Below are 224,452 nucleotides of genomic sequence, written 5' to 3'. Positions count from 1 at the left end.
CGTTTGGTGGCGATGGCGGAAGGGTTCCACGCGTTCCCATACCGAACACGACCGTTAAGCCTTCCAGCGCCGATGGTACTTGGACCGAAGGGTCCTGGGAGAGTAGGACGTCGCCAAGCGGTACATATTCCCTGATAGCTCAGTTGGTAGAGCACTCGACTGTTAATCGAGTTGTCACAGGTTCGAGTCCTGTTCGGGGAGCCACTTGCTTCCATAGCTCAGTAGGTAGAGTGCATCCATGGTAAGGATGAGGTCACCGGTTCGATCCCGGTTGGAAGCTCCAGATTCGCTTTTGAATTGGACATGTATCATGAAATTGTGGCCCGTTGGTCAAGGGGTTAAGACACCTCCCTTTCACGGAGGTAACAGGGGTTCGAATCCCCTACGGGTCACCACTATATTTAAAGCATCAGGGGATGAGAATCCCGTGAGTTTATACGGAGGCTTAGCTCAGCTGGGAGAGCATCTGCCTTACAAGCAGAGGGTCGGGGGTTCGATCCCCTCAGCCTCCACCATTTCATGCATGATTCTAACGAGAATCGGCAAGATAAAAGTACTCATCGATTTTGGGGATTAGCCAAGCGGTAAGGCAACGGACTTTGACTCCGTCATGCATAGGTTCGAATCCTATATCCCCAGCCACTTCATCCTAAAAGTGAAGTTAAGCTTTGAAGGTGATTCCGAATACTTTTCGGAGGCCTGAAATGCGAGCCATTAGCTCAGTTGGTAGAGCACCTGACTTTTAATCAGGGTGTCGAAGGTTCGAGTCCTTCATGGCTCACCATTGTTTCATCTTGTGCGCGTGTGGCGGAATTGGCAGACGCACTAGACTTAGGATCTAGCGTCTTTGACGTGGGGGTTCAAGTCCCTCCACGCGCACCATTATTTGCGGACGTGGCTCAGCGGTAGAGCATCGCCTTGCCAAGGCGAGGGTCGCGGGTTCGATTCCCGTCGTCCGCTCCATTTGCGCCCTTAGCTCAGCTGGATAGAGCGTTTGACTACGAATCAAAAGGTCGGGAGTTCGAATCTCTCAGGGCGTGCCATTTTTCAAAAAAGATTAATATCGGGATGTAGCTCAGCTTGGTAGAGCACCTGGTTTGGGACCAGGGGGTCGCATGTTCAAATCGTGTCATCCCGATTTGTTTAAGAGTAGGGCTCCACAAAAGTAATCGGAATATGCTCCAAAGCATAGCGCCACTTTTGTGGGTTCATATGCGGGTGTAGTTCAATGGTAGAACTCCAGCCTTCCAAGCTGGTAGCGTGGGTTCGATTCCCATCACCCGCTCCATACATAAGCAGGACATCACCGTGTGTGATGTTTTTTTACATATTCATACGACTCTCCTGCGAAGTGTTAATGTGCTAAAGAACGTAGTTGGGTCAAGGTTTATAGGACTAATGTCCATGGTATATGGGTATATCAATATCATTAGTTTTGTCGATTTGGCTAATTTTTTCGCCTGGAAAATGCAGATTTTCATGCGCTTTTATTGTATGATGTTAGGAAGGCGTTACGTCCTATAGACAAACTGCTGAAACGGGTTGAGATGGGAGGAGTAGCATGACTGAACTTACAGTAACCGCAAAGAGCAATTCCAACAATCTGCTGCGGCGGGATGTACGGTTCCTTGGCAATATTCTTGGAGAAGTTCTGGTCCACCAAGGTGGCAATGAGCTTTTAGATATAGTTGAGAAAATTCGTGAAACGAGTAAATCGTTGCGATCCGTATTCCTGCCAGAATTGTTTGCAGATTTCAAAAGGATCATCAGCACATTGGAGCCCGACATTCGCCATCAGGTGATTCGCGCGTTTGCCATTTATTTTCAATTGGTTAATATCGCGGAACAGAATCATCGCATTCGTCGCAAACGCGATTACGAGCGTTCCGCCGGGGAGAGTGTTCAACCAGGTTCCATTGAAAGTGCGGTCCAGGATTTGAAAGAGCGCAATATTACGTTTGAAGAAGTTCAAGAAATTCTCGAAAGTCTATCCCTTGAGCTGGTAATGACAGCTCATCCAACAGAAGCGATGCGTCGGGCTATTCTGGATATTCATAAACGGATAGCGGACGATGTGATGCAACTGGACAACCCGACACTGACATTCCGCGAACGAGAGCAGCTTCGGGAGAAACTACTGAATGAAGTGATTACGCTGTGGCAAACCGACGAGCTTCGTGACCGTAAGCCGACGGTTCTTGATGAGGTTAGAAACGGTATGTATTATTTTCACGAGACCCTGTTTCACATTCTGCCAGAGGTTTATCAAGAACTGGAGCGCTGCCTAAGTAAATATTATCCGGGTCACCATTGGCACGTTCCAACCTATTTGCGTTTCGGTTCGTGGATCGGTGGCGATCGGGACGGAAATCCTTCAGTGACGGCGGACGTAACATGGAGAACGCTTGAAATGCAGCGGAAGCTAGCGATTCGTGAATACCAGCGGATTTTGCGTGAATTCATGAAATACCTCAGCTTCAGCTCATCGATCGTGAGCGTTTCGGATGAATTGCTTCAATCCATTGAAAAAGACCGCGAGCATGTAACACTGAAGAAGATGGAAATTTGGCACAATGAGAAAGAGCCTTATCGTGTAAAACTGGTATATATGTTAGCTAAAATGAGTCATATTCTTGATGAGAACATGACTGGTGGCGAGCGTTATCAGTCCCCTGAGGAATTTATCGAAGACTTGAATATCATTGATCGAAGCTTGCGTTTCCATTTTGCTGACTATGTTGCAGACACGTATATTCAAAAACTGATTCGTCAGGCGGAGTTGTTTGGTTTCCATACAGCAACGCTGGATATCAGACAGCATAGCCAAGAGCATGAAAATGCCATGGCCGAAATTCTTCGTAAAATGAACGTGACTCAGGATTATGCCCAATTAAGTGAAGATGAGAAGATCGAGCTGCTTAATAACTTGCTTAACGATCCTCGTCCGTTGACTACGCCTTATCAAGAGTACAGCGACAGCACCGAAGAATGCCTTGAAGTATACCGTACCGTATTCCGTGCGCAGCAGGAGTTCGGCGTGAAATGTATTTCAAGTTATTTGATCAGTATGTCCGAGGGCGCAAGCGACATTCTGGAAGTGATGGTATTTGCCAAAGAAGTCGGACTTTTCCGCAAGGACAATGACGGTTCTGTAATAGCTACTTTGCAGGCTGCGCCATTGTTTGAGACGATCGAGGACCTGCATGCCGCACCTGATATTATGCGTAAGCTCTTCAGCCTGCCGATCTACCGAGAAGCGGTTAGCGCCATGAATGAGCTTCAGGAAATTATGCTGGGTTACTCTGACAGCAATAAGGACGGCGGAGCCATTACAGCGAACTGGGAGCTCCAGGTAGCACTCAAAGATATTACGGCTGCAGCCAATGAGTATGGCATCAAGGTGAAATACTTCCATGGACGCGGCGGATCGCTTGGGCGCGGTGGTATGCCTCTGAACCGCAGCATTTTGGCTCAACCGGCATCAACCATTGCGGGTGGCATCAAAATCACGGAGCAAGGCGAAGTTATTTCTTCCCGTTACTCCTTGAAGGGAATCGCCTACCGCAGTTTGGACCAGGCGACTTCAGCACTTATAACGGCTTCTCTTAATGCCCGTTACCCTGAAAAAGAATTGACTGAAAAAGAATGGGAAGAGATTTCCTCGAGGATCTCGGCCGCTTCACAGAAAAAGTATCAGGATCTGATCTTCCGTGATCCGGATTTCCTGAGCTTCTTCAAGGAATCCACGCCGCTTCCTGAGGTGGGAGAGCTGAATATTGGCTCCCGACCATCCAAGCGTAAGAACAGTGACCGTTTTGAGGACCTCAGAGCCATCCCTTGGGTGTTTGCGTGGACTCAGAGCCGTTACCTGCTTCCTGCATGGTACGCGGCTGGTACGGGCTTGCAGAGCTTCTACCAGGGCAAGGAAGAGAATATGAAGGTGCTTCAGAAGATGTACACGAGCTATCCGTTCTTTACGTCGCTGATCGATACCCTTCAGATGGCTCTTGCCAAGGCTGATCTGATCATCGCCAAAGAGTATTCTCTGATGACGAAGGATGATCAAGCCCGCGAACGTATCTTCGGTCTGATTCAGGAAGAATTCAACCTGACGAAAGAGCTTGTTCTTAAGATTACGGGACAGCAGGATATTCTGGATAACCAGCCAGTCCTACAGGAATCGATTCGACTACGTAACCCTTACGTGGATCCGCTCAGTTATTTGCAAGTCCAACTGCTTAACGAGCTGCGCGAGCTGAGGGAGCAGGAGCAGGACGATCCGGATCTGCTTCGGGAAGTGTTGCTGACCATCAACGGTATTGCAGCAGGGCTTCGTAATACAGGTTGATCCTTGCAGGATAACAAAGCTGTTTGAAAGGGATAGTATAAGGCGAGGTTCCCTAAAGGAGCCTCGTTTTTTTCATCTATGAGCAGCATAACCTCTGATGATTAGAGTATCGGCTGCAACGTGATGGTCTTTGATAGGGAAAAGGGATTCTTTTTGAATTATTGTTGATTTTTAGAAACAGTTGAATTACGATTTGAATGATGCTTTTTTAGACGTTACCCATCAGACCATTCTGGGGGAATTATGGTGGACAATTTGGATGTAAGACTGGCGAAGCTGGCCCGAAAAGGGGACCAAAGAGCTTTTGCTGAAATCGTAGAACTTTATAAAGATAAGATTTTTCATTTGGCTTACCGGATGCTGAGTAACCGTCATGAGGCGGAGGATGTCGTACAAGAGACTTTTTTGCGTGTATATAAAAACCTTGATCGATACGACGAGAATCAGAAGTTCTCCACTTGGATATACCGAATTGGTACAAATCTTAGCATTGATCGGCTGCGCAAACGCAAGCCGTCTTTCTCGCTGGACGCCGACCTGAATGAAAGCGAAGGCATGGACGGCTACTCCCTGATCCCGAGCGATAACCGTACACCTGAGAGTGAAATGCTGCTATCCGAGACACAGCGCATCATTCATACGGCGATTGACGGACTTCCTGCCAAGTACAAGACAATCATGATTCTAAGGTACATCCAGGATTTATCCCTGCAGGAGATCAGCGAAATTTTGGACTTGCCTGTAACAACGATCAAAACGCGAGTACATCGTGGACGCGAATTTTTGCGTAAAAAATTAGAGTACAAATTGTGAGGGAAAACGCCTATCGCCGTTCTTTGAGGAAGAGAGACCGCGTTTAAGGGCGCTTTTTTCTTGCGATGCCAAAAAGTCAGTATCCGCATTTTTTTTCTGATTTTCTTTTAAAAAAGTTGAAACATCCCCGATTCCGGCACGTATGAACAATAAGCAAGTCTTATGCCCCTACGTGGGTATAGACCCAGCAAAGAGATTGAATGAAAGGATTGGCTCACAAATGGATTGCAAATTAGCCGTCTCTTTGATGCATGATTATCTGGATAATGACTTGTCCGACCCACAACAACTGGAATTGCAGAAGCATTTGCTGGATTGTGCTGACTGTCGGAATTACTTCGAGAAGCTGGAGCATACCGATATGCTTCTTTATTCCTTAACTCATCATGCGACCAAGCCATCCGATGATTTAACGGAACGTATAATGGGTATGCTGCCGCAGCCCAAGAGACAAAAGGCTTGGGTCAAATGGGTTAGGAATCATCCTGCGCTCACGGCTGCAGCTTTGTTTTTGGTTGTCATGCTCTTTAGCACAATCAGTTTCTGGAGTCAGGATACTCAGCTGGTTGTAAAGAGTGATGAATTCGAAAAGCTGGTGATTGAAGGAGATACCGTCATTATTCCTCCGGATCAAATCATCACGGGAGATATTACAGTCGAGAATGGAAAGACTAAGGTCTACGGTCAAGTGAATGGCAATGTGACCGTCATTGACGGAGAATTATTTCAGGCTTCCACCTCACATATAGCAGGTCAAGTGAAGGACATAGATCGGGCGATGGATTGGATATGGTACAAGATCTCCACTCTGTTTACAGATGCCGCTTACCGCTAGGTGAAACCTGAAGCCTACTGATAAAAGCGCCTCTTTTCAGTGAAAAGATGGCGCTTCTTTTGTTGATTTATGATCTTTTTCATGGAAAGCAGAGAGCGTCCGCTTGCATCGGAAAGATTAACGTTATAACCTAGAGAGTGTAGAGCACATACTACATATATGAGTCGCATGCGTTATTAAAAAGGAAGTTCAAAAAGTTCCCGTGTGATCAGAAGGAAAATGAAGAGCTGGTTCGGTAGTCGAATCGTTAAGCGTTCATTTTCGAGGAAACGGATTTTTTGGGCCCGCACTTAAAGGAAATGACGGGGGTTGCTGTATGGAGTATTTCACAGATATGACCTGGGGTGAAACCATTAAAGATATCATCGATATCCTTATCGTTACCTATATAATATACCAGATGATACTGCTCGTCCGCGGTACGCGGGCGGTCCAGCTCCTCAAAGGGATTTTGGTGCTGGTGGTTATCTGGGCGCTTAGCACCTGGTTTGATCTGTACACGCTAAAGTGGCTGATGAATCAGATTTTTACATTCGGGGTGTTGGCGGTCTTTATCATCTTCCAGCCGGAGCTCAGACGTGGTCTGGAGCAGCTCGGACGAGGTAAGCTGTTTGGGCGGACATCGGATATTGACGAGGAGACCAATAAGTTAATCAGCGAAACCATTAAGGCGGTTAATTATTTATCGCGGCGCAAAATAGGGGCTCTGATTGTCTTTGAGCGGACGACGGGACTGAATGAGTATGTAGAATCAGGAATTCCGATGAGATCAGTGATCAGCTCGGAATTGTTTATTAATATTTTTATACCGAACACACCGCTCCATGACGGAGCTGTCATTATTCAGAACGCTCAAATTGCAGCTGCCGGCTGTTATTTGCCGCTATCAGAGAACCCTTTTATCAGTAAGGAACTGGGAACAAGACACCGTGCCGCTATCGGAATCAGTGAGGTGGGGGATGCGATTTCAGTTGTCGTATCCGAGGAGACTGGGCAAGTATCGCTGGCCCTGAATGGACAAGTGGTTCGAGATATTAAGGAAGAGTCTCTCATTTCCAAATTGTATGAGGAGCTCAGGCCTGCCGCGTCCATCAAGGAGAAACGCACGTTCTTCTGGAAACGGAAGGGGGACGGCAGCAATGGATAAATGGATCAAGAACAACACGGCAAGCAAGCTCATTGCACTCGCTGTCAGTATTTTATTGTGGGCGATGGTTCATATGGACAGCGGAGCGCCTGCCCCGCCAACCACTTTTTATGATACCAAAGTCATTGCAGGCGTTAAGATTCAGACTTATGGATTTGATGACAGCGAATATGCGTTAACGGGTATTGATAAGGACCGCGTAAATCTCGAAGTTCGGGGAAAGAAATCCAATATCTCGCTTTTGACCGACGACTATAAGGTGAAGCTTGATTTGAGCAAAGTCAGAGAGCCGGGTACACACACACTTCCGCTAACCTACTCCATCCCGAGTGGCATAGAGATGGTATCGATGGAGCCATCTGCGGTTACGGTGACGGTTGAACCGAGAGTGTGGAAATCCGTGACGGTAAGTATTGGAACCAAAGGCGAGCCTGCTAAAGATTACCGTGCCGGAACACCCGTGCTGATTGACCCAAGGCAAGTCACGGTTACCCTGCCTGAATCGTCAATGGCGAATCTGGGGCAGGTCAAAGGTAATGTAGAGCTTGATGGTGCCAAAGAGAAGATTACGGAGAAACGAGTCAAACTTACAGCATATGATAAAGAAGGCAACGCCATGGAAGACGCTGTCATTGAGCCTGCTACAGTAGCAGCTGAAGTGCCGATTGAGCCTGCATTTGTCACCCTACCGCTGGAGCTTCAATACACGGGACGGCTGCCAGAAGGGTTTGTCCTATCCAAGGTGGAGCAGAAGGTAAAAGAAGTGAAGCTGTTTGGCAGTAAAGAGGCGCTGGCAGGAGCTGAGACCTATATCGAAGCTACGATCAATCTGGGAGAAGTTAGAAATTCGGGAACAACAGTGCTTACGGCCGACTTGACGCCGCCTGAAGGTTTTGAGAAAATCGAGCCGAGCTCTGTAACGGTGGATGTTACGGCTGTATCGCATGGTGAACGGTTGATTACAGGTATTCCGATAACGTTAAAAGGGGTTGCCTCCGGCCTGGATGCTGTTATTACGGATCCAAAGACGCAGACAATATCTTTAACGCTCACCGGAGCGCCTGACTTGCTTAATAGTCTGGAACCTACAGATATCGGAGCAGAAGCGAATGCAACTGGTATGAAAGCTGGCGTTCACGAAATTCCGCTGCAGATCACACTACCTAATTTTATTAGCCGTACGGATCAGGAACGTCCCGTTATTAAGGTAGAGCTCAAGGATAACTCCAAGCCGGTGACAACGGAGCCGGACAGCTCGAAGAATGAGGGAACGGACACAGACAAGCCTGTTTCACCAGGAACGGGATCCGGAACAGGAACAGGCACTGATCAGGGGGAGACTCCGGAAACGCCTCCTACTCATGAGGAAACGGATAACACCGGATCAGGAGAAAACCCATCACATCCGCCGGGAGACGGATCGAATGATGGAGCAACGGGATCAGAAACGTCCAATGATGGATAATAACGAAGAGTAGATAAAGGAGTATATAAAACATGGGGAAATATTTTGGTACAGATGGAGTAAGAGGAGTTGCGAATCAAGAACTGACAGCGGAAATGGCTTATAGCATCGGCCGCTGCGGCGGCTATGTGCTCACTGGCGATAAAGAGAAGCCAACCGTCATTATCGGTATGGATACCCGCGTATCGGGGGCTATGCTGGAGTCGGCTTTGGTTGCAGGCCTGCTGTCCATCGGTGCACACGTCATTCGTCTGGGTGTCGTAAGTACACCAGCGGTGGCGTACATCACAAGACTATTGAAGGCTGATGCGGGTGTTATGATCTCGGCTTCACATAACCCGGTACAAGATAACGGTATCAAGTTCTTCGGTGGAGACGGATTCAAGCTGTCGGATGAGACAGAGCTCAAGATTGAAGAGCTGATGGATGCGGAAACAGATAATCTGCCGCGACCAATCGGGGCTGATTTAGGTGAATTGTTGATTGATAACGAATCTAAATATAAATACCTGGAATATTTGAAAACGACGGTTGATAACCGGTTTGACGGTCTGAAAATCGTACTGGATTGCGCAAATGGCGCAGCTTATGAGCTGGCTCCGAAGCTTTTCCGTGAATTGGGTGCGGATGTGATCACCATCGGTGCTGAGCCGAATGGCCTGAATATCAATGATCACTGCGGATCGACTCATCCGGAGAAACTCGTTGAGGCTGTACTCCAGCATGGCGCTGACCTCGGTCTGGCTTTTGACGGAGATGCGGATCGCCTGATTGCGATTGACGCAAAAGGCGAGGAAGTGGACGGCGATTTCATTCTGTGCATTTGCGGTGATGCCATGAACCGTGCCGGCAAGTTGAAAGAAGGTACCATCGTTTCGACCGTTATGAGTAACATCGGTTTCTATAAAGCGTGTGACAGCTTGAAGCTGAAAACGGCCAAAACCGCAGTTGGCGACCGCTATGTCATGGAAGAAATGCGCCGTGGCGGATATAACCTGGGTGGAGAGCAATCGGGACATGTGATTTTCCTGGATCACAACACCACAGGGGATGGAATTCTCACAGGGATTCAATTGGTGGATACGTTGGTAGCTTCCGGCAAGGCACTGCATGAGCTGAAGAGCAGCATGCGCAAGTATCCGCAAGTGCTGGTTAATGTTCGTGTTGGCGATAAGAGCAAATACCAAGGCAATACCGTTATTGAGTCTGCGATTGCTGAAGTTGAAGGCATTCTGGGCGATAACGGACGTGTCCTTGTTCGCCCCTCGGGAACGGAATCCCTCATTCGCGTCATGGCGGAAGGCCCGGACAAAGAAGAGCTCGACCGTTATGTAACGCAGATTGCAGACGTGGTGAAACGGGAATTGGCGTAAGACTAAGGGTGTGTTTTTCAAGGAAAGCAGACTAATTTTTGTCAGGGCCAGTGAACTATGCGGATGCGGTTCACTGGCCTGCTGCTTTTCATGAAGCCAGCCGAATGAAAGCGCAATACCCCTTGTCCTGCCAGAAAAGAGGGTGGTTTACGGCATCGCTTGAGAAGATAGGTCATTCGATGTCATTCATGGGGTTAATTATACGCCGGGCTTGGATCTCCTAAGAAGCAGCCGAGTTGCCAAAGTGATAAGGCATGAATATAATAAAGGATGTCATTCAATAATAGAAAGCGAGGATTGTGAGGTTACTTCAAGCTTCATAAGCGCCAGAGCTTGTACCTGCGCGGGGATTGGTTATTGCTACGATAGGGATAACCAAACGGCAGAACGCAAGTTGACGAGGTAGAGGTGTTCGGATTATTCGGCGGGGACCTCTCGGTTATGCACCAACCGTAAGCGAATTACGGAAAAGGAATGGGCGACCGTTCTTACAACGTATCCGCAGGTGCTTACTAATTACAAAACATGAATGTGCGATTTAGAATGCGACAGCGCGGTGGAAGAAGAGTGCATTCATGTCTGTTCAACTGAGCAGCCTATATCATGCTGGATTTTTTGAACGTTGATAATTGAATAGATCATTCTTCTTTTCTGATACCGCACAGATGCTGCCGTGTTCTATTTCCGCCTACTATTATAGGGAAATCGAACGGAGGAATCATACTATGTGTGGTATTGTCGGATATATTGGAAATCAGAAAACGCAAGCGGTGTTGATCGAGGGATTGAGAAAGCTGGAGTATCGCGGATACGATTCAGCGGGGATTGCCGTCTTTACGAATGAAGGTCTGCGTGTGGCCAAGGCGCAAGGGCGTCTTGCCAATCTGGAGGAGAGACTGGAGTCTGCCCCACTTGTGGGAACTGCAGGCATCGGTCATACCCGCTGGGCTACGCATGGCCGGCCGTCGGACGTGAATTCGCATCCGCATACGGACGAAAGCCAGAAGTTCTCTGTTGTTCACAACGGGATCGTTGAGAACTATCTAGAGCTGAAGGAAGAGCTGATCAGCCAAGGACACCAATTTGCTTCGGAGACCGATACGGAAGTTATTTCCCATCTCATTGCCCGCGAATATGACGGAGATATCGTTAAGGCTGTGCAGAAGGCGATCTCTTACATGAGAGGCGCATTCGCCCTTGGCGTCTTGACTGAGTATGAGCCGGATCGATTGGTGGCTGTGCGTCAAGCAAGCCCGCTTATTATCGGTCTTGGCGAAGGAGAGAACTTCATCGGTTCTGATATTCCGGCTATTTTGAAATATACGCGAAACGTTTATATTCTCAACGATGGAGAGATGGCGCTGCTGACGGCAGATGCTGTCGAATTAATGACCATTGAGGGGAACTTTATTTCTCGGGAAATGATTCGTGTCGATTGGGATGCCGTTACAGCGGAAAAAGGCGGATTCGATCATTTCATGCTGAAGGAGATCCACGAGCAGCCTAAAGCATACCGCGATACGATGCTGGGCCGTGTGGATGAGAGCGGACGCAAAGTCGTTCTGCCTGAGCTGAAACTGACACATGAACAGATTAAGAACATTCGCAATGTGCAGATTGTGGCCTGCGGTACGGCTTACCATGCCGGACTTGTGGGACGCAGCGTGATCGAAGAGATGGTACGCATACCGGTTGAAAATGACGTAGCATCCGAGTACCGTTACCGTTCGCCGATCGTTACACCCGAGACTCTTGTCATCGTTGTAAGCCAGTCCGGTGAGACAGCAGATACCCTGGCTGCGCTTCGTGAAGCACAGAGCCATGGCGCTCATGTCCTGGCCATCACGAATGTGGTGGGCAGCTCGATTGCCCGTGAAGCCAACGATGTGCTCGGCACCCTGGCTGGCCCAGAGATCGCCGTAGCATCCACGAAAGCCTATACTTCTCAGTTGATTGCATTCTATCTGTTTGGTCTGTACCTGGCTCAAGTACGAGGTACGATGACAGAAGAAGCTGTTGCTGAAGTGATTGCAGCGATGGAAGCACTGCCTGAACAGGTAGAGTCCATGCTGACCAACGCAGAATCGATCAAGGGATATGCCGAGCAAATTGCGGAGCATGAGAACCTGTTCTTCATCGGCCGTGGTCAAGACTACGCTGTAGCCCAGGAAGGCTCTCTTAAGCTGAAGGAGATCTCTTACATTCATTCCGAGGCCTACGCTGCCGGCGAACTGAAGCACGGTACGCTTGCCCTGATTGAAGAGGGAATCCCGGTCATTGCCTTGGCAACCCAGGAAGCAGTTCTGGAGAAAACGGTGAGCAACATCAAGGAAGTGAAGGCCCGCGGCGCCGAAGTAATGGCCATTACGCATGAAGAGCAAGTGGCCGGCCTGCTGAAATCCGTGGATCAAGCATTCGCGATTCCGAAAACCTTGCCGATCTTGACGGCAGCTTTGTCTGTCGTACCGCTGCAACTGCTTGCTTACTACGCATCGCTTGCCCGTGGCAACGATGTGGATAAGCCACGTAACCTGGCGAAGAGCGTGACGGTGGAGTAAGGCTGGCGGGGCAACTGGGCTCAGTGTCCTTTTAAAATAAAAGTGGGAAATGAACCGTTCCCCACAAAAGACCTGTCGGATATCCGGCAGGTCTTTTTGTGTGACTAAAAATAGATGTCATTTTTCATAAAGCTTGCAGCTGGTTTTTTCGGTATCTGAAGATAAATTTTGGGTGACGAGAAACGAATGTTTGTTCTATAATTAAGCAAGGATCATATACACTCTGAAAGAAGGTTTGTGGCATTGAATAATCGGAGACTAACCGCTTTTATAAGCTACAGCTGGGATGGAGAGGAACATGAGAAATGGGTTCATGACCTGGTCAATCGCTTGCGTTCTGATGGCAGCGGAATTGAAGCCAGTTTTGATAAATTTGAGCTTTATGATAAAACTGTAAATTTAAATCAAATGATGGTTAACGCAATAAAGGATAACGACTATGTGATTGTTGTTTTGACTGAGAATTATAGAAATCGAGCAGATAATTTTCAGGGAGGAGTAGGATTCGAAGCCGAGATTCTTTTGGCTGATTTAAAAAGAAATCGGGATAAAATCATCCTCGTTATGCGGCACAGCGGGGATTTCGATAGCGTCTTCCCTTCGTACTTTCGTGACTATTATGCAATTGATTTTTCTGATGACAAACACTTTGAAAAGAAATTTGATGAACTTGTGCACCGGATTTATCGTCACAATTCATATGAAAAGGCTCCACTGGGATCGATGCCAAGTTTTTTAGCTGCAAATTTGCAGCCATCATCCTTATTTGAAGAGCCAATACATCAACCGATCAAGAAAGAAACAAACATTTTTGAATCATTTTCAACTCTCGAAATACGAAAGTCGTTTACCGATTTGGATAAAGAGGAATTTATTCGGTCGAGTTATGATGAAATAATGGACCAATTTACTGCACTATTTGATCATGCTAAAACGCAGACACCTGGCTTCACGTATCAATTAGACGTAGAAAACGCGCGAAAACATATTTATAAGCTATATATTCACGGTCAACATAAAACTAGCTTGAAAATGCTGGCTGAGAGTGGTTTCAGCAACACCTATCCCACGATTATGTTCTCCATAGGAAACCATTCCGTGTTTAGTGAAAATTCGTTTAATGAGATGCTTAGAATAGAGGAAAAAAATAATCAACTGAATCTGAGAATTTTTGTGAGCTTTCGTTCCAAGGATACTTTTGTTAAACCAACTGAAGTTGTAAAACGAATTTGGGAAGATCATTTATTGCCTTATTTAAGAAATTAGTGTTGGGTGGGATTAAGATATGTATTTTAATACTTATGATGGCTTCATATCAAGATTGTCAGGGTTTAGGGGAGGTAGATATTATACTGATTTAATCACATCGATAATTCCACAAGGTAGCGAAGGCAGCTTTGTATCGTCTGAACGACATGATACGGAACCAATTCGTTTTATTATCGTAAATACTGAGAAATTTATAACCGGGAGTATTGACTGGCTAGGCGAAAAGAAGATAGAGGTATCCTTTACTTCATACAATAAAAAAGACATCACTTCGATCAACGTTTCGTTATCGAATCCAAATTCAATGCTTCACGAAAGTACTGAATTGAAGCAAATGCAAGTTAACATCAGCTTTCACAATGGCACTGAGCTGTCTTTAAATAAACAAGATTACTTCCCGGATGGAAGAGCTTTTTCAGAGACGGTAAAATTTTTGGTCAAATAAAAAAACTAAAGCCCTCGATATTTGAGGGCTTTAGTTTTTATTATGGCTTTAGCCAGTTGAGTGCGTGAAACGCACGAAACAAAAAACCACCCGCTATGAACTGCACCCCAATTGTTAGACACCATCTAACATTGGAGGTGCAGTTCATTGGACGGGTGGTCATGATTGGATTCATTGTACTGATTTCAATAAAAATCAGATTATAATCTTCCAAGATTTGATATAATAGCATGGACTAATTTATTTCTTGGTGAGAGGAATCAATATGGAAAACGATATACCTTCCCTTAAAGAGCAGCAGGAAATGATTGATATACTTATTGGAATGAATCTTCAGAACCATGATTGGCGGGGGCTCGCTCGTAATATCAATCAAAATCCTGAGGATGTATTTCCAGATGGGTCAACTAACCCCGATAAAGCAGATGCTATTGTATCAACTGCTGTTAGGTATGGGAAGAGTGCAGACCTATTTTCTGCAATGAGCCGGCTGCGTAGTGATACTCAAGACGTTAAGCAAGTTGGTATAAGCAAATTAGATAATCAAATCGCCATACAATTGGCTGGGTTATACTCGGAACTTTTAAGACAGCTTGATACTATCAACGACATTGATGAAGCTGATTTAGATCAACTCAGTGGTAACGTAGAGGATTTCACAGAATTTCATGAAAAGCTACGGGAAAAAGCTAAGTTCTCCCCAAGTGTACAGATACTTGCAGTTGATAGTAAAAACGATAATAGTGTATTGAAGAGAAAGGCAAAAAAACTTGGTACCGATGCTAACTTCAAGTTATTGAATAGAAAAATTCAAGTGTTTTATTCTAAACGTATTCTTGTCAAGTTTCCGCCAAATGAATATTCTGCAGATTTTAGATTCAATGAACTTGTAGAACAATTATTTAGCATTTTGCCAGAAGAATTTCAACAAAGAGATGATATTACGGATCAGATTTTTGGGGTGATTTTTGATGCCACTTTCCAATGTTTAATTTTTAATGAATGAGGGAAAAAAGACATGCCTATACGCGATAGTTCTTTAGAGGGAGAACTTTTCAATATTGATGAGAGTGGAGTTTTGAATGGTTTTTATATGCTCTCCTTACTACACTATTTAAAAAGTTGCACATTGGATGAATTAGCTACAGCCATGTATCTTTTTCGGTTTGTTAATATAACGGAACAATTATTAGGGGACAATGATCAAATTGAATATTTGTCTGGCATTCCTGAATGGGAACGTTACAATTTAGATACTATGCTTTCTAATGTATTGATCGAGAAATACACCGATCGATTCAAAACTGGATTAAAAGAATTAATTTCTAGGGGAATGATTTTAAACGAGGGTCAGGATATATTGCTTTTAGACTCTGTTCGGGAAAATTCACGGGATATCCTCGAAGATAAAAGATTTAATCTAGTTGTTCATAAGGCAAAGTATGTTTCTAAACTGATTGAAACCTTCTCCATCGAAGAACTAAATGAGAAAATAAAAACTTTAATAGGTGGAACTTAATAATGGGCCAATTCTTGTTTCTTAATCGATTGGTTGTGCATCCTTCAGATAAAGTAATTGACGTGACATTTAGAAAAGGCTTGAATATAGTCTTAGCGGTTGATGTTGGAACTGATACGGCACAAACAAGGAACAGTGTTGGAAAATCCACATTTATTAATTTAATCAACTATGGATTAGGTTCAAGCAATTTTTTGCCAAATGATAAAAAAGCTGCGAAAGCAAGGATGCAAAAATTCACCTTGTATTTACAATTTGCGATTGGAGAACAAAAATACACTATACAACGAAGTTTAGTTGAAACTAGTCAGTACATTCAGTTGTATTCAGATTGGGTTATTAATGATTTGCTTTCAGGAGTAGAAGTAGAGTTTGAACATAAAAGTATCGAGGACTACCGTACTTTTCTAGAAACTGAGCTATTTGAGAGTAAAAATTTGTATAACGGTAGGCGAATACTGTCTTGGCGCCAGATTGCTCCCTTGTTAATTCGTGACCAGGTGGGAGGTTTTCAAGAACTAAGTCAACCAATGGGAGTTAATGAGAAGGCTGAGGTTCGGAGAAAAAGAATTGAGTTTTTGTTAAATTTGCTTACTACTGAAAAACAACAACTTGAAGAAAAAAAAGAAGCCGAGCACGTTTTAATGCAAGAGAAGCATAAAGCGTATTCAGTTATACGTCAATACTCGGAAAGGAAAGTTGATTTTACAGAAATAGAACTTTCCATAGAGATTCAGCGAATAGAACAATTGATAACAGATACTTTAAAAGAAATAGATAAATTTAAACAAGAATTAATAAACTTATACCAATACAATGATGATGCAAAGCAAACCCGAGATAATTTGTCGCAAGAGTTGCTTAAAATCAATAATGATATTGTCACACATAGGGATCGTATTGAAAATTACAGTGCTACAATTAACGAAATTCATGGAGAACTACAAAAGGTTGAGGTTGCAAGTTCAGCTGCTCAGTTACTTAATCGATTTGATTATAAACAATGTCCTACTTGTTTACGTCCTTTCACCTCAGAAGTTGAAGGCAAGAATTGTTCGCATTCAGTGTACCGTGCTTCTGAAGAAACGGTTAATTTAATCAAGACGGTGCTAAAGAACGAAAGCCGCGAATTAGTTGAGGCAACGACAGTACATCAGAAGGAAATTGACTTATTGACTGAGAAGAAGACCGGGATTCTAGATCGGATAAAATTAATTGACGCTGACCTGAATTTGGACGTTAGGGGAATATTAGAACTAATTAAGTATCAAGAAAATGAATTAAATCAATATAGATTAGATTATGCACACTTGGTGAATTTACAAAATGTAAGTGAGGATGTCAAAACATACTATAAAGAGTGGCAGGACGAGAAAGAAAAATTTGAAGGTACTAGTAAATTGCTTAGAGAGCTTAATCAGAAAGTTGAAGACAGAATAACCTCATTTAAATTTTTGGTAAATGAAGTTGTTGAGTTTTTGTATAATGGAAGTCGAACCGGCATTCTGAATCAAAGTGTACGTGCTGGTAATTTTTCAGTAGACATTCGCCATAAAGAGCATAACCAAGGTGTTGACGACGGTGCTGCTGCTTTTACAATAAGAGTTATCGCATTTGATTTGGCTTTGCTTAAACTGGCTATTCTAAGTGATACTAATCATCCGAAATTTTTAGTTCATGATTCACCCAATGTACGTGATATAGATCCTATAGTATACAAACGAATTTTCGGCTACATCTTAAATTTAGAAAATGATTTGGTTGCTGAGGGAGCAGAGTTAGATTTTCAATATATCATTACGACAATCGATATTCCGGATGAATTAATAGATTCCGAGTATGTACGTTTAACGCTCGACAATACAGGAGAGAGAGGGAAGTTATTTGGATTCAGCTATTAGTTTGGAATTTAAGGATGAAAATCGCCTGATTGACTATCTTAAAGTTTCGTTTAACATGAATGAATTGCGTAGTATATGCCGCTCCCTTAATTTAGATACCGACGATCACTTTAATAAATTTTTATCGAAAGCAGATAATTGTGAAAATTTTGTTGAAGGAGTTCGTCAGCATGGTCTCTATAACGAATTATTCTCTATTTTGCAGACTAAGCAGTTTTTCAGGGATCGTTTTAAAGAAGTATTTCCTGAATTCTCAACTGTGGTCGCTGACCTAACAGAACGAAACCAATTAAGGCAGGCTGTATTTAGTACCGTTAGTCAATCTGGAGGGATTGACATTGCTGATTGGTTAAAACATACGAAGGAAGATACTGTTTTAATCCTCGGAAAAGATAGCCCTGCTGAGTACATGGATAAGTTAAAGGAAGTAGCGCAGATCATTCAAAATATAGGGTATTCTACAATTCTCATCAAGGAACAGCCCGAGATTGGAACATTGTCGAACGAAGAAAAGATGCTAGCGTATGCTGCTATATCAAAATTTGTGATTATTGAAAAGTCCGAACCTGCCGGTCAAATTGATGAAGCAAAGATTTGTGCATTTAATCGTATTCCAGCTATTTGGATTCATCGAAAAGGAACTGGAGATACATGGATGCAGGGTGATTACGAGGTGGATTTTAAGTTTATTCGCTCATTTGCTTACGAAGAATCAGAAAAAGAAGTAGTATTGAATCGTGCCGTAGAGTGGGTTGAACAATTTTTAAAAGAAAAATCTGAGTATCTTGATGATATATATCCATGGCGTAATTGACACTGGATAAAAAAAGAGACACCTAAAAATGGTCATACCCCTGTCAAGTAGACACGAATAAAAAGACATCTTTAAGCTGCGACCGCTTCTCGAAACTCAACCGGGGAGCGGTCGTTTAGTTTTTTCTGAAAACGCTCATTGTTGTAGAATAAGACATATTCGTGAATGGCCCGTTCCACATCCGGGAAAGTTTGCGGGTGAACCAGATAAATTTTCTCGGTCTTTAGATGCGAAAAGAATGACTCAGTGCAGGCATTGTCAAAGCAGTTTCCCCTCCTGGAGTGGCTTCCAAGGATACCTAGGTTCGTGAGTTTGCGGTTAAACGGTTTCGAAGTGTATTGGAATCCTTGGTCAGAATGCAAGAGAACGCTGGTGAGATCTGCTTTCTCGGTTAGCTTGTCTACGGTGTGCGTGACCAGGGCAAGATCGTTGCGTTCCGATAAGTGCCAGGCCACCACTTCATTGTTATACAGGTCCTGGATGGCGGATAGATATACGAAACGCTCTCCCGCCCGAATGTAGGTAATATCCGTTACCAGTTTTTGTAGCGGCGCGTCCGACTGAAAGTTTCGTTCTAGGCGATTGGGATGAACAACGGATGCCTGTTTGCCAAAGAAACGCCGTTTCCTCCGTATGACAGAACGGATGCTTAGCTTCTTCATAAGTCGGTAAACCCGTTTGTGGTTAACATGAAGTCCTTCACGCTTCAACGCTACTGTTATACGCAAGTAACCGAAGTACGGGTGTAGGCGATGGATCGCCATAATATGCTCTTCTAACAGTCGTTCTTGCTGTTTGCGCGCACTCATCTCGGAAGCTCTCCGGCGCCACTTGTAATAACCGGCCCGCGAAACATCCGCTAGCTGCAGAAGCCACTTCAGCGGATATTCCTGTCTCAATTCCTCGATGATCGCGCAACGAATGGCTTTGCTCGTCACTCCCCGTGTAGATTTGGATACCGCTTTTTTAAGTATGCGATCTCCGCCTTTAAATAAGCCACCTCTTCTTCAAGGCTGGTAAACGTAGTCTTCGGCCGCCCTTTGTGAAAGGCCTCTTGTTCTAAAGCTCTACCTTCTTGATGCCACTTCACCCATACCTCAACTTGTGTCTTATTCCGAATCCCCAGCAGCCTACCTCTCGATAGGACATGTTCTCCTCAATAGCCAGCCGCACGGCTTCCTTCTTAACTTCCTCAGAATAACTCTTGTTTGTACGTCCTGTTTTCCCCATGAAAAAAATCCCCTCCGGCAGACAACATGTAAGTCCATCTTAACAGATGTCTCTTGTACGTTGTCTACCATGAGGGGAGAATACCAAAAAAGGGTCTCTTTTTTATGAAACAATTCATTGATAGATTATGCGATCTATCTGATTTGCTTATAAATATTCAATATCCGTATAAACGAGCTTTCAGTTAAATGCGATTGTTTCTACTACACTTGTATCAAGTCCTACCAGTTTGTCCTTGTACTCAACTAAAGCGAAAACACTTGCAACACAAGGAAAGTTGGAGCTATAAGTGAATCGAGACAAAAGTGCAGTGGACGGGTTTTGGAATCGCAAGTTCCTCTTCAAAATCAGAGCGGGTTACCAATATATTTCTTTACCCTGGTGAGTAGTGGGATGCCGCAACCGATTTACAATACCTTAGACCCAGATGGTATGATCCAAGTGTGGAGCGGTTTATTAATGAGGATACTTATGAAGGTGAACCGGGGAATCCACTCTCATTAAATCTATATACGTATGAAAGGAATAATCCTTTAATCTAAAAGGCGGAGACTTATGTGAAGCCCAGGAACCGATGTAAGAAAAGTGCTTAAAAAAATATCATCGTGTGCCAGACAGAAGTCAGGGAGCCACGAAGCGCGTAGAACCGAGGTCGAACAATTCAAATACTACTACTATAAAGAAAAATAAAAGATTCATTAATGAAACGTTATGGAGAGTGGAATTTTAATCTCACGAAAAGGCCTGCTACCGGAAATGCTACTACAATTCCATCGTTGAAGGTACAAAATTTATTTTTGCCGTTCATGGCCGGAGCTTGGTCATCGGTTTCTTTTCGACCATTCTCTGGCTTGCTGAAGAATACTGGAGATAGGGATGCTGAATCTGACTCCGGACTCCTCGGTTGCTGACTCGCAACTAAATTAAGATGAAGCAGATTTTCATTGTAGACCTTCGTAGAGAGAGTGGCCTTAAAAGTTTGTTGATCCAACTAAGCTTACAAATCATCTGGGTTTGTCAGTTACAAATTTTATTTTCTTGTCTCTAAAGAACAGTTACAAACTTTTGATTTTTCCAAAGTAAAATAAATTGGATTTCTACGGGTAATTGAGTTACATGGATTATTTAACGCATTCACTCAGTGTCCAGTGATATAAAAGTGTGGAACCAGGATGTAGGATGATTATGCATCTAGAGAGTAGCCTGAAGAAATTTCAGTTGCCCTCTTTTTATTTAGTTATTTAAACTGGTTGCTAACCGGTGCTGATTCGGAGATTGCAAGCAACGAATATCTAAGATCCGCACCGAGAGTTCCCATCCGAAAAAACTGTCCTATTCACGGCGCAAACCGGAACGGACAGTTTTCAAACGATCGATTGAATCCCGGGACGAATAGTGGGAAACCAAACGGACTACTTTATTTCGCTGTTGGTAAAATAAAGCGTCTGCGGTCCAGCCGCGCCTCCGGTCAGACTCAGATTAGCCGCTACGGTTTTCCCCTTCTTGTTGACCGAAAACTCGGCGAATTTCCACGCTCTCTGGTAATCCACGAAAGGCGACTGCAGCAGATCCTTGCCCCAGCCGATGACATAGTGGCCTGCACCGCCGGAGGGGTTGTCGTATACCGAAATTGCCCGGTTCGCGTCTTCTTCGTTGTTGATAGCCACGCTCAGATGATACATGACACCGTAGTTTCCGTTGTTAATGACCTTTCCGCCGTCAACCGCATTCCAGCCGTCCTCATACTCGCCCGGCATACTGTCGCTCCATGGGCCGGAGGCAGCCGAGGAGATGCGGATCATTGAATTGCCGTCGGACGTGTTGTACTGGAGCGTGCCGGTCCGGTCTGCATGCGGGAAGGTGCCGCGTACATGCATATCCTTCGTCAAAATGGGCACGTCAAGCGGGTTGGCCGGCTGCTCTTTGTATCCCAGCGTTGTTACCTTAACCGTAGCATCTTGATGTCCCACTTGCGTATAAGCTGTAAAATTTGCGATACCGCTTGCGGTGTACGTATTTTCCGCGATGGTGGATAGGTAATAGCTTTCATCCGGCTGGAGGATCGCTTCTTTCTTCTGGGCCGCTCGATTGCCCATAAAGTCGGCCAACGCTATCTGTCCGGCGATATCTGGATAGTAGTTCGTCGCGAGTCCGATTCCCTCCGAGAACAGCATGACCGGCTCATTGGACACATTAGTCACGGCCACCGCCACGGTAAGCGGTTCGCCGGTCATATTCTGATGATGCCAGAACACCCGGAACGACCCTGTCACCGAATCCCGGTAATATGCGCCTTCCGTCTTTGGCGATTCCGGGGAGTCGCTTAGAATCAAAGGTCCGCCGGTCCCCGTCAGCACAGGTTTAACCATTGGTACAGCAGGTTTCAACGATTCGATTGGTACAAGTTCCGCGTCGTCTGCAAGCACCGCGGCTGATCCGGATAGCAGCAATGTGCATATCAGTCCGAAGTTCAGCAGCCATTTTGATTTTTTCATGTCATTCCCTCCTGAATATTCCTAATTATCCTTCCAGGTGGCGATCATGGGATGTATGTTCGGATGCTTAAAACTTTCGTTAGCGCTTCGAGTAATCCTTTTTTTTCGTTCTGCGGCCAATGTCTCATTTTTTAGAAACCGTTTTGTGGTGAAAACGATCGTTCACGTCAGTGCAAACTTTTTGACTATCTCCACTATTACCGCCCCATTGAGGGCTGCCGGCCTTATTCTATGTATTTCGCTGCCTGCGATCCGTTCACCAAGGGTAGGTCACCTTGGAACTTTTGAATTATAAAAAAGGATCCAAAGTCTCAGGGTGGCTAACGTATCTTCAAACACGGGTCAGTTTTAAGAGCAAGCCATCTCCATTACCACATAAGGCCGATAAAGGTTTGTGCTGCAGATTAACGATTCACGTCCATCGCACTCGATATGACCTTTTACTATTACAGAAACGGAATAGTTCAATTAGGATTCATATTGCTTGAATTTATAAATGAAAAGGCTTCGCCCCTGATGATATGGGGCGAAGCCTTTTGTCATGTTTAGAAGAATTCAAGATACTTTAAAGTGATTAAAGATAGAATCAATTACTCGATCGATTCCACCTGAATGACAGGCACCTTCGTGATCTGACCGGATACGGTGTTTTCACTACTTCTGCTAAGGTCTTGTTGGACATCATCCGGATTGATTTCCTCGGAAGTGACGGGATCGCCTGGATTCTCAGTTTCATCAAAATTACCTCCGTCAACTTGCCCGCTCTCCGGTTCGGCAGGGTCTGGTGCCGCAGGAGGCTGGCTGCTGCCCGGGATCTCCAACTGCTGATATCCGCTGAACGTTCCGATTAGGGTCGCGCTCCCTGCTGGGAAATCCAGTTCTCCTTTTAAAATGACATGGTATCCATCGCGTTCGGCAACGACCTCGCCATAGCCACCCTCCAGGATATGGACTGAGAAGCGTACCTTCTCATTCGGATATCTCTCGATATTAGCAATATCGATGTCGGTATACTGGACCTGATACCCTGTGAATCCATATTGGTCTCCCTGACGCTCGAAGATGGCGATCTCGTCCGGGCTTACTCCTTCTAGATTGGTGACCAGTATAGACTTATCCGGCTGCACCTGATAGTCTTTGGCCGTAAACTGGAACAGCGGCGTCAGGTTGGCATCTCTGGCTTCATAGCCTGAATACAATATCAGACCGGTCCCCGCGTCGCCCTCCACTAGGATAACCGGATTCATCGCGGTGCTAAGCGATTCCTCGACTGAAACCTGTTGGATGGCGATGCCGGACGGGTAATCATGGTTCTGGAATAATTGCAGCGATTCATCTGCATTCAAGACCGCGAAGTAGATGATATTCCCTTTATCGACTCCAATGGCATACGCCAAGCCTCCGAAACGATTCCCGCCTCCGCTTACATTGCTGAAGCTGCCTTTCAGACCAGCCGTTTGGAACAAACGAATCGGATCGTGGATCGTCCAGGCCAGTTTGGCAGCTTGCAGTTTACCGTTCATATCCTGGTACTCCGACAACGCTTCATAAAGTGCTACCGCTTCCTCGTAGTTCTGGCTCTGTACCATTCCATCAGCTGTCGCGATCCACCGCTTTATCTGGTTCTGAATATATTCTATGATTGTAGCGTTCTTCAGACCGCTTCGGTCCAGATAGTCTCTATACCCCATGGCGTGCGAAACAAAATCGGAGGGCCGTTCTCGCTGGACATCCTTTTGCAGCATGGTATACACAAGTTCATCTGTCTTGCCATTCAACCAGGCAGCCGGCAGCGATCGGCTGGCATACTCGGAACTCATGGCATGTGACCAATTCAGCAGATCCGTATACTGTCCGGCTCCTGCCAGACGAGTCAGGACCATTTCGTCATAACGCTGGAACAGACGGAGCAGCTTCTCATTCTTCTGCTTCTCCCCGCCGTAGAATGAATCCGGAATGCGGAGCAAATTCCATTTGAAGCTGTTGTCGTCATACTGCAACTCTTCAAGCAGCTCATCGGCCCGGCGGTTAAACAAACCAATGAACTGCAGGAATATCCGGTTCACATCGTCGGGGATTCCGTAGAACGCAGCAATTTCATCGTAGTAGGAAGCATAAACTCCTTGTTGACCCGCCAGTTTCTGTTCTGTATCAAGCAATTCAGCATATACGTTCATGAAGCCGGAGAAATCGCCTGCTTCCCCGACACGGCTCAACCGATGATCAAGTGAGGAAAGGCTCTGCTTCATGGAAGTGATGGGTTCAAGCTCTTGTAGTCTTGAGGCAAGCAGCTCTTCTTTATATAGAAGGGAACGGTTATTTCGCGCCTTCTGATACCAGTCTTCTGCCTGAACAAGCTTCTTCTGAGCATACAATAATTCTGCTTGTGCCATCGATTCGATTTTCTGATAGATATGAATTCCCTTATACCCGATCAGCAGCAGAAGGACTATACATAAAAAAAGATACAAATTACGCAGGGTTAGCGTGTTTCTCATCGTCATAACGGTATAGCCCCTCTAATCCCATTTTTGAAAATCAGGGTCCGAGCGGTAGTGTTCATTATAAATGGCCGATACCCGGTCCCGTAGTCCGTTCCACGACAAGCCGGGATTGCGGCGTACGATCTGATACAAGCGGAGGAAGCGATATCTTGGCAATCCATCCGCATAGCGGCTAATAAAATCAGGGAACGTATCGATATATTTTTTCTTCCGTACCGCTGCCCCGGCGGCGTCGATCATAATCTGCCTGCCTTGCTCCATCCGTAAAATGCTGGATTCATGTTCGAGCAGGTATTGGATCGCTTTGCTGTTAATCAACTCTCGTTTAATTTTGGCAATTTCACCGATATAGGCAGCCAGGTCCGGATCAAACTCATCGAGCAATAGCGGTTCGAGTTCAAGCTCCATATCCTTGCGCAAGCTGAAGCTTTGCAGGAGAACGATCTGCTGCAGACGGATGCGGTCATTCCGAACCAAGGAGGCAATTTCCCTGATGATTTCATACCCTAGTTGGGCATCTTCCTTGATGGCGGCAGAAGCCGTTGCTTTGTTCAGATCCAGGCCCTCATAAATCTGTTTTTGATGAGATCTTATAAGCTTGTTCAGAGCGTGCAGGGTCTCGGAATGCAGCACTCGCCGCTGAATCAGCCATAACCATGCGAGCAGGATCACCATACAAGCAAAGGAGATCACGATCTGCAAGAAGGTCTGACTAAGAAGTACGGCAGAGAGCCCTATAATGTAGAAGAGAAGTCGGTCACTCTGCATAGAACGCTTGGCCATTTTCTCTGCAAGTTCCATAACGGGGACAAGGGCGCTCCGTTTACAGAAAGCGCAGCTATCTTCCCAAAGAATCGTGAAATTGTGGCAATGTTTGCAAACCCTTAACTTTTGGTAGACATATCTCGTTTTATTATAGGGACGAAGTTGTACGGGCTTTTTCTTATCCATGCTGTTCCCTCTCTGAGTTGACAACTTCAAGCAGAGTCTGATGCAGCTGCTCCGGTGTCGGGGCGTTCTTCTTACGCTTGAAGTAGGCCGTGATCTTGATGATGACAAAAAGAAACAAAATCCCGAGACATCCGTATGTAATCATATATCTATTCCTTTCGGCATCATATTTGTTCGATAATGGTGGGTGAGCCTTGTGACCTAAGTCCGGGTGATACGACTGATGATGTTGAACTTTGGCAGGTATAATTATATCATATGGACATAGTGCTGGTATATTTTAGTGATAAGCATGGTATTTTCTATATAAATACACTAGAGAATTGGATGTTCCTGTTCGTGTTTTTAAGCTTTCTTTCATGTAATTTTAAGACTTATTGCCTACAGTTAGACTAATGGTCTGACCAATGAACCGAGGCATCCACCTGATGCTAGACTAAATGGATGAAGGAGTAATTCAATGTTACGTAAAAATAAATGGCTGCTCTCTTTGATGGCAGCGGTGCTGCTGATTCTGACCTGGAGCGGAGGAACCATGCCTCAGGCAGTGGCTGCCTCGCAAGGCTCCAAGATTGATGCCGTACTGGTGATGGATGCCAGCAACTCGATGAAAAACAGTGATCCGGAGAGGATCAGCAGCGAAGCGATGAAGATGTTTATCGACATGCTGGCCACCACCGGCGACAAGGTCGGCGTCGTTTCCTATACCGACCGGATTCAGCGGGAGAAAGCCCTGCTTGAAATTCAGTCGGAGGCGGACAAGACCGCGCTGAAGCAGTTTATCGATCAGCTGGATCGCGGTCCGTACACGGATATGTCCGTAGGCCTCGATGAAGCCGTAAAAGTGCTGAAGCAGGGAATGGACCCGGCGCATGCGCCGATGATCGTTGTTCTGGCCGACGGTAACAATGACCTGGATCCTAACACCGGCAAGACGAGCCAGGAGGCTTCAGAAGATTTAGCCCAAGCCGTCAAGGAGGCCAAGGGAAGCGGCATCCCGATCTATACGATTGGGCTGAATGCCGACGGGAAGCTGAATAAAGAAACGTTAGCTGAATTGGCAAACCAAACGGGGGGTAAATCCTTTACCACCAGTTCGGCGGATGACCTTCCGCAAATATTAAGCGAGATTTTTGCCAGCCACCAGCAGCTTAAGATCGTTCCGGTACAATCGATTACCGGCAACGGAAGCTATCAGGAGGTTACGGTTCATGTGCCGAATGCGAACGTGCTGGAGGCGAATATTTCCATTATGTCCTCCAGCCCCGTCGACGTGAAGCTTGTCGATCCCTCCGGAGCTGAGCAAACGATTCCTTCGGCCAATGTACTGCGCTCCACTTCCAATTCCTATTCGCTGCTCAAGCTGCTGAAGCCGCAGCAAGGCGATTGGAAGCTGCACGTAAAAGGCGTATCTAAAGACAAAATCGACATTAACCTCGTATTCAACTACGATCTGGAGCTGACCATGGATCCTCCCCCATCTTCTAAGGTAAAGGCGGGGGATACGATTGACATTAACGCGTACCTTGTCAGCAATGGGCAAAAGCTGCAGGACCAGGAACAGTACGGCAATATGACGGCCAAGCTGTTGGTTAAGGACTTGGACACCGGGGACGAGTCGGAGGTCGACCTTGAGAACAAAGGCGGCAGCTTTGAAGGGAAATACAAGATTCCGCAGAAGCACGACTACGAGCTGAGGGTACGGGCGGAGGAGCAGAGCTTTTACCGCGAAAGTGCGCCTGTGAAGATTAGTGCGAAGGCGGCAGCCTCCGGCTCCGGAAGCGGCGGGAAGGAGATGACCGCGGGCGAGGAAACGAAACCTTTTCCATTATGGCCCGTAATCATTGGCATCGCAGCACTGCTCATTGTTGGAGCGGCTGCATATTTCATACTCGGCGCGATTAAGAAAGCGAATAAAGGGTTTGTCGGTCAGATCGTGATCGAGATCAGGGATGAGAACACCGGCGAGAAGACCTTTCCGCAATACAAGAAGCTGGCTTCGTTCAAAGGGAAGTTCAATCTGCATCAGCTTCTGCAGCTTGCTCCGGAGCTGAAGGAGACCGAGAAAATCCTGTTCATGCCAGGCAAGAACGACCGCATCATACTAAAGAATAATTCTTCAGCTGTAATCGAAAAGTCCGGACGCGCTCTGGATGCAACGAATGGGACCGAGCTGAAGAACGGAGACCGGCTGAGAGTTTCCCTTCAGCAGGCGGACAAAACGATATTATTTGAATATTTGGCTTAAAGCCAAGACCTATCAGGAGGGGAAGTTATGAAACCGGTAGTTAGAGAACATATACAACAGCTTGACGTTTCACTCGGAGGCGGGATTGTCAGCGAGAAAATACGGGTGGATACGATCGACAATCCGATCCTTATTATCGGACTTGGAGGGACGGGAATCGATGCGCTGCTGCGCTTGAAATATCAGATTAACCGCCGTTTCAAGCTGCCGGAGGATCCGTTGTCCAAGAAGAGAATGGACAAGCCGGATAATGTGGAGTTTCTGGCGTTTGAGACCAACGAGCAGGATAAGAATAAACGTTATAAAGGCATCGGGCTTGATCCGATCAATGAATTCGTGCTTCTCTCCAATGCCGAGATCGGAGGGCTTCTCCAGAACCGCAGCATCTTGGAGCCGTACATTACAGATTGGCTGTCGCCCGAGCTGAGTATTACCGATGGCATGAACGGAGCAGCGGGTGTACGCCAAGCGGGCCGCCTGCTATTGTTTACGAAAATTACGCAAGTGGTGCAGGCGATCGACAAGAAGATCAAAACGCTGTCGGTCGGCACGAACAAAAAGCTGATGGTCTTCCTGCTGACGGGGCTGTCGGGCGGTACAGGCAGCGGCTGCTTCTTGGACATTGCCTATATCGTTCGCGGCATTATTGAACGCGACCACGGCTCTGCCGGGATCGACCGCGTGAACACGCTTGGCTATCTGTTTACGCCGGATATTAATCTGGCAAACAAAAGCTTGAGCGAACATACGCGCGAATACATCAAGAAGAACGGTTACGCCGCGCTCAAAGAGCTCGACTACTGGATGAACGTGGATGCCAGAGGCGAGCGGTTCAAGCAGCAGTACGGCAACATTCTGACCGTGAACTCTCCGCTGCCTCCGTTTAATCTGTGTCATCTGATTTCCGCTACGAATACGGAAGGCAAACTGCTGGAAAATGCCTATGATTACTGCATGAACGTCACCGCTGAGAATATCACGAACTTCATGGCCAGCGAGGAAAAACAGTCCGGTGAAGAGTTTGCGATCCATGACTATATCAGCAACATTCGTACCAATATCGCGCAGATGAACAAGGCGTATCCTGCCAATTACGACTACAACATTATCGGCGCATCTTCAGCAGTTCTACCCATTGAAGAGATGACTACTTATCTGGCGTACCGCGTATTCGGCAAAATGCAAACCATGTTCGAGAAGGCGCCAAGCCAGGAGGATGTCGAGAAATTCGCAAGCAAGCTGGGTATCGATCTGGACTCCATGACGAAGAACTTCGAGTCCCGCGTACCGGAGCCGCTTCCCGGATACCAGAATAGCGAACGGCTCAGCTATGCGAACGTCGTGAAGAACCAGGTTATCAATATGGATACGGAGCTGGAGCAGAATTTCCTGGCGAGAGCCCGCGAGGAGTATATCAAAGCGAAGAAGCAGCTGCCGGGCGAGATCGTGGCTCAGTTCAGCGATCAAATCCGCCGCATGTTCCTGCATCCACAGCAAGGACCGTTCTATGTGTCCCGGTTGATCTATACGGAGAAGGGCTTCAGCCTGCTGAAAATGCTTCTGTCCTACATCGAAGCGCTGCGCGAGAATCTGACCCGCATTCCTCGTGACATCGAGTCGGCCAGAGAACAGGCGATCGATCGTCTGGGTGATGCGAAGAGCGCTTTTGTCTCGAAGGACAAGAAGAAAAACATCTATATCGAAGCCAAAATCAACGAATATTGGCTGGAAGCGGATGTGGAACGCACCGAGCAGATGATTGAGTTCTATGAGGATTTATACGATCTGCTGAACCAGGAGAACAACCGGATTTATAGCGTATATACGGAAATTCTGAATGCTCTGAATTCGATCTTCGCCAAGAACGGCGACATTCTCGTGAACGGGGAAGAACAGCAGGATCATAAAGGGAATAAGACGTATTACTGGAACCTGGTCAGCGTGCCCGATATTTCCGACGTCATCAACAAAATCATGGATCAGAAGGATGTAGACGATCTCATCCGCGATTTCGCGCAGGAGCTGCTGAGCCATGCCAATCGTTGGACGCGTGAGCAGGAGATCGATATCGTCCGATCCATTTCGGAGTTTCTTACCGATAAATTCGGCGATTTGATTACCCGCTCGATGGAAGATTTCCTCGTCATGAAATTCGGGCAGGAGGATTCCATCGAAAAATTTGTCGAGCGCAACATCGCCAGCAAGCTGGACGATGAAGCCGTGCCGGTCTTCCATCTGAGCAACAGCGCAGGCAATTTGTACTTCCCTTCGTGGGGCTTTGTGTCCGTGCCTGTACAGGCACCAAGCATTCTGAAAGGGATTCGCAATTATCAGAATAATTCGGTCGGGAAGTCTCACTTCACCGTGAAGGAGAGCGAAGTGAAGAACCGGATCTTCTGGCTGAATACAAAGAACGGCGTGCCGTTGTTCGTTTATACGCCGCTTAAGGTTTATGAGGAGAGTTACGAACGCACGATCATGGACAAGGAAGGCGTTGGACGTCACTTAGTGCAGACGGATCGTAACAATTGGACGTACCTGCCATCGCCGATTCCCGAGAAATCCTGGGGGGATACCTACGTCAATCCGCGGGTTCAGGATTATAACGCCCGGGTACGTGCTGAATTTAACCAGGCACTTGAGTTTAAGATCGTCATCCAGAAGGATGTTGACCAGAACACGAGCAGCCGCTATGCGGTCGTGTTTACGAAGCCATTTGATCTGAACGAGCTGCTTCGTGCTTATGACTTGCAGCTGGATAGTCCCAAGCCTAACCTTGGCGAAGTCAAGCGGGCATGGACCGAGCTGAAGCGTCTACTGAACGAGGGGCTGGAGCCGGCGGGCTCCAAGGATATTTTCAACAGCATCAACGAGGAGATGGCCAAGGAAAATCTGATTCGTTCGCCGGAAATGATCCGCAGCGTGCGGGAAGAGCTGAAGAAATATGCCGCCATCGCGGCCAAAGTCACGGAGTTCGAGCTCCTGATCAGCGATAATCAGAATGAGGAGAAATGGCTCGATCAATTTATTGAGGCGTTGTATACCGGAACCATCACGAAGAAGGGTGCGCTCTTCGTTTATGATCGCGATCCGGAAGAGGACTCTTGGGAGCCGTTTGCCAATCTGCTGAAAAGCGTGAATGACGTGGAGTATGAAGTCTACAAGCACTTCCGTCAGCTGGACGAGAAAAGCCGGAGCACGCTGCTGCGCAAATCCTCCCGCCGCGATCAGGAGCTGACCGCTTCCGATGACATTACGCCGCTGCTTACCAAGCTGGAAGAATTGGCTGAGCGGTTCCTGGAAACGCGCGACCGGCTTGAATACGAGAAGGTGGAGCTTGCGGACGGCGAAGAGCGTTATCAGTTCTACAGACAGGTTTCTTCGAAATTAAATGACATCCGAAGAAGGTTGAAATAGACGATGAGGGAAATTCTTCGCCAGTATGCTGCCGGCTATGCCAAATCGGAAGAGCAGCTTACCTTGATGGAGGATGATCAGAGCAGCATCCACTACCCGGAGGTATACTTGTTCATCGGTGATAAGACGGCGTCCGCAATCGAACCGATTATGGAGATACATGACCGCAAATGGGACAACAGCGCAAGTGTCATCTATTTGCATGTGGGAACGGACCAGGATGGAGGGGGGGAGCCGAAAGGCTCCGAATCCTCCGGTCGCCTTCACCGGTATCATCTTCATTTACCGGAGTCAGACGGCGCATCCAAGTCCGTACGCAAGGAGCTATACCAGGGCTTCTATCGGGACCCGCATCACCTGGCCGGGTTGAATAAAGCGATTCGGAAGCTGAGCCACCACATCGCAGACTATGGACGCAGCTATTCATCCTTTGACCGGATTCATCTGTCTGTCATTACACGGGTCGACGACCCGTTTAATGTGTTTATACCGGAAATTTCATTACTGGCCGAATCGATTTTCCAGCAGTCATTCAAGTCGGTGCAAATGGATTTGTATGCGCTCATTAATGAAAGGGAGCAGATTGAATCTTATGGCTATGCGAGCTCCGTGGGTGTTGCCTTCTTGCGGGAGCTGGAGCTGATGCAGAGCCGGGAATACAGCTTCTCCGCACCGCTGCAGGTCACGGAGGATGGGCTGACGATTCCGGTCGTTCACCCGGCCTCGCCGTTGTTTGATCTCGTCTATGTGCTGTCCGATAAGAATGAACGCGGCATATCAGGTTACGCCGGGATGCAGGATATCTATGATATCATCTGCCATCTGGGTTTGCTTAAGAACCGGAAGCAGAAGGATGCAACCTATGACGGAATCCGGGGCATTTACAACAATACGTCTTTCAAAAGCAATATCATGACGGAATCCGGCCGCCAAGGCTTTGTCTCCGCTGGCTTTGCCCGGGTGAAGAGGCCGAACGAGCCGATTGCGCTAACGGTCCTCTATCATCTGTGCCGTGGACTGCTGCTTCGCATGAAGAGTGGGACGGAACCGGAGGCTCATGAATGCCTGACCTACTTTGGTCTCGATGCGGAGGCCGTAGCGGCAAGAGCGGACCGGATGCTGCCGGACGCAGAGCATCTGGATGGGCTAAAGGGGATGATGTCACACCCCGTCAGTTATGCCGGGCTGAAGCGGATGAACATTCGTGAAGCTGAAGAGGCATTGTTCGGGGATGGCTGCAGGCAATTTTTTCATAGCAATTACGAGCTGGAGGTCCAAAAGAGACTTAGCGATATGAGCACCGCTGAAGAGCTTCATAGTGCGCTTCGTCGCACTTTGGCGGATCATCCGCAAATCGGTTGTTATCAAATCGTGGAGTGGACGAGTGACAAGGCGGGAGAGGGGATACTGCTTGAAGCGGTCCGCTCTCGAATCCGGGATCTCGGCAGACTCCTGAAGACCGAGCAGGACGGACTGAACCGCTATTATGAGGAAAGCGTGGAAAGTCAGCCGTTTAAGAAACTTCCTTTTAGGGATAAACAGAATGTGCGCCATTTCATTCGTTATTTCGTTGGCGAGCTCTATCGACGCAAGTATGAGCTTTTATTACTGGAAACGGAGCTTGCGCTGTACAGGCTCTATGAGGTGGAGCTCGAACGGATTCACCGTCATTACAAGCAGCAGGCGAACATGCTGGACCAGCTTGAAACGGAATTGTTGGAAGCAGCCCAGTTGAGCATCCGTACCGCAGACGATTATATCGGCCAGAACCTGATGGAGTATTATGGCATTGTAACGGAAGAACTGATGCTGGAATTGGAGAGTAAGCGCGGCCAGGGAGTATTCTTTGAAGAACGGTATGTCGGCAATCTCTCCATCGTTACGCATGAAGGAACGGAACCAATCCTGTCGAGCATGATCCGGGTCTGTCTGAGGGATTTATTGACAGCAGAGCCGTTCGTGCAGACCTTCGAGGAAGAATTGCTGCGGCGAGCGAACGTAACCATCGACTACAATAATAAGCAGGTGCTTGCCAAGGAAGATCTGTTTAAGGTGCTTTACCGGATGCTGGAGGAGAACTCCGTTACGTTAGTCAGGCTGCTTGACTATACGCAGGAGCATCGATATGAGGAGAAATATTTCTTCGGCGATGCCGACAGCGAATTTGTCCGCTATGCGATCCATGCCGATGAAGCTTTACGGGTGTACAAGCTTGGCATCGTGCACGAGAAGCGCGCAAGCGGAGTCGAGAAGCTGAACCTGATGGGAGGTTTCCATTTGGAGGATCTGATGTACTACCGGAATGGCAGAACCTACTACGAGACCTATACGGCAAACGGTTATGAATTTCATGGAATGGAACCGGCGCAACTTCCTGAGCTGCGCTAGCGTTCTTAAATTCTGATACAGAGAGTAGGCGTGTATTGTGCAACGAAAAATAAACCCTCTCCTGCTGCTGTTTAGTCTAGTCGGTGGGGGAATCGGATTTACCATTGGGGAATTTTTGCTCCGCCAATGGGGGACAGGGCTTCCCGTCATCGTAGTTACAGGGATCTATTTCGGAATTTTGGCCTTGTGCATCGGATTGGCCTGCTTAATCGCAGAACTGATCTCCCCTCGTTTGAACGGGAGCTCATGGAGACAGCGATACACAGGCACATCATGGAAGCTGCTGATTCCATCCACGTTGGTGGCACTGTTCTTGCTTGGCATGCTGTTTGAGTGGGTGTACCAGTTGAACCCGGGCAGCGCCAAGCCGGTGAAGGATATCGTGCTGGTCATTGACAATTCGGGCAGCATGAAAGACACGGACCCGAATCAGGACCGATATACGGCGGCCAAAAATCTGATTAACCGCATGGACGAGGATAACCGTGTATCGGTGATGCTGTTTGATCATGCGACAACGTTGCTGCAGCCTTTTACGCGTGTGAAGAACCAGGAAGCCAAGGATGAGATCATCGCTGAGATTGACAGTTTGGAAACGAATGATGGCGGCACGGACATTAGTCTCGCGCTGGAGGATACCATGACACATATCCAAGAGAGCCATGATGCCCGCCGAAGCGCCATGGTCATTATGCTGTCGGACGGCTTTAGCGAAACCGATCATGCGCGTGTGCTTGCCGACTACAAACAGCAGCAAATCGCGGTGAATACGATTGGCCTCAGCCTTGTCTACAAGGATGGCGCCCAGCTGCTTCAGACGATAGCGGCCGAAACGGGCGGGCAATATTACGACGTGCAGAATGCGGCAGATTTGTCTTTTATCTTCCAGAAAATCTATGACGACGTCGGGGATCGTTCCTTGTTGACGAAACGTACAGGCGCTATGGAAGATAGCGTTTATTATCAGATTGTAAGAGTCGTTGCGATGCTGCTCATTGGCGCTGCCATGGGCCTGGCCCTCGGCATTGTGTTTGATAACCGTCATCTCGCGCTTAGCTTCAGCATCGGCGGCGCAGTATCCGGCGTGCTCGCAGGCGTTGTTCTGGAATATGGCTTATCCGGGGGAGAAGTCAGGGATGCCTCCGTTCGTCTGCTGGCCTGCTTCATCCTCGCAGGAATCATCGCCTTGTTCACGTTGGTGATTCCGGTTAAGGAGAACAGCAAGATCATTCGTAACGAGCAGCGGCCAGGCCGAACGGGACGAGGGCAACGGCCGAATGATTCAACAAGCCGAGGATTTTAAAGCAGGGGGCGTTCGATATGCGTTTTAAAAATGCGGAGCCCGGGGAATGGGTCATTCAGGGATTAAGCTATCAATTAGACGAGGGCTACTGTACGCTCCGATGGAGCTGGCCGCCAGGTCTTCAGGCGGTATATATTCACCGCGCGATGGATGATGGATTTGGTCTGCCTGCTGGAACTATAGAGCCTGGTAGCCTGCGCCTGTATACCCGAGACGAGTACAAGGCGAACAATGGGTATCGGGACCGGGTGGACGGAATTGGCCAGATCACGTATACGGTATACGCCATGTCTTCCGAAGATGGAGAGATGGCCTTAATCAGGCAGCCGGATGAAGCGAACAGCATTCAGTTCAGCACCGGCAAAGCTATGCTGGTATATTCCATTCGTGAAAAGAGCCGCTGGTTGCAGCCTTATAAGACGATTGAAATTCAGGTGACGGCGGAAGTGCCGGTACCCAAGGACGTTTTATGCTACGTAAAGAAGCAGGGGGCTTATCCGGTAAACAAGGAAGACGGCATCTTGTACCCTTTCGTTACGGATTTTGCAGCGGGACGCAACGAATTGCCTGCGATTGAGGTAGGCAAGAACGATTATATTCGCCTGTTTTTTACGGATGGTAAGAAGTATGGACAACGGTATGAGCTCGTTTATAGATAGAGAGAACACACTGTAACCACGATGAACGCATCAGTGTGTAATTCATAGGGTTCAGAGGGAGGTACAAAGGATGGGCATTTTTGATATATTCAAGAAAAAACCGGAGCCGGAGCCAAAGCCGCTGTTCTATGATATTGTGTGCCCTTACTGTTTCAGTAAGTTTGCTCCGAAGGAGGTTGTCTTCCGGGCTGCCCACGATCGAGAGGATGACGAGGACTATGCGCTTGGGGAAGATGATGAGCTGAATCGGTACCGGGAACGCTTTGGGCTGGATTCCGTTTATGATATTGAAGCGATTATCCGGCCGAGCGACATACCGGAGGAGCATCACATTTATTCCGATCACGTGCTGGTTGGATTGAATGACCGTTACGGTGTCGTTACGCGCAGACGGTTATGCCCGAAATGCCATAATGAGCTTCCGGTGACCGCAGGAAAGGTGCCGAGCAACATTATCTCGATTATCGGTGCTTCGCAAGTGGGCAAGTCGGTCTATATGACTTCGCTCATTCATACGCTGCAGCATACGACGGCGGATCATTTCGATGCAGCTTGCATGCCGCTAAATGCCGAGATCAGCCGTAAGTTCCGTACGGGCTATGAGGAGCCGTTATTTGAGCGCGGAGATTTGCTGGCGTCCACGCAGAAGGAGAAGATGCAGGAGCCTTTCATTTTCCAATTCGTGTTCAAGGATGAGTCCAAGCCGCCGTTAACCCTCGTATTTTTTGACGTAGCGGGTGAGGGCATGGTGGACGAGGATTACTTGGGACTTCACGGACAGCATATCAAGAATTCCGCGGGTATTCTGTTTATGGTGGATCCGCTCCAAATCCGCTCCATTCGGGAGAAAATCCGCCTGAAATTCGGTGACCAGCCCGGTGAATGGGTGTCCCAGTATGATGAGCCGCGGGATGTCGTGCTGACGATGTTCGGCGATTTCATCGCTTATGAGGACAAGGGCAAGACGGATATTCCGACAGCCGTCGTCTTAACCAAGAGCGACATGCTTCATGCGCTTAAGGATGAGGATGGCGAATACGTGAAGCTGAACAGCAACATCTTTAACAATGTGGTGCACCGCAAGTTTATGAATTTGACCGAATTTGAAAATATTGACGGCGAGATCCGCCGTTTTATCGAGAAGGTCGACCGTCCGTTCAAGGGAACGATGGATGTATACTTTTCCAATACAGCGTATTTTGCCGTGTCGGCTCTAGGCAGCAACCCTGTCGATCAGAAGCTGCAAAGCGTTGTCAGCCCGATTCGGGTCGATGAGCCGTTCATCTGGCTTCTGTACAAGCTGAAGTATATTCAGGGGAGGGAAGACTAGTGCCGGATTTCCCATCCCGAACCATACAGCAGCAAATGTACACGCGGGAGCGCCGGGGCATATTCCGTTCAGCCGAAGGCTTTGATACGGTGGCTCGTTCGTCCGGATTGGAGGCTTCCTTTATCAAAAAGGTACTGCATCCCTTTTGCCAATACGAAGCTCCTGCCGAGCTGACAGCACGCAGCGAGAGGGAAGCGGCGGCTTATCCGGCCGCCCTTCATCTGTTCCATACGGAAACAGGGGACACGGTGCTAGGGCGAAGCGTGTTTCAGCCTGCGGACTTTACGGGGCTTCGCAGTGCCTTTTTTACGCATCATTATGTCATTCCCGACGGTTTTCTTGAAGATGAGCATTCCGCTTATCAAACTTGGCTCCAGGCCTCCTTTGCCGATCATTACGATATCGAAGAAGGCGTAGATCTTCCGCAGCTTCCTGCCATTCCGGTTCAGGCGGACTCTCAAGCCGCCATCTCATCCAAGGAGACGCCAGCCTTATTGCAGGAGCTTGGGATCGACGAGAAGATATTCAAGCAGTTGCTCTATGCATGCATATCCGCGGCTGCAGGGAAGAAAAAGGTATATATCGTTCTGGATGTCCCGGTGGAACAGTTGTCCGCGAAGGCGGAGCAGCTGCTCTTTGTGTTGTTTGGCCGATTGCCCTATGCGCTGCGCCGGGTGCTTGGGTTCGTAACCTATGCCAAAGAGCCGCAGAGCAAGAAGGGACTTCACCTCATGTTCGTAGAGAAGGGCAGCCTGCGGCTAGGCGACCGGAGCATTGAGAAGGACTATCTGTTTGAGCTCGCTGCCGGCAGGGTCATTAATGTCGATCTGAAATGGTCCGAGCAGCCTTATCTTGATTTTGCATGGGAGACGCTATTGGACCCCGATCGCTTAGGGCGCTTTTTTACCTTCGCCGAGCAGATGCTTGCAGATATGGAGCCGGGTCTTGGGATCTTGCTCGATAGCTACGATGATTTATGTATGCTGTTCCAGATTGAAGAAGGCCAAGAGGGCTTGTACTATGAGCATAAACATACTGTGCTGCGTGCTTTGCTGCTTTATTTGAAGCCGACAGGCGCCCTGGATTCTAAGGGACGGCTGGATCAGCTGTTCCACGCCCTGTTTGCCCAGGAATTCGAGCTTATCAAAGGCGGACAGGTTCCGGATGCAGCGATTGCCGGATTCGTTAAGGATTATCACGGCATCAATCCCCGGCAGCATCAGGATCTGATTGTGGAATATTTTATCCGCTCATTAAATAATGCCTTATCGAAGCAGCGCCAGGATGTGACCGAGGCGATTTACGACTTGCTGGAGGGCAGCCCGGCCTTAAGCCGAGCCTTCTATGCCAGGGTGTTGACCAGTCCGGGGCTGCCGGCGTTGATGTTCGATCCATATATGAAAACGCGCATGCAGCAAGCAGCGTCGCCTACGGATTTGGTAGATCTGATCGGCTTGTGGGTTCGGAATCACCCTCTCCTGCTGGAGCAGGAGAATTATATCAGGTTAGCGGAAGCCCAGCTTGTCGATAAGCTTAAGCAAGTTCCGGACCCGGTGAGAGCGGTCAACGCCGTGCTGGATCAATTGGATTCGCTGGAGCACCATCCTCAGAAGGGAATGGGTCGTTACCAAGGCGGAACTGCATTTGCAGACCGTTTGATTTATGCGGCAAACCTCTTTCTTTTGCGTGAGTTGGAGCCCGAGCAATTAAGCCAGAAACAGCTGCTGGATATCGGGTTTTTGCAAATGCCGAAGGAGTTCAAGGGTTGGGTAGAGCGTTTTGACTCCCGGATTCGATCCAAGGCCGAAGTCATGCTCGCCCTATACCAGTGGTCCAGCCATGAAGAGGTTCAAGCGGAGGTGCTGGGAGATCTGTCAGCCGAGGAGCGGGAACGAACCCAACAAATCATGCGAAAGTGGCTGCAGAACCATGTGGTGCCATCCAGATTTGATAGCATTACCTTGGCCTTCTGCACGGAGATTCGTTCCAGTGCCGTAGACTACCGGGGCTTGCTTGATTATTTGCACAGATACGGTCAGAGTCCAGAAGTGGTATACCAGTATATTAAGTGGTCTGCCGAGCAGCCGGTATTCGTTAGACCGCGGGGACTTGTTCCGGCTTATGCCGCCGCTATCGTTCATTATTTCAAATCCTATGACCGTGAAGCCTTCAAGAATAAGGATTATGCGAAAACGTATTTCAATTCGCCTGCGCCCATCCTCAAACCGGTGTATACGAAGGTCAGGGCCGAATTGGCTTCACCGTTGGTGCGATGGTTTCGACAGCATTCGCGGTTCGTAAAAATCACTTCTTCCTTGCTTGTGGTGATCGTTATTGCTGGTGCTGCCTTCATGATGATCCAAAACGGCAAAGGACCTGCGGACGGTAATGTTGATCCGAATCCGGTCATCACGCCCCCGGTTACCGCACCTCCGGCTTCTTCTGATATCGTCCCTGAAAAGCCGTTATTGACGGCGACGGTGGTGGAGGAAGGCGAGCAGGAGGGCAAGACCGAGCTGAGCTTCCATTTTAAACAGCCTGCGGCTTGTCGGGATTTCAGTGTGGACAAGCTACAGATTGTAGGCAAAGATGCAAGCACGTTGTTTGAGGCCGCTAGCCCTGAATTAACTCGGGTCTGCGCGGATGAAACTACAGGCGAAGCGGATGCCGACCCATCAGGGACCGAGACTGATTCAACCGGGAATCAAGCGGAGCTGAATACCGGGACAACAGAAGGGGAAGGCTCGTCTGATACAGTTGACGGTGAAGAAGCGGAGTCTTCAGGAAACGAAAGTCATTCTCGTGAGGACCCGTCATATACAAGTAAGGTCGTCGTGAAGTTGGATCAACCGCTTGACGTATCCCTTGTCGAGAAGGTTGTTGTAGATGGCGTCTCCTATGAGCTGTCTGACGAAAGCGCGCTTTCGGAAGAGCAAGAGCAGGCTCCGGAGAATGAGTCTGGCAGTGGAAATTAAATATTTGGGGATAAAGTCGAGACATGACCTGATGAACAGTGGGGGATGACTGGTCTTGATAAGAAAGAGGCCTATACGTGTGCGTATAGGCCTCTTTCGATTTTTAGCAAGTAAGAAGAAATTTCCCTTGAGTTGATGTGATAAGTTTTACAGAACAGAATAGTGAAGGAAAGGAGTGTTACCCGATGGGACTAGTTGTACTGGATATATTCATGTCACTCGACGGCTTTATTGCCGGGCCCCACGACGATGAGGGACAGCCGCTGGGTGACGAAGTTGGATTACTACATATTGGCTGTTCAGCGGAGAGCTGCCGAGCAAGTATAGTGAGTTCTTCAAGCTGTCCAAGGTAAACAGGGAGGCATTTGAATATCCGTTTGAATCAACAGGGGCTATGTTGGTGGGAAGACGTACCTATGATATCGTACAGGGATGGGGGGAAGTCATCCCATCGGGGGAGTGCCGATGTTTGTCGTGACTCATCATGTGCCAGAGACCTATCCTAAGGGAGCGACGCCATTCACCTTTGTTACAGAAGGAATCGAGGCAGCGGTGCATCAGGCCAAATTGGCGGCAGGGGATGAGAATGTCAGCGTTGGAACAGCAAGCATCGCGCAGCAATGCTTGCAACTGGGGCTGCTTGATGAAATTTATGTTCTCTTTTGACCCGTATTGCTTGGAAAAGGGACCCGATTATTCGGCCATATCGGAACCGACCTTATAAAATTGGAAAGTCAGCATGTGATTGACGGTTCCAATGTCGTCCATCTTTATTACCGTGTGTTGAAGTGAAGATGAGTCCGTATCAATAAAACGAGTTAACGATCCTCCGTATGCTCGTTTTATTGTGTATACGCCCGCAGCAGCCGAACTACTTCCTGCGCGGCTTCAATCGTCTCCGCCAGGGAGGAGGTCAGACATGATGATGAAGATTATCGAATTATTCCTTCGGAAGTATGGAGCTTCCCACAGCAGGAATGGGTTCAATAAAATAAGGGCTTCGGTCATCTTACGAGATGATCGAAGCCCTTTGTGCGCTTGGACAGCGCAACCGACTAAAGGAGTGAAAGTCCCCAGCATACCGCGATATTATAATTACCTTGAAATTATCGACGCTGTTGATGAAAGCTACTCAAATAATGAGTAACCTCCTACCGACTTCGTATATAAATTTGTGCCAGACTACTATGTACATCTAAATCTATATCTCTGCCAGAAAATCTCCTTCCCAGATGCTTTCACCGGACGGTTCTTCCACTAAAACAGTGGAAAAGAGGGAGGGATAACGCTTTAGCAGTTTCATAACTTCCATGCCTTTTTCGGTGATATGTGCGGTGATTTGTTTTTGCAGTCCAGCGAGCTGTTTGTTCTTAATCAGCATCAACAATTCCTTGTGTTGCTGTATTGTGGATGCGCAAATATCAGGGTCTGAAAGGGATAGAAGACGAATCCGATGATAGTGCCCCGAAAGATTCTGAATCATGTCTAAACAATAGGTGTGACCGGTTACGTGGTACATAACGGCATGAAAGTCGTTGTCCAGTTGGAGGAAAGTGCGGGTATCTCGACGTTCATATGCTTCCTTTTGGTGCAACAGAATCATTTCCATTTGCTTGTAATCAGAATCTGTATAAACATCGAGAAAAAGAGCAGCCATTTTTTCTTCCAAACAGGCACGCATAAATCGTTCATCCTGAACCCGCTCAACATCGATTTTCGAGACATAAGTTCCTTTTTGAGGTGCGGTTTCTACCAAGGATTCCTTTTCCAGCTGCATAAGAGCATCTCTAATGGGGGAACGGCTTACCTTTAAATATTCGGCCAACTCTTTGGGATTAATAACCGCGCCGGGCATAATCTGCATCTCGATAATTTTTTTGCGCAGAAAAGGATAAACGGTATCTCGGGCGCTTTTGTTTGTATTTTTGGCACTCATGCTAATCTACTCTCCAGTTTCATGTTAATAATGTGGAGTTGTAACTTATAAGAATATAATATCACAGCGAAGTTGATATTCCTATCTAATATATTAGTTCTCTTTTATGGATGGCTTTTTTAAGTTCTTTCTTCTTATCATTGGTAAAATGCTAGAAGCGGCATTTCCTTTTTCTAAAAAACCTTTACCATAATCCTTTACCATAATCGTTGAAAGTCTTTTGATTTTCTCCAATAATGCCTATCCCAATCAACATGTTGGTTGCCTGCCCCAAATTACCTTAAATTTTGTAGTAAACTTTGGTAGACGGATTTAAAAAAGCATGTTAATATTCCAGTAATCGATAAACTAAAATATTAGATGCAGTATAATTATCCCAATTGTGTTTCGAAGAGATCCTTCGATAGGAACGAAAGGTGGCACATCAAGTTGAAACAGGTAGTAGTAACCGCACCGCTGCAATATGAGATTCAGGAAGCACCTGTACCACAGCCTCAACCAGGAGAAGTTTTAGTTAAGATGATGGCAGCCGGTGTATGTGGATCGGATTTTCACAATTACTTAGGGGAGAATCCTCAATCCGTTTATCCGCGTATTCTCGGACATGAAAACGCAGGTGTTATAGAACAGGTTGGAAAGGGTGTAACCAATGTAGAACCGGGAGATCATGTTGTTGTTGATCTGGTTGTAGCTTGTGGCGAATGCCCTCAATGCAAGCAAGGGCGCCGCAATATTTGTCGCACAGTAAAGGCCCGCGGTGCCGCCACTGACGGAGGTTGGAGAGAGTATTTCTGTGTACCGGCTCATGAAGTGTATCGTATACCGAAGGAAATCCCCTTTCGGGATGCGGCTCTGATTGAACCCTTTGCAATTGGCGGTCATTCCATCCAAAGAGCGAATGTAACCAAAGATGATGTGGTTCTAGTTCTTGGAAGCGGAACCATCGGAAGTATTATTTTGCAGACATGTAAAGCGATAGGCTCCAAGGTTATTTGCGCCGATGTGATAGAAAGCTCTTTGCAGCGTTCGCGTCACTATGGAGCAGATATTATCATCAACAACGATAAGGAAGATTTAGTCAAGCGTATACAGGAAGAAACCAATGGGAACGGTGTTGATGTTATTTTTGATGCTGCATGTTTCCCTGGTTCGCTTACGATGCTGATGCAACCGGGAATTCCCACCAACGGGGCACGTATTGTACCGTTAGGATTTTGCCCCGCGACCGAACAGATTACTCAAGCGATGATTAACGGTCGGGAATTAACCATTGTTGGCAGCCGGATGTCCACCGGGCAATTTGAACCCACCATTGAGAAGTTTGCCAACCATGAAGTGATATTGGAAGGCATTGTCAGCGATTATATTCCTTTTCGCGACATCGGACGAGTATTTGAAAATATTGTAAATCCGCCTAAGGAAATGAAAAAGATGGTCATCGTTTTTGAGAATTAGCATGATTATCATTCTCTTGAAGCCATGGCACGCGGGATGAATGTGTTTATTGAGAAGCCTGTTGGCCTGACCGAACAAGATTGTAAGCGATTACTGAAGGCTAGAGAAAAATACAATGGCAAGGTATTTGTTGGACAAGTTGTAAGATTTTTTGATGAGTATGCCTTTCTGAAAGAGGTTTACGACAGCGGGCAATTGGGACGCCTAAAGTCCATTGTGTTACAGCGGCTCAGAGGAGATGTTACCTGGGGGTTTGAAGATACACTTTTGAGGCTTCCTTCCGGACGTACTTTGAGCACGGAACCGTAGTCTATAACGGAAGACACAATCCCTCTTTGGTAGTTTATCGGGAAGATGGTACGGTTTATGAGCCAGAGCTTTCCCGCGAAGAGAGTTGGCATTAGCATAAAGCTTGATATATTAGCTTCTTGGAATGATATTATTAAAACCATGCATTTTGTCGACGGAATTACGGCAGGTGCAGTGAAAGGTATAGAAGGAGGCAGATTATGAAGATAGGTGTACTGGTAGAAGTTTTTGCTGATACCTGCATTGAGTCCAAGTTTGCTGAAGTGCGCCAGATGGGGATGGAAAGCATCCAGCTTGTAACATGGGATCGGAGCAAACTGACTGATGCAGTTGCGGAAGAAGTGAATTCTGCAGCTCAGAAGCATGGAATCTCTATTTCTGCATTTTGGTGTGGCTGGGAAGGCCCGAAGGTGTGGGATTTCTATGATGGTCAGATTACCCTGGGGCTTATCCCGGAAGCTTATCGCTTCCAAAGATTGCAAATGCTGCTGGAAGGCTCTGATTTTGCAAAAAAGATTCATGTGCGGGATTTGGTAACACATGTGGGATTCCTGCCCGAAAATCCGTACGATCCCAAGTATCCGGAAGTTATTTCTGTATTAAAGGTTCTTGCAAAAAAATGCAAGGAGAATGGGCAGAATCTCCTTTTTGAGACAGGGCAGGAAACTCCCGTTGTTCTGGTGCGGGCGATTCATGATATTGGTATGGATAATGTGGGGATTAATTTAGATCCTGCCAACCTGATCATGTATGGGAAAGCCAATCCTATTGATGCGTTGGATGTTTTTGGCAGATATGTCTGGGGGGTTCACGGTAAGGATGGATGCTATCCAACAGACGGATATCATCTTGGGGAAGAGGTGCCATTGGGGGAAGGTAAAGTAAACTATCCGGCCTTTATCGCCAAGCTGAAAGAAATTGGATATCCGGGGGATATCACCATTGAAAGGGAAATTTCCGGCGATGAACAGAAGGAGGATATCATACAGGCAAAACAGCTGTTGGAAACTCTGATTTGATTATTCTCCGTGGTAAGCTTTCGGAAAGTCTTTTTGATGAGTATGCCTAACTAAAAGAGCCTGTATGCTTCGGATGGATTGAACGATGTGACAAGGACAAGATCGATGGCAAATTAGAAATGTTGAAGGCGGCCGCCAGTACCCTAGGGTACTGGAAATTAGCCCAACAACAACCTTCAAATAATAATATATGAGGAGGGAACACCATGAAAAAGTTATTAGCAACCGTACTTACACTGGTCCTTAGTGCTACAGTCTTTACAGGATGTGGAGATAGTTCCAGCACCAATAGCGGGGCTGCAACACCAGCCAGCGACAGTTCAAAGATTACTTTGAGCGTTTTTGATGCCCACGCATATGGTCTGGATGAGTATGCGGAGATGGTGGCCAAATTTGAAGAAGAGCACCCCGGCGTCAAAATCGAAGTACAGCATGCAGCAAATGACAGCGCTTCCCTGTTGCAGTCTCGGGTGAATGCGAATGATATCCCCGATGTGTTTGCTGTGGAATCTGGTACTGCTGCCTCCAGGTACCATGAGTATGCCTATAACTGGAGCAATGACCAGGATGTTATCGATCTCTTCCATCCGGAAGCCATTGCTACAAGTATGGATGATGAAGGAAATGTAATGAGCCTGCCTTGGACCTATGAAAATGCGGGACTTCTGTACAACAAGGACCTGTTTGAGCAGGCAGGAATTACGGAGCTGCCCAAAACACTAGATGAACTGGAAGAAGCCTGCAAAAAGCTCAAAGCCGCTGGTATCACCGCGTTCTCTATTGCAGCCAAAGATGCCTGGGTGCTTGGACAACTATCTACTCATTTTATGATGGACAAAACCATGGATGCAGATGGGGTAGTGAAGGCGCTAAATGACGGTTCACTTACCTTTGAAGACATGCCTAATTTCCAGAATATATTCCGCTTTCTGGATCTGGCCAAGGAGTATGGCCCCGGCAAGCCGCTGGAGATTGACTGGGAGACTAGCGAGAACAAGCTGGCCAACAATCAGGCTGCGATAATCAGCATGGGCGACTGGGCTCAGTCTGTACTGGATTCCTTTAATCCGGATGCAAATGTTGCATTCTTGCCGGCTCCGGTAAGTAATAATCCGGGAGATGCTACCATCCTTTCTTCCAGTAACTGGACCTATATTGTGAACAAGAATTCTCCTCATCTGGAGCTTGCTAAAGAGTATGCCAAGTATATCCTGACTTCTGATATGGGTCAGTATTGGATGGCTGATGGCGTTGGCGTGGTTCCCGCTGTCAAAACTAAAAGAGAAGTAAAGGGGAAACTGGCTAACGATGCGAAATCCTATGTTTCCGACGGCCTGACCAATGGCTGGATTCACACTATTGCTCCATCCGGATTTTCTGCGACCGTTGGATCTTACCTGCAGGCATATATGACAGGGGACATGTCGGCCGAAGAGGTTACAAGAGAGTTCCAGAACTTCTGGAAGTCTTAATGTTACGGTAGTGGTGTTCTTTTCACTTTTACAATTTGCCCCGGCTTATGACAGGCTGGGGCAAATTTTCATCGAGATGAGGAGATATAGTTATGAATAAAAAGAAACTCAAGAACGGTTTGCTATTTGCCCTTTTTGTATTTCCGGCCTTAGCCTTTGTCCTATTTGCTTCTGATATTCCTTTTATCATGAATCTTTATTATTCCGTCTTTGACTGGAATGGTGTCAGCAAGGATATGACCTTTGTAGGATTGGATAATTTCGTTAAGATATTTACCAACGATACGTTCTTTTGGAAAAGTTTACGCTTTACGCTGAAATATGCAGTGTTTTTTGTTATCATTGTGAATGTTTCTGCGCTGTCGGTTGCCTTGGTGCTTGCAAAACAGAGTAAAGTAAACAATATGGTAAGAGCATTTTATTATATTCCTTATATTACCGGCCTGACCGCCATCAGTTTGTTGTGGAAATTTATCATTGGACCCGGGTTCGAATCGCTTTATAACATCACCGGCTGGGAGTTCTTCAACTGGAGCTGGTTGGGAACTGGGAAATTAGCATTTGTGGTGGTTGTAGTAATGACCGTGTGGCAAACTATAGGATTCTATATCGTGAACTACATTGCTGGTGTCATTGCTGTGCCTAACGATCTTTTGGAAGCCGCTAAGATTGACGGCGCGAGTAAATTCCAAACCATATACAAGATTATGATCCCTATGATTATGCCTTCAATCTCAATTTGTCTCCTCACATCGTTAACCTTCTCCTTTAAGCTGTTCGATGTGATTATGGTCTTTACCAAGGGCGGCCCTGCAAACTCTACCGTATCGGTTGCCTACAATATCTATAAGGAAGCGTTTATTAATAACAACTATGGTCTGGCAACTGCCAAATCGGTAATTTTTGTTCTCCTTGTTTTATGTGTCGCAGCGATTCAGATGAAGATAACGAAAGGGAAAGAGGTGGAAGCATAATGGAATCAAAGAGTAGAGGAATCTCTATATTTTCTATTATTATTCTGTTGGCATCTATCCTATGGCTGATGCCTCTTGTGTTGATATTTTTTAACTCTTTCAAACCCTATAACGACATGATGCAGAACTTCCTGGCTCTTCCTGCCCGTTGGAGTCAGGACAAATATATCGAAACATGGGTGACGTTTGACTTCTCCCTACTTGTTAGCAATACCTTGCTATACACTGTTCTGTCAGTGGCCGGGATTATTCTGTTTGCGCCTATGGCGGCATATAAGCTGGCGAGAACCAAATCTATAGTGAGTAAAATTTGTTTTATGTTAATCATCATGCCTATGATGGTTCCGTTTCAGTCGTACATGATTTCTCTGACCAAGCTGGTTTCCAACGTAAATCTAACCGGAACAAAACCCGGCTATATCATTGTTTCTATTGGCTTGTTAATGCCGCTGGCTGTCTTTATGATCCATGGCTTTGTAAAGAATGTACCTATCGAACTGGAAGAATCCGCAGATATTGACGGTGCCGGCCGGATACGGATGTATTTTACGATAGTACTTCCGTTGCTTACGCCAATTTTGACAACAGTTGTTGTACTGGATACATTAGCTGCTTGGAATGATATTATTACAAACCAACTGATTGTAGGCGGAAAAGCATCAGCAATCAACCTGCAAAACGCCTTGTACATGCGGTTTTCTGCGCAAACCTCGGATTGGGAACATGCTTTACCGGGAATTGTGATGTCGATGATTCCAAGCTTGATTTTCTTTGTTGCGATGCAGAAGCATATTGTCGGCGGAATTACAGCAGGCGCGGTGAAAGGTTAAAGTTGAGACGGATTATGGGGAAATAAGTGTATTGGCAGAGTTTTTTGCTGCCTGCATTGAGTCCAAATTTGCAGAAGTACGCCAGATGGGGAGGGAAGCATCCAACTGGTAACTTGGGATTGGAGCAAGCTGACCAATGAGGTTGTTGATCTTCTTTAAAGTTATGGCTGAGAGGGATAACAACACCGAAACCGTGGTATGGACCTAGTTTTTGTGTGGTAGAGATAAGGTGAAAACTGAAATAAAATCAAGAAGTAGAGCCACACAATGGAATAGTAAAATTTTTATGGAAGTGGGCTTCACAAAAAGGTATTGCTGGATGTAAACGAGCTGGAATTTGTAATGGCAAGGGAAAAGGATAGTTGGACATGCCTTAGTTTAGAGATGGGAGGTATGGCGCGATGTCATATCAGGAGGCACTTGAGGCATACATTGCGGCTACGAACACGCATGATTTTGATCAAGTGGCCCGGCTGCTCGATGAAGAAGCGGTCTATTGGTTTTCGGACCGGAGCTGTACTACCCTAGATGAGATCAGGACATATTTCGAACACGCTTGGGATGTCATTCGGGATGAGGTGTACCGGGCGGAGGATGTGGAGTGGATTGTGAGTGATGCCTATTCGGCGGTGTGTATTTATACCTACCACTTCAAGGGTTATAATCAGGGGGCATTCACGGCTGGGAGCGGGAGAGCAACGAATGTGTTCGTTCGCGAAGCCGATGGCTTATGGAAATTAAAGCATGAGCATTTAAGTTCGATTCGATGAATCGGTTTGATATCATTGCATAAATAAAAGAAAAAGAGCTCTTGAAGGGCTCTTTTTCCATCATAGTAAAAACAGGGCACGGTTGGTCTATGAATGACCGCCGCGCCCCGTTTTTTATATTATTACACTGTTTTCTTTTTCTGACTAATTGTGCGTATATATTTAATAGTAAGCTTCCATAAGACTCTCCCGAGCCAAAACATTAACACACCAATCACAATAGAAATTGGCAAGAACTGCATTGGGCTTGGTATAAATGCTCCCATTTCGATTGTTATTCCGGCAATATCATATCCCATAAGATACCCGACAAATTTAACAATTCCGCCTATCGGCGTAATAATTCCACCAATCACTAAAGCAATGGAAAGAGTACTGATGAATGGCAAAAGTAACATACCGCTGACGCCTGCAAAGCTGCTACAAAATGCAAATATTGCGCCGAATTTACGCCAACTAAATTTACTGTTCTTCGAAATGGCTTCACCTAAGTATGCTTTCGCTAATTCCTTTGGGTTTCCTAACCGCTCGATGATTTGCTCAGAAGATAGACCATTATTTTGCAATTCAAACATAACACTTTTGATTTCTTTTACAATGTCCATACGCTCGGAATCGGACATAGATTTCAAATACTTTTCAATTTTTTCAATATAGTCATTCGTAATTTTATCCAAAATTTCACACTCCTTTAATTTCTGCTATAGCAATTAATAAATTATCCCATTCTAAGGACATAGCGTTTAAGTATTCGTTTCCTTTTTCTGTAATGGAATAATATTTTCTCGGTGGCAAACCCTCTGTACTTTCTTGCCAAGATGAAGAAACATATTCTTCTTTCAATAATCTTCTAAGCAGGGGATAAATTGTATTTTCTTTTGCAGCAACAATAGGATGCTGCTCTAACTTACTTATGATTTCATATCCATAATATGGTCGCTGCTTTATTAGCAATAGAATACAAAATTCGAGTGTTCCTCGCTTGATTTGTGATTTCCAATCTTCGACATTCATGATATTTTACCTCCTGCGGATACATCGTACAACACAGTACATCAAATATCAATAGTACGTCAGTTTTTTATTCAACGTAATAGAGGGAATCGCTTGCTACATGTTGACTGATCAAATACATAAAGCAGCCAAATCTCATGCGCCATCCTTTCCTATGGTTCTACAGAAAGAATAATGTTTTTCCTTTTTGCCTACTTGCTAAATTCAGCAAGTAAAATATTTTTAAAAGGATTAGGACTGTTATCTCTACCCAAACTGTTCAAACTGACGACCAACGTATGCTTGCCTCCAAGTGTACCTCCAGCAAAAGTAGAAAACCCTAGAATGCCACCTGTGTGTCCCCATATCGAGACACCGTTTGGAAGCTTAGTTTCAAAGATTCCAAGACCCCATCCATCCATTCCTGCTCTTCCTGTAGGAACTGTAGTAAGCATTTGTTTTAGTTGCTGTTTCTTCAGTAATTTGCCACCGAGCAAGGAAGAGAAGAATTTATTTAAGTCGTCAGCAGTAGAAATCATATCTCCAGCCGAGCTACCTGCACTTGGGTTATAGTAAGTAACGTCTTTTATCTCACTTGCTTCGTCTGGTTGGGAATATCCCCGAGCATGCTTGGTGCCTGGAATAACGCTTGAATTGCCAGGTAGGAATGTATCCGACAATTCAAGCGGTTCAATAATCCGATTTTCAATCTCTTCCGCGTAGCTGTTTCCGGTTACTTTTTCAATAAGAATACCCAGTAATACGTATCCTGTGTTTGAATAAGACCATCCCTTTCCTGGGACAAAGTCTGGGGGCAGAGAAACCCCCATCTTCACTATTTCTTCAGCCGTATACGATTTTTTTGTATCCATAAAATCAGCGCCTTTGAATCTTGAGTATTCAGCGATACCACTTGTATGGTTCAATATCTGCCGGATGGTAATCTGTTTACCATTATATCCATTTCCTTGAATGACACCAGGCAACCATTTTTCGATGGAGTCGTCTAGATTCAAGCGGTTCTCTCCAGCTAATTGAAGTACAACCGTTGCGGTGAACGTCTTCGTCACGCTGCCAATGCGAAAGCGAAAATCTGTTTCCATTGGTTTCTTGGTGCTCAGATTCGCTACCCCAGCCGCATAACCCCACGTTTTTCCACCCTCAGAAGTTTTAGCAAGTATCCCCGGGAATCCAAGTTGCAATGTATCCCGCATTGCTTGCTTGACGGAGTTATGATCTCGTTGAGTGCTTGTTTGTAACGAACTAGATACATTTTGAGTGGGCTTTGCTTTTACAATTGAGGTTGGCGATGTGTATAGCAGGGCACTTCCAGTTATTAAAAGGGCAAGACTTGCAAATGTAATTTGATTACGTATTTTCATAAGGCATTCCTCTTCTCTATTAATATTGTATGGTTCGATTCTGTCCTAACAAGCAGTAAATTCCTCTTTTTTCACATGTATGTTAACCCCCTAAATGAATTGTTTTTCTCGAAATACCCTTGTTAACTGGTTGTTTTCCATATATACGTCATATTTGTTCCGTCTTTCACACCTGCCTTCCACATATACATCGTACAACACAGTACATCGATTAACAATAGTATATCAGAATTTATTAATTCCAACGTAATAGAGATATTTGTTTGAAGGCATTATGCGTGTTGCTTTCACCGGTAGATTCGATCCATGTTGAATTTATTAACAGAATATAAAATTACAAGAATTTACCCCATGTTTATGGAAATGTATCCCTTCTCAATCGATGGTGTAGGTTCCATGATACAAATATATGAATATTTATTGAACACCTTTGAATTCAAGAAAGGGGGCTGTAGTAGAGTGTACGAACAGTGATTCAATCATGAGTAGAGAGAGGGGGGGACTGAACGCTACATAGTTGAGTTGGAAAAATTGGTAACCGCTTTCAATACAAGTTGGATTTGAGCGATATGCGAAATTAGGCAAGTCATCAAAGAAACACTCGATGACACCGAGGGACAGACATTCATTGAAATGCTGTATCATTTGCAATCGAAATTTAATCAACAGAGGTGAAAACGGTGACACCCTTTATAACGAAAAAGCACCCGAAATGGGTGATATGCTTTTTGGCCCTTATTCTTATTTTTACACCACTGCTTAATGCGCCTGTATCCTATGCAGCAGAAAGTGCTCCTCCTACAGACATTCCTACTGACATTTCCACAGTTAACTCCGGCCTAGAGCCCGCGACAGTAACGAACTCAACGTATAAAGCCCAGACCAATGAAGACCAGGATCCGCTGGCACCGCAGAATCTTCGTATTGAAAGTGTCTCTCATAATATGGCGATATTTCAATGGGATTTCAAACCCGTCGAAGGTGAAAACAATATACAGGTGTGGGACGCGGATTCAGGCAAGTGGCTGGCATGGGGCAATTATTGGACCCGCGCCGTGACCGGATTGACACCTGAAACGACCTACAGAATCTATATTACGTGGGACGGCGACGTGAAAAAAGAACACAAAAGCAATGTATTGGAATTCACCACAACCAAAGACGAAGCTGAATATAAAGATGCACCGTTGACTCCTCCAAGCCAACTTAAAATTGACGATGTAACGGAAGATACGGTTACGCTGAGTTGGGGTTCGAGTCCTGGAGCCGAAGCTTATGACATTTATATTAATGGAGCATGGAAAGGCGGCACTTGGGAAAACTCCGTTACCACGGCTACTTATGGACCTTTGGAAGCAGGAGAGACTTATATTTTTAAAGTAGGCGCGCAGAGAAGCGTAAATGGAGCTTTGGAAGCATCCGCCAATAGTAATGCCGTTACCCTTAAGTGGGGGGAACTGGCTCAACCTCAAGGGTTACAGGTAGTGACGGCTACACGATCTACGGTTTCATTGGGCTGGGCACCGGTGCCTGGGGCCACAAGCTATGATATTTATCAGGATGGAGTAAAGGTTGGTTCGAGTAGCGGGAGTCGGTATGTAGCTGCTGGACTGGAAGAAGGAAAGACCTATTCGTATAAGGTAGTGGGCCATAACGGCCTATGGACTTCGCCTGAAAGCGAAGCAGTGTCGGTAGTTCCTGGCAGCAATTATAACAATATTACGTACTACACTTCTTGGTCAGCTAGTACCGAAGGACGTAATTTTCATCCTGGTGACTTGGATGTATCACAGATCACCCACATTAACTATGCCTTTGCCGATATATGTTGGAAAAAATACGGGAGCGGGCCGAGAGCCTGCGAAGATCCTAATATTCCTGCACAGGATCGATACGTCCATGACGGAGAAATTGTGATTGGAGATCCGACATTTGATTTTCAGAATTTCGCAGCATTCGAATCCGTCAAGGCATCGAACCCTCAATTGAAGCTTATGGTTTCAGTAGGCGGCTGGTCCTGGTCTGATAATTTTTCTAATGTAGCCATGACGGAAGAAACCCGTCGTACGTTTGCTAACTCTGCTGTAAAATTCCTCCGAGACTACAAGTTTGATGGTTTGGATATCGATTGGGAGTATCCGGTCGAAGACGGGGAAGAGTCGAATTCCAGAGCACCGGAGGATAAAGAAAACTTCACATTGTTAATGAAAACCGTTCGCGAGGCGTTGGATGCAGCCGGTTCAGAGGACGGGAAATATTATTTGCTGACGATTGCTTCAGGGCAGGGAGACAATTTTACCGTAAACGCAGACTTTACTAACTCTGTGCAGTATCTCGATTTTGTCAATATTATGACCTATGATTACAGCGGTAAATCTGATTCATTTGGTCATCATAATGCACCATTATTTTATGATAAAGCTCTTCCAACATCATCCGCTCCAAGAAATCATGTGCTTGGCGGTTTGTTAGGCCATTTGAATGGCGGAGTGCCGACACATAAGTTGATCGTGGGCGTTCCTTACTACGGCAAGGGCTGGGATGGTTGTGGTTCACTTGGTCAATATCAGGCATGCAATAAGGATGGATCTAGTTTTGGAACATGGGAGCCTGCCATTTTCGATTTCAGCGATCTCGAGAATAACTACATCAACAAGAACGGCTATAAAAGATATTGGAACGAATCCGCCAAGGTTCCTTACCTGTACAACGATCAAAATAAAGCGTTCATCACCTACAACGATAAGAACACCATGAAGTACACCGCTTCCATCGTGAAATCGCTGGATATTGCAGGCGTCATGAGCTGGGATATCAGCGGTGACCGTAATAAGACTCTGACGACTCAACTCATTCACGACTTGCCGATCGATGGCAAAGTCAATGCTTCAGCACTTCCGGCTCCGGCGAATCTCTCAAAGGTAAGTGCCAGCGCAAGCTCCATTCAGGTGAAATGGGATGCTGTGGCAGGCGCAACGGGATATGAAGTATATGTAAATAATGCTTTGTCAGGCTCGGTTACAGATAATAGTTATACCGTGAATGGCCTTAGCTCTCTTACGAACTACAAGATTCATGTGCTTGCGGTAGATCGAACGGGAGATGAGATTAACCGCGTCTCCAGCGCTTCGAATCTGCTTAGCGTAACGACTTCAAGCAGCGGTTCCGGTGGATCTGACGGTTCCGGCGGATCAGGAGGATCGGGAGGCTCTGGTTCACCAACGCCTTCGACGCCACAACCGCCTAAAGCCAAAGATCAGCTGGAGGCAAACGTCACGCTTCATGGCGATAAAGCTGTGGTGACCCTACCTACGGCTGCAGCTGTTAACAGCATTAACCTTTCGGATTCCTCCAACTTCCAGATCCATGCGGGTGCGGGTGCGAAGCAGGCTGAGGTTGAGATTCCGCAAGAAATCATCGCAGCCGTTGCGAAAAAAGGAGCCAAGGCCAGTCTTTCCATTATCGTGAACGGGACAGAATACCGGATTCCGGCTTCGCTGATTACGGTTTCCGGTCCTGTAAAAGTTTCGATTGTTTCTCCAGGGGCTGCCGATGCAGCAAGCATGGAGACACTGCTTAAGGGAAGAGAGGTACTAGCCAATCCGCTATCGTTCAAGCTTGAGCAAATAAACGCGGATAAGACAACGACCGAACTGAAGCATTTCGGCAAAACCCATGTCAGCGAATTTATGACCGTCGATGCGAAAAAGATAAATGTAAAACGTGCTACCGGAGTGGTTTATATACCAGGTACCCAGGAGCTTCGATCCGTTCCGACCTTGTTTAAAGTTAACGCGGATGGCACGGTAACTGTTGAAATCAAGAAAACCGGCAGCGGTATTTATGCTCTGGTTCAGCAAGATATCCGGTTTAGTGACGCGATCCCTTCTTGGGCACGGGAAGACGTGGCGCAGGCTGCTGCCAAGCTGATCGTTACTGGAGAAAGTTACGGATCTTTCGGCGGTAATAAACAAATTACCCGTGCCGAGATTATATCCATTGTGGTGAAGGCGCTGGGCATTCTGCCTGACGACAGTGATGCCAATTTCAAGGATGTAGATCCGAAATCCCAGTATGCTAAAGAGATTGCAGCTGCGAAAGCGGCAGGGTTAGTGAAGGGACGCTCAGGCGATATTTTTGATCCAAACAGCTTAATTACGCGTGAAGAGTTGGCGGTAATTCTGAGCAATGTGCTGGATTATGTCGGCAAGAAGAACGAAGCTAACCAAGGATTGTTAAACAAATTTAAAGACCACGCCAAGGTTTCGTCTTATGCGAAGTCGTCTGTCGCTTTCGTCGTGGAGCAGAAGATTATGCAAGGCGTATCCGCCTCCAAGCTGGATCCACAATCTCATGTAACCAAAGCTCAGACGGTTGTAACCGTCATGAGATTGCTGCGGGCAGTGGGTTTATCTAACTAACATGGATTCGTAATAAAGTGGGATGTCTCTCAGGCGAGTTTTAACACGGCCTGGAGGCATCCTTTTTTCGGGTAAGAGTTATAAGCTACAGCCGACTGAATCGCTGCTGCGTTTTGTTAAGCAACTGGATTCTGAATATGCTTCGCAAGCTGGATTCCCGTAGCTTGGATTGAACATAGCAAATGAAGAGAAATGTCGTGCTGCAGCTCATGCTAAGATGAATCTATCAAATCGAAGAGGTGATTCGGAATGGCTTTAAGATGTGATAATATTTTTGTGAACTTACCTGTTAAGGACCTGGAGAAAACAAAGGACTTCTTCTCGAAAATTGGTTTTGATTTTAACGCGCAATTTACAGACAAAAACGCGGCCTGCCTGGTCATAGGCGATAACATCTTTGCCATGCTGCTCACCGAGGATTATTTCAAGACGTTCACCAAGAAAGATCTGTCGAATGCCGCGAACACAACGGAAGTGATTCTGGCACTTTCAGCCGAAAGTCGGGAACAGGTGGACGAAATCGTTAATGCTGCGCTTTCCGCAGGAGGGTCGCCTTCCAATGATCCGGTGGATCATGGCTTTATGTATGGCTGGAGCTTCCAGGATCCGGATGGCCATCTGTGGGAAGTCATGTACATGGATCAGAGCCAGGTCGAATAGAAGCATTGAAGCAAGCAGTTGCAGGATCACAACATGAAGAAGCATACACCTAATAAAATGACGGCAGAGGTCTCCCAGGGTTATGGGGGGAATCTGCCGCTTTACTTTTATTTGGGAATCCATTATATTTGTATGTGCAAACAATAAATGGTGATTCAACAGGATAAACTCAGCGAAAGAGGTAGCCGTTATGTTAAATACGTATATCAAGGAATGTCTTTACTTCACTACCAATCGTCTTAGCCGGGTTATCACCAAGATGGCCGAAGATGAGTTTGCCGCAAGCGGATTGTCGCCCACCTATGCTTATTTGCTTATGGCTGTATATGAGAAGGAAGGGATCTCGCAGAAGGAATTAGGCGAAATTCTTCATCTTCAGCCTTCTACCGTAACCCGACTGGTTGAGAAGCTGGCCGTTAAAGGGCTGGTTTATAATCGGGTGGAAGGAAGGATGTCATTGATCTATACAACCGATAAAGGGAAGGCTTTGGAGAAAGTGATTCACGAGTGCTGGATGAATTTGCGCAGTCGTTACGGCGCTATTTTAGGTCATGCCGAAGGTGATGAATTATCGCTGCATCTATACGAGGTGAGTGATCAATTGGAGAATAAGGACTGAGGTCTTTTTGGACACAAGCCGATTGGCCGCAGCGGAAGTCGTGGAATATTGAGCTCCAAATAAATCACGCAAAAAAAGCCCTCCAAGTGAAACTTGAAGGGCCTTCTACCATTAATTGACTTGGACTTCGGTCGTTACCTGCCACAATACGCCGAACTTGTCTTCCAGCAACCCGAACAGCGCTCCCCAGAATTGAGTCTTCAGCGGATCAAGCACCTTACCGCCTTCTGCCAAGCGGTCAAAAGCTTCATGTGCTTCAGCATCGCTCTCAAACGACAGGCTCAGATGAATTCCGTTCCCTCGCTCCAGGGTTTGGAATATGGAGTCCGACATAAAGATTGGAATTCCTCCTGCTACCAGACTAAGATGCATGACCTTGTCTTTAAGCTCTTCCTTGGTTCCAGGAATCTCGCCATGGGTTTGCACGGACAAGATCTCCCCACCTAATGCTTGGGTATAAAACTCAGCCTGCGCTTTTGCATCCTCAGAGAAAATATACGGTGTCAGTTTAGCCACGTACAACATCCTTCCCAGGTTTTAAAATGATGGATTCGTTTTCCTTGGCTTTAGTATAAACGGTCTGAGTCTCCCGCATTTCTTCTGGATTGCTAAATGTTGCGGCAGCGCTAAAGGCTTGTTTTACAGAATAGGCGACAGCAAGCGTGAGATGGATTCCTTAAACTTGATCCACCTTGATCGCTCCAGATACTGCTTCATCGTAAGCTGGCTGGATACCTGCAGATCCTGATGAAAGATGTGAGTCAATTGTTTTGATAAATCCTCATCGTACAGGAACGCATTCACTTCAAAATTCAGCTTGAAGCTTCTAACATCGATATTCGCCGTGCCGACGGAAGAAATCTTCTCGTCAATGATGATGGTCTTGGCATGAATGAAGCCATTATTGTAGAGATACACGTTAGCCCCGGTTCTTAGCATTTCCCCGATATAGGATAAGGTCGCCCAATAGACAAAGGGATGGTCCGGTTTATCGGGAATCATCAGGTTAACCTCAACGCCGGACAGCGCCGCTATGCGGAGTGCATCCAGGAGGCTGGCATCGGGGATAAAATACGGCGTCTGAATATGAATCGATTTCTTGGCGGACGAAATCATTTTGATATAACCGTTCTTGATGTGTTCATATCTGGAATCCGGACCGCTGGTCACAATCTGAATCCCGACATTGCCAGGCGAATCGATCTTGGGAAACAGATTCGATTCATAAGAAATATCGTGATGGTGCGAAGCCTGATTCCAGTCGAGAATGAAGCGAACCTGCATCGCATAAACAGCTTCACCTTGAATGCGCAGATGAGTGTCCCGCCAATATCCGAACCTAGAGTTGAGACCCAGGTACTCATCCCCAACGTTAAAACCGCCCACATATCCGATGTCGCCATCAATGATAGCGAGCTTTCGGTGATTCCGGTAATTCAAGCGCAGATTAATGAAGCGCAGCTTGGACGGGAAGAAGGCCTCGGCTTCTCCGCCGGCTTCGCGAAATGCTTTGAAGAAGCCCTTGGTTAATTGACGCGAGCCCAGCTCGTCGTACAGAACCCGGACTTTCACGCCTTCTTTTGCTTTTTTGGTCAACAGGGACATCAGCTTCTTGCCCAGCTCGTCCCGACGAATGATGTAGTATTGAATATGTATATAGACTTTGGCTTCCTCAATATCCTGAAACAACCGTTCAAATTTCTTGCGTCCATCCGTGAAAATTTCAACGATGTTGTCGTCCGTAAGGATCGCCTGATTCTCATTGATATGCATATGGATTAAATCGCTGCTATCCGCCGCGGCTTGATTGCTGAACGGGTATTCCCCGTTAGTCATCCCTTCCATTTGAGACAGCAATACCTTCTCGATGCCTGTTTTCTGCAGATCACCCCAATGAAAGAGACGGATTCTTCTTAAATTTTGGGCGAACAACAGGTAGAGCGCAAAGCCCAAAATCGGGATAAAAGACAGCACTAGCAGCCATGCCCAGGTGGAGCCGGCATCCCGCCGTTCCCTAAAAACCACGAACATGGAGAACACGATATTCAGTACGATGATCAGACCAAGAGTGATGGATGTAACATGCATGTTCATAATATCCTCCTAAACTATATCCTTGCCCTTGCAATCCTTCATATTATACGTGAGGCGTTAGGAGAAGTATATATCGGCAGGATGAAGTGAACGGAATGGTTATATAAGCGATGCCGCTACAATCCGACATCCTATACCAGTGTAGACGCAAGCGATTTGTATATGCACACATTGTCATGATACGATGATGAAAAAAATAGGAGAAGGGGCATGCTTTTTGCTGAAAATGAACAAGTTTTTCAAATTATGTCTCGCCGTGATTCTGGTCCTCATTATTATTTATTTGGGATCGCTGGTGGATTTTATATTCAGACCGGTACTTTCGTTCTTCTCGATCATCCTCGTGCCGCTGATGCTGTCAGGATTCTTCTATTACCTGCTCAGGCCGCTGGTTGATCTTCTCGAAAAGCGCAAGCTAAATCGCTCGCTGGCCATCCTGCTCCTATATGTCGTGTTTGCAGGCATACTTACAGGTTTTATTATTGGGGTATGGCCATCCTTGCGGGATCAGATCATTGCTCTTGTGGAGAATGCGCCCGCATTATTTGCTGCCTTAGGTGAACAGTTGCAGGAGTGGGAAAATAACGGGCTCTTTAAGGAGATATTTCCGGAGGATTCTAATCCACTTACCCAATTAACCGATTATTTGAATCAAGGCTTCACGTTCCTGACGAATTATATTATGAACCTCTTCTCGTTCGTGTCGAACTTTGCCATCGTTTTATTTACGTTCCCGATCCTGCTGTATTACATGCTGAAGGAAGGCGGGAAGTTCGGAGAGATGATTGTCAGCTTTTTGCCTAACCGCTTCAAGGAAGTGGGAGCTTCGGTACTGGATGAAATCAACAATGCCCTCAAAGGGTTCATCGTTGGACGAGTGCTTGTCAATCTGGCGCTGGGTGTCTTGATGTACATCGGCTTCCTGATTATTGGTCTTCCTTATGCATTACTGCTGACGACCGTGGCGGTTATCGCGAATTTTATACCATTTATCGGAGCTATTCTATCCTCGATCCCGATCGTGATCATCGGCTTCATTCAATCCCCTGGAACGGCGATCTGGTCGCTTGTTGTCATTCTGGCAGCTCAGCAGATTCAGGATAACCTGATTGGACCATATATCTTTGGCAAACAGCTGGCTATCCATCCGATTACGATCATTATCCTGGTTTTGGTGGGACAGGATCTCGGCGGAATTATAGGGGTTCTGCTGGTGGTACCGATTTACATGATCATTAAGATTATCGTAACGAGAGTTTATCAGCTATTCTTTAAGGAAAAGTGGCAAAAAGCATAGATGGGTGATAGGCATGCGGTCGCAGCTGCATACTGAAGCCGCCTAAGAGCGTGGAAGCGTTCTTGGCGGCTTTTGTATACCCGAGGTTTGAAGGCGCGCTTGACAATGATATGAAAAATATATAATCTTAAATTAAAGATATTAAATTTAAAGATTGTATATTTTAATTATATGAACCAGAAATCATGTATGGAAACATCGGGTTGGACACGGAAACAATGAGGAGGCGATGAATATGGCATTACAAACAGCAGGCATTCATCATATTACCGCTTATGCGCAGGACCCGCAGAAGAATGTGGATTTTTATACGGGTGTGCTTGGACTCAGATTGGTGAAGAAGACGGTGAATTTCGATGCGCCTGACGTGTACCATTTGTATTTCGGGGATGAGGAGGGGCACCCGGGGACTATTATTACCTTCTTTCCGTCTCCTGCTTCGCGAAGAGGGAGACGTGGAGGAGGGCAGGTTGGGTATACAACCTTTGTTGTCCCTGCGGGTGCCCTGCCTTATTGGGAACAGCGTTTACGGAGCTTCGGCGTCCCTGTCATGAAAGCATTCCGTTTTAACGAACATTATCTTCAATTCTCCGATCGCGATGGACTTTCTCTGGAGCTGGTCGAGCGGGAAGACGGACCGAAGAGCAGTTGGTCTGTAGACGATGTGACGCCGGACACAGCGATTAAGGGGTTTGGTGGCGCGGTCCTGTTCAGCAGCAAGTGGAAGGAAACGAAGATAGCGCTAGAGCAGGTAATGGGACTGACCTTCATGGGAGAGGACGTTAACTATGCGCGGTTTCAATCATTAGGGCCCTTCGGCAACGTGATTGATTTACCGATGCGGGATATCCCGTGGGGCGCCGGAGGTGCCGGAACGACCCATCATATCGCATGGCGGGCTCAAGATGAAGGTGAGCATGTTACATGGCAAGAGTGGGTGAAACAGCATGGCTTTTTGCCAACGGATATTAAGAACCGCAACTATTTCAGATCGTTATATTTCAGGGAACGAGGGGGGATCTTGTTTGAGATCGCAACCGATCCGCCCGGATTTACGGTGGATGAAGATCTGGACTCACTGGGGGAACAATTGAAACTACCTGCCTGGTTTGAACCGGAGCGAGCCCGTATTGAGGAAGGTCTGGAACCTATTCAAGTCAAAATACAAGAGAGGGGCAACTGAAGTGATATCCATTGACCCGAATACCCAAAGCGAACGGGACACCTACAAGCTGCTCATCGGGAGCGTTGTTCCGCGACCGATCGCTTTTGTTACGACATTATCGGAGGACGGAGTGCTGAATGCGGCACCATTCAGTTATTTCTCCATTCTGTCCAGCAATCCGCCCCTGCTGTCCGTTTCCGTTCAGCGGAAGAACGGTACGGCTAAGGATACAGCGAGAAATGCCATGCAAAGCGGCGAGCTTGTCATCCACATCGTGGACGAAGACAACGTTGAAGCCGTGAACGAAACGGCGGCGAACCTGCCCCCGCATGAGAGTGAACTTGACCGAGCGCATTTAACCCCGGTCGTTAGCGAGGTCGTTAAAGTTCCTGGCGTTCTGGAGAGCAAGATTCGCATGGAATGCGTGCTGGAGCAGGTCGTCACTTTGAATGGAGCGGATCAGCTGCCTGGTGCCGATCTGCTGATTGCCCGCGTAGTTCGCTTCCATGTTGCGGAGGAACTTTACGAGCAAGGCCGGATTGACGCTGCCAAGTTGAAGCCTGTGAGCCGTATGGCTGGTAATATCTATGCTTCACTGGGAGAGATGTTTACAATCGAGCGGCCTGTATAACAATGGACAGGGCTGGATAAGGTTAGGATGCGGCGAATATTAAGTTGTGAGCGTCCATATGCCGTTATTCGATAGGATGTTGTTCATGAAAGAAACAGGGGCTTGTGGAATATCATGCCTGGAATATGTTAACTCTACATGAATATGGAACCGATATGATGAATTCACAATATAGGAGTGGTCGACAAATGAAATTTGAATCCAAGGTTGTCATTGTGACGGGAGGCGCCAGCGGGATCGGCGAAGCAGCAGTAAGGCTTTTTGTAGAAGAGGGAGCCAAGGTTGTTATTGCAGATTATTCGGACCGGGGACAGGCTGTTTCGGATGAATTAAGAGGCGCAGGCTTTGAAACGCTGTTCGTTAAGACGGATGTAACCCAAGAACAGGAAGTTGCAAATATGGTGAAGCAGACGGTTGAGCATTTTGGCCGTGTCGATGTATTGTTCGCCAATGCAGGCATTGCTCATGATGCCCCTGCTGATCAGTTGTCGATGGACAGCTGGCAAAAGACGATTGATATTAATCTTACAGGGGTGTTCCTGTGTGATAAATATGTAATCCAACAGATGTTATCCCAAGGAACCGGAGGGGCGATCGTAAACTGCGGCTCGATCCATAGCCATGTCGGAAAAGCGGGTGTTACCGCTTATGCTTCCGCTAAGGGAGGCGTTAAGCTGTTAACCCAGTCGATGGGCGCGGATTATGCTCCAAAAGGGATCCGGGTCAATGCCGTATGCCCGGGATACATCGATACTCCGCTTATTAAGGGAAGAACGGAAGCGATCACCGAGCACCTGGTCGGCCTTCATCCGATGGGCCGCTTGGGACAGCCGGAAGAAGTAGCCAAAGCCGTGTTATTCCTTGCCAGTGAAGATGCGTCCTTCATTACAGGCACAAGCTTACTGGTGGATGGCGGATATACAGCCGTATAATCCATGGACCAAAAATCCCGACACTTATCGGGTTTTTTGGTGTGCATTCATTGCTTCATAAAGCGGTTAATATATGATGCTGGGACCAGCGCTCCCGTAACTAGAAGTAAATGAGTCATAATGGGTTTTTAATGGATAATCAAAAATTTTTTTTGGTTCAGATAGAGTTGTAGAAGCTTTCCACTGTTTTGGTCTAATTCATGGCATAAACTATCCAGCACATGAACGAGTAAGGGAGGCATGGCAAACGCCTGCTATATAGCGAAAAATTGGTCTGGGATAAAATCCCTATGTTGTAGGTGGACAAGCTTGAATGAGGCATTTTTCTAGCTTGTCATACACCCCGGAAGAATGGCATTTCTGCGTGTGAATTTCCAGAAAAAGCGGCTTAAGGGGTTTGACTTTTCCTAAACTTCCCTTTATCATGGACACACGCTTAGTTTCCGGCATACATTTTCCGGAAAGCGGGGGAACCAGTTTCACCAGGGGCGAGTCACTTAGAATCATGAGTGTAGGGTACCATCTTACCCGAGTCCGTCAGCTAACCTCGTCAGCAGTGGATGGGTCTTGCATACATAATGGATGTTCATAACAAAGGCCCTTGATTCTCTTAGGGGCCTTTTCTCTATTTTTTGACCCCCTGCTGGCGGAGCTATGTCTAAATCCCCTGTTTGGTGGTCTTTTTGTATTCTGCTAAAGAGGAGGGGCAAGGCCTGCAAATGTTTAACCAATTGAATCAGTCGGATGGCATTGGGTTTAAGCGTGCAAGGAGATGGATGAATCATCTTCCCTGAAGCCCCGACCCGTGCAAGGTGTCTGAATGTCCTTATATCCAAGTTAACATATGCGTTAACAAGGGTAATTTCAACATGCCATTTTGTAAGGATTGCAAAGTCATAACGAAAGGTTGTGGAAGGTTTTGAAGAGAGTGCTTGTGCTGATGTTGTCAGTGACTATGGTGGTATTGCTTGCGGCTTGCGGTGACAAAGGGAGTACACTGGATCGCGCCATTGAGCAAGGGTATATCACCGTAGGTTTTGCGAATGAGAAGCCTTATGCCTATAAAGAGGCCAACGGGGAGCTGACGGGAGAAGCCGTTGAGATTGCTCGGGTTATTCTGGAGCGGCTTGGCATCAAGGAAATGAGGGGAGAGCTGACGGAATTCGGTTCACTCGTTGCCGGACTGCAGGCCGAGCGGTTCGATCTAATCACAGCAGGCATGTTCATTAATCCGGACCGCTGCTCCGCCGTATTGTTTGCCAATCCGGAGTACAGCATCGGGGAAGCCATTGCGGTGAAGCAAGGGAATCCGATGGAACTCGGAAGTTATGAGGATATTGCTAACCATGACCAGGCTAAGGTCGCCGTCATGACAGGCGCGGTTGAAATCGGCTATATGGAGAAGTCCGGTATTCCTTCAGACCGGATCATACAGGTCCCCGACCAGGCCTCGGCTATTAGCGCCCTTCAGGCAGACCGGGTACAGGCGATTACCATGACTGGACCCTCTCTGCAGGCGATGCTGGATTCGGCTAGTGATGACAACATCGAACGTGTAACTGATTTCGAGCAGCCGGTCATCGATGGAGAAAGCGTTCGGGGTTATGGAGCTACGGCGTTCCGCCAAGCGGATACCGAGTTCCAGGAGGCTTATAATGCAGAGCTACAAAAAATGAAGGAATCGGGCGAACTGCTGGACATTCTTCAGAAGTTCGGATTCACAGAAGAAGAGCTTCCGGGTGAAATGACGGCTGCTGCGCTTTGCGGGGAATAGCATGCCGAATTCGTGGATTGATTTTCTCCCTACGCTGCTAAAAGGGGCGGAGATCACGATTGTGGTTGCTTTCTTTTCAGCCATCCTTGCGGTCGTGATGTCCTTTGCAGCCGGGTTATGCCGACTGTCGAAGCTGTGGATCATTCGCACATTGACAGCCGTGTACGTGGAAGTCTTTCGGGGAACCTCCTTGCTGGTGCAGCTGTTTTGGTTGTATTTCGCTCTTCCGTTCATCGGCATCGAGCTGCCGAAAATGTTGGCGGCCATCCTTGCGATCGGGCTAAACTTCGGCGCATACGGCTCGGAGATCGTCCGAAGCGCTGTGCTGGCCGTTCCGAAAGGACAGTGGGAAGCTGCTTTAGCGCTTAATCTGAAGCCTTGGCAAAGGCTGTGGAATGTGATATTGCCTCAAGCTTCCTTGCGAATGCTTCCCCCTTTCGGGAATCAGCTTGTGGAACTCATCAAATCCACCTCATTGGTTTATTTCATCACCATGGCGGATTTGACGTATCAGGCGATGGTGCTCCGCAACAATTACATCTCCTGGACGACCGAGATTCTGGTACTGCTGCTCCTCATGTATTTTGTCATTGCTACGCTCGTATCGCTGGCAGTTCGACTGCTGGAGCGTAAATGGACAGCGGGGAGGTTATAGTCATGTGGGACTGGAACTATGTGTGGGATATCCTGCCGCAGCTCTTGAGTGCGTTAAAGATGACGGTATGGGTGACGATCTGCGCTTTCGTGGTGGCATTAATCATCGGATTGCTGCTTGCCTTTGCGACGCGGAGCCGATTTAAGCTGTTGTCGCTTATAACCAAAGGAATCATTGAATTTATTCGCAATACACCGCTGCTGGTTCAGGTCTTCTTCCTGTATTACAGTCTGCCGCTCCTAACGGGAATTTCCATTCCGGCCTTCTATGCCGGGGTCATCGGTCTCGGGCTGCATTACAGCACCTATCTGTCCGAGGTGTACCGTTCCGGAATCGAGGGAGTGCCGAAGGGGCAATGGGAGGCTGCCACAGCACTGAATTACACGAAAACTCAAACCTGGCGGAGTATTATCCTGCCGCAAGCGGTGCCGCCAATCATTCCGGTACTGGGCAATTATTTAATTGTCATGTTTAAAGAAACGCCGATTCTATGCGCCATCACGCTGGTGGAGATGATGCTGACGGCCAAAAATATCGTGTCGCAGTCGTTCCGTGCATTTGAGCCGTATACGCTGGTCGGGATTCTGTTCCTGATCATCAGTTATATCGCATCTTTGCTTGTGCAAAGGCTGGAAAAACGTTTGAATCTGCAGCGTGGAAAATAAAGGAGGGAGTCTATTGAATGCCGTTGTGATCGATGAGCAAAGGGAATCGTCGAAGGTGCCGCAGCAGGAGAACAATCCCGCTACCGCTGCGGGTACCAAGCCGATTGTGAAATATACGAGCGTGACCAAGTCGTTTGGTGATCTCCAGGTGCTTAAAGGCATCGATCTGGAGATGCAGCCTGGAGAAAAGGTGGCTGTGATCGGTCCGAGCGGATCGGGCAAAACGACGATGGGCCGGATGCTGATGACGCTGGAAGAACCCACCGAAGGAACCATCGAGGTTGATGGCGAGCTGCTCTGGCATATGGAAGAGAAAGGGAAGCTGGTTCGGGCCAGCGAAAAGCATTTGCACCGGATGCGCTGCAACGTTGGCATGGTCTTCCAGCATTTTAATCTGTTTCCGCACATGAATGTGCTTCGCAATGTGACGGAGGCCCCGCGTAAGGTGCTGGGTTTATCCAAGGAAGAGGCGGAGGAGCGGGCCGTCTCCATGCTAAGCAAGGTCGGTTTGGCCGACAAGCTGAAGATGTATCCGTCCAATCTGTCCGGGGGGCAGAAGCAGCGGGTTGCCATCGCCAGAGCGCTGGTCATGCGGCCGAAGGTAATGGTGTTTGACGAGGTCACCTCGGCTCTTGATCCGGAGCTGGTCGGCGAGGTGCTGGAGGTCATTCGGGAAATCGCGGATGAAGGCGAAATGGCTATGATGCTGATTACGCATGAGATGGATTTTGCGAAGGAAATCGCGGATCGGGTCATATTCGGAGCCGATGGAAGGATCGTTGAGCAGGGCACGCCGGAGGAGATATTCGATAATCCCCAGAGCGAGCGGCTGCAGAGCTTCCTGCAGCGATTCCGTTCCAACGGAAATTAGTTCTGGAAAGAGGTGATGTATAGAATGGCTGTGGATACCGAAACCGAAATTGTTTACCGAAGACCGGAAGCACGGGATGGCACCCGGGTGTGGGAGCTCATACGCGACACCGGATCGCTTGATCTGAACTCCCCTTATTGTTACATGCTGCTTGGAGATTACTTCCATGATACCTGCATGATCGCCGAGCATGAAGGAGATATCATCGGTTTTATTTCCGCCTTCCGTTCTCCTCGTAATCCGGAGACGCTGTTCGTATGGCAAGTGGCCGTTGCTAATTCGCATCGGAGGCAAGGCATCGCCAAGGCGATGCTGACAAGTCTCATGAATCAGAAGGCATGCCATGGTGTCCGTTATATTGAAGCTACGGTATCGCCGAGCAACATGGCGTCCCGTCGTTTGTTTCTCGGTTATGCCGAGGAGAAATCCATTCCCAGCACCGTAACCGTAGGTTATGGAGCAGAGATGTTCCCCGATGGGACATCTCATGAAGATGAGCCGTTATTCGTGATTGGCCCCTTTTTCAATGACATTTAAACAAATGGAGGGAACTATGGACAACCAAGTCATGGAGAAACCGAAGCTTACTGTGTTTAACAAGCTGGAATCGGAAGTAAGAAGTTATTGCCGGAGCTTTCAGACCGTTTTCGACAAGGCCCGGAATGCGAAGTTGTGGGATACGCAGGGCAATGAATACATTGATTTTTTTGCGGGAGCAGGTGCTTTAAATTACGGACATAACAATGAGAAGATTCGCGAGAAGTTGGTCGACTACATGCTGAAGGACGGTGTCACGCATAGTCTGGATATGGCTACGGATGCAAAGGAAACGTTTCTGACCCGATTTCAGGAAGTCATCCTGAAGCCGCGTGGTTGGGATCACAAAGTGATGTTTCCCGGTCCGACCGGAACGAATGCCGTAGAGGCAGCGCTCAAAATCGCCCGCAAAGTGACGGGGCGCAGTACCGTATTGTGCTTCACGAATGCCTTTCATGGCATGTCGCTGGGATCGCTGGCGGTTACCGGCAATTCCTTCAAACGCCAAGGCGCAGGCGTGGATCTGAGCCATTCGGTATTTATGCCTTATGACGGTTACTTTGGCGATGACGTGGATACGATGGCATATATGGAGAAGCTTCTGGATGATCCGGGAAGCGGCATTCCGCTTCCGGCTGCGGTGATCGTCGAGGCGGTGCAGGGGGAAGGCGGATTAAACGCCGCCAGCCGGGAATGGCTGCAGAAGCTGACACGCATCTGCAAGGATAAGGGGATGCTGCTTATTTTGGATGATATCCAGATGGGCTGCGGCAGAACCGGGCCGTTCTTTAGTTTTGATGATGCCGACATTGAGCCGGATATCGTATGTCTCTCGAAATCGATTGGCGGCTTTGGCTTGCCGATGGCGATTACGCTGATCAAGCCGGAGATCGATATATGGGAGCCGGGGGAGCACAACGGTACCTTCCGGGGCAATAATCTCGGATTCGTTGCCGCGGCCGAAGCGCTGAATTATTGGAAAACGAAAGATTTTCAGCTCGATATCGGCATTAGGGAGAATCGGATTCGCCAATCATTGGAAGGCGTTGTGAAGGATCACCCCCAGTTCGTCGGCGAAATTCGCGGCAGAGGTATGATTCAGGGGGTTGCTTTTGCTAAGCCGGAGCTTGCAAGCAGGCTATCCGAGATCGCCTTCGAGCAGGGATTGATTATGGAAACGTCGGGTCCGCACAGCGAAGTGGCAAAGCTGATGCCGCCGCTGACGATTGAAATGAACACATTGGCACAGGGATTGGGGATATTCGAGAACAGTATGAAACAATTAGCTGCAGAGGAGAGGTTGTCATGATTGTTAAACATTTGGAAGAGATCGTGGATACCAAGGACGATATCGATACCAAGACATGGAATTCGAGAAGGCTGCTGCTCACCAAGGACGGCATGGGTTTCTCTCTCAATGATACCCTCATCAAGGCCGGAACGGAGACGCTGATCTGGTACAAAAACCACGTCGAAGCCGTGTACTGCATCGAAGGGGAGGGGGAGATCGAGGTTATCGGGGGTGAAACCTACCCGATATCTCCTGGGATGATGTACGCGCTGGACGGTCATGAGAAGCATTATTTGAGAGCCCGTTCGCAGATGCGGATGGTCTGCGTATTCAATCCGCCGCTTACTGGTGCTGAAGTTCACGATGAGGAAGGAACCTACCCGCTGCTCGCCCCAATTTCAGATTAAGGAGATGATATGCGATGAATAATAATCATGTGTCGGCCCTTCAGGAAAAAGAACTGGACGTTTATCCTTCAAGAGTGCATGCGGAGCCCCGAATCCTAAAGAGACAGGATCCTGTCGTTCATTCCGAATGGAGTCCGGATGCAGCGTTAACGCAGGAGCAATCCGACTTCTATGAGCGCAACGGATATTTATTCCTGGAAGACTTTTTTGGTCGAGAGGAGCTGTCGAAATATCAGGCGGAAGCCCGCACTTTGCAGGTAACGGCAAGAGAATCGGACAAGGATGAAGTGATCCGGGAGCCGGGTGGAAACGAAGTGCGGTCGGTATTCGCGGTGCATGAGAGCCATGAAGTGTTCAAGAAGCTACCCCAGCATCCGAGACTCCTGGCGATTATGGAATACCTCTTGGGAGGCGAGACGTATATTCATCAATCCCGAATTAATTACAAGCCGGGCTTTACGGGCAAGGAGTTCTATTGGCACTCCGATTTCGAAACGTGGCATGTCGAGGATGGCATGCCACGCATGAGAGCGTTGAGCTGCTCCATTGCCCTGGAGGATAACTACCCTTATAACGGACCGCTTATGGTTGTGCCGGGGTCGCATAAGGAATTCGTGGCCTGCATCGGCCAAACGCCGGAGGATCACTTCAAGGATTCCCTGCGCAAGCAGGAGTACGGTGTTCCGGATCATGACAGCCTGACACGCATGGTGAAGAAAGGCGGTATCGACACGCCCGTTGGCAAAGCGGGCTCAATCGTGATTTTTGACTGCAACATTATGCACGGTTCGAACAGTAACATTACGCCGATGCCGCGCAGCAATATTTTCATGGTTTATAACAGCGTGGAGAACAAGGTCAAGCAGCCGTATTCGGGCCAGAAGCCAAGACCGGAGTATATCGCCACTCGTGATTCTCAATGATCTCGCTGACACTTATCGGTTCCATCATCGGCATCAACGTAGTCTATGTCTCGATCTTTTCGCTGCGGCTGATTCTGATGATCAAAGGCAGAAGGGGGATCGCCTCCCTTCTGGCCATGCTGGAGGTATTCGTCTACCTGCTCGGCCTCAATCTCGTCCTGCAAAATCTGGACAATCCTTTTAATATGGCGGCCTATTGCCTGGGCTTCGGCCTTGGCGTATATGCCGGCAGTCGGATCGAGGAATATTTGGCACTCGGATACATCGTGGTACAGGTTATCGTTAATTCCGTTGAGACGAACCTGGCGATGAACCTGCGGGAGAAGGGATATGGCGTGACCGCCTGGGAAGCGGACGGCAAGGATGGCAAACGGCTCGTGCTTCAAGTGCTCGTGAAACGGAAGAACGAGCGGCGGTTGATGGAGTCACTATCCAAAATGTCGCCGCAGGCGTTCATTATCTCCCATGAACCGAAAAGTTTCAAAGGCGGCTTCTGGGTACGATTGACGGAAGGACGCAAATTGAAATTGTAGAACACATGTAATAGGAAAGCCTGCCTTGGAACCCGATTCTGAAGCAGGCTTTTTGGGGTGCGGTATTTGCCGGCCTGATACCCGATATGGGATTTCCGGATCAGGGGCGAGGGGCGATTGCCGCTATGCTTCGAGTCATTCAGGTAAGAGCCAACTCCTGCTCATTCTGGTACCAAAAAAAAGCGTAGTCGGTCATCGCGGAGGAGCTTCCGAGCTGGCGCATCATGGCGGCAATATTTCCACGATGGTACGTGCCGTGGTTCACGACATGAAGCATAATCTCGGACAGGCGGGTATCCCGGATCCCGGCATAAGGATTATCCAATCGGATGATCCGTTCCAAGTCAGGATTTTGGCTGAGAAAAGCCGCGAATCGCTCTGACAGCTCGATAAACCGGAGGTTTAGGTCCTCCAGTGAAATGGACTCAAGCTCGTCTCGGAGCTGGAAGGCCTCCGTTAAAGCATGGTTCATGTCCATGCCGGACAAAATGTTCATCCATCCGAGATCCGCCGTGTAGATGTGAATCAACGCTTCGGATACAGTTGGGAAAATGCTCGTTATTTTCCGATTGTACAATTCGCCCGGCAGCTCCAGGAGGCGGTTGAATATCGCTTGGTTGGCCCATACATGGTAATCATACATTTTGACAGGATAGTTCATCGCTATCGTCCCCTTTGGCTTCTTCGTTTTTGCTTTCTTGGGAACATTGTAAATAAAAAAGTATGACAGCGGACTGTCATACTTTTGCGTAAACCTTCAGCATTTTTTCTAATTTGGATTGCATGCGCGTCCTTAAGTCAGCGGGCTCAATGATCTCGATATCCTCGCCAAAGCTCAGCAGGGTAGACCAGAACCACCAGGAATCCGGATGTTCGACCTTGAACGTGAGACGGAGCGAACCGTCATCATGAAATTCCCGCTGCACATCATAGAATTGATCCATTGCTTTGGCCAAGGCCCGGGGGGATACGTGAAGGATAACTTCTATTGCATCGGATGAAGGTTCCCAGCTGTGCTGCTCCCCTCGGTGGAACGGATTCTGCTCTTGAAGATGGGGCCCGTGCGTGTGCTCCTCTGAATGCTGGTGTTGAAAGGGCTCGGCGGATGGGGACAGCTCCGACATTCTCGAAATCCGGAATTCGCGGTAATCGGCTCTGGTTCTGCAGAAACCGTACAAATACCAGGATCCGAATTTATACATGAGTCGCAGAGGCTCGACTTTACGGCGAATGCGTTCATTCTTGGCGCTTATGTATTGAAAGGAGATCACATGCTTGTCGGTAATGGCGCGGCGAAGGAGACGGAGGCTTTCGTTGTAAGAGCGCCAGCTCCCGATATCCATGGACAATCCCTGCGATGCGGAATTGCCGGAACGGTCTATGGTTTGCAGACGCTGAATGGTATCCATGGCCCGTTCATCCTCAAACACCGTTGACATGCTGTGCAGGATGGTGATCAGGGCGCTGACATCGTAAGAGCCGAGCAAGCTTTTGTCCATCTTGTATTGCTCCATAATGCCATACCCGCCGTTCACCCCTTGATACGATACAACCGGAATGCCGGCTGCGCAGATCGCATCGATGTCGCGGTATATGGTTCTTGGGGACACGTTATATTTCTCTGCCAGGGCAGACGCGGACAGGATCTCGTTGTTCAGCAGCATATAAATCATGGATATGAGCCGCTCGAGTTTCATATCGGTTCAACTCCTCCTGTCTGTTTGGGATCTATTCTCCAATGATTCCGTATTATATCATAGGTTTTATGAATATACTGCAGGCGATAGTTCGTTCATGCGGATTGGCCGGAACCTGCGGAACCTGACCGGCTGTTGTTCCATTCCCACTCATTTTGCCGTACAATATAGGAAATCCCATAATACAAGGAGTGTGAGCCTCATGGCCCGTACCAAAACGCAAAAATCGCTCCGCAAAGCGGAACGTGCCGGAACATGGTCAGCCGTCTCGATGAGAAAGACCAACGAAGATTACAGTTCGCTGTCACAGCATGTGAGAGTGAAGCCGACGAAACAGGAACAATTGAATAAGATTAAGCACAGAAAGCGGATCGGAGACGATGGCGCTTTTTTTGTTGGTTTCGGAGGATGTGATATAGTACGCTAGAGAGGTTAGTTCGGAATGGAGGTTTATGATGGCGAAGCAAAAATATTATGTAGTCTGGGTAGGTAAAGTGCCCGGAATTTATACAAGCTGGGGCGAATGCCAACAGCAGGTCAATCAGTTTACAGGTGCGAAGTTCAAGGCGTTCGAATCCCGAAGCGAAGCGGAACAGGCTTATGCGGCAGGTTATAAAAATTACTGGGGGCAGCAGTCCGGAAGCAAGCCCGGCAGCTCAGGCTCCAAGAGCTACAAGCGCAGCAGCGCATCAGCCGCTGAAGAACCGGGCGAGATCGATTATGACAGCATCTCCGTAGATGTGGGGACCCGAGGAAACCCTGGACCTGTCGAGTATAAAGGCGTGGATACGCAGACGGGAGATATTCTGTTCTCGTGCGGACCGATTTCGAAGGGAACGAACAATCTCGGCGAGTTTCTGGCCATCGTCCACGCGCTGGCTTACCTGAAGAAAATGGGCAGCACCAAAACGGTGTACAGCGATTCCATGAATGCACTCAAATGGCTGAAGCAGAAAAAGGTGGCCACCACGCTTCCGCGCGACGCGTCAACCCAAGAGATCTGGGATCTGGTGGACCGGGCCGAGCACTGGCTTCGAACCAATACATATGAGAACAAGGTGCTGAAATGGCAAACGAAGAGCTGGGGCGAGATTAAGGCTGATTACGGGCGCAAATAAAGAGGGACTACAGAAGGGAAACGTCCGAAATTTTATATAAAGCCGTTGTTTTATAGCAACGTATTTATCGCGTCTGGGCGGCACCTTACATTAGGCGAAGACAGGGAGGAGGCTTCCTTGTCTTCGCTTTTTTGATATGCCATTGACCCTAGGATTCAAGTGCAAAAAAATCCAAATCAATGCATGTGGATAATTCAAACTAAGGACGCTTACTTCACACCGGAAGGACTGTGTATAACATTATGAATGGCTTCGTTATACACAGAGTTATAAACATTATCCCCGTTCATTCTGCACAAATCGAATTTCGATCATATATTTCATTGTAGTTATCCAGCGTTTGTGAACAAATGAGGAGAAGTGCAAGCATAACTCCCCATTAACTGGTGGGAGGAGACCGGTTATCCCCAAAACCGGAGGGTAGCCGTTACGCTTGCAGTGGATCTATCCACAATAGGGCGACTTTTATACCGTGAGCTTAGCCGCGAGTACACTTCACCTTATTCCTTCTCGCGGACCTGCTTATAGTATTGATTGGGAGACATACCGACATATTTTTTGAACACCTTGCTGAAATAGTACGGATCCTCCAGACCGGTCAGATAACCAATTTCCCCAAAGCTAAGGTGGGTGGCCTCGATTAACTCCTTGGCATGGTTGATTCGAACCTGATTCACATAGCGCATGATCGTATGGCCGGTAAGCTTGACGAACACTCGATTGATGTAATCATAGTTGCATTCGAATCGCTGCTCGATCTCCGAGCTGATGATTTTCTCGGCGTAATGTTCATGGATGTAGTCGAGCAGCGCATGCACCTTCATATAAGACTTGGTGTGCGGGCTGTTCTTCTCCAGCTCATCGAACAGGCTCTCACGGGACAGCTCGATCAGCATTTCCATGAATTTGAGCGCGGTCAAACTGCGGTTAAAGTGCTTCCGTCTGTACAGCTGCAGCATTTCGCCGAGGGCATGGTACATGTGATGAAGGCTTTTTTTCTGGGTTAGCGTGCAGGTCTTGGGGAAATATAGCTGCCTGCTGTCATCTTTGCCTGCCGTTTGGTTCTCCCCCATGATCCATTGCTTGGCTAGCAAGGACAAGGGCCGCTCGGGGGCTTGATGAATATCGGGGTGTTCAAAATGAATATAGTAGTAGTCACAGGGACGTTTCTGTGTTCCCTCGTGGTCCAGATGCGGTTCAAGGACCAGTAAGTCGCCTTTCTTGAGCACATGCGAAACGCCGTTCTCCCGCATATGAAGCTCGCCGCTCTTCACGAAATACAGAATATACTCGTGTGTGTTCCGCTTGAAATGAATCCAGGGGTTCTTGTAGGAGACAAACCCCATCAGTTTGATCCTTGGCACATAGTCAGCGTTCATCGATAGCACGAATTCCACCCTCTCTCCCAAAAAAACGCGAAGTCGTTTTTGTACAAAAAGAGTAACTTTCAAACATTCCCGTTCATTGTAACACAGCCTATACTTGGGATGAATGTATAAGAGGTCGCTTTATTTCAATATTAAAGGAGGCCATTACCCTTGGCTAATATCAATGTAACGGTATGGAATGAATACCGGCACGAGAGACATAATGAACAGATCGCTAAGATTTACCCTGAAGGCATCCACCGTACGATTGCTGATTTTCTGGGAAAGGATGCACAGTTCGTTGTACGCACCGCCGTACTGGATGATCCGGAACACGGCTTGACGGATGAGGTGCTCGCTTCAACGGATGTTCTGATCTGGTGGGGGCATGTGGCTCACGGCGAAGTGCGGGATGATATCGTGGAAAAAGTGCGCCAGCGCGTACTGGACGGCATGGGGATCATCGTGCTGCATTCCGGTCACGGCTCGAAGATCTTCCAGCGCCTTCTCGGCACGAATACAGGCGCACTGAAATGGCGCGACGACGGTGAGAAGGAGCGGTTATGGGTCATCGATCCCAGCCATCCGATCGTTAGCGGACTTGGAGAATATATCGAGGTTCCGCAGGAAGAAATGTACGGTGAGCGCTTTGAGATCCCGGCACCGGATGAACTGGTGTTTGTCTCCTGGTTCGAAGGTGGCGAGGTATTCCGCAGTGGCTGCTGTTACAAGCGCGGACGCGGCAAGCTGTTCTATTTTAGACCGGGACATGAAGCATTTCCGACCTATCATCAACCTGAAATTCAGCAGGTAATTACGAATGCCGTGGCCTGGGCGGCACCGATCCAAGGTGCGAAGACCTCCTATGGCCGGGTATCTCCGCTGGAGTACAAAGCATTGATCTAAAGTTTTGCTTCGCTAGACGACATCCGTAAGAGGGTTGAAGTACACCCCTTGGAATGGAGATTGGATTAAACCTTGGGTTTAACCGATTTAAATTCTTAGGGGTGTATTTTTATTGGCTGAAGGCATAGAGCTTATCCGATTTAACGGGCATGTCATTCGTAAACGGTAAAGCTGCAGAATCAGGGATCATCTCTGAGAGAAATCAGTATATAGGTGCCAGAGGATTGGTGCATCCGACATTTTATGCTATATTAATCTGAAATTCGAGTGAAAATGGGTGAGCCAGTCATGAACTATTGGATGGATCGTTTGCATGCCATGGAACTAAAGACTAAGCTGATGCTGCTGTTTCTTCTGATTGCGGTCATCCCTCTCGCAGTGTTAGGTATTTTCTCCATTCGTAAAGCCTCTAGTGAAATCCAGACCAAAGCCAATGAAATCATTCTGGAAAACCTATCTCAAATCAACTACAGCCTTAATTACTTCGTCGAAGATATTGAACAGCTGTCTATGTATCTGTACAGCAACAAAGACATTCAGGAGATTCTGTCCAAGCCGGCTGCTCGAAGCGTGGAAGAGAAATACCGCGACCAGCAGACGGTCGCTGCCATTTTGAACAGCTTCCTCGGTTTTAAATCATGGGATATCCAGCTGTATGTGCTCGGAGAGAACGGAGACCGTTACTTTACGGGGAAATTTATACCAAGCTCCTATCTACGTTATAACGCGGATTGGGGGCTTTTTCGTAAAGCAAGGCTGGCAGGTGGCGATGTGGTCTGGGATAGCCATTATTCCTTGAAAAAATTCGAGGATTACGGGACGGTCCTCAGCTCTGGCCGATTGCTTAAGCAGATTGATACCGGCAAACCGCTGGGGTATTTTATCGTGGACATTATGGAGCCTGCCCTCGCGGATAAATATGAAAGGGCTTACCGGTATGACGGGGGAGAAGTGTATCTTTTGGATGACAAAGGATATATCATTTCCAGCCATCTCTCCAAACTGGAGGTCGGCACGCGCCTCGAGAAACCTTACCTTTCCACCATTCTGCAAGAAAGAAAGGGATTCTTCCGAATAATGGAACAGGATATTGAACATATGGTCATTTATGATACATCCGATACCCATGGTTTTAAATTGATCAATGTGGTTCCTGTAAGCGCTTTAACCGGTGAGAGCGCCAGCATTCGCAATTTCACGATATTCATTGTCATATTCGGAGTGTTGATCTCTTACTGCACGGCCTTCTTGCTGTCCGATTACATTACCCGACCGCTCCACAAGCTGCGTCGACTAATGAGGCAGGTTGAGAAGGGAGACCTTGAGGTCACCTTTGATTCGAAGTACCGGGATGAGGTTGGTCATCTGGGCGGAAGCTTTAACCGGATGCTTCAGAGGATCAAGGAATTGATTAACCAGGTGTACGAGAAGCAGCTAAAGGTGCAGGAGGCGGAGATCAAAGCGATTCATGCCCAGTTCACCCCCCATTTTTTGTACAATGCGCTGGATTCCATTAATTGGATGGCGCGGATTCACAGGATCGAGGTGATCAGCAGCATCGCGGTTTCGCTGGGCAGCCTGCTGCGCTTCAGCATCCGGCGAGGAAATACCGTTATCCCCATTCGTGAGGATATGCAGCAAATTCGCAATTATCTGACAATCCAAGAAATTCGTTATCGGGATAAAATTACGATTTCGGTGGAGATCGATGAAGGCATTCTGGATTTATGCATCCCCAAATTGCTAATTCAGCCGCTGGTGGAGAATGCGATCAACCATGGACTCGAGATGAAAGCCGGTCAGGGTAGTCTGCTTATCTCCGGCCGATTGGCGGGAGAGCGGGTGCTGTTCGTGGTGGAGGATAACGGACTCGGGATAGCTCCGGATAAACTGCAGCGCATCCTGCGGGGAGAGTACGTTTCCGGTGAGGAGACCAGCACGACCGGAATCGGACTTCATAATCTCTTGCGGAGGCTGGAACTGCATTTTGGACATGCCTACGTTCTGCATATTGATAGCTTGCCGGGTCAAGGGACGAAGGTCAGTCTAAGTATACCGATTATACGGGAGGCGGTAAGCGATGTTTAAAATTCTGATTGCCGATGATGAATGGATGATCCGCGAAGGATTGAAGCAGACGATCAATTGGGAGGCACTGAATTGTGTTCTGGTCGGTGAAGCGGCGGACGGAGAACAGGCTGTGCAGCAAATTCAGGCGTTTCAACCGGATATTCTCATCTCTGACATTCGAATGCCCGGAATGGACGGTCTTGAGTTGGCATGGTCCGCCCAGGAGTTCTGTCCAGAGCTGAAGGTGATTTTTCTTACCGGATTTGATGACTTTGTTTATGCCCAGCAGGCGATCAAACTCAAAGCCTCCGATTTTGTGTTAAAGCCGACAGATCCCGATACGTTGGTAAATGCAATTGACAAGGTATGTAAGGAGCTTGTCCGGACGAGGCAGCATGCCAGCGTGATGGAGCAGCTGCAGAGTTGGAAAAGGGACAGGGAATCACTCGTTGTTCAGAAGCTGATTCATGACAGCATGCTCGGAATCACGGATACGGCCTCCTTGGAGATGCTGAAGGAATGGCTGGAGGAGACTGCCGGCTTACAGAAGATACGGGTTGCCGTGGTACAGATGGAGGAAGAAGGTGAGGAGCGGCGGCATGAGCGGTGGCTGCATATAAAGGAACGGTTGTATGCCCGCATTTACGGTCCCTTGATTATGATAGATGAACTGCAAAGAGCGTGCATTATTCCCGATGACGAAGGGGCAGTGGGCATGTTGAAGGAAACCGTCACCGGATTTGGCAAAGCGCTGGTCTATGTCGGGGTAAGTCTCTCATATGGGGGGCTTGAGCAGCTGGACCGAGCATATCAGGAAGCGTTAGAGGTTGTCAGGCATAGAGCAGCAAGTAAACAGAGCGGGGTGTCCGTATACGGTGACATCGAACATCTGGATAATGCTGCCGTGCATTTTGTCGAAGGGTTCCGGCAAGTAGAGGCGTATGTCCAGCATAATTTTAACGAAGATATCAGCCTGCAACAGCTGGCTGCCCGGTTTCACTTGAGCGAGGCGCATTTCAGCCGTCTGTTCCGCAAACGGCTTGGTGTAAGCTTTATAGAATATTTAACCCGGTTAAGAATGGAGCAGGCAAAGAGATTGCTGGGGGACGAGAATGTGAGGATTTATGAGGTTTCGCTTGCCGTGGGGTATCAGGATTCCCGTTATTTCAGTCAAATTTTTCGTAAATATACTGGAGAAACGCCGACGGAATATCGTAAAAGAATGCTGGAATCACATGGAATGTAATATTTGTGTAAGAAAATTGGATGAAGAAGGCCTTTGAAAGCTAAAGGCCTTCTTTTTTAAACGCTTACATTCACGCAATTAAGCAAAAAATTAAACATTTATGCAATTTTGTCTCGTTGAGAGGTGGAAGCCTGACAGGTATAGTAAATTCGTGGAAGGGAAAATAACACAAAATAAGGGGGATACAAAAAAATGGTGAAAAGATGGCTTACCGCAATCGCTAGTGTGATCATTTTGTTAGGTGTTATTACAGCTTGTGGTGCTCCTGCGACCGAAGGCAAGGGGGAGTCCGATTCCTCGAATTCCAATTCGAATTCCAGCGCGGGTACGGGAAAGCTGACCATTTATTCGCCGAATGCAGCCGAAATCAACAACCCGATTATCAAAGAGTTTCAGGATCGGACAGGTATATCCGTCGATCTGATCTCCGGTGGTACAGGGGAATTGCTGAAGCGTGTGCAGGCTGAGGCAAGCAATCCGCTCGGGGATGTTTTTTGGGCAGGAGGAGCCGATTCCTTGGCATCATTTAGCGAATATTTCGAGCCGTATCAAACAAACGAGAAGGGGGATATTTTCCCGGGCTATCTGGATCCGTCCAACTATTGGACACCGTTTAACGCTCTCCCGATGGTAATCACTTACAACAAAGAGCTGGTATCCGAGGATGAGCTGCCTGCATCTTGGGAGGATCTGCTGGATCCCAAGTGGAAGGGGCAGATTGCATTTGCCGATCCAGGCAAGTCGGGCTCTTCCTATACGCAATTGGTGACCATGCTGACGGCTTTTGGTAAGGATGACGAGCAGGGGTGGGAGTATGTCAAGAAACTTGTGGCCAATATGGACGGCAAAATTTTGTCGGGTTCCAGTCTGGTCCAACGCGCCGTACCTGACGGTGAGTTTGCTCTCGGCATCACACTGGAAGATGCTGCGCTGCGGTACATGGAAGGCGGCTCGCAGATCGGCATTATTTATCCGAGCGAAGGCACTTCGGCTGTACCTGATGGGGCTGCAATCATCAAAGGAACCAAAAATCCGGATGAAGCGAAGCAGTTTATTGATTTTATTGTCAGCAAGGATGTGCAGGAACTGGTGCAAAAGGAATTTAAGCGCCGCTCGGTTCGAGATGATGTAGAACCGGTGGAAGGCTTGCCTCAGACTGCGGACATCGAACTGGTTGATTACGACTTTAGCTGGGCTTCAGATAACAAAGAAGCCGTTATCAGTAGATTCAACGATATTATGATGGGCAAGGAATAGAGCACAAAGGTGGGGGGATGGCTGGCTGATCCGTGGGCAGTCGTCCTCTCGGATATGGAGGCATTCATGAGTCAAGTGGTATTCGATCATGTTACAAAATACTTTGGAGAGAACAAGGCGGTTAATGATGCGCATTTTTCAATAAACGAAGGGGAGTTTTTTACCCTGCTGGGACCGAGCGGCTGTGGGAAAACCACTCTTCTCCGAACGATTGCCGGCTTCTATAAACAAGAGGAAGGGGATATCTACTTTGGCAGCCGAGTCATTAATGACGTGCCTACCCATGAGCGCAATATCGGGATGGTGTTTCAGAATTACGCGATCTTCCCCCATTTGAGTGTGTTTGACAATGTGGCCTACGGGCTTCGCGCCCGGAAAATTTCGAAACGGGACATCGAGAGCCGGGTGATGGAAGCGCTGGAGATGGTGGAGCTGGCCGATCTCCGAGACAGGATACCCGGTAACATGAGCGGGGGACAGCAGCAGCGGATTGCTCTGGCAAGAGCAATTGTCATCCGTCCCGCACTGCTGCTAATGGACGAGCCGCTGTCCAATTTGGATGCCAAGCTCCGGGTGAAAATGCGGACCGATATCCGTCAATTGCAAAAGGAGCTTAATATCACCACTATTTATGTGACGCATGACCAGGAAGAGGCGCTCGCCGTTTCGGACCGGATCGCAGTACTGAGCGAGGGAGTCATCCAGCAGATCGCTTCCCCGAGGGACATCTATCAATACCCCCGGAATCAGTTCGTGGCCAATTTTATCGGTACTTCCAACTTTCTGGAAGGAACCTGCACGTCTGAATCGGGCGGTGACGACGGGATCGGAACAATACGATTGCTCGGCAAAGAGACGCAGCTGCCAATCAAACAATCTTATTCAGGCAAAGTGATTTTTTCAATTCGTCCCGAGCGGGTGCAGATCAGCGCGGAACCAAGTCCCACTTTTGCCTTTGAAGGAATCGTTCAAGCTGTCAGCTTCTTGGGCGATAAGGTGAGTTACTTAATGAAGCTTGAGGACGGGACCTTTATCGATGTACATGATTATCCGGGCAAAACCCTAAGTCTGTTTCAGGAGAAGCAACGGTTGTTTCTGGATTTTCAGCTTCAACGGTCCGTTATGTATGACAGCGTTGGCCTGGAGGTGATCTATCGTGCAGGCGAAGCTTAAGCCCGTCGGGTCTCCGACCGCCCGAGAGCGTCTGCTGCTCAGAAGATGGGATTTCTGGACATTTGTAACCGTATGTGTGTATATCTTCATGCTGGTGTTCATTATTTACCCGCTGGTGTCGCTGCTGTTAAACAGCTTTATCGGCAAGGACGGGAGCATAACCCTGCAGAACTACCTGGATTTCTTTCAGCTCAAGTATTACCATCAGGCTCTGCTGAACAGCTTTCTTGTATCCGCGTTGGCAACCGTGCTGGCGATTCTGATCGGCACCCCGCTAGCCTACATCGCAACAAGATACGACATCAAATGCAAAGGCTTGATGCAGATGATGGTGATTATGTCTCTGCTATCTCCGCCATTTATCGGAGCGTATTCATGGATTTTATTGATGGGCAATAACGGCTTTGTTACGAGGTTCATCCGGGAGTTGGGGATTGATATTCCTTCTATCTACGGCTGGCACGGGATTGTCATCGTATTTGCCCTGCAATTCTACCCTCATATTTTCCTGTATGTATCCGGTGCACTCAAGACGATCGATACTTCGTTGGAAGAAGCATCCGAGAGTCTGGGAATGACAGCATGGAATCGTTTGCGAACTGTGACGCTGCCGCTCATATTTCCTACGCTGTCGGCAGGGGCACTGATGGTATTTATGGCTTCATTTGCCGATTTCGGCACGCCAATGCTGCTTGGGCAGGGCTATAAAGTGCTGCCGATTCTGGCCTACGAGCAATTTATCAGTGAGATGGGCGGCAATCCCGCAATGGCCAGCACGCTGAGTGTGGTCATGATCTTTTTCTCAACGGCCGTTTTGTTTGGTCAGCGGTATTTTGTATCCCGCAAAAATTATTCCATGACCGGCATGCGAACGCCGACGGTGAAGAAGCTGAAGCGGATGCCGAAGGTTCTGTTGACCGTGCTGGCATTTATTCCAGCCTGTATATCCATTATGCCCCAGCTGACCGTGCTTGTGACCTCCTTCCTTGCGAAAAAGGGACCGGTGTTCCATAGCGGATTCAGTCTAGACAGCTATAAAGAAGTGTTCTTCCGTGTGCCCAAAGCGATCATGAATACGTACTCTTACTCTGTGTTGTCCATCATCGTCATGGTTATTGCGGGTATGCTCATCGCTTATATTCTCGTGCGGCGAAGGTCCAAATTCACGGCTTTTATCGACGGCATCATTATGATTCCCTATATCATGCCGGGCACCGTGCTTGGTATAAGTCTGATCATTGCCTTTAACAAGCCGCCGATAGTGCTGACCGGAACATGGATCATCCTTGTCATTGCCTACGTGATACGAAAAATCCCGTACACGATCAGGTCGAGTACGGCGGTTCTTCACCAGCTGGACCGAAGCGTGGAAGAGGCTTCGATCAGCCTTGGCGTGCCGCCGATGAAAACTTTCTTCAAAACGACGGGCCGGCTGATGGCGCCAGGCGTTATATCCGGAGCCATCCTCAGCTGGATTACAACGATTAATGAATTAAGCTCCACGCTTGTTCTGTATTATGGAGCAACGGCGACCATATCCGTCACGATCTACAGTGAGGTTTTTACCTCCAATTACGGCACCGGCGCCGCACTTGCCTCTATTCTTACGGTGACTACGCTTATATCGCTGCTGATTGCGAACAAGTTGTCGGGCAGCAAGGGGTTGTCCTTGTAACTTATGCTTGCGATGCTCGATTTGGTAGTTCTCCTTCAATATTGCTTCCTTTTATAATGTAAAAAAAGGAGGGGTGCATGCTGGAGCGGAAAAATCGGATTTGGAGCAAGAATGGGCTGATCTGGATTGTCTTTGTACTGATTATTGCCGGAAGTCTGGTCGTTTACTCGACTTATTTCCGGCGGCTCGGGCATCCGCCGGAGCAGAGGATCAAGGAAATCGAGCGAATGGAATGCTGGATTTACAGCAGTGAATGGGAACCGATACTTAAGTCCTTGCAGGCTCGTTATCATGAAGTGGAGATGAATGTGCGCACCTTCCAATCGTATGAGGCGCTGCATTCGGAATTGTCAGCTGCCATCTCTGCAGGACGTGCTCCGCAAATTGCGGAATTGAACAATGCCTACGGTCTGGCGGAATGGGTAGAAGACGGGGCGCTCGTGCCCATCAAACTGCCAGGTGAGACAACGGACCTAACGGCTTCAGCCCGCAATGCGTTCACGTTTCAAGGTAAGCTGTGGGCGATGCCTGCCGGTGCATCGATTCCGGTACTTTACTATAATCAAGACAAGCTTCGGAACGCAAGTTTTCAGAGAGAACTGGAATTTGCGGATCTTGAGCAATTAAATGAAGAGATTTCAGGCTGGGTGAGAGGTCTGAACCATCGCAATGCGTCCATCAAGTGGAAGCAGGTAATGGCGGTGGATGAGAATTTGGCCTTTGTTTTTTTGAATATGTGGGGCCATCCGGCAGAAGAGGAGAGGGGAGAGCGGCTGCTTGAACTTCTCGGGGCATGGAACAGGCTGGTGTTTGATTCCGGTGTGATATTTCCTCTGGAGCACCGACTGGCTCTGAGTGAATTCATGGACGGACAGATTCTGCTTCTGGTATCAAGCTCGCAGCATATGCAGTGGATGGATAAGTATATTGCAGGCAAGTTCAATTACGGCGTAGTTCCTCTGCCGGGAGCAGTGGACCAAGGGGTCTCGCCGGGCTTTAGCGCTTTCGCCGTGCTTGCCGGGGGAGGCAACAGAGAACTGGCGCAGGAGCTTGTTAACCACATCGCTTCCCCGTATATACAGGACACTTTGCTGGATGCGACAGGCTATATGCCGGTCCGTCAAGACAGCCTGGACTCGCTGGCGCGGCAAACAGCGGAGGGGACCCGTTATAACATGTTGTTACGGCTGGTCGGGAATGATGACGGGATTGCACCAATGTCTGACGATTACAGACGTTGGAACCGAATCGATGAAACACTGAAAGCCTTGGAGATAGAGCGTAGACCGGATCTGGAGCAGAAGGCGGCCGATCTGCTGCCCCTTCTTCCTTGATCTGTCATACAGAGATTGGAGAACGAGATCATATGCGGGGGAGCTCCGTGGGAGGGATATGAAAACATGATGAAAGTGCAAAATTTGTCGATACAGGGGAGCGGTATCTGGAACGAGGATGCGCTTATTATCAACGATCAGCTGCAGATATACGGCGTTATAGACGGTGCCACTTCGTTGGTGCCGTTTCGAGGCTCAGAGGGGGAGACTGGCGGACGGATTGCCTCGCAGTTGTTAAAGCGATACTTTGAGCAGATTTCACCGGAAGAAAAGCGTAATCTGGAGCAGTTAACCCGTGAGGCCAATCGCATATTGGGAGTGGAAATGCATGCGCACGACATACCGACCGATTCCAAGGATCAGTTATGGACGGCGGGAATTGCAGTGATCCGGATTACTGACCATTATATCGAATATGCTCAATCAGGCGACTGCATGATTATGGGTGCCTATGCTGACGGGTCTGTGCGCATGGTGACACGGGACCATGTGGCGCATATTGATTATGAATCCAAGCTAATCTGGGAACAGGCCGTCCTGGCCGGAGTCCAGTCGAAGGATCAGTTATGGGAGTTGGTGAAGCCCCGCATTCTCAAGAATAAAGAAAAAATGAATACGGCCAGAGGCTACTCCGTTCTGAATGGACGCTCGGACGCGGAGGATTTCATTGAGTACGGCAAGATTAACCGGATTCAGCTTGAGGAACTGCTGCTGCATACCGACGGACTCTATTATCCTGAAAAATTGGTGAATGGGGGCAGACGGACCTCCGAGGAAATTTTGTTCCGCAATATTAAGTCGCGGGGACTGAAAGAGTATGCCGATTGGCTGGTGGCGTTGGAACATAGCGATCCGGAATGTATTACCTATCCACGATTTAAATTGTCTGACGATAAATCTGCGGTTTTGATCAGACTGGGGTAACCTTAGTTCAAGATATATGCCAGCTCCAACTCGCTATCGAATTTTGTGTCAGATCACGTTATAATGTACCCAATTCGGTTACGACATAAATAAAAGTGGGTTGGATCATGGATCAGGATAAACAGCGCCTTAGCATTGAGGCGGCAAGATTGTACTATATGTCGGATTACAGCCAGCAGGATATCGCGACAAGACTCGGCGTTTCACGTCCTACAGTCTCCAGGCTGCTTCAGCACGCCAAGGAGCAGGGCTATGTGCAAATCAGCATTGTGGACCCTCTCGAGGACCTGGACGCTTTGGGCGAAGGAGTGAAGAAGAAGTACGAACTGGAACAGGTGCTGGTGAGTTATTCCCCCATCAATGAATACCGCGAAATTCAGAAGCATATCAGCAAAAGGGCAGCCGATTACCTTCATGAAACGGTTCAGGATGCTGATATTATCGGCGTGACCTGGGGAACGACCATGCATGCCGTGGCACTTCAGCTGCAGCAGAAGCCCGTTCGGGGCGTAGAGGTCGTGCAGTTGAAGGGCGGTGTCAGCCACTCGCATGTGAACACGTACGCCGCCGAGATTGTCAATCTGTTTGCTGAGGCGTACCACACGATGGCGAGATATTTGCCGCTGCCGGTCATCTTTGATACCACTGAGCTGAAAGAAATGGTGGAGCGAGACCGGCATATCCAGCGGATTATCCAATTAGGCAAACAAGCCAACATCGCCATGTTTACGGTCGGTACTGTTCATGAGGACGCACTTCTGTTTAGGCTCGGCTATCTTAGCAAGGAAGAACAGAAGCTGCTGCAGAAGATCGGTGCGGGCGATATTTGCTCTCGGTTTTTTGATGCGGACGGCAGGGTGTGCAGCGAGAATATTAACAATCGTACGGTGGGCATCGATTTGGATGATCTTCGGCACAAGGAAAAATCCATTCTCGTCGCAGGCGGGCAGCGAAAGGTAGATGCCATTCGAGCGGCGCTGGTCGGTAAATATGCAAACATTCTGGTGACGGACCAGTTCACGGCGCAAGCCTTGTTATCATGAAATGCTCAACTTGATGTGGATAATGAAATAGACACCTCGTTTTAGGGAGATTTGAAGCCGGTATGCTTCGCGCTCGCCTGGATGAGGTGTTTTTTAATGCGTTGAAATTAGCTCTCTATACAGGAAGAGGGGCTTCTTTTCTGTTTATGTTTACCTTGATCGGGTATAGAGCATAGTAAAAGGAATGAATTGTTAGATTATTCCTGAATGATGAATTGTCGATCAGCGAACAATGATATATATCATTGCAATAAATGGGAATGAACATATTTTCAATATGCATTTTACATATGTTCAGGTCTGTGATATGATGGTCCCGTCTAAAGGATTAAGCGTTATGATAGCGCTTTTACAAGATTGCAAAAAAAAACAGATTAAGGAGTGTTTTAACCAGATGAATATAGCAGGAATGATCGACCACACGCTCTTGAAGGCGGATGCAACCCAAGCCGAGATTACGAAAATTACAGATGAGGCCAAAAAGTACGGATTTGCTTCGGTTTGTGTGAACCCGACTTGGGTATCCTACTGTGCTGAGCAGCTAGCGGACACCAACGTTAAAGTATGCACGGTCATCGGTTTCCCACTGGGAGCTGCGACATCCGCGGTAAAAGCTTTTGAAGCGAAGGACGCTATCGCTAACGGGGCCAAAGAGGTTGATATGGTCATCAACATTGGAGCGCTTAAAGATCGTAACGATGAGTTTGTACTGAACGATATTCAGGCTGTAGTGGACGCGGCGAAAGGCAAAGCTCTGGTTAAAGTCATCATTGAGACAAGCCTTCTGACGGAGGAAGAAAAGGTGCGTGCAAGCAAGCTGTCTGTACAAGCGGGAGCCGATTTCGTGAAGACGTCAACAGGGTTTTCCACGGGCGGAGCGACGCCGGAAGACGTTGCCCTGATGCGCAAGACCGTTGGCGAGAACACCGGTGTGAAGGCTTCCGGCGGCGTACGCAGCAAGGAAGACATGGACCGCATGATTGAAGCGGGTGCAACGCGTATCGGTGCGAGCTGCGGCGTGAAAATCATGGAGGGCGGCCAATCCAGCTCATCCTACTAATGTCTTGGCCATTTTCGATTATCGATGATTCGGTAGCCGAGTAATATCAAAAAATTCACCTTTGGGGGAACAACGACGATGAAATATTTAATCGCCATACTAGGTTTGCTGGTCGTATTCGGTCTTGCGTTCCTTGTCAGCAATGATAAGCGCCACATCCGTTATCGTCCGCTGGCTGTCATGATTGGGCTGCAGCTGATCCTTGGATTTATACTGCTGAACACCAATGTCGGCGAGTATCTTGTTAAAGGGATAGCGAATACGTTTAAAGCGCTGCTTGACTACGCCGGAGCCGGAATCGGGTTTGTATTTGGCGGCTTTGCCATTGAAGGTAATGGTCCGTTCTTCTTGAATGTCCTGCTGCCAATCGTGTTTATTTCCGCGTTGATTGGTATACTTCAATATATTAAGGTGCTGCCGTTTATCGTAAGATATATCGGTCTCGTCTTGAGTAAAGTCAACGGCATGGGTAAGCTGGAGTCTTACAACGCGGTAGCTTCAGCGATTCTGGGGCAATCCGAAGTGTTTATTTCGGTAAAAAAACAGATCGCCTTAATTCCGAAGCACCGTATGTATACGCTCTGTGCTTCCGCGATGTCCACGGTATCGATGTCGATCGTCGGTGCTTACATGAGCATGATCGAGCCACGGTACGTGGTGACCGCGCTTGTACTGAACCTGTTTGGCGGATTTATCATTGCTTCCATCGTCAATCCTTACAAGGTGGATAAGGAAGAGGATATCCTGGAGGTGCAAGAAGAGGAGAAGCAATCCTTCTTCGAGATGCTGGGCGAGTACATCATGGATGGTTTCAAGGTAGCGATTACCGTTGCAGCGATGCTCCTTGGTTTCGTTGCTTTAATCGCGATGATCAACGGCATTTTTGATATTATTTTCGGAATCACCTTCCAGGAGCTGTTAGGATATATTTTTGCTCCATTTGCTTTTGTCATGGGCGTGCCTTGGAAAGAAGCAGTGGATGCAGGCAGCATCATGGCTACGAAGCTGGTATCGAATGAGTTCGTTGCGATGCTCGATCTGGCCAACTTCACGAATATGTCCGAACGCACCGTGGGTATCGTATCGGTATTCCTGGTGTCCTTTGCGAACTTCTCCTCGATCGGCATCATTGCCGGCGCGGTCAAAGGCCTGAACGAGAAGCAGGGGAACGTAGTTGCGCGTTTCGGTCTCAAGCTGTTGTACGGCGCAACGCTGGTGAGCGTGCTGTCGGCCACGATTACCGGACTGTTCCTGTAAGCCAGGTTTGAAGGACTACTACAAGCGAGCCTTATGGATAGTTTGATTAAAAACTCATATATGAGGGGGAGCAATGGATATGGAACGTTTTGACCGAATTCACTTGATCGTATTGGACTCTGTAGGTATCGGTGAAGCACCGGATGCGGCTGATTTTGACGATGTCGGATCCGACACGCTGGGTCATATCGCCCGCGAATGCGGCGGGCTCAACATGCCGAATATGGCAGCGCTCGGGCTGTCCAACATTCGGGAGATCGAGGGAGTCCCTGTCGCGGACAAACCTCGTGCTTACTATACGAAGATGCAGGAAGCTTCGAATGGCAAAGATACCATGACGGGTCACTGGGAGATCATGGGCTTGTATATCGATACGCCTTTCCGCGTGTTCCCGGACGGATTCCCGGATGAGCTGATCCAGCGCATTGAAGAGAAGACCGGACGCAAGGTCATCGGCAACAAGCCGGCCAGCGGAACGGAGATTATCGAAGAGCTTGGCGAAGAGCACGTAAAAACGGGGGCTTTGATCATCTATACCTCGGCGGACTCCGTGCTTCAAATCGCTGCGCATGAGGATATCGTTCCACTGAAAGAGCTGTACGAAATCTGCGAATTCTGCCGCGAAATCACGCTGGAAGATCCTTATATGCTCGGCCGGATCATCGCGCGTCCGTTCATTGGCGAGGTGGGGAGCTTCAAGCGTACGGCGAATCGGCATGACTATGCCTTGAAGCCTTTCGGACGTACCGCGATGAACGAAATGAAAGATGCTGGTCTAGACGTCATTGCTCTTGGTAAAATCTCCGATATTTTTGATGGCGAAGGCATCACGAAGGCAGTCAGAACCGTATCGAATATGGACGGCATGGATAAAATGGTGCAAACCCTGGGTGAATCCTTCAAGGGACTAAGCTTCCTGAACCTCGTGGATTTCGATGCGGTATACGGACACCGACGCGATCCAAAAGGATATGGCCAAGCGTTGGAGGATTACGATCAGCGCCTGCCCGAGGTATTTGAGAAAATGACGGAAAAGGATCTACTGATCATCACGGCCGACCACGGGAATGATCCGACTTACAAAGGAACGGACCATACGCGTGAATACGTACCGCTGCTTGTTTATTCTCCACGTTTTGCGGAGGGGAAGGAACTTCCGCTTCGCAAGACCTTTGCTGACCTTGGCGCCACGGTTGCCGACAACTTTGGCGTGAAGATACCAGAGCACGGAACAAGCTTTTTGAATGATTTGAAATAATCGAAAACGTGGAGGAATGGGACATGAGTACACATATTGGAGCGAAACCAGGAGATATTGCGGAGTCGATTCTGCTGCCAGGCGACCCGTTGCGCGCTAAATTTATTGCCGAGACGTATCTGGAGGATGTGACCTGCTACAACGAAGTGCGGGGCATGCTCGGATTTACGGGAACCTACAAAGGAAAACGCATCTCCGTGCAAGGTTCGGGCATGGGCGTGCCTTCCATCGGGATTTATGTCAATGAACTCATCCGGGATTATGGCGTCAAAAATTTGTTCCGTGTCGGAACATGCGGTGCGATGCAAGAGCACGTTCGTGTGCGCGACGTTATCCTGGCCCAGGCGGCTTGCTCGGATTCCGGCATGAACCGTCACCACTTTAACGGTTATGATTTCTCCCCGATCGCCAGCTTCCCGCTGTTGCTCGGCGCGTATGAGCGCGGCAAGGAGAAAGGCCTTAAGATGCATGTCGGTAACGTGTTCACGTCCGATGTGTTCTACCGTGAGGACAAATCAGTGGTTGAGAAGCTGATGCAGCACGGCGTGCTGGGCGTAGAGATGGAAACAACGGCCCTCTACACGATTGCCGCACGCTTCGGCGTAAATGCTCTGACGATCCTGACTGTAAGTGACCACTTGCTGACAGGGGAAGAGACTTCGTCCGAGGAGCGCCAAACGACGTTTAACGAGATGATGGAAGTCGCGTTGGATACGGCGATTTCGTTGTAAGGAAACTGTCCTGAGCGAAGCAGGCGGAATTGTTTTGAAAGAAGTGAAGCGGGGCAACAGCGATTGGAAGAACAATCCGCATTTGTAGTGATGCCCGTGGAAGGAACACAATCATCGCAAACAGTGAGGAGAATGTACGATGAGAATGGTTGATTTAATTGCGAAGAAACGAGACGGCAAGGAACTGACAACCGAAGAGATCAATTTCTTCATCGACGGATATACCAAGGGAGATATTCCCGACTATCAGGTGAGCGCCATGAACATGGCGATTTATTTCCAGGACATGACCGATCGGGAGCGGGCAGACCTGACGATGGCAATGGTAAACTCCGGAGAAACGATTGATCTGTCCGCAATTGAGGGAATCAAGGTTGATAAACACTCCACCGGGGGCGTAGGCGACACCACGACACTCGTTCTGGCTCCGCTTGTAGCGGCACTGGATATTCCCGTAGCGAAGATGTCCGGACGCGGCCTCGGCCATACCGGAGGAACGATTGACAAGCTGGAGTCCATTGAAGGATTTCATGTGGAGATCAGCAAAGACGAATTTGTGAACCTTGTGAATCAACATAAAATCGCCGTCATCGGCCAAACCGGGAACCTCACCCCGGCGGACAAAAAACTGTATGCGCTTCGGGATGTGACGGCTACCGTTAATTCCATTCCGTTGATTGCCAGCTCCATTATGAGCAAGAAGATTGCTGCAGGCTCGGATGCGATTGTACTGGATGTTAAAACCGGAGCAGGCGCGTTCATGAAAACCGTGGAGGATGCCAGGGAATTGGCACACGCCATGGTTAGCATTGGCAACAATGTCGGCCGCAAAACGATGGCCGTCATTTCCGATATGAGTCAGCCGCTTGGGGTTGCGATCGGCAATTCGCTGGAAGTACAGGAAGCAATCGATGCGCTTCGCGGCGAGGGTCCGAAGGATCTGGAGGAGCTGTGCCTGGCTCTAGGCCGGCAGATGGTTTTCCTTGCTCAAAAGGCAGATTCGCTTGAAGATGCCGAAGAGATGTTAAGAGAGGTTATCCGCAACGGCAAGGCATTGGAGAAATTCAAGGAATTCATCCAGAACCAGGGCGGAGATCCGTCCGTGGTGGATCACCCCGACCGACTGCCGAAGGCGCAGTATCTGATTGAGCTTCCTGCACAGCAGGACGGTGTTGTCGCGGAGCTGGTAGCGGATGAGATCGGTACCGCAGCGATGCTGCTTGGAGCCGGTCGTGCAACGAAGGAATCCGAGATTGACTTGGCTGTAGGCCTGATGCTGAACAAGAAGGTCGGCGATGCCGTGAAGAAGGGCGATTCCCTTGTAACCATTCATGCTAACCGCGAGAACGTAGATGACGTGAAGCAGAAGCTGTATGAGAGCATTCGGATTGCAGATCATGCGGATGCGCCAGTATTGATTTATGACATTGTGACGGAGTAAGGTGAAGCCTTAATCCGAAGCGATGTCATAAACGGAACACTGAGGACAACAGGGTGAGCACCCACTGCTCGTGCGAATCGCTCATCCCTATATCAGTGCCTCATTTTCAAAGCTAAGCTGGAAACCTGCCTCCCGTTTTTTATAAACGGGGGCAGGTTTTTTTGGCGGTCCCCGTCATAAAACGGGTGGAGGCCCTCATAAGATGGTAGTGGGGAAAACGTAAGGCATTTAACGGGAGAGGGAGATGTGTAGCCCGGGCAAGAGTCATCCTGCTTGAAGGAGGCTTTTGGCCATGACCATCGATCAGTTGATTGCTTTGCTGGCACTTATCGTTATGATCATCGGACTTGTGGTGAAGAAGGAGTCTTAACCTGTAAAGTCCGGGAGGGCTGCTGCTAAGTAGAAATTCTACTGATGCAGCAGTCTTTTTCTTTCTAATAGGTTGATAGAGTTCGATATAAGTCATATACTTAGATTGCAATGTTCTCCATTATTCATCATTTATTGGGAGGAAACTATGCTATATTTTGCAGCGTTTGTCATATCTATGGTGCTGGTATTGGTCCTGATTCCGCCATTTCGCAAGCTTGCGATCAAGCTTGATTTTGTGGACAAGCCAAGGCCGGACAGCGAGCGGAAAATACACCGCGAGCCAATACCGCTGACGGCGGGAATCGCCATATTTATCGGATTTTTCATCACTTATTTTGCACTTACCGGTGTCATTTCAAGGGAAGCGGTAGGTATCTTTATCGGTAGCGCCTTGATTCTCGGGATTGGCCTCGTGGACGATTGGTATAAGTCCCAGGGCAAGGAGCTGGCATCGCTGCCGAAGCTCATTGTACAGGTCAGCGCAGCCGTCGTTGTATACAGCTATGGCATCGCGTTTGAAGGATTCAACAATCCGTTTACGGGTCAGTATATTAACCTGCCGGAATGGCTGCAGCTCATCTTAACGATTCTGTGGATTTTCGGTGTAACGACAGTCATTAATTTCTCGGATGGCATCGACGGTCTTGCCGGAGGACTCTCCGCCATATCCGGAGGTACGCTGTTTGTTGTGGCGATTACACTGGGCAGAGGCGAGTCCGCGCTCCTCGCTGTCATTCTTGTAGGTGCCGCGCTAGGATATCTAAAGTACAACAAGCCGCCGGCCAGAGTGTTTATGGGGGATGCCGGAGCCACTTTCCTTGGGTTCATACTCGGGATTATTGCTCTGGATGGTGCGTTTAAAGGGGCAACCCTGGCGTCCTTATTCGTTCCAATCTTCGCACTGGGCGTGCCGATCTTCGATAATATCATCGTAGTCATCCGCAGAATGCTTCAGTCGAAGCCGATCTATCAGGCCGATGCATCCCAGGCGCATTATCGTTTACTGGCAACGGGACTCAATCAGAAGCAGACACTAGTATTTCTGTGCTTGCTGAATCTCTGTTTCGGTCTGGCTGCCATCATACTTGCGATGAATGGCGGCGCTTGAGGCGTTTAAGCCTGCCATAAGCTTTATCCAGTGCGTTATTAAAGTCTCGTCTCCAAATGGATGTTGGTGGCGGGACTTTTTTTTAGAGATAAGAAAGTATAAACTTCAGAGGCTTACCATCCTTATCTCGCAAGAAAAACTTCCGCTAAATGCGGTCTGTCTTCTGAGAAAGTACGTCGATAGACGTTTTTTTTATTACAATGGTAGAAGGTATACGAAGCAGGAGGTCTGTGGATGAATGACATGACAGGGAAAATCATCATCGTGACAGGAGCGAACTCCGGAATGGGCCTGGCGACAACCGTGGAGCTGGCCAAAGGGGGAGGGCACGTCGTCATGGCTTGTCGGAGCCAAGTCAGAGGAGAAGCGGCTCTTCGGCAAGCGTTACAAGAGAGCGGCAGCTCGAAAATTGAGCTGATGACATTGGATTTGGGCTCTTTTGATAGCATCAGAGTTTTTGCTTCCGACTTTAAGGCCAAATACGACAGGCTCGATGTATTGGTAAACAACGCGGGTGTGGTCACCCTCAAGCGGGAATTGACGCAGGACGGATATGAAGCCATGATGGGGGTCAATCATCTGGGGCATTTTTTACTGACGAACGAGCTCCTGGAGCCTCTTCAGCGTGCCCGCCAGGGGAGGATTGTGAACGTATCCTCTGGCGCACACAAAGTGGGCAGCATCCACTTGGATGACCCTAATCTCGGTAAAGGATTCAATGTGGTCAAAGGTTATGCGCAGTCCAAATTGGCGAATATTTTATTTACGAAAGAGCTGGCTCGTCGGCTGCAGCCGACAAAGGTAACGGTCAATGCGCTCCATCCCGGTGCAGTGAGTACCAGCATTGGCGTGAACCGGGATACAGGCTTTGGCAAAGCGGTCCATAAGCTGCTTGGTCCGTTCTTTCTAACCGCGCAGGAAGGTGCGCGGACAGCGATTTACTTGGCTTCAAGCCCTGAAGTAGAGCATGTGACAGGGGAATATTACGTTAAATGCAAACCGGCCAAGACCACCGAGAAGGCAAGGGATCCGCAACTTGCCGCTCGCCTGTGGGCATGGAGTGAACAACAGGTAGGTTGGAAGTCGGACAAGGGTCGATGAACTTATGCATTTCAAGAAGGCTCGGTTCTATGAGTGAGGCTAAATCTGATTGATCCGATAAGGGCATGATCGGACTACAAGGAACGATGAGACCAATCGGCCCATTAGTATGGTGACGACTAACAGTAAATGAAGGTCCATGCTGGCGAACAAATAAACGGGATATCTCCAGATCAACATGATCTTGGGATATCCCGTTTCATTTTACGATCGATGTTCATGATAGGCCATAGAAGCACGAAATATGCTACTTCGTTGTTTTCATATCGATCGCGCTGCGAACAAATCCGCTGGTACCGTCAAGGAGTTTGGACGCTTCTGCGGCATTGACATTAGCCAGAAGCATCACGATGGCGGTTTTGACATGGGCGCCGGATTCATGGTATGCCTTCTCAACAGCATCCTCAGATGCTCCCGTTGCCAGGGTGATAATGCGTTTGGCGCGATGTACAAGCTTGTTATTGGACGGGTTGAGGTCGACCATTAGGTTTTTGTACACTTTGCCGATTCGAATCATGGCGGTCGTTGTCAGCATGTTCAGAATCAGCTTTTGCGAAGTGCCGGCCTTCATCCGCGTGGAGCCCATGATCACTTCCGGTCCGACAACAGCTTCGATCACAAAATCCGCGTACTGATGCATCGGCGATTCGTAGTTATTACAGAGTCCGATGACAACGGCTCCACACTCCTTGGCGCGTCTCATTGCACCAAGAACATAGGGCGTGCGGCCGCTTGCAGCGATGCCGATGACAACATCCTTCTCGTTGATCCCGTTTTCATGGATATCCTGTTCACCTAACTCCTCGCTATCCTCGGCACCTTCGATAGCTTCCTTCACGGCTCTGAAACCACCAGCGATCAATCCCTGCACCATAGAAGGGTCTGTCCCGTAGGTAGGTGGACACTCGGATGCATCCAGAATCCCGATTCGACCGCTGGTTCCGGCACCTATATAGAACAATCTGCCGCCCTTCTGGAAAGCTTCTACTACGAGATCTGCCGCTCTGGCTATAAGAGGAATAAGCTCGCGGATCGCATCGGTGATCAGGCTATCCTCGCTATTGATGAGGATCATAATTTGTTCTGAGCTCAACTGATCAATGTTCTGCGTATTTTCATGAGGCTGTTCGGTTGTCAATTGACTTAGAATATTCGTCATGAGACAGGTCTCCTTTTTTGCCTTGGAATATGGACGGGCACTGATGTAAAGCTACAGCAAGTCAGAGACGCCGTCTGTAAATAGCTTGCAGGCTAACAGGGCCGCGCCATGGGCGGGTGTACGTTCACGATTTCCTTCAGGGAACCGGAGGCGGGGATAACGCGTTAGCAGAATGCTAGTGTACGTTTCCCGAAACGATTGCGAATGTTTGAAGATCGAGCCGATCCGCACGAGTTCACTCTCTGCGAATTCAGCTTGCCGCCTGATGAGAGCGCTTGTTGTATCGGCCAGTTCTTCTGCCTGCTGCCGGATGATACGGTTTGCCGCTTCATCACCGGCTTCGGCTGCTTCTATGCAGCAGCGGGCGAAGGAAGCGATATCCTGTTTCGTTATAGCGGGCTGGTAAATGTAAGATTTGAGATCGGTAATATGCTGGAGAGGATAGGCTGCAACAATCAGGCTGCTCATGATGGTGGGTGGCAAAATGCCCTCGTGGCTCTTAATGACAGATTTTAGAGCCTGAAGTCCGATCTGGTAGCCGCTGCCTTCGTCTCCGAGAAGATGTCCCCAGCCACCGACGCGGTGGATGTCTCCCGATTTGGTTATAGCATAGGTATTGGATCCGGTTCCCGAGATCGCAAGTATTCCATACTGACGTTCCAGTACGGCCATTAATGAAATTTCGGCTTCCGAGCGCATGTAAATACGCATCGAGAGCTGCCGCTGCTGGAAATAGGAATGAAGGAAGGACTGAACACGACGTCGTTCTTCTGCAGAGCTTATACCTGACATTCCAAGACATATTGATGTAAATATTAATGACTTATTAAAAAGAGGTGCCAGAAGCCCATCCAACACCGTTCGGAGTTCCTCCATCGCTTTATCAAAGGTTACAATGTAGGGATTGGTGGAACCTCCGGTAAACCGGGACAACACTTCTCCAGCGCTGTTGATAGCGGTTGCTTCGGTCTTGGTACCGCCACCATCCACACCGATAAAAATTTCCATATTGAACCACTTCGCTTTCTATAACCAGTATAGGAGAAAACAGAAGTGTTGTAAAATAAAATTTTAAATCATGAATTATGTATTGAAATATAATTTCATACAATTTATAATAAACTCAATCCACTGATATTGAAAGCGATACCAGTCATGCTTTCATTCAAGTTGTGTAAAGTAATATTACATATAGGTGATCATCAGAGGATTATTTGTAAAGGGGGGCAAGAAATGAACGGCGGATTGGTTCGATTGCGTGAGGTGTATGATTCATTAAATCCGTCCGAGCGCAAAGTTGCAGCCTTCATTTTGCAGGAACCGGCAGAGATGATACAGATGTCGGTCGCGGATCTTGCAGTCCGAAGCGGTTCCAGTCAGGCTGCCATAGTACGCCTGTGCAAAACGATGGGTTTCAAAGGCTATCAGGATCTGAAGCTGAAGGTAGCTGGAGACTTGCAGGAGCCATTAGCCACCGGGTATCAGGATATCCGGCCCAATGACAGCATTTCTGCAATTATACAGAACGTCTCGAACAACAACATTCAATCGATTCGGGATACGATGAAGATTATGGAGGAAGGGAAGGTAGAAGAGGCCGTTCTGGCCCTCGATCAATCGAAGCGCATTTTCATGTTCGGGGTAGGGGCTTCCAATCTGATCGGGATGGATGCTCAACAGAAATTTTTGCGGATTAATAAGGTATGCATATCTTTTCCGGATCCACATGTTCAGCTCACCTCGGCGGTACTGCTGACGCCAGATGATACGGCCGTATGCATTTCCTACTCCGGTGAAACGGATGAAGTGATCCGCGCAGCAGCCATTGCGAGGGAGAAGGGGTGCAAGACGATTGGCATTACCAAATACGGTGATTCTACCTTGAGCCGATCGGTAGACATTCCCTTGTACACCTCTTCCACGGAGAACGAGATTCGCAGTGGCGCGATGTCCTCTCGTATTACGCAGCTTAATCTTATCGATATTTTATATCTTGGCGTCGCCAGCCGGAATTACGAGAATTCAGTGAAATACCTGGATGAGAGTCGGCAAGCGATCAAGCGGTTGTAGTTGATAGCGAAAACCAAAAATATATAAATGATAAGGGGAGTAGTACATGAAGAAAAAAGGTTGGCTTACATTGTTGGCTTCTTTGATGCTCGTGTTTACCGCAGCTTGCGGCGGATCCGGTGGGGCGAAGACTCCGGAAGGCGGATCCGGGACCACATCGGAAGGAAACGGTGAGGCCGCACCGAAGCAGGATACGGTTGTCGTCTGGACTTATCCGGTTCATGGTAAATACGAAGATGAGTTGAAAGAGCATGTGGCGGATCTGAAAGAAAAATATCCGCACATTACGGTCCAAACCGAAGTGCTCTCCTGGGCTGAAGGTCCGAAGAAGTTCGACGTGGCCTTGAATGCGGGTAACCCGCCTGACCTCTATTTCCACGCGGTGGATGGAGCTTATGTGGATACGGGCCTTGCACTGGAGCTTTCCCCTTATATTACAGACGAAATCAAAAACGACTACCTGCCGGGAACGCTTGAGCTGGGCCAAATCCAGGGCAAACAATATGGACTTCCGCTGTACCAATCCCTCTGGGCTTGGGGCGGCAACAAGAAGATTCTTGAAGAAGCAGGCATCGACTGGAAGGCTATTCAAGAGAACGGCTGGACTTGGACCGAATTTAAGGCAGCTGCCGAGAAGCTGACCAAGAAGCTCCCGAACGGAAATACGCAGTATGCGCTGGTGACGGATGGTACTTCCCTGGACTTCATGGAAATGCTGACACGCAGCAACGGCATGCCAGACGTTCTGAACGATAAAGGCGAGTTCCAATGGAACGACGAGCGGATTCTGGACACGATGACATTCGTGTCCGATCTGATGAAAGCCGGACATTTGCCTGCCGAGACTGCCGCGGTTACGCCGGCGAAACGGATGGATCTGTTCTATGCAGAGGAAGCCGCGGTTGTGTCCAAAGCGATTCCTTACTACGATGTGATGCTTCAGAACCGCGCGAAGGATATTGACAGCGGTACGGTCCAAGGCGCGAAAATCGAGTTCGTCCTGCTGCCGGTTCCGCATAATGACGGGGCGGAGCGCAAGACATCCATGTTTGGTGAAGGCTATGTCGCTTTCAAACAGAAGAAGGATAAAGGCGAAGAGCATGCGAAGAACACGTTCCTGATTATGGAAGGACTGAGCGGTGCGAAAGCCGGTAATTCAGCGAATGAACTGGTGTTGCCTTTCGTTCGTAAATCCCAAGCGGAGTTTTATGAAGGCAAAGGACTCGGTACGGAATCCACAATTAAAGCAGCGGAAATTTTCGCAAACTTCAAAGAAATTCCGGTGACCCTGAACCTCGATGCAGATGCCTCAGGTAACCAGAAGAAATTCAAGGAGCAAGTGGTGAAGCCGAACATTCAGGCGCTGTTCTCGGGAGAGAAGACACCGGAGCAGATCGCACAGGACTTCAAGGATAAAGGCAAACAAATTTTAGGACAGTAATTGAAGTTATAAGGGGGTGTCCCGTTGTCCTTAGCAGGAACAAAACGGGTCACTCCCTTTTTAAACCAACCACTCCAGGCTTCAAAAAGCTTCATGAAAATACTTCACCTGTGCGCAAAGGAGGAAATCAAATGCAGACTGCCCCGGCGCAAACCAGGCCCTCGCGTCCCCCAATGAAGGGTTATCTACGCGAATATGGATGGGCGTATTTATTCATTCTGGCTCCCGTACTGTTGTTCTTGGTATTTACACTTTACCCTGTTGCCTCCGCTTTTCTGATGAGCTTTCAGGAATACAGCGTGATGGGCTCCGAATGGATTGGAACGGACAATTACACACGGATGGTACAGGATGAAGTGTTCTGGAAATCCATGAGGAATACGGTTTTATTCACGATCGGTACCGTTCCGGTTAACATTGTCATCACGTATGCGTTATCCTTTTTTATTTTTCAGATGAAGAATAAATGGCAGACGTTCTTCAAGGCTACGATGTATTTGCCAGCCGTTGCTTCCGGCGTCACCATCTCGGTCGTGTGGCTCGCGATTTACGATCCGACCCATGCCGGGCTGCTGAATCGTTTCATCGGATTGTTCGGATTAGATCCGGTCATATGGCTCGGCAAATCGAACACGGCGCTCTTCTCGCTCATCTTGATGAACTGGCTCGGTTCGCATGGTGCGGGCATTATTCTCTATCTGGCTGCCATGGGCGGAATTCCCAAATCGCTCTATGAAGCTGCGGATATTGACCATGCAAGCGGTTGGTCCAAATTCTGGCGCATTACGTGGCCGCTGATGAAACCAACCACGTTGTATCTGCTGGTGACGGGTGTCATTACGTCCTTCCAGGTATTTATCTCGGTGTATCTGATGACGCAGGGCGGTCCGAACTTCGCGACGACAACCATCGCCTACCTGATTTACAGCACCGCCTTCAACTTCTATGAATTTGGACTCGCAGCAGCGCAATCTTTTGTATTAGCCGCATTGATTATTGTCATTTCCATCATTCAGTTCAAATACTTCTCGTCCGACGTGGAGTATTAATGCATATTTCTGAAGCTAAAAGGGGGTGCACCTATGAAATCAAGATCAAAATTGATCATGCTGATTGTGGCTTCGGTCATCTTGGTGGTATGGAGCGTTCTGACGATTATTCCGATGTACTGGATGTTGATTGGCTCTGTGCAGGACACCAAATCAGCGGCTTCGTTTATCCCGAAAATGATTCCGGACGTATTTTCCGTGGCCCCGTACGAGCGTTTTTTTGGCAAAACCAACGTCATGAGATGGCTCTTTAACTCCTTATTGATCTCGTCCATCCTGACGGTGACCAACGTATTCCTGGCCTCACTCGCAGGGTATGCCTTTGCGAAGCTGAAGTTCCCAGGGAACAAAGCGGTATTTTGGGTTTTGCTCAGCACGATGATGATCCCGGCGCAAGTGACGCTGATTCCGCTCTATATTTTGATGATTGACGTATTTGATCTCGGGAATACATACACAGCTATACTTCTTCCCGGCATTGTAAGCGTGGGCAATATTTTCTTGATGAAGCAGTACATGTCATCGCTGCCTACCTCTCTGATTCATGCAGCGCGTATCGACGCTTGCGGGGAATTCGGCATCTTCTGGAAAGTCATTCTTCCGATGGCTAAACCGGGTCTTGCCGTGCTGGCGATTTTCACGTTCGTTGCATCCTGGAACGATTTCTTCTGGCCCTTCCTCGTGACAAATTCGACGGAAATGAGGACCATTCAAGTCGGTCTGGCTTCCTTCGTTTATGCGGACACGACCGATTTCGGCGCACTTATGGCTGGAGCAACCGTCGCGGCACTGCCGATGATGATCCTGTTCTTCTCGCTTCAGCGCTATTTCCTGCAAGGCATCACCATTGGAGCCGTTAAAGGCTAGAAGGAGGCAAAGTTATGGCACGCGTAGAATTCCGTAATATACGAAAAGAATTTGTAGACGACAACAAAGGGACCTTTACCGCTGTAGCGGGGTCGGACTTTGTGATCAATGATAAAGAGTTCGTGGTATTTGTCGGTCCTTCCGGCTGCGGCAAAACCACCTCGCTGCGCATGATTGCAGGCCTTGAGCGTCAGACGTCCGGCGATATCGTCATCGGCGACCGGGTGGTGAACAATCTTCATCCGAAAGACCGGGATATCGCCATGGTGTTTCAGGATTATGCGCTGTATCCGCATATGACGATTCGCGAGAATCTTTCCTTCGGCTTGAAGAACTTGAAGAAGCCCAAGGCTTATATTGAGCAAAAGGTAGCGCAGGCAGCATCCATTCTCGGCCTGGAGTCGATGATTGACAGGAAGCCGCGCGAGCTGTCCGGTGGACAGCGTCAACGTGTGGCGGTTGGGCGGGCCATCGTGCGCGACCCGCAGGTGTTCCTCTTTGACGAACCGCTGTCGAACCTGGATGCGAAGCTTCGCGTGCAGATGCGGGTAGAGCTGTCCGAGCTGCACAAGCGACTGGAAGCCACCATTGTATATGTAACGCATGATCAGGTTGAAGCGATGACGCTCGGTGAGCGGATCGTCGTGATGAACAACGGCATTATCCAGCAGATCGCATCACCAACTGAGCTGTATGCGAAACCGCAGAACATGTTCGTAGCCGGCTTTATCGGCTCCCCGCCGATGAACTTTATCGATGTGCAGAAGGAAGGAAATGTCCTCCGGATGGAAGGCGGGGTATTCACCATTCCGGACGCGATGGCGGGTGCGCTGAGTAAATACGACAATGAGCATCTTATTCTGGGGGTTCGCCCCGAGCATATTACCGGCGAGGATATGCCAGGCACAACCAATCTGGATTACAAATATTCCACCAAGGTTCAGGTCGTTGAACATCTCGGTTCTGAGAACCTGGTGTACTTCCGCATAGGAAACCGGACCGTTACCGCGAAGGTTCACCCGGAAACGACGGGTTATCCGGGCATGGACAAAACCTTCATTTTCAATTTCGATAAGGTGCATTTCTTCGATCCTGAGACGGAACAGCGTATCGATTGGTAAACAACGACGAAGAGGAGAGGAAAGCTATGCGCAAGCTGAATGATGTGTTGAAGAAGACCGGGGTTGAGATTTACCGTGAGATTACGGCGGTGGCCTTATACAGCATGATTACCTCGCTGGTGCTCGTAACGGTGGTTATGTTTGTGCCGCTGTGGGTAGCGCTGGTGCTGCTGCCGGTTCTGTATATGCCGCTGTTCTATGGTGTTTGTTATGCCTATCACCGCAAAACGGAGCGGGGCAAGTCCAGGCTGAAAGACGTGTTTCAAGGTGCGCTTAAAGGGCTTGGACCCGCCGTCGTCATGGGCTTCTTCTTCGTGGTGATGACATTGATTCTATGGTCCACCTGGTGGTATTACGGAGGCAAAGAGGGGATCGGCTATCTTGCGATTGGCGTGTTCCAAACTTATTTTGTTGTCATGGCGCTCATCTCCCAATTCTACACCTTTCAGCTTGTCATTCAGGAAAGAATGGGCATCTTCAAGGCCATGGCCCACAGTGTCAGGCTGTTCCTGAAGTTTCCGGCCTATACACTGGGCGCATGCTTTCAAGCCTTCTGCGTTGCGATTCCGCTGATGGTTACGGTCGTTGGCTTTGGATTTTTGTTTAACGGTATGTGGGCTATATACCAGCACAAGGTTACGTATAATGTACTGAATCCGGAAGAGGCCAAACCGGTGGAAGACGGTGTGGTAGCCTCGGAAGCGAGAGGTGTAAGCATATGATGAGAAGCAACGTGCGGAGCGGAATTGATATGCTGCCGAACATCAAGCATGAGAAAATCACGGGTCGTCGCCTTGGCGTCATCACGAATCCGACGGGGCTTACGTCGGATTTTCGTTCATCTATCGAGGTGATTGCAGGCTTACCTGAGTCCGAATTGACGGCTTTGTTTGCTTGCGAGCATGGGCTGCGAGGTCAGCTGCAGGCAGGCAAGCACGTTGATGATGAAGTGGACCCGGTATTCGGCGTGCCGGTGTACAGCCTGTATGGTTCGCGGCGTAAACCGGATGCCGACATGCTGAAGAACGTGGACACGGTCATCTTCGATATTCAAGACCTCGGTGTCCGTTTCTACACGTATTTGACCACGCTGCTCTATGTCATGGAGGCATGCGCTGAGCAAGGCAAGAGCTTGCTTGTCCTGGACCGGCCGAATCCGCTTGGCGGTGAGCGCTGTGAAGGCGGCTTGCTGCAGCCGGGATATGAATCCATGGTGGGAGGATGGCAGATTCCGATTAGCACCGGGATGACCATTGGCGAATTTGCGCGCATGGCCAATGACTTGCGGGGGACCGGATGTGATCTGGATGTGATTCAGCTCGAAGGATGGACGCGCGACATGGTTTATACCGACACGGGTCTTCCGTGGGTACCGCCTTCCCCGAACATTCCTACGATGGATACGGTGCGGCTGTACAGCGGAACCTGCTTCTTCGAAGGGACCAATCTTTCGGAAGGCAGGGGGACGACCCGGCCGTTTGAATGGATCGGTGCTCCATGGGTCAATGGAGAAGAGTTGGCGAAGGCATTCAACGCGTACGGACTGCCAGGTGTGTTTGCCCATTCCATGTACATGACACCCACCTTCTCGAAGCATCAGGGCGAAGGCTGCGGCGGGGTGATGTTGTTTGTAACGAATTCGGCAAAAGTGGAAGCTGTGCGTACAGGGCTTGTGCTGTTGCACCTGGTCAGCCGAATGTACCCGGATCAGTTCCAGTGGCTTGCCCCACCGGAGGGACGCAACCGGTATTTTATTGATTTACTGACGGGCAGCGAGGATGTCCGGCGGCACATCCACGAAGAAGCCGGACTCCAGCGCATTGTTGCCGAATGGGGCAAGGATGCGGAGCGGTGGAGAATGATGCGGGCTCCTTACCTGCTGTATGGGGAGGCGTAAAGTATGATGTTCTCACCATGGAAGGATGGAGGGCCGACCGTTGTGGTCGGCCTGATGTCGGGCACTTCACTTGACGGCATCGATGCGGCCATCGTCGGCATACACGGAAGCGGCCTCGAGGCATCGGTTGAATTGCTGCATTACTATAGCAAGCCATACGAACCGGAGTTCCGTCAGCGGCTGCGCAATTTGTGCAGTGAAGAGAATTCCAATAGCGCTGCTGTATGCAGTATGAATGCATACCTGGGGTATCAGTTCGGGGCGGCAGTCCTGGAAGTGGTCGCCGATGCCGGCATGCGAATCGATGAGGTGGATTTGGTAAGCTCACATGGACAGACGATCTGGCATCAGCCTGTACCTGAACAAGGTGATCCCTATGCTGTCGCTTCGACTCTACAGATCGGTGATATATCCGTTATCGCCAAGCACACCGGCAAACTTACGGTAGGAGACTTCCGTCCCGCAGATATGGCGGTTGGGGGGCAAGGGGCTCCGTTTGCTCCTTACGGAGATCTGATCCTGTTTCGGCACCCGCAGCGGGGAAGGCTGCTGCAGAACATCGGCGGGATCGGCAATTGCTCGGCGCTGCCCGCAGGGGCGGATCCTGCGGATGTGCTGGCCTTTGATACCGGGCCCGGCAATATGATCATGGATGCTGTAGTCCATATACTGTCCGGAGGGCAGCTTTCGTATGACGACAGCGGAACATGGGCTGCCCGAGGCAACCCGGATCAGGCCTTGTTAAGCGAGATGATGGAGCATCCTTATTTTCACGCCGAGCCGCCCAAATCAACGGGAAGAGAATGGTTTGGTCATAATTATGCGGTTTCATTTCTGGAACAAGCCAGGCTCAGGAAGCTTTCGGATGAGGACGTGATGGCAACGGCTACGGCGTTTACCGCCCATACTATTGCGGACAGCTATGTGAGATACGTGTTTCCTCGTTACAAGATCGATGAAGTGATCGTGACTGGCGGAGGAGCCCACAACAAGACGCTGCTCTCCATGTTAAGCGAGCTGCTGCCGGAACAGAAAGTCATGACCTCCAAGGCGCTGGGCTTTGATGACGATGCCAAAGAAGCCGTCATTTTTGCACTCTTAGGCAATGACTTCATGCTCGGTGTTCCTAACAATTTGCCTGCGGCGACGGGAGCCGATCGCCCAACCGTTATGGGGAAGCTGGCCCTGCCATAGCAGAGGAAGCATAAACCGTTCATAAACCTGTGCTTAGTCCGAACATAAACCCGAGCATAACCGTTCATTAAAGACCGCGGGACGGTAATGCCAAGCGATGGTGGATAGATAATGTTAAACAGCGATTAGATAAGTAAAGTGATTATTTTTTGTTGTAGTCAAACCCGTATAGGGGAGGGGGAAACAACGTGCTGGAATCTGTTATTCGCGAGCAGTTGGCCGCCGTGGTTGGCGGAAAGTGGTTCAAGGACGATCCGGAAAGTCTCGTCTCTTACAGTTATGATGCTACGCCGCTATATCAAGCGATGCCGGACGGAGTTATCTTTCCTGGAAGCACGCAGGAAGTATCCGACATCGTTAAAATTTGCTCAAAACACCGTATACCCGTTATTACGCGGGGGGCTGGCAGCAATCTGTGCGGAGGGACCATTCCGCTTCAGGGCGGTCTGATTGTGGTCATGACCCGAATGAATAAGCTGCTGGAGATCGATGCCGATAACCTGACCGCGACCTTCCAGACCGGTTTGAATACAAAGCAGTTTCATCTGGCGGTTGAACAGACAGGGCTGTTCTATCCTCCGGATCCAAGCAGCATGATTATCTGCACGATGGGCGGTAATATCGCTCTGGGAGCTGGCGGGCTGCGCGGCTTGAAGTATGGAACGACCAAGGATTATGTCCTTGGCCTGGAAGCCGTATTGCCGGATGGCAGCATCCTGCGCACGGGCGGCAAGCTGGTGAAGGACGCGGCAGGGTATGATTTGACCCGACTGTTGGTAGGATCAGGCGGTACGCTAGCCATTCTGACCGAGGCCACGGTTAAGTTGATTCCTAAGCCTTCATACAGGAAGGCGATGGTTGCCGTCTACGACGATCTTAACGCGGCGGCCCGAACGGTTTCGAATATTATAGCGAATCATATTTTCCCGTGTACCTTGGAATTCATGGATCAGCCGACCCTCCAGGTGGTTGAGGAATTTGCCAAAATCGGACTGCCGGTTCACGCCAAAGCGATGCTGGCGATCGAGCAGGACGGCAATGTCGATGATGTGGAGCGGGATCTAAAGAAGCTGGAGGAGATATGTCTCGCTTCTGGCGCGGTTCAGCTCAACATCGCCAAGACACCAGAGGAAGGTGCGAAGGTAATGGAGGCGAGACGGAGCGCGCTTGCCGCGCTATCCCGATTGCGGCCGACCACGATCTTGGAGGACGCGACGGTTCCGCGTTCGAAAATTGCGGACATGGTGCTTGAAGTTCAGCGTATCGCCCAGAAATACGACGTGCAGATTTGCACATTCGGCCATGCCGGGGATGGCAATCTGCATCCGACCGCGATGACGGATGCCCGTGACCCGGAAGAGATTCACCGCGTGGAGCAGGCATTCGCCGAAATCTTTGAGGTGGCGATTGCCATGGGGGGCACCATTACCGGTGAGCATGGCGTCGGTATCGTGAAGGCTCCTTACCTGGAATGGAAGGTGGGCCAAGCCGGCATCAAGATGATGAAATCCATTAAGGATGCGATTGATCCGCACCAGATCATGAATCCCGGCAAGTTGTTTGCGGAAACCCGGAAGCGAATTGTCTTCCAGGAGCGGACAGAGCAGGCAGAGCGGGACTCAGCTTCGGATCAGGATCAGAAGATCGAAACATCGTGAGAGGAGGCGAACGCGCATGAGTTCAACCCATGAGAAGCTTGCACAATCGCTAAAGCTGACGCTGGATGAGGATCAATTGACGAATTGTATGCGCTGCGGGTTTTGCCAGACCGCCTGTCCGACCTTCCTCGAGACAGGGCTCGAAGCTGCCTCCCCCCGCGGGCGGATTGCGCTTATGAAAGCGGTTGTGGATGGTTTGATGGAGCCGGATGAGAGCTTTCGGAGCCAGATGGATCTATGTCTGGGCTGCAGAGCCTGTGAGCCTGCTTGTCCTTCCGATGTGAAATATGGCCAGCTGATCGAGCAGACCCGGGCGGCGATTGCGGCCGAGAAGCCTTATTCGCTGCCGGTACGAGTCGTCCGTAAGACGTTCCTGCAAGGGATATTCCCGCATCGCGGAAGACTGAAGCTGATCGGCAAGACGCTTTCGTTCTACCAGAAATCAGGCCTTCAAAAGTTTGCGCGTAGTTCCGGAGCCATGAAGCTGTTTCCCGACCATCTCCAACAGCTGGAGAAGGCGCTGCCTCCCGTAACGGGCGACGGCTTGGAAGAGCTGTGGAGCAAGGCTGGCTTGCCCTACCGCCGCGAGACGACAGACAGCGGTTCAAGGCTAATGGTTATCCCTGCGGCTGGGGCTAAGGTTGGCCGGGTCGGGATGTTCCGTGGCTGCATTATGGATGTCATGTTTGCATCCACGAACGTGAACACCGTACGGCTGCTGCGGCAGGCCGGGTTCGAGATTGTCATTCCGGAGGAGCAGGTATGCTGCGGAGCGCTGCATGCGCATGCTGGTGAGATGGGCGATGCCAAGCAGTTGGCCGGTCAGAACATATGGGCTTTCGGGGAAGCGGACGTGGATTACATTGCAAGCAATGCAGGAGGCTGTGGTGCACTACTGAAGGAATACGATCATCTGATGCATGCAGAACCGGATGAGCGGCTTCAGCAAGCGGCGATTCGTTTTGCAGATCAGGTGAAGGACATCTCCGAGCTGCTGCACAGCCTCGGTCGGCAGCTTACGCCGATTCAGGCGGAAAACCCGCAGAACGGGGCCATAACCGTCACCTATCAGGACTCTTGCCACTTGCGCAATGTGATGAGGGTGCAAGGCGAGCCGCGCCAGCTGATGGAGCTGCTTCCGGCTGTGCAGATGTGCGAGCTTCAGGGGGCCGAGGTATGCTGCGGTTCCGCCGGCATTTATAATTTGACCCAGACGGAAATGTCGACCACGCTTCTGGATCACAAGATGGAACATGTGGAGGCTACCGGAGCCAAGGTCATCGTGACTTCGAACCCGGGATGCCTGCTGCAGATGAAGTGGGGGATCGAGCGTGCCGGTAAACAAAATGGCGTAGAGGCTGTTCATCTTGTGGATTTTCTGGCTGAGCAGGTGCTGATTGAGGATAAGCGTGACTAATTGTACAAATTGGGGCAACTTCATGGTCATTATGATCGTGGGGATGCCCTTTTTAGCCTGATTATCATAATTCAGGGTGTCTGTTGCGGCCATCATTTATTATATAATGGTTCCGAACCAGCATTAATCTTATCAGTACTGCGATATAAGGATCGATATAGTGCTATAGGGATCGGTAAAGTGATATAAGGCAACGAACCGGTTTACATCGTTTCCTATCAAAGGTATGGTAGACCGATGAGGGGAGTTCTCCCTCACTGGGTTCACATTAGTACGTATAAGCAAAAATGCAATTATGCGAGGAGGAGAGCGATACCATGAAAGAGAGCTTTGATCCGTCACTCATAGACCGATTGGAAAGTCCCGAAAGGAAGAAGGAGTTACCGGCATCTTCGCTGCTAGAGAAGCTGCAAGTGAGCGGCGGGGTGGATGTCCTTGACATCGGGGCAGGTACCGGCTATTTTTCCATACCGGCAGCCGAGTTAACGACAGGCACGGTTTACGCGCTGGATACCGAGCCAGCCATGCTGGACATGATGCGGGGGCGTGCACAGGAACAGGGACTCACGAATATTAAGGTGATGGAAGGCATGTTGGAAAAGCTTCCCCTCCAGGATGAAGCTGTGGATCGAGTCATCGCTTCCCTGATCCTTCATATCACCGATCAACTGGAGGAGTCCATCCGCCAGATGGCAAGAGTGCTGCGACCAGGAGGACGATGCTTGTGTCTGGAGTGGCAAGAGGATCCGGCAGAGAAGCGGGTTCCCCGTCCGAACCGGGTTGATCCGCATGTGATGAAGGTTTTGTTGGAGCAAGCTGGGCTGCATGTGGAAGGCATCGAGTATCCTACAGAGCGTCATTATCTGATCATCGCCAGTAAATAGCGGATGTCGATGAAGCCTCTTGCTGGATGGCATCTCCCCTTTAAATCGACCGCCGTCTAGCGCCGCCTCACCACGTTTTGTGAAGGTCGGATCTCAGATCGGTGCATATATTGATACATCTGGAACATTTTGGGGGAGGGGGCCGTCTAAGGTTTGAGGTGATTCATTGATGAGGAAATCCATGGTTATGATCCTGCTTAGCTGCTTGCTGCTGCTCGTGAGTCTGTACACGGTCAAACCAGCCAACGTATTTGCCTGTTCTTGTGCAGGGCCGCCTACGGTTGAGGAGAGCTTGGAACGGAGTGCAGCGATATTTGCAGGTAAAGTGACCAAGTTGGTTGGCCCGAAGCCCAAACTGGTGATGTCATCCGCAGATCCGGTTCATGTTATGTTAGAGGTAACGGAAGTATGGAAGGGCGAATTGGCCGGAATGACGGAGCTTACAACAGCTATGTCATCAGCCAGCTGCGGTTATGATCAATTTGCCGTAGGGAGCGAATTCCTGGTGTTCGCATCTGTAGAATCGGGTCAGCTGAGAACAGGGATGTGTGATGGTACGAAGCTCCTCTCCACCGCAGGCAAAGAGTTAACCGAGCTTGGAGATGGATACCTTCCGGAAGATGCATCTGCTCGGGGATCAGGGCCCAATACGTTTGCCCAGGGCGTGCCTTCAGGTGAAGGTCAGAATTCAGGGCAATCTCCATTCTTACTGAAGCCCGTCTTGGGGGGAGTTGCAGTAGTGCTGCTGGCAGCGGGGGTATGGCTTTATTTTTGGAGGAAGAAAAGAGAAATATAAAGGGAATGTAAAATGTATACTCCTGTACCCTATTTCCGAGTTGAAACTTTATCGCCGATTGTCGGGGTAAAGTTTTTTTGTTTCCTTTGGTCTTTTGATACGTATGTATGGTAGAGCTTGCGATATTGCGGTTGCGGTTGAGGTGATTTTGGCTGCCGTTGCCCTTGCTCTGACGCTGCCGGAACCCGGCCTCACGAATATCGGAGGCATGGACGGCGAATAATGAACATAGGAAAAAAGAGAGGAATTGTGATCTCGCGTGTAAAATTATCGTTTCTGCGCAACCTTACATTATAATTTATGATACGAGGAGAAACGGTTGTCATTGAATAAATGAAGTTCGAAGTTAGATAAAATGCTGCCTGCCCTGATTCTGTTTATGGTTATGGAGAGTCATATGACTTTCTGGGTTACAGCCGAGCTGAAGCTGCCTCCGAGGATACAGCAAGCATACGCTACCGTTCCGGTGCCCGCCCGCGTATAAACAGAAGGAAGACATTCCTAACGGAAATGATTGAGGTTCCCTTGGCTTAGGAGTAGAATAAGATGAGGTAGGGCGCTTTTCGCTTTTCTTTTTTTGGATACAAGACAAGAAGAAAAAGCAGATACACCTTGTGATTTGTGAATCAGCCTTATTGGCCGGGGAGTGAGGAGAGGCAGGTGCCTGTCTTCAAGAATCTTCGGTCAGCTAAGGCTTTTTGATTTGAATAGGAGATAACAGCCATATGAGAAGGAGTGAGCAGGATTGATAATCCTCAAAACACAAGAACAAATCGCCAAGATGAATAAAGCGGGGGACATTCTCGCCGAATGCCACCGGCAGATCGCCAAGATGATCAAACCGGGCGTAACAACACTGGAGATTGATCAATTTGTCGAGCGGTTTCTAGCAGAGCGCGGCGCGACACCGGAGCAGAAAGGGTATCACGGATATCCCTTTGCCACCTGCGCATCGGTTAATGACGTAATTTGTCATGGTTTTCCGAGCCATGAGCCATTGAAGGACGGGGATATCGTTACCATTGATATGGTGGTGAAGTATGATGGCTGGCTCGCCGATTCTGCTTGGTCCTATCCGGTCGGAAACGTGTCCGAGGAAGCGCAGCATCTGCTGGATGTAACGAAGAAATCCCTGTATCTCGGCATTGAGCAAGCGGTGATCGGCAATCGAATCGGAGACATCTCCCATGCGATTCAAACCTATGCGGAATCCCAAAATTTATCGGTCGTCCGCCACTTCGTGGGGCACGCCATCGGCGAAAATATGCATGAGGAGCCGCAAGTACCCCATTACGGCCCACCTAATCGCGGGACACGGCTTAAAGAGGGCATGGTCATCACCATTGAACCGATGCTGAATCTTGGCACATATCAATGCAAGATCGATTCAGACGGATGGACCGCGAGAACGGTAGATGGCAAATGGTCCGCGCAGTATGAGCATACGCTCGCCATCACAAAGGATGGCCCAGTGATTCTGACGGAACAATAAGATGCGACTCCGTAGGGGCTAACGCTCCCTATGGAGCCGTCGGCGGTATAAGCTATAAAGCTCTATTCATGGCTTAAAAGAAATGCTCCAACGGAGCAGGCGGAATTGTTCTGTAGAAACGAAAGTGGTCGCCTTTGCCCCCGGATTTCAACGATATAAATCGTGATTCAAGGGAAATCTGGAGGCAACAGCGATCGGAAGGACAATCCGCATGCGGAGAGATGAGGTACCATGCAGAATTGATCATCTGAGAATAATCGCAAGTGAATTTCTCTTTAAGGGATTAAAAGAAAGACTCCAACGGAGCAGGCGGAATTGTTCTGTAGAAACGAAAGTGGTCGACTTTGCCCCCGGGTTTCAACGATATAAATCGTGATTCAAGGGAAATCTGGGGGCAACAGCGATCGGAAGGACAATCCGCATGCGGAGAGATGAGGTACCATGCAGAATTGGTCATCTGAGAATAATCGCAAGTGAACTTCTCTTTAAGGATTTAAAAGAAAGACTCCAACGGAGCAGGCGGAATTGTTCTGGAGAAACGAAAGTGGTCGCCTTTGCTCCCGGATTTCAACGATATAAATCGTGATTCGAAGGAAATCTGGGGGCAACAGTGATCGGAAGGACAATCCGCATGCGGAGTGTTGCATCAACTCTCAGAATTCGTCTTTGAATAGACTACGATTCGACATCTGCGAATACGCGATCAATGAATAGACGCCGATCCCAGTTTTTCTTTAGAGATCAGGAAGAGAAGCACCGGAGTTCAACCGACTTGATCTCGCAAGAAAAACAACCGCTAAAGAAGAATACGACATCTACGAATAGACGCCGATCCTAGTTTTTCTTATAATAGAGTAATCATTTTACAAGCGAAGGGAACATGGAACATGACGATACGAAAAGCACTAACAGTAGCGGGCTCCGATACGAGTGGCGGCGCTGGCATCCAGGCTGACCTGAAGACGTTTCAGGAATTTGACGTATACGGTATGACCGCACTGACCACGATTGTCTGCATGGAACCAAAGACATGGGACCATCAGGTTTTCCCGGTGGCGCTAGATATTGTAGAAACGCAGCTGAAAACCGTCCTCGAGGGCATTGGCATCGACGCCATGAAGACCGGCATGCTCGGATCCGTAGAGATCATCGAGCTTGTGTCCCAGTATATCGACCGCTATAATCTGGAACGAATTGTCATCGATCCGGTGATGGTCTGCAAAGGCACGGATGAAGTGCTGCAGCCGGAAAATACGGAAGCGATGCTGGAGTTCCTTCTCCCGCGCGCCGATCTGGTAACGCCAAATCTGTTCGAGGCATCCCAACTGGCCAAGTCCGGCCCGATTACAACCCTGGATCAAATGCAGGAGGCTGCGGCCATTATTCATGAGCGCGGCGCGAAGAATGTGCTGATTAAAGACAGAGGCAAGATCCGCGAAGGCAAAGCGATGGACCTGCTCTATGACGGAAACAGCTTTGAATGGTTCGAGGCTGATACCATCGTAACGAAGTACACCCATGGCGCAGGCTGCACGTCATCCGCTTCCATTACAGCTAATCTTGCCAAAGGCTTGACCGTTCACGAGTCGGTACAGCAAGCGAAGGCATTCATTACCCAAGCCATCTCCAATGGCTTCCCGCTGAATGAATTCGTAGGTCCGACAAGACATTCCGCGCATCGCAGTTTATCTGCAAATTAAACAAAATACATTTTTTTGCAAGCTTATTCATGCATGGAATTCGGCTTGCAGAGAGTGACGCCAAACCTTTCTTCCAAGAAGAAAGGTTTTTTTGTTGTTAGTTGAACTCGCTGCATATAGTGTATAGGAGCAAAGGCATGCTTCGTTATACGCGTTTTTCGGGAGGGATAGGGCGGCTTAGGTCCTTTCCAGTATAATTATGTGCTATACTTTATAAAGGGTCTGATAGAAAAGGAAGAAAATGTTTAGGGGTTGAGACATGTTTCAGGACATTTTGGATTTTTTGATCAAGTTTGGTCCATGGGGATTGTTTATTCATTCGTTTGCTGATGCTGTAATTTTTCCGGTTCCCGCCTTTTTTCTGCAGGTTTCGCTAAGCATCATGCATCCGCAGAATGCGCTGTGGCTTGCAACGTATGGCTTTATCGGGTGCTTGCTGGGGACGCCGCTGGGTTATTTAATCGGAAAGCTGCTTGGGAAGTCGGTACTATACAAGATTTTGAAAAAAGAGTGGATTGACTCTGCTACGAACATGTTTCAGAAAAACGGCGAGGCAGCCATACTGATTGGTTCCTTCACGCCGGTACCCTTTAAGGTGTTCACGATTCTATCGGGGTGCTTGAACTTCCCGTTATGGAGACTTCTTGCTTATGCCGCTATAGGCAGAGCTACCAAGTTTTATGTGGTAGGTACCTTGTTTTACCTGTACGGTAACGCGGCAGAAGGTATGGTTAAGGATGTATCGTTATATATTGCGCTTATTGCCGTTCCGCTTCTGTTGATCGGTGTGTACTTTAACCGTAAACGCAAGCGTAAGAAAATGGAGCAGGAAAAGCTGGCTGAATCTACTATCGAATCTAGCCCCGCTGTGGTCGAAAAGACGGTGCTGGAGCAGACGTCGGACCAGACTCCATCCGCTTAATGCTAAACATGACGCGGGGGGTTACCCCCGCGAGGAACATACAAAAAGCAGCCGGGTGAGAGCCCGGCTGCTTTTTTTCAAGGTATCAGAGAAACATATTTATATGATAGCTACATATTTCAGTATTAACCCGTTTTTCCGAATCTGAAGAACTTGCCTCGGCCTTTCGTTGTCACAGGAGTAAACGTCGGTGATGGGGATAGCGGGGATGTCATGTCTTGAGCAAGATACCCGTGGAGAGGTCCACGGTAGACTTCATTCAACTGCGATGAATGGGAGAAATCCTCCGGCGTTACAAGATGACAAGGCTTGTTCACAGGCCGTAAGCCTGCTTGCTCCAGCACCGTAGCAACAAAGTGGGAGCAGAAGAAAGCATCGTCACGATCAATATGAATCCGAAACAATATACCCAGCAGCCCTAGCAGATTATATTTGTAGCGGTCCTGATCACGCATCATCTCTTTGACAAGGTTGTGCATGCGTTGATAGTCTTCATTACTAACGCGGAAACGATATACCGCGCATTCCGAAGTGTAGAAGAAGGGGTCGCGTAGATTCTCGCGAACTAAACCGCCGTCAAACGGGTTGTTCGCCTTCTTTCGCCCAAAGCTGTACACTTCGCGTAATTCGGAATCAAACGCGATGGATGCATGGTTGAGTGGGGCCTTCGTGAAATATTGGATCATTCTGCTGAACCAGGTGCCCGTGCCTGTAAGCACAATCCAAATATCTTGTTCCGTGTACATACTCGCAAACTCCTTTGTTAACGGTCCTAACGACTAGCAATTGTAAATGACTTGCTTTCTTTCACAATAAACGAAAAAGCCATAGCGTTCAAGTCAAAAAAAACCATTTTCTCTCAGTTTCAATAGAATAGCGCTGGAATTGCCACCAAAAATTAGAAACCTCATCACAATATATTCGCCCCATGTCCAAATTATCCTTTGGTTTGCTTTATTTATATTTTTCAACAGGCGAGAGGAAAGGAGAAGCAAACCGATATCTCGAAATATGTAAAACGATTGAACAATGAAAGACAGGAGGATCTCCAAACGATGATGAATAGTGAATGTCTCAGCTATGATTTTATGGTCCAAGCGATTGAAGTAGCGCCGATTGGAACCGTATTCATCGATTCAGAGGGGAGCATTATCACAATTAATCCCGCTGCTTGCGTCATGCTGGGGTATGAGGCGGAAGAGTGTCTGCACCACCCCTATTACGATTGGATTTATCCGGAAGATGTGAATAAGGACAAAGATAGGATGGAGAAGCTAATGTCGGGTAAGACCGCTTCTTTGCAATTGGAGAAGAGACTGATACATAAACAAGGCGATATCAGGTGGGTATCTTGTATGCTAAGCACAGCTCGTAGCAGGGAAGGAAGAACACTTGGCTATGTGGCGCATTTTACGGATATTACCGATATGAAAAAGGCCGCCCATCAAGAAGAGGAGCGGCTGATCCAGTCCGATAAGCTGTCCATGGCCGGTCAACTTGCGGCAGGGATCGCCCATGAAATCCGTAACCCCATGACTTCCATTAAAGGGTTCGTGCAGCTCATTCGCTCCGGCGCTGGCCGGAAGGATGAATATTTCGATATTATCTCCTCGGAGATCGAAAGGATCGAGCTGATCGTAAGTGAGCTTCTGTTTTTGGCGAAGCCGCAAAGTGTGAAATTCGAGCGTACCGATATCCGGCAGCTCCTGGACCAAGTGATTACTCTATTAAATACGCAGGCCATCATACATAACGTCGAGATTATAACGGATTTCGGAGAACGAGAGGCCAATGTCGAGGGTGATGTGAATCATCTGAAGCAGGTGTTCATCAATTTTATTAAAAATGCCGTGGAATCCATGCCGGGTGGCGGGGAGTTAACCATTCGACTGGAGAGAAGCGATGACCATGTGGCCATCCATTTTACGGATAATGGCTGCGGGATTCCGGAAGCAATCCTCTCTCGTCTCGGGGAACCGTTCTTCACCACGAAGGAGAAAGGCAACGGCCTGGGCTTCATGATCAGCAAAAAAATGATCGAGGATCACAAGGGGCAGGTTCATGTATCCAGCAAGCTTCACGAGGGAACGACCATCAAGGTAATTCTGCCGCTCAGCATAATCTAGCTTGACCAGGCGTATGGTTCGCTCTACATTATAGAAAGATATAGGAGAGGGGGCGGCCAACATGGGCAATATGCAATTGTTAAAAGAGCCGAAGCGGCGCAAGCTGCTGATGAGTGCGGGTGCCAGCTGGATGTTTGATGCGATGGATGTTGGAATGATTTCGTTTGTTGTCGCGGCATTGGCAGCTGAATGGTCGCTGAGCTCGCAGCAGGTAGGGATTCTGACAAGTACCACATCGATCGGAATGGTATTCGGCGCGGCCATGGCTGGATTCTTGGCTGATAAATATGGACGGAAAAATATTCTGCTATGGACGCTGCTCATATTCTCGATCGCGAGCGGTCTTTCCGCACTGGCTACCGGCTTTATCATGCTGTGTTTGATGCGCTTTATTGCCGGCTTCGGACTAGGCGGAGAGCTTCCCGTTGCATCCACGCTGGTATCGGAAAGCATGCCGGTTCATGAACGGGGAAGAGCGGTTGTGCTGTTGGAAAGCTTTTGGGCGGCAGGCTGGATACTATCCGCACTCATCGCTTACTTTGTCATCCCGGATTACGGATGGCGGGCTGCTTTTGTTATTGGGGCTCTGCCTGCTTTTTATGCGCTTTATTTGCGGCGTGCCATCGAGGATTCGCCAAGATATCTTGAGCAGAAAGCTAAGGCTGCCCCTAAGCTGACCTTTGGGCAGCGAGTGGCTTCGGTCTGGTCGGTTGAACATCGGCGTACGAGCATTATGCTGTGGGTGCTATGGTTTACGGTCGTATTCTCGTATTACGGCATGTTCCTGTGGCTTCCGACCGTCATGGTCGATAAAGGGTTCAGTCTGGTCCGAAGCTTTCAGTATGTGTTGATCATGACGCTTGCCCAACTGCCGGGTTATTTTACTGCCGCGTACTTTATAGAAAAGTTCGGGCGGAAATTCGTTCTCGTTACCTATTTGGTGCTTACGGCCTTTAGCGCCATCTGGTTTGGTTACGCCAACACGGAAGGTTCGCTGCTGGCAGCAGGCATTTCCTTGTCATTCTTCAATCTGGGAGCATGGGGAGGTTTATATGCCTACAGTCCGGAACTCTATCCGACGAAGGTTCGTTCAACGGGGGTTGGGCTAGCAACGTCGTTTGGACGGATCGGCGGCGTTATTGCACCGCTGCTCGTCGGGGTGTTGAAGCAAAATGGCACCCGGATCGAATTCATTTTCGTGATGTTTTTCGTGACCATCCTGATCGGTGCGCTCGGCGTACTCGTACTTGGCAAGGAAACGAAAGGGCTGGAGCTTGCGGACTAAGGCTGAAGACCGCGTTTAGATGATTTTATTCTTGCGATATCAGGAAGGACATGCTTAGAAGTGTATACTTTCTGATGTCTGAAGAAAGGGTGGATCCGAAGGTTCAAATGACCTTGGATCCACCCTTTTTATGTTGAGATACGGTTAAGGCTCAGAGTGACCAGAGCCTTATACTTCCATAATGGAAGGCATAATGTACGGGCTGCGGCCCAGTTCCCTTTTAAAATAACGGTTGAGTGTGTTGTTTGTCATCTGTTCCCAGGCAGCCCGGTTGTATTCGCGCTGTTCACCGGCTTTGTTCAGCTGCTTGCGCAGCATCGCTTCAGCTCTGCGTAGAAGAGGCTTGGAGTCCTGCATATATACAAACCCACGGGTAATCAGCTCCGGCCCGGAGAGCAGCTTGCGCGTCTCGCGATTGATGGTGATGGCGACGATGACAACGCCATCGTGAGCGAGCTGTACTCGTTCCTCAAGCAATTCCTTCTCATGGGTACGCAGCTCTCCATTGTTGATGTAGACGTCTCCGGAGGGGATGTTCCGGCCTTTACGCGCATAGTTGCGGAATAGGGACAGCGTATTCCCAATGTTCATCAAATAAACATTGCTGTCGGCAACCCCAACCTGCACGGCGAGGTGACGATGATTGAGCATCATCCGGTATTCCCCGTGGATCGGCACAAAATACTTGGGACGCAAGCTGCTGATCATAAGCTTCAAATCCTCGCGGCAGCCGTGACCCGAAGTGTGGATATCGAGAATGGAGCCGTATTTAACTTCTGCTCCTGCCCGCATCAAGAGATCGATGCTGCGATTGACGTTCTGGGTATTCCCAGGAATCGGCGAAGACGAGAAAATAACAGTATCCTCCGGATGAATCTGGATCGAACGATGGGCACCTGAAGCGATGCGTGTCAGTGCCGCATTTGGCTCGCCCTGACTGCCTGTACAAATAATCAGCACCTGGTCATCGCGATAACGATTAACGGCTTTCACATCAATCATCATGCCGTCCGGCACGCGAATATATCCAAGCTCCTGACCAATAACAAATACCTTCTCCATGCTGCGGCCGACGATGGCGATTTTGCGGCCTGTTCGGATGGCAGCTTCAACAACCTGTTGCAGACGATGAACGTTCGAAGCAAAGGTGGCAAACAGGATCCGTCCGGGACATTCCCGGAACAGACGCAGAATGGAATCGCCGACGGTGCGTTCAGAAGGGGTAAACCCGTCCCGCTCGCTATTGGTACTGTCAGCCATCAGGGCCAGGACGCCACGCGCGCCGATATGCAGAATTTTATGCAGATTGGCAGGCTTGTCCTCCGGCGTAAAGTCAAATTTAAAGTCTCCGGTATGTACGATCGGCCCGTACGGGGTTTCCACAACGATCCCGAAGGCATCCGGAATGCTGTGGGTGGTTCTAAAGAAATGAACGGAAAGATGACGGAATGAAATCGTTTCGTCTTCATGGAATATGCGCAGATCACTCTGATCCAGCAGCCGATGCTCCTCCAGCTTCGCACGAACCAGGCCGATGGTCAGTGCCCCGCCATAGATCGGCATTTGGATTTGACGAAGCACATAGGGAATAGCCCCAATATGATCTTCATGTCCATGGGTCAGGAACATACCCTTTACTTTATGTTTGTTATCCAGTAAATAACGAATGTCCGGAATAATATAATCGACGCCACTCATTTCGGCATCCGGGAATTTCAGCCCGGCATCGATGATAATAATCTCATTTTTGAATTCCACACCGTACATGTTCTTGCCGATTTCGCCAAGCCCCCCCAGCGCAAAGATGCGCACAGGTGGAGCAGAAGGCCTCGGTTTTTTGGCGGGTTTGGCAGTTTGAATCTGATCTGTTAACAGGGGTTTAGACATAATGTGAAAGAATCCTCTCTATGGTAATTAAGGCATAAGCCTGGTCATTTTAATTTCTTCTCTACTAAAGATATCAGAAAGTTCAAGCTTTTGGGAAACGCTTTTCAAAATTCATGTGCATTTCGCACGAGACAGTCACCTATTTTTACCCACTCTTATATGCTGTAGAAGAGGGGGGCTCGTGATGAGCGGTTTATTGAGGTTGGACGATATGGATGCTGTCCATGGATTACAGGAGGAATGGCAGCGGAAAGCGATAACCAAGCTGACCGAGAAAATGACGGACCGTTACGCCAAATTCCCTTGTATTCCCGCAGTGCAAGGACATACACTGAATCATTTTAGATACGGCTTTATTCATCAAGGTGAATCACAGGCCGCGGCGGAACAGCTTGCTGCTCTGCTGCGCGAGTACGGGCTCGGCTCCAGGGACTTCGGGCCATATACTTCACTTGTCGTCATGATCTGTACGGAGCATGGGCGCGATAGCCTGGAAGGCGCCCAATATTATGAGCGATTGTTCTGGCAGCTGTTAAGCCAGACAACCGAATACGATACGGAGCCTTGGCCGGCGGATCTGCCGGAGGAGCCTACGGATCATCTGTGGGAGTTTTGTTTTGCAGGCGAACCTTATTTTGTTTATTGCGGCACACCGGCACATGAGCTTCGCCAGAGCAGATACTTTCCCTACATGATGCTTGCTTTTACGCCTCGTTGGGTTCTGAAGCATTTCAATGCCCGAACAAGGCAAGCAGAACACACCAAGGGATTGATTCGTCAGCGGTTAGCCAAATATGATCCCGTACCACCGCACCCTGACTTGAAGTTCTACGGGGCGGAGGATAACTATGAATGGAAGCAATATTTTTTGCGGGATAACACGGAGTCACTATCGAAATGTCCGTTTGCAAGGCGGCACAAAGAGATCAGTCAACAATAAGAAATAACACGTTGCTATCATCATACCCTAAATCGGAGTCAGGGTTAACCATGCTTTCTATTGAAGAGCTGCCTCATTCGCGGTAATCCGCAGTGTGACAGCCTTTTTTGCGTAGAAGAGCTGATAGGCCAGGGTATAGGATTTTGTCCCTGAATAAGTAAATCTTATCCTTGTTGTACAAAAAATGACCAAGTTACACTTGAAGTGCGTCATATCATTTTATCTGTATGCGTTAGGAGGTGTGTATGGTACGAAGCTTTCACCAGCTTTGAAACCGCTTTAATAAACAAAAACAATTGGCGAAGGAGTTGTTTGATGAATGACAAGGTTGTCCAGAACGATGAGAGGATGGATTCTCGGATTCATCGCCGTGCTGGTATTTAGTTTGTTCCCTGTGTACAAGGTTCAAGCCGCTGGGGTTTGTACGGAGCCTGCTTGGAGCAGTTCTGCCGTATATGGCGGGGGTAATATCGTATCTTACAACGGTCATGCCTGGAAAGCGAAATGGTGGACACAGGGCGAGGTACCTGGAACGACAGGACAATGGGGGGTATGGGAGGACCTTGGAGATTGCACTCCCGGGACACCGCCCGTCGATCCTCCGGTGGATCCTCCAGTAGATCCTCCGGTGGATCCTCCAGTAGATCCTCCGGTGGATCCTCCAGTAGATCCTCCAGTAGACCCTCCGCTGCCTGGTGACCGTATGTATGTCGCTTACGCGAGCTCTTGGAACACCAGTATTTACGATCTGACGACTGCCAACATTCCCAATTACATTACCCATCTCAATCTTGCATTCGTAAGGCCGGATACCACGTATACCCAAGGGTCCTACGCGTTTGATCAAGCCGTTGCGGGATTGGAATTTGTGGAAGGGGCGACCACCCCGAACGGCCAACGTAAATTTACAGCCCAGCAGTCCCAGGATCTGCGTAACAATATCGCATCTCTTAGAGGCCGCGGAACAAAAGCATTCTTATCGGTAGGAGGCTGGTCATACAGCCAAGGTTCACAGTGGTCCGGATTCAATGCCAAGAACATAGTGGATTTGGCTCTCGATCTTGGCGCTGCCGGCGTCGACATTGACTGGGAATCCAGCGGCAGCAGCTGCAACAAAGGAACAGCCACTCAGTTCAGCTGCACTAAGGATGGAGAAATCGCGGGCATTATTACGAGTCTCTATAATGAAATCCATGCAAGAAATGCGAATCTGCTGATTTCCATCGCCGGTTGGTCCACGGGCGCTTATTACGTGAAAGGAACGCCGTTTGAAGAAGGCAAGGTCCAATGGGGATCTCCTTTTGGCGGTACCATGTACCGCGTAGTCAAGGATCATGGCAGTAAGATCAACTTCATCAATTTGATGTCCTACGATGGCGGTATTTATTACGATCCGCGTGAAGGATATGAATCGTACAAGGCGATATACAACGGACCTATCAATATGGGCATGCAGATTGCACCGGAGGGATCCGGCGGGGCCGTCCTGCAACTGAATGCCGCACCGGGCACGGTATACGATGCCGACATGATGAACGGTCAGAATAATATTGCAACGCCCTATTATAATGTAGAAACGATGGTGAATTATATTAAGAATAAGGGAAGAGCAAATGATGGATTCATGCTGTGGCAGCTCTGGAAACAGCGGGTTCATCAGCCAGCGCCGTCAGGTGCTGCAAATGAGAACAGCGCGGGCCAGTACGTATGCCGAAATCTGCCGCTTCCGGGGGATTGCAATCAGACCATACCGAGCCTGCCGAAATTATAGTTTTTTCCGATACTCCGAAGGCGTGCAGTCCATAATCTTACGGAAGACCCGAACAAAATAACTGATGTGCCCAAATCCGACATCGAGTGCGATGTCGGATATTTTATTGTCCGGCTGACGAAGGAGTTCCGCTGCCTGGCGAACGCGATAGGAATTCATATAATCCACGGGCGTTTGCCCGGTCATGGATTTGAAGAAGCGGCAGAACTGGCCTTCGCTCATCGGGATCAGATCAGCCAGCTCACTCAGCCGGATGGGACGGTGATAATGATTCTGGATGTAGAGAATGACTTTCTTCAAGCGTTCCGTTCTCACCATATCCGCTGTTTCGCTCCGGCTCCGGTTGACCAGTCGGCCAGAGGATGCGGCCTGAAATAACATGAGAAACAGATGTCCCTTAATAGCGACCTCATAACCAGCAGGTTTGTGCTTCGACAGCAGCGTCATTTCCTTTATATGCTGAAGCAGCTGCTCATCGGTCTCGGATGTCATCCATCTTGGAAAGGTGGCTCTTCGCTCCTGAAAGGGAACAATCATTTCTTCCTGTACAAGATCGTAGCTGCTGCTTGCAAGCATGCCGAAATCGAACACCATCGCACAGAAACTGCACCCTTGATCGCCCCGGGCATGACCAGTGTGAAGGTCTCCTCCATCGATAAATATCGCTTCACCCGCCCGGACAGGGATATATTCCGAGTCGATCTGAAACAGAGCCTCGCCTTCGATCACGTAGAAAATTTCCGCTTCCTTATGCCAATGGGAGTCTACCACATGGTTACCGGGGGCAAATTGATGCCAGTAGGCACCAAACGGGAAGCGTTCATTTCCGTGGACGGTGCTTTCTTTTAATGATTGGCGAAAGGATTGATCCATCATATTCCTCCTTTGAATGAATAGCCGCTTGAATGATGTCATCTTATATCAAGATTGTGCTATAAAATAACGTAATACTGTTAGAATGGCCTGAAATAGATCAGTATAATGATATTATAACGCTTACATCTTAAAGTTCAATTTTCATCATATAGAAAGGCGGATTAAAAAATGAAATTTACAGACGGCAATTGGCTTATCCGAGAAGGATATTCCGTTTCGGGAGCGGTTCAGGCTTATGATTTTGCAGTAAAACGAGACACGTTGACAGCCTATGCCTCCACGGCCCCGATTCCGGGTAGAGGAGCAACCATTAATGCGCAGCTGATCACCGTGCAATTTCAATCTCCGGCGCCCGGCGTCATTAGTGTAAAGCTGGTTCACTATGCAGGCGTAAGAGATCGCGGACCTGCATTCGAATTGTACAAACAGGAAGGTGACCATACGGTCATTGAAGAGAATGATCAGGAAGCGGTTCTTCGCAGCGGCAATTTGAGCGTTGTGATCAAGAAAGGCCCGGAATGGTCGGTTCACTTCTATAGAGGAGAAGAACGCATTACCGGCAGCAGAGCCAAATCGATGGCACATATCGTGGAAGATGGCGGACAGACCTACATGCGCGAAGAGCTGGATCTTGGCGTAGGCGAGTGGGTATACGGTCTTGGCGAGCGATTCACTTCGTTTGTGAAGAATGGCCAGGTCGTGGATATTTGGAACCAGGATGGTGGTACAAGCTCCGAGCAAGCCTATAAAAATATTCCGTTTTATCTGACGAATAAGGGCTATGGCGTGTTTGTCAACCAACCGGACCTCGTATCCTTTGAAGTGGCATCGGAGAAAGTGAAGAAGGTGCAGTTCAGCGTGCCAGGCGAGTCACTGGAGTACTTTGTTATTGACGGGCCTGATCCGAAAGGTGTGCTAGATAAATATACGAACCTGACAGGAAAACCGGCACTGCCGCCGGCTTGGACCTTCGGATTGTGGCTTTCGACCTCTTTTACAACCCAATATGACGAAGCAACCGTAAACTCCTTTGTTGACGGTATGCTGGAGCGCGATATCCCGCTGGAAGTGTTCCACTTTGACTGCTTCTGGATGAAGGGGCTCAACTGGACGGACTTTCAATGGGATGAAGAGGTGTTCCCGGATCCTGAAGGCATGCTGAAGCGTTTGAAAGAAAAAGGCTTGAAAATCTGCGTGTGGATCAATCCGTATATCGCGCAGCGCTCGCGTCTCTTTGAGGAAGGCCATGAGAAGGGCTATCTCGTGAAGAAAGAGAATGGCGATGTGTGGCAGTGGAATCTGTGGCAGCCGGGTATGGCCTTGGTGGACTTCACGAATCCGGACGCGTGCGAGTGGTATGCAGGGTACCTGCGCGAGCTGGCAGATATGGGTGTCGATAGCTTCAAGACGGATTTCGGCGAACGCATTCCGACGGATGTTGTTTATTTTGACGGCTCCGATCCGCATAAAATGCACAACTACTACACCCAACTCTATAACAAAGTGGTCTTTGATGTGCTGGTGGAGAAGTTCGGCAAGAATCAGGCAGCCGTATTTGCACGCTCTGCAACCGTAGGCGGGCAGCAGTTCCCTGTTCACTGGGGCGGCGATTGCTATGCGGATTATGAATCGATGGCGGAGAGCCTCCGCGGCGGCTTGTCCCTCGGTCTCGGCGGCTTTGGCTTCTGGAGCCATGACATCGGCGGCTTCGAAAATACGGCTCCGGCGCATGTATTCAAACGCTGGCTGGCATTTGGCTTGCTGTCCAGTCACAGCCGTCTGCACGGCAGCAGCTCTTACCGGGTGCCGTGGTCTTATGACGAGGAGGCAGTGGATGTTACGCGCTTCTTCACGAAGCTGAAGAGCCGTCTGATGCCTTATCTGTTCCATACTGCCGTACAGGCATCGGAGCAAGGGGTGCCAAGCATGCGCGCCATGTTCCTGGAATTCCCGGAAGACCCGGCCGTTGAAATGCTGGATCGTCAATATATGCTGGGAGATTCCCTGCTTGTGGCACCGGTATTCAGCGAGAACGGCGATGTGAAGTACTATCTGCCGAAGGGCCGCTGGACGCATCTGTTAACCGGAGAAACGGTGGATGGCGGAGCTTGGCGCAAGGAAACGTACGGTTTCCTCGGGCTGCCGTTGTTTGTACGCAGCAACTCGTTCCTCGCCTTGGGAGCAACCGACAACCGTCCGGAATATGACTATGCAGACAGAGTTGAACTTGGCTTGTATGCATTGGAAGACGGCAGCGAGGCTTCTGTTATCGTTCGCAACATGAATGGGGAGACCGAGCTTGTTGTGCGGGCGGTACGTGCAGGCAGCCGGATTGATTTTACGGTGGAAGGCAGCAGCAAGCCATTCTCCGTGAAGCTGCATGACATGGGAGCCGTTTCATCTGTGGAGGGCTCGGGAGTGAGCCTGCAAGAAGACAGCATTCAAGTGGAAGCCGGACAACATGCGCTGACCTTCACGGCAGCTCTGGAAGGGTAAGCTCGATGAACGCCTGTTTGATAAAAGGGAAAAAAGCATAGCGAAGATGAGCCCGGACCAGCCTTATGCTGGAGTCGGGCTTCTTCCATATTTTAGATGGACTTGAACAAACGGCAATGCTGATATAATAGGCCTGCGGCAGGTTTATTCACGAATAGTTGTAACCGTTTTCTTTTAGAGGCTTGCCGAAGATTAAAGGACAGGAGCGAAGACGGTCCGATGTTATCTTATTTCATTCAACTTGTGAATGACATGAAAATCCGCAACAAATTGATATTGTCTTTTGTTGTCGTGGTCTTTGTGCCGGTTGCCATCGTGGGGATATTCCTTACGGGCGAGCTCCGCAAGTTTGCTTTCAACAATGCGTTGGAGCAGGCTTACCAGAACGTGGACCGGGTCAAGAAACGGTCCACCGAAGTCATCAACGTGGCAGACGATTTATCCTATCGGCTATCCTACGACGAGCGTCTGAGAAATCTTGCTAGCCAGCAATATGAAAGCGTATACGACGTATTTGTGGCTTACAGGGAGTATCCCGATTTACAGCAGGCGATTCGGATGTACAAGGAAATATCGAATATCCGTTTCTACAGTGAGAACCCCACCATGCTGAACAATTGGGAGTTCCTTTATCCCGAGGATGAAATCAAGAGAACGGAATGGTATCAGCGAGCCGAGGATGATATTGGAGTCATCTACTGGGACTATATTACAGATGAACGAGATCAGAAGGTTTACCTTAGCTTAATCAAGGGGGTTGATCTTGGAAGCAAGGACAATCGTGGTGTACTGGTTATCAATGTCAATACGGGTATGCTGAACACGATCCTCAGCCAAGAAACGTTTGACACCATTATTGTGGACAGCAATAACAATATTGTCGCCGCTAACCGCCCGGAGCTGTACGGAAAGACGCTAGCCGAGATTCAAGATACCAGCGGGGTTGTATACCATGCGAGCGGAAGCTATGAATCGGTCATCCATGATGAAGCCTCCAAGGTGTTGATTGAACCGTTGAATACGGAATCCGGGGTTAATGGCCTACGCATTATTTCCATATTTTCGATTGATAGCATCGTGGCGGACGCCAACCGGATCAGCAAGCTGGCGATGACGGTCATCATCATTAGTCTACTGCTGGCTGTTCTTTTGATCTACAGTTTCTCCTCACTGATCTCTAATCGGCTGCTGCGACTCAGCAAGCATATTACGAAGGTAGGTACCGGCAACCTCGGCGTTGCGATGGAAATTGACGGCAAGGATGAGATCGGCCAGTTATCCCGCCAATTCAACTCCATGGTCGGTAACATTAACGACCTGATGAACGAAGTGCAGGAGTCCAATGAACAGAAACGGTTAATGGAACAGAAGCAGAACGAAATTAAATTCAAAATGATGGCCAGTCAGATCAATCCGCACTTTTTGTTTAATGCCTTAGAGTCTATTCGCATGGAGGCCCATCTCAAGGGTGAGGACGAAATCGCCCGGATTGTGCGTCTGCTCGGTAAAATGATGCGAAGCAATCTCGAGATAGGCAGCGGAAAAACAACGATAAAAGACGAGATCGAGATGGTGCAGTGTTATCTGGATATTCAAAAATTCCGCTATGAGGATCGTCTGAAATATGAACTTCTGGTAGATCCCGAAGCCAATCGGGTTAGAATCCCGCCGCTGATCATACAACCGCTTGTGGAGAATGCGGTCATACATGGGATGGATCACAAGGAAGAAGGAACTTTCATCAGGGTGAGGGTCACGGCCAGCGAAGGGAAACTGCATGTCATGACCGAGGATAATGGAGCGGGCATAACCTTGGAGCGATTGCAGATGATCTATGGTTATTTGAACGATACCGATGAGAAGGACGGAGGACGGATCGGGCTCCGGAATGTTCATGTCCGTCTGCAGCTTACCTACGGCCCTGAAGCGGGTCTGATCATTTATAGCGAACCGGGGATTGGAACGCGCATTAAATTCAGTATTCCGACAGGAGGAGAGAGCGATGATGAAAGTGTTAATCGTGGATGACGAACCCAAGCTGCGCGAAGGACTGAAGAGCATTGTGCCATGGAACGAGCTTGGGTATCAGGTTGTTGGTACCGCAGCGAACGGGAGCGAAGCGCTGGAGAAGCACGGGATGTTTAACCCGGACTTGATGCTGATTGATATCCGAATGCCGGGAATGGACGGATTGCAGCTGATCGAAGTCATCCGAACCCTGGATTCCGAGATTCACCTGCTCATCCTAAGCGGATATGCTGATTTTGATTATGCCAAACGGGCGATTTCCCATCGCGTGGACGGATACCTATTGAAACCGGTGGATGAGGACGAGCTGAGCAAGTATTTGCTTCAGATTAAAGAAGCCATCGAGCAGGAACAGGGGAGGAAGGCACTGAATAGGGCAGCCTCCGATATGAGCCGCGAGCAGTTCATTCAGACATGGTTCAATCCGGAGAGTAAGCCTGATCATGCGGCTTTACGGCATATCGCCGAGCGGTCAGGACTGTTATGGAACCATTACCAAGTGCTGATTATTCATCATAATGGCTACGATGAATCTGGTGAGGGAGCCGACGACCGATTGAAAAACCAGCTGCTTGAAGCTTTTGAAGAGAACGGCCGCGGCACGGTCTTTTCCATGCATGGACAACTTGGCGTTCTAATGCCCACGCCAGTATTGACCTCAGGAGGGCGGAAGGAATTGCTTCAAACGTTGGAGGATGCTGCCGCACTAGCAGGTAGGTCAATTACGGCTTCATTGGGGCGCCAGGTTCATCGTCTGGAGGATGTAGCGGAGTCGTACCGCTGTGCAAAGGAACGGATTCGCGAACGCTTCTTCTATCCTTCCGGCGAGTTGTTATTCCCTGAATCCAAGCGGTTTGCTGGCGACATTACGGATGAAGAGCGGCAACCTTATGATCTGGAGCAGCTGATGGAGCAGCTCTATTACGCTGTAGATGTAGGCAATGTCGAGGTGCAGCGGAAGCTGCTGCATGCTGCTGCATATGCCATGGTCAATGAGGAGTATACGGAGGAAAGGATGAAGGGGGCGTTCGTGGAGCTCCTCACCGGCGTGCACAATAAGCTGATGCAGCATCAGCCAGAGCTGCAGTCCCGCACGAAGGAATATTCGGATCGGATTGCCGCGATATTTCGCCAGCGCACGGCCTATGATTTGTGCCGCCATTCGTCCCAATTCCTGGAGGAGCTGATCTGGCAGGCGGGGGATGGCGGACGAGATCAGGAGATGAAGCGGATCATGGACCTGATTCAGCGCAATTACAATGAGAATCTTAAACTGGAAACACTGGCCTCCGTATTTAATTACAACAGCGCCTACCTCGGGAAGATGTTCAAGAATACAACTGGAGAATACTTCAATACGTACCTCGATAAGGTCCGGATCAACAAGGCCAAGGATTATCTGAAACAGGGCATGAAGGTATATCAGGTTGCGGAGAAGGTCGGGTATACGAACGTAGATTATTTTCATAGCAAGTTTAAAAAATATGTCGGTACCTCTCCGTCTAATTTCCGCAAGGAGCTGGACCTGTAAACAGGGTCAAGTTCCTCATCGTCTGCCTCTTCGCCATGGAACCAACTGCCAAACGGGAAGGCGATGCGGAAGCGCAGTGTAGCGTGCTGACATCAAGCTGCTGAGCATGGGTTTGACGGGAGATCGAACATAGGTAAGCCAAATATCGGATAGCGTTCACTTACCCTACAACCAGACTAAACATAAGTACTTTCATATCGCTGCCCTTTAAGACGCGACTAAGGTGCGCGTCTTTTTTATTTCCTCCTACCTCCCCAAGACATGACTGGGGGAGCCAAAATGCTGCGAAGCATAGAGCGGAGGGGCCGGAATCGTATCGGAGAAGCGAGAGCGGTCGCCTTTAAAGCCGGGAAACCACCTCCCTGTAACATCCGAAGTTTCCCGGGTTTAACAGCGATCGGAGATACGATCCGGACACGGAGCGGCATAAAGCTCTTCTGCATTTTCTCCTCAGTTAATGTCTAATTTTTATATGATTTTTAAACCAATCCTTCGGGTACTTCCCCGCTGCAGCTTGGTTTATCATCAGGATATACAAGAGAGGAGGGGTTGGTTTGAAAGCGGTAACAAAGACAGAAGGTAGCATCCAACCTGCCGCAAAGAAAAAGAAAGGCTTTTGGGCCACTTTCAAAGAGCAGAAAGTACTGTATGGAATGTCGCTTCCATTTATCGTCATTGTGTTCATCTTCAGCTACATGCCGGTCTGGGGCTGGTTGATGGCATTCCAGAATTACAAGCCGGGCAAAGGGATCTTCGAGCAAAAATGGGTGGGCCTGGACCATTTCGTGACCCTCTTCTCGGATGATAAGTTTTATCTGGTGTTGCGAAATACACTCGCCATGAGTTTTATGGGATTGATCGTTGGATTTACGATTCCGATCCTATTCGCAGTCTTGTTGAATGAGCTTCGTGGAAGCGTATTCAAGAGGACCGTACAGACGATATCTTATCTGCCGCATTTTGTGTCCTGGGTCGTGGTAGCAGGTATCGTGACCAAAATGCTGTCCACAGATGGAGGCGCTGTCAATCAGCTGCTGATGTGGCTGGGGTTCATTGATGAACCGATACAGTTTATGGCTCAGGGGAACCTGTTTTGGTATATCGTAACAGGCTCTGATATATGGAAGGAAATGGGCTGGAGCGCGATCATTTATTTGGCAGCGATTTCAGGAATTGATCAGGAGCAATTCGAAGCAGCCAAGGTTGACGGCGCAAGCCGTCTTCGCCAAATATGGCATATTACGCTGCCAAGCATCGCCCCTACGATTGCAATTTTGATGATCATGTCCATCGGACATCTGATCAGCATCGGCTTCGAGAAGCAGTTCTTGCTGGGTAACCCGCTGGTGGTGGATTATTCCGAAGTGCTGGATCTGTATGCGCTGAATTATGGCCTTGGCATGGGACGTTTCTCCTTCGGTACGGCAATTGGGATGTTCAACTCCATTGTAAGTATCCTCTTATTGCTGCTCGCTAACGGCGTATTCAAAAAATTCACGAAGCAATCCATTATGTAGGGGAGGGAAGCAGCATGGCACGAACCAAAACAGCATTCAAGCCCACGCTCTCCGACCGCGTGTTTGATATGGGTAACTTTATATTTATGGCACTGGTCATGATTGTCACTCTGTATCCGTTCCTGAATGTTCTTGCGATATCGCTGAACGATTCCGTGGATACGGTACGCGGGGGGATCTATCTCTGGCCGCGCGAGTTTACGCTGGAGAACTACGTTCAGATCTTTAAATACGACGGTTTGATCACCGGCGCCAAAATTACGATTCTCCGTACGCTGGCAGGAACATTCCTGGGCTTGGTCAGCGGAACGATGCTGGGTTATGTCCTCAGCAGGGTAGATTTTCAGGGAAGAAAGTTCATGTCTGTATTCCTGGCCATGACCATGTACTTCTCCGGCGGGATGATTCCGGTCTTCATTCTGATCCGCGACTTGAACATGATGAATTCGTTTCTTGTTTACATCATTCCGGGGATGGTGAGCGCATTTAACGTATTCGTTATCCGGTCTTTCATCGACAGCTTGCCATATTCGCTTCAGGAATCAGCCAAGCTTGACGGAGCTAATGATTTCACGATCTATTACAAAATCATTCTCCCGCTCTGTAAGCCCGTACTGGCTACCATCGCCTTGTTTCTGGCAGTCGGTCAGTGGAACTCATGGTTCGATACGTATCTCTATAACGGCAATGCACCCCATCTCACGACGCTTCAATTCGAGCTGATGAAGGTGCTGCAGAGCACACAGGGACAAACCAGCGGCATGATGTCCGGGCAGAATATGGCCGAAATCGTGAAGCAGGTGTCGCCGGAATCGATCAAAATGGCGATTACGATTGTGGTTACGGTTCCCATATTGCTCGTCTATCCGTTCCTGCAGCGGTATTTTGTGAAGGGGATGACGCTTGGAGCAGTAAAAAGCTAAGCGCATGTACGGTATCAGCAGGCATTATGACCTGTTATACGATAGATGATTAAAAATCGATTTAGGGGGTATAGCAATGAATCATAAGAAGAGATTGTCGCTGCTGCTCGCGATTATGATGATGGCCACATTCGTTCTTGCAGCGTGCGGCAACGGCGACAGTAACAATAGCGCAAACGGCGGCGAAGAGGGCAATGGCGGCAACGATACACAGCAGGAAGAGAAGCTGGGGCCGATGACCATGACGTATTACAGCGCGGATTCCAATGCGAACTGGGCCAACATGCAGGATGCGGTCGGCAAGAAGCTGACCGAGAAAACCGGCATTACAATCCAGGCCGAATACGCGGTAGACGGCTCCAATCAGAAGCTCCCGCTGATGGTAGCGAGCGGGGAATATCCGGATTTGGTATTTGCGAAGGGTGACGCCAATCTGTTTGTGGATTCCGGAGCGTTTATTGATCTGACGGATCTGATCGAAGAGCATGCACCGAACATCAAGAAGGTGTATGGAGAATACATGAGCCGTCTGAAATGGAGTAACGATGATGAGGCCATCTATGTCCTCCCGACGCTTGCAGCGGTGGACCATCAGGCGCTCGATGCCGGCGGCACGTTTCAGATCCAGCATGAGGTGCTGAAAGAACTCGGATACCCTGAACTGAAGACGGTGAGGGATTACGAGAAAGCGCTGAAAGACTATTCCGAGAAACACCCGACCATTGACGGCCAGCCGACGATTCCGCTGACGCTGAATGCGGACGGATGGAGAATCATGATCTCGGTAACGAACCCGGCGTTTATCGCGACAGGCGCATCGGATGACGGCGAGTATTATATCGACCAGGGGACGGTCGAGGCTAAGCTGCACTACAAGCGTCCGGAAGAGAAAGAATATTTCCGCTGGTTGAACCATATGAACGATGCGGGTCTTCTGGATAAGGAAACGTTCGTACAGAAAACGGACCAATACGAAGCTAAAATCTCCTCTGGCCGTGTTCTTGGCGTCATCGATCAGGAATGGGGCTTCGGCAATGCAACAAACGCACTGAGATCTTCCGGCAAGGAAAACCGCACCTATGCGAGATTCCCGATCCAGCTGGATGAGTCGACTAAGGATGCAACGTTCCAAGACGCGGGTTACGTCGCCGGATGGGGTGTGGGCATTACGACGTCCGCGGAGGATCCAGTTCGAATCATCAAGTTCCTGGATTATCTGGCTTCCGAAGAAGGGCAAGTTTTGATGAATTGGGGAATAGAGGGCGAGCATTACAACGTTGTGGACGGCAAGCGCGTCATTCCGGAAGATGTCCAAGAGCGCAAAACCTATGACAACGCCAACTTCACCAAGGAAACAGGAATCGGCTTGTACAACGCCATGTTCCCGCGTTACGGAGACGGCGTGAAGGATTCGACGGACAACTACTATACGACGAATTTCCCGGAGACGATAATAGAGAACTATACGCCATCCGCGAAGGAAACACTGAAAGCATACGGCGCGGAAATGTGGAAAGATCTGTGGCCGAAACAAGAGGAATTTGGAGTGAAGCCATGGGGCGTTGCTTACAACATTCCAGTACCGAGCGACTCCAATATCAATATCACGTACAAAAAGGTGGAAGAGATTACCCGTAAACGGATTCCGGAAATCATTCTTGCCGATCCGGCGAAATTTGATGCGCTGTATGAACAATTCATCAAAGAACTGAATGATGCCGGCGCCGAGAAGATGGAGCAGGAATACACCCAATTGGTACGCGACCGCGTCGAACTCTGGAATGATTAAGGTATAGGTGAATAGAAGGGGCCGGCAATGTGCGGCCCCTTTTGCCGCTACATGAAAGGGTCACTGTTATAGCGATTGTGCCGTTATTTAACAGAAGAAATACAGCAGCGGATGAAGGATATGAGAGATTCATCGAGAAGACCTTTATCAATTGGAATAAGGGGGGATTACACTGAATTCAGCTGAGAATAAGAACACAACCTTGTGGTATCGGAAGCCCGCGGACAGGTGGGAAGAAGCGCTTCCGCTCGGAAACGGCCGACTTGGGGCTATGGTATTCGGAGGCGTTCAGGAAGAACGCATTCAATGGAATGAAGATACACTTTGGTCCGGATTTCCCCGGGACACGAATAATTACGAGGCTCTCCGGCATTTGGCAGCGGCAAGAGAGCTGATTGCGTCCGGGAAGTTTGCCGAAGCCGAGCAGTTGATTGAGGGCAAGATGGTTGGCAGAAGCACGGAGTCCTTCTTGCCCTTAGGAGACCTGGTCATCCGACAGTCGGGAATAGGGGATCACTGGACCGACTACAGGCGAGCACTGGATCTGGATACAGGGATTGCATCCACTCACTTTCGAACCGGCGGTCCCGATGATCGCTTCAGCAGGGAAATGTTCATCAGTGCGCCTGATCAGGTCGCGGTTATCCGTTATACAAGCACGAACGGCGGAACCATCCAATTAGAGATCGGGCTTCGTTCACCGCTGCAGCATGGTACCCGCAGTGCAGAAGACGGAGCTTTGGTGTTGTATGGACAAGCCCCCACCCATATTGCTGAGAATTACAGAGGTGATCACCCCGGGTCGGTGCTCTATGAAGACGGGCTTGGCATACGGTATGAAATGAGGCTGCTGGCCTTGACGGACACCGGGCAGGTTACGGTGGATAACAGCGGTATACGTATTAACGGCGCAGGCTCGGTCACGCTGCTGATTGCGGCTGCCACGAATTTTGAAGGCTTCGATCGAACTCCGGGTTCTAAAGGAACCGATCCGTCCAGTATATGCAGGGGGAGACTCCAGGACGCGATGCGGCATGGATTTACAGAATTGCGCTCACGGCATATCGAGGACCATCAAGCCTTGTTCAGACGCGTGGAGCTTCAGCTTGGCCGTCCAGAGCGTGTGCGTTCCGCACAAGCTTTAGCCACCGACGAGCGGATGAAAACGTACCGGGAGGGACGAGAGGATGCTGCACTCGAGGCGCTGATGTTTCAATTCGGAAGATATTTGCTCATCGCCAGCTCCCGGTCAGGTACACAGCCCGCCCATCTGCAGGGCATATGGAATCCGCATGTACAGCCACCATGGAATAGTGATTATACAACGAATATCAATACCGAGATGAACTACTGGCCTGCAGAAACGACCCATCTGAGCGAGTGCCATGAGCCGCTGATCCAGATGATCCGGGAGCTTAGCGTAAGCGGTGCCAGGACGGCGAAGATTCATTACGGCGCCCGCGGATGGGTCGCCCACCATAACGTGGATCTATGGCGAATGTCCAGCCCGAGCGATGGCAGAGCCATGTGGGCTTTCTGGCCAATGGGCGGTGCATGGCTGTGCCGGCATCTTTGGGAGCGTTACCAATTTCACCCGGACCTCCAATATTTGCGGGAAACGGCTTATCCGCTGATGAGGAATGCGGCATTGTTTTGCCTGGATTGGCTTACTGAAGACGGGAAAGGGCATCTGGTGACCAGCCCGTCGACATCGCCGGAGAATCAGTTTCTTACTGCGGACGGCCAGCCTTGCAGCGTGTCGGCAGGCTCCACCATGGATATGGCCATCATTCGGGATATATTTCATAACTGTATTGAGGCATCACAGCTGCTGGAGCAGGATGATGAGCTGCGAGAGGAATGGAAGGCAGCGGTTGCACGCCTGCTGCCTTACGCCATCGATGCCGAGGGTAAACTCATGGAATGGAGCGAGCCTTATCCGGAAGCGGAGCCCGGACATCGGCACGTATCCCATCTGTATGGGCTGTACCCCGGCTCTGACATAACCATTCAGGATACGCCGCAGCTTGCGGCAGCCGCTTATCGTACGCTGATGTCGCGCATCGACCATGGAGGAGGGCACACGGGGTGGAGCTGCGTATGGCTGATCAACCTGTTTGCCCGATTACAGCAACCGGACAAGGCGTATGATTATGTCCGGACGCTGATTTCCCGTTCCATGCATCCTAATCTGCTCGGAGACCATCCTCCGTTCCAGATCGATGCGAATTTTGGAGGCACCGCCGGAGTTGTAGAAATGCTGCTCCAGAGTCATTTGGACGCCATTCAGCTTCTGCCGGCGCTGCCGAAGTCTTGGGCAGAAGGCTCCGTAAGAGGGTTAAAGGCTCGTGGCGGGTTTATTGTGGACATGGAATGGAGCGAAGGCATCCTTACGTCTGCGAGCGTAACCTCTACGCATGGCCGAGTCTGTAGAATTAGCTGTTCCGTGCCGCTTGCTGTTAGAAGGGAAGACGGAAGTGTGGTGACGACGGATGAGCAAGGCTCGTTTGAAACGGTGAGCGGAGCGACTTACCGGATCACGCCAGCCACCGACAAAGGCAGCGTGAACATGGATTGATCGAACAAGGCCTTTTTGAATAGGGAACTGGATACGGAATTTAAGAAGCTAAAGGAGCTGAACCCTAGATGATTAACGAAAAATTGCCCAAAATGTGGTATGGCGGCGATTATAATCCCGAGCAATGGGATGCGGAAGCGTGGAAGGAAGATGACCGCATGTTTAAGCTGGCGGGTATCGATGTAGCCACCATTAATGTATTCTCTTGGGCTTTGAGCCAGCCGGATGAGGACACGTACAATTTTGCCTGGCTGGATGAGACGATCGATCGACTGTACCAAAACGGGGTATATATCTGTCTGGCAACCAGCACAGGGGCCCATCCGGCGTGGATGGCGCGTAAATACCCGGATGTGCTGCGCGTCGACTACGAGGGCCGTAAACGCAAATTCGGCGGCCGCCATAACTCCTGCCCGAACAGCCCAACTTACCGTAAATACGCCAAAATCATGGCCGGCAAGCTGGCGGAACGCTATAAGGATCATCCGGCTGTCCTGATCTGGCACGTATCGAACGAATATGGCGGGTACTGTTACTGCGACAATTGTGCCGCGGCATTCCGGGCTTGGCTTGAGCAGCGCTATGGCACGCTGGATGCCGTGAACAAGGCATGGAATACCCGCTTCTGGGGCCATACCTTCTATGACTGGGAGGACATTGTTGTACCTAACGCTTTAAGCGAGGAGTGGTCCGGCAACCGGACCAATTTTCAAGGCATATCTCTGGATTACCGCCGTTTCCAATCGGACAGCCTGCTGGACTGCTATAAGCTGGAGCGGGATGAATTGAAGCGGATCACGCCGGATATTCCGGTGACCACGAATCTCATGGGCTTCTATCCGGAGCTGGATTACTTCAAATGGGCCAAAGAGATGGATGTTGTATCCTGGGACAACTATCCGTCCCTGGATACACCGTACAGCTATACGGCCATGGCGCATGCTCTGATGCGGGGACTTAAGGGAGGACAGCCCTTTATGCTCATGGAGCAGACGCCGAGCGTCCAGAACTGGCAGCCGTATAACTCGGCCAAACGTCCGGGTGTGATGCGGTTGTGGAGCTATCAAGCGGTCGCCCACGGCGCGGATACGGTGATGTTCTTCCAGCTGCGTCGTTCGATCGGAGCCTGCGAGAAATATCACGGCGCGGTCATTGAACATGTAGGGCATGAGTTTACCCGCGTATTCCGCGAGTGCGCGGAGCTGGGCAAGGAGCTGCAGCAGCTTGGGGACCGTATTCTGGATGCCCGTTCCGGCGCCAAAGTCGCGATCATCTACGACTGGGAGAACCGCTGGGGCATCGATCTGTCGAGCGGCCCGACTGTTGCCCTCAATTACGTGAATGAGGTCCATAAATATTACGATGCCCTGCATCAGCTGCATATCCAGACTGACATGATCAGCGTGGAAGAGGACTTCCGGAAATATGACGTTGTCATCGCACCGGTGATGTATATGGTAAAGCAGGGATTTGCAGAGCGTGTGGAGGCCTTTGTATCGCAAGGCGGAACCTTTGTGACGACCTTCTTCAGCGGCATCGTCAATGAGCATGATCTGGTGACGCTTGGCGGTTATCCGGGCGAGCTGCGCAAGGTAATGGGAATATGGGCCGAGGAGATTGATGCGCTGCTTCCGGGCCAGCAGAATCAGATGGTGATGCGAGGGCCGAAGGGACAACTGAAGGGCACCTACGACTGCGGAATTCTGTGTGACGTGATCCATGCTGAAGGAGCGGAAGTCGTTGCCGAATATGGCTCCGATTACTATCAGGGGACGCCATCGTTAACCGTGAATTCCTTCGGGCAAGGGAAGGCATGGTATGTGGCCACGAGTCCAGAGCCTAAATTTCTGAAGGACCTGATGCAAACCATATGCAACGACCATGGTATTGAGCCCATCTTGAAAGCTCCGGAAGGCGTTGAGGTGACAAAACGTGTGAAGGAGGACGTGGAGTTCACTTTTGTACTTAATCACATGCCGGAGAGCAAACCCGTGCCATTGGAAGGGGATACCTATGTTAACCTGCTGACAGGAGAGGAACATCGAGATTCCTGCGAGGTGCCGGCACGCGGAGTGATGATATTAGAGAAACGGCTGGGGTAGAGATAGCATGAGGGCTTACACGAAAAATAAATAGCTTGGAGCGCTCTCAAAAAAAGCAGAGAAGGCGGGGAATCCCCAGCCTTCTCTGCTATATTTTTTTAATATATGCCTGAGGTTACTCTCCTGATCCCACAAGAAAAACTTAGGCTGCATACGGTCTAGCTTCTGAGAAAATGCGTCGATCAGCATACGCTTAAACAGCCTAGGCTCTCAGTCCTTCGGCGGTAAACCGCTGTCCAGTCTACGCTTCCTGCTCATGCAGCTTGCGGAATTCCTTCGGCGAGATGCCCTCTTGCTTTTTAAAAACAAGACTGAAATATTTCTCGTTCTTGAAGCCGACCATCTCGGAAATCGCTGCCATTTTTAGGCCTCGATTTTGCAGCAGGACCTTGGCCTTGGAGATGCGGATCCGGTTCAGATGTTCCGGAATGTTAATGCCATGCTTTTGCTTGAATTTGCGGGAAATGTACTCACGACTTACATGAAATCGGTTTGCAATATCATACAGCGACACGTCGTTCTGATAATTTTGCTCGATAAACGTCGTAATGTCATGGATCAGGTCCTGTCCCGTTTGCTTCTGGGACTGCACGGCCGAGGCCAGCAGGCTCATTAATTCAATCCAATACTGCTGCCACTCTGCCAGGGAGCACACATACTTGTCTGGGCTTGGCCGCTCGATGGTGGCGATTTCCTCTTTGTACAATTTCAACAAAGCTTCAGACGACGGGTTAGCGGTTTCATGAATCACGTGATTGGCAAATCTCTCGATATCGCGGTCCCAACGCTCCAGAAGCTCCGGCGTAAGAACGCTGCTTTTTCGAATAGCCGCGATGAATGACTCTACAGCTTCGGTTATGGGAGCAGGTTGGCCGCTAAGTATGGCGAGCTTCCATGTATCCTCAAACCCGCTGAACTGCACGCCTTTATGATGGTCAACGCCTGATCGGGGCTGCTCCTCTGTATGATGGATAAATTGATTTAGGACCGTTAAATCCCTCTGATGCAGGGTGGACGAGCTTCGGGCATACAATTCCGGAATGTCTGCCGGGTATTGACCGTCAGGACTAACGCCAAAGTGCATGTGGCGCGACAAGGTGCGGTGCATCCCGTTATTGATTTCTTGAAGCAGTGTGGGCAGCGTGGCAAGCTGATCCCACAACAAAATAACCAGTTGGTGAGGTGAACCGAAGTGACGGAAGGCGATCCCGATCCGGTCCTTTTGCAGAAATTCATTGCAAATATTCAGCAGGGCAAACATGAGCAAATCCTGATGATGGCCAAAGCGGCTATAAAGCGCATGATCTGACTTGTCCATCTGCATGACGGCCAGGCGTATCGTCTGCGTTTGCTCCGGTACGATGCCTTCATCCTTGAGGCGATTGACCACCTGGGAATGGGCGCTTTTGTCATCTATCAGGCTGGATAACAGCTTCTCGGAATAGACCGGCCGGTATTCGTTCACCTGAACATGCTGCTGCCGCGCCGCAAGGCGTTCCCGTTCCTCGGCTTTCCAGGCGGCAGTCGCCTTGGCGACCGCTTGGTTGATGACGGCTTCCTCGATGGGCTTGAGGATATAATCCGTGCCGCTGTACCAGATGGTGTTGCGTACGAATTCGAAGTCGTCATGCCCGCTAATGACAATGAATTTGATATCCGGGTAATTCTTGTGAATCCATTCCATGAGATCTACGCCGTTTTTGAGCGGCATCAGCATGTCCATCAGCACGAGGCTTGGCCGGAACGCCGGAATCAGCTTCATCGCCTCAAGACCATTGGCGGCTTCCTCAATATCGGTAATCCCGTGCGTCTCCCACTGGACGAGCAGTCGGATGGCTTTACGCACGCGAGACTCGTCATCCACGATCAATGCCTTCATCCGTTTCACCTTCCACATTTATAGTCAGTACAACACGAAAGCCATGCGGCTGGTTGTTTTCGATGCTGAACTTGGATTTTCCGCGATAATACAGTCTCAGCCTTGTCATGATGTTGCTGAGTCCGATCCCGCTGCTGTCTTCCGTTTCCATTTCGGAAAGAACCTGAAGCTGTTCCAGATCCATTTCTTCCATCCGAAGCAAGTGCTCCTGAAGGGTTTGGAACGGCTCATCCTGCATTCCGTTACCGTTATCCTCGACCGTGATCTGCACAATGGAGGCCGACAGGCGCTTACTTTTCAGCGCGATGTAATTGTTTTCCGCCAAGGGGTTCATGCCATGCTTGAAAAAGTTCTCGATCAGCGGCTGAACCAGCATTTTCGGGATCAACACCTGCAAAGTCGACTCATCCACATCGTAACGGAAGTCGAACTGATTCTCAAATCGTTCTTTCTGCAGCTCCACGTAATCCTTGATATGATCGAGCTCTGTGGCTAGCGTGACCGGCTTGTCCGTATTGTACATGCTGTATCTCATCATCCGGGCAAGAGCGGAGATCAGGGAGTAGATCCTCTTCATGCCATGCTCAAGCGCAAGGGTGCCGATGGTTTGCAGCGCATTGTTCATAAAATGCGGGTTTACCTGCGCTTGCAGCGCGCGGAGCTGGTTGGTCCGGTTCGCCAGCTTCAGCTTGTATTCCTGCAAGATGAGATTGTTGATCGTATCCATCATGCTCCCGAACCTGCGGTGGAGAGTTCCGATTTCGTCTTTGCGGCTGGAGGAGATATCCACGGTCATTCGTCCGCTTTTGACCTGGCTCATGAGGCCTACCAATTCCCGGATCGGCGCCGTGATGTAGACCGAAATCCAGATCGTGGCGGCGATGATGAGAATCAGGGACACGCCGATCAGCAAAATATTGACGAAGGCTGCTTTGTCGGCGCTGCTCAGAATATAGGAGGAAGGAATCTCCTTGATCATTGTCCAGTCGCTGATCGACGTCTTGATATTGTTATATAAATAGATTTTGTTGTTATATTCGAAATGGCCTTCCTTCTTGCCGGATTGCTTGAGGCTGTCGTACCATTCCGTTTGAATTTGCTGTCCCAGCATCTCGCCATGGCCGGCATACATGATATACCCGGCTTCATTCGTAATATATAGCTGCTCATGTTCGGGCTGGAACAGCTGATCGCTGATCCGGCTCAGGAAATTCATATCCATATCGATGGCGAGAATGCCTAATCGCTCGGTAGATGGGACGCGTTCAATGACCCGGTACATCGTGAATACTTGTTTATTGGCTTCATAGGGATAAGCTAACTGAAAGCCATACGTGTGAAGGGGATGGGGCGGCTGTAAAACCACCGTATCGTTACCGAGATCGGGAATTTCGGGATAGAGATTGACATCACTCGTTTTTCTGGCGATATCCTGGGCGAACAATGTGGCCTCTCTTTTGCCGTCGACATAGAGATAGACCTGTCTTGCGCCGCCGATGGCTTTATGAATGGACTGCAGCGTGGCGGACTGCCTGCCACTGGCATTGATGTTCTCATGACTATAATAAAGGCTGCGGAAAAAATCCGGATCCGAATAAACCGTAAGGGAATTCCGGTTCATGTCTTCCAAATCGCTCTCCAAATTCAACCGTCCCTGATAGAGAAGGTTCATATTCTCAACAACGGCCCGTTCCTTGAGCGAGTTGGTTGTCATGACATAGCTGATGATCATGGAGATGGTGGTTGGAATGATGGTAGCCATGATCATAAAGGTAATCAATTTCGTGCGAATGCTGTTCCAATTCCAGTTCAATAAATTCACCGCCGATCAATTTTCTATACCATTTAGTTCACATCCTGTGGTAGTCCCAAGGTCTTCATCTTAGCATAATTAAATCATAGAGAAATGGATAGAGAAACGAGAGGACAAGCGGAGGGGGATTTACATGAACAGCAAGAGAACGGCTGCCTTGACGCAGCAGTTGGTTTATATCGGACCCGCGCTGCTGTTTTTCGGTATGACGATCATTATCCCATTTGTAATGGGGATGTATTACTCGTTTACCAACTGGAATGGTGTATCGGGGAATGTCGAATGGGTCGGGCTGGACAATTTCAAACAGATTTTTACAAATGACAGCGCATTCGCACAGTCCTTCTGGTTTACCACCAAGTTTACGATCGTTGGCGTGGTTCTAACGAACCTGGTCGGTTTTTTCCTAGCCTACTTCTTAACGAAAAATATTAGGGCGCGCAACTGGCTGCGGACGATCTTCTTCATGCCAAACGTGATCGGCGGATTGCTGCTCGGCTTCATCTGGCAGTTTATCTTCATAAAGGGCTTTGCCACCGTTGGCGAGGCAACGGGGATTCCGTTCTTTAATCTTCCATGGCTGGGAGACGAAGTAACTGGCTTCTGGGGCATCGTCATGGTCTTTGTATGGCAATCGTCAGGCTATCTGATGGTCATCTACATCGCGTCCATTACGAATGTGTCCAAGGAAGTCATGGAAGCTGCCGAGATTGATGGAGCGAACCGGTTTCAAGTGCTCAAGAGCATCATCGTTCCGCTCATCATGCCGGCGGTCACCGTATGTTTATTCTTGGCGATATCCTGGTCCTTCAAAATGTTCGACCTGAACCTGTCGCTCACGAAGGGCGGACCATACCGCTCCACGGAGTCGCTGGCTATGAACGTGTACAATGAGGCATTCCTGAACAACCGGTATGGACTCGGAACAGCCAAGTCCCTGATCTTCTTTCTGGTTGTTGCCGTCATCACGCTCATTCAAGTTCGATTAACGAAGCAGAAGGAGGTTGAAGCTTAAATGAGATCGAAGAAACCTCCTATGTCGGCTTCCACGATTGTACTTCAGATTGTGATGGTCATTATTGCGCTGATTTTCCTGGCCCCCTTTTACTTCCTGCTGGTGAACTCGGTCAAATCGCTGGGCGATATTATGGTCGATGCGGCCAACTGGCCAACCGCCTTTCACTTTGACAACTACAGCAAGGCTTGGGAAATGACCCGCTTCCCGGAAGCGTTCGTGAATTCCGTCATCATTACGGTCATCAGCAACCTGATCATCGCCCTGTTGAGTGCGATGGCGGCTTACCGAATGGTTCGGTCCAATACGAGATTCAATCAAATCGTGTTCATGCTGTTCGTATCGGCCATGGTCATTCCGTTCCAATCCATAATGATTCCCTTGCTGCAGGTCATTAACTTCCTGGGTGTTAACAACAGTATCGTGGGTTTGATTCTCAGTTATCTGGGACTCGGCATCCCGTTGTCGGTCTTCCTATTCCACGGTTTCGTGAAAGGTATTCCGCTTGAAATCGAGGAGGCCGCCACGGTCGACGGAGCTTCTCCGTTCAGAGTATTTGGCCGTATCGTTTTGCCTATGCTGAAACCTATGATGGTGACGGTCATTATCCTGAACTGTCTGTGGGTCTGGAACGACTACCTGCTGCCATCCTTGATCCTGCAAAGTCCGGAACTGCGGACCATTCCGCTTGCGACCTTTGCCTTCTTCGGGCAGTATTCGAAGCAGTGGGATCTGGCGCTGCCAGCGCTCGTGCTGGGCATCACGCCGATTATCATCTTCTTCCTGTCATTACAGAAGTACATTGTTGAAGGCGTCGCTGCCGGCTCCGTTAAGGGGTAATGGCAGCCTGGCTTCTCCCAAATCGGTTTCCCATCTTTATATATAAACAATACTAGGGGGTAGTAAAGATGAACAAAATGAAATTATCTCTCGTGATGCTGCTGGCTTTTTCGCTGCTGCTTGCGGCTTGCGGCGGCAAGTCGGAGGAAGGTCAGGGCGGAAGCTCGGATGGAGCTTCCGGCGAAGTTAAGACGGTTAAGATTTTCCAATTCAAAACCGAGATCGTGGACGGCCTGAATGAACTCAAGGTTGAATTCGAGAAGGAATATCCGAACATCAAGCTTGATATTCAAACAGTAGGCGGCGGCGCTGACTACGGTGCAGCACTGAAAACGAAATTCGCATCCAACGATGCGCCTGATATTTTCTCCAATGGCGGCGACGCGGAGATGGAGATGTGGATTGACCGCCTGGAGGATCTGTCCGATCAGCCTTGGGTGAACGATCTGGTGGACATGGCAAAAGAGCCGATGACCAAAGACGGTAAAGTATACGGCATGCCGATGAACCTTGAAGGCTGGGGTTACATCTACAATAAAGATTTGTTTGAGCAAGCAGGCATTACCGAGCTTCCTAAAACCTATGCCCAACTGGAAGATGCTGCGAAGAAGCTGGAAGCGGCAGGCATAACTCCTTTTGCGAACGCTTACCAGGAATGGTGGTTGATCGGTAACCAAGGCATTAACCCGGCGTTTGCCCAGCAGGATGACCCGAATGCTTTTATCCAGGGCTTGAACGACGGCACGCAAAAATTTGCGGGCAATGCGAAGTTCGAAGAGTGGGCCAAGCTGATGCAGCTGACATTGGATCACGGGAACAAAAATCCGCTGACCACCGATTACAATACGGCCATTTCCCTGCTGGCTACGGGCAAAACAGCCATGATGCAAAACGGCAACTGGGCCCAAACCGAGATTGATGCCATCAATCCGGACCTGAATCTTGGCTACCTGCCGATGCCGCTTGGCGACAATGCGGAGCTAAATGACAAGCTGAACGTAGGGGTACCTGCGAACCTGGTCATCAACAAGGATTCCGCATCGAAGGAAGAAGCGAAGATCTTCCTTAACTGGTTTGTCACATCCGATATCGGTAAAGAGTACATCGTCAAAAAATTCAAATTCATCCCGGCCTTGAAGACAATCGAAGCAACACCTGAGGACATGGGCGATCTGGGTTCAGCCGTGTGGGAGTACGTGCAAGCTGGCAAAGTACTGCCAAGACAATCCGCGAAGTTCCCTGACGGTGTAGCCCAGGAATTCTCCGGCGCGATGCAGGCCTTCTTCGCAGGCAAATCCGATGCGAACAAGATGCTTGAGGATATGCAGACATCCTGGGATAGTCTGAAAAAGTAAGGAGCAATGCTCTAATCCAAGTTAGCTAATCGTCCATAAGAGGTATGATCCCTGTCCAACATGACATGGGATGGTGCCTCTTTTCTTTAAGATTCAAAGTAAGTCGATAGATACGGTTTTCTTAGCTAAAGAACGATGAAGGAGGCATTTCAATGATTAATCAACATTTCCCTAAGATATGGTATGGCGGGGACTATAATCCCGAGCAATGGGATAAGGCAACAATGGAAGAGGACCTGCGGATGTTTGAACTGGCTGGTGTTGACGTGGCGACCCTCAATGTATTCTCCTGGGCCAGAACGCAGCGTGATGAGAACAGCTATGATTTCACGTGGCTTGATGAAATGATGGATCGGCTGGCCGAGGAGCAGGTTCATGTCTGCTTGGCAACCAGCACGGGGGCGCATCCGGCTTGGATGGCCAAGAAATACCCGGACATCCTGCGCGTTGACTACGATGGACGCAAACGCAAATTCGGCGGTCGTCATAATTCATGTCCGAACAGTCCGACGTATCGCAAATATTCGATGCTGATGGCGCGTAAGCTGGCTGAGCGTTACAAGGATCATCCGGCACTGGTCATCTGGCACGTCTCGAATGAGTACGGCGGGTATTGTTATTGCGACAACTGCGAGCAGCAGTTCCGCGTCTGGCTGAAAGAGCGTTACGGGACGCTCGATAAGTTGAATGCCGCATGGAATACCGGCTTCTGGGGTCATACCTTTTACGAGTGGGACGAGATTGTGGTACCGAACGCGCTCAGTGAAGAATTCGGCGGAAACCGGACCTTCTTCCAAGGGATATCACTGGACTATCGCCGTTTCCAATCTGACAGCCTGCTGGCATGTTATCGGTTGGAGAAGGAAGAACTGAAGAAGGTTACGCCGCACATTCCGGTCACCACCAATCTGATGGGATTTTATCCGGAGCTGGATTACTTCGAGTGGGCGAAGCACATGGATGTGGTATCCTGGGACAACTATCCTGCGATTGATACGCCGGTAAGCTTTACGGCGATGGCGCATAATCTGATGCGCGGACTGAAAAGTGGACAGCCGTTCATGCTGATGGAGCAGACGCCGAGCGTTCAAAACTGGTCGCCATACAATTCCGCCAAACGGCCCGGCGTGATGAGATTGTGGAGTTATCAGGCTGTAGCCCATGGGGCAGATACAATCATGTTCTTCCAGCTCCGCCGTTCCGTGGGGGCATGCGAGAAGTTCCACGGCGCATTGATTGAGCATGTGGGACATGAGCATACCCGGGTCTTCCGGGAATGCGCGGAGCTGGGGCACGAGCTGCAGCAGCTCGGAGATAAGCTGCTAGACTCCCGATCGGACGCCAAATTAGCGATTATGTATGATTGGGAAAATCGTTGGGCGCTGGAGCTGTCAAGCGGACCTTCCAAAGCCCTGAACTACGTGAATGAGGTTCATAAGTATTATGATGCACTGTATCAGCTGAATATCCAGACCGATATCATCAGCTTCGAGGAGGACCTGAGCAAGTACGATGTGGTGATTGCCCCCGTGATGTATATGGTGAAGCCGGGCGTTGCCCAGCGCGTCGAGCAGTTTGTATCCCGGGGCGGAACCTTTGTAACGACCTTCTTCAGCGGCATCGTCAATGAGCATGATCTGGTGACCCTGGGAGGTCATCCCGGCGAACTGCGCAAGGTGACTGGCATCTGGGCCGAGGAGATCGATGCCCTGCTTCCCGGGCAGCAAAATCAGATCCATATGAAGCAGGATTGGGGATCACTGCGTGGAAGTTATCCATGTGGAATTTTGTGTGACGTCATCCATGCGGAGACGGCAGAGATTCTGGCTGAGTACGGATCCGACTTCTATAAAGGCACTCCTGTTCTAACGAAGAATGCGTTTGGCGAAGGGCAGGCCTATTATGTGGCGAGCAGTCCGGATTCGCAGTTCCTGCAGGCATTTCTTGCTAATCTGTGCGAAGAACAGGGTGTGAAGCCGCTGCTGAATACACCTGCCGGGGTAGAGGTGGTGGAACGGGTGAAGGATGGGAACTCCTACTTGTTCATCATGAACCACAATGCCGAAGAGATGACGTTTGATGCAGGTTCTGCCAATCAATTCGATCTCCTGGGCAGCCGGCAGATTTCAGGCCATGTCACGATTCCGGGAAGGGACGTCATGATTCTGGAACGGACGACCGCCGTAGGGTCTTAAAACGGACCATGGAGATTTAACTCGGACCTTGGGTTAGGGGGCAAAAAGCAGTGAGTATACATTTTCATGAAGATCTGGGGATATTCCATCTCCAGAGCGAGCGGTCAAGTTATGTGATTGAGCTTGTGCGGGGCGTCTATCCGGCACATGCCTATTGGGGGCGGCTGATTCGCGATCACCGCATCGGCGGATTGCTGGAACGGAGGGGAAGAGCATCCTTTTCACCGTCGCCGTTTCGCGAGGATGCATCCTTTTCCCTGGACAGTTTGCCACAGGAATACCCGGGCTACGGCAGCGGCGATTTCCGGCAGCCTGCGTACCAGGTACAGCTGGCTAACGGGACCACGGTCACCGAAATGGAAACTGATGAATGCCGGATTGGCCATTCCCGCGATGCATGGGGATTTCCAGAGCTTTATCTGGAGGTTTAAACGAGTGTGAGCTGAATAAAACCAAAAGAACCGCCAGAGATGCAACATCTCTGGCGGTTCTTGCTGTTTCATGCCGGCTGCCCTCAGGTTGCCGTGATGGAATAAGTGCCCCGGTCCGTTGTGAGCACTACCTGACGGTCTTGGATGTCCGCAGAGGTTAACCCGTCCAGTCCGATGATAAAGGCATTGCTTGGCAGCGGGGCTTCATGGCCGGCTGTGATGACCACGCCGGGGCCGTGGAGCAGGAGCGCATGGCGGTCTCCATAGCCGTCGATGGACTGCTCTTGATGCTGCTGGTGTTCAAACCGCTCCAGCTGTATTTCAATCTGGTCCTGATCCTTCTCTTCTTGCTTGGATATGTGCAGGGTGTGATTGCTTTTGGATTCAAGCCAATGGGTGACCTCTTCGATCGATGGATTCATCATGAACACCTTCCTTGATTTTAGGGTGGCTTCAAATAGTCTGTCCATGAAGCCATAACCTTATTTCAAATTCATGGAGTTCCTTAGTCAGAATCATATGAAAAATTAACGCTGATCAAACCCTCTTCATCTATTTACGTGTTAAGATAGTTTAATAATATGGAACAATCGCATGATACATAAGGAGGGCGCTATGAGCAAGAAATGGTATTATGTTCTCGCCATCCTGTTCGTAGCCTGCAGCTGGGTCGGGAATGTCTGGTATTATGAAGCCAACCAACTGGGAAGAACCGTATTCCTTGAGCATCATGTGGAAACAAGGGAAGGGGGAGGCAGTGTATTTGACTTGTATTATGTAGAGGACAAAAGAGCAAACAAGACGCTAAGCTCCATCCGGATCGAAGGTTATCCCGAACAGATCGTAACGCCATACCCTCAATATGCTGAGTATCAGAGACAGTGCCTGGGAAAAATGATGGTGAATTTAAATAAACCCGCCCCGGGGAAAGAAGGGGCAGGAGAGCAGAGGAAGGAGCCGGTTCTCGTTCGAGAGATTACCGCCCTTTACTCTGATGGAACCTCGGAACAAGTGGATATCGGAGAGATTTACGTATGGCCTGGCGTATATGATCAGGAAGATCAAGATCCGATATCAGGGACGTCCGGCGGATCCTCTTCCGATAACTCGGGCTACGAATCTGCCGTCGTGAGTCGGCCGCTTCAGTTAACGGCGTTCTCCTCGAAATTACTCGATATCGCAGAGGATGGAGATCTCCGAATCTTTGTCGACATTTCCAGACAAATACCGGGTACTAGTTACCGGTCTCAACCTTCGGAAGCGCACATCGAGTTAAGAGGTGAACCTATCAATGAGATTCAGCTTCCATTCCAGATGAATAAAGGGGATTCCATTAGAATCAGCCACCAATTTGATATGTCGCTTGAGAAGAGCATGCAGGTATATCAGTTGATATTAAGAACCACCTTTTTGGAGGACGGCCGTCGCTTTTGGTATGGAGATACGATGATTCCTTATCATCCAAGTCCGACGGATCGAGAAATGACGGAATTTGTTCGGGAAAGCAGGAGGAAACCATGAGAAGCGCTTGTTATCGCATCGTGTGGGGGCTGCTGCTTGTACTTGTCGACTTTAAGCTGGAAACGGTGGATCTGTTGCCGGATATGCTGGGATACCTGTTGATTGCTTCGGGATTATGGAGGCTTCAGGCGTTGAACGGATATTTTAAGGCAGGGCATCTATCCGCTTGGCTGCTGCTGATCTGGTCGGTTCTTTCATTATTCTGGTTTCCTGAGGTGAAGACAGGCGGCGTGCCTATGCAATCGGTAGAGGAGCTGCTGATTCAACTGCCTGCCATCTGCTTGCATATGGTATTGATTTTCGGAATCTGTAGAGGCATTCAAGCCAATTCCGCAGGTGCCGAATCCGGACTGGATCATAAGGCTCGCTTTCGGGGGCACTTGTTTATGGCCGCGCAGCTGCTATGGCTTATCGCCTACCCGTTCATTTTAAATCTGGATTCGGGCGATATGATTCCTGTGATTTTTATGTGCTCGCTCGTAGTGATGGTTGCCGAGATCGCGGTTATGCTTCTGGTCAGGCTTGCCGGACGGGAATGGGCAGAGGGAACGGAATAAATCCAAAGATCTCAGTCCGAAATAGCTAACGGAGTTTAAACAAAGTTTAACTGTTATCTTTGCTGGGATGATAAACAATCGTAACTCCCAGCTGGTTATATGTTTCTTCGGTGTAGTGGTGATCCGGGCAATGCTTGATCGTAGCCATGTCTTCCTGTCTGGAGATCAGCTTCTGCTCGCAGTCAGGGCAACGGTCCTGGAAGAGGAATTTCAGCTTATTCAACATGATCACCACATACCTCCTTAATTTCCGATATAAATACTTGGTTTTATTATAAATCAACAATGGGGTACATTCAATAGCAATGTGCGCGATCACGATATTAAATTGAACGGAGATCGATCACCTTGATAGTGCAACTTGTAGTTATGATCTTTATAGGTATCATCGGTTCTTTTTTCTCAGGATTGCTGGGAATTGGCGGGGCGATTATTAACTTTCCTTTGCTGCTCTATGTTCCTTCCTGGTTTGGACTGGAGGCCTTTACCTCCAAGGAGGTGGCGTCCATCAGCATGCTGCAGGTATTTTTCGCCTCATTGTCAGGCATGATCACCAACCGGATGAGTTCGCGCGGCGGTGAGTCGTATTTTCACAAGCCATTGGTCATTCAGATGGGGGTAAGCACCCTGGTTGGCAGTCTGATCGGGAGTCTGTCCTCGATGCTGATGACAAGCGGTATGATTAACGTGATCTACGGTTTTCTGGCGGTTATCGCGGTGTTATTGATGATTGTGCCGACCCGGGCAACCATGGAAAATAGGTCGGTTAACGAGGTGACCTATCATTCAGGGATTGCGATGGGAGCCGCCTTTATCGTCGGCGGCATTGCGGGGATTGTCGGCGCTGGAGGTGCCTTTATCCTGATACCCATCATGCTGACGATTCTTAAGATACCGACACGGATAACCATCGCATCCTCGCTCGCGATCGTTTTTCTGTCTGCGGTCGGGGGTGTCATTGGCAAAATCGCCTCGGGCGACATTCCGATCTGGCCGTCCCTGTTCGCGGTTGCCGGAAGCTTGATGGGTGCTCCCATCGGCGCCATCATCAGTCGCAAGATGAACGTCCGACTGCTGCGGTATGCCTTGGCGATTCTCATTGCAGTTACGGCCGTGAAGATCTGGATCGATATTTTAGGGTAAGTAAAGAAGTAGAACCTTATTCATCATAGGGAAGAGGAGGAGATCAAGCATGAGAATCAATCAGCTAGGATCTTCGGAATTGTATGTAAGCGAAATCGGGCTGGGCTGTATGTCACTGGGTACAGATGAGGGACAAGCCGTAAAGCTTATCCACGAAGCGCTGGACCGGGGCGTGAATTTTCTGGATACGGCGGATCTGTACGACAAAGGCCGTAACGAGGAACTGGTAGGCATAGCGGTTCAAGGTCGGCGCGAGGATGTGATCATCGCCACCAAAGTCGGCAACCGTCGTGTACCGGGTAAGGATGGCTTGGTATGGGATCCTTCCAAGGACTACATCAAATCCGCTGTCAAGGATAGTCTTCGCAGACTCGGTACGGATTATATCGATCTGTATCAGCTTCATGGGGGGACGCTTGATGATCCGATTGACGAGACGATTGAAGCTTTTGAAGAGCTGAAGCGGGAAGGGTGGATTCGATACTACGGCATCTCGTCCATCCGGCCGAACGTTATCCGCGAGTATGTCGCAAAATCCAATATCGTCAGCGTCATGAGTCAGTACAGCATCCTTGACCGGAGACCGGAGGAAGAGGTGCTCGATCTCCTTGCTGAGAACGGAATATCCGCCATTGCACGGGGACCCGTTGCCCGCGGCATATTGTCGGACCGCGGACAAGCCAAAGCCGAGAAGGGCTATCTGGATTACAACAAAAATGAGCTGCTTGATATACTCAAGAGGCTTGAAGAGGTTGGCCCTGGCAAGGATCTGTCCCATTTGGCTATTCGATATGCTGTGGCCCATGCCGCTGTTGCCTGCACCATCCCTGGAGCTAGCTCGCTCGAACAGCTGCTGCATAACTTGGCGGCGGGAAATAAGGAAGAGTTATCGCCGCAGGACATCCAATTGATCCAGGCGATCAGTCGTGCCAACCAATATGAGGCTCATCGGTAAGGATTGATGCAATAAGCATGTAAATGATCCATCCCGTTAATCTTTTGCGGCATGAAATATTTATGTCCTGAAGGTTTACGGATGAACCGCATCTTCGCATGTTATAATAACTGAATAAGAGCCTGACATCAGGTGAATATAGATCATGCCCGCAATCCGCTTACAGGATCACGGGCTTTTTTGTACCTTATAAAATGAATTGATGTCAAAACGTTGGAAATGCCAAACTTTTTAAGACGATGGTTCGTTCCAAGTAACGTAAACCGCGCGGCTTATGCCATAATCGTTAATGGTGAAAGGATTCTAGAATGATTACCATTGAGCATTTATCAAAAACCTATCGCAAGGGTGCATGGGCACTCTTGGATGTTTCTCTACAATTGGATACAGGCATGACCGGTCTGCTGGGCCCCAATGGCGCCGGCAAAACAACGCTGATGCGCATTCTGGCGACCTTATTGTCGCCGACCTCCGGCCAGGTGAGAGTGAACGGGATATCGATTGGACGGCCGGAGGAGATTCGGCAGATGATCGGGTATTTGCCGCAGCATTTTCACATTTACCCGCAGCTGACCGGACGAGATTATCTGGATTATGTGGCGGCCATGAAAGGGATCAAAGAACGGAGTGCCAGACAGAAGGAAATCTCCAGGCTGCTCGAGATGGTTAATCTCCAGGGGAAGGCTGATAAAAAAGTACGTACTTACTCCGGGGGAATGAAGCAGCGGCTGGGTATTGCCCAAGCGTTATTGGGAACACCAGATATCTTGATCGTTGACGAACCGACATCCGGGCTGGATCCTCAGGAGCGTGTCCGGTTCCGCAATGTGTTAACCCGCTTTAGCATCGACCGGACGGTCCTGCTATCCACCCATATTGTCGCCGATATCGAGAGCAACTGCCGTCGTATCGCAGTCATGAACAAGGGGAGACTGTCCATGAACGGCAGTCTGGCTGAACTGCAGGCATGCGGGAAGGGACAAGTATGGGAAGCGGTGATGAGTCCGGATGAATTTGCCTTGATTGATCCCATGTCCGTCGTATCTACCCGAACCGTTCCGGAAGGCGTCCTGTGCCGGTTTATCGGCCAAACGGCCCCGGTTGCAGGGGCGTTTCCCGCGGATCCGACGCTGGAGGATGGATATCTGAGCCTGCTGCGGAGGGATCGTCATGCATAAGTGGTGGAGGCATAGTCTCCTTGAGCTTAGGCTTTTGTTCGGTAATCCCTTGTTTGCCTCTCTTCCGATCATCTATGCGATTCTGTTCATCATTATGATGCTGCAGGCGGCAAGCGGCAATGGACCGAACCATAATCTGTACACGGCGGCCTATTCATTCCACATGCTGGGTCATACGATGACCCTGGGTCCGGCTATGCTAATTGGCATCTTGTCTATTCGACGGGATGTTCGCCGTAGGTCCTTTGAATGGAATCACAGCTTGCCTGTGTCTTTCTTTACCTTGTTGTCGTCGAAATATGTGGTCAGTTTGTTGTACTTTTCCCTGTTCACGTTGTCGACGTCGGTTATATTCTATATCCTGTCGGTTAGCCAGGGGATAGCCGGTGATATTGCGATGATGCATACCATGCAATTTGCGGTGCAGTACGAGGTTTCCTATATGGTGACACTCGCGCTCGCCATGCTCCTTGGGGCAAGCATTCCGAACCGGATTGTTTATTTGATCGGTTTCTGTGCATGGATGTTTGGAACATTTTTCATGGAAATTTATATCATCACCGAATTAAGATGGATGCCGGCTCAAGTGTTTCACCTCAACCAATTCTTCCTTCAATCCAATCGCTTTGAATATGAGAATTGGGGGTACGGTCTGTTTAGGGAAGATTTAATGAGTTCCCGGTGGTTCGTGCTTGCCTTTACTTTCCTGCTGCTAACTGTGTGTTTGTTCTTGTTAAACCGTAAGCGGCCTACGATGCTGCGGAAAGCGGGATGGCTCGCCGTGCTGGGGGCTGCCGTATTGACGGTAGCCGCAGCCGTACCCTACGGCACACTATGGGCGGATCGATATGCCCAATTTGATGCGAAGCTGGGAGACCCCACGGTTTCTTATGTCGATGACCCTGACAATATATCCTTCTTTCATGTTTCTTCTTATGATATCAAGCTGAAACGACTGTCAAACGATGAGCTTCGCGTGACGGCGAAGCTAACGATACCCGCCTCCGAGTTATCAGGCATGGGGCAGCTTCCCTTAACCCTGAACCGGATGTTCGAGCTTGAGCGTGTCCAACTCCAGGGCATTGACGCTCCCTATCGCAGACAGGGAGAGCGGATATCGGTAAGGATGGTTGGCGATGCCAAGGGAGGGGACATTCAAGCCGAGCTGGAATATAGAGGCAAGGTCATGGACTTTATGGCTGGGTACTCCCGTGAGGAATTTTCGGTTTACAGTGTGGGGCCCGAAGTTAAGCTGGATGGATATATCGCTTGGTATCCGCTTCCCGGTCATCAGCAGGTATATTTAAAGAGTGATAACGGAGACCGTCTTCCGGAATACGTTTATTTAGGCTGGGAATTTGGCCGGATGCGTTATTCTTTCGGCGAGATGAAGCTGGAGGTCGAAGGTTATCCGGGACCCTTGTATACGGGGATGCAGGAGCTGGAACGAAGGCCCGGCTACCAGCGGTTCGAGGGTAGGGAGATCGAGCAGAATATCTCCCTGTACGGAGGTCAGTTTTGGAAGGAAATCCACCAGATTGATCTCCCGATCACAATCGTGACAACGCCATATCTGGAGAAAACATCCGTATCGATGCTGCAGGATATGAAAAAGAAGTATGACTATTTTTCCAAGTGGGTACCCGAGTTCAAAAGCAACGTCGACAAGATTTTATATTTGGGTCACGGTTTTAATAATCCCCGGGTGCACCATCGTCTGATTCTGTCCTCGAACCAGTACACATATAACTTCATGAATCTGCCTGGCGAATGGATGAACTCCGTTCTGTTCGGCAACCAGGAGGGGTTCAATTATTATTTTGAGCATCCAGAACGGGATGTGCGCGGCAAGATCAGCAGTCTTTTCTGGTATGTGTATTACGTGGAGGAGAAAGGGCTTAGTGATAAACAACTGAGATCCGCATACGGAAACCTTCGGTCGGTACAGCAACTGTTGTTCAAGAATGGGGACGGGGATGATCCTCAAAATAAATTAGGCATGGGTATGGCTAAGCAAGTCAGAAGGGCGTTGGAAGAAGGCAGAGGGAATCAGGTCAAAGAGCTGCTGGTTCATTTTTACCAACAAGGGCTGATGCTTCCCGATACCGAACGAAATTCGTACTTAAGCCCGGAGAGCCCGATTACGTATAAAGAGTGGCAGCAAAAATGGGATGCCATGATGAATGTCAAATAATGACGACTATGCACCTGCACACGGTCGGTTATAATTGAGAAATAGATATAGTGGGAAGATTAGAATGCACATAGAAAGGGGGGGAAGGCATGATTTCCGATCAGCAGCTGTCCGAACGCATGGCTGCCGGCGACCAGGAAGCGTTTGAAATGTTGGTGACGAGGTACCATGGTCCGCTGCTCAGTTATACGACCCAGAGGCTGGCCGATAGGCAAAAAGCCCAGGATATCGTTCAGGAAACGTTTATCCGGCTCATTCGGCATCTGAAGCAGCACGGCACGCTGGAACATGTTCGCTCCTGGCTTTACCGCGTGGCTCTGAATATGTGCAAGGATTATTGGAAAAGCGCATCTTATAGGTCTGAAGGTCTTGCGGGTGAGGAGATGCCGGATGCATACGACCCTGCACCCGGCGCGGAGGAACTTGTGGAAAGACAGGAAACCTCACTGGAGATTGCAGCATCGCTGGAGAGCCTGCCTGATATACAACAGGAAGTCATATCTCTTCGATTCTTTCATGATCTGAAGCTGCAGGAAATCGCCGACCTGGTCGACCTCCCCCTAAGTACGGTGAAAACGCATTTATATAACGGCTTGAGAAAGCTGAAGAAAACATTATCGATGGAGCATTCTGATTTGGTTCCCGTCCGTTCGTCCCGAAGGACACGGGAGAAAAGCCCTCAGGAACAGGTTCGGAACCGCTCCAAGTCGGAAGAATCGGATTCGCAGAGCAAAGTAAAAGAAAGTGAGGTGTACCTCCATGGATCATCCATTCGATAATGAATTGAGAAGACTTGAAGACGAGCTTCGTGGCCCGCTCAGACGCGCTGCTCTTCCATCGCCGTCACCGGATGAGACGGCGCAGCTCATTGCGTCTCTTCAGGGAGAGTTCAATCAGCTCAGGATTGAGCCCGAGTCCCCCAAGCTGGATTTTAATCCGCAGGTCGACCCGCCCTCATTAAAACAGATTCTTCGGAGTCAGATCCGATTGAACCAAAGATCCATTCTGCTCACAGCAGGCGCGGTATTCTGCATGTTGGTTCTACTGATCGATCCGGAGTATCCACTGGATCAGTTTGCCGGATTGCCCGGCGGCATTTTCCCGTTGATCACCCCTTTGCTGCTGATTGTATCGATGCTGTTCAGCAGCCGAACCTGGGATAAAGGAATGCGGGCTGTGGAGACCCTAACCCCATATCCACCGGCGCTTGTGTTGTATACCCGTCTGCTGCTTGTGACCGGCATCGTCATCGGAATGGCCTTGCTGAGTACCCTCGCGCTCGGGCTGCGATCCATCCAGGCGGAAAGCTCTCGCTTTTTATTCTTACCCTTTATTCTGGAGTGGATGGGAATTCTGCTGGTGACGGGAGGGGCTGCGATGTATATGCTGTTTCGCAAAGGCATGGTTGTCTCACTGATCTCGGCCGTCCTGGTCTACGGAATGTGGATCGTAATTCAGGGACAAATCGTGGATCACGGCGTTTCGATGAGCGGTAAAATGATGACGGACGTGGCCCTGCTTGTTATCGGAGTGATTCTGCTCGTCTCTTCCTACGGACGCAGCTTGAAGCTGAACGGAGCTTGGAGAATGGCGAATGATTAGGCTTGAAGGACTGGAACGCCAAGCGGGTACGTACCGGCTTGAAATCGACAAAGCGGAGATTCACTCCGGCCTGAACCTTATCGTCGGGGCGAACGGGGCTGGGAAAACCACCCTGATTGAGCTGTTGACCACGCTCCAGGCACCCGATGCAGGCGAAATTCTGTACAGCGGGCGCAGGGCAGGAGATCATTTGCCGTTGATCCGCAGTCAAATCGGATATGTCCCGGCGGATATCGAGCTGTATGGGGATATGAAGGTCGGCAAGCTACTGACCTATATGGCAGAATTAAAGGGCATCTATAACCCTGAGGCCATTGACAAGCTGATGACGGACTTTCGATTGGAGCCCTTCCGCAAGAGCAAGGTCAAGAATTTGTCACAAGGGGTGCAGCGGCGCATTGCCGTCGTGCAGGCGCTGCTGGCTTCACCTTCTTTTCTATTCCTCGATGAGCCTTTAAACGGCATGGACGCTGAGGAACGCAAATTCCTTATCACGTATTTGACTAAATACGCCAGGGGCCGAATGGTGATCGTGGCCGCCCATGAGCTGAACGAGTGGGAAGAGGCGGTAGATACCGTGATATGGATACACCGCGGTCGCATCCGGTATATCGGTTCACCGACCCAGTGGAAACTGAATGTGGCCTCCAGCTCCAGCGTCTGGGAAGGCGAAATCGATCTGGAAGCCTTCGAGCGGATACCGCAGGAGCTGCTGATTCATTTTCAAATGACGGAACATCACATGAGAGTAAGGCTGATGGGGAAAAAGCAGCCGGGTCCCGAATTTGTGGAGAAGGCTCCTACGCTGGAGGATACCTTTTTCCTGCATATGAACGCTTTAGCCAGACGCGGCTGAGTATAGCTCGGATCATGAAAAATCATCGCCTTATTTTGGGCGATGATTTTTGCGTTTTCATCGCTTGGAAGCAGCAGTCTACTTGGCCTTTTTCCCGTTCTTATGCCTCCAATTATAGATCCACGAGGCAACCATGGTGGAAGGCCAAAACCACCATTGCGTGCTGTAATGGAGTTGTTCTTCTTGAAACGACATCTTGTTGTAATACGTTTCATGATCGACCCCTCGCTTCCGGGGATCATTCTTTAACGCTGCAATATAGCGGTACTGCACGGGAATCATAAACAGGAATCCGGCGACTAGAATACTTCCAACAATCCACCACTCAGAATTCATGAGTACACCCTCCTAAAGATTATCGTTTATGGAAAATCATATTAATATTCAATACGTATTTAACCTCAGTAAGGATTCAACTTATTTATAATAACGGTGCTCACTTTATTTATCGAAAGCCAATCATCCCTTTCGGAACAGGGTAAGGAAGGGTAGGCACGGTATGCGTATAGGTTGAACAGCGGCGTAATCGTGGCCTACATGCAGGATTTCGAAGGGAGCGAGAGGAATGGGTAGCATAGGGATTCAAGGGATAGAGAAAGTAGCGTTGGTGACAGGCGCTGGAGCTGGAATTGGACGGGGGATTGCCAAGGTTTTGGCTGAAAAAGGATATCGGCTGGCGATGACCTACCATTCGAGTAAAGATGGGATAGTGGACATAGCAGAGGATATTCGTCATATCTATGGCAAGACGCCTCTTATTATTCAAAGCGATTTGACCGTTCGCAGTGAAGCGGAGAATACGATACGAAAGACGATAGAGGAATTTGGCCGGATCGATCTGTTGGTGAACAATGCGGGGATCGGCCTATATGACGAGCTCACGGAGCTTGAAGAGGACGCGCTGGACATGACGGTTCATCTCGATTTTCGAGCACCGATGCTGCTTAGCAAATATGCTGTCCGGGAGATGATCGCCCAGGGAATTCCGGGAAATATCATCTTCATCACGTCCTCCCGAGGAGAGAGAGCCTATCCCAAGGATAGCATTTACGGCAGCATGAAGGCAGCGCTTATACGTGCCGCACAATCGCTAGCGCTCGAGTGGGCTCCGCATGGCATCCGCGTAAACTGCGTGGCACCGGGAGCGACTGTTCACAAGCCGGACCAATCGGCAGAGGACGAGCCGCTCGGCAGAAAAATCCCGCTGGGAAGGTTGGGCACGCCGTCGGACATCGGGGAAGCGATTGCTTGGCTCTGCTCAGATGCGGCATCCTACATTACCGGGATCAATCTCCGTATAGACGGCGGTTTAATCTTGCCGGGCATGCCGGAGGATACGTCCCCGGAAGCCGGATATGGATGGGGCAGGGTGTATGCAGCGGATGAGGAATAAGATGGTTTCCAGCTGCATGCAGAATAAATAATATTCCGATGTAATTAGTTGGTTATAACTCTTTTCAAATGCGGGAAAGTATGAGAGAATGGGAGAAATTATGAAGCCATAATACTTTCCATATGAAGAAAAGGGAGGAAACACCCATGTCAGAAGAACGCCAATTTTCCATTGAAACCTTAGCGGTTCACGCCGGTCAGGAGCTTGATCCGACCACATTATCCCGCGCCGTCCCTCTATATCAGACGACTTCCTACGGGTTTAAAGACAGTGAGCACGCAGCGAATCTGTTTGCGCTTAAAGAATTCGGCAACATTTACACGCGTATCATGAACCCAACCACGGATGTGTTTGAGAAGCGGATTGCAGCGCTTGAAGGCGGTGCCGGTGCACTGGCGACATCTTCCGGGCAGGCAGCCATCACCTTCTCCATTCTCAACATTGCGGGCGCAGGTGATGAAATTGTTTCTTCCTCGAGCTTGTATGGCGGTACTTATAATTTATTTTCCAATACGCTTGCGAAGCTGGGCATCAAGGTGCATTTCGTGGATTCCACGGACCCGGAAAATTTCCGAAAAGCGATCAATGACAAGACAAAGGCCGTGTTTGCCGAAACGATCGGCAATCCGCAGGGCAATGTGCTGGATGTGGAAGCTGTTGCGGCCATCGCGCATGAGAACGGCATTCCGCTTATCGTAGACAACACCTTTCCAAGCCCGTATTTGCTGCGACCGATAGAATATGGAGCAGATATCGTCGTTCATTCTGCGACCAAATTCATCGGCGGTCATGGGACCTCCATCGGCGGGGTTATTGTTGATAGCGGTAAATTCGATTGGACGGCAAACAATAAGTTCCCTGGATTGACGGAGCCGGATCCAAGCTATCATGGCGTTGTGTATACGGAGGCAGTAGGCCCGATTGCTTATATTATCAAAGCGCGCGTACAGCTGCTGCGGGATATTGGCGCATCGCTGTCTCCGTTTAATTCCTGGCTGCTGCTGCAAGGGCTGGAAACGCTGCATCTTCGCGTTGAGCGCCATAGCGAGAATGCGCTGAAGGTTGCCAAGTATTTGGAGAGTCACGAGGCTGTGGAATGGGTGAGCTATGCAGGGCTGCCGAGTCACCTTTCGCATGAGCTGGCGAAGAAGTACCTGCCGAAGGGCCAAGGCGCTATCCTGACCTTCGGAATCAAAGGCGGGGCAGCGGCAGGTCAGAAGGTGATCGAGAATGTGAAGCTGTTCTCCCACTTGGCTAACGTTGGGGATTCCAAGTCGCTTATCATTCATCCGGCCAGCACGACGCATCAGCAGATGACGGAAGACGAGCAGCTTACGGCGGGCGTAAATCCGGAATTGCTGCGTCTGTCGATCGGGACCGAGTCTATCGATGATATCCTATACGATCTGAAACAAGCTATTGCGGCAAGTCAGAAGTAAAGCTGTTATATATAGTTTTAATGACTGAGATATAGGGCACTTTCCTTTTCGGAGGAAGGTGCCTTTTGTTGTTTTACTCTGAGCGACTTGCCAGATGGGGTTAATCTCTCCTTACAGCTTGTAATAATCTGTTTCAGCCTAGAAGCAAGGCTCCTGTTTCTACTCTATTTGTTAGGGTACGTGGGAAGAAGGATGGATGGACGTTTTCAGAATATCTTCATTAAGTAGGACTATTTTCATAGTTCAGAAACAGGTCGGGTCCTGTCGAATCCTGTAGCTGATCGGCTGTTTTCGAGTTGAATAACTTGGCGACAAAAAAGTATAAATGAAAAATCTTAATAGATATTGACAATAAAATACATCTATGGGAGTATGAATTACATATATTAGTTATTATATTATTTTTAGGTAAACTCATATAATGCTTCATTATTTTACAAAAAATTAACAAACGAGAAAGAAGTGAGTATTGATTTGGGTAGCAAGGAACTGGAATTGAGTATCCCGCCTCTTGTCGGATATCAGTATCTGGCATATCCCCTATGTACGGTACTTACACGAAATGAAGCGCTGCCTTGGTTTTACAGCAATTTCATCCACCTCTATTGTCATCAGGATCTTGACGGAGAGGCCGCTTCACGCTCAGTGCCTATGACCTTTTACGGAGAAGATTTTATTCGCTGTCCCTGGCTGATTACACAAAAGCTGGAGCGCGAATGCGTGCTCGATTCACCGCCTGGAATCATCGAATTTCTGATAAACAGTATCCGTTCAAACTATACGATCTCTCTTCATGTGGATGAGTTCTATATCCCTCGTAGACGAGTCTATCAACATACTCATTATGCTCACGATATTCTGGTTTACGGTTACGATGATGCGAGAAGGACGTTTCTTGTTCTCGGCTACGATGAAGAAATGCAGTTTCAGAAGACCGTGGTGCCGTACCATGAAATGGAGCAAGGGTTCCAAAACCTCGAATGGACGGACAACTATGAAGAACAAATCTACCTTTACAAGTTCAATAAATCGGGAAGCTACTGGCTAGATGCAGCGTTTATCAAAGAATCCCTGGAAGAATATTTGGCGGGCAGCAATATTTCCTTGCGCAACCGGGGAACGGCGAATCCACTGGAGGCGGCATTCGGTGTCGATGTTTATGCTGCACTAATTCACAATATGCCCGTACTTGTTCGTAAACGTGATATCCGGCCCATCCACATTCTGTGGGAACACAAGAAAATGATGGGGCTGCGGATCCAGTATTTATGTAATCAGGGACTTCTTTCACCGGATTTTACAGAATGCTTCCGGCCAATAGAAGAGCAGGCATATGCTTTGCGTCATTTGTTGATGAAATACGCCTTAACCGGAGACGAATGCATGTTGAAGCAAGGATTGAGCGAGATGACTCACATCATGGAAAGTGAAAAACGAATACTGGGAACCGTTTTGAATGCACTGGACCCTCGGGTGGTTTCCTAGTATCCGTAACTTATTCCGATTGGAGGTTATTTCTATGAAGACATGCCAACTCTATCCACTGACACATCCGCAAAAACGAATTTGGTATGTAGAAAATATATACTCGGGTACGAGCATACATAACATCGGAGGACTCATTAAAATTTACGGCCCCGTCGATTTTTCCTTGCTGGAGGAAGCCATTAATCATTTCATTCGGCTCAATGATGCCGTCCGTATGCGGTTAGTCGAACAGGACGGTTCGGTGCAGCAGACGGTGATGGAATACCGCAGGAAAACGTTCCCGTTTATCGATTTTATTGCCCAAGAATCGGATGTGGATGCCTGGGTGAGTGCCGAGTTTTCCAAACCGCTCCCACTGGATGGAGAACAATTGTATGATTTTGTACTTGTTAGAATTAGCGACACAGAAAGCGCGTATCTTACGAAATTCCACCATATTATTTCGGACGGCTGGTCTTTTCAATTGATGACGACGCACATCAATCAGATTTATACGAAATTGATGCAGGGGGAGGAAGTTCCTCAGGAACCCCGACCTACCTACCTGGATTACATTGAACAAGAGCAAAAGTATTTATCATCCCCTCGTTTTATGAAAAATCAAAGCTATTGGAATCATAAATTTGATCACATCCATGACATTGATTTGCATACTACATCAATCGGCATCGCAGGCAACCGCAAAAAGTTCTTAGTAAGCCAGTCTGCTTCCGATGCCATCCGCGACTTTGCACAAACCCATCGTATTTCGTTGAATACCTTTTTTGTAGCAACGATGCTCCTTTATCTCCACAAAGCGAATCAACAAAACCGTCTCCTGATAGGCACTCCTGTATTGAATCGTACGGGGGCCAAAGAAAAAAATACATTTGGTATGTTTACCAGCACGATGCCCTTTCTCATTGACATCAAGCATGAGATGTCCTTCTCATCGTTCATACATAACGTCAACCAAGAACTCATTCAATGCTATTTCCATCAGAAATATCCTTACAACTTGCTCGTACAGGATCTTCAGCTTCAGCAGCGGGGATTGGACCAATTATTTCAAGTGTGCGTGAACTATTATAATACGGCATTCGACCGGAACTTCGGTCCTGGTTGGAAAATGCAGCAAATTGAAGTGAATAACGGCAACCAGCTGTATTCCTTGCAGCTCATCGTAACCGAATGGTCTTCGAATGAAGAACTGGAGCTGTACTTCGATTATAAAGAAGGCGACTACACGGAGAAGCAAATCGATGAACTACATAGCCGTCTTCTATATTTAACCGATCAAGTCCTGAGCCGTCCCGATGCCGCACTTCATGATTTGCAGCTGCTTCTGCCGGAAGAGCGTACGAAGCTTCTATATACGTACAACACAACAGATTGCGAATATCCCTCGCATCAAACGATCTTGCAGCTGTTCGAAGAACAAGTCGAGCGGAATTCTGAACGCATTGCTGTTTCATGCATGGGACAATCGCTTACTTACGGCGAACTGAATGAACGCGCCAATCGGCTCGCACGAACACTGCTGGAGAGAGGGATAAGCCCTCACACCCCGGCAGCTATCATGGGCCGCCACTCTCTGTCCATCGTTGTTGGGATCTGGGCGGTAATCAAGGCTGGAATGGCATATCTGCCGATTGATCCCGAATATCCCAAAGAACGGATCGAGTATATTCTGAGGGATAGCGGAGCTTCCCTGCTGCTGACCCATGGCAAGGAATGGGAGCAGCTTTCTTACAACGGTGAGGTTCTTGCACTCAATGATGAACGTCTGTACAACAAGGACGGGCATAATTTGCCTGCTATGATTACGCCAGATGATTTGGTTTATATCATCTATACCTCAGGATCAACAGGCAATCCCAAAGGTGCGATGATCGAACACAGGGGGCTGGTGAACTACATCTGGTGGGCTGGCAAGACGTATATCCGCTCGCAAAATGATGTATTTGCGCTGTACTCTTCCATTGCTTTCGATCTGACCGTGACCTCTATCTTTACGCCGTTAATTAGCGGCAGCCGTATCGAAATCTACGAAGATGACGGGAGCGACTTTATAGTTAAACGTATTGTGGAAGACAACAAGGCCACAGTTATCAAGCTGACGCCGGCTCATCTGGCACTCATCAGAGACATGGATTTCAGCCAATATATGGTTCGGACATTCATTGTGGGCGGTGAAGATTTGAAATGCTCGCTGGCTCGTGACATCCATGAACACAGTCGGGGCGGGATTGAAATCCTCAATGAGTACGGACCGACCGAGACCGTAGTCGGCTGCATGATTTACCGGTATGATCCGGCGAGCGACGAAGGGGTATCCGTTCCGATCGGACAGCCCATTGACAATGTGCAGATTTATTTGCTGGATCGGCAGCTGGAGCCGGTCCCAGACGGATCGATCGGCGAAATATATATATCCGGGGCCGGAGTGGCCCGGGGTTACTTGCACAGGGAGGAGCTGACTCAAGACCGGTTTCTGCCCAACCCATTCCTTACGGGCAATAGGATGTATCGGACGGGCGACTTGGCCGTACGCCACGATAGTGGCAGCATCGTATATTTAGGCCGGATCGATCATCAGGTCAAAATTAAAGGGTACCGCATTGAAATGGGAGAAATCGAGCATCAGCTGCTTGAAATGAACGGCATTGAAGAAGCCGTCGTCATTGACCGCATCGGAGAAGACGGACAGCAGCAGCTTGCCGCTTATTACGTCGCAACGGGACATCTTACGGCTCTGGAGCTGAGGATGAAGCTAGCAGAGATACTGCCCTCGTATATGATACCGGCTTACTTTGTCCGTCTTGATCAATTGCCGCTTACTCCGAACGGTAAAGTGGACCGGCGCCTTCTGCCGGCTCCGGAACAGTACCTCGAAACAAGTGAGACCGGAAGGAACAGTCAAGTTGAAGCGCTGTTAATGAATATATTCAAGGATGTACTCCGCAGGGATGAAATAACGGTTCAGGATAATTTTTACCGGCTCGGCGGTGACTCTATCAAGGCAATACAAATTGTATCTAAAATCAAGGCGGCCGGTTATCAGCTAAAGGTGCAGCAAATTATGAGTTATCCCGTTATCCGAGAACTGGCTGCATTTATTGAGCTAAACACGGCTGCTCCGATCGAGCAGGGGCTGAGTTACGGGGAAGTTAAGCCACTGCCGATTACATCATGGTTTTTTTCAAAACAATGGAACAATCCTCATTACTACGCGCAGTCTGTATTGCTTCGCCTAACTCCGGCAATAACAACAGATCAGCTTCACGATGCGTTATTTGCATTAATCGGCCACCATGACACCTTGAGGCTGCAGGCTGTTGAAACTCAAGGGCGCATGGTGTACCGGACGGTAGGACGCGGGGACGTGGAGCTTGCCCGCTTCGACCTGACCAGCATTCCGAAGGAAGAGCGGGCTGCGGCTCTGAAGAAACAAGCCGAATCTTTCAAAGCAAGTGTACGGCTCGGACAGGGCCTTCTATTCAAAGCTCTTACATTTGATGAAGGAGATCAGGGACAGCGTCTTTTGCTGACAGCACATCATTTGATTGTAGATGGAGTCTCCTGGCGAATTATGCTGGAAGACTTGGACCGGCTGCTGCAAGCGGTTTTGACCGGCTCGGTTTGGCCCCTGCCGAATAAGACGCATTCCATTCAAACTTGGTCAGATGCTATTGATGCTTACGGCTCCGAGAAGGCGCTGGAACACCTTGACTACTGGTATTCGGTCTTAGAGAACGTAGAAGACAGCCTGGATGCTGATTACCCTTCGAATGACGACCGGATTGCCGTATGCGGCACGCTGGTCCGGGAGCTCTCAGAGCAGGAGACGAGCAGGCTGCTGGGGGAGGCGAATACCGCTTTCCGAACTCAAACGAGCGATTTGCTGATCGCCTCGCTGGCCATGGCCGTGAGCGAAATTACCGGCAAGAAGAAAATCACGATCGAATTAGAGGGACATGGACGCGAAGAGCTGTTCGAGAACATGGATGTATCCAGAACCATCGGGTGGTTCACTTCGCTGTATCCCGTTAATCTCCAGATGACTGAAACCAGAACAGCGGGAATCATCAAGAGCATAAAGGGCCAGCTTCGCTCCATTCCAAACAAAGGAATCGACTATGGTATCTTGGCATACGGTTCCGGCAGCATTCCGAAGACGGGATGCAACCTGCTCCGTTTCAATTATATGGGCGAAATCGATAATCATTTACACAGCCCCGTGCTCGCCATTGCCGGGGACGATACCGGAAGAGATACATGCCCGAGCAACAGGTTGTCCTGTTTGGTCGATGTGGTAGCCATGATTACGGATAAGAGGCTCCAGGTCCGCATGACATACAGCAAGGCTATGTTCAGCCGGGATACAATGGACGCGTTTATCCAAGTTTTTATGCAGCGGCTGGCTGAAGTTATTCAGTTAGGCTCAGACAGGGGACAGACTGATTTTACGCCCTCTGATTTTGAGACTGTCAAGCTCGCACAAGAAGAACTTGACGTACTCTTCAATTCATAAAGGGGCGGACAATCGTGGTAAAGAAACTTGTTTTCTACGTACTGATGATACTGCTGCTAGTCAGTCCACCAGCTGCAGCCGCCGAAGGCGGAGCCCCTTCTACGCAAAAACAGCCGAATATAGATGAGATTGCCATCGACCAATTCGTGCAGGCACAACTGGTGAAGGCGCAAAGCCCGGGAGCCGCAGTTGTAGTTGTAAGCGGGGATCAGGTGGTTTATACGAAGGGATTCGGGCTAGCCGATAGTGCATTGGGGATTCCGGCAACAAACACTACATTATTTGAATTGGGATCGACTTCCAAAGCATTCACAGGCCTGGCCTTGTTAGAACTGGAGCGTGAAGACGCGCTTAGCCTTGACGATCCGGTCACCCGCTATATTCCGTGGCTCTCGCTAATCTATCGAGGGCAGCCGGCCAAGGTGACGCTGGCCCAACTGCTGCACCATACGAGTGGCGTGCCTTTCGCTTCGCTAGCTTCCATCCCGATCAGTTCCGAAGAGCAGGCATTGGAACTGACTGTACGGGCATTATCGGGTACGGCGCTGGACGCCCCTCCCGGAGATAAGTATCAATATGCCACCATTAATTATGATGTTCTGGGGCTGGTCATCCAGGAAGTATCCGGTATGTCGTATGAGGATTACATGTCGGGGTTGCTGCAGCGGCTTGGTATGAACAACACGGTGCCTGCGGCCCAACTGAAGGACCCACAGCGGCTCGCCAGGGGATATAAGATTGGATTCGGTTCGCCTCGTCTATATGAAGCGCCCGATTACAGGGGAAACACGCCCGCCGGTTACTTAATCTCCAGTGCTGACGATATTGGACAGTGGCTGCTGCTCCAGCTCGGGACGAAGAGTATCTCTGAGCCGGACCGGATCATCATCGAACGTTCCCATATACCCGATACGAGCGTAGGGCCGGACGCCAACGGAACCTACTATGCCTCGGGGTGGTTTGTAACGCCGGACGGCAAAGAACTCTCGCACCAAGGCTCTAATCCCAATTTCTCGTCCTATTTCATCATTCGTCCGCAAGAGCAGCTCGGCGTAGGAGTACTCGCCAACATCAACTCAGCCTATACGTTTCATATCGGCCAAGGTCTGATGAGCCTGCTGCGGGAGCAAGAGCTTCCACCCCCTGAAGCGGATTTCTATCCGCAGCTTGATCGGATTGCGATGATCTCGCTTAGTCTCATCAGCATTTTCATGATTGTACTGGCAGGTAAGGCCATCGGTATTCCCGGACAATTACGTCGTCAGCGGCGCATTTTCGTTCCGCCCCAAGGAAGAAGGCTCATCGGCCTTGGAGCTGCGCTTGTGCTGACCGGAGTCTGCTTGTGGGGGATCGGTCTGCTGCTTGAGGCTGCATTTGCAGGTCTTCCGCTTGCTGTAGTCGCAGTATGGTCGCCTTCCACGATCATCTGGCTCGTCTATGCACTCTATCTATTCGTCGGAATCGCGTTCCTGTTCTTTCTTGCAGTCTGGTTGTTTCCATCCGTGAAACGACGTTCCGGGCTGATTCTTCCAGCTCCTGCAGAGGAGGTGATCTAAATGAAATGCAAGCTGTTCTGCCTGCCCTACGCCGGAGGTTCCGCTACCAACTATATGAGATGGAAACGCCATTTGCACGGCCATATTGAACTGCATCCCGTTGAACTGGCTGGCAGGGGAAGAAGATTACTCGAACCTCATTACGGCAGCATGGACGAAATGATTGAGGATTTATACGGATATTTGGAACCCCAACTGGACGAAGCTGATTTTGCTTTCTTCGGCCATAGCATGGGAGCCCTCGTCGCTTACGAACTGGCGCACGCCGTAAGGAAGAAGAAGGGGCGCGAACCCATCCATTTATTCGTCTCGGGGACCTATCCCCCTCACGCCCGCCGGAATCTTACACTGCATCTGCTATCTGATGCAAGGCTGCAGCAAGAAATTAAGCTGCTTGGCGGAACCGAGGATGAAGTGTTTGAACGTGAGGAGCTGTTGAGACTGTTTTTGCCAGGTCTGCGGAGAGATCTGGAACTGGTGGAAACGCATTGCTTTAAGAGCAGAGAGGAGCTTATTCCCTGTGATATATCCGTGCTTAACGGAAAAGAGGATAAAGCGACAGAAGGCATCAATCTGATGGAGTGGTCCGCATATGGCAGCCGAGACTGTCAACTTTATGAATTCGAAGGAGGTCACTTCTTCATAAACGAACATACCGAGCAAGTAGTGTCGCTCATCAACGATGTGCTAAGCAGCTCTGTTGAGCTAATGTCCACCAAAAAGGAGTCGTGAATTCATGATACGAACCGTCGGAGTAGTCGGTGCGGGTGTAATGGGCAGTGACGTTGCTTTGGATCTGGCTTGCTATGGATACGAAGTGGTGCTCAAAGATATTAACGAAGATGTCTTGCATCAAGCTAAGGAGAAAATTAAGACAGATTTCCGGCTATTAAAGCTGGTCAAGCCTCAGGCGAAACAGCTTACCGTGGAGGACCTTCTGTCCCGGATTACCTTTACCACGGCTTATGATGACTTCGCACGCGTCCAGTTTGTTATTGAGAACGTGACAGAAGAATGGGAACTGAAAAAGGCGGTGTTTACGGAACTGTCCGAGGTGTGCGCCTTACAAACCACCTATGCCGTTAACACAAGCTGCATTTCCATTACGAAGGTTGGCTCGTTAATGCCAAGACCGGAGAATGTCATCGGCATGCATTTCATGAACCCCGTCCCGATGAAGGAACTGGTCGAAGTCATCCGGGGCGAGCATACATCGGACGAGACCGTTGCCTGCGGGGAGGAGTTTTTAAAATCGTTCGATAAAGTCCCGGTAGTGGTTAATGATTTTCCCGGTTTCGTAACGAATCGAGTCCTCATGCTGACGATTAACGAATGCGTTTGGACCGTGCAGGATGGAGTCGCAGAGCCGAAGGATGTTGATAAGATTTTCCGCCTGGGCTTCGGCCACAAAATGGGGCCGCTTGCTACATGTGATCTGATCGGTCTGGACACCATTCTTAATTCGCTGCTAGTTCTGCAGGACAGCTACAAGGATCCGAAGTTTCGGCCCTGCCCGCTGCTCGTCAAGATGGTGGATGCCGGTTACCTGGGCAAAAAATCAGGAAAAGGATTTTTCGATTACAGCAAGTAGGGAGGGATAACGATGAACAAAGCAGCGGACAAGCTAAAGGAAGTCAAATGCGTGATCTGGGATCTGGACAATACGATGTGGGACGGTATATTGCTGGAGTCCGATGAGGTTAAGCTAAAGCCGCGCATGCGCGAGCTTCTCGCGGAACTGGATTCTCGCGGCATTCTGCAATCCATCGCAAGCCGCAATGATACGGAGCATGCGCTGGACAAGCTGAAGGAGTTCGGCATCGATACCTATTTCCTGTATCCCGAAATCAACTGGAATGCCAAATCAACGTCGATCGATAAAATACGCTTGAACTTGAACATCGGGATGGACACGATCCTATTCATCGACGATCAGCCCTTCGAACGGGATGAGGTCCTAAGCGTCCATCCAGAGGTAGAGTGTTTGGATGTGACGCCATACGAGACATTGCTCGGTCACCCGCGGCTCAATCCCCGGTTCATTACGGAAGATTCAAGACGTAGGCGGGCCATGTATCTGGAAGACATACTGCGCAAAAACGAGGAAGAATCGTTTGAGGGCCCCCAAGAGGCGTTTCTCAGCTCGCTCGGCATGCGCTTTGTCATTAGCGAGGCTAGAGAGGAGGACTTGAAACGGGCGGAGGAACTGACCATTCGCACGAATCAGCTGAATGCGACGGGTTATACGTACAGTTATGAGGAATTGGACAAAATCAGACGGTCGGATAATCATATCCTGCTCGTGTGCGAATTGACGGATAAATACGGCTCTTACGGCAAGATCGGGCTCGCTCTGATCGAATTGAAGGAAAGCTGCTGGCATCTGAAAATGCTGCTCATGTCCTGCAGAGTGATGTCTCGCGGAGTCGGTACCGTCATGCTCACGTATATCATGCAGCAGGCGAAGAATGAAGGGAAAGTACTTAGGGCCGACTTTAAACAGACGGACCGCAACAAGATGATGTACGTCACGTACCGTTTCGCTAGTTTCACGGAAATCTCCAATGACGGAGAAGGAAACATTCTGTTCGAGAACGATTTAAATCATATTCAACCGTTTCCGCCTTACATTGATGTGTTGGTAACGGTTGCTGGGAAGAGGGGTAACTAGATGGAAATCAAACAAAAAATCCGCAATTTTATTGAAAGCAATCTGGTTGTATTTGAAGACGAGGCCGTGTTCACTGACGATGATCATATTTTTCAAAAGGGCTTCGTCAATTCGTTGTTCGCGATGAAACTCCTCAGCTACATCGAACAAGAATTCGGATTCACGGTCAGCAATGAGGATTTGGATATCGCCAATTTCAGCACGCTTAACAATATCGTAAAGCTAATCGAAAAGCATAAGCAGGAGGCCTAAGCGATGATTGGACAGACATGCGGGTCTGCCGCCCAAGTCGTAGAGGAGGCTAAAATTTTTGCCGATCGGGAAATCCGGCAGCTCGCAGGAGAAATCGATGTCAAAGGCGAACTGCCCCGCACCTTGATTAACAAAATGGGGCAATTGGGATATCTGGCGGCCAGTTGGCCGGAGGAATATGGCGGTCTGGGGCTGGATCCTGTGGCATACGGACTGTTTACAGAGCAAATCGGCAAAGCTTGCTGCAACACGAGGGCTCTGATAACCGTTCAAACCTCACTGCTCGGAGAGACCATGCTGCGATTCGGCACAGAGGAACAGAAAAAATACTGGCTGCCACAGATGGCGCGGGCGGAGAAGCTGGGCGCGTTCGCCTTATCAGAACCAAATGTGGGCTCGGATGCTAAAAGCGTACAGACCACCTACCGTACAGAAGGAAGCCATTATATTCTGAATGGCAGCAAAAAGTGGATTTCATTCGCCGCAATCGCTGATTTTTTCGTTGTGATCGCAGCTGATTCGGGCGGGCAAATCACCTCATTCATCGTAGAGCGCGAACGTGAAGGAGTGCATACAATCCCTATGCAAGGCATGCTCGGCAACCGGGGGGCTCACATTGCGGAGATTCAGCTCAATGAAGTGAGAATTCCGGCGGAGAACGTGCTCGGCATCGTAGGCGGAGGCTTTACTTATATCGTATCCACCGCGCTTGATCATGGCAGATACAGCATTGCTTGGGCAGGAGCGGCAATTGCAGGCGAGGCGCTGGAAGCGATGGTAGCCTACTCGATGTCGCGGTCCCAATTCGGAGAGAAGCTGCACCAGTTCCAGTTGGTCAAAGGAATGATTGGGGACGCGGTCACCAAGGTTCATGCCGCGCGTACGCTTTGTATAGCCGCAGGTGAAATGCGAAAAGGCGGGGCGGCGGAAGCGGTTGACGAGACAGCGATCGCCAAATATTTTACATCGAAAGTTGCTGTTGAGGTCACGAACGATACGGTGCAAGTTCACGGCGGCAATGGCTGCCGCACCGGCTACCCTGCCGAGCGGTTATTTCGGGAAGCCAAAGTGCTGGAAATCATTGAAGGCACCAGCCAAATTCAGCAGCAGGTCATTTCTCAATACGGACTTCGCAAATATGCGGTAAAGAAGCAGGGGAAGTTCGAATAGAAAAGGATGGGTGAGAGTGTGAAGAAACCTCAGAAGCTGGACAAAAGCAATGTTGAAGATATTTTGGCATTGTCTCCTATGCAGTCCGGGATGCTGCTTCAATACTTGAGAGATCCCGAAACTACGCAGTATGTAGAGTTGATCGCACTTGCCGTCAGCGGGGAGCTGAAGCCCTCGTTGTTTGAACAGGCGTGGGCCTACGTTGTGCGGAGCAACGAGGCGCTGCGGTCTTTGTTCCGCTGGGAAGAGGTGAACCAGCCTGTTCAAATCGTGCTGCGGGAGCACCGTCCCATTATTCGTTATGAGGACTATTCCGATTATGACGAAAATGCGCAGGCTGGGCTGATTGCAGACCGGATTGCCGCCGATAAAAAGGAAAAATTCAAGCTGGATCAGGTGCCCTTCCGCTTGACGCTGTGTAAGCAGACCGAGCGCGAACACACCCTGCTAATGAGCTTTCACCATATCTTGTTCGATGGCTGGAGCACCGGAATCCTGTTAAAGGAATGGCGGAGCGCCTACCTGATGCTGGCGCAGGGGCAAGAGCCGGAGCGGCAATACAAGCCGCACCTCAAGCAGTTTATCTCTTTGCTGCAGCAGCAGGACAAGCAAACACAAGAGAACTACTGGAGCCAGTACTTGCATGACATGCAGAACCGGCCCATCGTTACAAGGAGCACAAAAGTTTCGGGGATGCCGGACATGGCTGTATACACAGAACAACGAGGCAGCACCTTCACTGCCGGACTGCATCAGTGGGTCCGTTCCGAGGAAGTGACGCAGGCCGCTCTGTTCTATACGGCGTGGGGCATTCTGCTTCAGCACTACACTAATAGTGACGACGTATTGTTCGGTACTACGGTGTCAGGACGCAATACGATTATTCCCGGAATGGAGCACATGGTCGGCTTATTCATTAACACGCTCCCGTTTCGCATAACGGCGGGTCCGGATAAAATGATCCCCGAGCTCCTGGCCGAGGTGAATGCATCGATTCAAGCAAGCGAAGAGCATGCGAACACTTCCTTGACGGATATTAAAACATACGGAGGGCTCCGGGCTGAAGGTAGTCCGTTCGATACCCTAGTCGTAGTGGAGAATTATCCGCTGGATGAAGTGGTTACAAGCACCGACGGACCGCTTATTATTGAACCCCATCACATTGAGGAAGAGACCGAGTTCGATTTGACACTTCGCATTACCGTGGCCGAAGAGCTGGAATTAACCTTCTCATATAATAAACAGGCGTATCACGAGGATATGGTCAAGAAGCTTGCTCATCATTATCTCTATATTCTTGAACAAATCACACAAGCCCAAGTCCAGGTTACTACATACCGGGAGACCAGGCTTAAGGATATCGGGATTCTTACCCATGAAGAGCGGGAGCAAATTCTGTTATTCAACCTGACAACTTCAAATTATCCCAGTGAGAAAATGGTTCATGAGCTGTTCGAGGAACAGGTGCTGTTGTCCCCTGAGAGTACGGCTGTAACAGATGAGCATATATCCTATACCTATCGCGAGCTGAATGAGCAGGCTAACCGGATTGCTCGTTCGCTGCAGGCGAAAGGCATGGAAAGCGGCCAGATTGTGGGCTTGATGGCGAACAGATCCACAGAATTGGTTGCCGGAATCTTCGGCATTCTGAAAGCGGGAGGGGTCTATCTGCCGATTGATTCCGCGCATCCTGCCGAAAGGATCGCCTATATGCTGTCTGATGGCAATGTGCGCACAGTGCTGGCTTCACCGGGCCTTGAGGATCTGATACCGGAACATGCCCAGGTGCTGAAGCTGGACGAAGCGCTGCTTCATCTCGGCGAAGCGTCCGAGTTGCCTCAGGCAGGCAGTTCGGAACATCCTGCTTACGTCATGTATACATCCGGTTCGACCGGTAAGCCCAAAGGTGTCATTGTCGGGCACCGAGGAATTGTGAGGCTGGTTCGGAACACGAACCACGTCCAGTTCGAAGCGCATGACTGCGTCCTTCAGGCAGGAGCAATCGGCTTTGATGCTCTAACATTCGAGGTGTTCGGGGCGCTCTTGAACGGGGCTAGCCTGCATATTGCGGACAAACATACGCTGCTTGACAATGCCAAACTGGATGCCTTTTTGCGTACGCGCGCAATATCGGGTGGACTGCTGACTCCGGCATTATTCAATCAGTTGGCCCAGCAGCGTCCAGACATGTTCGCCGGGATGCGGAACCTGGTCGTAGGCGGCGATGTACTCTCTCCGAAGCACATTGAGGCTGTTCGGCAAGCATGTCCTGGACTGACGATTTGGAACGCCTACGGTCCTACCGAAAACACGGTTATTTCCACCTGCTTCCGTATCGACCGTGAATTTAACGAGCATATTCCGATCGGGCCGCCTATCAGCAATTCTACGGCTTATATCGTCGACCGCTATGATAACCTGCTGCCGATCGGCATTCCCGGCGAGCTGATCGTCGGAGGTGACGGTGTTGCGCTCGGGTACTTGAATCGGCCGGATCTGACGGCGGAGAAATTTGTACCGGATCCCTTCCGCCCTGGCGGCGTGATCTACAAGACTGGCGATATGGCGCGTTGGCTTGAAGACGGAACCATTGAATATATGGGACGAATGGATCAGCAAGTCAAAATCCGCGGCCACCGCATCGAAGTTGGTGAAATTGAGTCGATGCTGCTGCAGCACAAATCGGTGCAAGAAGCGGCGGTGACGGTTCAGCGACGGGGCGCCCAGACTGAGTTATGTGCCTATGTGGCTGCTTCCGAGAAGGTGTCCGCATCTGACCTGCGGGTATATCTTGCCGCAAGATTGCCCGATTACATGATACCGTCTCACATTGTCCATCTGGAACAGATACCGCTTACACCTAACGGAAAGCTGGACCGCAAGGCACTGCCTGCGCTTGCGGAGGCTCCCCGCGAGGTTCAGGAAGCTGCGATGCCGAGGACAGAGCTGGAGAATCTGATTGCAGACGCCTGGAAAGCCGTGCTTGAGCTGGACCGCATCGGTATCCACGATAAGTATTTTGAAGTAGGCGGCAATTCGATTAGCCTCATCCAACTGCAGAGCAGACTGCAAAGACAGCTTAAGCGTGAGATTTCAATCGTCACGCTGTTCCAATACCCCACCGTGTATGAACTGGCTGTGCATTTGGCAGGCGAAACGGAACGATCAGCAGAACGGAAGAGCGAGAGTGCAGCACCCACTAGGAAGAACGAGCAGCCTTCCCTGGCACAACCCGGCCGTACGAAGCACGAGAATGAAGGCAGCCGGGATATTGCAGTTATTGGTTTGGCCGGCAGATTCCCTGGCGCACGAAATATCAGTGAGTTTTGGAGCAATTTGCAGCAGGGCAGAGAGTCGATCTCATTTTTTTCGGATGACGAACTGGCAGAGTATGGATTTGACCGCCAGCTTTTGGAGCGGCCTGAGTTTGTCAAAGCAAAGGGCGTGCTGGATGAGATGGACCACTTCGATCCGGCCTTCTTCGGTTATACTCCGGATCAGGCGGCGATGATGGATCCTCAAGTTCGTCTGCTGCACGAATGCGCGTGGCATACGCTGGAGGATGCCGGCTGTGACCCGCAGCGACATGTTGGGTCTATCGGGCTGTTTGCCGGGGTTACGAACAATTTCCACTGGTTGTCGCAGCTGTCTGACCGCTTGCACGGGAATTTATCGGATATGTTTGAGGTTGATTCGCTGAATGATTCGTATACGGTCAGCACTCGTATTTCGCATAAGCTGAATTTGAAAGGTCCTGCGATTAGTTTGCAAACGGCCTGTTCTACCTCACTGGTAGCTGTACATTTGGCTTGCCAGTCTATTCTTAACGGGGATTGCGATCTGGCTCTGGCCGGAGGCGCTTCTATCGTGCTTCCTCATAAATCGGGGTATCTTTATCAGGAAGGAATGGTTAAGTCGCCGGACGGTCATTGCCGCACCTTCGATGCCAAAGCCAAGGGGACGATAGGCGGAGACGGCGTCGGATTCGTGGCGCTCAAATCGCTCGAGGCAGCTATCACAGATGGTGACCGGATTTATGCGGTAATCAAAGGCTCGGCTATCAACAATGACGGCAGTCGCAAGGTCGGTTATACGGCGCCAAGCGTACAGGGCCAAGCTGATGTTATCGCCAGAGCTCAAGAAGCCGCAGGAGTTCCAGCCGAAAGTATCACTTACGTTGAGGCGCACGGATCGGGAACTACGCTTGGCGATCCGATCGAGATCGAGGCGTTGACGAAGGCATTCCGGACGGACAAGACCGGCTTCTGCCGCATAGGCTCCGTAAAAACGAACATAGGACATCTGGATGCCGCAGCAGGGGTGGCGGGTTTGATCAAGACGGCGCTGGCGCTTCATCATAAACAGCTTCCGCCCAGCTTGCATTATGAGACCCCGAATCCGAATATTGATTTCGCGAACAGTCCTTTCGTAGTCAATACCGGCCTGGCCGATTGGCGCAACGATGATTATCCGCTGCGCGCGGGAGTCAGTTCCTTCGGAATAGGTGGAACGAATGCCCACGTCGTCATGGAAGAGGCGCCTATACAGGAAGCCACTGGGAAGGGCCGGACCCATCAGGTGCTGGTATTGTCCGCACAGACACCGGATGCACTCGATTCGATGACAGCCAATCTAGGCGTCTATCTCAAGGAGCATCCTTCGGTGAATCTGGCCGATATTGCGTATACCTTGCAGACCGGCCGGCGTCCCTTCAGATACCGGCGCCTGCTCTCCTGCAGCACGGTTGAGGAAGCGATAGCAGCACTGACGCCTGCTGCTGACAGGGCAAGCTTCGATGCACGGAAAGTAATCTCCGGCACGACCGGGGAGGAGCGCGGTTCAATCGTGTTCATGTTCTCCGGGCAAGGATCGCAATATATCAACATGGGGAAAGGCTTGTATGAGACCGAGCCCGTGTTCCGAGAAGAGATGAACCACTGCTTCCGTCTGTATCTCGACATTACCGGCTCTGATATGAAGGTAATGCTGTACCCGGATGCAGACGCAGAGACTGCGGAAGCGTCCCTTCAATTAAATCAGACTAAACATATCCAGCCTGCCATGCTTATGCTCGAATTTGCGCTCGCGCGTCTTCTCCTGTCATGGGGAGTGAAGCCGGATGCGATGATAGGTTACAGCTTCGGCGAGTATGCTGCCGCTTGCCTCGCCGGCGTCATGTCACTGGAAGAGGCGATGCGTCTCATCATACTGCGCGGAGAGCTTATGCATCAGGTGCCGCCAGGCGGGATGCTCAGCGTGCCTCTTCCTGAGCAAGATATCAAACCCCTTCTTAGCGGCTCCATATCACTGGCGGTCGTCAACGGGCCTTCCTGCATTGTATCCGGCCCAGAAGAAGAAATCGCCGCATTCGAACAGCAGATGAAGGCGGGCAAATTCGTTTGTATGAGATTGCCGGTGTCAACGGCTGCTCATTCTTCGCTTCTTCACGAAGTGGCGGAGCCGTTCGCCGAAGCCGTCCGACAGGTCCGTTTGAATCCGCCCCAAATACCGTATGTCTCTACAACGACGGGCAATTGGATAACGGATGAAGAAGCGACAGACCCGGGTTATTGGACTCGGCACATGACGGATACCGTTCGTTTTGCGGATGGGATTGAGCGGCTTGCAGAGCAGCAGGGCAGGCTGTTCGTGGAAATCGGTCCGGGACAGGATTTGACACTCTTGGCGCGTCGCTACATCGATACAGAGCGCGGACAGCAGGCACTAAACCTTATGCCGCCTGAGCATAGCAGTATACCGGACACCTCCCTGCTCGTTAACCGGATCGGGAGATTGTGGCTCTACGGCCAGTCCATCGATTGGAGGGCATTTCATGGAGAAGAACCGCGACGGCGTATCTCTCTACCTCTTTATCCGTTTGCCGGGCAGCGCTATTGGATCGAGTATGCTGCCGGTACTTCACTGCCGGTGGGCAGCGCTAAGAACAAGATTCAGGGCGCGGGCGGCAAGGTGACCAAGCTGCCGGATATGTCCGACTGGTTCTATGTACCGACATGGAAAAAAGAACAGCTGCTTCCTGGCTCCGCCAGCATGAACGCAAACATTGCCGGAAATTGGCTTGTATTCGCCGATGAAAACGGCTTGGCTGCCGATATTATGCAGTCTATAGCCGAGTACGGAGGGCAAATTGTTTTCGTTAGAGCGGGCGAGCACTACGAACGGGTCACAGCTCATCAATATATCGTGAATCCGCAAAATGAACATCATTATATGAAACTTTTTGCGGATCTGGAAGCCGGGGGAACCTCGCCTGACCTGCTGCTTCACGCTTGGGGAATTTCCGCTCCATCCTCTTGTGACAGCGGTGCATCTTGGCTGACTGCCACACAGGAACGTGGATACTACAGCTTGTTATACACGGGCAAGGCACTGAAAAAACAAGCTTCAGGTCATGAAATACACATGTGGGTGCTGACGGATCATATGCACGCTATTGCCGGCGAATCTGTCCTGTATCCTGAGAAAGCGACGGTACTTGGACCATGCCGGGTTATTCCGCAAGAATTACCTAACATTCATTGTCACAGTATCGATATTAACCTGCCGGAAGCGGGAAGCTGGCAGAGAGACAGGCTGATCCGCCGCCTGCTGGACGAGTTCGGCGCTGCCCGGTTTGAATTGGCGGCTGCCTATCGCGATAACGAACGCTGGGTTCTCGGTTATGAGCCCGTTAAAATAGCGGAACCTGAAGCGGAAGCATCGGGACTCCGTCAAGGCGGCGTTTATTTGATCACGGGCGGATTAGGATATATCGGCCAGGTTCTCGCAGGTCATTTGGCCCGAAGCGTACAGGCAAAGCTTGTCTTCACCACCCGCTCATCATTCCCGACCAATGACAAATGGGAACAGTGGCTTGCCGAACACGGCCCTGAGAATACCGTCAGTGTCCAGATTGGCAAGCTGAAGCAGCTCGAATCCCAGGGAGCCGAGGTACTTGTGTTAACGGCGAACTCGTCGGACTTAGAGCAAATGAAGGAGGCTGTCCGGCAAATCGAGTCAGTGTTCGGTTCCTTAAACGGAGTTATCCATACAGCGGGTATGACTGGGGAAGCGGCATTTAGGATGCTGGAGGAGACAGACGAGGAATTAAGCGAACAGCATTTCCAAGCAAAGCTGTATGGACTCTATGTTCTGGATCGAGTGTTGGCTGACAAGGAGCTTGATTTCTGTCTGCTGGCCTCGTCGCTGTCTCCGATGCTGGGCGGATTAGGCTTTACCGCCTATTCAGCAGCGAACCATTTTATGGATGCCTATGTACACGATCGCAACCGTCGTCTGAGCACGGCTTGGACCAGTGTCAACTGGGACGGTTGGCAGCTGGAGAAAGAGCAGACGATTCATGGGCAAGCGGGCGCTTCGATATCCGAGCTGCTCATTGCGCCAGAAGAGGCGATCGAGCTGCTGAGGCGCGTGTTGTCGGTCCGGGAAGCAGGCCAGATCGTCCTGTCGACCGGCAGCTTGCAGGATCGGATCGACAAGTGGGTGAAACGGACGGCTCAGGAAGAGGCACCTCTCCCGAAGGGAGACGGCGGCTTCTACACCCGCCCCGCGCTGTCCGGTGAATATATCGCTCCCGTAACAGAGTCCGAACGCAGGCTCTGCGGGATGTGGGAGCAGTTTTTCCGGATAGACCGGATCGGGGTGCAGGATGATTTCTTCGAACTGGGTGGAGATTCACTCAAAGCAATTACGGTTGTTACCGGGATTCATAGAGAAATGAAGGTGGAAATCAGCTTGCCCGTCTTTTTCAATATGCCGACAATCCGGCAGCTTGCCGCCTTTATCGATGAGGCGGAACAGAGTACCTACCATGATATCGAAAAGGCCTCAATCCGCGAATATTACGAGTTATCCTCTGCGCAGAAGCGTCTGTATCTGATCCAGCAGATGGAGAAGGGACATACGGGATATAACGAAATTGTCGCCGGCATTTTAAAAGGCAAGCTGGACAAAGCTCGTATGGAAGCGGTACTCCGGCAGCTGATTGAGCGTCATGAAAGCTTGCGTACTTCATTTGAATTGGTTAACGGCTTGCCCATGCAGAAAATCAACGAAACCGTCGAGTTCGAGGTTGAATATGCGGACTTCAGCGGCGAAATTGAGCCGGGGACATCGGACGCTGGACTCCTTGATGAGGAAGGGGAAACGGCTGCGAAAATCCGCGAAACAGTGGCGAAGTTCGTGCGGCCCTTTGACTTGACCCGGGCGCCTTTGATGCGCGCCGGACTGATCAAGCTTGAGGATGAGCGGCATGTGTTGATGGTGGATCTTCATCATATCGTGTCGGACGGTTTATCACAGGACATATTCGTTAACGATTTTATGGCCCTGTATGCTGGCCGTGACTTGCCCGAGCTTGAGCTGCAGTATAAGGACTTTTCAGAATGGCAGAACCGGATGAAAGAAACGGAAGAGCAGCAACGGCAGGGAGAATTCTGGCTAAATCAGCTGCAGGAAGTTCCCCGGCTAGCTCTGCGCACGGATTATCCGCGCCCAGAGGCAAGAAATTTCTCCGGCAGCCGAGTTCCCTTTGATCTGAGTATGGAGCAGACCCAAGCTTTGAAGTCGCTCTGCCTGAAGGAAGATGTAACGTTGTTCATGACGCTGCTCGCCGCTTACAACCTGCTTCTCTCCAAAGTTTGTGTACAACATGACATCGTTGTAGGGACCCCGATTATCGGCCGCAAACAGCAGGCTTTGCATCTTATTATCGGCAAGTTCGTTAACATGCTTCCGCTGCGTAATCAATTGGATGAAGAAATGAGCTTCAGTGCTCTTCTCCAAACTGTGCGGAGCACAACCTTGGATGCATTTGCTAATCAGGACTACCAGTTTGAAGAAATGGTTCAGCAGTTGGGTCAGGACCGTGATTTGGCCCGTAATCCAGTATTTGATGTTGTATTCGCGCTTCAGAATATGCAGAACCCTGAGATGAGCATTCCGGGCCTGAAGATGGAGCCATTCCCGTTCGTTCACGATGCCTCTCATTTCGATTTATCTCTGATTGCGGAGGAGGACGGGGAAAGACTGTCCTTCAAGTTTGAATACAGTACACGCTTATTCCTTAGAGACACGATTGTGCGTTATGCAGGTTATATGCAGGATATTATATCCGGTGTTCTGGCAGATCCGGACAAGAAGCTGAAGGACATTACGATTGCTCATCATTTATCTGAGCCCGAACCTGTCTATCTTGCCGGAGCCCGGGGAGATTTCGGACTATGAGTGAAAGCCGGAGGAAGAAAGGGAGGAATAGGGATGGGGCTTGAAAATCGTTTGGACCGACTGGCAGTGGCAGCTTCTCAAAAGAGCAAGGAACGGGATTACTGGTTGTCCGCATTGTCCGGAGAATATGACAAGAGCGGGTTTCCCGGCGATTATACGCGCGGAACAGGGGTGACGGTAGAAGAAGCTTCATTTTTCTTTCCGCAGGACCTGACGGACCGGCTGCTGCAAGTCAGCAATGAATCGGATTCAAAGCTTCATGTCGTACTATCTGCTGCACTCGCCGTTTTGCTGGCCAAAATGTCCAATCGAAGTGTCGTTACGCTAGGGACTCCTATCTATAAGCAGAAGGAAGAGGCCGAATTTATCAATTCCGTATTGCCTTTGCGGATTAAGATCGATCACTCACTCTCGTTCAGACAATGTCTTCTTCACACGCAAGATACGGTTGTGGCAGCAGTGGATCATCAGAGCTATCCGATGGAGATGGTGGCGGAACAGTTGGCGCTTCAAACGGATGATCCCATCGCACATCCGTTATTCGAGGCGGCATTGCTGCTCGACAACATTCATGAAGAACGTTATTTCTGGAATGTGAAATGGACTACGTTGTTTTCTTTTTGCAGGAAGCAAGACCGCATCAGCGGTACGGTTCAATATAACGCACAGCTCTACCGCAGCGACACGATAGATAAACTTGTCTCGCGTTACACACTTCTGCTGCGGGAGACGCTGGCGAATCCGGATCTTCCGCTGAACAGCATCGACATACTGCTGCCGGGGGAGAGAGAGGATCTTCTTGGCCCTCTGGCCGGCAGTCCAGCCGAGTTTCTTGAACATAAGACCGTTCAGCAATGGTTTGAAGAGCAGACTGCACGGACCCCGCATGCGCCTGCCATCGTTAACCAGGGGCAGTACATGACGTATGGTGAGCTGAATGAGAAGGCCAACCAGCTCGCCCGGGTACTGAGGACTGAAGGAATCGGGGCGGGTGACATCGTAGGCATGCTGTTTGCGCCTTCCGCTGACATGATGCTTGGTATGATGGCCGTCCTTAAAGCCGGTGGTGCTTTCCTGCCGATAGACCCGGATTATCCCGACGAGCGCTTAACGTACATGCTGGAAGACAGCCGCGCACAAGTGGTGCTGACACAACAGGCTTTTATCGGCAGAATGAGAGGCCGCAAGACGCTGTGTCTGGATGATGAAGAGTTGTTTGCCGGCGAAGCAGGTAATTTGGCATTAGAGAGCACAGCGGATGATCTGGCCTATGTTATCTATACATCCGGGTCAACAGGACAGCCGAAAGGTGTCATGATTGAGCACCGTTCGCTTGTCAATCTGGCCTTCTGGCACAATCGCACTTTTGGTGTAACAACATTGGATCGCAGCATCAAGTATGCCGGTTTCGGATTTGACGCTTCGGTGTGGGAAGTGTTTCCCTATCTGCTTGCAGGGGCATGCATTCACATCGTGCCATCCGAGATCAGACTGGATGCAAACAAACTGGATGATTTTTTCACAGAGAATGGCATTACCATCGCCTTCCTGCCGACTCTGATGTGCGAGCAGTTCATGGATTTGCCGGACCGGGAACAGACCCCGCTGAGGATCTTGTTAACAGGCGGCGATCGCTTGAAGCGGTATAAGCCGGGCAACTACAGGCTGTTCAATAATTACGGTCCTACTGAGAATACGGTCGTGACTACGTTCACCGAAATTAAGCCGGACAACGGAGGCATTCCGATCGGGCGACCGGTCGATAATGCCAAGGTTTATATATTAGACGCTAATTTTCAGCTGCTTCCACCAGGATTGCCTGGCCAAATCTGCGTTTCGGGTGCGGGTCTGGCTCGCGGTTATCTCGGTCGACCGGAGCTGACAGCAGAGAAATTCGTCCCTCACCCGTTCGCTCCCGGAGAGCGCCTGTATTTGACGGGTGATCTGGGACGCTGGCTTCAAGACGGAACGCTGGAGTACTTGGGCCGACAGGACGATCAGGTCAAGGTACGGGGATATCGCATAGAGCCCGGTGAGATCGAAGCTCTGCTGCGGCGTCACGAGGAAGTTCGCGAAGCTGTAATCCGCATCATGGAAGATGAGAGCGGGCAGAACTTCTTATGCGCGTACTATACCGGGCCGGATGATCTCTCCGCTGCTAAACTTCGGGAGCATCTCTCCGGGCAGCTGCCCGCTTATATGATTCCGGCCTATTTTGTCTACCTGAATGAGCTTCCTGTAACGGCAAACGGCAAACTGGATATGAAAGCATTACCTGATCCGAAAGCTCATGTTCATACTGGCAAGAAATACGTGGCACCACAGGGTGAAACAGAGAACACACTGGTCCGGATCTGGGCCGAGGTTTTGGCGGTTAGCGAAGACAAAGTCGGGGTACAGGATACGTTTTTCGACCTGGGAGGCAACTCATTTCAGCTGGTCCAGGTAGTCAATATGCTGAAGGAAACCTTCGGGCATGACATTCCAGTACCCGTTATGTTCCAGTACACTACGGTTTCGGCGCTCGGCGGCTATTTACAGAGGATGGACAATGGGGAGGCTCCAATGCCCCAAGATATGGCCGACAACGAAGAGATGGATGCGGGATTCGAAACCATGGAACAGACGATGCTGATTCTGGAGGGAGCGCATGATGACTAATAGCAGACATTCACAAACGGCTACCGGGCTGGAAATCGCTGTGATTGGCATGGCGGGCCGGTTTCCCGAAGCGCGAAATATCGAGGAGTACTGGGATAATCTGAGAAACGGCAAGGAATCGATCCATTTCTTCTCCGATAGCGAACTTGAGGCGGCAGGCGTCGATCCCGAACTGATTCGAAATCCCAGATATGTAAGAGCGAAAGGGCTCGTACCGGATGCGGAATGGTTTGATTCTGATTTTTTTGATTATTCCCCGCGCGAGGCTGAAGTCATTGATCCGCAGCTGCGGATCTTCCATGAGTGCGCCTATGAAGCGTTGGAGCATGCGGGCTACGACACGGAGCAGACAAACGGCGCTATCGGTCTGTACGCAGGGGCATCATCGAGTATTTACTGGCAGCTAGTGGCCATGCTCTCGCGCAGCGAGAGCACAGCCGAGCAGTTCGCCGCACTGGCTTTGTCGGACAAAGATTTCTTGAGCACGCGTATTGCCCACAAGCTGAATTTAAAAGGCACGAGTATGAACGTCGATTCTGCTTGCTCCACCTCCCTGCTGGCCATTCACCTGGCCTGCCGAGCACTGCTTACGGGCGAATGCAGGATAGCGTTAGCCGGCGGAGTTACCGTAACGGTACCCCGGACGGAAGGTTATTTATACGAGGAAGGTATGGTCAGCTCGCCGGATGGCCATTGCCGTGCTTTCGCTTCAAATGCCAAGGGAACCGTCGGCGGCGAAGGGGCGGGTGTCGTTGTGCTGAAGCCGCTTAAGCAGGCATTAGCCGACGGAGACGCTATTTATGCGGTTATTAAGGGCTCGGCGGCGAACAATGACGGTACGCGTAAAATGGGTTACTCCGCTCCCAGTGTAGAGGGACAGGCTGAGGTAATCCGCGCGGCGCAGCGGATGAGCCGGGTCACTCCGGAGAGTATCAGCTATATCGAAGCGCACGGTACCGGTACTGCGCTGGGCGATCCGGTCGAGATCGAAGCGCTTAAGCTGGCTTTCCAGACGGACAAAACAGGGTTCTGCCGGATCGGCTCGGTCAAGACGAACATCGGCCACTTAAATAGTGCCGCCGGGGTTGCGGCGTTCATCAAAACGGTGCTGGCGATTATGCACAAGCAGCTTCCGCCGAGCTTACATTTCGATAAGCCTAATCCCAAAATCGATTTTGCCAGCAGTCCGTTTATTGTCAATACAGAGCTCACGAGCTGGACGAGCGAGCAGCACCCGCTGAGAGCCGGCGTGAGCTCGTTCGGTATCGGTGGAACCAATGTGCATGTGGTGCTCGAAGAAGCACCTCCCCGGGCGGAAGAAACGAAAGGGAGAGATTCACAGCTGCTCCTATTGTCCGCAAAAACGGAATCAGGACTTGAACAAGCTACAGCCCGCTTACGCGAGTATTTACGGGCTAATCCAGGCCTTTCTCTACCCGATGCGGCCTATACACTGCAGATCGGCCGCGGGGCATATAAGCATAGGCGCATGCTCGTAAGTTCTTCTGCGGAGGAAGCGCTGGAGCTGTTGGGCAGCCTGCCCCCGGAACGGGTTTACAGCCGTGTTGGCGATAATGAATGGCCCAGGCTCGTATTTATGTTCCCTGGACAAGGCGCGCAGTATGTCAACATGGGACTGGATCTGTACAACCATGAGCCGGAATTCCGCGAAGCAGCCGACCGGTGTTTTACCATTATCCGTCCGTTGATGGACGTTGATTTAAAAGATTTGATGTATCCCGCCGGTAGCGAAGCGGCCGGTGATCACAGTGATCGCTTGAAGCAGACGGACGTGACACAGCCGGTCATGTTTATATTCTCCTATGCGCTGGCAAATCTGCTGATCGGATGGGGGCTGAAGCCTGCCTCCATGATCGGACACAGCGTCGGAGAATATGTGGCCGCTTGTCTGGCAGGAGTATTGACGGTAGAAGATGCGCTAGAGCTGGTCGTGCTGCGGGGTAAACTTATGCACAGTCTGCCGGGGGGAGCGATGTTAAGCGTACCCTTACCTGAGCAGGAACTCATACCGTTCATGAACGAAGGCTTATCGATTGCGGCAGTTAACGGTCCGGCGATGTGCGTCGTATCGGGATCTCATGAGGCGATAGAGCTTTTGGAAGAAAAGCTGACCCGGAAAGGGCAGGCCTGCACAAGACTGCATACGTCACATGCCTTTCACTCCGCCATGATGGAACCGGCAATGGAGCCGTTTCGCCAGAAGTTAAAAGGGATGGAGCTGCAGGCCCCGGGCATACCGTATATTTCAAATGTAAGCGGAGGCTGGATTACGAAGGAAGAAACAGTCGATCCCGATTACTGGGTCCGGCATTTGCGCGGGACCGTACGCTTTGCCGACGGTCTTCGCGAGCTGCTGCATGACGATAAGACCGTATTTGTGGAAGTCGGTCCCGGCAACACATTAAGCGCGTTCGTGCGCCGGCATCCCGACAAGAAGGAGCGGCACGCCGTCATCAATCTTGTTCGGCATGTGAAGGAGCAGGTGCGTGACGACTATTATTTGCTGCAGCAGGTGGGACGCATGTGGCTGGAAGGAGCTCGGCCTGATTGGAAGGCATTCCATGCGCATGAACAGCGCCGGCGGATAGCTCTGCCGACGTATCCGTTTGAGCGCAAGCGTTATTGGGTTGATCCGCCGTTTGATACGGATGTTCTAAAGCAAGGTCTTGTCCGCAAGGAAGCGAAGGAATCAAGACCCCAAAGCGTTGCCGGAATTAAAAAGAATGCTGTACGGGAGTGGCTGTACACGCCAATCTGGGAACGTTCCCTGTTGAACGAAGAGGCAGTTGCGGCTGCGGGCATGAAACCCAAGACCACTTGGCTATTTTTTGCGCCAGAGCATGGCATTTGTTCCCGGCTGGCAGCGGGGTTACAGCAAGCCGGTCATGGCATCGTTACGGTTTATCCATCCGATTCGTTTGCTAAGCTGGATGATCAAGCGTACGGGATCGATCCGGGGCAGCAAGTGCATTATACCCGGCTGCTGCAGAATTTGAAGGAAGCCGGCACCATGCCGGAGCGCATTGTTCATGCCTGGCTGACGGAGGAGAGCGTACATACCGAAGGGTGGACCGCTTCCCGCAGCGCAAGGGTACTGGCTAATGGTTATTTCAGCCTTATTGCACTGGCTCAGGCGATTGGGACTTGCGGACTGCAGGAAGAGCTGCAGCTTACGGTCATAACGTCCGGTATGCAAGAGGTGACAGGAGATGAGCGGCTGCTGCCGGAACAAGCAGCGGTGCTTGGGGCATGTCTGGTTATTCCGCAGGAATACGGCAATGTGCGCTGTCGCAGCATCGATATTGCGGATTCGCTCGGGCAGGAGGTTTCTGAACATCGGCAGCAAGCGCTATTGGGCCGATTACAAGCCGAATTAACCGCTTTTCCAGCGGATATTTTCGTCGCGTATCGCGGTTGGAACCGCTGGGTGCAGACATACGTTCCAATTCCGGTTCCTGCCGCTGTCGAAGAGAATTTCGGCCTCAGAGAAGAGGGGGTATACCTAATTACCGGAGGCTTGGGCGGTATAGGAATGACCTTGGCGGATCATCTGGCGAAGAGTGTGAGGGCTAAGCTCATACTTGTCAGCCGATCGGGAATAGGGGAAGAAGCGGACTGGCGTCAATGCGTCGAACATACGGCAGACGAAACTCAGGCGATTCAGCTGAAAAAGCTCGAGGAGCTGGAGCTGTACGGGGCCGAGGTACTGGTCTGCAAAGCGGATGTAAGCAATGAGCAGCAAATGGAGCAGGCCGTAGCCCGGGCGGTCGACCGCTTCGGAACGATTCATGGCGTTATCCACGCGGCCGGCACGGCCGATGGTGCGCTCATCCAGCGGCGGACTTGGGAGATTGAAGAACGTGCATTGACGGCCAAGGTGAACGGCACGCGTGTCCTCGAGCGAGTGCTGGCGGGAAGGAAGCTGGACTTCCTCGTATTGTGTTCTTCTCTGACCAGTGTGCTGGGCGCCTTGGGCCAAGCGGGGTACTGTGCAGCCAATGCGTTTCTCGATGCTTACGCCTACCGTAAACGCGCGCTGGACAATACGCATGTCGTCGCGATTGATTGGGACGGGTGGCAGACTGTCGGAATGGCCGCGGCAGCTGAACAAGAAGTCGCCATCGCTGCGGCGCAAGCGGGAGTGTCCACACAAGGTCCGGACAAGCAGACCCGGCTGTTCCCTGAGGAAGGAATCGCTGTTTTCCGGTATGCACTGGCTTGCGGTCTGCCTCAGGTAACGGTATCGACGACGGATTTGAGCTTACGGCTGCATGCCGCCCGCACTTCATCCCTGCAATCCCTAGTGGACGGGGAGATGAGCGGCATATCCCGCACAACGGCACGTTCCGAGGTCAGCACGTCGTTTGCGCCTCCGGAGGACGAACTGGAGCAGACTTTAGCCCAGCTTTGGCAGGACTATCTGGGTATTGATCAAGTCGGCCTGCATGATAACTTCTTCGAGCTGGGGGCTACCTCGCTCGATATTATTCAAATGAACTCCAAGCTCCAACGTTCACTTCAGCAGGAAGTGTCAGTGGTTGACATGTTCAGCCATCCGACCATTTATGCACTCGCTGGGTTGCTGAGAAGATTACAAGCGGGAACCGGTCAGCAGGAAGAGACAGCGGACCGCACAGAACTGATACAGGACGGAAAGCACAGGCTGCAGAAGCGGCTGCAAAAAAGGAATAGAACGTGAAGGAGGTGGCAAGATGAGTGCCGAGAACGAGAAGTACGGAGAAACCGGTTTGGAAATTGCCGTTATTGGAATGGCAGGAAGATTTCCGGGTGCGAAGAACCTCACGGAGTTTTGGGAAAACTTGCGTGCCGGCAAGGAGTCGGTCACTTTTTTTACGGATGAAGAGCTGGAGAAAGCAGGGATTGCCCCGGAAATGCTCAGGCATCCCCAGTATGTCAAAGCAAAGTCTCAGCTAGAGGACGTGGAGTCGTTTGATGCGCCGTTTTTTGAATACACGCCACGAGAAGCCGAGCTAATCGATCCACAGTTCCGTCTGTTCCACGAATGTGCATGGGAAGCGCTTGAGCATGCGGGACACCTTCCCGAAACCGAGGATCAACTCATCGGGGTGTATGCAGGGGCTTCTCCTAACACCTATTGGGTCGCAAGCCAAGTCATGAATGCTGTACATGCCAGTGATCAATTTCAAATTCTGCAATTAAATAATCCTTCGTTTACGACGCGAATTTCATACAAACTGAATCTGAAAGGCCCAAGCGTAAGCGTGCAAACGGCTTGCTCTACCTCTCTTGTATCCATTCATCTGGCTTGCCAGGGATTGCTGGCTGGCGAATGCGATCTTGCCTTAGCAGGAGGGGTTTCGGTCAATTTGCCGCGCACAACTGGCTATCTCTACCAGGAAGGAATGATCCAATCTCCCGACGGACACTGCCGGCCTTTTGACGAAGGCGCAAGCGGCACTTTGTTCGGCGACGGAATCGGAATCGTCGTGCTCAAGCGGCTCGCAGACGCCGCTAGGGACGGCGACGTTATTCATGCGGTTATCAAAGGCTCGGCGGTTAACAATGACGGCAGCCGGAAAGTAGGGTACACGGCGCCAAGCACGAACGGCCAGGTGGAAGTTATTCGCGCAGCCCACCAGATGGCAGAAGTTGATCCGGAAAGTATCGGGTACATCGAGGCCCACGGAACAGGGACTACACTGGGGGACCCGATCGAAGTGGAGGCGCTGCAAGCTGCTTTCGCCACGGATAAAAGGGGCTTTTGCAAAATCGGTTCGCTCAAATCCAATATCGGTCATCTGGACGCCGCGGCAGGAGTCGCGGGTTTCATCAAGGCCGTATTGGCGCTTAAGTATCAGCAAATCCCGCCAAGCCTTCATTTTCATCAACCGAATCCCAAAATCGATTTTGAAAACTCTCCTTTCAAAGTCAATTCGGAGCTTATCGATTGGAGAAAAACAGAAGGACCTCGGAGAGCAGGAGTCAGCTCCTTCGGTATCGGGGGGACGAATGCCCACGTCATTCTGGAGGAGGCCCCGATTGGCGCGGCAAGTTCGGCGGGACGCGATCTGAAACTGCTCGTACTCTCTGCCCGGACGGAGGAAGGGTTAGAACGGGCGACTCGCAATCTCGGCGAGTTTCTGCGGACTTGTCCCGAAGCTGATTTGGCTGATGCGGCTTATACGCTGCAGACAGGCCGCAAACGGTTCCGTTACCGCCGAACACTGGTCTGCGCTGATGTCCGTGAAGCTTTGGAGCGTCTGGATGCTATCGATGAAGGCAACTTGCAAACGGGCGAGTCGGAGAGGGATCAGACCCGGGTTGTTTTCCTCTTCCCGGGGCAGGGCTCGCAGTATGTGAACATGGGAGCTGATTTATACCGCAAGGAGCCTTTGTTCCGGGCGGAAATGGACCGCTGCTGCGAGATCATTACAGCAGAGGGAGGCACCGACCCAAGGCATGTGCTGTGCGGGGCTTCGGACAGTGCGGCAGCTGCTGATAGGATTAACCAGACGGAAGCGGCGCAGCCGGCTTTGTTCGCGTTCGAATATTCGCTCGCGCAGCTCCTGATGTCATGGGGCGTTAAGCCGAATGCCATGATCGGGCACAGTATCGGAGAGTACACGGCTGCGTGCCTGTCGGGTGTTCTATCACTTAGGGACGCGCTGAAGCTCGTCACACTGCGCGGCAAGCTTATGCAGAGCCTGCCTGCCGGAGAGATGCTGAGCGTCTCCCTTGACGAGGCAAGTTTATTAGAGCTTCTTCCGGAAGGACTGGCGCTTGCAGCCGTTAATGGACCGGAGCTCTGTGTTGTTTCCGGCCCGCATGCGGACATCGCTTCCTTTGAAACCAAACTTACCGGGCTGCAGGTGGTGCATCGAAAGCTTCATACGTCACATGCGTTTCATTCGGCCATGATGGAGCCGATATTGGAGAAATATGAGGCAAAAGTCAAGCAGGTGGTCCTATCCGCCCCGTCAATTCCGTATGTGTCCAATGTAACGGGAACATGGATAACGCCGGAAGATGTCACCGATCCCGCATATTGGACTAGGCATTTGCGGGAAACGGTGCGGTTCGCAAGCGGGGCGGCCGAGCTGCTTAAGGAGAAGCAGGCCGTATTTATAGAAATCGGACCTGGCAATGTTCTCAGCAGCTTCATCCGTAAACAACAGGGGAAGGAAACGGAGCGTAAGCATGAAGTGTTCCATCTCGTCCGTCATCCGCACGAGCAGGCCACAGATGATGCTTTCTTACTAGAGAAGATCGGCAAACTGTGGATTGCAGGCACGCAGATCGATTGGAAGGGGTACTACAACTCGGAACGCCGACGGCGGGTTGCTCTGCCGACTTATCCGTTCGAACGCCAGCGGTACTCCGTAGAGGGCGCACAATGGTCATTGCGAAACATGCAGGAGAAAACAGCTCAGCGGAGAATGGGAGCTGCGGAAACGGAGACCGGGAACGAAGCTGTTAAACAATCCCAAGTAGCCGCCCGTATGCGGTCTGCATCCTCTATTGAGCAGACGGTTGCGGACCTTGTCCAGCGTCATTTCGGATTCGCGCATCTTGGGATCAATGACAACTTTTTTGAAATCGGAGCAAGCTCGCTCGATATTTCCCAGCTGGCTGATAAGCTTGCGGAAGTGCTGGGGATGGAAGTGCCCGTGGTTAGCTTGTATTCCTATCCCTCCGTTCGTACCTTAGCGGCATTCTTACGTGGAAACGGACAGGGAAGCTCAGCGTCTGATGAGGCAGCGGTTGAAGAAGAAGCAGAGCGCCAGAATGCCATTAACGAGGGAATGGCGCGTTCCGAGCGGATGAGGACCATATCGGTCCAAGATAGAGATCTGACGGGAAGGCAGGAACAAACGGAACGTGAAGCCGTGGGGGAGAACGGGCTTGAGATAGCGGTCATAGGTATGGCCGCCAGATTCCCGGGTGCGGACAGCATCGACCAGTTCTGGAACAATTTGCGCGACGGCGTCGAGTCGATAACATTCTTCACGGACGAAGAGCTGGTACAGGCAGGCGTTGACCCGCAGCTTGTATCTCATCCTTCCTATGTAAAAGCCAAAGGCGCTTTGAACGGGATCGATCAGTTTGATGCCGCGTTCTTCGGATATTCTCCGCGGGAAGCACAGCTAATGGATCCGCAACTGCGGCTGTTTCACGAATGCGCTTGGGAAGCGATCGAATCCGCCGCCTACAATCCCGACACTTATCCGGGACTTATCGGCGTCTATGCTGGCGCGACCCCGAATCTGGAGTGGGTTTCCCGCTTTGCGCCTGCTTTGGGCGGAACGGAGCGATTCAGCGCCATGCTTCTTAACGACAGGGAGTTTTTCAGCACCCAGCTGTCGTATAAACTCAATCTCCGGGGCCCCAGCATCTCGATGCAGACCGCTTGCTCCACATCCCTGGTTAATATCGTTCTGGCCTCGCAAGGTTTATTGGCGGGCGCGTGCGATATCGCTCTGGCCGGCGGCTCCACTGTCAGCGTACCCGACAAATCCGGTTATTTGTATGAAGACGGTATGATTCAGTCACCGGACGGACATTGCCGGGCCTTCGATGAGCAGGCGGCAGGAACTGTTTTCGGAGACGGCGTCGGTGTCGTTGTCCTGAAACGTCTGAGTGATGCCATTGCGGACGGAGATGTTATCCACGCCGTTATCAAAGGTTTTGGCTTGAACAATGACGGTACCCGCAAGGTAGGCTTTACCGCTCCGAGCACAAAGGGACAAGCCGAGGTCATCCGTGCCGCTCATCGGATGTCGGGTGTGGATCCGGAAAGCATCACTTATGTAGAGGCGCACGGAACAGGCACAAACATGGGGGATCCGATTGAGATCGAGGCTTTGAAGGAAGCCTTCGGCACGGATAAAAAGGGATTTTGCCGTATCGGATCCGTCAAGACGAACGTCGGCCATCTCAACAGCGCAGCCGGAGCGGCCGGGTTCATTAAAACGGTACTGGCACTCAAAGCGAAGCAAATTCCGCCGAGCCTGCATTATGAACGGGGCAACCCCAACATTGACTTTGCTAACAGTCCTTTTGTCGTCAATACGGAACTGGTGCCTTGGGAAGGCAGCCAGCATCCCCTGCGCTCCGGAGTCAGCTCATTTGGCATCGGTGGCACGAATGCGCACGTCATTCTGGAAGAAGCTCCCCCTAGGGAACCATCCGACGAAGGTCGTGCAGAGAAGCTGCTGATCTTGTCAGCAAGAACGCCAACAGCATTGACGGAGGCGAAAGCACGTCTGGCCGCATTTTTGACAGAGCATCCCCAAGTGAATCTGGCAGATACGGCGTATACGCTGCAAGCAGGCAGGAAGGCTTTTGAGTGGAGAGCCGCATTTGTGTGCAAGGATGCGGAAGAAGCGACCGCCATCTTGACATCGATAGGGTCCGATAAAATTGCCGAAGGCCAAACGGGGACGCAAACACGCTCTGTAGTATTCATGTTTCCGGGCCAGGGGTCACAATATGTCGGCATGGGACGGGAGCTCTATCTCAACGAACCTGAATTCAGAGAAGAACTTGATCGCTGCTTCGAGCTCGTTCAACCGTATGTAGAGCTTGACTTAAAGGCTGTCCTTTATGCCGCTGGCGAATCGGACCAAGATCATCGAGAGGAAATCTTGATGCGGACGGATATCGCCCAGCCCGTGCTTTTTATGATCGAATATGCGTTTGCCAGACTTCTGATACGCTGGGGCATCCGGCCCGAAGCGATGCTGGGTCACAGTATCGGTGAATATGTGGCAGCATGCCTGGCTGGTGTATTCACGCTGGAAGATGCGCTGCAGCTCGTAGCGCTTCGCGGCCGGCTCATGCAGGGGCTGCCGGCGGGATCTATGCTCAGCGTGGCGATGTCAGAAGCGGAACTGCGCCCATTGCTGCCTGATCATATTGCGCTGGCGGCAGTCAACAGCTCCTCCTTGTGCGTCGTATCCGGCACATCGGCTGAGATTGATGCATTCTCACGGCTGCTGGAAGACAAAGGCTGTGCCTGCCGTCTTCTCCACACATCTCATGCCTTCCATTCTCATATGATGGATCCGATACTTGCGGCATTCGCGGATAAAGTACGCTCGATCCGGCTGCATGAGCCTGAGCTGCCCTTTATTTCCAACGTGTCCGGCACTTGGATCACACCTGAAGAGGCTACGGATGCGGAGTACTGGGTTAGGCATTTGCGGTCAACCGTGCGGTTTGCGGACGGGCTTTACGAACTGTTGAATAATCCGCGTTCTGTATTCATAGAAGCCGGACCGGGCAATTCGCTCAGCACATTCGTGCGCAAGCATGAAGCTGGTTCGCGTGACCGGATCGTTGTCAATATGCTGAGACATCCCCAGGAAGCTGTTTCTGATACCGCGCACTTGTTGAACAAAATCGGACGCCTCTGGCTGGCGGGTATCGACATCGATTGGACGGGCTATTACGTCCATGAACGGCGCAGGCGCATCGAGCTGCCAACCTATCCGATGGAGCGTCAGCGCTATTGGCTCGATGATGAGCAGCAGCCATTACCGGGAGCACGGCCATCCTCAGCCCCAAGAGGCGGTAAAAACGCTGACATGGCGGACTGGTTCTATTATCCTTCCTGGGAACGCGCCCTGCTGGAGGAGCATCCGGAAGAAAGCCGTCAGAACGGTCATAACTGGCTTGTATTCAAGGATGATTGCGGGATAGCGGACGAACTTGCCGCAAGTGTTCAAAATATGGGTGAGCGGACTGTAATGGTTAAGGCGGGCAGCGCCTTCATCGCGCATGAGAACGGAACGTTCACGCTTGTCCCGGGCTCTGCAGAGCAATACGTCCGGCTGCTGGAGGAACTGCAAAAGCGGGATTTCGTTCCCGACAAAGTCGCTCATCTGTGGAATGTTTCCTCCTCCGGGAAGGAAGAAGAGGAAATGGAACCTTTCGATGTGGAAGCGGTTGAACGCCGCCAGCAACAAGAAGGTTACTACAGCTTGATCTATTTGGCTCAGGCGCTGCGCAAGCATAAGGTAGAGGATATCCGTATAGCAGTCGTGTCTTCAGGAATGCAGGAGGTAACGGGGATGGAGCCGCTGTCTCCGGGTAAAATGACGCTGCTCGGACCCTGTATGGTCATTCAGCAGGAATACAGCGGAATTACATGTGTGAGCATTGATATTGATGTACAGGAAGAGACCAAGCAAAAGCAGCGAATCGCTGATAATCTTATCGGGGAATTATCGTCTCCGCCCTCGGACCGGCTTATCGCTTATCGGGGGAATTACCGATGGGTTCAGAATTTCAAGCCGGTAGGACTGCGCCAGGCGGAGAAATCGGCAGCTCCATTTCGGCAGCAGGGTGTATATCTCATTACGGGAGGGCTGGGAGGAATCGGGATGCTGACGGCAGAGTTCCTGGCGCGCAATTATGGTGCACGGCTCATTCTTACCGGACGCTCAAGCTTTCCCGACAAGAAGGAATATACGCGTTGTCTGGCTGAACATGGAGAGGAGCATCCGCTTTCTCGAAAAATCAGACGTGTTTTGCAATTGGAAGAACTCGGCGCTGAGGTTACCTATATGCAGGCCGACTTGTCTAATGAAGAACAGATGCGCCATGTATTCAAGTTTATTGATCGTGAGTACGGCCGCCTTCATGGCGTCGTGCAGGCGGCGGGACTTCCTGGCGGCGAATCTTTCCGCGCGATAGAGAATATTAGCGGAGACCAGTCCGACGAGCAGTTCCGGGCCAAAGTCCAGGGTTTGCAGACGCTGGGCAGGCTAATTGCCGACAGGGAGGCCGAGATATGCATCCTGTTCTCCTCCATCGCCAGCATTCTCGGGGGACTCGGCTTCAGCGCTTATTCGGCCGCGAATTTGTACATGGATGCTTTTGCCCGCAAACAGAACCGGGCTGGCGGGACGAAGTGGCTGTGCGTCAATTGGGATGCGTGGGAATTCTGGGAAGAACACCGCTCGACGATCGGAGAGTCGCTTGTCGAACTGGCGATAACGCCAGCCGAAGCGCCTGATCTGTTCCGGTACGTCTACAGTCCGTGCGGCAGCAACCAAATTATTGTATCGACCGGTGATCTTCAGACGCGGATCGATCAATGGATTCGGCGCGCAGGCAAGAAAGAAGACAGTCACGCGGCAGGCGGCGCCTCATTCAGCAGGCCGGATCTAACCACACCTTATGCGGCGCCCCGCAATCGGGTTGAGAAGACGATAGCCGAGGTGTGGAAACAATTTTTCCGTATTGACGAGGTAGGTATCCACGATAATTTCTTCGATCTGGGAGCCAGCTCGCTGGATATGATCCAGGTGACCGCCAAATTGAATGAAGCGTTAGACGAGAGTATCGCCGTTGTTGATATGTTCACCTATCCCAGCATTCATGCCCTAGCTCAGCGCCTTACCCACAGCGAAGAAAACGAGGCGGAAGAGGCGGAGATGGAACATCAAATGATCGACTCCGCCGCGAAGGGAAGAAAGCGGCAGCAGCAGCAAAAAGAAAAGAGACGCAAAGGAGAGGTCTTGCTATGAGCATATCGAACGGTAGGGAGTATAACGGTTCGGAAATTGCCGTAATCGGCATGTCCGGCAGGTTTCCGGGAGCCAAAAACTTGCGGGAATATTGGGATAACCTCTGCAGCGGCAAGGAGAGCATCTCTTTTTTCAGTGATGAAGAGCTGTTGGAAGAAGGCATCGATGTGAAGACGGTGACTCACCCTAATTATGTGAAGGCCAAGGGAGTACTCGATGATCTCGAGTACTTCGATCCCGAATTCTTCGATTATACGCCTCGCGAGGCCGAGCTTATGGATCCGCAGTTCCGTCTTATGCACGAATGTTCCTGGGAAGCGCTCGAACAAGCGGGATATGATCCTAAGACATATAGAGGCTCGATCGGGTTATATGTAGGCGCGGCTTTTAATTCCAACTGGTTCATGCGCGCGTTCAAGGGGCTGGGAACAGCGGAAGAATCCGCCACCCTGGAGACGGCTATGCTGAATTTACGCGATTATATGGCCACACTTGTTTCTTATAAACTCAATATGAAGGGACCAAGCTTTACGGTGCAGACAGCTTGTTCGACATCGCTTGTTGCCATTCATCTTGCTTGTCAAAGTCTGCTCAGCGGGGAATGCAGCATGGCGCTGGCCGGCGGCGTATCGATACAACTGCCCAAGAGAGCCGGTTATTTCTATCAGGAAGGGATGATTAATTCCCCTGACGGCCACTGCCGGGCCTTCGACGAGAAAGGGGCGGGTACCGTCTTTGGTGAAGGCGCCGGGATTGTCGCCTTGAAACCGCTGGAGGATGCACTTGCAGACGGCGACCATATATACGCTGTAATTAAAGGCTCGGCGATCAATAACGACGGCAGCCGAAAAGTAGGCTATACCGCTCCTAGTACATCAGGTCAGGCGTCCGTAATCCGTGCCGCTCATCATGTAGCTGAAGTGGAGCCGGAAAGCATCAGCTATATTGAAGCGCACGGTACAGGTACGACACTTGGCGATCCAATCGAAATCGAAGCATTGAAGACCGCTTTTCAAACGGACAAGAAGAGATACTGCGGCATCGGCTCGGTTAAATCCAGCATCGGGCATCTGAACAACGCCGCAGGGGTAGCCGGATTCATTAAGACCGTGCTCGCCCTGGCCCATAAACAACTGCCGCCTACCCTTCACTATGAACGTCCGAATCCCAAAATCGATTTTGAGAACAGTCCGTTCTTTGTTAACGACCGGTTAAAAGACTGGACCAACGATGCCTTCCCTCTCCGGGCAGGCGTCAGCTCTTTTGGCATCGGCGGCACGAATGCGCATGTTGTCCTGGAGGAAGCGCCGCCTGCTTCCGCTTCCTCACGGGGCAGGTCGTCGCAGCTTATCTCTCTGTCGGCCAAGACGGAAGTTTCGCTCGACAGACTGACGGAGCGGATAGCGCTGCATTTGCAGGAGCATCCTGACGTGAGCCTCGCAGATATGGCCTATACGCTCCATGAGGGAAGGGCTGCTTTCTCGTACCGCAGGACACTGGTCTGCGGAAGCGCGGATGAAGCGGTCATGCTGCTGGATCAACCAGGTTCGCCCGAAGTTCAGAACGGATTTGCCTCTGTCGATGAGCCGCCGGTCGTATTCATGTTTTCCGGCCAAGGCTCGCAGTACACCGGAATGGGCAGGGAGTTGTATGAACAGGAGCCGGTGTTTCGCGAGGAGGCGGACCGCTGCTTCGAGCTGATGCAAGATGAGATCCGCCATGAGGCGAAGCGGGTACTATATCCCTCCGCCGATGAGCCGGATACGTCACTTATTAACCGGACTGACATTGCCCAGCCGGTTCTGTTTACAGTCGAATATGCGCTGGCCAGACTGCTGATGAAATGGGGAGTACAGCCGCAAGCCATGATCGGGCACAGCATCGGTGAATACGTCGCTGCATGTCTGTCAGGCGTCTTCTCGTTGGAGGATGCCGTGCGGCTCGTTACCCTTCGCGGTCAATTGATGCAGAATCTGCCAAGCGGTGTCATGCTAAGCGTTCCGCTGACCGAGCAGGAGATACTTCCACTGTTGTCCGGCGGCGTATCGCTGGCTGCGGTGAATGCTCCTTCCATGTGCGTTGTTTCAGGCACTTCGGAAGCGGTCGAGTCATTGGCTGGTTCCTTGGAAGAGAAAGGAGTCGAATGCCGTCGTCTCTACACGTCACACGCCTTCCATTCCGCCATGATGGAACCCATTCTGGAAGCCTATGAGCGCGAGGTAGGCAAGCTTGTGCTGAAAGCACCGCAGTTTCCCTTTATTTCCAATGTCACCGGAACCTGGATTCAGGATGAGCAGGCAATCAGTCCCGCTTACTGGGCACAGCACCTGCGCGGCACGGTAAGGTTCTCAGACGGGCTCAGTACCCTGATGAACGAAATGGACGCTGCGTTTGTAGAGGTTGGCGGAGGCAATGCCCTGACCGTATTTGCGAAGAGTCATCATGAATTCTCCAAAAACCCAGCCGGGGCCCCTAAAGAGCGTGTTATGGTGAACCTCCTGCGTCATCCGAAGCAGAATACCTCTGATGTCGCTTACCTGCTCCTTCAAGTGGGGCGTCTATGGAATGCGGGGATAAAAATCAATTGGACCCGTTTCTACGGGGAAGGGAAAAGAAATCGTATTCCTTTGCCAACTTATCCGTTTGACCGTCGCCGTTTCTGGCTTGATGAGGAAGGAATCCAGATCGTCCACTCCGATTTGCCAGCGAAGAGGGCAGGACAACAAGCTAATACGGAGTGGGATGACCGGATAGAGACCCAGAAAGAGAAAGGGTTATCCGAACCAAGTAACCCGCTGGAAGAGACGCTGGCCGGCATATGGCGCAATCTGTTCGGCTTAGAGCACATCGGAATTTATGAGGATTTCTTCGAAATAGGCGGGCATTCTTTGAAAGCGACCAGTCTGATCACTAAGATTCACAAGGAACTTGATGTAGAGCTGGCTTTGTCGGATATATTCAACATGCCGACAATAAGTGCGCTTGCCCGTTATATCGGACAGAAAGCTAAAAATAAATATTTTGCAATCGAACCGGCAGAGAGCAAACCTTACTACCGCTTGTCCTCTGCACAGAAACGCACGTTCCTCATTCATCAGCAAATCGGTTCGGTAACGACTTACAACATGCCGATGGCTTTGTGGGTACACGGAAAAGCGGAAGCGGATCGTTTCGAGCAGGCTTTCATTCAATTGATTCACCGTCATGAGAACATGCGCACCTCGTTTCATATGGTAGACGGAGAACCGGTTCAGCAAATTCATGAGAGTTTCACGTTTACCGTGGAACGCATGGAAGCGGACGAGGAAGATTTAAAGAAAATCATGCGGAAGTTTATCAGGCCGTTTGATCTGGGCAAAGCCCCTCTTATTCGCGCCGCTTTCGTTCGAATAGAGCCGGAGAAACATGTGCTGTTTATGGATATGCACAATATTGTTTCGGACGGCGCTTCAATGAATGTGTTTATTAAGGAATTCAGCGATCTGTATGCCGGAAAGGATCTCCCGCCTCTGCGCATTCAATATAAGGATTTCGCGGAATGGCAGCATCGGCTGTTGAGCGGGGATGTTATTCGGAAGCAAGAGGATTATTGGATGAACCAGTTCCGGCAGACCATCCCCGTGCTGAACATGCCGTATGACTTCGAGAGACCTGAATTTCAATCGTTTGTCGGCAGAGCGCACAAGATCAGCTTGTCCAAGGAAACCGCAGACCGGCTGAATGCTTTGGCCAAATCCCAGAATGTTACGATTAATGTGCTCTTGTTTCATCTATACACGATTGTGCTGCATGAATATACCGGTCAGGACGACATTACGGTCGGCTCGTTGGTGGCAGGCAGGCGGCATGCCGATGTGGAGCCTTTAATAGGCATGTTCACGAACTTCCTGCCGATCCGGGTCCGCTTCCAAGACCGGCTCAGTCTTCTCGATCAACTGCTTATTCTGAATGACACGATGATGAACGCCTATGAGAATCAAGACTTCCCGTTCGACCGGATGGTCGAGAAGCTCTCGGCGAAACTACCGCGCGGACGTAATCCGCTGTTTGATACGATGATGATTTTTCACAATGAATTTGATGGTGACACCGTGCTTACCGCCGAAGGACTCACTTTCGAGAATTTTGAAATTACGAAGGGAATTTCCAAGCTCGATTTCAAACTCGATATCGGCTATGCCGATCATGGCGGCTTGCTCTGTGTCATGCAGTACAATACCGCTTTGTTCGCGGAAGCAACCATGGCGGGACTCATGGGGCATTTTACGGATCTGATTGAACTGGCTCTGGACAACCCGGCTATTGAATTGAGCGAAATCCGGCTGTTCACCGAAGAGCAGGAGGCTGAAGCGGCGGCAAAAAGAAGCAGTTCGCTGCCGGAGCGTGTCTTTACCGTAACGGCCGTCTCTACCTTTACTGCGGACCCGATCCGTTCTTATGTCAGCTGGTGGGGAGAGCAGTTCGGAACACGTGTCGATATCCGTTTTGCACCATATCAACAAGTGTTTCAGGAGCTATTGAACCCGGACAGCTCCTTCTCGTCCGAAGAGGCTGCGGGACTGCTGCTCGTCCGTTTTGAAGATTGGTTGCGGGATGACCGCTCTCCGGAGTCCCAGCAGATTAAAAAGCTAGAACGAGCACTGGCCGATATGCTGCAGACATTATCTGCTGGCCGGAGAACGGGCCCGATATTCGCCGGAGTGTTTCCCGTATCCGCTTCATTAGGGGCTTCTCCGGTCATGGAGAGCTACCTGGAAGAGCTCGGGAATCGTTGGAAGCGCGAATTGGAAAGGCTGGATTGTGTTCAGGTTATCGATTTCAGAGAGCTTGGCTCCATGTTCGGTATTGAACACATACACGATTCCACTGCCGATGAAGCTGCACATATGCCGTTCACACCGGAATCTTATGCGGCAATCGGTACTCTTATTGCACGTCGGCTGCTCGCTTGGCAAGGACATCCCTTCAAAGTTATTGCGGTGGATTGCGATAACACGCTCTGGCATGGGGTATGCGGGGAGGATGGAGCGGCAGGGGTAACAGCCTCCGGTCCCTACCGCGAGTTCCAGCGGTATCTGCTGAGCAAGCAGCAAGAGGGTATGCTGTTGGTGCTGGTCAGCAAGAATAATGAAGCAGATGTATGGAATGTACTGGACAATAACCCAGACATGCTGCTTAAAAAAGAGCATTTTGCGGGAACGAGGATCAATTGGAACTTAAAATCCGAAAACTTGCTTTCATTGGCGGAAGAACTCGGATTAGGACTGGACAGTTTTATCTTCATCGATGACAGTTCGCTGGAATGTTCCGAGGTACAGTCACAGTGTCCGGAAGTCCTTACGCTTCAGCTTCCTGAAGAGCGTCTAATCCCGGCATTCCTGGAGCATATCTGGGCAACAGATCGCCTGCGCGTGACAGAAGAGGATAAACGGAGAACCGAAATGTATGTCTCAGAGCGCAAGCGCAGAGAAATTCGTTCTTCGGCTCCCTCTCTGCAGACTTTTCTCGACGAATTGGAGCTTAGACTGGGCATTTACGAAGCAACTGCCGAACAACTGCCCCGCATAGCCCAGCTGACACAGCGCACCAATCAATTCACGCTAAACGCAGATATAATGTCAGAGAGTGAACTGGAAGCTACGCGGGCTGAACCGGATACGAAATGCTGGGCGATTGAAGCCTCAGACCGGTTCGGGCATTACGGACTGACAGGGGCGGTCATAACGCGCTTCGAAAACGATATTGTTCATCTGGATGTATTCCTACTCAGCTGCCGCATTCTTGGGAGAGGGATCGAGTCGGCCGTCATCAGTTCTTTAAAGGCTTATTGCCATGAACGGAAGGCCGAATATATGGAGGCTGTGTGCACAATTACCGGGAAAAATGAGCCGCTGCTCGCATTTTTGAGATCGGGACCGTGGAGCATCACGGAGGAGTCCGGCCGCAGGGTGTGTTTCCGGATTGCAGTAAAGGATATCCCAGATTCCATCAAGCATATTGAAGTCCTTAACGAGCCACTGCCCGGCGTAGGACTGACCCAGCCTCAGCTCACCGGCAGCGAATATCAAGGAGAAGCGGGCACCGCCACAGGGCCGGCGCAAAGTTTAGAGAGAACGGGCTGGGAAGAAGTTCTCAGCGGCCGTGAAAATCAGCAGCATCGCCGTCATTTGCTTCCGCTGCAGTATTCTGACGCTTTAAGGATGCTCCAGATTCCGGCAAAGGAAGTAGAAGAGAGCACAGCTCTGAGAGCTCCGTACCGGGCTCCGTCCAATCAGACAGAGGAAGCCTTGGTACAAATTTGGGAACGGGTGCTCGGGATCGGCGGCATCGGAATTGATGACGATTTTTTCCGGCTTGGCGGAACGTCCCTTCATGCTGTTCGGGTTGAGATCGAAATGGAGAAACAAGGTTTATCGGCAGAAGGACAGCAATTATTCAAATATCGCACGATTCATCAATTAAGTCCGTTCATTCGAATCTCTGTCATGGAATAATACGAGGCAACTTTACCTGCAAGGCATCATGAGACAAGGCTATCGCCTGTCAACGGATGCCTTGCTTTTTTATGGTAAATATAGGATAATGATTGAACTTCATGGGAATACAATAATATACAATTGTGCATTGTGTTGGATAATATATTTATTAAAGGGGATGGTGGTAAATATATGAACGAGGAACTGATAGATTACGTTTATTCTCAAGTGTCAATGAAAGAAGGAAAAAAAGTAATTGAGAATATTCTTCTGGATATTTACTTCAAACCGGGCATTTCCACCAAAGAGATTGCCAGAAAAACGCTGCTGCCCCTGCCGCTGGTGTCCGCAATTAAGAAAGAGCTAATCAAGGTTGGCCTCATTGAACAAAAGCGGGGGGTGAACTGCACGGCAAGAGGAAGCCGTTTTGTCGAGCAAGTGATGGGGTTCGGCGATTTGGATCATGACCTGTATCAGCGTTTGAAGTACGAGCAGTGGCAGCCTGACGAACTGAAGGACATGATGACCAAGCTGGAGAGCGTCTTTGAGGGACGGCCTCAGGTCGATGTTACGATTGATCAGTCAAGCTGCACTCTGGCTACAAGCATGAACCGGGCTGTTCTGGCGCTTCGTCACGAGGCTCTAATCGGCAGGGACATCGTTTGTCTGGGGGACGATGATCTCGTCAGCGTGTCGCTGGCGTTTCTGCTGAAGCAGCTTTATCGTAACGATGCCTCCAAGTCGAACACCCGTATTTACGTATTCGAAATTGACAAACGTATTACCAGCTATGTGAACTATCTGGCGGAAACCGAAGATTTGCCGATCGTCTGCTACGAAATGGATTTTCGCGAACAGCTTCCGTCTGAATTTCTGCACCGCTTTGATTGCGTATTCACCGATCCGCCTTATACACAGCAGGGGATGTCGTTATTCGTCTCCCGCGGAATTCAATTGCTGAAGCGGGATGTAGGACTGCCTATCTTCCTGTCGTTCGCCCACAAATCGCCTGACTTCACCTTGGCGATGCAGCGCGAATTTGCCAATATGGGCTTGTTAGTGACGAGTGTCTTGCCTCGCTTCAATGAATATATCGGTGCGGAAATTATTGGTAACACAAGCCAGATGATTGTGTTACAATCTACTGAAGAGACCCATGAAAGTATTGAACGTGAATACAGGCAAGCGCTGTATACCGGGGAAGTCAAACGTACGGTTCGCTTATACGAGTGCAAACGCTGTAATCGCGTGACCGAAGTAGGTTTCCAAATGGAGTGGCAAACGATTGAGCACCTGAAGAAAGAGGGCTGCCCGGGCTGCCGCTATGAGACTTTCGAGCTCATTCAAAAAAAGAACGCATAAGAATACAGATTGGAGTTACAGCACGATGCCGATTAGAGAAATCGAGCCCCAGGATATTCCTGTTATTACAATATTCGAGACGGAAATCTCCATGATTTCATTCGGAGAAGATGCGATTACCGATCCTCTATTTCATACGAAAAAGCTAGAAAAGGCTCTTCGATATGAAAGGGAAGGAATGCTTGTTCTCGATGTGGATGGGGAAGTCTCAGGCTGGATGTGGATAACCCCGCGTAAAAACTCGGTTACCAAAGAGACGTATGCGAATTTCAAAAGTTTCTATATTGCTGAATCCTGCCGGGGAACCGCCTATGTCGATGAGCTCTTCGAGGCGGGAATGAACTACTGCAGAAGCGAGGAAGTTACGCAGATCGTAGGTAAGGTGCATGTGAGCAACTTGCCGATGCGGCTTCTCTATAAGAAATACGGCTTCAAGCCGACACATTTGACGATGGAGCTATTTCCTAATGGACCCCAAGATTAAATGTCTAGTATGGGACTTAGACGATACGTTGTGGCAGGGAACGCTTAAAGAAGACAAAGCAGGCATTAAACTGCTGCCGGGGATAATAAACGTCCTCGATACGTTGGACCGACGCGGAATTGTTCAGAGCATAGCCAGCCGCAACAACTGGGACCAGGTGAAAAGCAAGCTGGAGGAGCTGGGCGTCGGTCAATATTTTCTGTATTCACAGTGTCATTTTGACTCAAAAGCGCTCAGTATGGAACGGATAGCGAAGGAACTAAATATCGGGTTGGATACGCTGGCTTTGATCGATAATGATCCGTTCGAACGCTTTGAAATAAACTATTATGCTCCTCAGATACGTACATATGACGCCCGTCAATATCGGGATTTGCCTGAGTACCCCGAATTTCAGATCGGTCATGCGACCGAGGAATCGGAGAACCGGCGTCAATATATGCAGGCGCGATCTAGGAGAGAAGAAGCCCAAAAAGAGCACAAGGGAAGCCGTGAGCAATTTTTAAAGGAATGCGGTATGAAGCTGCAGATCCGATTAGCGCAGGAGAGGGATTACCCCCGGGTTGTTGAATTGTCCCATCGTACGAATCAGATGAACAATTTGCTGGAGAGAATTGACATGACGTTCGTCGATTCCTATTGCAAGCAGGACGGCCGCTATTTGTATGTGGCCAAGCTTGAGGATCGGTTCGGCGCGCACGGGCTTATCGGGACCTGTTTTGTGAATATCGTCGACGCAGAAATCAATCTGGATCTCTTTTGCATCTCCTGTCGGATCGAAGGCCGTGGCATCGCTTCGGCATTTTTGTATACGGTTCTTGAACGGCTGGGACAACAGGTGCCGGTGGCGAAAGCTGTACGGTGCCGATTGGTGCGCAAACAACGAAATTTACCGGCCAGACTGTTATTGGAAATGCTGGGCTTCAAGAAATCCGCTGCGGATGACTTGGCATCCACTTACATACTGCAACTGCCGCTTCCGCACAAAGTATTTAATTGGCTCGAGATTGGAGAATAAACGATGAACCGCGATGCGATCGAACAAGAGATTACGGACATAATTAAGAAAATGCTTCAGTTGTCATTTGTTGATAATGATACCGTCTTAATCGGCACGGCCGGAGTATTGGACTCTATGACATTCATTAGACTGCTTGCGGAGTTAGAGAAGCGGTTTGACTTTACGGTGGACGAGGATGATTTGACTCTGGATTCCATCAGCAGTGTTAAGAACCTGACGGAATGGGTGATTAAAAGCAAACGGGAGAACTCCTGAATTACAGCAGGCATCAGAAGATAGGATCCTCACAATACCATGACGAAGCGGGAATTATTCCTGCTTCGTCATGGTGTTTTTCATTTTATTGAATAAACAGGTGGATAATCATGCAAGGATCAATTGATATCACTGCCAATATTCAGTAGATTTTATTTATTATAACAAGTTTTGCCTTCTTACCATAATATTTACATGCTATAATTCTATTATATCTCATACAACTTATGGAAAAATCCCGAAAACTTGTATGCGGTATAAGAGGAAGGAACCCAGGTGTTTGTTCTCATCTTATTCATGGCAGGCATAACAGAACCGATTCACGTTGTACAAAGAAAACTTTGAACTACGGGAGGAATGTAAGAATGTCAAAAGAAGATGTGAAGGCGAATGTGACCGATCCGCAGGCGCCAAATCCTGTAACTATTATCGGGTATACGAATGAATTCAGCGTCCAGCCCGGTCAAGATCTGCACTTTATGATTGATACCGGAAGCTCGGTATATACGGCTAATATTGTGCGTTTAATCGGAGGAATGCCTGATCCGGACAACTCGACTTTTTTGCCGACAGAACCGGTGTCGGCAGATTGTGCAGGTGAATATCCCGGGCGGCGGCAGATAACGGCTCCAGGTTCCTATGCCGAGCTGCCCCTGCCGAGAAATTGGATGCAGAGCGGCGAATTCTCGGCACAGCTGTGGATTTTCCCGACGGTTCCCGTATATGACTATATTCAGACCGTCTGGTCCGCACGCTCTGCAGATGGCACATCCGGCGCTGCCCTGGCATTGGAAACTGACGGACGTCTGGCGTTATCCCTAACCGGGGGCTGCGGGCAATCCGTTACAGTCCGCACCGATATCCCGCTTAAGGAGAATATATGGTATTCCGTAGTCCTTCAGTATGCGGCAAGCACACAGGCAGTCAAGCTTTTTGTCAACAGCCGGGACGGGTGGAAGGCGGATGACGGCCTACAAGTTCATACCGCTGCTGCAAATCTGGATTACAGCAATGTCGCCTTAGCGCGCGTCCTGATCGCTGCGGATTCCGACCCTGCCGCTCCGGGACGCACCATTCATCATTACAATGGTAAAATCGGCAATCCCCGGTTCTGGGGAGAGCTTCTACCCGAGGAGTTGTTACCGGACGTACTGCTTGGCACAGACGGAATTGGCGTTGTTCCCCTAGCGGATTACGATTTCAGCGTCGATATTGCTTCAACACGCCTTGAGGACCTGTCGGCAGGCGGCTATCACGGCACCCTGCATCAGGGGGGCACAAGAGCGGTAACCAGTCACAACTGGACTGGGGAACACCTGGACTACCGGCACGCACCTAAACAATATGCGGCTGTTCACTTTCATGATAATGATCTTGTCGATGCCGAGTGGGAGATTGATATTTCCTGGAAGATCCCGGGCGATCTGCCGAGCGGAATATACGCGCTCAAACTTGAAGCTGAAGGCAGCGTAGATTTTATTCCTTTCTTTGTTCGCCCTCTTCAAGGAACCGCAAGTGAACCCGTTCTGTTTCTTGCGCCGACGAATACTTATTTGGCTTACGGGAACGAACGGCTGTTTAAATTTGCCAAAGACTATCTGGGTGAGGACTACGTTCTTCCTTCCCAGGACGTTTATTTGGATGAACATCCCGAGGTGGGCAGCTCCATCTACGACCTGCATAACGATGGCAGCGGCGTGCAATTCTCATCCCGTCTGCGACCGCTTCTGAATATCCGGCCTCACTACCGTAATTGGCGGGCTGTACGCCACTTTTCCGCCGATCTGTACATTACAGGGTGGCTGGAAAAACGGGGTCAGAGCTATGACGTTGCTACGGACGAGGATTTGCATCATGAGGGAGTACATCTATTGAGCCCTTACAAGGTGCTGATCACCGGGAGCCATCCCGAATACTGGACGAGACCGATGATGAAGGCGCTGGAGCAATATTTAGCGAACGGCGGGCGGGTCATGTATTTAGGCGGGAACGGGTTTTATTGGGTGACGAGTCTTGATCCGGACCGGCCGTCACTATTGGAAGTAAGGCGCGGTAACGCCGGTTCACGTGCTTCGGATTCTCCTCCTGGTGAACTGTTCCACAGCACGACGGGGGAGTCCGGCGGTCTATGGCGTCACCATGGTTATGTGCCCCAGCGTCTTGTTGGTGTAGGTACTAGCGCTTTGGGTGGCGGGTCTGCTACCGGCTACCGGCGGTTAGATGACAGCTTCAAACCGGAAGCCGGGTTTATTTTTGACGGTATCGACGAGAACGAGATCATTGGTGATTTCGGACATGCTGCCGGAGGAGCCGCTGGCGATGAGATCGACCGTTACGATCTGAGTTTCGGAACACCTCCGCACACGCTGCGTCTGGCAACATCGACCGGTCATGACGATAACTACCAATTCGTGCATGAAGATCAACTTCATACTGCACCAGGTCAGGGGGGCACCGAAAATCCGCTCGTGCGGGCGGACATGACTTATTTTGATATTCATGGCGGCGGCGCTGTGTTCTCTGTCGGTTCAGTTAACTGGGCCGGCAGCCTAGGTTGGAACGATTATAACAACAATGTAGTCCGTATCAGTGACAACGTGCTGAGCAAGCTGCTGCTGTAGCAAACAGGACATGCATCAATTCATCTGAGACAACAGTGGGCGAATCGGGGCACGCATGTGCCCCGTTCATATTTGGTTCCAGGCTTCAGAATACCCGTTAAGGAAGGTGAGGAACTGTGAAAATTAAGCTTTCAGCTGCTGCCATATTGACTCTTATGCTGGTATGCTGCATGTTGGGTTTACAGGCTGACCAATCGGCGGAGGCAGCCGCCTCCAATTCTCGTACGAAGGCCAAAAACGTAATCTTTATGATTCCGGATGGATTTTCACCTGCCTATGCAGCCAACTACCGTTTATACAAGGGTGAGCCCTCTGTGATGGACTCCATGATTGTAGGCATGGTAAGGACATATTCGGCTGATTCCGCGCTCACCGATTCAGCCGCAGCGGCGACTGCAATGGCCACGGGATACAAGACGAATAACGGAATGATCGGGAGAACTCCCGATGGGATTGAGCGCAAGACGATTCTTGAGGCGGCCCGCGAACAGGGGAAGGCAACCGGTCTCGTAGCTACTTCGAGCATTACCGATGCGACCCCAGCTGCGTTCTCATCGCATGTTTTCTCAAGGAAAGATGAAAGCCTTATTGCGCAGCAGCAACTGCAAATTGCGGATGTTTTGCTAGGGGGAGGTAAGGCCTTCTTTCTTCCTGAGACTATGGGAGGGAAGCAAAGCAGCCGCAATCTGTTGGAAGAAGCGAAACAGAGAGGTTATCGTGTAGTTGAGAACCGAACTCAACTGGAATTAGTAAGTGGAAACCGAATTCTCGGTTTGTTCGCGGACGGAGATATGGCGCCTGAGCTGGACCGGGAGCATACGAACGAACCAAGCCTGAAAGAAATGACGGGAAAAGCGATCGATATTCTCCGTAGAGACAAGGACGGTTTTTTCCTGCTGGTGGAAGGAAGCCAGATTGATTCGGCCGGTCACTACAATGATGCCGCATGGGCCATGAAGGACACGGAATCGTTCGAAGAAGCAGTGGAGCTGGCAAGAAAGTTTGCAGAAGAGGACGGGAACACGCTAGTCTTTATAGCCGGTGATCACGACACCGGAGGAATGGCGGTCGGAGGATATGATCAAACGGACGCCAAACTGGAGGTGCTCCGGCAGGTACAAGCATCCGGACTCTATATGACTAAAGAGCTGAAGACGGATAGAAGCAATGTCAAAGAGGTGCTCAAAGCTTATGCCGGCATCGATGTGACGCCTGAGGAAGAAATCGCGATTATAAATGCTGCTGACGCTATGCAAGCTATAAATCATGTCATCAGCAAACGTTCCATCGTGGGATGGAATACCTATCTGCATACGGGTGTGGATGTTCCGCTGTATGCTTTTGGACCGGGATCTGAGTTATTTCGCGGACTACACAATAATACGGACTTACCGCATTTGGTCGCTCGGATAATGAACATCGATTTCGGTGAGGACAAGTATAAAAAGTGAAACGAGCTGAATGTGAATTCCATATTCTGATAAAGCAATGATATGATAGCGGCTGCTCTCCGGTTATTTTGGCTAAACCATGGAGCAGTCTTTTTTATGGAGATGTGTGTCCGCTAGGCGGCTATAACGAGGATGCGATGTAATCGATCCAGGGGTGACCCGATGGAAACTGCGTACGGAGCGCATGGGTAAGCCATGTTTTAGCTTGCGGGTGAAGGAAGGGGAGCACCTTGATTAAATCCTGCTCGTCTTTTTCCCGAATGTTCTTACTGCCACCCTTATATAGAAGCTGTATCTCCGGTTTCAGATAGGGAATTCCTTGGTCTGTTTTTAAGGATATATCTTGGAGAGGTCTTCGGATCGACGGTTCTCTTCGATAAACCCAGCGGTCCTGTTCGGTTTCTACCAACATGATCTGGAATGAAAATGGGGCTTCATCATTTCGGCTTACCCATACATCGCCAACCGAATGCAAATATTCGCCTTCCTCCCAGATTGATAAGGTTCCTTGATCCGCTTTGTACAGCGTCCATTCTTCGGCTAATGCAGCGTAAATGGCGGCCTGCTCTTCGCGAAGGATCAGGATATCGATATCGCCGTGTTCCCGGGTCTGCTCTCCCAAATATAAATCCAAAGCCCAGCCCCCGGCGATATACCAACGAGCAGGGATATCAGCAAAAATTCTGACGGTATCCGATACGCTGATCGGTTCCCAATGATCATAATCAGTTCTCATGTTCAACTCTCCCTTACGTTTTCTTGCGTCTTCGATTCATTCCTCCATTGTATAGGTTTTATCCTGTCCGTGAAATGAGGATAAATAGATAGGTCAAGCTTTCCCGCCTTTGCGCAGGCATCCTGCATAAAGAGAGTAGGGGCATGGTTCGTTCTCTCCCGATATTTTTCAGCCGGTGTTTATCCCATGCGCTGTATATTTCCAATTGTTTCATAATAATCTGTAAGGAGGCGTTTATCCAATTCAAGGTGAAAGGGAGTAGAAGGATAACCATGACGGAAAGGCAATGGGGAGCTGGCAGTGAATTGGGAGAGCGTCGATTTGAAGATGAAGAGTTCATCAGAGCAGAGGAGATTATGGCAAACGAGATTTCTCCCGAGACGGATCTGCTGAAGCATTTTGCAATGGCAGGAGGAGTCACCCATGAGGAGGTATTGCTGTTACTGGCATCGCCTGACGATATTGAAGAAGCCCTCAGGGTTTCCGGGATCCGGCATAACGGCATGGACAGACCTTCCTTGACCCGACTGCTGGGGTGGAGTGACAGGAACCGAAGACTGAAAGTCATGAGCCGATCCGCAGACCCTGAATCCATTGCACGAGATATCAGGCAAGGTGCTCAGGGAATTGGGCTGATACGCGGGGAGGATGCTCTGCAGCATGGCCTGCTGCAGGAGGTTTACACGGCGTGGTTGAATTCGCGGAGCGCAGAGAAGAGCGCCCTTTTAAGGCGGAGACTCATTATGCTATGGAAGACCTATTGGATGTCGGTGTTTCAGGCGGCGGGTGGAGCCCGATGTGCGGTCAGCTTGCTGCATGATACCCGGCTTTCCAACACGATGGAGTTACGTGAAGTGCAGGATGCTCAGCTGGAGTCCCTGTTCCGAGCTGTGGAGCAGTGCAGCGAGGAAGGCGTAGATTGCCAATTAGAGGTCCTGGCTGTACGTCCGGCGCACGCGGATGACTTTATATCGATTCATAATTTTATCGAAGAAGTGGCAGAGCAGACCCTTATGGATCAAAGGCGTTTTGTGCGTATTCGCTATGGGGCGCTGTTCGGAGAAGGGATGAACCCAGCAGCGGCAGCGGAGATTGCCCGTTTGGCCGATGTGATTGTATTCGATTCGGAGGGGACGGAGAATCTCGGATCGTCGGATGAGGCAGGACACAGGGTTGCGGCTTTCTCAGAGATGATCCATCGAATTAGGCGAACGAAGCCGCAATTAACGCTCCGGATCAATGGGGTGGCTGCCACGGATTTACGGATGGTTTACCGGCAGGGCATACATGAGGTGTGCTGTCAGCCCTCAGAGATTGCAGCCATTCGAATAACCGGCGCGAGGCTGGAGATGCGCCGCAGATGTTCGACGATTGTCGATTGATGGAATGTGAGCGCTTTACGAAATAAGTGATTGTATAGAGAGAAGTCCTTGCGAGAGTTCGCAAGGGCTTTTTTACGTGTTGAAGGTTCATCTTCAGCATCAGGGAACACCAATAGGCACTCTTCAGCAATTAAAAAATGTGAAAAATATGGTTTACAAATGAGGGTGAAATGAGTATGATACATATAAAGTTGTACGAAGGAAAATAAATTGTATAAGTTCAAAAATGATTCTCATTCTCATTTAGCATGCTGCTCCGGCCAAGCCGGGGCAGCATGTGTCATTTTAAGGGTAGTAATAATGGATCTCATTCTCAACTAGGAAGGTGATTGGTTATGCAATGGATACAAAGTCAAACGACGACTGGACGCATATCGACAATAGAAAATGGAGCGGATCCACGTGAGCCGCGGCAGCCTGGGAAGTGGGATATACGCAGCCTGCTGAGCAACGCGGAGGTCGTGGCTGCACTGGGCAGCGGTCTGCTGATGCTGGTGGCTTGGCTGACCAGCCAATGGTCTGAGCCGCTCTCTGTTGTGTTGTATGTGATATCCTACGCCGTCGGCGGATGGGTAAAGGCCAAAGAAGGTGTGGAGACCCTTCTGAAGGAGCGCGATCTGGATGTGAATCTGCTAATGATTGCTGCTGCAATGGGAGCTGCAGCGATCGGGTACTGGAATGAAGGCGCAATGCTGATCTTCATCTTTGCCCTCAGTGGGGCGCTTGAGAGTTATACCATGGAGAGAAGCCGCAAGGATATCTCTTCCTTGATGGAGCTGCAGCCGGAGACGGCCCTGCGTATCGAGAAGGGGGAGATGGTATCGGTATCCATCAGCAAGCTGGAGATAGGTGACCTGATTCTGGTAAAGCCGGGCGAGCTTATTCCTGCAGACGGCAAAATTTATCGCGGCAGCTCCTCGGTCAACCAGGCTTCGATTACCGGCGAATCCGTACCGGTCGATAAGTCCATAGGCGATGAAGTATTTACCGGAACCTTGAACGGGGAAGGCGTATTGTACATTGAGGTTACCCAGTCGGCGGAATCCACGTTGTTCGCCAAGATTATCAAACTGGTGGAAGAAGCGGAGAACGAAGTACCGGAATCGCAGCGGTTCATCAAGCGGTTTGAATCGATTTATGCCCGTGTCGTTGTCATTGCGACCGTGGCCCTGATTGTTCTGGCTACTCCCGTTCTGGGATGGGATTGGGATACAACCTTCTACAAAGCGATGGTGTTTCTCGTCGTGGCATCCCCTTGCGCGCTGGTATCTTCGATCATGCCTGCGATGCTGTCGGCGATTTCCAATCGCGCCAGAAAAGGCGTACTATTCAAAGGCGGCGCCCATATCGAGAATATGGCACGCACGGCGGTTGTTGCTTTTGATAAGACCGGTACCTTGACGCTTGGTACGCCAGTGGTTACGGATTTTATCACAGGCGAGGGCTGGGATCGGCATGAATTGCTTGGCATCAGTGCTTCTATCGAAAGAATGTCGAAGCATCCTCTGGCCTTGGCGATTGTCCAATCGGCTCAGAAAGAGGGGGCCGAGCTGCAGCAGGTGGAGAACGGGCAGTCCATAACAGGCTGGGGTATGCAGGCGGAAGTGGAAGGAATTACCTGGAAAATAGGAAAAAGTGATATTCTGGATCAACCGACTGCAGATCAGTATTCGGGTGAAGCTTCCGCGCAAAAAGATTTGAGCGTGCTTGAAGAGAATCGCCAGCACTGGCTGTCCATCCGGAACACGCTGGAATCCGAAGGCAAGACGGTATCCGTTATTCTGAAGGGAGACCGTATCGCGGGCATGATCGCTCTGCAGGATGCGGTCCGGCCTCAAGCGGCAATGGCCGTTAAGCAGCTTCAGCAGTTGGGCATCAAGGTAGCGATGCTGACGGGGGACCGCAAGGCGACGGCGGACGTGATTGCGAAGCAAAGCGGCGTAGACATGGTGTTCTCCGACTTGCTTCCGGAAGATAAAGTTACACATATTAAGGAGCTTCGGTCCCGTTACGGCCATGTGGTTATGGTTGGAGATGGTGTGAACGATGCGCCGGCACTGGCTACCGCGACCGTCGGCATCGGCATGGGCGTTTCGGGAAGCGGAACGGCGCTGGAGGTAGCGGATGCGGTGCTTATGAATGATAACATCGATGAAATTGCCGGCACCGTCAAGGTGGCACGCCGGGTTCAGCGCATCGTGAAGCAAAATATGATCTTTGCCATCACCGTGATTTTGACACTGATTGCAGCCAATTTCATTCAAGGCGTTGCGCTGCCACTGGGCGTCATCGGTCACGAGGGGAGCACCATTCTGGTTATACTGAACGGGCTTCGTCTGCTTCGTTCCAACCATTAATCGATCGGTCATCGCTAATCTGTGCTTGTGTTAATGATAAAGTCCCCTTCTTTTCCTCTTCGGGAAGAAGGGGATTTTTTGGTTGGCGCTCAATGGCCGTGAACGATCTCGATTTCTCCCAAGCTTCTACGCTGCTAGGTTCGGCATTAGGGCTCGTGCCTACGTTGTCCTTTTTTCATCAAACATTCATCTTCCTTTCGTTGAAAGAGTGGGGGAGGCACTTGGCAGCCTTATATTCATCTAACTCCCTCAATGCGTACGATTATTTTCGGAGTAAACGTTTCCAGAACATCAAGACCGTCTTCTTCATGGCAGAAAGGGGTCCAATTCCCAAAAATATTGGATTTCAGTGCGATTTATGAAGAATGGATTAACAATATTTTCAGATGGGGTGTGATGTGACATATTGACAGACGGCTCTGATATAACCATAATTAATATTAATTTATAATGATTATAATTAAGCGTTCCATATATAGGAGGGAAACGATATGTACAAATCCGTTATTATAGGCACAGGCCCTGCCGGCCTTACGGCTGCAATCTACCTGGCTCGTGCGAACCTGAGCCCACTCGTCATTGAAGGTCCGCAACCTGGCGGGCAGCTGACAACCACAACCGAAGTTGAGAATTTCCCGGGTTTTCCCGAAGGTATCATGGGTCCTGAACTGATGGACAATATGCGTCAGCAGGCTGAACGTTTTGGCGCGGAATTTCGTACAGGCTGGGTGAACAGCGTGGAATTCGGAGAGCGTCCGTTTAAGCTGGACGTAGACGGTATCGGCGAGGTAGTTGCCGAAACGTTGATCATCTCTACAGGCGCAACGGCCAAATACCTTGGCATTCCGGGAGAACAGGATAATGTAGGACGCGGTGTAAGTACCTGCGCAACATGTGACGGATTCTTCTTCCGCGGCAAAGAGATCGTTGTTGTCGGCGGCGGAGATTCCGCGCTGGAGGAAGCGAACTTCCTGACCCGCTTTGCATCCAAAGTAACGCTGGTTCACCGTCGGGAGGAGCTTCGTGCCTCGAAAATTATGCAGGATCGCGCCCGCGCTAACGAAAAAATCGAATGGGCATTGAACCGCACACCGCAGGAAGTCATTGCGGACGAGACAGGCGTCAAAGGTATCAAAGTGCTTAACAATGAGACTGGGGAAGAAGAGACGATCACGGTCAGCGGCGTATTCGTGGCGATCGGTCATCATCCGAACACCGGTTTCCTCGGCGGAAACATTACGACCGATCCGAACGGTTATATCGTAACGACCCCGGGAACATCGGAGACGAATATCCAAGGCGTATTTGCTTGCGGCGACGTGCAGGATACTCGTTACAGACAAGCGATCACTGCGGCAGGAAGCGGCTGTATGGCAGCTATGGATGCGGAGAAATATATCGAGAGTTTGGAACACAACGCTGTCGTGTTGTAAACTGATAGATAGAGATCGAACGGGCTTTTAGCAGAGCCAAATCATAAGTAGAGGAGACTGACCAACCATGGAAAATGTGATTGTATACACTTCGAACAACTGCCCGCACTGCAAACAAGTAAAAGGCTTCTTGTCCGATCAAGGCATCGAATTTGAAGAGCGCAACATCGAGCAAAACGACGAATTCGCGCAGCAAGTATGGGATATGGGCGTTCGCGCAGTACCGCTCACGATCATCGGCGAGCACCGCATACTTGGCATGAACAAGCTCCAGTTCAACAAAGCGTTGAACCCGGAGGGTTAATCTAAGCAGGCGTCATGGCAAGCCGATCGCTTGCTTCATGATATGAATAAAAAGCTCCTTCCCTGAATCAGGGAAGGAGCTTTTTTAGCTTCCGAGCCTATGCTGCCAACGTTCGCTCAGATCATGTTCACTTGCTAAAAAACAGACTCATGATGATCTGGAATACGACGTATGCAGCCACGCCGGAGCCGAGGAGAATGAAACCGACTTTTTTCTTGCCTTGAAAAAAACGCATGATGGCGAGACTGAACAAAGGTGCGATAACTAGGAGAAACAGCAATATGGTCACAAACATTTGTGCCGATATTTCCGCAGTGCTTACATAGGTCATTTGAGCGTTTCCTCTCCCTTTTGTATAACGATCACACGATTCTCCACGAGGAGAATCGTGATTTAAATTACAGGACGAGATTAATTATAGCGGAAAATCGCGGGATTTTCCTTAATATGCAGGGTGTTAATTACGACAAAATATCGTCAATTTTAATGAATCGGCATGGAGACCCGTATCGGCCCCAGAAATTGCGAGATGGCGGAGTAAGCCGCACCGATCATGGTCGAGCGGCTGCCCAGCTCGGCGAACCGGATCTCCATTAGCTCACGGTGGTAGGGAAGCGTGCGCTGGGCAACGACCTGTCGCAGCGTATCCTCAATCCAAGCCCGCGCGTCGGATAGCGGACCACCAATAATGACCGATTGCGGATTGAATCCGTTGACAAGATTGGTAATGCCAACACCGAGATAACGTCCGAGCTCTTCAAAATGCCGGATGGTCTCCTCATGGCCTTGCTCTGCATGGTGAATCAGCTCGGATGTCCGCCTGGACGGGAGAGCGGCGCCTTTGCTGTCGTAGGATTTCTCCGAGGCATACAGCTCCCAGCAGCCGCGGTTGCCGCAGGTGCATTCCAGTCCATCGGCTTCGATGGACATATGGCCGCTTTCGCCGGCATATCCGCGGGCGCCCTTATAAAGCTCGCCATTGATGATAATGCCAGAGCCGATACCGCTGCCAGCACTGATATAGAGGAGATGGCGAGCGTCCCGGCCAGCTCCGAAGCGCAGCTCGCCTTGGGCGCCCGCGTTCGCTTCATTGTCGATGGTAACGGGAAGTCCCAGCTCCTGCTCGAGCTGCTTCTGCAGCGGCACCATGTCCCATCCCAAGTTGGGAGCGAAGAGGACGGTGCCGTCACCGTCCACCATCCCAGGGACGCCTACGCCGATCCCGATGATGCCGTATGGGGAGGGAGGAGCCTGCCGCATCAGGCCATGAATCAGGCTAACCATCAGCCGCGTCACCGATTCCACGTCATGTCCTTCAAGGGTGGTATCCTCTTCGGAAAGAATCCGGCCTTCCAGATCTGTAAGCACGGCGGTCATTTGCTTGACGCGCAGCTCGACGCCGACGGCATAACCAGCTTGTCCGTTAAACAGCAGCAGCTGCGGCTTCCTGCCGCCGCTGGATTCGCCGGGTCCGATCTCCTGGACCAGGTGGTTGCTGCACAGCTCCTGTACGAGATTGGAGACGGTGGCCTTGTTCAGTCCGGTCAGCGTGGATACTTTTGCTCGGGAAACAGGGGCGTGCTGCCGTATCGTATCGAGAATAATTGAGGTATTTATTTTTTTGACCAGAGCCTGGTCACCGGTAATGTTCGCCATGTGTATTCATCCTTTTAGTCTTGCTTTCTAATCATTATAAGTTTTGGAGACTTGATATGCTCATAGTCTAGGGGCTAAGCCCCGAAATTGCAACAGCCCGTAACGCTGCCCGGGTACTCACAATCCTTAGTCCGGTGGTTTCCATCGTCGTAACATTTGAATATGGATTTAGAAGAATCATAGGCAGTAAGCCAAACGGAGATATGTTGAACTTTAGTAGAAAATAATCCTAATAGGAGGGGGCATCGGTTTTGAAAAAGTTGTAAAGCAATAACTTTGTTTAACCAATAGACAAAGTGGAAATCCTGTGATAGGATAACCTTGTAAGCGTTAACCACACCTTAACAAGGTATAGGAGGATTTATTCATGGCCTATTTTAACAACATTAGCAAAGTCGAGTACGAAGGCAGCCAATCAACCAACCCTTATGCTTTTAAATTTTATAATCCAACAGAAGTTGTAGCCGGCAAAACGATGGAAGAGCATCTCCGTTTCGCCATGGCTTACTGGCATACATTGACTGCAGGGGGTTCGGATCCGTTCGGCGCCGACACTGCGGTTCGCCCTTGGGGCAATTACTCCGGCATGGAACTCGCCAAAGCACGTGTTGAGGCAGGTTTCGAGTTCATGGAGAAAATGAACCTTCCGTATTTTTGCTTCCACGATGTGGACATTGCACCGGAAGGCAGCAGCCTGCGTGAGTTCTACAGCAATATTGATACAATCGTGGATTCGATTGAAGACCACATGAAGTCCACCGGCAAAAAATTGCTCTGGAACACGGCGAACATGTTCACGAATCCTCGTTTCATGCATGGTGCGGGCACTACGTGCAATGCGGATGTATACGCTCATGCGGCTGCGCAAGTGAAGAAGGGCCTTGAAGTCGGCAAACGCCTCGGCGCCGAGAACTATGTGTTCTGGGGAGGCCGCGAAGGTTATGAGACCCTGCTCAACACAGATATGGGCCTTGAACTGGATAATCTGGCTCGCCTGTTCCATATGGCGGTTGATTATGCGAAGGAAATCGGCTTTGATGCCCAATTCCTGATCGAGCCTAAACCGAAGGAGCCAACGAAGCACCAATATGACTTTGATGCGGCCACAACGATTGCATTCCTGCAAAAATACGGTCTCGACAAGCACTTTAAACTAAATCTCGAAGCCAACCACGCCACGCTCGCTGGTCATACCTTCGAACATGAGCTTCGCGTAGCACGCATCAACGGCATGCTCGGTTCCCTCGATGCGAACCAAGGCGATATGCTGATCGGATGGGATACGGACGAATTCCCGGTTAACATCTACGACGCGACATTGACGCTGTACGAAGTGCTGATGAACGGCGGTCTCGGCCGCGGCGGCGTGAACTTCGATGCGAAGGTTCGCCGTCCGTCCTTCGAGCCGGAAGATTTGTTCCATGCGCACATCGCCGGTATGGATACTTACGCAAAAGGCTTGAAGGTGGCAGCGAAGCTGATCGAAGACCGCGTATTCGAGGACTTCATTGCGAAGCGCTACAGCAGCTTTAGTGAAGGCATCGGCGCAGACGTCGTATCCGGCAAGGCTACACTGGCTTCTCTTGCAGAATACGCGCTGAACAACGAGTCTCCGCGCAAGAACGAATCCGGACGTCAAGAAATGCTGAAAGCGATTCTGAACCAGTACATTCTTGCCAATTAATCGATACACGTTTTAGTGTTTGTATCATGAAATCCAAACCTTCACCGGCTCCCTTCAGGGAAGCCGGTGTACTTATTTCAAACAGCAAACTATAGCGAGCTAGGGTCGACAGCCATCCAAGCATGCTCCGGATCACGCATCGTGAGCCCGGGGGGAAATGCCAACGATGTTTTCATGTTCGGTTCATGAGGAGACGAAGGAGGATTTAGATGAGTTACGTTATCGGAGTTGATTTGGGGACCAGTGCTGTGAAGACCGTGCTGGTGGATCGCAGCGGCAAGGTTGTCGCCGAGCATTCAGAGTCGTATCCGCTGAGCCAGCCGAAGCCGGGATACAGCGAGCAGCGACCGGAGGATTGGGTCGACAAAACGGTATTGTCGTTACGGCAATTAATGAACGGAAACAACATTGACCCATCCGAGGTTGAGGGGTTAAGCTTTTCCGGCCAGATGCACGGTCTGGTCTTGGTAGATGGTGAGGGTGCAGTGCTGCGACCGGCCATTCTGTGGAATGATACGCGCACAACGGCGCAATGCCGTCGCATCGAGGAGACCCTGCAGGAGAAGCTGCTCGGGATTGCACGCAATCGCGCGCTGGAAGGTTTCACCCTGCCCAAGATTCTATGGGTACAGGAGTTTGAGCCGGAGCTGCTCGAACAGGCTGCCCTGTTCCTGCTGCCTAAAGATTATGTGCGTTTCCGCCTGACTGGGCAATACGCGATGGACTATTCCGATGCAGCCGGAACGCTGCTGCTGGATGTGGCGGGCAAGTCTTGGAGCAGCGAAATTCTGGATGCCTTCCAGCTGCCGCACACCTTATGCCCGCCACTGGTCGAATCCTTCGACGAGTGCGGCACTCTGCTTCCTGAGATCGCTAAGCAATCGGCTCTATTGCCAGAGACGAAGGTATTTGCCGGCGGGGCGGACAATGCCTGCGGCGCCATCGGCGCCGGCATTCTCGAAGAAGGGCAGACGATGTGCAGTATTGGTACATCAGGCGTGGTCTTGTCCTATGAGGAGCGTCGCGAGGTGGATTTTGCAGGGAAGGTTCATTTCTTTAATCATAGCGAGAAAGACGCTTACTATATCATGGGCGTGACTCTGGCAGCGGGATACAGCCTGACCTGGTTCAAGGATACCTTTGCGCCGGATATCTCCTTTGACGCGCTGTTGAGCGATATCGGAAGCATCCCGGCTGGCAGCGGAGGGCTGCTGTTCACGCCGTATATCGTCGGTGAACGCACGCCGCATCCGGATGCCACCATCCGCGGCAGCTTCATTGGCATGGACGCCGGACATAAGCTGCCTCACTTTGCACGTTCGGTACTCGAGGGGATTACGTTCTCTCTCCGCGAATCCATCGATATCCTCCGCGCATCCGGCAAGCGGATCGACCGCGTTATTTCCATCGGGGGCGGCGCCAAGAACGAAACGTGGCTGCAAATGCAGGCGGACGTGTTTAATGCTGAAATCGTGAAGCTGGAAAGCGAACAGGGCCCGGCTATGGGTGCGGCGATGCTGGCAGCTTACGGTTGCGGCTGGTTCCCGAACCTTCAGGACTGCGCAAAGGCGTTTTTGCGGCCGGCACGCTCGTATTCTCCGAATCCGCAGGCGGTCCAGGCCTATGATAAATTGTTTGGACTCTATCAAAGCGTATACGGAGCAACGCGTGAACTCGGCGCAGAGCTGTCTGAATTCCGCGGATAACCTTATAGATGTTAAAGAGCAGGTCGGGAAGACAGTTTTCCGGGTCTGCTCTTTTTGCGTGAACGCTTCAGACCGCATATACTTGAAGCAGGCTGAAGTTACGGCCCTTGCGATTTAGGAACGTGCCGGAAGTGTAAATAGAAATGGGGGAACACATTGAAACTGACAGCTGAACTCAAACGCGAGAAAATCGTTGCCATCGTGCGGGGCATTACGAGAGAACAGGCGAACTTCGTAGGAGAAGGGTTGACCCAAGGCGGAATCCGGTTCATGGAAGTGACCATGAATACGGAAGGTGCTTTACATATGATCCAGGATTGGCGTACTCGCTATGATGGCGCTGTATATATAGGTGCGGGAACCGTGCTTGATGTGGAGATGGCGAAGGAAGCGGTCTCAGCCGGAGCTCAATTTCTGATTTCCCCGAACACGGATCTTTCCGTCATCGAATTTGCTTTGGAGCAGGGAATTGATGTATGGCCAGGGGCAATGACGCCAACGGAGATCGTCGCGGCGTACGCAGCCGGGGCCGAGATCGTGAAGCTGTTTCCTATGGCCAGTCTGGGCTTGTCATTTATCCGGGAGCTTCAGGGTCCGCTGAATCACATTCCGCTGCTTGCAACGGGTGGAGTTACGTTGGATAATCTTACGGATTATTTTCATGCAGGCGCGGCAGCGGTTGGTTTAGGCAGCGCGCTGCTTCCGCAGGATGCCCTCGTGTCCGGCAATATGGAGGAGATCAAGCGTCGCACTGCGGCTTTTGTTGAAGCGGCGCGGCTTGGTTAAGATGTGTTCGAAAGGGAATTCCCCATTCGCAAGAAGCGGGATCGAAATAGTTACACTTTGTTCATCCTTAACGATGCAGGTTATGTTTCGGAAGCTTACTACATAAGGAATATATAGACAAGTTATGGTATTATTTAGGTAGCTTGGTTATGTCATTGCTGCCGTGTACAGGCACTTGTTAAGGATATCATCATGTGTAAGTAAGGCATGGTTAGGTTCAAGTAATGGAAGGGAGCGAATCAAGTGAATCCATCGGGTAAGAAGAAGGTAAGGGTAAAAAAGACCGTGTGCGCGGTTACGGCTACAGCCATGCTATGTTTGGCGCAGCCGGTATGGGGAGACAATTCCGTTCCGGGCAGCGGAATCATTGTATCCGATACGGTAACTACCGTGACTAGCAGCGATAACACCGGTTCGGAGAGCGTAACGGATAACGAAATACCGAAGGGCGCAAAAATTTCATCCAAGCAGGCGGAAGACATCATTAAGAAGGCTTTCCCGGAGCTCAAGAACGTGAAAGTGTCGAATGTGCAGTTCCTGGAGAATGATGGCATGAGATCGAGCGCGCTTGCTTGGGATCTGCAAATGGTACTGACCAAAGGGAACTCAAGCTCCGGCTTCAATGCCCAGGTCAATGCGGTCACGGGGGAACTTCTTAACATTTATATCCCTCATTCTTTGATGAACCCTGGTAGCGACAAACCGGTATTAACCCGGGAAGCAGCCAAGGAGAAGGCGCTGAAATGGATCGGCAGCCATGTATCGGATGTGAAGACGAGTGAGCTTAAGGAGAATGAGGCTTATCTCGGGATGCAGACGGCATTGTTCAGCCCGCCGCGGTTTGAGTTTTATTTCCAGACCTCGGTGAACGGGATTGAATCGGATGTGAACAGCATCTCGATCACGCTTGACGGACAGGGTAATACCGTGAACTATTCCCGGAATCAAATCAATGAGGAGTTTCCTTCATCCACACCGAAATGGAATGAGGCCTCCATCCGTAAAGTGTTTGAAGATCAGTTCCAGGTATCCTTGGCCTATGTACCTGATAATTTATATAACAACGCCAAAGGCAATTATTTCTTAGGTTACATACCTAATGATCAATCAGGCAATTCACTGGATGCCAATACAGGCAAGTTCATTAGTTTCTCAGGGGAAGAGAGCGGGTTTACCTCGGTTGAGAATGGCGCGATTCCGGCATCCAAAGAAACCTTTAAGCCAATCACCGCTCCATTCGCTGGCGGAGAGGCAGCAGCCATATGGGTGGAATCGCAGATCAAGCTCCCGTCTGGTTTAAAGACCGAATCCAAGAGACTGGGTACAAGATGGAACAACAGCGAGGTTAAGACGTGGAACATAAGTTGGGGCGAAAACAAGCTTTCCGCCATGGGCGGAGGGGAGACGGTATCCGCAGAGGTGGACGCCAGGACCGGGCAGATTTACTCGTACAACCGATATCGTTTTGACCGGGCCGAGGCTGCGGAAGTGAAGAACCCGATTTCGCAGCAGGCTGCGCAGGATCTCGCATTCGAGACGGTAAGCAAGCTGGTACCGCATGCCGCCGAGGAATGGAAGCTGACATCGGTTGAAAAAATGGGCAAAGACACTAAAACCCTCAGCTACCAATTTTCATTCCAACGCTATGTTGGTGATATTCGCGTCATGGGCGATTCCCTGAGCCTCACGATGGAGGCCAACGGGCAGATCCAGGGCTTTAGCGTGAATTCGGACGCCGTTCTGTCCAAACTGCCAACGGATGCAAAACCGGCCATCAGTGCGGAGCAGGCAAGAGCTAAATATCTGGAAGAAATTGATCTGAAGTTGAAATACGGTTACTACGGTGGCTACTCAATGGCCGGTAATGAGGTTATGAAGCCTTTCATCAAGCTGATTTATTATCCGACACACAAAAAGGCGGCCTTCGGCGGCATAACGGTGCCGCTTGATGCCAAGAGCGGGGAATGGCGCGATATCATGCCCGAAATGAGCCGCAAGGATATTCCGGCGGTTACCGATACGG

General features: G+C 49.9%; 158 protein-coding genes, 11 tRNA genes, 1 rRNA gene, 3 pseudogenes and 1 riboswitch (1 of these 174 running past the window's edge). Of the genes and pseudogenes, 145 read left to right on the top strand and 28 right to left on the bottom strand.

What is annotated here, in order from left to right; translation table 11 throughout:
* Positions 1-2: 2 nt before the first annotated feature.
* From rrf to ACOZB4_RS23465, 25 genes are all read left to right on the top strand, one after another.
* Positions 3-119: ribosomal RNA gene (rrf, locus tag ACOZB4_RS23585) — 5S ribosomal RNA — on the top strand.
* A gap of 9 nt (positions 120-128) precedes the next feature.
* Positions 129-204: transfer RNA gene (locus tag ACOZB4_RS23580), tRNA-Asn, on the top strand.
* Positions 205-207: 3 nt separating this feature from the next.
* Positions 208-283, top strand: a tRNA-Thr gene (locus tag ACOZB4_RS23575).
* Between the two features lie 37 nt (positions 284-320).
* Positions 321-395, top strand: a tRNA-Glu gene (locus tag ACOZB4_RS23570).
* A gap of 44 nt (positions 396-439) precedes the next feature.
* Positions 440-515, top strand: a tRNA-Val gene (locus ACOZB4_RS23565).
* Positions 516-567: 52 nt separating this feature from the next.
* Positions 568-642 (top strand) — tRNA-Gln (locus tag ACOZB4_RS23560).
* A gap of 66 nt (positions 643-708) precedes the next feature.
* A tRNA-Lys gene (locus ACOZB4_RS23555) sits at positions 709-784 on the top strand.
* A 14-nt stretch (positions 785-798) separates the two neighbouring features.
* A tRNA-Leu gene (locus ACOZB4_RS23550) sits at positions 799-882 on the top strand.
* A gap of 6 nt (positions 883-888) precedes the next feature.
* Positions 889-963, top strand: a tRNA-Gly gene (locus tag ACOZB4_RS23545).
* 3 nt (positions 964-966) lie between these two features.
* A tRNA-Arg gene (locus ACOZB4_RS23540) sits at positions 967-1,043 on the top strand.
* Between the two features lie 21 nt (positions 1,044-1,064).
* A tRNA-Pro gene (locus tag ACOZB4_RS23535) sits at positions 1,065-1,138 on the top strand.
* Between the two features lie 76 nt (positions 1,139-1,214).
* Positions 1,215-1,288, top strand: a tRNA-Gly gene (locus tag ACOZB4_RS23530).
* Between the two features lie 273 nt (positions 1,289-1,561).
* Positions 1,562-4,348, top strand: a complete 2,787-nt coding sequence (gene ppc, locus ACOZB4_RS23525) for a phosphoenolpyruvate carboxylase (RefSeq protein ID WP_379406590.1) — start codon at positions 1,562-1,564, stop codon at positions 4,346-4,348.
* 243 nt (positions 4,349-4,591) lie between these two features.
* On the top strand, positions 4,592-5,161 hold the full coding sequence (gene sigW / locus ACOZB4_RS23520) for an RNA polymerase sigma factor SigW (RefSeq protein WP_076325274.1): 570 nt from the start codon (positions 4,592-4,594) through the stop codon (positions 5,159-5,161).
* Positions 5,162-5,381: 220 nt separating this feature from the next.
* Positions 5,382-5,996 carry a zf-HC2 domain-containing protein gene (locus tag ACOZB4_RS23515; RefSeq protein ID WP_076325275.1) on the top strand — a complete coding sequence of 205 codons (615 nt, stop codon included), beginning with the start codon at positions 5,382-5,384 and terminating at the stop codon, positions 5,994-5,996.
* Between the two features lie 316 nt (positions 5,997-6,312).
* A complete protein-coding gene (gene cdaA / locus ACOZB4_RS23510) occupies positions 6,313-7,143 on the top strand; it encodes a diadenylate cyclase CdaA (protein ID WP_076325276.1) in 831 nt (276 codons plus the stop codon).
* Positions 7,136-8,608, top strand: a complete 1,473-nt coding sequence (locus tag ACOZB4_RS23505) for a CdaR family protein (protein ID WP_379406591.1) — start codon at positions 7,136-7,138, stop codon at positions 8,606-8,608. Before cdaA ends, ACOZB4_RS23505 begins: the two co-directional genes overlap by 8 nt.
* Positions 8,609-8,640: 32 nt before the next feature.
* On the top strand, positions 8,641-9,981 hold the full coding sequence (gene glmM, locus ACOZB4_RS23500; protein ID WP_379406592.1) for a phosphoglucosamine mutase: 1,341 nt from the start codon (positions 8,641-8,643) through the stop codon (positions 9,979-9,981).
* Positions 9,982-10,706: 725 nt separating this feature from the next.
* Positions 10,707-12,539, top strand: coding sequence for a glutamine--fructose-6-phosphate transaminase (isomerizing) (gene glmS / locus ACOZB4_RS23495; protein WP_379406594.1), 1,833 nt, complete (start codon positions 10,707-10,709; stop codon positions 12,537-12,539).
* Between the two features lie 243 nt (positions 12,540-12,782).
* Positions 12,783-13,805 (top strand): toll/interleukin-1 receptor domain-containing protein, encoded by a 1,023-nt coding sequence (locus ACOZB4_RS23490; RefSeq protein WP_379406595.1) that lies wholly within the window; start codon positions 12,783-12,785, stop codon positions 13,803-13,805.
* 19 nt (positions 13,806-13,824) lie between these two features.
* The gene (locus tag ACOZB4_RS23485) at positions 13,825-14,253 is read left to right on the top strand and encodes a hypothetical protein (RefSeq protein WP_215163113.1); all 429 of its coding nucleotides are present in this window, start codon (positions 13,825-13,827) and stop codon (positions 14,251-14,253) included.
* A 265-nt stretch (positions 14,254-14,518) separates the two neighbouring features.
* On the top strand, positions 14,519-15,259 hold the full coding sequence (locus tag ACOZB4_RS23480) for a hypothetical protein (protein ID WP_379406596.1): 741 nt from the start codon (positions 14,519-14,521) through the stop codon (positions 15,257-15,259).
* Between the two features lie 12 nt (positions 15,260-15,271).
* Positions 15,272-15,772, top strand: a complete 501-nt coding sequence (locus tag ACOZB4_RS23475) for a hypothetical protein (RefSeq protein WP_379406597.1) — start codon at positions 15,272-15,274, stop codon at positions 15,770-15,772.
* A 2-nt stretch (positions 15,773-15,774) separates the two neighbouring features.
* A complete protein-coding gene (locus ACOZB4_RS23470; protein WP_379406598.1) occupies positions 15,775-17,673 on the top strand; it encodes a DUF2326 domain-containing protein in 1,899 nt (632 codons plus the stop codon).
* Positions 17,657-18,487, top strand: a complete 831-nt coding sequence (locus ACOZB4_RS23465; protein WP_379406599.1) for a hypothetical protein — start codon at positions 17,657-17,659, stop codon at positions 18,485-18,487. Before ACOZB4_RS23470 ends, ACOZB4_RS23465 begins: the two co-directional genes overlap by 17 nt.
* Positions 18,488-18,558: 71 nt before the next feature.
* Here ACOZB4_RS23465 and ACOZB4_RS23460 read toward each other — a convergent pair.
* A pseudogene (locus tag ACOZB4_RS23460) lies at positions 18,559-19,717 on the bottom strand (IS3 family transposase).
* A 344-nt stretch (positions 19,718-20,061) separates the two neighbouring features.
* On the opposite strand from ACOZB4_RS23460, the pseudogene ACOZB4_RS23455 reads away from it, so the two are divergent.
* A pseudogene (locus tag ACOZB4_RS23455) lies at positions 20,062-20,253 on the top strand (RHS repeat-associated core domain-containing protein); the annotation flags it as partial.
* A gap of 876 nt (positions 20,254-21,129) precedes the next feature.
* On the opposite strand, the gene ACOZB4_RS23450 reads toward ACOZB4_RS23455, so the two are convergent.
* The 4 genes from ACOZB4_RS23450 to ACOZB4_RS23435 form a co-directional block, all read right to left on the bottom strand.
* Entirely contained in the window at positions 21,130-22,212 is a 1,083-nt protein-coding gene (locus ACOZB4_RS23450) for a hypothetical protein (protein ID WP_379406600.1), read from the bottom strand.
* 590 nt (positions 22,213-22,802) lie between these two features.
* Positions 22,803-24,716 (bottom strand): hypothetical protein, encoded by a 1,914-nt coding sequence (locus ACOZB4_RS23445; RefSeq protein ID WP_379406601.1) that lies wholly within the window; start codon positions 24,714-24,716, stop codon positions 22,803-22,805.
* Between the two features lie 15 nt (positions 24,717-24,731).
* Positions 24,732-25,484 (bottom strand): hypothetical protein, encoded by a 753-nt coding sequence (locus tag ACOZB4_RS23440; protein WP_422759661.1) that lies wholly within the window; start codon positions 25,482-25,484, stop codon positions 24,732-24,734.
* A 175-nt stretch (positions 25,485-25,659) separates the two neighbouring features.
* A complete protein-coding gene (locus ACOZB4_RS23435; protein WP_379406603.1) occupies positions 25,660-25,812 on the bottom strand; it encodes a hypothetical protein in 153 nt (50 codons plus the stop codon).
* Positions 25,813-26,127: 315 nt separating this feature from the next.
* On the opposite strand from ACOZB4_RS23435, the gene ACOZB4_RS23430 reads away from it, so the two are divergent.
* The 8 genes from ACOZB4_RS23430 to ACOZB4_RS23395 all read left to right on the top strand — a co-directional run bounded on the left by ACOZB4_RS23430 (position 26,128) and on the right by ACOZB4_RS23395 (position 40,653).
* Complete coding sequence (locus ACOZB4_RS23430; RefSeq protein WP_379406604.1) at positions 26,128-27,915, top strand: vWA domain-containing protein; 1,788 nt, start codon at positions 26,128-26,130, stop codon at positions 27,913-27,915.
* Positions 27,916-27,942: 27 nt separating this feature from the next.
* Positions 27,943-31,332, top strand: a complete 3,390-nt coding sequence (locus ACOZB4_RS23425) for a tubulin-like doman-containing protein (RefSeq protein ID WP_379406605.1) — start codon at positions 27,943-27,945, stop codon at positions 31,330-31,332.
* A 3-nt stretch (positions 31,333-31,335) separates the two neighbouring features.
* Entirely contained in the window at positions 31,336-33,720 is a 2,385-nt protein-coding gene (locus ACOZB4_RS23420) for a transcription initiation factor TFIID (RefSeq protein WP_379406606.1), read from the top strand.
* 37 nt (positions 33,721-33,757) lie between these two features.
* Positions 33,758-35,023, top strand: coding sequence for a vWA domain-containing protein (locus tag ACOZB4_RS23415; RefSeq protein WP_379406607.1), 1,266 nt, complete (start codon positions 33,758-33,760; stop codon positions 35,021-35,023).
* A gap of 17 nt (positions 35,024-35,040) precedes the next feature.
* Positions 35,041-35,682, top strand: coding sequence for a beta-mannanase (locus ACOZB4_RS23410; RefSeq protein ID WP_076325288.1), 642 nt, complete (start codon positions 35,041-35,043; stop codon positions 35,680-35,682).
* 70 nt (positions 35,683-35,752) lie between these two features.
* Entirely contained in the window at positions 35,753-37,012 is a 1,260-nt protein-coding gene (locus ACOZB4_RS23405) for a hypothetical protein (protein ID WP_076325289.1), read from the top strand.
* Positions 37,012-39,987 carry a hypothetical protein gene (locus ACOZB4_RS23400; protein WP_379406608.1) on the top strand — a complete coding sequence of 992 codons (2,976 nt, stop codon included), beginning with the start codon at positions 37,012-37,014 and terminating at the stop codon, positions 39,985-39,987. Before ACOZB4_RS23405 ends, ACOZB4_RS23400 begins: the two co-directional genes overlap by 1 nt.
* 474 nt (positions 39,988-40,461) lie before the next feature.
* Positions 40,462-40,653: a hypothetical protein gene (locus ACOZB4_RS23395; RefSeq protein ID WP_422759660.1), complete on the top strand. Its 192-nt coding sequence runs from the start codon at positions 40,462-40,464 to the stop codon at positions 40,651-40,653.
* Positions 40,654-41,188: 535 nt separating this feature from the next.
* Here ACOZB4_RS23395 and ACOZB4_RS23390 read toward each other — a convergent pair.
* Together ACOZB4_RS23390 and ACOZB4_RS23385 are read right to left on the bottom strand one after the other, a co-directional pair.
* On the bottom strand, positions 41,189-41,923 hold the full coding sequence (locus ACOZB4_RS23390; RefSeq protein ID WP_379406610.1) for a GntR family transcriptional regulator: 735 nt from the start codon (positions 41,921-41,923) through the stop codon (positions 41,189-41,191).
* 93 nt (positions 41,924-42,016) lie between these two features.
* Positions 42,017-42,157: a hypothetical protein gene (locus tag ACOZB4_RS23385; protein ID WP_379406611.1), complete on the bottom strand. Its 141-nt coding sequence runs from the start codon at positions 42,155-42,157 to the stop codon at positions 42,017-42,019.
* Between the two features lie 195 nt (positions 42,158-42,352).
* Here ACOZB4_RS23385 and ACOZB4_RS23380 point away from each other — a divergent pair, with 195 nt between their 5' ends.
* The 7 genes and pseudogenes from ACOZB4_RS23380 to ACOZB4_RS23350 all read left to right on the top strand — a co-directional run bounded on the left by ACOZB4_RS23380 (position 42,353) and on the right by ACOZB4_RS23350 (position 48,752).
* Positions 42,353-43,378: an alcohol dehydrogenase catalytic domain-containing protein gene (locus tag ACOZB4_RS23380; protein ID WP_379406612.1), complete on the top strand. Its 1,026-nt coding sequence runs from the start codon at positions 42,353-42,355 to the stop codon at positions 43,376-43,378.
* 12 nt (positions 43,379-43,390) lie between these two features.
* Positions 43,391-43,687, top strand: a pseudogene (locus tag ACOZB4_RS23375) (Gfo/Idh/MocA family oxidoreductase); the annotation flags it as partial.
* A 200-nt stretch (positions 43,688-43,887) separates the two neighbouring features.
* A complete protein-coding gene (locus ACOZB4_RS23370; protein ID WP_379406613.1) occupies positions 43,888-44,706 on the top strand; it encodes a sugar phosphate isomerase/epimerase family protein in 819 nt (272 codons plus the stop codon).
* Positions 44,707-44,912: 206 nt separating this feature from the next.
* Positions 44,913-46,178 (top strand): ABC transporter substrate-binding protein, encoded by a 1,266-nt coding sequence (locus ACOZB4_RS23365; protein WP_379406614.1) that lies wholly within the window; start codon positions 44,913-44,915, stop codon positions 46,176-46,178.
* 92 nt (positions 46,179-46,270) lie between these two features.
* Complete coding sequence (locus tag ACOZB4_RS23360; RefSeq protein ID WP_379406615.1) at positions 46,271-47,152, top strand: carbohydrate ABC transporter permease; 882 nt, start codon at positions 46,271-46,273, stop codon at positions 47,150-47,152.
* Entirely contained in the window at positions 47,152-47,982 is an 831-nt protein-coding gene (locus ACOZB4_RS23355) for a carbohydrate ABC transporter permease (protein ID WP_379406616.1), read from the top strand. Before ACOZB4_RS23360 ends, ACOZB4_RS23355 begins: the two co-directional genes overlap by 1 nt.
* A gap of 401 nt (positions 47,983-48,383) precedes the next feature.
* Positions 48,384-48,752: a YybH family protein gene (locus tag ACOZB4_RS23350; RefSeq protein WP_379406617.1), complete on the top strand. Its 369-nt coding sequence runs from the start codon at positions 48,384-48,386 to the stop codon at positions 48,750-48,752.
* Positions 48,753-48,874: 122 nt separating this feature from the next.
* Here ACOZB4_RS23350 and ACOZB4_RS23345 read toward each other — a convergent pair whose 3' ends face one another.
* The 3 genes from ACOZB4_RS23345 to ACOZB4_RS23335 form a co-directional block, all read right to left on the bottom strand.
* Positions 48,875-49,429, bottom strand: coding sequence for a DUF1700 domain-containing protein (locus tag ACOZB4_RS23345; protein ID WP_098749053.1), 555 nt, complete (start codon positions 49,427-49,429; stop codon positions 48,875-48,877).
* Positions 49,430-49,433: 4 nt separating this feature from the next.
* The gene (locus tag ACOZB4_RS23340; RefSeq protein ID WP_076325297.1) at positions 49,434-49,766 is read right to left on the bottom strand and encodes a PadR family transcriptional regulator; all 333 of its coding nucleotides are present in this window, start codon (positions 49,764-49,766) and stop codon (positions 49,434-49,436) included.
* A 191-nt stretch (positions 49,767-49,957) separates the two neighbouring features.
* Complete coding sequence (locus ACOZB4_RS23335) at positions 49,958-51,127, bottom strand: serine hydrolase domain-containing protein (protein ID WP_379406618.1); 1,170 nt, start codon at positions 51,125-51,127, stop codon at positions 49,958-49,960.
* A 728-nt stretch (positions 51,128-51,855) separates the two neighbouring features.
* On the opposite strand from ACOZB4_RS23335, the gene ACOZB4_RS23330 reads away from it, so the two are divergent.
* From ACOZB4_RS23330 to ACOZB4_RS23320, 3 genes are all read left to right on the top strand, one after another.
* The gene (locus ACOZB4_RS23330; RefSeq protein WP_379406619.1) at positions 51,856-55,548 is read left to right on the top strand and encodes a glycosyl hydrolase family 18 protein; all 3,693 of its coding nucleotides are present in this window, start codon (positions 51,856-51,858) and stop codon (positions 55,546-55,548) included.
* 249 nt (positions 55,549-55,797) lie between these two features.
* Complete coding sequence (locus ACOZB4_RS23325; RefSeq protein WP_379406620.1) at positions 55,798-56,208, top strand: VOC family protein; 411 nt, start codon at positions 55,798-55,800, stop codon at positions 56,206-56,208.
* Between the two features lie 190 nt (positions 56,209-56,398).
* Positions 56,399-56,827 (top strand): MarR family winged helix-turn-helix transcriptional regulator, encoded by a 429-nt coding sequence (locus ACOZB4_RS23320; RefSeq protein WP_339273703.1) that lies wholly within the window; start codon positions 56,399-56,401, stop codon positions 56,825-56,827.
* A gap of 111 nt (positions 56,828-56,938) precedes the next feature.
* Here the strand turns inward: ACOZB4_RS23320 and ACOZB4_RS23315 are convergent, their stop codons facing one another.
* Both ACOZB4_RS23315 and cls read right to left on the bottom strand, forming a co-directional pair.
* Positions 56,939-57,343 (bottom strand): VOC family protein, encoded by a 405-nt coding sequence (locus ACOZB4_RS23315; protein WP_076325301.1) that lies wholly within the window; start codon positions 57,341-57,343, stop codon positions 56,939-56,941.
* Positions 57,344-57,466: 123 nt separating this feature from the next.
* Positions 57,467-58,915, bottom strand: a complete 1,449-nt coding sequence (cls, locus tag ACOZB4_RS23310; RefSeq protein ID WP_339273701.1) for a cardiolipin synthase — start codon at positions 58,913-58,915, stop codon at positions 57,467-57,469.
* Positions 58,916-59,138: 223 nt separating this feature from the next.
* On the opposite strand from cls, the gene ACOZB4_RS23305 reads away from it, so the two are divergent.
* From ACOZB4_RS23305 to ACOZB4_RS23245, 13 genes are all read left to right on the top strand, one after another.
* Positions 59,139-60,218, top strand: coding sequence for an AI-2E family transporter (locus ACOZB4_RS23305; RefSeq protein ID WP_076325302.1), 1,080 nt, complete (start codon positions 59,139-59,141; stop codon positions 60,216-60,218).
* 235 nt (positions 60,219-60,453) lie between these two features.
* Complete coding sequence (locus ACOZB4_RS23300; RefSeq protein ID WP_379406621.1) at positions 60,454-61,401, top strand: ring-cleaving dioxygenase; 948 nt, start codon at positions 60,454-60,456, stop codon at positions 61,399-61,401.
* A gap of 1 nt (position 61,402) precedes the next feature.
* Entirely contained in the window at positions 61,403-62,014 is a 612-nt protein-coding gene (locus tag ACOZB4_RS23295; RefSeq protein ID WP_076325304.1) for a flavin reductase family protein, read from the top strand.
* 188 nt (positions 62,015-62,202) lie between these two features.
* Entirely contained in the window at positions 62,203-62,946 is a 744-nt protein-coding gene (locus tag ACOZB4_RS23290; RefSeq protein ID WP_379406622.1) for an SDR family NAD(P)-dependent oxidoreductase, read from the top strand.
* 423 nt (positions 62,947-63,369) lie between these two features.
* Positions 63,370-63,515: riboswitch (cyclic di-AMP (ydaO/yuaA leader) on the top strand.
* 350 nt (positions 63,516-63,865) lie between these two features.
* A complete protein-coding gene (gene ehuB, locus ACOZB4_RS23285; RefSeq protein WP_256720763.1) occupies positions 63,866-64,720 on the top strand; it encodes an ectoine/hydroxyectoine ABC transporter substrate-binding protein EhuB in 855 nt (284 codons plus the stop codon).
* 1 nt (position 64,721) lies between these two features.
* Positions 64,722-65,375 (top strand): ectoine/hydroxyectoine ABC transporter permease subunit EhuC, encoded by a 654-nt coding sequence (gene ehuC / locus ACOZB4_RS23280; protein ID WP_076325306.1) that lies wholly within the window; start codon positions 64,722-64,724, stop codon positions 65,373-65,375.
* Positions 65,376-65,377: 2 nt separating this feature from the next.
* Positions 65,378-66,040 carry an ectoine/hydroxyectoine ABC transporter permease subunit EhuD gene (ehuD, locus tag ACOZB4_RS23275; RefSeq protein ID WP_379406623.1) on the top strand — a complete coding sequence of 221 codons (663 nt, stop codon included), beginning with the start codon at positions 65,378-65,380 and terminating at the stop codon, positions 66,038-66,040.
* A 13-nt stretch (positions 66,041-66,053) separates the two neighbouring features.
* Positions 66,054-66,911 (top strand): ectoine/hydroxyectoine ABC transporter ATP-binding protein EhuA, encoded by an 858-nt coding sequence (ehuA, locus tag ACOZB4_RS23270; protein WP_379406624.1) that lies wholly within the window; start codon positions 66,054-66,056, stop codon positions 66,909-66,911.
* Positions 66,912-66,935: 24 nt separating this feature from the next.
* Positions 66,936-67,448, top strand: a complete 513-nt coding sequence (gene ectA, locus ACOZB4_RS23265) for a diaminobutyrate acetyltransferase (RefSeq protein WP_379406625.1) — start codon at positions 66,936-66,938, stop codon at positions 67,446-67,448.
* Between the two features lie 16 nt (positions 67,449-67,464).
* Positions 67,465-68,757, top strand: coding sequence for a diaminobutyrate--2-oxoglutarate transaminase (ectB, locus tag ACOZB4_RS23260; protein WP_379406710.1), 1,293 nt, complete (start codon positions 67,465-67,467; stop codon positions 68,755-68,757).
* Positions 68,754-69,146, top strand: coding sequence for an ectoine synthase (locus ACOZB4_RS23255; RefSeq protein WP_076325310.1), 393 nt, complete (start codon positions 68,754-68,756; stop codon positions 69,144-69,146). Before ectB ends, ACOZB4_RS23255 begins: the two co-directional genes overlap by 4 nt.
* A gap of 14 nt (positions 69,147-69,160) precedes the next feature.
* Entirely contained in the window at positions 69,161-70,069 is a 909-nt protein-coding gene (thpD, locus tag ACOZB4_RS23250; RefSeq protein ID WP_379406626.1) for an ectoine hydroxylase, read from the top strand.
* Complete coding sequence (locus ACOZB4_RS23245) at positions 70,066-70,602, top strand: DUF2179 domain-containing protein (RefSeq protein WP_076325312.1); 537 nt, start codon at positions 70,066-70,068, stop codon at positions 70,600-70,602. Before thpD ends, ACOZB4_RS23245 begins: the two co-directional genes overlap by 4 nt.
* A gap of 139 nt (positions 70,603-70,741) precedes the next feature.
* Here the strand turns inward: ACOZB4_RS23245 and ACOZB4_RS23240 are convergent, their stop codons facing one another.
* On the bottom strand, positions 70,742-71,263 hold the full coding sequence (locus tag ACOZB4_RS23240) for a DinB family protein (RefSeq protein ID WP_379406627.1): 522 nt from the start codon (positions 71,261-71,263) through the stop codon (positions 70,742-70,744).
* Positions 71,264-71,339: 76 nt separating this feature from the next.
* A complete protein-coding gene (locus ACOZB4_RS23235) occupies positions 71,340-72,299 on the bottom strand; it encodes a helix-turn-helix transcriptional regulator (protein ID WP_379406628.1) in 960 nt (319 codons plus the stop codon).
* 202 nt (positions 72,300-72,501) lie between these two features.
* On the opposite strand from ACOZB4_RS23235, the gene ACOZB4_RS23230 reads away from it, so the two are divergent.
* Positions 72,502-72,726 carry a hypothetical protein gene (locus tag ACOZB4_RS23230; RefSeq protein WP_076325315.1) on the top strand — a complete coding sequence of 75 codons (225 nt, stop codon included), beginning with the start codon at positions 72,502-72,504 and terminating at the stop codon, positions 72,724-72,726.
* Positions 72,727-72,754: 28 nt separating this feature from the next.
* Positions 72,755-73,417 (top strand): ribonuclease H, encoded by a 663-nt coding sequence (gene rnhA, locus ACOZB4_RS23225; RefSeq protein ID WP_076325316.1) that lies wholly within the window; start codon positions 72,755-72,757, stop codon positions 73,415-73,417.
* Positions 73,418-73,917: 500 nt separating this feature from the next.
* On the opposite strand, the gene ACOZB4_RS23220 is transcribed toward rnhA, so the two are convergent.
* Positions 73,918-74,796: a helix-turn-helix domain-containing protein gene (locus tag ACOZB4_RS23220; RefSeq protein WP_379406629.1), complete on the bottom strand. Its 879-nt coding sequence runs from the start codon at positions 74,794-74,796 to the stop codon at positions 73,918-73,920.
* Positions 74,797-74,955: 159 nt separating this feature from the next.
* Here ACOZB4_RS23220 and ACOZB4_RS23215 point away from each other — a divergent pair, with 159 nt between their 5' ends.
* The 16 genes from ACOZB4_RS23215 (at position 74,956) to ACOZB4_RS23140 (ending at position 94,740) form a co-directional block, all read left to right on the top strand.
* Positions 74,956-75,690 carry a ThuA domain-containing protein gene (locus tag ACOZB4_RS23215; RefSeq protein ID WP_379406630.1) on the top strand — a complete coding sequence of 245 codons (735 nt, stop codon included), beginning with the start codon at positions 74,956-74,958 and terminating at the stop codon, positions 75,688-75,690.
* A 288-nt stretch (positions 75,691-75,978) separates the two neighbouring features.
* Complete coding sequence (locus tag ACOZB4_RS23210; protein WP_379406631.1) at positions 75,979-77,778, top strand: cache domain-containing sensor histidine kinase; 1,800 nt, start codon at positions 75,979-75,981, stop codon at positions 77,776-77,778.
* Entirely contained in the window at positions 77,771-79,006 is a 1,236-nt protein-coding gene (locus tag ACOZB4_RS23205; protein WP_379406632.1) for a response regulator, read from the top strand. Before ACOZB4_RS23210 ends, ACOZB4_RS23205 begins: the two co-directional genes overlap by 8 nt.
* Before the next feature lie 192 nt (positions 79,007-79,198).
* A complete protein-coding gene (locus ACOZB4_RS23200; RefSeq protein ID WP_379406633.1) occupies positions 79,199-80,263 on the top strand; it encodes an ABC transporter substrate-binding protein in 1,065 nt (354 codons plus the stop codon).
* Positions 80,264-80,329: 66 nt separating this feature from the next.
* Positions 80,330-81,436 carry an ABC transporter ATP-binding protein gene (locus ACOZB4_RS23195; RefSeq protein WP_215161894.1) on the top strand — a complete coding sequence of 369 codons (1,107 nt, stop codon included), beginning with the start codon at positions 80,330-80,332 and terminating at the stop codon, positions 81,434-81,436.
* On the top strand, positions 81,420-83,111 hold the full coding sequence (locus tag ACOZB4_RS23190) for an ABC transporter permease (protein WP_379406634.1): 1,692 nt from the start codon (positions 81,420-81,422) through the stop codon (positions 83,109-83,111). Before ACOZB4_RS23195 ends, ACOZB4_RS23190 begins: the two co-directional genes overlap by 17 nt.
* A gap of 77 nt (positions 83,112-83,188) precedes the next feature.
* Positions 83,189-84,445: an extracellular solute-binding protein gene (locus tag ACOZB4_RS23185; RefSeq protein WP_379406635.1), complete on the top strand. Its 1,257-nt coding sequence runs from the start codon at positions 83,189-83,191 to the stop codon at positions 84,443-84,445.
* A gap of 66 nt (positions 84,446-84,511) precedes the next feature.
* The gene (locus tag ACOZB4_RS23180; RefSeq protein ID WP_379406636.1) at positions 84,512-85,369 is read left to right on the top strand and encodes a protein phosphatase 2C domain-containing protein; all 858 of its coding nucleotides are present in this window, start codon (positions 84,512-84,514) and stop codon (positions 85,367-85,369) included.
* 107 nt (positions 85,370-85,476) lie between these two features.
* On the top strand, positions 85,477-86,412 hold the full coding sequence (locus ACOZB4_RS23175) for a sugar-binding transcriptional regulator (RefSeq protein WP_379406637.1): 936 nt from the start codon (positions 85,477-85,479) through the stop codon (positions 86,410-86,412).
* Between the two features lie 394 nt (positions 86,413-86,806).
* Positions 86,807-87,472 carry a deoxyribose-phosphate aldolase gene (deoC, locus tag ACOZB4_RS23170; RefSeq protein ID WP_076325324.1) on the top strand — a complete coding sequence of 222 codons (666 nt, stop codon included), beginning with the start codon at positions 86,807-86,809 and terminating at the stop codon, positions 87,470-87,472.
* Between the two features lie 78 nt (positions 87,473-87,550).
* Positions 87,551-88,729, top strand: a complete 1,179-nt coding sequence (locus ACOZB4_RS23165; RefSeq protein ID WP_076325325.1) for a NupC/NupG family nucleoside CNT transporter — start codon at positions 87,551-87,553, stop codon at positions 88,727-88,729.
* A gap of 79 nt (positions 88,730-88,808) precedes the next feature.
* A complete protein-coding gene (gene deoB, locus ACOZB4_RS23160) occupies positions 88,809-89,987 on the top strand; it encodes a phosphopentomutase (RefSeq protein ID WP_379406638.1) in 1,179 nt (392 codons plus the stop codon).
* A 23-nt stretch (positions 89,988-90,010) separates the two neighbouring features.
* Complete coding sequence (gene deoD, locus ACOZB4_RS23155; RefSeq protein WP_076325327.1) at positions 90,011-90,718, top strand: purine-nucleoside phosphorylase; 708 nt, start codon at positions 90,011-90,013, stop codon at positions 90,716-90,718.
* Positions 90,719-90,857: 139 nt separating this feature from the next.
* On the top strand, positions 90,858-92,159 hold the full coding sequence (locus ACOZB4_RS23150; RefSeq protein ID WP_076325328.1) for a pyrimidine-nucleoside phosphorylase: 1,302 nt from the start codon (positions 90,858-90,860) through the stop codon (positions 92,157-92,159).
* A 517-nt stretch (positions 92,160-92,676) separates the two neighbouring features.
* Positions 92,677-93,639 (top strand): MraY family glycosyltransferase, encoded by a 963-nt coding sequence (locus ACOZB4_RS23145; protein ID WP_076325329.1) that lies wholly within the window; start codon positions 92,677-92,679, stop codon positions 93,637-93,639.
* Positions 93,640-93,873: 234 nt separating this feature from the next.
* Positions 93,874-94,740, top strand: a complete 867-nt coding sequence (locus tag ACOZB4_RS23140) for an SDR family oxidoreductase (RefSeq protein ID WP_379406639.1) — start codon at positions 93,874-93,876, stop codon at positions 94,738-94,740.
* Positions 94,741-94,987: 247 nt separating this feature from the next.
* Here ACOZB4_RS23140 and murQ read toward each other — a convergent pair whose 3' ends face one another.
* Both murQ and ACOZB4_RS23130 read right to left on the bottom strand, forming a co-directional pair.
* On the bottom strand, positions 94,988-95,899 hold the full coding sequence (gene murQ / locus ACOZB4_RS23135) for an N-acetylmuramic acid 6-phosphate etherase (protein WP_076325330.1): 912 nt from the start codon (positions 95,897-95,899) through the stop codon (positions 94,988-94,990).
* Between the two features lie 51 nt (positions 95,900-95,950).
* Entirely contained in the window at positions 95,951-96,907 is a 957-nt protein-coding gene (locus ACOZB4_RS23130; RefSeq protein ID WP_076325331.1) for a BadF/BadG/BcrA/BcrD ATPase family protein, read from the bottom strand.
* Positions 96,908-97,132: 225 nt separating this feature from the next.
* Between ACOZB4_RS23130 and ACOZB4_RS23125 the strand changes: the two genes are divergently transcribed.
* The 15 genes from ACOZB4_RS23125 to ACOZB4_RS23055 all read left to right on the top strand — a co-directional run bounded on the left by ACOZB4_RS23125 (position 97,133) and on the right by ACOZB4_RS23055 (position 114,407).
* Positions 97,133-97,969: a MurR/RpiR family transcriptional regulator gene (locus ACOZB4_RS23125; protein WP_076325332.1), complete on the top strand. Its 837-nt coding sequence runs from the start codon at positions 97,133-97,135 to the stop codon at positions 97,967-97,969.
* A gap of 46 nt (positions 97,970-98,015) precedes the next feature.
* Entirely contained in the window at positions 98,016-99,410 is a 1,395-nt protein-coding gene (locus tag ACOZB4_RS23120) for an ABC transporter substrate-binding protein (RefSeq protein WP_339291787.1), read from the top strand.
* Between the two features lie 131 nt (positions 99,411-99,541).
* Positions 99,542-100,459, top strand: coding sequence for a carbohydrate ABC transporter permease (locus ACOZB4_RS23115; protein ID WP_379406640.1), 918 nt, complete (start codon positions 99,542-99,544; stop codon positions 100,457-100,459).
* Positions 100,460-100,492: 33 nt separating this feature from the next.
* Positions 100,493-101,326, top strand: a complete 834-nt coding sequence (locus ACOZB4_RS23110) for a carbohydrate ABC transporter permease (RefSeq protein ID WP_076325335.1) — start codon at positions 100,493-100,495, stop codon at positions 101,324-101,326.
* A gap of 14 nt (positions 101,327-101,340) precedes the next feature.
* Positions 101,341-102,447, top strand: a complete 1,107-nt coding sequence (locus ACOZB4_RS23105; protein WP_076325336.1) for an ABC transporter ATP-binding protein — start codon at positions 101,341-101,343, stop codon at positions 102,445-102,447.
* A 26-nt stretch (positions 102,448-102,473) separates the two neighbouring features.
* Positions 102,474-103,169 (top strand): hypothetical protein, encoded by a 696-nt coding sequence (locus ACOZB4_RS23100; protein WP_379406641.1) that lies wholly within the window; start codon positions 102,474-102,476, stop codon positions 103,167-103,169.
* The gene (locus ACOZB4_RS23095) at positions 103,166-104,344 is read left to right on the top strand and encodes a DUF1343 domain-containing protein (protein ID WP_379406642.1); all 1,179 of its coding nucleotides are present in this window, start codon (positions 103,166-103,168) and stop codon (positions 104,342-104,344) included. The genes ACOZB4_RS23100 and ACOZB4_RS23095 overlap by 4 nt, the downstream gene beginning before the upstream one ends.
* A 3-nt stretch (positions 104,345-104,347) precedes the next feature.
* Positions 104,348-105,538, top strand: a complete 1,191-nt coding sequence (locus ACOZB4_RS23090) for an anhydro-N-acetylmuramic acid kinase (RefSeq protein WP_379406643.1) — start codon at positions 104,348-104,350, stop codon at positions 105,536-105,538.
* 188 nt (positions 105,539-105,726) lie between these two features.
* Positions 105,727-107,196 carry an FAD-linked oxidase C-terminal domain-containing protein gene (locus ACOZB4_RS23085; RefSeq protein ID WP_339291783.1) on the top strand — a complete coding sequence of 490 codons (1,470 nt, stop codon included), beginning with the start codon at positions 105,727-105,729 and terminating at the stop codon, positions 107,194-107,196.
* Positions 107,197-107,212: 16 nt separating this feature from the next.
* Positions 107,213-108,613 carry a (Fe-S)-binding protein gene (locus tag ACOZB4_RS23080; protein ID WP_379406644.1) on the top strand — a complete coding sequence of 467 codons (1,401 nt, stop codon included), beginning with the start codon at positions 107,213-107,215 and terminating at the stop codon, positions 108,611-108,613.
* Between the two features lie 317 nt (positions 108,614-108,930).
* On the top strand, positions 108,931-109,497 hold the full coding sequence (locus ACOZB4_RS23075; protein ID WP_379406645.1) for a class I SAM-dependent methyltransferase: 567 nt from the start codon (positions 108,931-108,933) through the stop codon (positions 109,495-109,497).
* 169 nt (positions 109,498-109,666) lie between these two features.
* Complete coding sequence (locus ACOZB4_RS23070; protein WP_379406646.1) at positions 109,667-110,293, top strand: hypothetical protein; 627 nt, start codon at positions 109,667-109,669, stop codon at positions 110,291-110,293.
* Positions 110,294-111,038: 745 nt separating this feature from the next.
* On the top strand, positions 111,039-111,785 hold the full coding sequence (gene map, locus ACOZB4_RS23065; RefSeq protein ID WP_076325344.1) for a type I methionyl aminopeptidase: 747 nt from the start codon (positions 111,039-111,041) through the stop codon (positions 111,783-111,785).
* Between the two features lie 887 nt (positions 111,786-112,672).
* A complete protein-coding gene (gene pdxK, locus ACOZB4_RS23060) occupies positions 112,673-113,485 on the top strand; it encodes a pyridoxine/pyridoxal/pyridoxamine kinase (RefSeq protein WP_379406647.1) in 813 nt (270 codons plus the stop codon).
* A gap of 259 nt (positions 113,486-113,744) precedes the next feature.
* Complete coding sequence (locus ACOZB4_RS23055) at positions 113,745-114,407, top strand: YqaA family protein (RefSeq protein WP_076325346.1); 663 nt, start codon at positions 113,745-113,747, stop codon at positions 114,405-114,407.
* 125 nt (positions 114,408-114,532) lie between these two features.
* On the opposite strand, the gene ACOZB4_RS23050 is transcribed toward ACOZB4_RS23055, so the two are convergent.
* Entirely contained in the window at positions 114,533-115,153 is a 621-nt protein-coding gene (locus ACOZB4_RS23050; protein ID WP_098749017.1) for a hypothetical protein, read from the bottom strand.
* 309 nt (positions 115,154-115,462) lie between these two features.
* On the opposite strand from ACOZB4_RS23050, the gene ACOZB4_RS23045 reads away from it, so the two are divergent.
* Together ACOZB4_RS23045 and ACOZB4_RS23040 are read left to right on the top strand one after the other, a co-directional pair.
* Positions 115,463-116,533, top strand: coding sequence for an ATP-binding protein (locus tag ACOZB4_RS23045; RefSeq protein WP_379406648.1), 1,071 nt, complete (start codon positions 115,463-115,465; stop codon positions 116,531-116,533).
* A gap of 61 nt (positions 116,534-116,594) precedes the next feature.
* Positions 116,595-117,818, top strand: a complete 1,224-nt coding sequence (locus ACOZB4_RS23040) for an MFS transporter (protein WP_076325349.1) — start codon at positions 116,595-116,597, stop codon at positions 117,816-117,818.
* A 168-nt stretch (positions 117,819-117,986) separates the two neighbouring features.
* Here ACOZB4_RS23040 and rnjA read toward each other — a convergent pair whose 3' ends face one another.
* Complete coding sequence (gene rnjA, locus ACOZB4_RS23035; protein WP_339268188.1) at positions 117,987-119,705, bottom strand: ribonuclease J1; 1,719 nt, start codon at positions 119,703-119,705, stop codon at positions 117,987-117,989.
* Between the two features lie 184 nt (positions 119,706-119,889).
* On the opposite strand from rnjA, the gene ACOZB4_RS23030 reads away from it, so the two are divergent.
* Both ACOZB4_RS23030 and ACOZB4_RS23025 read left to right on the top strand, forming a co-directional pair.
* Positions 119,890-120,645, top strand: a complete 756-nt coding sequence (locus ACOZB4_RS23030) for a YqcI/YcgG family protein (RefSeq protein ID WP_379406649.1) — start codon at positions 119,890-119,892, stop codon at positions 120,643-120,645.
* 319 nt (positions 120,646-120,964) lie between these two features.
* Complete coding sequence (locus ACOZB4_RS23025; RefSeq protein ID WP_379406650.1) at positions 120,965-122,416, top strand: glycosyl hydrolase family 18 protein; 1,452 nt, start codon at positions 120,965-120,967, stop codon at positions 122,414-122,416.
* Here ACOZB4_RS23025 and ACOZB4_RS23020 read toward each other — a convergent pair.
* Complete coding sequence (locus ACOZB4_RS23020; RefSeq protein ID WP_339268181.1) at positions 122,411-123,289, bottom strand: AraC family transcriptional regulator; 879 nt, start codon at positions 123,287-123,289, stop codon at positions 122,411-122,413. The two genes, ACOZB4_RS23025 and ACOZB4_RS23020, sit on opposite strands and share 6 nt — an antisense overlap.
* Positions 123,290-123,460: 171 nt before the next feature.
* On the opposite strand from ACOZB4_RS23020, the gene yicI reads away from it, so the two are divergent.
* The 8 genes from yicI (at position 123,461) to ACOZB4_RS22980 (ending at position 138,256) form a co-directional block, all read left to right on the top strand.
* On the top strand, positions 123,461-125,788 hold the full coding sequence (gene yicI, locus ACOZB4_RS23015; protein WP_379406651.1) for an alpha-xylosidase: 2,328 nt from the start codon (positions 123,461-123,463) through the stop codon (positions 125,786-125,788).
* A gap of 219 nt (positions 125,789-126,007) precedes the next feature.
* Positions 126,008-127,816, top strand: a complete 1,809-nt coding sequence (locus ACOZB4_RS23010) for a sensor histidine kinase (RefSeq protein ID WP_379406652.1) — start codon at positions 126,008-126,010, stop codon at positions 127,814-127,816.
* A complete protein-coding gene (locus ACOZB4_RS23005; RefSeq protein WP_379406653.1) occupies positions 127,791-129,347 on the top strand; it encodes a response regulator in 1,557 nt (518 codons plus the stop codon). Before ACOZB4_RS23010 ends, ACOZB4_RS23005 begins: the two co-directional genes overlap by 26 nt.
* Before the next feature lie 554 nt (positions 129,348-129,901).
* Complete coding sequence (locus ACOZB4_RS23000; protein WP_339268171.1) at positions 129,902-130,864, top strand: ABC transporter permease; 963 nt, start codon at positions 129,902-129,904, stop codon at positions 130,862-130,864.
* Between the two features lie 14 nt (positions 130,865-130,878).
* Entirely contained in the window at positions 130,879-131,787 is a 909-nt protein-coding gene (locus tag ACOZB4_RS22995; protein ID WP_076325357.1) for a carbohydrate ABC transporter permease, read from the top strand.
* Between the two features lie 76 nt (positions 131,788-131,863).
* The gene (locus tag ACOZB4_RS22990) at positions 131,864-133,576 is read left to right on the top strand and encodes an ABC transporter substrate-binding protein (RefSeq protein ID WP_379406654.1); all 1,713 of its coding nucleotides are present in this window, start codon (positions 131,864-131,866) and stop codon (positions 133,574-133,576) included.
* Between the two features lie 202 nt (positions 133,577-133,778).
* Positions 133,779-136,154 (top strand): glycoside hydrolase family 95 protein, encoded by a 2,376-nt coding sequence (locus ACOZB4_RS22985; RefSeq protein WP_379406655.1) that lies wholly within the window; start codon positions 133,779-133,781, stop codon positions 136,152-136,154.
* Positions 136,155-136,222: 68 nt separating this feature from the next.
* Complete coding sequence (locus ACOZB4_RS22980) at positions 136,223-138,256, top strand: beta-galactosidase (RefSeq protein ID WP_379406656.1); 2,034 nt, start codon at positions 136,223-136,225, stop codon at positions 138,254-138,256.
* A gap of 241 nt (positions 138,257-138,497) precedes the next feature.
* On the opposite strand, the gene ACOZB4_RS22975 is transcribed toward ACOZB4_RS22980, so the two are convergent.
* Complete coding sequence (locus ACOZB4_RS22975) at positions 138,498-140,153, bottom strand: response regulator (protein ID WP_379406657.1); 1,656 nt, start codon at positions 140,151-140,153, stop codon at positions 138,498-138,500.
* Positions 140,113-141,957, bottom strand: a complete 1,845-nt coding sequence (locus ACOZB4_RS22970) for a cache domain-containing sensor histidine kinase (protein WP_379406658.1) — start codon at positions 141,955-141,957, stop codon at positions 140,113-140,115. The genes ACOZB4_RS22975 and ACOZB4_RS22970 overlap by 41 nt, the downstream gene beginning before the upstream one ends.
* 124 nt (positions 141,958-142,081) lie before the next feature.
* Here ACOZB4_RS22970 and ACOZB4_RS22965 point away from each other — a divergent pair, with 124 nt between their 5' ends.
* From ACOZB4_RS22965 to ACOZB4_RS22945, 5 genes are all read left to right on the top strand, one after another.
* Complete coding sequence (locus ACOZB4_RS22965; RefSeq protein WP_076325362.1) at positions 142,082-142,963, top strand: carbohydrate ABC transporter permease; 882 nt, start codon at positions 142,082-142,084, stop codon at positions 142,961-142,963.
* Positions 142,964-143,803, top strand: coding sequence for a carbohydrate ABC transporter permease (locus tag ACOZB4_RS22960; protein WP_379406659.1), 840 nt, complete (start codon positions 142,964-142,966; stop codon positions 143,801-143,803).
* 68 nt (positions 143,804-143,871) lie between these two features.
* Positions 143,872-145,158 carry an ABC transporter substrate-binding protein gene (locus ACOZB4_RS22955; protein ID WP_076325364.1) on the top strand — a complete coding sequence of 429 codons (1,287 nt, stop codon included), beginning with the start codon at positions 143,872-143,874 and terminating at the stop codon, positions 145,156-145,158.
* 152 nt (positions 145,159-145,310) lie between these two features.
* Positions 145,311-147,353, top strand: a complete 2,043-nt coding sequence (locus tag ACOZB4_RS22950; protein ID WP_379406660.1) for a beta-galactosidase — start codon at positions 145,311-145,313, stop codon at positions 147,351-147,353.
* A 50-nt stretch (positions 147,354-147,403) separates the two neighbouring features.
* The gene (locus ACOZB4_RS22945; RefSeq protein ID WP_379406661.1) at positions 147,404-147,784 is read left to right on the top strand and encodes a glycoside hydrolase family 36 N-terminal domain-containing protein; all 381 of its coding nucleotides are present in this window, start codon (positions 147,404-147,406) and stop codon (positions 147,782-147,784) included.
* An 83-nt stretch (positions 147,785-147,867) separates the two neighbouring features.
* Here ACOZB4_RS22945 and ACOZB4_RS22940 read toward each other — a convergent pair whose 3' ends face one another.
* A complete protein-coding gene (locus ACOZB4_RS22940) occupies positions 147,868-148,209 on the bottom strand; it encodes a hypothetical protein (protein WP_379406662.1) in 342 nt (113 codons plus the stop codon).
* A gap of 190 nt (positions 148,210-148,399) precedes the next feature.
* Here ACOZB4_RS22940 and ACOZB4_RS22935 point away from each other — a divergent pair, with 190 nt between their 5' ends.
* Both ACOZB4_RS22935 and ACOZB4_RS22930 read left to right on the top strand, forming a co-directional pair.
* Complete coding sequence (locus ACOZB4_RS22935; RefSeq protein WP_379406663.1) at positions 148,400-149,305, top strand: hypothetical protein; 906 nt, start codon at positions 148,400-148,402, stop codon at positions 149,303-149,305.
* Positions 149,302-149,862, top strand: coding sequence for a hypothetical protein (locus ACOZB4_RS22930; protein ID WP_098748995.1), 561 nt, complete (start codon positions 149,302-149,304; stop codon positions 149,860-149,862). The genes ACOZB4_RS22935 and ACOZB4_RS22930 overlap by 4 nt, the downstream gene beginning before the upstream one ends.
* A 46-nt stretch (positions 149,863-149,908) precedes the next feature.
* Here ACOZB4_RS22930 and ACOZB4_RS22925 read toward each other — a convergent pair whose 3' ends face one another.
* Positions 149,909-150,088 (bottom strand): hypothetical protein, encoded by a 180-nt coding sequence (locus tag ACOZB4_RS22925; protein WP_076325467.1) that lies wholly within the window; start codon positions 150,086-150,088, stop codon positions 149,909-149,911.
* Between the two features lie 122 nt (positions 150,089-150,210).
* On the opposite strand from ACOZB4_RS22925, the gene ACOZB4_RS22920 reads away from it, so the two are divergent.
* The 7 genes from ACOZB4_RS22920 to ACOZB4_RS22890 all read left to right on the top strand — a co-directional run bounded on the left by ACOZB4_RS22920 (position 150,211) and on the right by ACOZB4_RS22890 (position 157,790).
* Entirely contained in the window at positions 150,211-151,005 is a 795-nt protein-coding gene (locus ACOZB4_RS22920) for a sulfite exporter TauE/SafE family protein (protein WP_083659800.1), read from the top strand.
* A gap of 49 nt (positions 151,006-151,054) precedes the next feature.
* The gene (locus tag ACOZB4_RS22915) at positions 151,055-151,960 is read left to right on the top strand and encodes an aldo/keto reductase (RefSeq protein WP_379406664.1); all 906 of its coding nucleotides are present in this window, start codon (positions 151,055-151,057) and stop codon (positions 151,958-151,960) included.
* Between the two features lie 308 nt (positions 151,961-152,268).
* Positions 152,269-153,138, top strand: a complete 870-nt coding sequence (locus ACOZB4_RS22910; protein WP_076325372.1) for an ABC transporter ATP-binding protein — start codon at positions 152,269-152,271, stop codon at positions 153,136-153,138.
* Positions 153,131-155,332, top strand: a complete 2,202-nt coding sequence (locus ACOZB4_RS22905; protein WP_379406665.1) for an ABC transporter permease — start codon at positions 153,131-153,133, stop codon at positions 155,330-155,332. Before ACOZB4_RS22910 ends, ACOZB4_RS22905 begins: the two co-directional genes overlap by 8 nt.
* An 89-nt stretch (positions 155,333-155,421) precedes the next feature.
* A complete protein-coding gene (locus ACOZB4_RS22900) occupies positions 155,422-156,111 on the top strand; it encodes an RNA polymerase sigma factor (protein ID WP_076325374.1) in 690 nt (229 codons plus the stop codon).
* A complete protein-coding gene (locus ACOZB4_RS22895; protein ID WP_379406666.1) occupies positions 156,092-156,934 on the top strand; it encodes a hypothetical protein in 843 nt (280 codons plus the stop codon). The genes ACOZB4_RS22900 and ACOZB4_RS22895 overlap by 20 nt, the downstream gene beginning before the upstream one ends.
* Positions 156,927-157,790 (top strand): ATP-binding cassette domain-containing protein, encoded by an 864-nt coding sequence (locus tag ACOZB4_RS22890; RefSeq protein WP_379406667.1) that lies wholly within the window; start codon positions 156,927-156,929, stop codon positions 157,788-157,790. Before ACOZB4_RS22895 ends, ACOZB4_RS22890 begins: the two co-directional genes overlap by 8 nt.
* Before the next feature lie 78 nt (positions 157,791-157,868).
* Here the strand turns inward: ACOZB4_RS22890 and ACOZB4_RS22885 are convergent, their stop codons facing one another.
* Positions 157,869-158,126 carry a DUF3949 domain-containing protein gene (locus tag ACOZB4_RS22885; protein WP_379406668.1) on the bottom strand — a complete coding sequence of 86 codons (258 nt, stop codon included), beginning with the start codon at positions 158,124-158,126 and terminating at the stop codon, positions 157,869-157,871.
* 229 nt (positions 158,127-158,355) lie between these two features.
* Here ACOZB4_RS22885 and ACOZB4_RS22880 point away from each other — a divergent pair, with 229 nt between their 5' ends.
* From ACOZB4_RS22880 to ACOZB4_RS22780, 21 genes are all read left to right on the top strand, one after another.
* On the top strand, positions 158,356-159,183 hold the full coding sequence (locus ACOZB4_RS22880; protein WP_379406669.1) for an SDR family NAD(P)-dependent oxidoreductase: 828 nt from the start codon (positions 158,356-158,358) through the stop codon (positions 159,181-159,183).
* Between the two features lie 146 nt (positions 159,184-159,329).
* Positions 159,330-160,622, top strand: coding sequence for a homocysteine synthase (locus ACOZB4_RS22875; RefSeq protein WP_379406670.1), 1,293 nt, complete (start codon positions 159,330-159,332; stop codon positions 160,620-160,622).
* 462 nt (positions 160,623-161,084) lie between these two features.
* Complete coding sequence (locus ACOZB4_RS22870) at positions 161,085-162,107, top strand: hypothetical protein (RefSeq protein WP_422759656.1); 1,023 nt, start codon at positions 161,085-161,087, stop codon at positions 162,105-162,107.
* 34 nt (positions 162,108-162,141) lie between these two features.
* Complete coding sequence (locus ACOZB4_RS22865) at positions 162,142-166,623, top strand: amino acid adenylation domain-containing protein (protein WP_379406672.1); 4,482 nt, start codon at positions 162,142-162,144, stop codon at positions 166,621-166,623.
* A gap of 14 nt (positions 166,624-166,637) precedes the next feature.
* Positions 166,638-168,179, top strand: coding sequence for a serine hydrolase domain-containing protein (locus ACOZB4_RS22860; RefSeq protein ID WP_379406673.1), 1,542 nt, complete (start codon positions 166,638-166,640; stop codon positions 168,177-168,179).
* The gene (locus tag ACOZB4_RS22855) at positions 168,180-168,911 is read left to right on the top strand and encodes a thioesterase II family protein (RefSeq protein ID WP_076325383.1); all 732 of its coding nucleotides are present in this window, start codon (positions 168,180-168,182) and stop codon (positions 168,909-168,911) included.
* A gap of 4 nt (positions 168,912-168,915) precedes the next feature.
* Complete coding sequence (locus ACOZB4_RS22850; RefSeq protein ID WP_379406674.1) at positions 168,916-169,770, top strand: 3-hydroxyacyl-CoA dehydrogenase family protein; 855 nt, start codon at positions 168,916-168,918, stop codon at positions 169,768-169,770.
* A gap of 12 nt (positions 169,771-169,782) precedes the next feature.
* Positions 169,783-170,850, top strand: coding sequence for an HAD-IIIC family phosphatase (locus ACOZB4_RS22845; RefSeq protein WP_339268136.1), 1,068 nt, complete (start codon positions 169,783-169,785; stop codon positions 170,848-170,850).
* A complete protein-coding gene (locus ACOZB4_RS22840) occupies positions 170,851-171,102 on the top strand; it encodes an acyl carrier protein (protein ID WP_379406675.1) in 252 nt (83 codons plus the stop codon).
* A gap of 3 nt (positions 171,103-171,105) precedes the next feature.
* Positions 171,106-172,272 carry an acyl-CoA dehydrogenase family protein gene (locus ACOZB4_RS22835; RefSeq protein WP_379406676.1) on the top strand — a complete coding sequence of 389 codons (1,167 nt, stop codon included), beginning with the start codon at positions 171,106-171,108 and terminating at the stop codon, positions 172,270-172,272.
* A gap of 6 nt (positions 172,273-172,278) precedes the next feature.
* Complete coding sequence (locus ACOZB4_RS22830; RefSeq protein ID WP_379406677.1) at positions 172,279-181,518, top strand: amino acid adenylation domain-containing protein; 9,240 nt, start codon at positions 172,279-172,281, stop codon at positions 181,516-181,518.
* Between the two features lie 33 nt (positions 181,519-181,551).
* A complete protein-coding gene (locus ACOZB4_RS22825) occupies positions 181,552-184,179 on the top strand; it encodes a non-ribosomal peptide synthetase (protein WP_379406678.1) in 2,628 nt (875 codons plus the stop codon).
* The gene (locus tag ACOZB4_RS22820) at positions 184,172-188,899 is read left to right on the top strand and encodes an SDR family NAD(P)-dependent oxidoreductase (protein WP_422759655.1); all 4,728 of its coding nucleotides are present in this window, start codon (positions 184,172-184,174) and stop codon (positions 188,897-188,899) included. The genes ACOZB4_RS22825 and ACOZB4_RS22820 overlap by 8 nt, the downstream gene beginning before the upstream one ends.
* Positions 188,900-188,912: 13 nt before the next feature.
* The gene (locus tag ACOZB4_RS22815) at positions 188,913-196,715 is read left to right on the top strand and encodes an SDR family NAD(P)-dependent oxidoreductase (RefSeq protein ID WP_379406680.1); all 7,803 of its coding nucleotides are present in this window, start codon (positions 188,913-188,915) and stop codon (positions 196,713-196,715) included.
* Positions 196,712-203,209, top strand: coding sequence for an HAD-IIIC family phosphatase (locus tag ACOZB4_RS22810; RefSeq protein WP_379406681.1), 6,498 nt, complete (start codon positions 196,712-196,714; stop codon positions 203,207-203,209). Before ACOZB4_RS22815 ends, ACOZB4_RS22810 begins: the two co-directional genes overlap by 4 nt.
* Before the next feature lie 216 nt (positions 203,210-203,425).
* Positions 203,426-204,553 carry a bis-aminopropyl spermidine synthase family protein gene (locus ACOZB4_RS22805; RefSeq protein WP_379406682.1) on the top strand — a complete coding sequence of 376 codons (1,128 nt, stop codon included), beginning with the start codon at positions 203,426-203,428 and terminating at the stop codon, positions 204,551-204,553.
* Positions 204,554-204,578: 25 nt separating this feature from the next.
* Complete coding sequence (locus ACOZB4_RS22800; RefSeq protein ID WP_098748974.1) at positions 204,579-205,037, top strand: GNAT family N-acetyltransferase; 459 nt, start codon at positions 204,579-204,581, stop codon at positions 205,035-205,037.
* Positions 205,021-206,055, top strand: coding sequence for an HAD-IIIC family phosphatase (locus tag ACOZB4_RS22795; RefSeq protein WP_379406683.1), 1,035 nt, complete (start codon positions 205,021-205,023; stop codon positions 206,053-206,055). Before ACOZB4_RS22800 ends, ACOZB4_RS22795 begins: the two co-directional genes overlap by 17 nt.
* A 3-nt stretch (positions 206,056-206,058) precedes the next feature.
* Positions 206,059-206,313, top strand: coding sequence for an acyl carrier protein (locus ACOZB4_RS22790; protein ID WP_076325395.1), 255 nt, complete (start codon positions 206,059-206,061; stop codon positions 206,311-206,313).
* A gap of 365 nt (positions 206,314-206,678) precedes the next feature.
* Positions 206,679-208,934: a N,N-dimethylformamidase beta subunit family domain-containing protein gene (locus tag ACOZB4_RS22785; protein WP_379406684.1), complete on the top strand. Its 2,256-nt coding sequence runs from the start codon at positions 206,679-206,681 to the stop codon at positions 208,932-208,934.
* Positions 208,935-209,050: 116 nt separating this feature from the next.
* On the top strand, positions 209,051-210,385 hold the full coding sequence (locus tag ACOZB4_RS22780) for an alkaline phosphatase (RefSeq protein ID WP_379406685.1): 1,335 nt from the start codon (positions 209,051-209,053) through the stop codon (positions 210,383-210,385).
* 121 nt (positions 210,386-210,506) lie between these two features.
* On the opposite strand, the gene ACOZB4_RS22775 is transcribed toward ACOZB4_RS22780, so the two are convergent.
* A complete protein-coding gene (locus tag ACOZB4_RS22775) occupies positions 210,507-211,121 on the bottom strand; it encodes a nucleotidyltransferase domain-containing protein (RefSeq protein WP_379406686.1) in 615 nt (204 codons plus the stop codon).
* A 272-nt stretch (positions 211,122-211,393) separates the two neighbouring features.
* Between ACOZB4_RS22775 and ACOZB4_RS22770 the strand changes: the two genes are divergently transcribed.
* The 4 genes from ACOZB4_RS22770 to ACOZB4_RS22755 all read left to right on the top strand — a co-directional run bounded on the left by ACOZB4_RS22770 (position 211,394) and on the right by ACOZB4_RS22755 (position 216,597).
* Positions 211,394-212,503 carry a PEP-utilizing enzyme, TIM barrel domain protein gene (locus ACOZB4_RS22770; protein WP_379406687.1) on the top strand — a complete coding sequence of 370 codons (1,110 nt, stop codon included), beginning with the start codon at positions 211,394-211,396 and terminating at the stop codon, positions 212,501-212,503.
* A gap of 335 nt (positions 212,504-212,838) precedes the next feature.
* The gene (locus ACOZB4_RS22765) at positions 212,839-214,860 is read left to right on the top strand and encodes a heavy metal translocating P-type ATPase (RefSeq protein ID WP_379406688.1); all 2,022 of its coding nucleotides are present in this window, start codon (positions 212,839-212,841) and stop codon (positions 214,858-214,860) included.
* 491 nt (positions 214,861-215,351) lie between these two features.
* Positions 215,352-216,293 carry a thioredoxin-disulfide reductase gene (trxB, locus tag ACOZB4_RS22760; protein WP_213647740.1) on the top strand — a complete coding sequence of 314 codons (942 nt, stop codon included), beginning with the start codon at positions 215,352-215,354 and terminating at the stop codon, positions 216,291-216,293.
* 67 nt (positions 216,294-216,360) lie between these two features.
* Positions 216,361-216,597 (top strand): glutaredoxin family protein, encoded by a 237-nt coding sequence (locus tag ACOZB4_RS22755; protein ID WP_076325401.1) that lies wholly within the window; start codon positions 216,361-216,363, stop codon positions 216,595-216,597.
* A gap of 127 nt (positions 216,598-216,724) precedes the next feature.
* Here the strand turns inward: ACOZB4_RS22755 and ACOZB4_RS22750 are convergent, their stop codons facing one another.
* Positions 216,725-216,928, bottom strand: coding sequence for a hypothetical protein (locus tag ACOZB4_RS22750; RefSeq protein WP_076325402.1), 204 nt, complete (start codon positions 216,926-216,928; stop codon positions 216,725-216,727).
* Positions 216,929-217,080: 152 nt separating this feature from the next.
* Complete coding sequence (locus ACOZB4_RS22745; RefSeq protein WP_379406689.1) at positions 217,081-218,253, bottom strand: ROK family protein; 1,173 nt, start codon at positions 218,251-218,253, stop codon at positions 217,081-217,083.
* 367 nt (positions 218,254-218,620) lie between these two features.
* Here ACOZB4_RS22745 and xylA point away from each other — a divergent pair, with 367 nt between their 5' ends.
* The 4 genes from xylA to ACOZB4_RS22725 form a co-directional block, all read left to right on the top strand.
* Entirely contained in the window at positions 218,621-219,937 is a 1,317-nt protein-coding gene (gene xylA, locus ACOZB4_RS22740) for a xylose isomerase (protein WP_379406690.1), read from the top strand.
* A 209-nt stretch (positions 219,938-220,146) separates the two neighbouring features.
* Positions 220,147-221,643: a xylulokinase gene (gene xylB / locus ACOZB4_RS22735; RefSeq protein ID WP_379406691.1), complete on the top strand. Its 1,497-nt coding sequence runs from the start codon at positions 220,147-220,149 to the stop codon at positions 221,641-221,643.
* A 156-nt stretch (positions 221,644-221,799) separates the two neighbouring features.
* A complete protein-coding gene (locus tag ACOZB4_RS22730; protein ID WP_076325406.1) occupies positions 221,800-222,429 on the top strand; it encodes a bifunctional 4-hydroxy-2-oxoglutarate aldolase/2-dehydro-3-deoxy-phosphogluconate aldolase in 630 nt (209 codons plus the stop codon).
* A gap of 243 nt (positions 222,430-222,672) precedes the next feature.
* Positions 222,673-224,452: the 5' portion of a YcdB/YcdC domain-containing protein gene (locus ACOZB4_RS22725; RefSeq protein WP_379406692.1), read on the top strand. It continues 572 nt past the right edge of the window; only the first 1,780 of its 2,352 coding nucleotides appear in the window; its start codon is at positions 222,673-222,675; its stop codon lies beyond the right edge, outside the window.

Origin of the sequence: Paenibacillus sp. NPDC058898 (assembly GCF_049316025.1) — a bacterium.
Classification (GTDB): Bacteria; Bacillota; Bacilli; order Paenibacillales; family Paenibacillaceae; genus Paenibacillus_AQ.
The sequence above is the reverse complement of the archived record's forward strand: the minus strand, read 5'-3'. Positions and strand labels throughout refer to the sequence as shown.

Bases quoted from the DNA above. Each gene is read 5' to 3' on its own strand.
- ppc (WP_379406590.1), top strand. From the start codon at position 1,562: ATGACTGAACTTACAGTAACCGCAAAGAGCAATTCCAACAATCTGCTG.
- sigW (WP_076325274.1), top strand. From the start codon at position 4,592: ATGGTGGACAATTTGGATGTAAGACTGGCGAAGCTGGCCCGAAAAGGG.
- ACOZB4_RS23515 (WP_076325275.1), top strand. From the start codon at position 5,382: ATGGATTGCAAATTAGCCGTCTCTTTGATGCATGATTATCTGGATAAT.
- cdaA (WP_076325276.1), top strand. From the start codon at position 6,313: ATGGAGTATTTCACAGATATGACCTGGGGTGAAACCATTAAAGATATC.
- ACOZB4_RS23505 (WP_379406591.1), top strand. From the start codon at position 7,136: ATGGATAAATGGATCAAGAACAACACGGCAAGCAAGCTCATTGCACTC.
- glmM (WP_379406592.1), top strand. From the start codon at position 8,641: ATGGGGAAATATTTTGGTACAGATGGAGTAAGAGGAGTTGCGAATCAA.
- glmS (WP_379406594.1), top strand. From the start codon at position 10,707: ATGTGTGGTATTGTCGGATATATTGGAAATCAGAAAACGCAAGCGGTG.
- ACOZB4_RS23485 (WP_215163113.1), top strand. From the start codon at position 13,825: ATGTATTTTAATACTTATGATGGCTTCATATCAAGATTGTCAGGGTTT.
- ACOZB4_RS23480 (WP_379406596.1), top strand. From the start codon at position 14,519: ATGGAAAACGATATACCTTCCCTTAAAGAGCAGCAGGAAATGATTGAT.
- ACOZB4_RS23475 (WP_379406597.1), top strand. From the start codon at position 15,272: ATGCCTATACGCGATAGTTCTTTAGAGGGAGAACTTTTCAATATTGAT.
- ACOZB4_RS23470 (WP_379406598.1), top strand. From the start codon at position 15,775: ATGGGCCAATTCTTGTTTCTTAATCGATTGGTTGTGCATCCTTCAGAT.
- ACOZB4_RS23450 (WP_379406600.1), bottom strand. From the start codon at position 22,212: ATGAAAAAATCAAAATGGCTGCTGAACTTCGGACTGATATGCACATTG.
- ACOZB4_RS23445 (WP_379406601.1), bottom strand. From the start codon at position 24,716: ATGACGATGAGAAACACGCTAACCCTGCGTAATTTGTATCTTTTTTTA.
- ACOZB4_RS23440 (WP_422759661.1), bottom strand. From the start codon at position 25,484: ATGCAGAGTGACCGACTTCTCTTCTACATTATAGGGCTCTCTGCCGTA.
- ACOZB4_RS23435 (WP_379406603.1), bottom strand. From the start codon at position 25,812: ATGATTACATACGGATGTCTCGGGATTTTGTTTCTTTTTGTCATCATC.
- ACOZB4_RS23430 (WP_379406604.1), top strand. From the start codon at position 26,128: ATGTTACGTAAAAATAAATGGCTGCTCTCTTTGATGGCAGCGGTGCTG.
- ACOZB4_RS23425 (WP_379406605.1), top strand. From the start codon at position 27,943: ATGAAACCGGTAGTTAGAGAACATATACAACAGCTTGACGTTTCACTC.
- ACOZB4_RS23420 (WP_379406606.1), top strand. From the start codon at position 31,336: ATGAGGGAAATTCTTCGCCAGTATGCTGCCGGCTATGCCAAATCGGAA.
- ACOZB4_RS23410 (WP_076325288.1), top strand. From the start codon at position 35,041: ATGCGTTTTAAAAATGCGGAGCCCGGGGAATGGGTCATTCAGGGATTA.
- ACOZB4_RS23405 (WP_076325289.1), top strand. From the start codon at position 35,753: ATGGGCATTTTTGATATATTCAAGAAAAAACCGGAGCCGGAGCCAAAG.
- ACOZB4_RS23390 (WP_379406610.1), bottom strand. From the start codon at position 41,923: ATGAGTGCCAAAAATACAAACAAAAGCGCCCGAGATACCGTTTATCCT.
- ACOZB4_RS23370 (WP_379406613.1), top strand. From the start codon at position 43,888: ATGAAGATAGGTGTACTGGTAGAAGTTTTTGCTGATACCTGCATTGAG.
- ACOZB4_RS23365 (WP_379406614.1), top strand. From the start codon at position 44,913: ATGAAAAAGTTATTAGCAACCGTACTTACACTGGTCCTTAGTGCTACA.
- ACOZB4_RS23360 (WP_379406615.1), top strand. From the start codon at position 46,271: ATGAATAAAAAGAAACTCAAGAACGGTTTGCTATTTGCCCTTTTTGTA.
- ACOZB4_RS23355 (WP_379406616.1), top strand. From the start codon at position 47,152: ATGGAATCAAAGAGTAGAGGAATCTCTATATTTTCTATTATTATTCTG.
- ACOZB4_RS23350 (WP_379406617.1), top strand. From the start codon at position 48,384: ATGTCATATCAGGAGGCACTTGAGGCATACATTGCGGCTACGAACACG.
- ACOZB4_RS23340 (WP_076325297.1), bottom strand. From the start codon at position 49,766: ATGAATGTCGAAGATTGGAAATCACAAATCAAGCGAGGAACACTCGAA.
- ACOZB4_RS23335 (WP_379406618.1), bottom strand. From the start codon at position 51,127: ATGAAAATACGTAATCAAATTACATTTGCAAGTCTTGCCCTTTTAATA.
- ACOZB4_RS23325 (WP_379406620.1), top strand. From the start codon at position 55,798: ATGGCTTTAAGATGTGATAATATTTTTGTGAACTTACCTGTTAAGGAC.
- ACOZB4_RS23320 (WP_339273703.1), top strand. From the start codon at position 56,399: ATGTTAAATACGTATATCAAGGAATGTCTTTACTTCACTACCAATCGT.
- cls (WP_339273701.1), bottom strand. From the start codon at position 58,915: ATGCATGTTACATCCATCACTCTTGGTCTGATCATCGTACTGAATATC.
- ACOZB4_RS23300 (WP_379406621.1), top strand. From the start codon at position 60,454: ATGGCATTACAAACAGCAGGCATTCATCATATTACCGCTTATGCGCAG.
- ACOZB4_RS23290 (WP_379406622.1), top strand. From the start codon at position 62,203: ATGAAATTTGAATCCAAGGTTGTCATTGTGACGGGAGGCGCCAGCGGG.
- ehuC (WP_076325306.1), top strand. From the start codon at position 64,722: ATGCCGAATTCGTGGATTGATTTTCTCCCTACGCTGCTAAAAGGGGCG.
- ehuD (WP_379406623.1), top strand. From the start codon at position 65,378: ATGTGGGACTGGAACTATGTGTGGGATATCCTGCCGCAGCTCTTGAGT.
- ectA (WP_379406625.1), top strand. From the start codon at position 66,936: ATGGCTGTGGATACCGAAACCGAAATTGTTTACCGAAGACCGGAAGCA.
- ectB (WP_379406710.1), top strand. From the start codon at position 67,465: ATGGACAACCAAGTCATGGAGAAACCGAAGCTTACTGTGTTTAACAAG.
- ACOZB4_RS23255 (WP_076325310.1), top strand. From the start codon at position 68,754: ATGATTGTTAAACATTTGGAAGAGATCGTGGATACCAAGGACGATATC.
- thpD (WP_379406626.1), top strand. From the start codon at position 69,161: ATGAATAATAATCATGTGTCGGCCCTTCAGGAAAAAGAACTGGACGTT.
- ACOZB4_RS23245 (WP_076325312.1), top strand. From the start codon at position 70,066: ATGATCTCGCTGACACTTATCGGTTCCATCATCGGCATCAACGTAGTC.
- ACOZB4_RS23240 (WP_379406627.1), bottom strand. From the start codon at position 71,263: ATGAACTATCCTGTCAAAATGTATGATTACCATGTATGGGCCAACCAA.
- ACOZB4_RS23235 (WP_379406628.1), bottom strand. From the start codon at position 72,299: ATGAAACTCGAGCGGCTCATATCCATGATTTATATGCTGCTGAACAAC.
- ACOZB4_RS23230 (WP_076325315.1), top strand. From the start codon at position 72,502: ATGGCCCGTACCAAAACGCAAAAATCGCTCCGCAAAGCGGAACGTGCC.
- rnhA (WP_076325316.1), top strand. From the start codon at position 72,755: ATGGCGAAGCAAAAATATTATGTAGTCTGGGTAGGTAAAGTGCCCGGA.
- ACOZB4_RS23220 (WP_379406629.1), bottom strand. From the start codon at position 74,796: ATGAACGCTGACTATGTGCCAAGGATCAAACTGATGGGGTTTGTCTCC.
- ACOZB4_RS23210 (WP_379406631.1), top strand. From the start codon at position 75,979: ATGAACTATTGGATGGATCGTTTGCATGCCATGGAACTAAAGACTAAG.
- ACOZB4_RS23205 (WP_379406632.1), top strand. From the start codon at position 77,771: ATGTTTAAAATTCTGATTGCCGATGATGAATGGATGATCCGCGAAGGA.
- ACOZB4_RS23200 (WP_379406633.1), top strand. From the start codon at position 79,199: ATGGTGAAAAGATGGCTTACCGCAATCGCTAGTGTGATCATTTTGTTA.
- ACOZB4_RS23195 (WP_215161894.1), top strand. From the start codon at position 80,330: ATGAGTCAAGTGGTATTCGATCATGTTACAAAATACTTTGGAGAGAAC.
- ACOZB4_RS23185 (WP_379406635.1), top strand. From the start codon at position 83,189: ATGCTGGAGCGGAAAAATCGGATTTGGAGCAAGAATGGGCTGATCTGG.
- ACOZB4_RS23180 (WP_379406636.1), top strand. From the start codon at position 84,512: ATGATGAAAGTGCAAAATTTGTCGATACAGGGGAGCGGTATCTGGAAC.
- ACOZB4_RS23175 (WP_379406637.1), top strand. From the start codon at position 85,477: ATGGATCAGGATAAACAGCGCCTTAGCATTGAGGCGGCAAGATTGTAC.
- deoC (WP_076325324.1), top strand. From the start codon at position 86,807: ATGAATATAGCAGGAATGATCGACCACACGCTCTTGAAGGCGGATGCA.
- ACOZB4_RS23165 (WP_076325325.1), top strand. From the start codon at position 87,551: ATGAAATATTTAATCGCCATACTAGGTTTGCTGGTCGTATTCGGTCTT.
- deoB (WP_379406638.1), top strand. From the start codon at position 88,809: ATGGAACGTTTTGACCGAATTCACTTGATCGTATTGGACTCTGTAGGT.
- deoD (WP_076325327.1), top strand. From the start codon at position 90,011: ATGAGTACACATATTGGAGCGAAACCAGGAGATATTGCGGAGTCGATT.
- ACOZB4_RS23150 (WP_076325328.1), top strand. From the start codon at position 90,858: ATGAGAATGGTTGATTTAATTGCGAAGAAACGAGACGGCAAGGAACTG.
- ACOZB4_RS23145 (WP_076325329.1), top strand. From the start codon at position 92,677: ATGCTATATTTTGCAGCGTTTGTCATATCTATGGTGCTGGTATTGGTC.
- ACOZB4_RS23140 (WP_379406639.1), top strand. From the start codon at position 93,874: ATGAATGACATGACAGGGAAAATCATCATCGTGACAGGAGCGAACTCC.
- murQ (WP_076325330.1), bottom strand. From the start codon at position 95,899: ATGACGAATATTCTAAGTCAATTGACAACCGAACAGCCTCATGAAAAT.
- ACOZB4_RS23130 (WP_076325331.1), bottom strand. From the start codon at position 96,907: ATGGAAATTTTTATCGGTGTGGATGGTGGCGGTACCAAGACCGAAGCA.
- ACOZB4_RS23125 (WP_076325332.1), top strand. From the start codon at position 97,133: ATGAACGGCGGATTGGTTCGATTGCGTGAGGTGTATGATTCATTAAAT.
- ACOZB4_RS23120 (WP_339291787.1), top strand. From the start codon at position 98,016: ATGAAGAAAAAAGGTTGGCTTACATTGTTGGCTTCTTTGATGCTCGTG.
- ACOZB4_RS23115 (WP_379406640.1), top strand. From the start codon at position 99,542: ATGCAGACTGCCCCGGCGCAAACCAGGCCCTCGCGTCCCCCAATGAAG.
- ACOZB4_RS23110 (WP_076325335.1), top strand. From the start codon at position 100,493: ATGAAATCAAGATCAAAATTGATCATGCTGATTGTGGCTTCGGTCATC.
- ACOZB4_RS23105 (WP_076325336.1), top strand. From the start codon at position 101,341: ATGGCACGCGTAGAATTCCGTAATATACGAAAAGAATTTGTAGACGAC.
- ACOZB4_RS23100 (WP_379406641.1), top strand. From the start codon at position 102,474: ATGCGCAAGCTGAATGATGTGTTGAAGAAGACCGGGGTTGAGATTTAC.
- ACOZB4_RS23095 (WP_379406642.1), top strand. From the start codon at position 103,166: ATGATGAGAAGCAACGTGCGGAGCGGAATTGATATGCTGCCGAACATC.
- ACOZB4_RS23090 (WP_379406643.1), top strand. From the start codon at position 104,348: ATGATGTTCTCACCATGGAAGGATGGAGGGCCGACCGTTGTGGTCGGC.
- ACOZB4_RS23080 (WP_379406644.1), top strand. From the start codon at position 107,213: ATGAGTTCAACCCATGAGAAGCTTGCACAATCGCTAAAGCTGACGCTG.
- ACOZB4_RS23075 (WP_379406645.1), top strand. From the start codon at position 108,931: ATGAAAGAGAGCTTTGATCCGTCACTCATAGACCGATTGGAAAGTCCC.
- ACOZB4_RS23070 (WP_379406646.1), top strand. From the start codon at position 109,667: ATGAGGAAATCCATGGTTATGATCCTGCTTAGCTGCTTGCTGCTGCTC.
- pdxK (WP_379406647.1), top strand. From the start codon at position 112,673: ATGACGATACGAAAAGCACTAACAGTAGCGGGCTCCGATACGAGTGGC.
- ACOZB4_RS23055 (WP_076325346.1), top strand. From the start codon at position 113,745: ATGTTTCAGGACATTTTGGATTTTTTGATCAAGTTTGGTCCATGGGGA.
- ACOZB4_RS23050 (WP_098749017.1), bottom strand. From the start codon at position 115,153: ATGTACACGGAACAAGATATTTGGATTGTGCTTACAGGCACGGGCACC.
- ACOZB4_RS23045 (WP_379406648.1), top strand. From the start codon at position 115,463: ATGATGAATAGTGAATGTCTCAGCTATGATTTTATGGTCCAAGCGATT.
- ACOZB4_RS23040 (WP_076325349.1), top strand. From the start codon at position 116,595: ATGGGCAATATGCAATTGTTAAAAGAGCCGAAGCGGCGCAAGCTGCTG.
- rnjA (WP_339268188.1), bottom strand. From the start codon at position 119,705: ATGTCTAAACCCCTGTTAACAGATCAGATTCAAACTGCCAAACCCGCC.
- ACOZB4_RS23030 (WP_379406649.1), top strand. From the start codon at position 119,890: ATGAGCGGTTTATTGAGGTTGGACGATATGGATGCTGTCCATGGATTA.
- ACOZB4_RS23025 (WP_379406650.1), top strand. From the start codon at position 120,965: ATGACAAGGTTGTCCAGAACGATGAGAGGATGGATTCTCGGATTCATC.
- ACOZB4_RS23020 (WP_339268181.1), bottom strand. From the start codon at position 123,289: ATGGATCAATCCTTTCGCCAATCATTAAAAGAAAGCACCGTCCACGGA.
- yicI (WP_379406651.1), top strand. From the start codon at position 123,461: ATGAAATTTACAGACGGCAATTGGCTTATCCGAGAAGGATATTCCGTT.
- ACOZB4_RS23010 (WP_379406652.1), top strand. From the start codon at position 126,008: ATGTTATCTTATTTCATTCAACTTGTGAATGACATGAAAATCCGCAAC.
- ACOZB4_RS23005 (WP_379406653.1), top strand. From the start codon at position 127,791: ATGATGAAAGTGTTAATCGTGGATGACGAACCCAAGCTGCGCGAAGGA.
- ACOZB4_RS22995 (WP_076325357.1), top strand. From the start codon at position 130,879: ATGGCACGAACCAAAACAGCATTCAAGCCCACGCTCTCCGACCGCGTG.
- ACOZB4_RS22990 (WP_379406654.1), top strand. From the start codon at position 131,864: ATGAATCATAAGAAGAGATTGTCGCTGCTGCTCGCGATTATGATGATG.
- ACOZB4_RS22980 (WP_379406656.1), top strand. From the start codon at position 136,223: ATGATTAACGAAAAATTGCCCAAAATGTGGTATGGCGGCGATTATAAT.
- ACOZB4_RS22975 (WP_379406657.1), bottom strand. From the start codon at position 140,153: ATGTGGAAGGTGAAACGGATGAAGGCATTGATCGTGGATGACGAGTCT.
- ACOZB4_RS22965 (WP_076325362.1), top strand. From the start codon at position 142,082: ATGAACAGCAAGAGAACGGCTGCCTTGACGCAGCAGTTGGTTTATATC.
- ACOZB4_RS22960 (WP_379406659.1), top strand. From the start codon at position 142,964: ATGAGATCGAAGAAACCTCCTATGTCGGCTTCCACGATTGTACTTCAG.
- ACOZB4_RS22955 (WP_076325364.1), top strand. From the start codon at position 143,872: ATGAACAAAATGAAATTATCTCTCGTGATGCTGCTGGCTTTTTCGCTG.
- ACOZB4_RS22950 (WP_379406660.1), top strand. From the start codon at position 145,311: ATGATTAATCAACATTTCCCTAAGATATGGTATGGCGGGGACTATAAT.
- ACOZB4_RS22940 (WP_379406662.1), bottom strand. From the start codon at position 148,209: ATGATGAATCCATCGATCGAAGAGGTCACCCATTGGCTTGAATCCAAA.
- ACOZB4_RS22935 (WP_379406663.1), top strand. From the start codon at position 148,400: ATGAGCAAGAAATGGTATTATGTTCTCGCCATCCTGTTCGTAGCCTGC.
- ACOZB4_RS22930 (WP_098748995.1), top strand. From the start codon at position 149,302: ATGAGAAGCGCTTGTTATCGCATCGTGTGGGGGCTGCTGCTTGTACTT.
- ACOZB4_RS22925 (WP_076325467.1), bottom strand. From the start codon at position 150,088: ATGTTGAATAAGCTGAAATTCCTCTTCCAGGACCGTTGCCCTGACTGC.
- ACOZB4_RS22915 (WP_379406664.1), top strand. From the start codon at position 151,055: ATGAGAATCAATCAGCTAGGATCTTCGGAATTGTATGTAAGCGAAATC.
- ACOZB4_RS22910 (WP_076325372.1), top strand. From the start codon at position 152,269: ATGATTACCATTGAGCATTTATCAAAAACCTATCGCAAGGGTGCATGG.
- ACOZB4_RS22905 (WP_379406665.1), top strand. From the start codon at position 153,131: ATGCATAAGTGGTGGAGGCATAGTCTCCTTGAGCTTAGGCTTTTGTTC.
- ACOZB4_RS22900 (WP_076325374.1), top strand. From the start codon at position 155,422: ATGATTTCCGATCAGCAGCTGTCCGAACGCATGGCTGCCGGCGACCAG.
- ACOZB4_RS22895 (WP_379406666.1), top strand. From the start codon at position 156,092: ATGGATCATCCATTCGATAATGAATTGAGAAGACTTGAAGACGAGCTT.
- ACOZB4_RS22890 (WP_379406667.1), top strand. From the start codon at position 156,927: ATGATTAGGCTTGAAGGACTGGAACGCCAAGCGGGTACGTACCGGCTT.
- ACOZB4_RS22885 (WP_379406668.1), bottom strand. From the start codon at position 158,126: ATGAATTCTGAGTGGTGGATTGTTGGAAGTATTCTAGTCGCCGGATTC.
- ACOZB4_RS22880 (WP_379406669.1), top strand. From the start codon at position 158,356: ATGGGTAGCATAGGGATTCAAGGGATAGAGAAAGTAGCGTTGGTGACA.
- ACOZB4_RS22875 (WP_379406670.1), top strand. From the start codon at position 159,330: ATGTCAGAAGAACGCCAATTTTCCATTGAAACCTTAGCGGTTCACGCC.
- ACOZB4_RS22865 (WP_379406672.1), top strand. From the start codon at position 162,142: ATGAAGACATGCCAACTCTATCCACTGACACATCCGCAAAAACGAATT.
- ACOZB4_RS22855 (WP_076325383.1), top strand. From the start codon at position 168,180: ATGAAATGCAAGCTGTTCTGCCTGCCCTACGCCGGAGGTTCCGCTACC.
- ACOZB4_RS22850 (WP_379406674.1), top strand. From the start codon at position 168,916: ATGATACGAACCGTCGGAGTAGTCGGTGCGGGTGTAATGGGCAGTGAC.
- ACOZB4_RS22845 (WP_339268136.1), top strand. From the start codon at position 169,783: ATGAACAAAGCAGCGGACAAGCTAAAGGAAGTCAAATGCGTGATCTGG.
- ACOZB4_RS22840 (WP_379406675.1), top strand. From the start codon at position 170,851: ATGGAAATCAAACAAAAAATCCGCAATTTTATTGAAAGCAATCTGGTT.
- ACOZB4_RS22835 (WP_379406676.1), top strand. From the start codon at position 171,106: ATGATTGGACAGACATGCGGGTCTGCCGCCCAAGTCGTAGAGGAGGCT.
- ACOZB4_RS22830 (WP_379406677.1), top strand. From the start codon at position 172,279: ATGGGTGAGAGTGTGAAGAAACCTCAGAAGCTGGACAAAAGCAATGTT.
- ACOZB4_RS22825 (WP_379406678.1), top strand. From the start codon at position 181,552: ATGGGGCTTGAAAATCGTTTGGACCGACTGGCAGTGGCAGCTTCTCAA.
- ACOZB4_RS22820 (WP_422759655.1), top strand. From the start codon at position 184,172: ATGACTAATAGCAGACATTCACAAACGGCTACCGGGCTGGAAATCGCT.
- ACOZB4_RS22815 (WP_379406680.1), top strand. From the start codon at position 188,913: ATGAGTGCCGAGAACGAGAAGTACGGAGAAACCGGTTTGGAAATTGCC.
- ACOZB4_RS22810 (WP_379406681.1), top strand. From the start codon at position 196,712: ATGAGCATATCGAACGGTAGGGAGTATAACGGTTCGGAAATTGCCGTA.
- ACOZB4_RS22805 (WP_379406682.1), top strand. From the start codon at position 203,426: ATGAAAGAAGGAAAAAAAGTAATTGAGAATATTCTTCTGGATATTTAC.
- ACOZB4_RS22800 (WP_098748974.1), top strand. From the start codon at position 204,579: ATGCCGATTAGAGAAATCGAGCCCCAGGATATTCCTGTTATTACAATA.
- ACOZB4_RS22795 (WP_379406683.1), top strand. From the start codon at position 205,021: ATGGACCCCAAGATTAAATGTCTAGTATGGGACTTAGACGATACGTTG.
- ACOZB4_RS22790 (WP_076325395.1), top strand. From the start codon at position 206,059: ATGAACCGCGATGCGATCGAACAAGAGATTACGGACATAATTAAGAAA.
- ACOZB4_RS22785 (WP_379406684.1), top strand. From the start codon at position 206,679: ATGTCAAAAGAAGATGTGAAGGCGAATGTGACCGATCCGCAGGCGCCA.
- ACOZB4_RS22775 (WP_379406686.1), bottom strand. From the start codon at position 211,121: ATGAGAACTGATTATGATCATTGGGAACCGATCAGCGTATCGGATACC.
- ACOZB4_RS22770 (WP_379406687.1), top strand. From the start codon at position 211,394: ATGACGGAAAGGCAATGGGGAGCTGGCAGTGAATTGGGAGAGCGTCGA.
- ACOZB4_RS22765 (WP_379406688.1), top strand. From the start codon at position 212,839: ATGCAATGGATACAAAGTCAAACGACGACTGGACGCATATCGACAATA.
- trxB (WP_213647740.1), top strand. From the start codon at position 215,352: ATGTACAAATCCGTTATTATAGGCACAGGCCCTGCCGGCCTTACGGCT.
- ACOZB4_RS22755 (WP_076325401.1), top strand. From the start codon at position 216,361: ATGGAAAATGTGATTGTATACACTTCGAACAACTGCCCGCACTGCAAA.
- ACOZB4_RS22750 (WP_076325402.1), bottom strand. From the start codon at position 216,928: ATGACCTATGTAAGCACTGCGGAAATATCGGCACAAATGTTTGTGACC.
- ACOZB4_RS22745 (WP_379406689.1), bottom strand. From the start codon at position 218,253: ATGGCGAACATTACCGGTGACCAGGCTCTGGTCAAAAAAATAAATACC.
- xylA (WP_379406690.1), top strand. From the start codon at position 218,621: ATGGCCTATTTTAACAACATTAGCAAAGTCGAGTACGAAGGCAGCCAA.
- xylB (WP_379406691.1), top strand. From the start codon at position 220,147: ATGAGTTACGTTATCGGAGTTGATTTGGGGACCAGTGCTGTGAAGACC.